The following is a 226,373-nucleotide window of genomic DNA, read 5'->3' on the forward strand; positions in this document are numbered from 1 at the left end:
AAGTCGTCACCATCAGGCCGCTTGCGGCTTTTCGTGCATCCGGTTGGCCCGGCGGAACGTGCCCAGATCATTGAACCGCACGCCATTCTCCCTGAGCACTTCATGGGCCCGCTTGGCGGTCATCTGCCGTACGTAGAAGGGGTCGCGGACCACGAAGTGGTGGATGGCGTGGGTGCTGCCGAAGTTGAAGCAGAAGGCCTGCAGGGGCCACAGCCACCAGACGTTGAGCACCTGGCATTGTTCGGTGATCTTGCCCGGTTCGTTGTCGCCGTAGTAATGCATGTTGGACGAGATGAAGTGCAGGCAGAAGGTGCGCAGCATGTTGGGTGCGATCAGTACCACCACCAGCGGGGTGATCCAGCTGAGCTGGGCGCTAACCACTTCCGGCCACGGGATGCTGCTGCCGGCCAGCCAGGCGGCGCCGTTGAGCAGGTGGTAGACCACGAAGAAGTGCCAGATGGCGTGGACGATCACGCCCAGCGGGTTGTAGCTGACCAGGCCGATCAGGCGGAAGTTCTTCAGGTCTTTGCGGTCGATCACGCCACGACGGTACAGCCTTACCGGTTCGGTCAGGTATTTCACCGCCCGCAGGTACACGGCCAGCATGTTGTCGCCCACCATGATCAGGCGCTTGAGGCCCCACTTTTCGCCGTTAGTGATGCCTCGCTCTTCCAGGTCGGTTTCGCTGCCGGAGTGCTTGTGGTGATGGAAATGCAGGTGGCGGCGTACCCAGGGGTTGATGGTGGTGGGGCGCCACAGGTAAACGCCGAGCATCATCAGGTGATGTACCACCTTGTTGTTCTTGAAGTACATCCAGTGGATCAGGTCGTGTTCCAGTTCGTGGAGCAGGGACGTCCAGAAGGCGGTGAGCAGGATCACTGCCCAGCCGGGCATCAGGCCTTGCAGGTAAAGCACGGCGTTGAGGGTGCAACCGGCAATGGCTATGGCAAAGATGCCGAAGCCGATGGCGTTCTGGTGCTTGAGCCAGCCGTGCCGTTGCCGTATATCATCACTGATAGCGATGATATCGCGTTGAACTGTCTTGTCTGTTGCGGACTTGCCGCGGGCAGGTGCAGTTGCCATGGGAAACCTCCATTTCTCGATGGCGACTACTTTAGGCAAGGCCGGGAAGGAAAACTCGGCTTTGCCCGCCAACCGTTTGACCGGGGACGCCAATGTCAGAAAAAAAACAGGCGGCAGCGCTGCTAATGGGGCCGCTAGTGCATTTGTTGCATGAGCGGGGGCTGGACAGTGATGCCATTCTGCGCCGCCACGGGCTGGAACCGCAGATGGTGCAGGACCCGGAGGCCCGGCTGGATGCGGCGGTGTCCACGGCCTTGCTGGATGATTGTGTGCGCGAGCTGAACGACCCGGCCATGGCCATCGAGGTTGCCCGCCATGCCCAGTACAACACCTTCGGCGCGCTGGGCCTGGCGGTGGCGGCGGGGGGCGATCTGTACAGTGTGCTCAACCGCATTACCCGCTTTCATCGTCTGATCAGCGACCTGGTGGCCACCGAGCTGATTGCCGATGACGACAGTGTGGCATTGCGCTTCACCTCTAACACCGATCACCAGCCCCATCCCCAGGCCATCGTGTTTGTGATGGCCACCATTGTGCGCCTGCTGCGTATTCGCATTCATCGGGACCATAATTCGGTGGCGGTGTGCGCCCCCGAGTGGCTGGAGCCGGCTTTGCGTCAGGCCATGGCCCGGTATTTCCGTTGTGAGGTGTCGGTGGCAGATCACTACAGCCTGGCTTTCGACAAGAGCAACGCCCAGCACATGTTGGCGGCCAGCGACGTGCAACTGGCGGCCATGCTGGATGCCACCCTGGCGCAACGCCTGGCGGCCAGTGAGCAAGGGGCGCTGGCTAGCCGGTTGGCGCTGTGGATCGAGCAGCGCCTGCCGGATGGCGAGCCTGCCCAGGCCGACGCGGCGCAGGAATGCTGCATGAGCACCCGTAGCCTGCAGCGGCGATTAAGTGATGAGGGCCTGACTTGGAAACAACTGCTGGAAGACACCCGCAAGACGCTGGTGGAGCGGCACCTGCGCACCCCGGGCATGACGGTGACGCAGATGGCGTTTCTGTTGGGGTTTTCTGAGGTGAGCGCATTTTCCCGGGCGTTCAAGAAATGGTTCGGGGTGTCGCCCAGTCAGTTTCGGTGATGCAACGGATGTACGGCGCTTGCCAACAAGCAACAAGCGCCGGATTCGCCATGCAAGCATGGCTCCAACAGAACGTCAGATCTTGGCAGTGTTCTGCAAGTAGTCCTCTGAAAAATCCCACAGTTTTTTTGCCACGGCGGCATTGCCTGCTTCTGCTGACGGCTTTGCGGCGCGGCAATGGGAAAAATAGCCACCAGCGATGTCATCAGCATTGTCATTGGTGGCACACAGGACGCTGGTGGCGGCGCCTTGATGCGGTGTTTTGGTAAGGGGGCTGGCCAGTGTGAAGAGCACCTGGGTCAGCCAGGATTCACGACCGAATCCGGTGGTGACCAGCGCGCCCGGGTGTACGGCGCAGGCGGTGAGGCCCTGGCTGCCATAGCGCTGCTGGAGTTCCAGTGCCATCAGGGCATTGCACAGCTTGGCCTGGCCATAGGCATTAAAGCCGTTTATGCGGTTTTGTTTTTTGGCCACAAGCAGGTTGTCGAAATTCAGCCGCAATGGATACCGGTGTGATTCGCTGGAGACCATGACGATACGAGGGGCTGGCGCTTTGAGGATGGTGTCGAGCAACCCTTTGGTCAGCATGAAATGACCCAGGTGGCACACGGCCACGGTTCGCTCGATTCCCTGATCGGTGAGCAGGTATTTGGTCGACATGGACCCGGCGTTGCAGATGAGTATGTCCAGCTGGGAGATGTCGTTACGCGTTGACAGGCTTTCCACGCAGGCTGCAATGCTGGCTGGATCCGCAAGGTCCAGAGAGACCAGTTCAACCTGGGCGTTGGGGTGGGCAAGGCGAATCTTCGCCAAGGCCTCCTCGCCCAGCCTGGGATTTCGGCAGCCAAGAATGACATGGGCGCCAGCAGCGGCGAGAGATCTGGCGGTTTCATAGCCAATGCCGCCATTGGCGCCGGTCACCATGGCGATTTTCCCTGAAAGGTTCTTTCCTTCCAGCACTTGGTCGGCAGTGCTGTTGCGATTGAATGTGGACGGCAGCGTCATGATGATCCTTTTGTGTATTGGGTTGGCTTGTGTATCAGCGTTGGTCGAGTCGGATGAAGGGCTGCGCGTCTTCCAGTTCGAAGGCCAGGCCCAGCAATAAGGCCTCTTCGCCGTTGGCGGCGGAGAGCTGGACGCCGATGGGCAGGCCCTGGTCGGTCTGACCCAGGGGCAGGGAGATGCCGGGGCCGCCGGAGGCGTTGTTGGCGGGGGTGAAGGTGGTGTAGCGCAGCAGCCGTTCCAGTTGCGTGTCGAAGGGCAAATCCGCACCCAGATAGCCGATTTCCGGGGTGGTGTGGGCCAGTACCGGGCTGAGGATCACATCGTATTGGGCAAAGGCCTCGGCGTAGCGTTGTCGCGCCAGGCGCAGCTGGCGAAGCATGGCCGGGGTTTTCAGAAAACGTTGTTTGTAATAGTCGGCCAGGCCACGGGTGAGCGGGTCCAGTTGGCCGGCATCGAAGCCTTGCGGGAACAGGGCCTTGCCGCCCTTGCTGACCAGGAAGCCGAGCATGGCCCAGTAGAGCAGGAAGTCTTCCACGAAGCGGGCCGGCAGGTCGATGCGGGCCTCTTCCACGGTGTGGCCCAGGCTTTCCAGCAGCTGGGCGGTGTCCTGCACGGCGCGGCGGGTCTGCGGGCAGGTGGCGTCGCCGGTGACAGAGTCGATCATCATGCCCACGCGCAGCCGCCGCTTGGCCGGGCCGGTGACCTGGCCGATGGGTTTGAGCTTGCGATTGCGGTAGTAGCGCTCCGCTTCCATGAAGAAGTGGGCGGTATCGCGGACGCTGCGGGTGAGTACGCCATCGCTGACGATATTCACCGGCAGTACCTTGGCGGCCTCCTGGTCGATGAATCGCCCGCGGGTGCTCTTCAGGCCCACCAGGCCGCAGCAGGCGGCGGGGATGCGGATGGAACCGCCGCCGTCGTTGCCATGGGCGATGGGCACGGCTCCGGCGGCCACCAGGGCGGCGCTGCCCCCGGAGGAGCCGCCGGCGGAATAATCGGTGTGCCAGGGGTTGCGGGTGGCGGGCACGCCTGCCTGTTCAGTGCTGGCGGTGAAGCCAAAGGCGGGCAGGGTGCTCTTGCCCAGCAGGTTGAAGCCCTGGGCCAGGTACTGTTTGGCGATGCCGCTGGTTTTCTTCAGGGGGGCATGGCCCAGGGCGCGGCTGCCGTGACCGGTGGGCAGGCCACGCAGATCCAGGTTGTCCTTGATCAGGCTGGGCACGCCGGCGAAGAAGCCGTTGAAGCGTTTGCTTTCCGCCCGTTGCCGGGCGGCGTCAAAGGTGTCCAGGGTGAGCCCGTGCAGGGAGGGTTCCACCCGCTGTAGCCGGGCGATGGCCGCTTCCGTCACTTCACGGGTGCTGACGTGGCCCCCGCGCAGCCGCTCGGCCAGGGCGGTGGCGTCGTCGTTTCCGAGGGCGTCGTCGCTGAAAGCGTGCAGGTGTTTGCTGGCCATGGGGCTCTCCCGATTAAATGATGCACGATCGTACCATTTATGATCTGTGCGAAGGGGCCAATTGTTGTTTTGCGGCGTTGCGCAGAGTCCGTGTTGTACCACGGTGGGCAGGGTGGGCGGAACGGTTCGTGTTGGAGCCTTGCTCGCAAGGCGAAGGGGGTTGAAGGGGCCGAGCGATCCGCCTTGCGAGCAAGGCTCCAACGGGGACAGAAACGGGACGTTTTTCCCTTGGTGTGGAATCGCGCCGCGAGCGACGTTATTCGCTGCGCTCCTACGGGAGGGGAGTGTCTCGGGTGAAGATTCTGGTCTTATCCTCAGTGGACTCTGTGCCCTCTGTGGTAAAGCCGCCTTTGAATCGAGGTTACCGTGCGCGTTCGACACGCTTGTGCTGGGCCAGCAGGTGGCGGGCCAGGTCGGCGAGTTCGGCGATGCTGCCGACGACTGAGTCCGGGCGGTGGGGGTGTTTGACGGTATTGGGGAAGATCTTGTCCAGCCAGGCCTGATCCCAGCCAGCCCCGTTGTAGAAGATGGAGGTAATGCCTGCTTCCTTGGCGGCGATCACGTCGGTGGTGCTGTCGCCCACGTACCAGCAACTTTCCGATGGTGAGATGCCCAGTTTTTCCATGGCCAGCAGAAGCATTTCCGGGGACGGCTTGCGTTTGCTTACATCGCTGCCGCACACCACCACGTCGAACAAATCTTCCCAGCCGGTGCCGTCCACCAGTGCCAGTTCATGTTCGAGAAAGTCCCGTTTGCGATTGGAGATCAGACCGACCTTTACGCCAATGGCGCGGATGCGCTCCAGTTGTTCGCGGATGTCTACTTCCATCGGGAACACTTCGGCTACGTATTTTTTATAGGCCTCGTCAAATGCCTGGTGGGCGCGGCCTTTGGCGTCCTGGTCGCTGCCGAACAGCACTTCGAAGATATCGGTGCGGGAAATCTTGCGTTGCGCAACGATCTTGGGGTGCAGGCGCTTGTTGTCTTTCACATAAATGAGCAGTTTGGCATCTTCGATGGTTTTGGAATCATCCGGGTCCAGCAGGCGGTCCCACAGATCCAGTTCGCGCAAATGCGGAAGTACATCGTCCACGGCGTGGTACATGGCATCATGGGTATCCACCAGGGTGGCATGCCAGTCGATGAGGATGGCCTCGGGTTTTGCATGGGGCAGTTGCAGGATACTCATTGTGCTTTGTCCTTGCCGTAGACGCTTCCATTGTTAGCACAAAACCTGTGGCGCCGTTGTGAATTCACCGGCAATAAGCGCTGGTCAGATTGCTGGCCGCGCCCAACCTCTGGACGCGGTATTTGTATTTTGAGGTTCGACTCAGAGTTGGCCGAGCACGGTTTCAGCGCTGCTCTTGTCCACGCCTTTTTCATCCACGCCGATGTACTCCACTACGCCATCGTTGGCGATCAGGGCGAAGCGTTTGCTGCGGATACCCATGCCGCCGCCGGTGGCATCCAGTTCCAGGCCCAGGGCTTTGGCGAATTCCGCGTTGCCGTCGGCCAGCATGGTGATGTGCTCGGCGTTCTGGTCTTTCTGCCAGGCATCCATGACGAAGGCGTCGTTGGTCGCCATGCAGGCGATGGCGTCAGCCTTTTCCAGAATGGCATCGGCGTTGATCACGAAGCCGGGCATGTGGGTGTTGGAACAGCCCGGGGTAAAGGCGCCGGGTACCGCGAACAGAACCACTTTGCGGCCCTTGAAAAAATCACTGGTGTTCAGGTCTTCGGGGCCTTTGGCACCGTTTGTCTTGATAGTGAGGGCAGGAAGAGTATCGCCGACTGCAATGGTCATGATTCGCATCCTTCTGTAAGTGGATGTCCACTGTAACAAAGACGCGGTGACAGGAAAGGGGGGGAGGCGGGGCAGAAACAGAAAACGCCCCATTAAAGGGACGTTTTCTGTGGTGCTTGATAACGTATTAGCCGAGCAGACCCAGCAGGCCGCCCAGTACCGGACCCAGTACCGGGATGGTGGTCAGGGCATCGTTGAGCGGAGCCAGCAGGCTGCTGGCTTCGGCTTCACCCAGCAGGGACACCAGCAGGTTGCCGACCAGGTCGCCGACCAGCGGCAGTTCTTCCACCAGGGCGGATACGCTGTCCAGCAGGTTGCCGTCCTGGTCCATGATGCTGTCCAGCAGGCCGCTGGGGTCACCGCTAAGCAGCCCGCCCAGCAGTCCGTTCAGTAGTTCACCCAATACCGGAATCTGTTCCAGCATGGCCAGGTCCGGGGTGAGCATGTCGCCACCAGCGCCACCTTGCAGGGTGGTGAGGATCTGATTGAGCAGATCACCCAGTACCGGGATCTCGTTGAGCATCTCGGTGCCGGGCAGCAGCTCGCCGCCGTTGCCGGCGCCGGTAAGGGCTTCCAGCAGGCCGTTCAGGACATCACCCAGCAGCGGGATCTGTTCCAGCAGGCCGGTGAACTGTTCCAGTTGGCCGGCGGAGTCGGTCAGGCAGTTCAGCGGGTTGGCGGCGTCGCAAGACACGGCGCCCAGCAGTTGATTGACCACGTCACCCAGTACCGGCACGTCGGCCAGCAGGTCGGTCACCATGCTCAGCTGATCGCCTTCCAGGGCACCCATCAGGGTTTCCAGGCTCAGGGCATCGGTGGGCAGGCCACCGCTGTCGCCACCGGCAGCACCGTTGAGGATGTCGCCCAGCACCGGAATTTGTGTCAGCAGGTCAGGCAGGGATTGCAGGTCGCTGAGGGTGCCGAACAGGTCGCCACCATTACCCAGCAGGCCGGCCAGCAGATCGCCCAGTACCGGAATCTGTTCCAGCATGGCAGGCAGCTCGCTCAGCAGTTCCATGTTGCCGGGCTCGGCAAGACCGGCCAGCAGGTCTTCCAGAATGGCCGGGTCCAGTGGGCTCTCACCCATCAGTTCGCCGATGGGGCCCAGGTTCTCGCCGGCAGCCAGCAGGCAAGTGAACGGGTCAGCGCCTTCCGGGCACAGCTCGCCGAGGCCGCCGGTCAGGTTGAGGATGGAGCCCACTCCGCCCAGCACTTCGGTAATACATTCTTGCGGGGCGAATTCATTTGCACCGGTGGCAATCGGGCACAGGGCCAGAGACAGACTGTTCACAGTGCCGATCAGGGGCTCGCCCATGGCCAGGTTGTCAGCGACCTGAGTCAGGCAGAGCTGCGGGTTGAGCGCGTTGTCGCAACCCAGGTAACCCAGCACGCCGGCCAGGGTGCTGTCTGGAACGCTGCTGAGGGTTTGTACCACGCACTCCAGCGGGTTTTCCGCGCTGGGGCACAGCTGCTGGCCGATGGCCCCGCTGTTATCCAGAATGCCGCCCAGGGTGCCCACCAGGTAGGGAACGCTTTCTTCCAGACAGGTCGGCAGGAAAGTGGGTTCGGTGACACTGCCGAGCAGGTCGGTGTCGGTAGCGGCAACGGTATCGGCGCACAGCAGGCCGAGGACGTTGTCGTTACCCAGAGAGATGTTGGTCAGCGCTTCGTTCTCGCAGGCCAGGACATCAATCACGCCGCCCAGCTGGGTGCCCAGCAGCGCCTGCGGGCAGACAGAGGCGGTGAAGTGGTTGTTGGTGTCGATCAGAGTCAGCAGCTGCTGTTTCTCTTCTTCGGTGAGCGGCGGGGTTTCATTGTCGCCACCGTCTTCACCGCCGGTTTCTTCGCCGTCAGTATCGCCACCGTCTTCATTCCCGGTATTGCCGGTTTCTTCACTGGTGTTGCCCGTAGTGGTGGCCGGGCTACTGCCGCCGCCGCCACCGCAGGCGGCCAGGGTGATGAGCAGAGAGCTCATCAGCAGGATTTTCAAAAGATGTAGCATGGGTACTTCCCCCTTTCTTCCATGAACACAAAAGCGTGTATGACAGGCGTATCAGCGCAATCCACCTGTGCGCGCACTATATAAAATTCATTGCGCTGCCAATGTTGGCTAAAAATGTTGTTTTGTATCTAATGTTGCAGTGTTTTGTAATGCACAAAGAAGGTGCTTGAATGGGAGCGCAGCTAAGTCACTGGGAAACCAATAGAAAGGAGGCAGAAATGGCGCAGAATATTGTAATCACTGGTGCAAACCGGGGCATCGGCCTTGCACTGGCAAAACACTGGAAAGCCCGTGGCGAGCGGGTTTTGGCGGTGTGTCGTCAGGCGTCGACCGCGTTGCTAGACAGTGGCGTGGAGATTATTGATGGCGTGGACGTGAGCACCGCTGACGGGGTCAGTAACCTGATCAGCGCGCTGGGTAATACGTCGGTGGATATTCTCTACAACAATGCCGGGATCATGCTCAGCGAGACCGTGGACGAGATGGATTTCGAGCAGATCCTGCAACAGTTCGAGGTTAATACCCTGGGTCCGCTGCGGGTCACCATGGCGCTGCTGAACAACCTGCATCAAGGCAGCAAGGTGGGCCTGATGACTTCGCGGATGGGCTCTATTGCCGATAACAGCTCTGGGAAGAAGTACGGTTATCGCATCAGCAAAGCCGGCTTGAACGCAGCGGGTAAATCCCTGGCGCTGGACCTGCACGAACGCGGCATCGCCGTGGCTATTCTGCACCCGGGTTGGGTGCAGACCGACATGACCGGCAACAGCGGTAACCTGACAGTGGACGAAGCGGCGTCAAATCTGATTACGCGGATGGATGAGCTGAGTCTGGAAAACAGCGGTACCTTTTGGCATTCCGATGGCAGTGTGTTGCCCTGGTAATTCGCTGTTGGCGTTCTGATTTGGGAAAACGTTTCAGCAAAGAGAGCGCAGCGTTTCCGGCTTTCGTTGGAGCTGTGCTTGCATGGCGAAGGGTTGGAGGGATGGTTCGCCATGCGAGCATAGCTCCTACAGGGGCGGCGAATAAGGCGTACGGGTTTTCTCTGTTCCTCTATGAAAAATCACCCAAGAAGAAACGCATTTTCATAAAGCGCCGTCAGCCCCCGCTCCCGGAAAACCGGTTCGTGGTCGAGAATCATTTTTCTGGAAAGCGAGGCGACTGAGTAGTCGGCACCATAAAGTGCTTTTATTTGCGGTTCGCCAACAGAAAACGGCGGACCATCCATTTCCTGTTGATCATATTCCAGTGTAATAAGTAGCTGCGGTGACTTGTCGGTGATTGTCAGTAGATGGCGAGCATAACGTGCGCGCATGGCCTCGGGCAGGGCGATCAGGGCAGCCCGGTCATAGATGGCATCCGGTGCCGCTATATCACCGGACTGTAGCAGGAAGATGTCACCCTGAAAGACGCAGAGGTCGCCATGCTGGTAACGCTTGCCACCTTGCCAGTCGGTCATCACCGGCTGGCGATTCAATGAGGCGAACAGGTCGGTGACGGCTTTATCAGACAGTTCGGCACCGATCACCCGGTAGCCTTTTTCCAGCAGATAGCCGATATCCAGGGTCTTGCCGCACAGGGGAAGGAAGACGGTCTGACCGGCTTTCAACGCCAGTTCGTCGAGGTAACGCTGCAGTAATGGATGGACCTGCAGAAGATGAAATCCCAGTTCCGAGTTGTGCCATTTCTGATGCCAGAATTCCGGGTTCATAGGGCCGCCTGTTGGTGAGCGTTCGCCTTCCATGCCAGGAAGGCTTGTGATCGTTTCTTGCGCTGGTAGGGTAGCTTTTTTTGCTCAGGGAAGGCAGGCCATGACTCATGCAGCGCGTTTTCAGCACCGCCGTTATACCATTCGCCGAAAATTCTTCCGGCTTTTCGGTGATGCCTTTCATCTTTATACGGACACCGGAGAGCTGGCGCTATATTCCAACATGAAGCGCTTCCGCATCCGCGAGGACATTCGCCTGTATGCGGATGAAAGCCAGGAGCAGGAACTGCTGCGTATCTCCACCCGCAGCATTTTCGATTTTGCCGGCGCCTATGACGTGCATGATTCACAGAACAATGAGCATGTGGGCACCTTACGGCGGGCGGGTTTCAAGTCGTCCTTTCTGCGCGACCACTGGACTTTCCTCGATAGCGAAGGCCAGGAAATCGGCACCCTGGAAGAAGACTCCATGCTCAAGGCACTGGTGCGTCGCTATATCGAAGTGTTGGCGTTCTTCTTTCCGCAGCACTACCACGCCAGTGTGGGCGACAAGCCTGTGGCGGAGTACCGGCAACGGTTCAATCCCTTCATTCTGAAACTGGATGTGGATTTCAGTGCGGATCATGACGGGCGGCTGGATAAACGCCTGGGGATTGCCGCCGGAGTGCTGTTGTCCGCCATCGAAGGTCGACAGGAGTAAACCATCCCGGACAAATATTGCTCGGTGACAGGGCAGTACTGGCCATGGGCTTTGATGGTCAAAAACGCAGGATGGCGACGCTTGACTGAGCAGGTCATGCCCATTGTGTTATCCATCGTTGCAGGGAATACGAGCTTGCCTGAAAAGCCGGAACCGGCCACTCTGTGGCCGCATCAGGAGGCGATGATCGGGGGCGGGGATGGCGACAATTCTGTTTTGTTGGGAAATGGGTGAGGGCATGGGGCATCTGATGCCCGTGCGTAAAGTGCTCAAGGCTCTGGTAGAGCAAGGGCATGATCTGGTGGTTGCTGCGGTGGAGGTGCACACGGCCCGTCGGGTATTGGGTTCTTTTAGCAAGTCCATTGTCCAGGCTCCCTCCCAGGTTGATAAGCGCTACCCCTTGGGGCGCCCAGCGGAAGGTGTTGCTGACTTGCTTTCGCTCAATGGTTTCGCCGATAACGCGAGTCTCAAGGGTCGGCATCATGCCTGGTGCCAGCTGGCGACATTGTTCAAACCTGACCTGGTGATAACAGAGCACAGCCCCGGGGCCTTGCTGATGGCAAGAGCCTTGCGTATCCCGGTTGTCCATGTGGGAACCGGTTTTACCCTGCCCCCTGAGCAGTTCCCAATGTGTTTCCCCGGTTTTGCTGTTGGCGACAATGGCAAGCGTGAACAGCGCCACCTGGATGTGTTCAACAAACTGATTGGCAGCTCGGGTGGGCAGCCCTTGAACCACCTTCACGAGCTCTTTAACAGTGTTGCGGGTCGATACCTGCTGAGTTTTGCGGAGTTGGATCACCTTGGTCCTCGGGATGGCGTTCCTTATATGGGAGTGGAAGTGCCCGAAGATGGTGAGCGTCCCGTCTGGCCAGATGCCGGCCAGCATCAGGTGTTCGCGTATCTGAAGCCGTTTGCAGCACTGGAGGGATTCCTGACGGCAGTAAATGCTTTGAAACTGTCTCTTTTGCTGGTTCCGGACCGCATTGACCCTGCTATTTTGCGTCGGCATAAAAGTTCCAATATCCGGGTTGTGGAGGGGCGGCAAAGTATGAAGTCGGTAACTCGTGACGCGGACCTGATCGTTTGCAACGGCAATCATGGTACGGCCGCTGCGGCAATGCTTGGCGGAGTTCCCTCACTGTCTTTCCCTCTGCACCAGGAGCAGGAGGCCTGCGCCCGCAGGGTGGCCAGCTCCAGCCTGGGTGCCATGCTCCCGGTTAAAGACGGCAAGGCCATTCCCCCTCTCCTGGAAACAATGTTGCGTAGCCGCGCCATGCAGGAATCCTGCGGCAAAGCCGCCTCCCGGTATCAGGGTTTTGATTATCAAGACAGTGTTAACCGCATGGTCCGGGAAATCGGAGCGTTGCTGTGATGAAGCGGCGGGAATTCATTCGCGATGTGGCTCTAAGTTTGTCGCTGTCACCGGTGGCATTGCTTTCTGGTTGCCAGAGAAAACTCTCTGCGGAGTTTGTCATCGTCGGCTCCGGCCCTGCGGGCATAGCCCTGGCTGACAGCCTGGCCCAGGCGGGGCGGCAAGTGTTGGTGCTGGAAGGAGGGGCAGCAGAGCCTGATCGGGCGTTACAGGACATGCATGCTGTCGAAGCGGGCAAGTGGGGCCTGGCCTATAACTTTGGCTGGGCAACCCAGCGACTACTGGGCGGAACCACCAACCTCTGGCAGAGCCATTCGCCGCGCCCCCTGGAGCAGGAACTGCACGCTGCCAGCTTGCGTGGGGTGGGGAAGGACTGGCCCTTTTCCATGGACAGCCTGACGCCCTGGTTGCAGTCGGCCGAGCAATGGCTGCATGTGCGTCCGTCCGAGCCGGCCATGAATCCGGCCTTGCCAGTCAATCCTTTCATTGCCAGCAGCGAAGGGCTTCGCAAGCTGTTGACCGGAGCGGGGTATCAGCACCTGGAAGCCGGTGCCTACGGCATGGTTCACCATGAAGGGATGGATGCGCTGCGATTACTGGAAGACGGAGAAATTGACCGCGTGGCCGGGTTGAACACGGTTGCCCTGAAAGATCGCACTACGGTTCGCCGTATCCGCATGAGCGGCGGGCGGGCCGTGGCGCTGGAATGTGCCGACCGGGAGGGCAAGCCGCTGGAGGTGGAGGCCGGTACGGTGATTCTCTGTGGTGGTGGCGTGCAGACCCCCAGGCTGCTGTGGAACAGCGCCAGCAGCAACGGCGGAGCGGCACCGGGCAATCATAGCGATTGGCTGGGTGCAGGCTTTATGGAGCATCCCGGGCAACAGATTTATGGGCGCCGGGAGAAAGCGTTGTTGCCGCAAGGGGCAACGGAGACTCATTTGCATGTCCGCGACATGCTCCATGACCCGGCCTATGACGGCATCCGGGGAACGCTTTTCCATGTGGGGCTCAAACCCGGGCCGCAGGGCTCGGAGTTCACCATGGTCGAGGTATTGTTTGAGCAGGAAGCCAGCAGACAAAACCGTATTCTGCCCGGCCAGAAGACCGATGCCCTGGGTGACCCCCTGCCCAGGGTTGATTATCGCCTCACCGCTGAAGACCGCCGCACCATCAAGGTCGGAAGTGATCTGCAGCGCCAGCTTGCTGAAGCAGTGGGAAGTGTCGACAAGCAAACCGCACTGAGGCCCGGATCGCATCATCTGATGGGGGCGACACGCCTTTCGCTGGACCCCCGCGATGGTGTGGTGGATGCCAACCTGAAAGTCTGGGGTACCGAAAACCTGTATGTGGCTGGCAGCAGTGTCCTCCCCAGCGGGATGACTGTCCCTCCAACCCTTATTCTGACAGCGTTGAGTCAGCGCCTGGGGGCGCTCCTTTCGAAACAGAAAAAGCAATGAACTTAATTCATTCCGATGTTTTTATGCGAACCATTTCACATTGTTGGAAAAGTGACCTAATATCGTGACGAAATGTAAAAAAGCGGCCAAGGATTAACGGCCAGACTCTGGGGTTGATGGGGGAAAATCATGTCTTTATTTAGTCGACAGCCGCTGGCTGCTGCTATTCGTGCGTCTATGCTTGGTGGTTTCGCCATCATTGCCAGCCCTTCATACGCTGGTTTCACCGAAGTGACCGAAAACAATCCGTTCGATGCTATTACCTCTGGCACAGTAATGCCGTCCCTGACTTTGCAGGATTTTGATGATGATGGTGATCTCGAGGCCGTTGTCTTCCATGCTGCGGACGCTGACAGTTTTCCCTATTACGGCAGTGATATCAGCTTTTATGAAAATACCGGCTCTGCCCAGAGTGCCGAATTCACCCAGGTCGCCGACGTTCCCATCTCCGGTTACGGTGGTGATACCTTCGAGGTAAACCCGTTTGCGAATTCCTGGACCTATAGCTCCTATGGCCACCCGGTGGCTGCTGGCGATCTGGATGGCGACGGGGATGCCGACTTTATTGGCGGTTCCAACACCTCTAGCGTGGAAATGTGGTTTGGGGTCACGACTACGGATGCCTATGGCGTAGCCACTAGCCTGGCCGACGGCTACCACAACGGCACGTATTACTGGTTTGACAGTCCCTATTACGGCCAGGGCCTGGTGCCTTATCTGGACGAATACGGCGGATATGCCTCAGCGGTACCTTTGGATATTGATGGTGATGACGATATGGACCTTGTCGTCATGGATAACCAGTTTGTTCGTGTCTATCAGAATAACGGCAGTATCGATGGCGTGGTTCAGCTGAATGAACTCACCGGCAGCAATAACCCCTTTTATGCGGGTGCTTCCAACAGCGTTTATATGGGTATCCCGGATGATATTCCTGCACTGAATCATTCAGAACACTACGGCGCCCCTCTGGCCGCCGGCGATGTGGATAACGACGGCGATACGGATGTCATCGTGGGGGTGCGTAACGGACCCGGGGATATGCTCTTGTTCGTGAACACCGGCACTGCTGGCATGGCCGTGTTTGAGCAACAAGCTGACGCCTCCCTGGACGTATCCACCGACATTTATGCCGCCCCGGTGATGGCCGATATCGATAACGACAATGATGACGATCTGGTCGTTGCTGAACAGCAGGCCAGTGGAGCTTCGTCTTATCGACTGTTCCTGAATGATGGCGCTGGTGCTACGGCGAACGAAAATAACACAGGAAATAGCAGCAGCTCGTCAGGTGGTGCTGTCGGTGGATTGCTTATCGGGCTGTCTTTGTTGCTGCTGCGTCGTCGTCGGCGTTAACGCTATACAGCCCGGTTTCTGCCGGGTTGTTATTTATCGGATACATAAAAGGAGATATTCATGAAGAAATTTCAACGTCGCCGTCTTGCCGTGGCTGTCGCAGCCTCCGTCGGCCTTGTCGGGGTCGCTAACGCCGCTTTCGAGGAAGTGACCGAAGCCAATCCGTTTGACGCTATTACGTCCACCGGTGGAAACCCGTCGCTGGTGATGATGGATCTGGATAATGATGGCGATAAAGATGCTGTCCTTTTCCATAATTATCAGAATGACAACTACCCATATAGCTATGGCGGAACCAGTGTCTGGGAAAATATCGGTAGTGCAACCGCGCCAGAGTTTTCTCATGTCCCTGATGTGAGCTATGCCGGCCCCGGTTATGCGGGTCAGGACATCGCAGTGAGCCCTTTTGCGGATGATTATGACCGCTATTATGGCCACCCGGTGTCCGCTGCCGACCTGGAAGGTGATGGTGATCTGGATTTCTTCGGTGGGCAGGACTGCGCCTATAGCAGCGCCCAGCTTTCTTTCGCCGAAGTTGAGAGCGATGAAAGTGGGGTTGTCACCGGTGTGACCCATTATCCGTTCACGTACAGTGGTGGTGGGTATGGCTCCAGTGCCAATCCGTTTTACGGTAATGTGCTGGCACCGAGCGCCGCCTACGCTGGCTGTGGATCTGTAAGCTTTGCTGCCGGGGATCTTGATAACGATAGCAAGATCGACATCGTCAGTGTGGATGAAGATACGTTGCGCGTATTCATGAATACGTCTATGACTGTCGAAACCACCCCCTATACTTTCATGGATCTTGGTGCCAACAGCCCATTGGTGGAAGCCAGTGCCTTGACGGCGCCCTATTACGGCGCCCCGGCTGTCCTTCACGATGTGGATGCCGACGGTGATCTGGATCTGGTGATGGGCACTGTTTCCGCTGCACCACTACGCCTTTTCATCAACGAGGGCACGGCCTCCACGGCAGATTTTGTCGAGGTCGAAGATACGTCCGGCAGCCTGGATGTGACCTCCACCGGTTGGGCTGCGCCCACCTTTGCCGACATGGATGGTGACGGCAAGGATGATCTGATTGTCGTAGAGTTGAATATGTCTGAGCCAGAACTCCAGCCTAGACAGTCTGAGAGACGGATTTCTTTGGAAGGCTCGCAAAGCATTCGTTATTTCCGCAATACTAGCGCGGATGACAGTGTTGCTGCGGAAGAGTCTTCTTCTAACGGCGGTTCCCTGGGTATCGCTGCTGTGTTGATGGGCATGCTGTTTGGGCTGCGTCGCCGCCGTCGCTAAGCCTTGGTCCCTCAAATAGAAGCGCCCGGGTTTTGCCCGGGCGCTTTTTTTTCGTCTCAGGCATGATGAAGCAAACGCTAATAGGTTGAGTGATCCATGTCTTTTATTGCTATTTGCGGCACTGGCTTTATCGGAGTCGGCCTGGCTTTGGCCTTGGAACGGCATCCCCGGCTGAAGGTCAGCCAAGTATATACGCGCCGCCCGGTGCGCGAGGTAGAGCATCCATTCCCGGAGGTTCTTACTAATGACCGTGAAAAGCTTCTTTCAGGCTGCGACTTGCTGGTGGAATGCAGTGGCGATGTCTTGCTTGCCAGTGAGATTGTCGCTGCCGCGCATCAACGCGGGATTCCTGTTGTCACCATGAATTCGGAATTTCACGTTACTGTTGGCAGTGCCTTTGTGGACACGGGCTATCTCACGGAAGCGGAAGGGGACCAGCCGGGCAGTTTGGCAGCACTGAATGAAAAAGTGACGGCCATGGGATTTCGGCCGGTGGTCTTCGGAAATATCAAAGGGTTCCTCAACACGAAACCATCCCGTGAGGATATGGTTTTCTGGTCAGAAAAGCAGGGGATCAGCCTTCCTCAGGTCACCGCCTTTACCGATGGCACCAAGATTCAGATTGAACAGGCTCTGGTGGCCAATGGGCTGGGCGCAAATCTGCTACGTTCAGGCATGATGGGGCCGGATTCCCCCGACCTGGAGGCGGCGGCAAAGCAGCTGGCGGAGATGGCAGAAGAGCACGAAGCCGGGCCAGTGAGTGACTATGTGCTTAATGCCGGTGGTCCTGCCGGGGTGTTTGTTGTTGCACGCCATGATGCGGAACAACAGCGCTTTCTCAAATATCTCAAGTTGGGTGAGGGGCCTTACTACTTTTTGCTGCAACCCTTTCACCTTTGTCACCTGGAAATGGTGGGAACGATAGAGGCCGTTCTGAATGGCAGGCAACCCCTGTTGAATAATGGAAGAAAACCCTCTGTCGGAGTGTGTGCGATCGCAAAGGCCGACATGGAATCTGGAGACATTGTGACGCGAGCCTTGGGGAGTTTTGTGTTCCGGGGCGAGACCCTTCCCTTTGAGCAACATCGTGATTTTGTGCCGATAGGGTTGCTGCAGGATTGCCAGCTGATCGATACCATTCGCGAAGGCGACAGGGTTCGCTGGGATCATGTAACGGTGCCAGATTCACTGGCGCTGCGCCTTTTCAATACCTTGCTGGAAGAGTGATAAAAGATGGCGCATCTGGTCGTTGGCTGGGAGCTGGGGCATGGCATGGGCCACATCATGCCACTGCGCATGCTTGCTGAAGTTTTACTGGAAAAAGGACATCAACTGACATTCATCGTGCGAGATGTCTCTGCGGCACAGCGCGCGTTGGAAGGTCTGGATGTTGTCTGGTTGCAAACTCCTCAAGTGACCTACCGCCCCTGGGAAATGACTCGCACCGATTGCTACTCTCAATTGCTGGGTAATATCGGATTTCGGGATCCCGAAAAACTGATGTCTACGGTTACCGGGTGGCGCAGCCTTCTCAGCGCGTTGCAGCCGGATGCCGCACTATTGGAATTCGCGCCATCAGCAATGATTGCCTGTTATATGGAACGTATTCCGTTTGCCTTGCAGGGCAATGGATTTTTTTGTCCTCCTGCCGAGGAGGAGCCCTTCGGGGTTATCAGCAACAAGTTGTCTGAAAAACAGCGAAGACATCAGGATGTCATGTTGCTGGACAGCATAAACACCGTTATTGGTGATAGTCGACCTGCGCTTGAGCATGTTTCTGAACTCTATCGGCTATCTTGCCTGAACGTACTGACCAGTTTTCGCGAGCTGGATCATTTCTGCCGTGACAATGATGATATTTTCCGTGGCGCCTGGGTACCGTCGATTCCAATTTCACCGCGCTGGCCAAAAGGGGAGGGGAAGCGGATTTTTGCCTATCTGACTGCCCGCCCCGGGGTCGACAAAGTCCTTGCGATGCTAAGTCGAACCGGTTTGCCGACCCTGGTGTATTGCCCTGGTGTTGAGGGTAAATTCCGAGCTCCGTTCGAAAACCAAAAGTGTCGTTTTCTTGATGGGTTGGTAGATATCAAGAAGCTGGCTGAGCAGTCCTCTCTGGGTGTGTTTCATGGCAATCATTCCTCCACCGCCATGTTCATGCTTGCAGGTACTCCGACTATGCAGATACCTCTGTATATGGAGCAGTTGATGTTTGCCCGCCGAATCAAAGCCATGGGAGCCGGGGAGATCGCTACTCTCGACCAGCCTCAACGGATTGCTGCGGGGATCAATGCCATCATGTCCAGTCCTGGCTATGGCGAAAGCGCGAGACGTTTTGCGGATCAGTATCGTGATTACGATCAGAATTGCGCCATTCGGCAGGCAGCGGCGGACCTGGAAGTGGCGCTTGGATTAAGCGCGTAGAAGCGTTTTTCGCCGCCACTATTCTGCGTTGTTGCTCATTGACCGGAAAGATTTCACTGTGCATCCGGGCAATGAGCCTGACTTTATTCAGCATTATTTTTTCTGATAACTCACCTTTATAAAATGTTCTCCGAGTTGTCGGGTTTTCGTCGCAGTCCGCCGCCGATAAGCAGGATCAGGAAGGGCAGTAGTGCGCTGATACCGAAGGCGCCGCCACTCCCGGCCCCGCCGCCGCTGTAGGAAGGCTGGTTACTGGTGTACATGGGCTGTGCCTGGTCCACCCGGTTGCTGGTGGGCGCCTTGGTCTGGCGTTGGGCCTTGGCCAGTTTTTCGATGTCCCGACGTTTGGCATTGCGACGCTCAATATCGTATTCCGCGAACACCTCATCGCGCAGCACCACCATGGAGGTGTAGTTAGTGACCAGTCCGTATTCCAGGCCCAGGTCTACGATGCCTTGCTGCAGGTCCTTTTCTTCGCCGAAATAATTGATCTCCCGCTGCATGCCCTGAATGGTGGCGTAGGCCCACAGGCGATCCAGCTCCGGGTTATCGCCGCCGGTGACGGGGAAGTCGAAACGGGTTTTGTATTGCTTGTCCTGGCCACCCACGTTGGCACGCAGGGTGACTTTCGCCGGGCCGTCACCCCAGTAGTGGCCGAGCAACACGATCTGACGGCCATGGTAGATGCTACCGACACGTTGCGGTTGCAGGTTGGCGGTGCGAACGCCGTCGATATCGATCTCCACGTCGTTCATGGCCTGGTGGGTGAGCTTGGCGGTGGCGTTGAGAATCTGCCCGGCGATGTCATCGCTGTTGGACACGCTGATAGCAAAGCCGTTGCTGGCATCGGTCATGGCGGTGAGCATGGGCCTATTGCTGCTGTTGCCCATGACAAAGGTGAATAACCGAACGTCGTGGCTTTCCAGCAAGTCGATAAAATCTTTCTGCTGGGTCTTGCCCACGTTGGCTACGCCATCGGTGACCAAAACGATGCCGGTGGGACGATCTGCGTCGAGCGGTTTCAGGGCCAGGCTCAGGCCGCCGAACAGATTGGTACCGCCACGGGATTTGAGCTGCATGACTTTGTCCGTGTAGCGACGAATGCTGTCCGGTGTGGCATCTACAAAGCCGTTGGTAAGTTCTTCGGCGCGGTCATCAAACAGCACAATGCGAAAGCGGTCTCCGCCGCGCAGTTTGCCCAGGGCCTGGCTGACGCCGTCCGCCAGGGTGGCCAGCTTGGCATTCATGGAACCGGAAATATCCAGTACGAACACCCAGTCGCTGCCGGTGCTAATGGCTGGCAGATCATCACCAGGGGTGATGCTGAGCATGAAGGTGCCGCGGTCCTTGCCCGGTGCCTTGTAGGCTACCAGGTCCACGCTGCCGGGCAGGTCCTGCTGGTGGCGCCAGTAGACGACGATGTCCTGATTCAGGGTGAAGGCATTGGTCGGCTGGCCATTGGCGGGCGGGGGCGCGAAGTTCGCTCTTTCGCTGTTTTCGTCTTCCTTGCTGGTAACGGTGGCCGCGCGATTATCCAGTTTTACCTGCCATTGTTGTGGGTCCAGTTGCTGGATCTGCGCCTCGGGATGCTTGGGTAGGCGGAGGGCGTCCACCGGGTAGCCGCTACGCAGGTTCAGGGTAAAGCTGAAGTGTTCTTCCACACTGTTGTTGGCGGTCCAGAACGCCAGCTTCTTCTCGTCCACGCCGCCTTCTTCCAGCGGGTACACATAGCGGCCGATGCCGGTATCCACAAAAGCGGGCTGCATATAGACCAGCCGTACCCGTGTATCCTGGCCGGCGCGCACTGGTTGTACCCGCACATCAAAGGCCTTGTAGCTGTCCTTTTCGGTGAGGCCTGCCTCGCGACCGGCGGCTTTTTCCTGTTCGTAGACCTGGCGGGCCTGCTGTTTTTCCAGCACTTCGCCGATCACCGGCTTGCCGTCGATCCACACGGTGAATTCGGCAACGGTGCCGCGCTCGGGGACCGGGAAGCGGTAATAGGCTTCCAGATCCTGATCATTGGGGTTGTGGAAGACCTGCTCCACTTCGGTGATGGCGTAGCCGTCTTCCACGTCCACTGTGACATGTTGTTCTCGGATCTGCAGTGGTGGCAGGCTGCTGTTGGCTGGCGTCATCAACCCGGCGGCTAGGGCCGGTGTAGTCATGCTGCCCAACAGCAGGACCAGGCCGGCCAACAAACGGGTAAATCCGTTCCTGAAACCCATGATGATTCTCCTTGTTATCAATCACGGGAACAGTTGTAGGGCATTGGAGAGATTTTGTTAAACGGTGTTCATTAACAATTCATGTCGCGAGGTGTTCAATAGGAAGGCAAGTCTGAATCATCAACTGCTTGTTCGGCCCCAGGCACGGGTCGCAATGACCCGTGGAGCGATCTTCGATCAGCGTTTCAGTTGCTGCCGGGTCTGCTCAATTAGTGCAGCAAAATCCGGTTTGGTGATGAAGGCCAATACCAGGCTGTATACGCCATTCAAAATGGCCAGGTGGGCATCTGCCTGCATCAGACAGAAGGCGATAACGATCATGGCAACAAAATCGATCAGGCCCAACAGAATGAACATGCTGGTCTGCACTTGCATGGCGGCTTTCTCACCGTCGTTGGCTGGGGTGCTGCCTTGCAGGGGGCGCTGGGCAATGGTTGCCGGAGCCATCAGCAGGTTGCGCAGCGGTCTTGCCACCACCAGCATCAGTGCCATGGCCCCCAGCGCGCCCATGCGCAGGGTGTCCTGGGGTACCAGATCCATGGGCGCCTGATACTGGCCGAACCAGATCATCAGGGCGATGGCGATACCGATCATCATGGGGGCGGCGAGGACGGTAAACCAGAGCAGGTTGAGGCGTGGCACTGCCGGGTGCGAAGAAGCGGACATGAAGTCTCCTTGATTATTGTTATTGGTCCTTGAGCCAGCGAGCCCTCCGCCAGCCTCTGTAGGAGCTATGCTTGCATGGCGAACTTTCCCAACACCGAATTCTCCATGCAAGCATAGCTCCTACAATTAGTACCTAGTCTCTGAAATTATTGAACTGCAGCGGTGTTTCAATGCTTGATTCGCGCAGCAGTGACATCACCGCCTGCAGGTCATCACGCTTCTTGCCATTCACGCGAACCTGGTCGCCTTGAATGGAAGCCTGCACCTTGAGCTTGCTGTCCTTGATCATCTTTACGATCTGCTTGCCGAGGGGTTGCTCAATGCCCTGACGGAAAGTCAGTGTCAGCGAAAAAGTCTTGCCGCTATGTTCAGGCTTTTCCGGACGGTCGGCGCCAGCGACGCTGATGCCCTGCTTGACCGCCGCCTTGGCAAACAGCTCTTCCAGTTGCTGCACCTGAAAATCCGACTGGGTCTTCAGTGTCACATCCAGACCATTCTGCTCAATGCTGGCCTCGACGCCACGAAAGTCGAAACGGTTGGCTAGTTCGCGGTTGGCGTTATCCACCGCGTGGCGCAGGGCCACTTCATCAATTTCAGAGACGATATCGAAAGAAGGCATGGTAAGTCCGCAAGCATATTCCGTTGTAAGAAGGTTGCGATTATAGTCTTTTTGGTCTGCGGGTGCCCGTCAGGGTATCGACAGGCTTCATCGTTCAGGAAGAACGGCAAAAAAAACACCATAAAGATCGCGAGGGAACGTAATGAGTCAAGCTAATGCAATCGTCGTACTGTGTCCAAAACGCCCGGATTTAGCCGGCCAGCCTCTGCTGGGGCATGTGGGGTGGGGATTTGAACTGCCGGATGGGCAGTGGATGGTGGGAGCCGTGGAAGGTGACGGCTGGGCCAACGGAAATGGCATGAACGGCTTCTGGTCACGCAGAGTGTCGGGAGAAAGGCAGGCCACCCAAGTGTTTGCCAACATGGTGCATCATGGGGCGGAGTATAATTATTTCAAATATCTGACCATGACCAGTCAGGTATGGCCCGATCCTGATGCGGCATTGCGTGTTATGGCCTGGGTCAGCGCCCAGCCGTACCAGTTGTTCGGTCGCAACTGCATGAATTCCACCTACGATATTCTGCGCGCCTTTTCCCGGGGTGGGCATTTCAACGGCAAGATCCTGCCCAGCCCGGATTTCAACTGGATTCCCAATGGCTGGTTCAATGCCATTCAGGTGCCACAGAGTGATTATCACCATCTCCCTCCCGCTTCGCAGCCGGTACAGGCGTTTGCGGCAGCTGAGGCCGATCTGCAGGAAACGGCGGAATGCCCCGACTGGCGCAAGCCGGAGTCAGCAGATTATTTGCCGCTGGGTGGGGTGCCCGAGGAGCCTGTTAAGCCCGTTGAAGTGGTGCCCCCGGCGAATTAACCGGGAGTGAGAGGCGAGCAAATTGGCACGCTCGCTTTATATGCAACGAATGCCTCACTGGTTAGAGTGTAAGCGCACACCGGAGTGTGCGGACTCAACTCTGCCAGGAGGCAAACATGTCACTAAAGGAACGGTTGTCTGCGGACAACCTGCTGGATTCTCTCCCGGTTTCCCGGGATCTTCTCACCCGCCTGGGCGTTCTTGGCGCCCAGGTTTCCCGCAAAATCGCCATCGATCAAGTCAGCGTGCAAGACGGCACGCTCAGTAACCTGCGCGTGGACAAGGTCACTTTGGGCAGTGCCAGCATCGGCAATCTACACGTGGAAAATACCCAGGCCTCGGTGGATAGCGCCAAAGCCGTGCTCAACCAGGTGCGAACCATTGTCGAGCTGGGGTTCCGCCTGGACTGGAAAATTGACTTGGGCTGGCTAGGCAGCTGGGATGGCAACGAGGATATGGGCAGCCTGGATATCCCGGTGGATCTGGGCACCATCACAGTGCCGGACCTGGGTAATATCGACCTGCAGATTCCGGCCATTGATATTCCCGGTCTGGTGGCGCAGATGAAACCCATCGACCAGCTCAATCTGGGGAACCTGGATCTGTCCGGTATTCGCCTGGATAAACTGGGCCTGCCCAGCGCCGGGTTGTCCGTGACCGGTATGGGCATCGGCGAGCTGTCGCTCAGTTCCTTGTCGGTGCCAGGAGCGAACGGCGAAACCCTGCGGGTGAATCGGGCGGCTCCGACCGAACAGCTGGTCCTGCCCGGCGCCAGCCTGGAAAACATCAGCATCCCGTCCGTGACCATGCCGGCGGCCACCAGCCAGGCGTTCAATGTGGATGCCACGGCCTCGGATAAATCCCTGGGCGTGGATCTGGGCATCCTCAAGGTGAGCATCGCTGTCACCCCCACGGTGCATTTGAACGTGGGCAGCATGACGCTCAGTGATGCCAAGCTCGGTGCCACCCTGGGCAAGGTGTCGCTCAACGACATCAGCCTGCCGGTGGCCCTGGAGGGCATCAGCGGCGGCGAGCTGGGGCTGAACAGCATCAGCGTTAATAAACTCACATTCTGAACAGGGAGGTTGTCATGACATTGAGCCACAAGGAATTCGAAAAACGCTGGGAGCAGGCCCACCGCAAACAGCACATCACCCAGAAGAAGTCGTCCATTGCTCCGTTGGTGCACCTGTCGGTACTGACGATTCTGGATAACTACATGCACCAGCTGCACAAGGCGGTGGATGGCCATGCGCTCAGCAAGGAAGAGTGCGACGCGGTCTGTGAAAAAATCGCCGAGCTGAAACCGCTGGCCAAAAAAGCGGATGCCAAGGCGGCGAAATATCTGAAGGTTTGACCCTCCCTCCATGCGCCACTGCCGTCCAGTGGCGCTTGGTTCCCTGCGCCAGGCCCCTTACCATCGCGGTTTGATTCAGGGCGGATAGAAGGAGCCATGACAGATCACGATTCCCTTCCCATTGATGGACTGAAAACCCAGGTTGACGCGGCGTTGGCCGATGGCTCCATAGTGGTTTCAGCGGCCACAGGCTCAGGCAAGTCTACTCGCCTGCCGGTGTGGGCCGGGGCGCTGGGTCCCGTGTTGGTGGTTGAGCCGCGCCGCGTGGCTTGCACTGCACTGGCCACTTTTCTGGCGTCTTGCCGTCGCGAACACGTGGGCCAGTCTGTGGGCTACGCGATCCGTTTTGACCAGGCATTCAATGAAGACACCCATATCGTTTTCGTAACCCCAGGTATTGCTCTGCGCTGGTTGCAGGAAGGTCAGTTGGGGCGTTTTGCCACTATCATGCTGGATGAATTTCACGAGCGCCGCTGGGATACCGACCTACTGCTGGCCCTGCTGCGTGAGCACGGGCAATGTCGCTTGATTGTCACCTCGGCGACTCTGGATGGTGACCGCCTGTCGCGCTATCTGGATGCCCCGCATCTGATGTCTGAGGGACGTGGTTTTCTGGTGAGAGAAAACTATCAGGCCAGCAACGACCGGCAGATGCCATCGCGCCATGATCTGGCCAACCGTGTGCACAAAGCGGTTAGCGCAGGGCTGGCAAACACAAACGGTGATGTACTGGTGTTCATGCCCGGTCGCGGTGAAATCCAGCAGGTCGTATCCGTGCTCAAGGGATTGGAGGCGGATGTCATCCCCTTGCATGCGGGGGTGCCGGCGGCCGGGCAGCAGCGCGCCCTGCAGTCTGGTGCCCGTCGGCGCATCATCGTTGCCACCAATGTGGCGGAAACGTCCGTTACCATTCCCGGTGTCACCCTGGTGGTGGATAGCGGTATGGAGCGCCGAACTCATCAGCGTAATGGGCGAACGGTACTTTCCCTGCAACCCATCTCCCGGGCCAGAGCCGATCAGCGAAAGGGGCGTGCCGGGCGAACCGCGCCGGGAAGTGTCATCCGCTTGTGGGGTCGAAATGCTCCACTGGAGGAGCGCACTCCACCGGAAATCCAGCGCGAGGAGCTGGTGGATCTGGTGCTGGCATCGGCCTGTGTTGGCACACCGGTGGATACGTTAGTTTTTCCCGATCCCCTGCCTCCTGCCACACGGCAACGGGCTCTGGATCAGCTCGCTGCCCTGTCCGCCGTGGATGAAAAGGGACTGGCTACGGCACGTGGCCTTGCCCTGTCGGCCCTGCCGGTGGATACCTTTTTTGCCCACCTGATCATGGCCATGCCCGACGCTGACGCTACAGGCTGCATGGTGGATCTGGCTGCGGCTCTCAGCGTCTGGCGCCGGCCGGTGACGTTGCCGCGCGGTGAGGAAGGGCGGCAGGTCATGGCAGCCTGGCAGCCACAGCCCTGCGACGCCACGACCCTGATACAGGCAGTCCGCCAACGACCGCCCCGGGAACTGCAGCCGAACCTGGCAGCAAGGGATGAAGCGCGCAAGCTGGCAACACAGATGCGTCGGACTCTGGGTCTGCCGGAGATGCCGGATTCGTTGCCGAAGTCTCTGGCTGGCGTCTGGGGGGCGGCCGCCCGTGTGGCGCCGGATGCCGTATTTGTGCGGCGGGAAAAACGCAAGCGCCGTGAGGCCATGGGCAATGGAGTCAGTGAACTATGGATCGGTGATGACTCCCGTCTTGACGATGATGTGGAAGCAGCTCTTGTGCTGGATAGCCACAGCGTCCCCGGTCGCGGCACCCGTGAGACCTTCACTGCCGGCACCTGCCTGGCGCCATTATCGTTGTCGGTATTGGTAGGCCATGAACTGGCCGAACCCCGGGTCGGTCCGGTTCGGCAGATTAATGGTGAGCCGGTGGCGACACGGGAATGGTGTTATGCCGGCCGGGTGATTCACGCCGAGGTGGCGGAGCCGGAAGGTGCGGCTGCCTGTCAGGTCCTGGCCCGGCTGATTCTGTCAGAGGAGTTTCTTCATCCTGCCGGTGGGAAGCTGCTGGATGATCTGGAAGCCTGACAGTTATATGTGGCCCTGGAGGAAGGTAAGGGGGAGGTGCCGGAAGCAGAAGCCTGGCTGCTGAAAAAAATGGCAAGCCTGGGTGTGGAACGGATGGAAGACAGGTGGCTTCTTGAGGCGGATGACCTGCGTTTTCCAGGGATACCCGACTGGGAACGGGAACGATTCGATGACAAGTATCCACGCCGGGTAAACCTGAGTGATCTGAAACTTCGCATCCACTACAAGGTGCCGGTGCGCCAGGTTATTGCCGAATATGTCAGTGGTGGCCGAAAGGGTGATCCCAAGCGGTGGGAGCTGCCTGCCTGGTCGGGATGGAAGGTGAAATATCGCAAGGCCAGCCGGGTGGTGGATGTACGTTAGACAGGCGCCGCCAACCCCTCCCCCTCACCACTGCCTGGTGCATGGGAGAGTTGTTGAACAGGCGTCCTGATGTTGGGTGGCTTCAGTCTGTGGTATCGGGCTCATCAACGTTGGCGACAATTCTCACGCGACGATTGTTTTGACGTCCTTCAGGGGTTTCATTGGTGTCGATGGGGATGCTCTCGCCAAAGCCTGCTGTCTCGATGCGATCGGGGTTAATCGCATAGTACTCGACAAGATAGTTCCGGACGGCCATTGCCCGCTGCTCGGACAGGTCCTGATTTTTGGCTTCCGGACCGAGACAATCACAGTGGCCCTCAATGTACACAGTGGCTTGCGGGTTCTGTTCAAGAAACAGGGCCAGTTTGCGGAATAGGGGTCGTTGTTCTCTGTCAATATCGTCGCTGCCTTTGGGAAAATGCACGGTTCCTTCAAAGGAGTCCGGCTTGATAACCGGTGTGCTCACCATCACAGGGACTTCCACGGGAACTTCGACAATTTTTGTGACCGTTTCCGGGCGGGGTTTCTTGAAATGGTAGGTTGCCGCAATATCAATCCCATGGTCACCGCGGTTCTGATATTCCAGATTGATGTCCCATTTGTCATGGATATGGAAGTTCACACCGAGCATGCCTCCCATGCTGGATTTAACGTCGATGGTCTCTCTGATGTTTAGCGTGCCAACTGTGCCGGTTATGTCTGCTCTGCTGTCCTGGTAGAAGATGCCACCATAGACATCAAAAGACTGGTAGTTTTTTTGTAGCATGGTGCCGGCCAGAAAATCCCTGAGGCCGTCAGCTTCAATGGCATAATCTGTTGTCAGAACTCTTCCAACAAAATCGTAATCGGCATGATTGGTATATTGTAGAAAGGCACCAACATCGAATTGCTCTGACTCATAAAGCCGCCCCTTCAGTTGCATGCCAAAGAAGGTGTCTCTCAAGTCTGATCCCAGCTCCAGGGAGTCCTGGTCAGGGTCGTTGGAGATATCCTCATAACCATAGATTCCCGAAACCAACCAGCCTGGATGAAACTGATAGTTCAGGCGTAAATACGGTGCGTCACGGGTGATATCTTCCATGGCGTTGTCGGCCAGAGAGCCATCAATACCTTCGAAGTCACTGCGTTGGTAGTAATAGCCAACGTCGACGGAGACTTTGCCATCGTTGTCCCTGATGCTGGGCAACGAGCCAATGCCAGTTGCGTATGCCGGTGAGCTGATGAGAGCCATACAAGGCAACAAAGCCAGTATTTTCTTCATGTTGAATATACCATTTCCTGAATGGGGGGGCGAAGTGAATGGTCGTTGCCTTGATATCAACATGTCTGGTGTTCCCTTTTTTCTTTATTGTTTCTGCGTCGAACAAAGAGCAGGCCAGCTAGAGGAAGAATCAGTGCTCCCAGCGATCCGCCATTTGAGGATGAATCCATGTATGACGCGCTATCGAAAGGATCGATAACAGGTTCGTCTACACGAATGGTAATCAGGGCGGAATTTGAAACCTTGCCATCGACGGTCACGGTATAGGTGAATCTGTCGGAGCCAGAGAAATCATCGCCGGGTGTGTAGGTGATGCTGTTGTCTGTTCCCACAACAGCCGAACCGTTAAGTGGGGGGTTGTTAATGCTGACGGTGATGGTAATGGGGGAGCCCTTGTTCATATCATCATTTGCCAGCACATCCAGAGTTACCGGAGTCTCCTGGAATGTCACTGCAAAATCATTATTGGCAATGGGCGCATCTGGTATTGGAGTCGCCTGGATATTAAGGGTCACGGTTGCGGTGTTTGACTCATTACCGCCAACTGCAGTGATGCTGTACTCGAAAGTGTCGATCCCATAAAAGTCCACGTCACCGGTATAGATGATGGTGTTTTCCAGAGCAGGATCAGAGCCAGAGTACACCTCGGCCGTGCCGTTGGCAGGCGCGGACAAGATATTCACCGAGGTAAGATCTGCAGGCTCAATAGGCCTCACATTCATGTCGGCAATCTTGAATAGATCATTGCCGAGAACATTGATCGCTTCGGTAATGTTTTCTTCCGTAGTTCTGACATCGTTGAGTGCAATAGGCGTGTTGTCGTTACCAGGCAAATAATCGGCCAGGCTCGGAGCATTGCTTGCCAGCGGAGTGGATGGATCCATGTCATCGTCAATCATCCAGTCAGGCGATTCCGTACCGGCAACATCACCGATGACCTGAGAAACCGAGTTTGCTGTGACCCGCAATGTGATGGAGTCCAGTTTCAGTTCACCATTTTCATCCATCAGTTTTTCACCAATGAAGATGAAAATATCAGTATTCAGGCCTGATAAATCATCGCTCAGGAAGCTGTCAAAACGGATTATCTGTTCGCCGGGAGCTTCGCCCAGTTCCAGACCCAAAAGTTGTCCTGCCCACTGCTCCAACAGGTTGTCTGGAATGATGGTGTAGTTGTCCGGCGTGGTGGCGGGGTCGCCGTCTATTCCGGCGCGACCAGAGCGCCAGTTGGTGCCGTCCCAGATGGCGTGTATTTTTTCAGACTCTCCGCCAACATCATTGGTGTGATATTCCCCGATAACAGTTGGCAGCAGTGAGTCAGGCAGCATGTAACCCAGCATGTTGCCTGGCAAGGCCACGCCCTGGGCGCTGGATACATCAAAGTAATTCGGCGTGATTGACCCGATTCGCCCATCAACAATGGTCAGACCGCTGTCGATGACAGAGCTTTTCTCAATACCTGCGGCAGGAATTTGGGGTGGAAGAAAGCCCGCGGCAGCATGGTCCAGGAACCCGGGCTCAAATCGGTCGCGACTACCGTCATCAAACATTTTTGGTGAAAAAGTGGCAAAGCGAAGAGGGTTCCAGACCCTGATGTCTGGTGCGCCGGTTTCCCCTTCGAGAAACTCACGAGGTACCATTGTGCGCATTTCAAACGAAACACCGTCGTCTTCATAGTTCAGGGGCTGGAACGCATCGCCCAGGCCGGTGCCTATTTCGAATTTGAAGCTCGCGATGCGTTCATCTGTGTTGTTGATGATTTTCTGGATGACACGATAGATGCGTCCAATATCGTATGTGCTTCTGAATGCAGCCAGTTCCTCGCCACCATCAGTGGCAGGATCCTTGATGCCTTTGTAGCGGATGTCCTTGATGCCGAGATTGAAGACCAGATCAACCGGCACATCACTTTCCGTCAACTCAAAGAAATACCGTTTGGAGCTTCCCTCCTCGTCACTACAGGTCTTGGGCAGTACAACACCAAACTCTTCACTTTGTAGCTCGCCGGAAGCCATGATGCAGTTATTGGTGGGGAAGTCGAAATCATCGGTTACAACCTGCAGGCCCGGTGCGCGGCCGCTACCGTTATCCAGTTCCCAGTAAATAGCGGCAACGCTGTCGACACCAGGATCATCCTTTGCGGCAGCGGATTGATACACATGGCTCTTGGCAGTCGCACCGGTCATGCCATCAATGGTGTGGATATTGATATCGCTCCAACCGGTTAATTGTGGAACGGGCAAATCAACGTAGGTGTTCGGCTCAGTGATGGGCTCACCGGCAAAGCCATTTGGGCTGGTCAGAGCGGCAGCAAGAGCTGTGGCTATCAATTTTTTCATGAGGCAGGCTCGGCAGGGTGCATGTGAAAGTAACCTAGTATTGGTTATAAACTTATAGCCAATACGCATATTGATCTGTGTCAATAAACCCTGGGGAAACGGTCATTTCCCGGGAACTTGGTCCTTGCTTGTGGCTCCTTTGCCATGTTCCGCCTTGTGCTCTAGTGTCAAAGGCAGAATTGTTGGTGGGGAAGTCGTATGCCGTTTCAGCCCGATGTACACCTCAACCTGAATGTCCGAGGCATGGGGGTGTCTGCCACTCTGGCGATCAATGAGCGCAGCAATGCCCTGCGTCAGCAGGGGCGGCAGGTCTATAAGCTGGGGCTGGGTCAGTCGCCGTTTCCGGTGCCGCCCTCGGTAGTGGAGGCGTTGCGTGAGTTTGCCGGCGAGAAGGATTATCTGCCGGTCAAAGGCCTACCGGCGCTGCAGGAGGCCATTGCCAGCCATCTGGACCGCGAGCACGATGTGGCCTTCCGGGGCGAAGACATCATGATCGGGCCGGGCTCCAAGGAGCTCATGTTCATCCTGCAACTGGTCTACTACGGCGACCTGGTGATCCCCACCCCGAGCTGGGTGTCCTATGCGCCCCAGGCCAGCATCATCGGCCGTCGAGTGCACTGGCTGCCTACCCACCGACACAATAACTGGAAACTGAGTGCCAAGAGTCTGGATGCCCTGTGTCAGCGTGATCCGGGTCGTCCCCGGCTGGTGATCCTCAACTATCCAGCCAACCCCCATGGCTATACCTTCACCGACGACGAGCTGCGTGATATCGCCGAGGTGGCGCGCTATCACCGGCTGATTCTGCTTAGTGACGAAATCTACGGGCGCACCCGCTACGACGGGCAGCACCGCTCCATCGCTCGCTATTACCCGGAAGGGACCATTATCAGCGATGGCCTGAGCAAGTGGTGTGGTGCTGGCGGGTGGCGTTTGGGTGCCTTTGCCTTTCCGCCCAACCTGTCCTGGCTGCGCGATGCCATGGCCACCGTGGCCAGCGAAACCTACACCTCGGTGGCGGCGCCGATTCAGCATGCGGCAGTGAGAGCCTTTCAGGGCGGTGCCGACATTGACGACTACCTGTTTCAGTCCCGGCGTATTCTCAAAGGGCTGGCGCGTTATCAGGTGGAGGCCTATCAGCAGGCCGGGCTGGATCTTGCCATGCCCGATGGCGCCTTTTACCTGTTTCCGGATTTCAGTCCGTTGGCAGAGCGCTTGCACCAGCGGGAGATTCACGACAGCACCGCCCTGTGTGAAACCCTGCTGGAAGACACCGGCGTTGCCACCCTGCCCGGGGAAGCCTTCGGCCGCCCGGCCGGGGAGCTGACCTTGCGTCAGGCGTTTGTGGATTTCGATGGCCAGGCGGCGCTGGCGGGGGCGGCAACGGTGCCGGCGGAACAATCCCTCGGTGATGATTTCCTGCGGCAGTATTGCGGCAACTGCACCACCGCCATGGACCGCATCGTGGACTGGCTGGCGTAGCGTTTCCTCGTTCCGTTGGAGCTATGCTTGCATGGCGAACTGGTTTGCGCTGATCGCCTTCGGCGGTTCGCCATGCAAGCATAGCTCCTACAAAAAAACCATTCGGTATATATGGAAGCGGGACATGTATGTCCTGTTTGTTTAAGTGACAGGAAAAATATCTTTTTTCGCCACTTTCTGATTGTTTTGGTCAGGTTGATTGCCCGCTTTGTATAGAGCCGGGGCGCTACCCATGGAACACTCGTTTCCCCAACCCTTGCGGTTAAGCGAATAACGAGGAGGCGAGTCATGGGTGCGGTATTGGACAGTGAAAACCTGAAGCAGTCACAAAGCTGGGCCGGTGCGGCGGTAGAGCTGCAGCGGCGGTTTTTCGAAACCGGTGCCACCCGCAGCTATGACTTTCGGCTGCGCCAGCTTACGAAATTGAAAGACGCCATCGTGAAATATCAGGAAGAAATTCAGGATGCGCTCAAGGCGGATATTGGCCGCCCGCCATTCGAGGCCTATATCGAGATCAGCACCGCCATCGAAGATCTCAAGCACACCCTGAAACATCTGAAAAGCTGGATGAAGCCGAAAAAAGTGGGCACATCAATGTGGGCCCAGCCCGGCCGTAGCCGCATCGAGTCCACACCACAAGGGGTGACCTTTTTGCTCGGTCCCTATAACTACCCCTTCCTGTTGCTGGTTCAGCCTCTGATCGGTTCCATCGCTGCCGGTAACACGGCCATTCTCAAGCCATCGTCACTGAATCCCACCGTGGCGAATGTGATCGAGAAGATGATGAAGGAGTGCTTCAGCGATGAATACGTGGCGGTATTCAAGGGCAGCACCGAAGTGACCAATGCGTTGCTTGAAGAACGCTTCGATCATATCTTCTTTACCGGCAGCCCCCGTGTCGGCCGTATCGTGATGGCGGCCGCCGCGAAGCATCTTACCAAGGTGACCCTGGAACTGGGCGGCAAGAGCCCCACCATCGTACACAAGGACGCCAACCTGAAAGTGGCGGCCCGGCGTATTCTCTCCGGCAAGATGCTCAACGTGGGACAGACGTGTATCGCGCCGGATCATGTTCATGTCCATGCGGATATCCGCGATGCCTTTGCAAAGGAAATGGTGGAGACCCTGCGCGAGTTTTACGGTGATGAACCGAGCCAGAACCCGGACCTGGGCCGCATGATCAACGATCGGCATTTCGATCGGGTGGCCGCACTGATCGACAAGGCCAAGGTGCTGGTGGGTGGTCAGACCGATGCGGGGCAGCGTTACATCGCGCCGACCCTTCTGAAAGATGTCTCCATGGATGATGCGATCATGCAGGAGGAAATCTTCGGCCCGGTGTTACCCATGCTGACCTACTCCACCCTGGAAGAGCTGATCGTCAACCTGAAGAAACTGCCAGAACATCCGCTGGCGTTATATTTGTTTACCAGTAGCGATCAGGTGGAGCGCCAGGTGCTGGACAACACCCAGTTCGGTGGCGGCTGTATCAACAACACGGTCATGCATGTGGCCAATCCCAACCTGCCATTTGGCGGCGTGGGTGAAAGCGGCATGGGGGCCTATCACGGCAAGAATTCATTCGATGCTTTCTCCCACAAGCGCAGCATCCTCAAGGCCACCACCCTGTTCGATATCAAGTTCCGCTACGCGCCTTACAAGGACAAGGTGAACATGCTCAAGAAGATGATCAAGTAACGACTGGCGCCGTTTTCGGTGCAGTTCGCCTCAGGCGAACTGCATCGCAGCGATCGGTTTAACGAGCACCAAAACCACCCCAGGAAAACGGAATTTGGTAGCGGGTCATCAGACCGCCCACGGTGATCAGCACCCGCACCATAGCCACGAAAGAGTCCGGCATCACCAAGCGCAGGCGACGGAATTCATCCAGCAGGGTGCGCAGATTATCCGCCAGGGTGGCATCGGTATCCTGGCGGGCAGAGACCAGTGCTGCCGACAGTTTTTCCAGCCGCTCCTCGGTGAGCCCGCCAAAGCCGGCGGCTTCGAACAGGGGTAGCAGTGGCCCGTCGCCCATGCCCAGCAAGCGCATCAACAAGGCGGTGTAGTGCTGGCGATCCTCGGCGGCCACGTATTCCACGGCACCAAAATCCAGTACCGCCAGATCGCCGTCCGGGGTGACGATAAAGTTGCCCGGGTGTGGGTCTGCATGGAACAGACCGAACTCCAGCACCTGCTGCATCATGCTGGCCTGTAAACGCTCCAGCAGCGGCCTGGCCTGCTCTTCGTCCTCACGCAACAATGTGGAAAGACTCTTCCCCTCGATCCACTCCGTTACCAGCATCTGCGCACTGCACAGGGTCGGATAGACCCGCGGCACCTTGATGCCCGGCAGGTGTGGCAGTTCGCTGAAATCCTGCATGTGTGTCATTTCCAGTCGGAAATCCAGCTCCCGTTCGGTGGTGGTAATCAACTGGTTGATGATCTGCTCCACATCCACTTCGCGCAGCAGTGGTTTCAGCGCCTTGGCCAGCAATCGCAGCGCGGCGGCATCTTCGGAGAACTCTTGGCTGACCCGGGGTTGCTGCAGTTTCACGGCCACTTCGGCGCCGGATTTCAGGGTGGCGTTATGTACCTGGGCGATGGAAGCCGCGGCCATGGGGATGATATTGAAGGCGCTGAAAGAGTCCGCCCAGTCATGGCCAAGCTGGGCTTTCAGCCAGGGCTGGATGTCATCGAAATGGGCTTTCGGCGCGTTTTCCCGGAGGTGGGAAAAGGCGTCGATATAGGGCGCAGGCAACAGGTCCGGGCGGCAACTGAGAAACTGGGCAAACTTGATCCAGGCGCCGCCGTTGTCGCGAAACAGGGTGGCCAGGCTGGCTGCCACATCCTCATGAAGAGGCTGCAGCGCCTGCTCATCGCCACTGCCCAGCACCTTGCGATGTTTCCACACCACTTTCTGCAGGCTGGCGGCAGTGGCCAGTACCCGCTTGTAGCGGCCACGGGCGTTCCACAGCATGCGCGTGGTTTCACCGAGGCGCTGGGGCTGGTTGGGCGTGGTCGATTCCATGGGGGATCCCTGTGCCAATACGATATTGGCAGCATAGCAAAGGTGCTCTGACTATGTGCGAAATCAGGGAAGGCAGAAAAGATGGGCCCCGTCCTGATTGCTGGAGGGGCCCATACCGCTGCTAGAAAGCAGCGAGGAGAGGTTTAGAACTTGTAAGCGGCACCAAGCTCAAGGGTTTGCCGGACGACTTCAATTGTCGCGTCTGCTCCTAAACTTGAACCGCTTTGGGCGGGAATGGCAGTAAAGTCGAAATCGCCATAATCGGTGTAACGATATTCTGCTCTCAGAACCAGGTTATCAGAGAGGAAATGTTCCGCCCCAATACCTAGTGTCCAGCCGTCCATGCGTTCGTCATCACTGAAACGTTGAAATCCATCAGACGGGTTGCAAACGTTGGTGTCGGCCGGGCAGGTGCTGGTCGTTTCGACTTCAAGCTGGGATACGCCAAGGCTGCTGTACACCATGGTGTTGTCATGCAGCATGTACCCGCCGCGAAGGCTAAGGCCCAGCGCCAAGTCGTCAGTCTCGACTTCAGAAAAACTGGTCGGGTTGGAGTTGGGGTCTCCCAGCCCGGGGATACGATTGCGGATCTCGTCACTGGCATCAGTCTGCACCGCGGAGAATTCCGCGCCCAGCACCCATTTCCCCTGACCAACCACCCAGTTATAGCCAGTAAAGAGGCCATAGCTGGCATTGGAATCATCCAGTGATTCGGTGGTGTCTGATGAGGGAGCGATAACACTACCGTTGGGGGCTAGTGTTAGGTTGGTTTTCCAGTCCATATCCGTGGTCTGGTAACCGAGCGTTGCGCCAGCGTAAAACCCGCCAGGGCCGGTCTCAGCCATGGCAGGTGTTGACAGGGCGGCAATTGAAAGCGCGCCGGTCATGGCAAGCAGGTATTGTTTTTTCATTGGTTCCTTTCCCCTTTTTTGTAGTCCAACTGCCATTTTAATCGATATGCCACTATTTGTGTAAGTGCTGAATGGCGCATCTAATGCGGGAACGTTAGCCGGGGAAAGCCTGTATTGACGCACTTGCGTTCGTTTTTAATAAAAACTATCACCTCATTTGGCAAACTAAACTGGCCAATCCGGCATCAAAAGGACTACAACAGAGTAACAAATACGCCGAACCCACCTACAAGGAAGGAGAGCGCTATGACAGAGAGTAAATGTCCGATTAACCACGCAGCAGGTGGGGGGACGACCAACCAGGATTGGTGGCCCAACCAGCTGCGTCTGGACCTTCTCAATCAGCATTCCGCCAAGTCCAATCCCATGGATGAAGGTTTTGATTACGCCAAGGCATTCAACAGTCTTGATCTCGCTGCGGTGAAGAAAGATCTGGATGCGCTCATGACCGACTCTCAGGACTGGTGGCCGGCGGATTTCGGTCACTATGGTGGTCTTTTTGTTCGCATGGCCTGGCACAGTGCTGGTACTTACCGCATCGGTGATGGTCGTGGCGGCGGCGGCCGGGGTCAGCAGCGTTTTGCGCCGTTGAATAGCTGGCCGGACAACGTGAACCTGGACAAGGCCCGTCGCCTGCTGTGGCCGATCAAGCAGAAGTACGGCAGCAAGATTTCCTGGGCCGACCTGATGATTCTGGCCGGTAACGTGGCGCTGGAATCCATGGGTTTCAAGACCTTTGGTTTTGCCGGCGGCCGTGAAGATACCTGGGAACCGGACAACGACGTCTACTGGGGTGCCGAGCAGGGCTGGCTGGATGGCGACAAGCGCTATTCCGGTAAGCGCGACCTGGAAAACCCGCTGGCCGCGGTACAGATGGGCTTGATCTACGTGAACCCGGAAGGCCCGGACGGCAACCCGGACCCGAAGGCCGCGGCCCATGACATCCGCGAAACCTTTGCGCGTATGGCCATGGACGATGAGGAAACCGTCGCGCTGATCGCCGGTGGTCACACCTTCGGCAAGGCTCACGGTGCGGGCGACCCGGAAAAAATCGGTCCCGACCCGGAAGCGGCAAGCCTGGCGGAACAGGGCATGGGCTGGCGCAACCCGGTGGGCACCGGCAAGGGCGACGACACCATGGGTGGCGGCCCGGAAGTGACCTGGAGCCAGACGCCTACCCAGTGGAGCAACTACTTCTTCGAAAACCTGTTTGGCTATGAGTGGGAGCTGACCACCAGCCCGGCGGGTGCCAAGCAGTGGGTAGCCAAGAACGCAGATGAGGTTATTCCTTACGCCCAGGACAAGAGCAAAAAGCACAAGCCGATGATGCTGACTACGGACTTGTCGCTGCGTTTTGATCCGGACTACGAAAAGATTTCTCGGCGCTTTTATGAGAACCCTGAGGAATTCGCCGACGTGTTTGCCCGTGCCTGGTTCAAACTGACTCACCGTGACATGGGCCCCCGTGATCGCTACCTGGGCCCGGAAGTGCCCAAGGAAGAGTTGATCTGGCAGGACCCGGTGCCGCCCGTGGATCATGAGCTGGTCAACGACCAGGACATTGCTGCTCTCAAAAGCAAGATCCTGGAGTCCGGCCTGTCCGTGGCTGAGCTGGTATCCACTGCCTGGGCGTCTGCTTCCACCTTCCGGGGTGGCGACAAGCGTGGCGGCGCCAATGGTGCCCGTCTTCGTCTGGCCCCGCAGAAGGACTGGGAGGTAAACCAGCCACAGCAGCTGGCCAAGGTGCTGAAGACCCTGGAAGGCATCCAGAGCGACTTCAATAGCGGCAGCAAGAAGGTGTCGTTGGCAGATCTGATCGTACTGGCCGGCGGTGTCGGTATCGAGAAAGCCGCCAAGGATGCCGGGCAGGCCATCACCGTGCCGTTCACTCCGGGGCGGACCGATGCCAGCGAGGAGCAGACCGATGTGGCGTCCTTCGAGCCCATGGAGCCGGCGGCGGATGGTTTCCGCAACTACCAGAAAGGCCCGTTCAGCATCGGTGCGGAACACCTGCTGGTGGATCGGGCGCAATTGCTCACCCTGACTGCGCCGGAGATGACGGCACTGGTGGGTGGTCTGCGCGTATTGGGCGTCAACCATGACGGTAGCCAGCACGGTGTGTTCACCGACAAGCCGGGCACCTTGAGTAACGACTTCTTCGTCAACCTGCTCGACATGGGGACGGAGTGGAAAGCTACCTCCAGCGATGAAGAAGCGTTCGAAGGTCGTGACCGCGACAGCGGCAAGGTGAAGTGGACCGGAACCCGGGTGGATCTGGTATTCGGTTCCAACTCAGTCCTGCGGGCCCTGGCCGAAGTGTATGCCTGTGCCGATGGTCAGGAGAAACTGGTCAACGACTTCGTGGCCGCCTGGACCAAGGTGATGGACCTGGATCGTTTTGATCTGAAGCAGTGATCCATCGCTTGTCAGTCAAAACGGTGCGCTGGAAACAGCGCACCGTTTTTTTTGTTGGAGCCTTGTTCACAAGGCGAAAGGGGTTTGATTGATGCCGGATCATTCGCCTTGTGAACAAGGCTCCAACGGCAGATGTTTGATCCTGATGGTATTCTACGTGGAGTTATTGCTACCGTGAGCCGTCATGCCATCCCTGAGCTGGCTACAAAAATATCGCCCGCAAAAGTTGCCGTTCCGGCGCCACGTTACCCGTGCCTCGGTGGCGCTGATCTACCGCGGGCCCCGTTCGCGTGATGGGGAGCTGTTCTTTATTCAGCGGGCCCGCCGCGATGGCGACCCCTGGTCCGGCGACATGGCCTTTCCCGGCGGACGCCTGGAGCGCAGCGATACCTCCAGCCGCCACACCGCCATGCGCGAAACCCTGGAGGAAACCGGGCTGGATCTGTTTCGCCAGGGCGAGTATCAGGCGCGGTTGTCGGATCTGCTCACCCGCCACCACAGCCGCTGGAGTCCCATGGTGGTGACGCCTCATGTGTTTGCCTGGCAGGGCGACCACAGGGTTTCGCTCAACCATGAAGCACAACAAGGCATCTGGATTCCCCTCGATTACCTGAGCAATCCGGCACACCGTTCCACGCTGCAGATCCGCACGCCGGTGGGGAAAATGACGTTTCCCTGTTGTCGGTATCAGGGCTACTGCATCTGGGGGTTGAGTTACAGCATGCTGCAGGAGTTTTTGAGAAAGCGCGGGGCGGGATAACACAAAAAAACGGCGGTGCTTGTGGCGCCGCCGTCGGGTTCTGGGTGCCGGCGCGGCCTTGTGAGCCTGCCGGCGTTGCAGGGCAGGATCAGAAGCGTACGCGGTCCAGGTTCATGACCTTGGTCCAGGCGTCGACAAAGTCCTGCACGAACACGTCATCGTTATCGTTGAGTGCGTAGTACTCGGCCACCGCACGCAGTTCTGCATTGGAGCCAAAGATCAGGTCCACCGGGGTGGCGGTCCATTTCTGTTCGCCGCTCTGGCGATCCATGCCTACATACAACCCTTCATTCTCTGCGGACGGCTGCCATTTCGTGGACATGTCCAGCAGGTTGACGAAGAAGTCGTTGCTCAAGGTGCCCGGCTTGTCGGTGAACACGCCGTGGTTGCTGCCGTCGGCATTGGCGCCCAGGGTGCGCATGCCGCCTACCAGCACTGCCATTTCCGGCACGCTCAGGGTCAGCAGGTCCGCCTTGTCCACCAGTGCATCGGTCGGGGCCAGGTGGCTGTCCTTGCTGAAGTAGTTACGGAAGCCGTCGGCTTTCGGTTCCAGCACCGTGAAGGAATCCACATCGGTGAGTTCCTGGGTGGTGTCGGCGCGACCCGGCGTGAACGGTACTTCGATGTCGTAACCGGCATCGGCAGCGGCCTTCTCGATGGCGGCGGCGCCGCCCAGCACGATCATGTCCGCCAGGGATACCTTGCTACTGCGGAACAGGCCGCCTTCATTGAAGTCGGCACGGATTTCCTCAAGGGCAGCCAATACCTTGTCCAGCTCGTCCGGGTTGTTTACCGGCCAGTCGCTCTGCGGTGCCAGGGCCACACGGGCGCCGTTAGCGCCACCGCGCATGTCGGAACCACGGAAGGTAGACGCGGACGCCCAGGCGGTGCGGATCAGCGCCGGTACCGTCAGGTCGGACTCCAGGATCTGTGCTTTCAGATCCTCGGCCTGCCCGGCGGAAATCAGCTTGTAGTCCACCTCGGGGATCGGGTCCTGCCAGCTGAGGGCTTCAGACGGGACGTCCGGGCCCAGGTAGCCCTCGCGGGGCCCCATGTCACGGTGGGTCAGCTTGAACCAGGCGCGGGCGAAGGCGTCCTCGAAGGCTTCCGGATTTTCATGGAAGCGCTTGGCGATTTTCTGGTAGGCCGGATCTTCTTTCAGGGCGAGGTCAGTGGTGAACATGATCGGCGCGTGGCGCTTGCCTTCAATGTGGGCGTCAGGCACCAGGTTGGCGGCCTGGCCATCGGCGGGTATCCACTGAGTGGCGCCAGCCGGGCTCTTTGTCTGCACCCACTCGAAACCGAACAGGTTGTCCAGGTACTGGTGGGTCCAGGCCACCGGGTCTACCGACCAGGCGCCTTCCAGGCCGCTGGTGATGGTGTCGGCACCCTTGCCGGTGCCGCAGTTGTTTTTCCAGCCGAAGCCCTGTTCTTCAATGGCAGCAGCGGCAGGTTCGGCTTCCAGGCATTTTTCCGGCTTGTGGGCGCCGTGGGCCTTGCCGAAAGTGTGGCCACCGGCGATCAGCGCCACCACTTCTTCGTCATTCATGGCCATGCGACCGAAGCTTTGGCGAATGTCCTCGGCGGCCAGCAGTGGGTCCGGCTTGCCATTGGGGCCTTCCGGATTCACGTAGATCAGGCCCATCTGAACCGCGGCCAGAGGCTTTTCCAGCTCCCGGTCACCGCTGTGGCGCTCGTCGCCCAGCCATTCGGTTTCCGAGCCCCAGTAGGTAATGTCTGCTTCCCAGTCATCCACGCGGCCACCGGCAAAGCCATAGGTTTCGAAGCCCATGTCTTCCATCGCAATGGTGCCGGCCAGCACCATCAGGTCGGCCCAGGAGATATTGTTGCCGTATTTCTGTTTGATCGGCCACAGCAGGCGGCGGGCCTTGTCCAGGCTCACGTTGTCCGGCCAGCTGTTGAGCGGCTCGAAGCGCTGTTGGGCGCCACGGGCGCCGCCGCGACCATCATGAATCCGGTAGGTGCCGGCGCTGTGCCAGGCCATGCGGATGAAGAGCGGGCCATAGTGGCCGTAGTCCGCGGGCCACCAGTCCTGGGAATCGGTCATCATCTTGCGCAGGTCGGCTTTTACCGCTTCCAGATCCAGCTCGGCAAAGGCGTCGGCGTAGTTGAAGTCGGGGTTCAGCGGGCTGGATTTTTCAGCGTGCTGACGTAGCGGGCGAAGGTCCAGGGTTTCCGGCCACCAATACGGGCTGGCCATGGGGGAGCGGGCGGGACTTTTCTGATAATGGGGGTGGCCAATGGGGCTGGCCGTGAGTGTGGCTGAGGCGGCGAAGGCAATGGCCGCCGCCAGGGTTGCAGTCTTTATTCTCATGGTGTGCTCTCCTCTTGGTTGTTTCTCGCAAGGCACCAGAAAAATATAGACGTTACTCATTTATGACAGGAATGCTGGTTTCCTATGGCTGGCATCAGGAAAGCTGATAGGGGGGTGGGGAGTTGTTGCAGTCATGTCAGCCCAGTCACCATGCAGGCATGGCTCCGACAGGGTGTCGGTCTGGGGTGGTTCAGGCGAAAAAGCACATAAAAAAAGGGCGCGTCCCGAAGGACGCGCCCTTTTTTGTTACCGGAACTATCGCTTACAGAGCGACGATGTTCTCAGCCTGAGGACCTTTCTGACCTTGAGTCATGGTGAACTCAACTTGCTGGCCTTCGGCCAGGGTCTTGAAGCCAGAGCCGGTGATGGCGCTGAAATGTGCGAACACATCCGGACCACCTTCCTGCTCGATAAAACCAAAACCTTTAGCTTCGTTGAACCACTTAACGGTACCTTTCACTGTAGACATAATACTAATCCTGAAAATAATGATGTTTCGCCGGTTAAGGCTTGTGTAGCTGAAAAACGGAACTTGGACTTGTGGACTGCAGGACGAGTTATACGAATAAAACAGCGAAATGTAGTACTTGATTCAAGCGTGATTTTTTAGCTATTGGTTACGTTACAGAGGTCGCCAGCCCCTGTCCAGCTAAATTTCACTACCAACCGTCGGATCGGGTGACAGCTGCCGGAGCAGGGCGCTAATCCGATATACTCCCGCTTTGTCACAGCGGAGCACCTAATGAGTCACCACACGGATGACCACAAACGCCGGGTTCCCCTGGGCCAGCTGGTCGCCCAGACCCTGCTGCGCCTCACCGGCTGGCGGGCGGGGCCCTTCCCGGACATCGACCGGGCCGTGATCGCCGGCGGCCCGCATACCTCCAACTGGGATGGTGTGCTGGCCCTGGTGAGCCGCTCTGCCTTGCAGCAGGACGTGAACGTGATGATCAAGCACAGCCTGTTCAAGGGCCCACTGGGCTGGCTGCTGCGCAAGCTCGGCGCCATGCCCATTGAACGCGGCAAGGCGGGTGGCATGGTCGAGCAGACCGTGGCGCAATTCCGCCAGCGCGACAAGCTACTGATCGCCGTCACCCCGGAAGGCACCCGCAGCAACGCCGAGCAATGGAAGCTGGGCTTCTACCACATCGCCAAGCAGGCCAACGTGCCGATCATCCTGGCCCTGGCGGACTACAAGGCGAAGACCTTCTCCTTCCCGGTGGTGATTTACCCCAGCGACGATATGGAAGCCGATCTGCAGCAGATCTATGCCCACTTCGCCAGCGCCACCCCGAAGCACCCTGGCAAACTGTCTGGGCCGGTTCGGGCGCATTACGGGAAGTAGGCGTTGAATGCCTGATGCTGTCGTCTGCCTTCTCTGCGTCCCCTTGATGGCAGCGCCCTGGATGAGCCTCCGGAATAGAGCCGGGACATTGACGTAACCTTGGTGCTGCCAGAATTACGCTGATTTACTACGCAGGACTCACTCAGCAGGCGGGCTCGCGCCTGGAATGGCAAGGAAGAGGCATTGAGATGAAAGGAATGAAGCGCTTTCTGTTTATTGGCCTGGCAAGTCTGGTTTGCATGGGGTGTTCGGATTCTTCCCCCTCTGCCGACAGTCTGCTTGAGGTGGCCCAGAAGCAGGAGGCCGGCGTGATTCAGTCGCTTGAAGACATGGTGCTGATCGAATCCGGCTCTGATGATCTGCCGGGGGTGGCCAGGATGGCGGACTACGTGGAGAAGCGATTACGCAAGCTGGATGCAAAGGTCTCCCGCATCAAAACCACCACCGGCACCGCGGATATCATCAAAGGCACACTGAGTGGCAATGGCGCTCTGCGCATCATGCTGATTGCCCATACCGATACGGTGTATGCCAAAGGAATTCTGGAAAGCGAGCCGCTATATCGCGAAGGCAATCGTCTCTATGGTCCGGGCGTGGCGGACGACAAGGGTGGCATCGCGGTGATTTTGCATGCCCTGGATATTCTCAGAAAGCAGGGCTGGCAGAATTACGAGCAGATCACCGTGCTGTTTAACCCGGACGAAGAAATCGGCTCCACCGGCTCCGGTGAGATCATCGCCGACGAAGGGGCCAGCCAGGATGTGGTGCTGTCGTTTGAGCCCAGCCCGGCCAGGGCGATGCTGGGCGCTGACGGTGTGCTGCTCGGGGCGGCGGGCACGGGGCAGGCTGTAATGACGGTAGAAGGGCGAGCCGCTCATGCCGGCTCCGCCCCGGATCAGGGCCGCAATGCATTGCTGGAGCTGTCTCACCAGCTACTGCAGACTGAAAAAGTCGCGGATGATATGGACGACGCCCAACTGAACTGGACCACCGCCCATGCCGGGCTCAAGCGCAACCAGATTCCGGCTGACGCGCAAGCCTCCGGTGATGTGCGAATATTCAGCGAGGAAGCCGGTGAACGATTGCTGGCAGCGCTGAATGAAAAAGTCAGTGAGAGCCAGCTTGTGCCGGATACGCAAGTGAGTGTGCGCCTGGAGCCGGGCCGTCCACCTTATATGGCGGGCGAAAAAGGCATCGCCCTGGCGCGCAAGGCGCAGGCGATCTATGGCGAACTGGATGGCCGCAAGCTGATCTTGATCCCGCGCACCTTTGGCGGCACCGACGCCGGCTATGCCGGCCGCTCCGGCAACCCGGCTGTGCTGGAGAGCCTGGGCCTGGCCGGCTGGGGCTACCACGCCAAAAATGAATACATCGAAATCGATTCCATCGTACCCAGACTGTATCTGGCATCCAGATTGATGATGGAGCTGGGGGACGAGTACGCGCAGTAACGAGTACCTGCATGGCGCGGCATCTTTGCTGTGATCAGAAAATGCCGTGTGTTGGCTAGTCAGAGGCGTATCGGCACGGACGTTGCCTTGTCTATTCACCATCAAGACTGATCGGGGAGCTCACTAAGTGGGGTTCTCCGCTATCACGTTGTTCCTTTCAGCTAACCTTGGTCTCTGCGCCTGGGTTTCACCGTTCCCTGTGGCCTGCTCGGCTTGCGCCACAACTGCACGCCACCGGGAATCAAATGCCCGGCCACCACATTCATAAACCAGATCAGCCCCTTGGGGTTGCCGCTGAGCCGGATCTTCCGCTGGCGCATGCCGGTGACAAAGACGCGCTGGTTTTTCAGTAACTGGATCAGCGTTGCTGTCCCGTACTCCGCATCGTGAAAGCTCACGGTAACATGGCATCGGTCACGCAGGCCGGGGCCGCTGCGGACGCGATTTTCGGTGAAATGAAACCAGCGAGCGATGCGGCCGTCATGGGTGCGCCACAGCATCAGGGTATTGCGTCGTTGCAGCGCCCTGCGAAAGACCGGATTGCGCCAGGCCAACCAACGCAGGCGCAAGCTGACAAACAGCATGATCAGCCAGAAACCCATGTTGTGTTTCATTCTGGCAAGCCGTTGCCGCGCAGCAGAGTAAGCCCTGGATAAGGAAGGTGGTGTCATTATTATTCGGCAGGCACGTTATGGTTGATGAACCTTGGCAGCTGGATGCGGTTGGCTAAAGGTGGCGAGTGTCAGGGGCTTTAGCTTGGTGGTTCGTAGCGGGTTAGCTCAGGGCCTGATTAGTCGTTTTCCCTAAGTGGCTGCCCCTTTTCCTTTCTAGTAAACAGCAAAAGGCTGACATTCTGGTCAGTTATTGTCCTTGATGGTTGTGAGAGGCAGTATGGTTGGATAATAAACCAAGGGAAGGTAATGACTATGAAGAAGGTAATGGCCGCTATTGCTCTGATTATGATGGTCTCTGGCACCGCACTGGCTCACTCCGGCGGTACTGACGCCAACGGTTGTCATGCAGGGAAAAAACCATATCACTGCCACTGATTTTCGGTGCGCGATAGTTTCTTGGTATCGCGCCACTACTCTTCCTTTCGGATGTCATCTGGGGTAACCGTGTTTTCGGTCTGCTTCGGAGGTTTTTGCGTGTCCCTTTTTCCGCTGCAGGATTATGGGAAATGGGAGGCCTGACCCCCGTGAGCCTGTGCGCGATAGCTTCCCGGCTATCGCGCGATACTCCCACTTCCCCCGTTGTGATTGTCTAGTTACTGCGCGCCCCTGTCTTCCCGCCGGGCCTTGGTTCGCGGTCGCCATATCTGTACGCCGCCCGGGACCAGGTATTCAGAGACGGTTTTGAACCAGAGTAGTCCCTTGATATTGCCGTTGAGCCTGATCTTTCCCTGACGCATGCCGACAAAAAACAGCCGCTGATCGTCCAGCAGCTGGATTAGAGTCGTTGCCCCATAGTCGGCATCCCTGAAGCTCACGGAAATATGGCAACGGTCGCGCAGGCCGGAGCCGCTGCGAACGCGATTGGGGCCGAAATGAAACCAGCGAGCGATACGCCCGTCATGGGTGCGCCACACCATCATGATGTTTCGCCGTTGCAGTTCCTTGCGAAAAGCCGGGTCGCGCCATGCCAGCCAGCGCAGACGCAGGGCGACAAACAGCAGGATCAGGCGAAAGGCCAGGTGATGTTTTCTCCTGGCCAGCCATGCACGGGAGCGGGTGGTGAGTCGCGGGGCTGGTGGCATTCTTGTTCTGTGGGTTTGTTGTGGTGAGCGAACCTTAGCAGCTGGAGCAGGGCAGGGGCACGTATGAATCAGGAAGGCCAGCCGGGGACTGCAAGAGGCTGGTTCCTGCGGAGTGCCGCTCTGGTAAGTTATGCGTGTCCCCTATTGCGTTGCTCCGGCTCCAGTACAATTTTTGCTATTAATAAGTTTGAATTGGTTGTGCAGATTTAATTTTGCTCATTATCGAACTTTCAATCAATTGCCCACGTTCGTCTGAAAAGCAATCCGGGTCGTAATCTATCTGCCATTCAAAGCTTTTAGGGTCTGGAACTTTATAGGAAGACAGTGGGTGCCCGCAAAATAATGCAATATTGAAGTAGCTCTGCCTTAAGAAACGATAAGTGGGGATTATTTTTTTTGTTTTTTTAGCACAAAAAAGTGTCCTTGGGGTACTGTCTATGAATGATTCTGAGCTTAGATCTAAGGCGTAATTGTTGGATATTTCTACATCAAGTGTCATGAGGTTTGCTGCAGCATTTAGATGATCGGAAGCGGCCACATAGCTTCTTTGTATTTCATCTTTGTCTTTCGATGTTAGTGCAATACAAAGATTTTTTCTTGCTGACAATAAATCGTCTTTTATGCATCCTAGATAGGATTGAGAGTAGCTTCCTATTCCTTGGTGTGGGCTAGAATCTGGGTAAAGAAAACGAAAGGTTCCTGGGTCTATGCTGTAGCTGCAATTTATTTCTTTTGAGTTTTTATCATTCCTTAGAGATTTGAAGTAATCAATATAGAATCTGAAATGAGTATAGTAAGAGTCGGAAATATTTTTCTTTTCTGATTCTGTGATTTGTGCGGCTGCCTGAATCGTTCTGTGTATGCTTGATACGACAGCTGTGGCTGGAATCATGGCGCCAATTATAATTAGAGAAAGCTTGTTGTTTCTTATGAAAAAGTCATATTCTTCTGGGCCTAGTTTGAAATCGTATTCATAAGAAGCATGTACGGCCAAGGTTGTCCCTAGGAATATCGGTGTTAGTAGGGAAAGCCAAAAAAGGCCTTGAGTATGAAGGGCCTTTTCGTCGATAAGAAGGGCGTGTCTTGCCCTAGCTCCTTTGTTGAGAGAAGGGATTAAGATGGATATGAGAAGAGCTAAAAAAATTGGAATGATAATTATAGCGTAATCCATTACCTAAACCTTCTGGATTTTTTAAGGGAAGACTGGGGGAATGCACTCAATGAGCCTCTTCCCAATTCTCCCCAACCCCCGCATCCACAATCAATGGCACCTTCAACTCCGCCGCTGACTCCATGCGAGCCTTCACTTCCTTGACCAGATCGTCCACCTGATTTTCCGCCACTTCAAACACCAGTTCATCGTGTACCTGCATGATCATCTTGGCGTCGAAGTGGGTGGTGTCGAGCCAGTCGTGGACCTTGATCATGGCCTTCTTGATGATGTCCGCCGCGGTGCCCTGCATGGGGGCGTTGATGGCGGTGCGTTCGGCGGCCTGGCGGCGTTGGCCGTTGCTGCTGCGGATTTCCGGCAGGTAGAGGCGGCGGCCGAACAGGGTTTCCACGTAGCCTTGCTCGGAGGCCTGGGCGCGGGTTTCTTCCATGTAGCGTTTTACGCCTGGGTAGCGTTCGAAGTAGAGGTCGATGTAGTCCTGGGCTTCCTTGCGGGGCAGGCCGAGCTGTTTGGCGAGGCCAAAGGCGCTCATGCCGTAGATCAGGCCGAAGTTGATGGCCTTGGCGTTGCGGCGGTCGTTGTCGCTCACCTCGTCCAGGCTTTTGCCCCACACTTCGGCGGCGGTGGCGCGGTGGATATCCAGGCCTTTTTCGAAGGCGTCAGTGAGGCCTTTATCCCCTGACAGATGGGCCATGATGCGCAGTTCGATCTGGGAGTAATCGCAGGCAACGATCTTTCTGCCTTTGGGGGCCAGGAAGGCCTGGCGAATCTTGCGGCCTTCTTCGGAGCGCACCGGGATGTTCTGCAGGTTCGGATCACTGGAAGACAAACGCCCGGTGGCGGCCACTGCCTGGTGGTAGGAGGTGTGCACGCGGCCGGTGCGCTGGTTGATCAGCTCCGGCAGTTTGTCGGTGTAGGTGTTCTTCAGTTTGGCCACGCCGCGGTAATCCATGATTACCTGGGGCAGGGGGTATTCCAGGGCCAGTTCCTGCAACACGGGTTCTGCCGTGGAAGGCGCGCCCTTGGGGGTCTTCTTGATGACCGGGATTTCCAGCTTCTGGTAGAGGATTTCACCGAGCTGCTTGGGGCTGCTCAGGTTGAATTCCTGGCCGGCGATCTCGTAGGCCTTTTCCTGCAGTTCGGCCATGCGTTTGGCCAGGAACTGGCTCTGGTGCTTGAGCAGGGTGGCGTCCACGTAGGTGCCGTTGCGCTCGATGCGGCTGAGCACGGTGACCAGGGGCAACTCGATGTCGCGGAATACTTCGGGCAGGCGGCCCTCTTTTTCCAGCTTGGGCCACAGGGTCTGGTGCAGGCGCAGGGTCACGTCGGCATCTTCGGCGGCGTAGCGGCTGGCTTCGTGCAGGCCCACCTGGTTGAAGGTGAGCTGCTTGGCGCCCTTGCCGGCGATTTCTTCAAAGCTGATGGTCTTGCGGCCCAGGTACTTGAGCGACAGGGAATCCATGTCGTGGCGGGTGGCCACGGAATCGAGCACGTAGGATTCCAGCATGGTGTCGAAGGCTACGCCGCGCAGGGTGATGCCGGCGTCTTCGGCGAGCACGCTCATGTCATATTTCAGGTTCTGGCCGATCTTGCGGAGGGTGTCGTCTTCGAGCAGCGGCTTGAACTTGTCCATCACCAGCTGCTTGTCGAGCTGGTCCGGGGCGCCGGGGTAGTTATGGCCGAAGGGGATATAGGCGGCCTTGTCGCTGACGGCCACAGCGAAGCCCACCAGTTCGGCGTTCATGTAGTTGAGGCTGGTGGTTTCCGTGTCGAAGGCAAACTCGCCAGCGTCTTTCAGTTTATGCAGCCATTTATCCAGCATGGCTTCGCTGTAGACGATGTCGTAGGCGTCGCGGCTGATGCCGGAGCGGGGCGCGTCGTTACCGTTGCCGGCTTCCTCGGCGGCGGCCACCACGCTGGCGTCGGCACCGGAAAGCACTTCGGACAACCAGCCCTTGAACTCCAGCTCCTGGTAATAGCGGGCCAGGGATTCGTTGTCCGGTTCACCGAGTTTGAGATCGTTGAGGTCTTCGCTGAGTTCACAGTCCAGCTTGATGGTGGCCAGCTGGTAGGAGAGGAAGGCCATCTCTTTGTGCTCTTCCAGCTTCTTGGCCATGGTCTTGGCACCGCGGAAGCTGAGCTCGGCGACCTTGTCCAGATTGGCGTAGATGTCTTCCAGGGAACCGAGGCCCTGGATCAGGCCCAGGGCGGTTTTCTCGCCCACGCCGGGGACGCCGGGGATGTTGTCCACCTTGTCGCCCATCAGGGCGAGGAAATCGATGATCAGTTCCGGGCCCACGCCGAATTTCTGTTTCACGCCCTCGATGTCGTAGAGGGCGTTGTTCATGGTGTTGATCAGGGTGACCTTGTCGGTGACCAGCTGGGCCATGTCCTTGTCGCCGGTGGAGATCAGCACCGGCTTGCCCTGCTGGTGGAAGATGCGCGCGAAGGTACCGATCACGTCGTCCGCTTCCACGCCGTCTTCGATGATCAGCGGCAGGCCCATGGCACGGATCAGGTCGTGCAGGGGTTGCACCTGTGCGCGCAGGTCGTCGGGCATGGGTGGGCGGTTGGATTTGTACTCTTCAAACAGTTCGTCGCGGAAGGTCTTGCCCTTGGCGTCGAAGATCACCGCCATGTATTGCGGGTCGTAGTCCTTGATCAGTTTGCGCAGCATGGAGGTGACACCGCGCACCGCCCCGGTGGGCTGGCCGCTGGAGGTGGTAAGCGGCGGCAGGGCGTGAAAGGCGCGGTACAGGTAGGAGGAACCATCGACCAGGATGATGGGTTTTTCGGCTGCGGACATGAGGCTCGACTTCTGCTGACGGAATGATGGGGAGAGTGTAGCGGAAAAGGGCGCTTTCGGCAGGGCGGGGGCCAATCTGTAGGAGCGGCGCTTGAGCCGCGAACCCGTTCTGGATCGCCCTGTGGGGGATTCCGTGGCCTGGGCTCCGGTTCGCGGCTCAAGCGCCGCTCCTACGGAGAGGGAGGGGCGGCGTCAGGGGTGTTTGTCGTCGTCCGGGTTGCCCAGGATGTGGGTGTCCGGGTCGTAGCGGTGTTTCAGGTCGTCCTTGAGCATTTTGTCCCACAGGGGCACGCCGACAAAGTAGGCGGCGCGGCCGATGGCGTGGGCGGCCACCGGGGCGGTGAGCAAGATGAACAGGATGATGGCCAGGGTGCGGGCGGTGACGCCGGCATCCAGGAAATGCGTGGCCACGGCCAGCATCACCAGCCCGGCGCCCAGAGTGCCGGCCTTGGTGGTGGCGTGCATGCGCATCAGCAGGTCTGGCATGCGCAGTACACCGATGCCGGCCAGGAACATGAAGAACGTACCGGCGACCAGCATCACCGATACCAGCAGGTCATTGATCACCTCGGTGGCCTCCTTTCTCCAGATAACGGGCAAAGCCCACGGCGGTGAGGAAGGCGGTGAGTGCCAGCACCATGGCCACATCCAGAAAGGCGGTGCGATCGTTGCTCAGGGCGTAGACGCCGATAAAGGCCACGGTGAGCGAGGCCATCAGCTCCAGCGCCACCACTCGGTCGGGCAGGGTGGGGCCGCGTACCAGCCGCACCAGGGCGCACAGCAGCGCCAGGCTGAGCAGCAGATAGCTGATAAATAGTGCGCCTTCCAGCATGCCTGTCTCCGTTTTCTAGTGCCTGCATTATCCCCGTAGGAGCTATGCTTGCATGGCGAATTGACTTGCGATGGCAGACGGTTCGCCATGCAAGCATAGCTCCTACGGCGGGTTTGTCGGGCTGCCCGCCACATGGCGCGGTTCCTATTCCAGTAACGCCAGCACCCGGTCTTCCAGTTTGCGAATCTGTTCGCGCAGGTCGTCTTCATTATCCAGGTACATCACGTGCAGGTAGAGCACGCTGCGGTCGCTGGACACGTCCAGACTCAGGGTGCCCGGGGTCAGGGAAATCATGTTGGCGAGGATGGTGATGGCGCCATCGGTTTTTGCCCGCAGGGGCACGGCCACCACCGCCGGGCGCATGTAATGGGTGGGGGTGAGCACGTCGTAGGCCACCCGTAAATTGGATACCACCAGGTCGCGCAGGAAGTGGCCCAGCAGCAGGAACAGCCCGGGCACTTTTTTGCGATAGCGGGCGAAGTCTGGCACGTCGCGCAGGGCAAAACCGAGGATCAGATAGCCCAGCACAAAGCCCACCAGCAGGTTGGCCCCGCTGAAGTTGCTGGTGACGGCGGCCCAGATCAGGGCCAGGATCAGGTTCCAGCTCAACGGGCTCATGGCGCCTCCCCGAGCACGGCGGTGATGTAGCGGGTGGGGTCCAGCAGCTGTTCGGCGGCGGCCTGGGCCAGCACCAGTACCGGTTGGGCGCCCAGCCCGATGGCCACGGTGATCAGCGCCAGGCCAGTGACGGTGGCATAGAGCAGCGTGTTGCTGCCGCTGGGGGCGGAAGCGGTGTGTTCCGGTGCCGCCTTCCAGAATACCTCCGCCCAGATCTTGGTCATGGAGTAGAGCGTCAGCAGGCCCACCACCAGGGCGGCGGCGACCAGAGCCCAGGCGCCGGCCTCCACGCCACCGCGGATGACGATGAACTTGCCGAAGAAGCCGGACAGTGGCGGCATGCCCGCCAGGGACAGGGCCGGGATCAAAAACAGCAGCGCCAGCCAGGGTTTGTCCCGGTACAGGCCGCCCAGTTGCTTGAGCTCATAGCTACCGCGCAGACGGTAGACCAGGCCACTGACAAAGAACAGGTTCGCCTTCACGATGATGTGGTGAATGATGTAGAAGATGCCGCCAGCCAGGGCCAGCACGCTCACCGAGGCCAGCGCCAGGCCCATCATCATGTAGCCGATCTGGCTGACAATATGGAACGACAGGATGCGGCGGAATTCGAACTGGGCGGCGGCGCCCAGTACCCCGGTGATCATGGTCAGCCCGGCACCCCACAGCAGCACCTGGTGGATCAGCGGGTCGTCCATGTCGAAGATCAGGGTGAACACCCGGAACAGGGCATACACCCCCACCTTGGTAAGCAGCCCGGCAAACAGGGCGGACACCGCTACCTGCGGGGTGTGGTAGGACGCCGGCAGCCAGAAGAAGAACGGAAACGCCGCCGCCTTGATGCCAAAGGCCACCATGAACAGCATGGCGATCACCGTGGTCATGCCGGAATCCACTTCGCCCAGCTTCACGGCAATGTCGGCCATGTTGAGCGTGCCCACCAAACCATAGAGCAGCCCTATGGCGGACAGGAACAGGGCGGAGGACACCAGATTGAGGGTCACGTACTTGACGGCCCCTTCCATCTGCGCGCGCTCGCCGCCCAGGATCAGCAGGGAGAAGGACGCCACCAGCATCACCTCGAACCACACGTACAGGTTGAAGATGTCGCCGGTAAGAAAGGCGCCGTTGACCCCGGCCAGCAGCAGGTGCATGAGCGGGAAATAGCCGCCCTTGCGATGGGCAATGCTGATGCTGCCCAGGGAATAAAACGCGGTGGCGGCACCGGTGACGGCGCTGAGCAATATCATGATGGCGGCGAGCAGGTCGCTGACCAGCACGATGCCGAAGGGGGCCGGCCAGCGGCCCAGTTCGGTGACGATATGGCCGTGCTCCCAGGTGGCGAGCAACAGTGCCACGGCACTGGCCACCAAGGCGACGCTGCCGATCACGGCCAATGCGGCCTGTACCCGCTGGGAATGTCGGCCCAGCAGGGAGAGGGCGCCTGCCGTCAGCGGAATCAGGATGGGCAAGATGACAAGCAGGTTCATGTGTCGGTATCCCGCATCTGGTGCATGTCATCCGCTTCCACCACTTCGTAGGCGCGGCGTATCAGTACCACCGCAAAGGCCAGTACCCCGAAGCCAATCACAATGGCGGTGAGAATCAGTGCCTGGGCCAGCGGATCGGCCACCAGGCCTGCCGGTACCTGGGCGTCGTCCGGCACCAGCGGTGGGGCATCCCGGCGCAGGCCGGCGGCGGTGAAGATCAGCAGGTTGGCGGCGTTGGACAGCAGCACCAGCCCGATCACCAGTTTGACGATGGAGCGGCGCAGCATCATGTAGATGGCGGCGGCGTAGAGTACGCCCACCACCAGAGCCATCAGGCTGGTCATGTGTCTTGCTCCGCCAGGTTGATGATGATGGTGCTGGCGGTGCCGACCACCACCAGAAACACCCCCAGATCGAACAGTAGCGGCGAGCCCAGTTTCAGCTCGCCGAACACCGGCAGGCTCACGGTGAGCCAGTGGGCGGTGAGGAATGGCTGGCCGCTGAACAGGCCAAGCACACCGGCCACCAGTGCCAGAATCAGCCCCCAGGCGAACAGGTCACGGGGGTCCACGCGCAGTACCCGCCGGGCACCGGCTTCGCTCATGGCAAACAGGTGCACGGCGATCGCCGCTGACGCCACCAGCCCGGCGATAAAGCCGCCGCCCGGCGCGTTGTGGCCGCGCAGCAGCAGGAACAGGGCAAACAGCAGCAGCAGCGGCAGCAGGAAAAAGCCGGTGGTGCGCAGGATCAGCGACTGGGTGCGCAGGGCGTTGCGGTCCGGTGGCGGAATGCGGCGCTCTCTAGTCATGGGTTTCCTCCGGTTCCGTGGTGTCGCCCTTGCTGCGCAGCTTGAGCATGGCGTACACCCCGGTGGCGGCCAGCGCCAGCACGAAGAGTTCGCCCAGGGTGTCCAGGGCGCGGAAGTCCACCAGAATCACGTTGACGATATTGCGGCCGTAACCGGCGGGCACGCTCTCGGTGATGAAGTAGTGGGCAATGCTGCCGTGGTAGCGACTGCCCAGCACGCTCAGCAACAGCACCGTGATCATGCCGCCCACGGTGATGCCCACCAGGGCGTCCGCCAGCCGGGTGCGGGTGCGGGTGAGGCGCAGGAAGCCGGGCAGGCGGAACAGCACCAGGACCAGCATGATCACGGTGAGGGTTTCCACCAGTACCTGGGTGATACTCAGGTCCGGGGCGCTGAACAGCACATAGAGCAGGGCAATGGAAAAGCCTACCGCGCCCAGGCTGGCCACCGCCCCCAGTCGAGATTGCAGCGTCACCGCCGCCAGGGTGGCGATGACCAGCACGGCGGCGATCACCGCTTCATGGAGCTGGATGTCGGTGAAGTCCGGGCGCAATTTGAGCGCATCCGGGTTCAGCCAAAGGGCAGCGATGACCAGCGCCACCAGGGTCAGCAGAGTGCTGATCAGGTAATAGCGCAGGTAGCCGCTTTGCAGCAGACGGGTCTGGCTATTGGACAGGGCGACCAGGCCATCCATCAGGCGGTGATAGGCCTGCTCTGGGCCGAATCGGGCCAGGGTGTCGGTCCAGCGAGTGGCGTGACGGAAGCCCTGCCAGTAGCGAAACAGTACCAGCCCCACCAGCACCGCGCCGAGGCTGATCAGCAGGGCGGTGTTGATGCCGTGCCACAGCGCCAGCGGTTGCGTCACTCTCTCACCCAGACTGGCGCTGGCGGCGGCACTGAGCAGGCTGCGGTCAATCAGCCCGGGAATTAGCCCCAGCAGCAGCCCCAGGCCGGCCAGCAGGGCCGGGCCCAGCAGCATGGCCGGGGGCGCTTCGCTAGGGGTGTGGGTGAGCGCGGCGGGCTTGCCGAACCAGGGCCGAATACCGATCACCGCAGCCACGGCCACCCCCAGTGTGGCGGCGACCACGATGGCGGCGCTGAACAGGGGCGCCAGGGCATGGCCGTGGTTCAGGCCGGCTTCCAGTAATTGTTCCTTGGCGATAAAGCCGAACAGGGGCATCACCCCGGCCAGGGACATGGCGGCCAGGCCGGCGCAGGCGCTGGTCACGGGCAGGTAGCGAGCCCAGCCGCCGGTGTCGAGAAAATCCTTGCGACCGGTCTGGTGATCAATGATGCCGGCCACCATGAACAGGGCGCCTTTGTAGAGCGAGTGGGCCAGCAGGTAGCTCATGGCGGCGAGCAGGGCGGTGCGGGTGCCCAGGCCGATCAGCATGGTAAGAGTGCCCAGGGCCATCACGGTGGAATAGGCCAGCATGCGCTTGATACCGGTGGCGCGCAGGGACAGGAACACCCCCAGCACCATGGTGATCGCGCCCGCGCCGCCCAGCAGAAGCAGCCAGAGCTCGGTGCCGCCCATGGCCGGGTGCAGCCGTGCCAGCAAGTAGATGCCGGCTTTCACCATGGTGGCCGAATGCAGGTAGGCACTGACCGGGGTGGGCGCGGCCATGGCATTGGGCAGCCAGAAGTGGAACGGGAACTGGGCGCTCTTGGTGAAGGCGCCGAGGACGATCAATACCAGTGTCAGCCCGTAGAGCGGGTGGGCGGTGATGGTGTCGCCCCGTGTAATCAGTACTGACAACTCATAGCTGCCGCCGATCTGCCCCAGCAAAATAAAGCCGGTCATCAAGGCCAGCCCGCCGCCCACGGTGACGATTAGGCCTTGCAGTGCCTTGGCCCGGGCGTTGGCGTCTTCGTGGTTGAAGCCGATCAGCAGATAGGAGGTGATGCTGGTGAGTTCCCAGAACACGAACAGCACGATCAGGTTGTCGCTGAGCACCACGCCGAGCATGGAGGCCATGAAGCATAGCAGCAGCACATACAACCGGGGCAGGTCCCGGTGGTCTTCCAGGTAGCGACCGGCATAGATGAAGATCAGCGCGCCGATGGCGCAGATCATCAGGGCAAACAACAGTGACAGGCCGTCGAGCATGAAGCTCAGCGGCATGGCCAGCGCAGGGACCCAGTCGATGTGGCTAAGCAGGGGGCCTTGCTGGGTGACGGGTAGCCATTGCTGGAGAAAATACAGCGTCAGCCCGGCGGGGAGCAGGGCGAGAAGCCAGCCACTGTAACGGGGGAAAAGCCGATGCAGGGCGGGGGCCAGGGGTGCGAGCAGAAATCCGGACAAGATACCTGTCAGCATGGCGCTCCGTTCTCAGTGGCCCGCTTTCGCGGAAGATGGCACCGCCGTAAAGCGATGATTAACTTGGAATTATCCTACGCATGATGTGAAAACTCAGGCAAGGTAAAGTTCCGTTTTGAAGCGAAAAAAGCGGCTTGTTACTACTTATTTAAGAGCGCTGATTAGTGTAAAAAAATATGCATATATTTTTGCATGGGCAGATAAATGCCATCCCCGGCTCATTGCTGACCCGGATGGTCGTCGGTTTCTCGTTGTCTTGTTTGTTCGCTGTTACCGAAGCGCCACGGTGGGATTCTTGCAAGGGAAAGGGGGCATGGCATACTTGCCGGGCTTTGCTGCCTGCTGGTAGCACAAGGATTGTTATTCAAGAGAGCACATGATGTTGCCTGCGATTGTTCTGCTGCCTCTTTTGGCGGCGCTACTACCCATGTTTACCCGCCATCTGGGGCGCCGTTGGTGCGCCTTGCTGGTGGCCCTGCCGGTGGTGGCCGCCCTGGGCCTGTTGGCCCAGGCGTCCTTGCCGATCTGGGAAGGGGGGATGCAGCAGTGGTCCATGGCCTGGCTGCCGTCGCTGGGATTGAATCTGGCCCTGCGTCTGGATGGCCTGGCGTTGCTGTTCTGCGTGTTGATTCTGGGTATCGGTTTGCTGGTGGTGGTGTATGCCCACTATTACCTGCCGGCCAAGGATGACGGCGGCCGCTTCTACACTCTGCTGCTGCTGTTCATGTTCAGCATGCTGGGGGTGGTGACCAGCGATAACCTGCTGTTTCTGGTGTTTTTCTGGGAGCTGACCAGTCTCAGCTCGTTTTTGCTGATCAGCTACAAGCAATACGACAGTGCCGCGCGCAAGGGCGCCCGGATGGCGCTGACGGTCACCGGCATGGGCGGCCTGGCGCTGCTGGCCGGGGTGCTGCTGATCGGTCATGTGGTGGGCAGCTTTTCGTTGAGCACGGTGCTGGAGAACGGCGCCCTGGTGCAGCAGCATGCCTTATACCCGGTGATCCTCTGCCTGGTGTTGCTGGGGGCGTTCACCAAGAGTGCCCAGTTCCCGTTCCATTTCTGGCTGCCCCATGCCATGGCCGCGCCCACCCCGGTGAGTGCCTACCTGCATTCGGCCACCATGGTGAAGGCCGGCATCTTCCTGTTGGCGCGTTTCTATCCGGTGCTGGCCGGCACTGACCTGTGGTTCTATCTGGTCACTACCGCCGGTATGGCCACCCTGCTGTGGGGGGCGGTCTGGGCCTTGTTTCAGCATGATCTGAAAGGTTTGCTGGCGTTTTCCACCATCAGCCACCTGGGTTTGATTACTCTGCTGTTTGGCCTCAATTCGCCGCTGGCGGCGGTGGCCGGGGTGTTCCACATCATCAACCACGCCACCTTCAAGGCGGGTCTGTTCATGGCCGCCGGGATCATCGATCAGCAAACCGGCACCCGTGATATGCGTCGTATCAACGGCCTGTGGAAGTACATGCCCTACACGGCGGTGCTGGCCATGGTGGCGTCGGCGGCCATGGCCGGGGTGCCGTTGCTGAACGGTTTCCTGTCCAAGGAAATGTTCTTTACTGAAACCCTGCAGTCCGACCAGCTGGGTGCCATGAGCTGGTTGTTGCCGCTGGGCGCCACCTTGGGCGGGGTGTTCTCGGTGGCCTACTCGGCGCGCTTTATCCACGATGTGTTCTTCAATGGCGAGCCGGTGAATCTGCCCAAGTTTCCGCCCCAGGAACCGCCCCGCTACATGAAGATTCCGGTGGAAATCCTGGTGGCCCTGTGTGTGGCGGTAGGGGTGTTCCCGGCGATTACCGTGGCGGCACTGCTGGCGGTGGCGGCCACTGCCACCCTGGGCGGTACCCTGCCCGAGTATCACCTGGCGGTGTGGCACGGGCTCAATATTCCGCTGTTGATGAGTGTTATCGCCCTGGTCGGGGGTATCGCAGTGTATGCCTGCCGCCGTCGACTGTTTACCTGGTATGCACGCTTGCCGGAGATTGATGCCAAGCGGGTGTTCGAAGGCCGTATTCAGGCCGTGGTGCGACTGACCGCTGGCGTGACCCGGCGATTGCAGACCGGGTCTCTGCAGGGGTATCTGGCCTGGGTGCTGGCGCTGGTGGCGGCCGTGCTGGTATGGCAGTTGCCCAACCTGACCAGCTTCACCGGCGAGCGCGCCATGCTGCCGGTGGACGGGGTGTCGGTCCTCTGTGCCTTGATGCTGATTGCTGCGGCCTTGCTGACCACGGTGCTGCATCGCCAGCGGATGATGGCGATTATCTGCCTGAGCGTGGTGGGGCTGATTGTGTCGCTGATCTTCGTGCGCTTTTCAGCGCCGGATCTGGCCCTGACCCAGCTTTCTGTTGAAGTGGTCAGCGTGTTGTTGTTGATGCTGGCCATGTACTTTTTGCCGGCGCGGGCCAAGGCCGATTCCAACCCCCTGCGGGTGAGCCGTGATGCGGTGCTGGCGGTGCTGATCGGCACTGGCGTGGCCGTGGTCGCCTTGCTGGTGATGACCACCGACACCGCCACCATCAGCCCATTCTTCCTGGAGAACAGTGTGCCCGGTGGTGGCGGCACCAATGTGGTGAACGTGATCCTGGTGGATTTCCGCGGCTTTGATACCTTTGGCGAGATTACTGTGCTGGGTATTGCGGCTCTGGGCATCTACGCCCTGCTCAGTGATCTGAAACTGGCGTCGGCCAAGTACGATCCCTTCGGCCGACCCTGGGCCCATGACGCTCACCCGCTGGTGCTGGTGACCCTGTCGCGGCCGCTGTTGCCGCTGGCGCTGATGATCGCGGTGTATATTTTCCTGCGCGGCCACAACCTGCCCGGCGGCGGCTTTGTGGCGGGGCTGATTACCTCGGTGGCCTTGCTGCTGCAGTACGTGGCGTCCGGGGTTACCTGGGTGCACAAACGCATCCCCGGCGATTACCACCCTCTGGTGGCCCTGGGTGTATTGCTGGCCGGACTGACCGGGGTGGGCAGCTGGGTCTTCGGTGCGCCTTTCCTGACCAGCACCTTTACCCACGTGCACCTGCCACTGATCGGCGACTTTGAGCTGGCCAGTGCCATGCTGTTTGATACCGGCGTGTTCCTCACCGTGGTGGGCGCCACCCTGCTGATACTGGCCAACCTGGGCAAGCTGTCGATGCTGGATGACAAGAAGGAGACCACCTGATGGAATTGTTAGTGGCGCTGATTATCGGCGTGCTGGTGGCCACCGGCGTATACCTGTGCCTGCGTGCGCGCACCTTTTCGGTGGTGCTGGGGCTGACCCTGCTGGGTTATGGCGTGAATGTGTTCCTGTTTTCCATGGGCGGCCTGAAGATCAACCAGGTGGCGGTAGTGGGCGCCAGTGCCGACCCCACCGACCCGTTGACCCAGGCGCTGGTGCTCACCGCCATCGTGATCGGTTTCGCCATGACCGCCTTCCTGGTGGTGCTGGCCCTGCGCAGCCAGGGGGAGCAACACAGTGACCATGTGGATGGTCAGGACGGGGAGCAACGTTCATGACGCACTGGATTATTGCGCCTATTCTGATTCCGGCACTGGCCGGGTTGCTGCTGTTGCTGGAGGTCCGCGAGCGGCAGCAGCTGCGGCGGGTGACCGGTCTGCTCTCCTGTGTCGCGCTGATACCGGTGGCGCTGGTGCTGTGGCAGCAGGCGGCCCAGGGTGACGTGGGGGTGTACCAGCTGGGTAACTGGCAGGCGCCGTTCGGCATCGTGCTGGTGCTGGACCAGCTCAGTGCCATGATGTTGCTGCTGACCGCCGTGCTGGCGTTGCCGGCGCTGTTGTATGGCTGTGCCGGTGATGATCGCCGCGGGCCCAACTTCCATTCCCTGTTTCAGTTTCAGTTGATGGGCATCAACGGGGCTTTCCTCACCGGTGACCTGTTCAACCTGTTCGTGTTTTTCGAGGTATTGCTGATCGCCTCCTACGGGCTGGCACTGCATGGCCGTGGCACGGAGCGGGTGAAAGCGGGCCTGCATTATGTGGTGCTGAACCTGGCGGGTTCGGCCCTGTTCCTGATTGCCCTGGGGTTGATCTACGGTACCACCGGCACTCTCAACATGGCCGACTTTGCGGTCAAGGCCCAGGCGCTGGAGGGTAGTGACCAGATCCTTCTGACCGTGGCGGTGTTGTTGCTGTGGGTGGTGTTCGGGCTGAAGGCGGCACTGTTCCCGCTGTATTTCTGGCTGCCGGCTGCCTATGCCAATGCCACCGCGCCGGTGGCGGCGTTGTTTGCCATCATGACCAAGGTGGGCATCTACGCCATCCTGCGCATGCAGGCACTGGCCTTCAGTGACGGGCCGCTGGCCGGGCTGGGGGCCGACCTGCTCTGGTGGCTGGCGCTGGTCACCCTGGCGCTGGCGGCTATCGGTGCCCTGGCGGCGCAACGGCTGGGTGGGCTGGTTGCCTACCTGGTAGTCATGTCGGTGGGGACCCTGGTGGCGGCGCTGAGTCTGGGGGACCCGAAGGTTGTCGGCCCCGCGCTCTATTACCTGATTCATTCCACCCTGATCTGCGCGGCCCTGTTCCTGCTCTGTGATCTGCTGCGCCGCTCCCGGGGTGACAGTGATGACCGGCTGGAATCCGGTCCGCCACTGGCCCATGGCAACTGGCTGGGCGCGGCCTTTTTTGCCGCTGCCGTGGCGGTGGTGGGGCTGCCGCCGCTGTCCGGTTTTGTCGGCAAGGTGGCCTTGTTGCAGGCGGTGCCCAGCGCGCCGTATTGGGTATTGCTGCTGCTGGCGGGGCTGGCTGGCCTGGTAGGCCTGAGCCGGGCTGGGTCCACCCTGTTCTGGCGAGTGCACGGCGACGTGGTCAGCAAGAAACTGGGGCGCCGTCGGGTGATCCCCATGCTGGCCCTGTTGCTGGCCAGCCCGCTGCTGACCGTAGCTGCGGAGCCGCTATTGCAGTTATGCGGTGGAGTGGCCGAGCAATTGGCTGACCAGACGATTTATATCCGGGCAGTACTGGGAGGTGCATCATGAAGCGCTTGCTTCCCTATCCCAGTCTGACACTGGTGCTGTGGCTGACCTGGCTGCTGCTCAATGGCTTCAGTGTGGGCCATGCCCTGTTGGGGCTGATTCTGGCGGTGGTGTTGCCGCTGGGGACCCGGCCTTTCTGGCCACAGGTGCCGCTGGTTCGTGATCGTATGGGCCTGCTGCGTTTCGTGCTGCGGGTGGCCAAGGATATCCTGCTGGCCAACCTGGCGGTGGCCCTGAAGGTGCTGGGACCGGTGAAGGATCTGCAGCCCGGGTTTGTAGAAGTGCCGCTGGACCTGCGCGACAGCTTTGCTATTACCGTGCTCACCAGCACCGTGTCGTTGACCCCGGGGACGGTGTCAGCCGATGTCAGCGAGGATCGCACCCGGCTGCTGGTGCATGCCCTGCATGTGGAAGATCCGCAGGCCCTGGTGGCGGAAATCAAGCAGCGCTACGAAGGGCCGATCAAGGAGATTTTCGAATGCTAGAAAGTGCCATCTCGTTGACGTTTGGCCTGCTGACGGTGGCCTGGGTGTTGAACCTGTATCGGCTGGTGATCGGCCCCTCCCTGCCGGACCGGGTGCTGGCCCTGGATACCATGTACATCAACAGCATTGCCCTGATCGTGGTGTACGGCATCCAGGTGGACAGCAAGCTGTATTTCGAGGCTGCCATGCTGATTGCCCTGATCGGCTTTGTCAGCACCGTGGCGGTGGCCAAGTACATTACCCGCGGCGACATCATTGAATAATGCCTGGCACCTGGTGTCAGGCAAGTGGAGCTTTTATGGACGTCTTGATTGAATGGCTGGTGGCGATTTTTGTGGTGGTGGGCGGCATTTTTGCGCTGATCGGGTCCATCGGTCTGGCGCGGTTGCCGGATTTCTACACCCGCCTGCACGGTCCTACCAAGGCCACTACCCTGGGAGTGGGCGGCACCATCATTGCGTCACTGCTGTTTTTTTCCTGGCAGGAGCGCGGCCTGCAACTCCATGAGGTGCTGATCACCCTGTTCCTGTTTATCACCGCGCCAGTGTCTGCCCACATGCTCGCCAAGGCGGCCATGCACCGGGATCTGAAACGGATGAAGGGCACGCGCGGGGAGCCGTGGAAGCAGTAAAAGCGGCAAGCCACAAGCTACAACGCGGAACTGGCAGGACGAGGCGGGAGGGCCGTGCCCGCGATTTAGCGCCGGGTTTGTATTCTGGAATCGCGGAGGGGCGGGTTGTCGGTTGGCTGCAGCTTTTACCGCGTTGAAGCTTGAAGCTTGAAGCTTGAAGCTCGCTCGATCGTAAAAAATGTAAAAGGTGAGGCTGGCAGGAACTTTCGGAAAAACGCTGCGGTCCTAAAGAATAGCTACGGATTGGCACCCCCCGATCCCCCAGTACCCTCGCTGATCCGTAGCATTTTGGACTCCCCAATCTCTCCCCAGAGGTTGGGGCGGCAAGCCTCCCTGGCAGCACAGTCGTTCCCTTCCCCCAAGATTGCTGCCAGGGATTTTTTTTGCCTGCCGTTTGTGCTGGCAGGCCTCAGCAAACTGCAAAATCTTCGCGTTTTTATCTCAGCTTGCTGGCTCTCATCCAGTATCAAGCAATCGTTGTGCCAGATTTCCCCGTGTGGTTATTACTGCTTCTTGATCAGTGAGATAGGACATTTTTTCAGCGTTCATCCGGGTGTTCGTGGCGCACCGTGGTGGGACTGGAGTGCCCTTTAGCGCCAGTTTTGTGACGCACATCGACAGTCGGGCAAAAAAAGGGGATGAAGGGCTGGAACTTTTTCCAGAAAACGGCAGTCTCTATAAGTGCGACGGGCTGGAACCCCCGATCCCCCAGTACCCTCACCGGTCCGTCGTGTTTTACCCCGGCCCTCTTCCCCCAAAGAGACCGGGGTGGCAAGCCTCCCCGGCAGCAAGTCGTTCCCTTCCCCCAAGAATTGCTGCCGGGGATTTTTTTGCCTGGAAGAAAGTGGCGAGGTACGGGTACCGAGTTGCGAAAACCTTTCAGAATCCCCAATGCTTCGTTAACACCGCTTGCCTGCAAGCCATTGGGCATTTTCCAGAGGCCCAGGGCGTCAGTAGGCCGGCTGCCACAGAGGCAGGTTTCGAAACTCGCGACTCGTCACTCGCTCCGATCAGGTGCTGCTATCTCCAGCCATTCCCCCAGTTTCTCCCAGGCGTCATCGCAGCCGGTACCGTTGGTGGCGGAAAATAATTGCAGCGATAGGGGTGCGGGGTGTCCCTTGAGCTGGCTTTGCACCTTCAGCAGGGTGGATTTGGCCGCGCCAAACTTCAGTTTGTCGGCCTTGGTCATCAGGATATGGATGGGCATGTTCGCCTGGGCGGCCCATTCCAGCATCATCAGATCGAAATCCTTGAGCGGATGGCGGATGTCCATCATCAATACCAGCCCCACCAGCACCTGGCGTTCAGCCAGATAGTGGTCCAGGTGCTCCTGCCATTCGTTGCGTTTGCTTTTGGCGACTTTGGCATAGCCGTAGCCGGGCAGGTCCACCAGCCGGCGCTCGTCGTCCAGGGAAAAGAAGTTGATCAGCTGGGTGCGGCCGGGGGTTTTGGAGGTTCTTGCCAGGGATCTCTGGCCGGTCAAACGGTTGATGGCGCTGGACTTGCCGGCGTTGGAGCGGCCGGCAAAGGCCACCTCCCGGCCCTCGTCAGGCGGGCACTGGTCCAGGCGCTGGGCACTTTGCAGGAAACTGGCCTGATGGAGCAGGATCTCTGCTGGATGTTGTGGCATAACCTTACCCTTCACATGGAATATGACGGCGCGTGCCAGACTGGTATATAATCCCGTGCGCCTGGCCCTCCTGGCGATTGCCAGGGCGGTCGACGTTCTACAAGGGTTTGGCGGGAAAGGCAAATCCACACTTCGCCAGCGGTTGACGCCAGCATAGCAGAGGTAGGATATGAAGGGTTTGGTAGCAGGTATTGCATTGATCATGATGGCAGGAGCGGCCAGCGCCGCCACCGTGGAAGAGCGCTATAATAGTAGTTGCACCTTCTGCCATACTTCCGGCGCCGCCGGTGCCCCCAAGGCTCACGATGAAGCCGCCTGGAAGCCGCTGTTGGGCAAAGGCATGGATACCCTGGTGAAGCACGTGAAGGAAGGGTACAACGCCATGCCGCCTAAAGGCATGTGTAACGATTGTAGCGACGACGAATACCGTGCTCTGATTGAGTACATGTCCAAAAGCAAATAAGACGCTGTACGAAAGGATAGGCCATGAAGTTTTTCAAACTGTTCGTGCTGATGGCGGCTGCCGTAGTAGCCAACCCGACTCTGGCTGCAGGTGATGCTGAAGCCGGTGAAGCAAAAGCCGCTCCCTGTGCCGCTTGCCACGGCCCCGGCGGTAGCAAGCCGATTGCTGGTAACTACCCGAAGCTGGCGGGTCAGGGTGAAGCCTACCTGGTCAAGCAGCTTCAGGATTACAAGTCCGGTGAACGAGACAATGCCATTATGGCTGGTCAGGCTGCCAACCTGAGCGAGCAGGATATGGCGGATCTGGGCGCCTATTACGCTTCCCAGGAAGCCGAGGCCGGTCAAGCTGACCCAGACTGGGTCGAGCAAGGCGCCAAGCTGTACCGCGGCGGTGATATGGCCAACGGCCTGCCGTCCTGCTCCGGTTGCCACGGCCCGGCGGGTCAGGGTGTCGATGGCGCCAAATATCCGCACCTGGCTGGCCAGAACGCTCAGTATGTGGAAGAGCAGCTGAAGGCTTTCCGTGCCGCTGGCCGTAATGACCTGGGTGATAACGTGATCAAGCGTACCAATGATCCTGCCAGCATGATGCAGACTGTTGCTGCCAAGATGAGCGACTCCCAGATCAAGGCGGTAGCCAGCTATATTACTGGTTTATCCAAATAGAGCTGATTGGTTACGGTTTGTAGAAAAGGCAGCCTGCGGGCTGCCTTTTTCGTTGTTATCATGAAAAGATAAATGGCCCTCCCTGCGCTGACGGTTTTTTTGCCTGGCCGCGGGAGAAAATAATGATTCCGGCGGTCCTACCGTGCGGAGACCAACAATAAGGAGAGGAACCGATGCTTCGCTTTGTGACGGCTTTGCTGATGAGTCTGGGCCTGGCAACCGCTGCGGTTGCGGCCGAAGAACATGCCCGCTTTGCTGTGGATACCCACTACAAGATTCTTGATGTGCCCGGCAATGTGAGTGACCCCAGCAAGGTGGAAGTGCGGGAGTTCTTCTCCTATGCCTGCCCCCATTGTTACTCTCTTGAACCTGCGGTAGATACATGGCTGGAATCCAAGCCGGACTTCATCGATTACGTACGCACGCCGGTGCTGTTCCTGCGTAACGCCGAGCCGCTGGCCCGCGCCTACTATGTGGAAGAAACCCTGGGTCTGACAGAGGAAATCCATGCTCCCCTGTTTGATGCCATTCACAAGCACCGCGAGCCGCTGTTCAATGAGCCGGCACTGGCCAACTTCTTCCGCAAATACGGCGTGGAGCCGGACAAGTTCAACCGCCTGTATAGCTCCTTCGGTGTGTCCACCAAGGTCCGTCAGGCAGAGGCGCTGACCAAGGAATACAAGATTCCCGGTGTGCCCAACTTTGTCGTGAACGGAAAGTACCTGGTGTTGCGCGAGAACCTGAAGACCCCCGACGAGCTGTTCGAGGTCATCGAGTATCTGGCCAACAAGGAAAAGACTGGCGGTTGATGTAGACCCCTATGCTGCTGGATCGTGCACGAACCGCCTATCGAGACTGGAAAGCCCGCCCTGCGGGCTTTTCCTTCGCTCGGCAAGGGGTGCGACGCACCCGTCAAACTCGTGAAATCCTCCTTCCTGACACGAGCATCAAGCTGCTCAGCTTCAATATCCAGGCCGGTATCGGTAGCCAGAAGTTTGGCGATTACATCACCGGTAGCTGGAAGCATCTGGTCGCGCACCCGCGTAGCGTAGAAACCATTGAACAGATTGCCGAGGTGCTCAGCCACTTCGATGTGGTGGGTCTGCAGGAGGTGGATGGTGGCAGCCTGCGCTCACGCAACATGAATCAGCTGATGCACCTGGCATCGTTGGGCGACTTTTCCTTCTGGCACCAACAACTCAACCGTAATCTTGGCCGCCTGGGCCAGTTCAGTAATGGCTTTCTCAGCCGTCACCAGCCCTTTGAGGTCAAGGATCACCGGCTACCCGGGCTGCCCGGTCGCGGTGCCATTCTGATCAAGTATGGTCACCCGATACAGCCTCTGGTGGTCGTGGTGGCCCACCTCGCCCTGGGGGAGAAGGTACGCAATACCCAGCTTGCCTACCTGGCCAGGCTGCTTGAAGACTATAAGTATGTGGTGGTGATGGGTGACTTCAATTGCCGCCTGGAGCACCTGGAAGCCTCGCCGCTGGCAAGCCTGGGGCTGCGGACCGTGGAGGCAGACAGCCTCAACACCTATCCGAGCTGGGCCCCGGATCGACATATCGACCACATCCTCCTTTCCCCGGCGCTGCAATGTCGTCACACCCGTGTGCTGGCAGATTGCCTGCTGTCTGACCACCTGCCCCTGGCCACGGAAATCCTGGTCCCGGACGAGGTGATCGCGGCGACGCGGGAGCATCGGTTGCCGCTTATCAGTTAACAATGAACAGTGAATAGTTCGCGATTGAGTTTATGGGTTACTCCAGCCTTTGAGGCCGCGCCACATTATGGGTCGCGGCCTCTTGCGTTGGGGGGGGGGGGTAAAAAGCGTTGCCCGCTTTTCACTCTTCACTGTTAACTATTGAGTCCCATAACTGGCCCATGGGGAAAAACATGAAGCGAATGCTCTATCTGCTTTGCTTGCTGCTGCCCGGCGTGGCCCTTGCCGATTGTCCCCGGGTGCCCGGCCAGGAAGACGATCGACGCGCCAATGCGGGTTGTCTGATTCTGCATGACGACAAGGTGCTTCTGATTACCCATCGCTGGGGCGGCAAATTGGGGGTGCCTGGCGGTACCCGTGAAGCGGATGAGCTGGCCCAATGTACGGCGCATCGGGAGACGAGTGAGGAGACTGGGCTCGCGGTCAAGGTGGGACGGCGCCTGGTGGTGATGAAGAACGGCTTTCATCTCTACCGTTGTTATCCAGAGAATGCGTCGTCGCCAGACTCGTTGCCAGTGCCGACCTCGGCACTGACTGAGGTAAAGGCGCTGGATTGGTACTTGCTGGATTCGCTGGACCGGGACCGCTGGCGTTTTGCCTACCAATTTGACCTGTTTCTGGAGGTGGCGAGCAACGCCATTCTGGAGGAGCAGGCAGGCCAGCAATAAATCACGGCCAAGCGGGCAGCGGATCAGGCGCGCTGCGTGATGGTCTGGGACACCGACCCCGCCAGGGCCTCGATAAACTGTTGCCAGCACTCAATGACCGGGTAGCGGCCCTGATCTTCCAGCACATAAAACTCGGCGCCGGGGATCGCCTGTGCCATCAGCCTGGCTGGTTCCAGCTGCACGCTGCGATCCAGGGCGCCATGCCAGACCGTGGTGGGGATGGTGATGTCCGCCAGCTCGAACCCCCAGGGTCGCAGTACCCGCAGATAGTCATCGATGATCACTCTGGCCCCCTGAAACCAGCGCTGCCGTAATTGCGGCAGGGTGATTGCCTGCACGGCCGGGTCGTTGATCAGGCTGGCGTCCTTGTCATCCAGCACCCGAGAGAAAAAGGAAAAGAATTTTTCCGGTGAGCGGTTCACGCCGCGCAGGGCCAGCTTGCCCAGGGAAATAAAGAGACGGGGGTCCCGGTCCACCATTTTCAGCAGCCGGTTATGCATTGGGTCCAGTTGTCCCGCCTGCATGTATTGCCAGGGTACGATGCTGCCAATGACGCCGACCCGCTCGAACAGTGACGGATATCTGGCCGCGGCGGCCAGGGCGTAGGGGCCGCCAAAACAATAGCCGGCCAGAATGGGTTTTTGCAGATTCAGTCGTTCGCAGAAGTAGCGCAGGTCCTCGGCGAAATCCACGAAATTGCCGTCCGGACAGGGGGTGGAGATGCCAAAGCCGGGGCGTACCACCACCAGCACTCGCAACCCCTGCGAGACATACCATTCATGATGAGGTTCATGACAGGGCAGGTTGCCCGCCTGGTTTTCCATTACCAGCAGGGGCTTGCCTTCCGGGCAGCCATACTCGAACCAGCTCAGTACCCGATTGTCGGGCAGCACCATAAAGCGCTCTTCGCGACCATCATGGGTGGCGAGGGTCGGGGTCGCCAGCAACGCATGGCTCATGGCCCGGCTGACCAGGGCGACCTGACTGCTGATACCTGTTTTTCCCATGATTGATTTGAGTTGGGTGCGGGCGGTATGCACGCTGACGGAGAGTAGTTCGGCGCTCTGACTGAGGTTTCCCACCTTGCAAAGCAGATGCAGCAAACGGGCTTCTGCCGGTGAGATACCGAACAGGTCCGCCAGTGACCGGACCGAGGGCGCGGCGACGCTGCGGTCGGCAAAGACCCAGACCACAGTGGTAATGCGTGACACGTCATCTGGCGCATCCGAGCGGAATACCGGCATGCACAGCAGCACCAGTTTCTCCTGCTCGGAGTGCAACAGCTGGCTGTCGCGGCCCCGTTGTAGGCGAACAACCTGTTGCAGTTGCTGTTTGAGAGTGGGGTCGCTGAGCATCAGCGCGCCGCCATCGGCCATGCGTAGCGGGCCCGAGGCCATGATGCGATCTGCTGCCGAATTGTGTTTTACCACATGTAGCTGGTCATCCAGCATCAGCATGGGCCAGGGTAGACGGTTGGTCATGTCGTTGAGGAGATGGTTCTGGTCTTCCTGGGAATGCATGTGGTTGCTGCTGCGCACGGCACGATCCAGGTGCTGCAGTAGCGATTCCATGGATTCCAGGTCCTGGTTCTCCTGCTGGCACCAGTCGATCATGGGCTCCAGCAGCTCGCCCCAGTCACCCGGCGAGAGAGCTGTTTCGTAGATGCGTCCTATCAGGGCATCCCATTGTTTTCGTTCGGCATCCATGTGAATTCCCCTGTTCCCTCTATGAGAACTGTATCAAATTTTGGGGAAAAGGTTAGGTAGGCCAAGACACCGTGGAATGATTACGGTGTTGGGAATGGTTCGCTCTCTTTCGACTCAGGGTGAGCCTGATCCGAAGGAGAGCGAACGAAGAGAGTTATTGTGCAGAAGCCAGCGATTTCATTAGCCCTGGATAGATGGCATCGGCTGCCTTGATAGCATCCTGGTAAGTGCTTTCATTGGCGTAGTGTGTTTTTAAATAACGAGCCATGTCATCCAGGTTGCGGAATGAGAGGTCTGAAGTGGTGCGGATGTAATCCATGCCCCCGGAGCTGTTGATGGCGGTAGTTCGCCCCACTTCCTTGCCGAGTTTTGAGCCGAGGATGCCGCCAATGAAAGGCACATTTTCCAGTGCTTTCTGCCCCGCATAAGCGCCCACGGTGGAACCGATCGCACTACCCATATTCGCGTTGATGGCGTTGTCGACCCATTCCGCGAGAACACCGTCACTGGTCCACGGGTTCATATACTCACCGCTGTTATCCGGTATCAGCAAAGCCGCAGTGACATTGTCCGATTGGCTGTTTCTGGTAGCGGCCATGGCGGGCGGTGGTGTCCGTGAGGTGCTACGAATCATGGAGGCAATCAGATCGCTTGACAGGCCCATCCTGCGCAAGCGTCGGGTTTCTTCATCATCGAAGCTTTTGTAGGGGCCTTGTGTCTCTGTTCTGGCAGCTAGCACTGTCTGGCTGGTCCCTTTTTTGATGGCATCTACCAGGTCAATGACTCGCAGATCTTCAGGCCCGATAAACCACAGGGCGTCTTCCTCTGGGAGCATCGCTGCGTAGCCTGGAAAGAGCGCGACGTTTTCCCGATGCCAGTCTAGCGCGTTGCCACGGGGAGTGTGGCTGGCCAGATTGCCGAGAATGTCACCGGCAAACAGGCTGCGAGGATTGTCGATCAGCCATTGGCGCTGTTCCAGGATGTCTTTCCCGGCCACCTCTTGATCGTATTGATGCTTTTCAGCAGTAACCCATTTCTCCAGCGCTTGCAGGTGGCGACGCATCATATCGTTGGACAGGTCCTCGGAGGCGATGGCCGGGTCTTTTTTTCCAACGAAAAGCGCAGAGGGAGAATAAACCGATATATAGCTTCGAATCTTGCCATTGGCCTGGGAGGTGAAAAGGGTTTCGCCTCCGGTTGCCACTGAGAGTTCGCTATCAAACTCTATATCGGAGCTGCTGGGCAGAGTGAACAGGGAACCGATATACATGAGGAAATGGCCCCAGTTCATTTTGATCGTGGAGTTTTCCATGCTGACAGCCAAGTTGGCAGACTGACTGGTTGATTCGTCAGCGGATAGCCCTTGTATCTGCGACTCCATGGAGTTTTCGATAGCAGAGGTTATTTTTGTCCATTCCGGGCTTTTGACCATTTGAGTTTTGCTGGTCACTGTTGCAGGGGCCGCTTGAAAAGCAACGGGCAATGAGACGCTGCCTGTCTCGGGAAGCACTTCTCCCTCTGTCGGCACATAACGATAGGACATGCAGCCGCTAACCAGGAGGATGCTGGTCATGACCAGGGTGAGAGGGTAAACGGATCGAATTGACATAGTGGGTTCCTGAATCAGCGCGCCGAGTTGGCCACGGCGGTTTGCAGGCCCGGATAGATCTTGTCGGCGGCCTTGATTACGTCCACAAAGTTGCTCTTGGTGCTGTGGGTGGTGGCCAGCCATTGCGCCATGTCACTCATGGAGTTGAAGGAAATGTCTGAGCTGCTGCGGATGAAGTCCCAGCCGCCGGACGCTTCCAGGGCGGTGTTGCCGCCCACGGCCTTGCCAGCCTTGGAGCCCAGGAATCCGCCCAACATGCCGCCGAAGGGCACATTTTCCAGTACCTTGTTGGCCGCGTAGGCGCCAGCAACGCCACCGACTGCGGAGCCGGTGGCCTTGCCCATGGAGACGTTGATGGTCTTGTTGACCCATTCGGCGGTGACGCCGTCGCTGGTGTATGGCGAGAGGAATTGGCCGCTGTTGTTCTTGAGCGCCAGGCCATCGATTTTCTGTTGCTGGATGGCGGCCAGCTGTTCGCTGGTTTGCTCGCGGCGCTCCAAGACTACGTCACGGGTGCCGGCAGTGCCCGGAGACATGATGCTTAGTCGTGCGAAGGTGCCTGGCTCTCCACGCATTTGCGCAACCAACTGGTGCAGAGTCTGGCCGGCAGTGGGAGTCATCTCTCCGTTCTTGCCATCGCCGATGGCAACGATTAAATCGCCGCTCTGTAGCAGGCCGCTCTCTTCCGCTGCGCTCAACGGTACCAGGCTTTCCACTTTCAGAAAGTGCTTGTCTTCAGTCTGGTGGATTCGGATCCCGAGCAGACCATCACCGAGAGGTTCATCGCTTGTCGATACGCCCTGGGCTCCCGTCGAGTTCGGGTCGAGAGTAGCCCAAACCTGCTGACCGCCTTTGCCATAATCAATACAGCGCCAGGCACCGACAGTGTGTTCGGCCTGGACCTGAAAGCTTCCCGAAGGGACCACTAGGGAGTGGTACATCAGCTTGCCAGATGACACTTCGGTCTGCAGGCAGGCGGCGGTTTTGTTGTCACGGGCCTGAAAGACCTGCTTTTGATAGGCCTCGGAACCGGTTGACGATGTAACCGGGCCGTTGACGGTGGTCACGGCGGGGCTGCTTGTGCCACCTTGTTGATAACTGGAGGCGCAGGCGGCGAGTAGTGCAGAACCCAGCACGACCGCCCCCAAGCGGATGCAGGTAAAAATACGTTCCATGATGGTGTCTCCTGATAATACCTGTCCCTGCGGGCGGTCGTTCCCGTGGCGTCCGCGGACAGTAAAGGGTTAGCGGTAAAGCACGTTATCCTGGGTGGCCTTGCTCATTTCAAAGCCGTCGCCCCACACCAAGGTGCCCAGCTCCATGTCTACCATTTCGAAAGAAATGTAGTGGTAGCGCTGGCGCATCTGGCTTTGCCGATCAATGGCGTCCTGGGAGGTGATGGTGGCGAACATCTGGTAGTCGACCCCGGCGGTGGCCTGGGTCTTGCGGATGGTGCCACCATCCACCAGGCCTTCGCGTTTGATTTCGCGCTCTTTCTGAATTGCCGCCAGGTTCTGGCGATTCACGAACACCATGCGGCCGTTGGCGGCACGGGTGAGCTCGATTTGCAGCCGTTTGGCAAGCATGTTGAGGTTGATCACCGAGGTGCTTTCGTTCTTGAAACCTTCCATATCAATCAATACCCGGGGCGGGGTAGGGCGGTTGGAGACCATGGGATTGGATAGCAGGCTGCGCATCATTTTGTCGGTCATGGCGACCACGTCCTGGGATTCGATACCGACCCCCTGAACCCGCCCGGCACTGCCTACGTCCTGGTATACGGAAGGCTGTCCGGCGGCGTTATCGACCCGCGACGGCGCACAGGCGCTGACCAGCACAGCGGCACCGAGGATGGCGATGGGTTTGAAAGCGTTCATGGTGTTCCCCTCATGGAATTCGTGGATAAATAAGGTGCTTACTGGCTCATCTGGGCCATGGTATGCAGAGCAATTTCCTTGCCGGTGGCGCTCATGGGCTGCGGGCGATCGCGCTTTTCGAAGCCGCTTTCAGCCACCACCCAGGCATGTTGGTCTTCACTGCCTGGCGGTTTGCCATCGGTGTTGAAAACCGCGAGCACGCTGGCATCTTTCACGGACAGCACGCGCACCTGGTAGAGGCCATCGCGGTCAAATTCGCTGCCTACCACCAGTTCCAGTACATAATCCGCTTGCTGGGACAGAGCGCGCATCTGCAGGCGCAACTGATCCGGCGAGGCGCGTTCGAAGGTGCCGTCTTCCAGGGCGTTATCGGTGATGCGCTGGGCCATGGCTTGATCAATGACGGTGGCGCCGCCTTGCTTGAAGGCGCTGATAAGCCCGCCCTGCAAACCCATGGCAATGGCGTTGCGATCGCTGGTACGTAGCCCGCCGCGGCTTTCCTGTTCCATCGTCAGGGTAGCGCGGCCTTTTTCTTCGCGGGCCTCCTTGCCGGTGACGCTGAGCTCGCCCTTGGCATTGAGACTGCCGCGGTAGTGGCTGTACCAGTCGCTGACGCGGCTGGGGAATTCACGATTCCAGAACACCGCAATACGTGGTTTTCCCTGGTCGGGAAAGGCCTGACGAAAACGGCTGATGATGTCCTGCTCGGGCGGGCGCTGAGATTGATCACGCAGGCTTTCCGCGTAGGCTTCCTCGCTCATGGGAACCTGGGCCGGTGCCATCATTTCGGTAGCAGGATGGTCCTGTTGAGAAAGAGCCTGGCTGCTGAGAAGCCAGGTAAAAGGGAGTACGAGAAGGGTCGACGTTTTCATTTTGCCTGCCTCACTTCCACCCGGTATTTCAGTTGCGCGGTGGTGGTGGATTTTTCCAGATAGACACTGGTGGAGTTGGCGGGAACCACCACTCGTTGCCAGCGGGGAGCTACATCGGTAGGAATTTCGGATTGATCGAAGAACTGGGTGCGTGCTTCGAGGATGCTGTTGTAGTCGGTGTGATTGCGCAGTACGACGAAGACTTCGGAGGTATTGGCCGGGGTGCGGCGAATGCCATGCTTGTCGGTAGTAATACGGAAGACCTTGTCAGGACCGGGAATGCCGCCGCTGAAATTACGGTTCAGATCGTAATCGGTAAAGGTGACGCTATTGTAGGTAGTGGGCGCTGTGCGCTGTTCCAATTCAAGCTTGCTGCTTGTCTGGCAACCGGCAATCAGAGCGCTGGCCAGCAGGCTGGCGGCGATGGCGAATTTCGCGTGCATGGTGTTCTCCATAACGTGGGTTAACGGGCACTGGCGAAAATGACGCCGTTGCCATTCTTGTCGAAGAAAATGCGGGCGGGTTTGCTGCCCGGCGGCTGGGTGATACCGGCCTTGTTGGTGAAGGTGACACTGGCGTTCTGGGTGTCCGGGGAAAGCCGGGCGCTGCCCAAATGCAGGGTGTCGGGCAGGCTGCTCCAGTAGCGAGTGTCAGCGCGTGTCTTGGCTCGAGCAGACATGCCCTGGGCGGCGACACCAATGGCGGTAATGGTGTTGAAGCCGGCGGCAAGGCCGCCACCGGCACCGGCGGCGATGCCGGTGATCAGGCTGTTGTCGCTGAGGCTGGTCATGGCGTCGCCCACGTTGCCGGTGGTCTGCTTGAACTGCACCTTGCCTTCGATGATGCGATCCACCGCCCGGCCGCCCCGGGTGGAAGCCTGGAAAAACACATCTTCCGCCGGGTAGAGGGTCTGATTGAGGCCATCACCGGCAATCTTTGCGCGGTTCTCGGTAAAGCCCTTGCCGCGACGGTAGACCAGCTCATAGTGACCGACGCCGTCGGCCAGTTTGCGTGGTGAGGTGCCGGTTTCGGCCACGATCAGGGTGTTGTCGCTGTCATCGGGGACCGGGCCGTCGGGGCGGAACTGACGGTATTCCTCGAAATGCTCGCCGGCGAGACGCTCGTTGCCATCCAGTCGCGCCGCCCAGCCGGCCAGATAGACCAGTGAGGCAAAGTCGGTGGTGTGCTGCTCTTCTTCGGCAAAAGCATCCTGCAGCAGGCCATTGAGAAAGGTGGCGCGGGCATTACCGTAATCGCCATCAATCAGGTAAATCAGTCCGCGATAGTAATAGACCATGGAGCGCTCATAGGGCTCGCCCTTGAATTCCTTTTCCCCTTCTTCGTACCAGAGGCTGCGTGCCTTTCGCGCGGCATCGTTGTCTGCATAGACGCTTTCGATATTGGCGATGGCCTCATCCAGGGTGCGTCGGGCGGTATCCAGATCCCCGGTCTTGAACGCGGTGGCACCGATTTCCATCAGATTCAGCACTTCATTGCGGCGCCCTTCCTGGAACAGCTTGCGCCAGGCGGGCTGCAGGGCTGCAGGCTGGCTAGCTACGTATTCCTGCTTGGCTGGGTCCAGCGGCGTCACCGCATATTGCTTGGGCCCGGTGGCGCAGGCGCTCAGCAGGCCGGCTCCGATCAGTGATAGCAGGAATTTTTTGCAAGCATAAAGGGGGCGTTCCCCTGAAACAGCAGGCGTAAACGTGTTAGCCATCAACTTCCCCGTTGGATGGATGCTTTTTGGTGTCGTGCGGGGCGTCCCCTGACCCTCACCCGCGCGAAACCGTTAATTATCAGTATTGAGCAGGCGCGTATAAGCGCGCATCCCCCATATGGGGGATAAGAGTATATTTCCCGGTAATGGTCACGACTTCCTTCGGGGCTGGCGAGGGAATTGCATTGATTGTCTGATCGCTACCTTGGGGGGAGCAGGGCAGCCGAAAATCCCAAGATGCCGGAACCATCATTGATTCGATCTTCCTGTAGTACGGAGGGTCAGTACTACTAGCGTTGAGGTGCCTTTATTATCAATACCGCGTTTCCGCCATTCCTGAAAACTGCTTGGCCAGATAGGTGGCATAGTTGTCTGTCATGCCGGCCAGAAAATCCAGTGCCCGCATGATGCACTGATAAATCCTTTCCTGTTCCGGCAGCGTTGCCAGATCCTCGGGAAAACTGTGGCGACCGATCAGATCAATGATGCGCTCGTGACGGTAGTTCCTGGCGTTGTCACAGGCATGGGACACCGCCGCTTCAATCAGGCCGTCCAGTAGCGCGCCCATCACTTCGAAGGCGCCGATTTCCAATTCGATTTTCCGTGGATGCTCGAACACTTTCGAGCGTGCCAGTTGCTTGGCGTTTTCCACTACATCCCGCACTGCCGGTTCGCAATGGCTGATCAGATCCCCTTCCATTCTGCCGCCCAGCAGGTTGTCGTGATTGGCGACAAAAGCTTCCACGCCGGCTTCGATAAAACGCTCAATGATCTTGCCGCGTAACAAGGCAGCCTTGCGACCGTCACGCAGGTCGGAATGGATCAGGTCACTCACTTCGGGCGTGTCCGGCAGGGCCGGTTGCAGCAAGGCATAGACCTCATCCCAGTGCAGCAGATCCATCTCCAGGCCGTCTTCCAGATCGATGATCGCGTAGCAAAAGTCATCAGCGGCCTCCATCAGATAGGCCAGCGGGTGGCGGCAGAAGCGGCCGGGGGATATCTCCAGCAGGCCCGTCGCTGCAGCCACTTCGCGGAACGCATCGGTTTCCGAGACAAAGGCGCTGTACTTGCCCGGCTTGCTGCTGGCGGCGCCGGCATCGGCGGACAGCCAGGGGTATTTCAGGAAGGTGGCCAGGGTGGCGTAGGTGAGACGCATGCCGCCATCGTACTGGTGGTATTCGCTCTTGGTGATAATGCGAAAGCCCTGGGCGTTGCCTTCGAAAAAGGTCAGGTCGCTTTGTTGTTGCGGGGCCAGCATATCGAGAAAGCGCTGCCCCCTTTCCTGGAACCAGGCGCGGATGGCTCGCTCGCCGGTGTGCCCGAACGGCGGGTTGCCGATATCGTGAGCCAGACAGGCGGACTGGACGATATCGCCAAAGTCGGTGGCGCTGACCGTGTCCGGCAGCCGGTTCTGCTGTTGCAGTCGCTCCCCCACGCGGATACCCAGGGTGCGCCCCACGCAAGACACTTCCAGAGAGTGGGTCAGCCGGTTGTGGACATGGTCGTTGGTGGCCAGCGGGTGTACCTGGGTTTTGCGTGCCAGCCGCCGGAAGGCCCCAGAGAAGATGATCTTGTCGTGGTCGCGCAGGAAGGCGGTACGGCCGCTTTCGTCCTTGGCGCTGCGACCGCCCAATCGGGCCTTATTGAGTAACTGGTGCCAATCCATACAAAAAAATCCGCCTGCGGGCTTGATGAAAAACGCCGTCGCACCCAACGTGAGAAGAATCAATCACAGCATGTTGCCACGGGCCGTGCTGAGATGAACAGAACAGCAACGCAGTTGAACACGAACGGGAGGCGTAATGAATCTGGATAAACCCCTGCTGATGCTGGTGACCAGCGCAGCGCAAATGGGCCAGGGTCAACAGACTGGCCTGTGGCTGGAAGAATTCGCGTTACCCTGGTTACTGTTCCGGGAGAAAAATATCCCGGTGGTCGTGGCCAGCCCCAGAGGTGGCAAGATCCCGGTGGACCCCAATTCCGTGCCGGATGATGAGCAGAAGGCCGAATGGACCGAAGCCATTGCTGCCCTGCAGGACACCTGGCCCCTGGAAGAGATCTGGGAAGACGGTTTTGCCGGTGTCTTTGTGCCCGGTGGTCACGGCGCCATGTTCGATATGCCCGATCACCCGCTGGTGGCGGCGGTGATGGAGCGTACCTGGGCTCAGGGCGGCTTGCTTGGCGCGGTCTGCCATGGTCCGGCGGCGCTGGTGGGGCTGCGCAATGAAGATGGCACCCCACTGGTGCAGAACTGCACACTGACCTGCTTTACCAATGAAGAAGAGCGGGAAGTGGGTCTGGATGAGGTGATGCCCTTCCTGCTCGCCACGCGCCTGGAAGAGCTGGGTGCCAAACTGGATCTGGCAGACAAGTTTGTCAGTCATGCGGTGGCGGACGGGCGACTGATCACCGGGCAGAACCCGCAATCGAGCCAGGCCGTGGCTGACGCCCTGGTTGATGCCCTGTACCGGGAATAGGCCGCCGGGCATTGCGGCTCGCGGCAAGCGCTTTCTGGAATCCACACGCCGCCGCGTTGCCGCTGACAATGCCCCCTGGCTTGCAGCGCACCGGCGACAGGGGTCTGATGGGAATGGCTGCACGGTACAGTCGCAAGCATCACCTGGAGACAAAATGCACTCCGGCACGGTTGCGTATAGACTCCGAACAGGCTCTAAGTTACGACATCGCGCCGCTGGGCGTTTGTTTTGTTATGGGAGACACAATGGGGATTTACGATTACACCGCTACTACCCTGAGTGGCGAAGACAAGGCGCTGGCCGACTTTAAAGGCAAGGTGCTGCTGGTTGTGAACACGGCCAGCAAGTGCGGCTTCACGCCCCAGTACAAGGGCCTGGAAGCGCTGTATGACGACCTGCAGGAAAAAGGCCTGGAGATTCTCGGCTTTCCCTGCAACCAGTTCGGTAAGCAGGAGCCCGGCGCGGCGGACGAGATCGGCGCTTTTTGCGAGAAGAATTACGGGGTCAGTTTCACCATGTTCGACAAGGTCGACGTGAACGGTGACAACACCCATCCGCTGTACGCCTACCTGAAAAACGAAGCCACCGGTGTGCTGGGCAGCAAGGCGATCAAGTGGAACTTCACCAAGTTCCTGATCAACCGCGATGGCAAGGTCATCAAGCGCTACGCGCCCACCGACAAGCCGGAAGCGATCCGCAAGGATATTGAAAAGCTGTTGTAGGAAGCGGTGTTTGTAGGAGCGGCGCTCGAGCCGCGAACCGTACCAAGTACGGCATCGTAGGCAATTTCGCGGCTCATACTCGTAGGGCACAGAGAGAGCCGCTCCTACGTAGCCTTAGCCCTTGCGCCTTTCCAGCCATTCAAAGGCCGCCATCCCCGCCATCATGGCGGCGACGAATATCACTGCCTTGAGGCTGCCGGTGCCCAGTGCGACCAGCGCCGGTCCAGGACAGAAGCCCGCCAGTCCCCAGCCAACCCCGAAACCCAACGAACCGAGGACCAGCCGCCGGTCCAGTTTGCGATTGCCGGGAATCTGGATGGGGTCACCACTCCAGGCCAGACTGCGACCCCGGGTGAGGGCAAAGCCCACCGACGCTACGGCGATAGCACCTACCATCACCAGCGCCAGGGACGGGTCCCAGGGGCCGGCCAGATCGAGAAAGGCCAGTACCTTGGCCGGGTTGGCCATGCCGGCCAACAATAACCCGGCGCCGAAAATCAGGCCGACGACAAAGGCGCTCAGTTGCGACCGCTTCATACCGCACCTCCCAGCAAATGGCGAACCACAAACACGGTGACAAAGCCGCTGCCCATGAAGGCCAGGGTGGCAGCCAGTGAGCGTGGAGACAGCCGTGATATTCCGCAGACCCCATGCCCGCTGGTGCAGCCGGCGCCGTAGCGGGTGCTGATGCCGACAATCAGCCCGGCGACAATCAGCAGCGGCCAGTCGGCGGCGATGATCAGCGGGGGCAGGGTGGCCGCCAGGCTCCACAATAACGGGGCGGCAACCATGCCCAGTACAAAGGCCAGTCGCCAGGCGCGGTCACCGGGGGCGGGACGCAGCAGCCCGCCGACGATGCCGCTGATGCCGGCAATGCGGCCGTTGGCGTGAATAAAGAGGGCGGCGGCCAGCCCGATCAGGGCGCCGCCGGCCAGAGCCGACCAGGGGGTAAAGGCATTCCAGTCGATAGTCATTGGGGCTCTCCACAAAAAAGGGTGTACAGAGTTTCCAGCACGGCCAGGGCCTTGGGGTCAGCAATGGAATAGTGCATCTGTTTGCCGTCCCGGCGACTGGCCACCAACCCCTCCCGGCGCAGGACGCCCAGCTGCTGGGACAGGGAGGGTTGGTAAACGCCAACCAACTCTTCCAGCTCGCTGACGCTGCGCTCGCCCTCGGTAAGCTGGCAGAGCAGCAGTAGCCGGTCCGGGTGCGACAGCGCCTTGAGCAGCTGGCTGGCTTCGGTGGCGTTATCGCGCAGGGCATCCATATCCAGAGTTTGCATGATACTTCCATAAAATATATTTAAATAAAATATATAATGAATGGTTGGGGCATGCAATAGGCTGACGCGTAACCAGTACCTCGTCGTTTGATTATCCGTTGGAGCTTTGCTTGCAAAGCGAAATCATGGACGCCCCCCCGCTTCGCCTTGCAAGCAAAGCTCCAACGCAACCCGCGCGCCTTGACCTGTTTGCTGTGCAGAATTCCCGGCTGCGGAGGCTAGACCGGCAGCACACCGTAATAGACGGCGAAGAAATGACAGATGCTGCCACCCATCACGAACAGGTGCCAGATAGCGTGGTTGAAGGGAATAAAGCGGTCGGCCAGGTAGAAAATCACCCCGGCGGTGTAGGTGATACCGCCGGCCAGGATCAGCCAGAAGCCCACCTCGTTCAACTTAGTGGTCAGTTCCCCGGAGGCGAACAGGATCAACCAGCCCATGGCCAGGTAAATGCCCACCCGCATCAGCTTGAAACGGTGCCCGTACATGGCCTTCAGACCGATGCCGATCAGCGCCAGTGTCCAGATCACCGCAAACAGGATCCAGCCGGTCTGGCCGCGCAGATTCACCAGCAGGAAGGGCGTGTAGGTGCCGGCAATCAACCCATAGATGGCGCAGTGATCGAGCATCTTGAACACCGCCCGCCATTGCGGGTTACGCAGGCTGTGGTACAGGGCGCTGGCGCTGTAGAGCAGAATCAGGCTGGCACCGAAAATACTGAAACTGACCACTTTCCAGGGGTCGCCCTGCAGGCTGGCGGCAACAATCAGTATCACCGTGCCGGCGACACTCAGGGCGGCGCCGATGCCGTGCGTCAAGCCGTTCAACCATTCTTCCAGAATAGAGTAATCCGTTTCCGGTTGCGGGGTTGCGGTCATTGACGAGGTCTTCTTGCGGCTGGAGGAGACTGCATCATGCCGAGCGCCAAAGGCGCCTGTAAAGCGCCAATTCGGACAGATGTGCACATCAGTGTTTTCTATCGATGTAATGAAAGCAATTTTCTGTTGATAGCGCGGGTGCGGCGTTACGGTAATCCTGATCCATGGCGAAACAGGGTTGAAGTTCCTGTTCTCAAGGCCATGTCTGTAAAGCAGAGCGGAAAATCCCGCGTCACATTTGCACAGCAAGGAGCCACGCAATGATTGAACACAACAAGCAGGTTGCCGAGCAGTTAAGCAAGTTGCTGGCCGAGAGCTACACCCTTTACCTGAAAACCCACAAGTACCACTGGAACGTGACCGGTCCCATGTTCCACAGCCTGCATCTGCTGTTCGAGCAACAGTACACCGAGCTGGCCTTGGCGGTGGACACCATTGCCGAACGTATTCGTGCGCTGGGCTGGAAGGCGCCGGGTAGCTATGCGGAGTTTGCCAAGTTGTCCACGGTGAAGGATGCGGTGGGCGATCCGTCTGCCAGTGACATGATCCGTGAACTTACCGAGGATCATCGCACCGTAGCTGAACAGGCCAACCGGGTTCTGAAGCTTGCCGGCGAGCATGAGGATGAAGGCTCCTCCACAGTAGCCAGCGACCGGATCGAGATTCACGAAAAAGCGGCCTGGATGCTTTCCGCTCATCTTGATTGATAGCCAATAGCAATCATTGAGATAGAGTTAATACGTTTTAAAGATGGGTAAGTGGATGGCTATCATATGGGTATGACTCATCGAGTCACCCTCTTATCCATGTTTAAGGAGAGCCAATATGTTGGACAACCGTGAAGGGCAGCCCGTCCCCCAAGTCACCTTCCGTACCCGTGAAGGTAATGAGTGGCGGGATGTGACCACCGATGACCTGTTCAAGGGAAAAACCGTGGTGGTATTCGCCCTGCCGGGCGCGTTCACTCCGACTTGCTCCTCCACACACCTGCCGCGCTACAACGAGCTGGCGCCGGTACTGAAAGCCAATGGTGTGGACGACATTGTTTGCCTGTCCGTGAACGACGGCTTTGTGATGAACGCCTGGGCCGGTGACCAGTCTGCCGGCAACATCCGTTTTATTCCGGATGGTAACGGCGAGTTCACCGACAAGATGGGCATGCTGGTGGACAAGCAGGATCTCGGTTTTGGGCCGCGCAGCTGGCGCTATTCCATGCTGGTGAAAGACGGGGTGATCGACCGTATGTTCATTGAGCCGGAGAAGCCCGGCGACCCGTTCGAGGTCTCCGATGCCGACACCATGCTCAACTACATCAATGGTGAAGCGGCCCTTCCCAAGCGGGTCACCGTTTTCACCAAGCCGGGCTGTCCACACTGCAGCCGGGCAAAGAAGGCGCTGGCAGAAAACGGCTACGTCTTTGAAGAAATCGAACTGGGCAGCCGGGGCCTGAGCTACAGCTCCCTGGCGGCGGTAACCGGTGCCGGCACCACGCCGCAGGTGTATATCGAAGGCGAACGCATTGGCGGCGCCGACGAGCTGGACGCCTGGCTCAAGGCCTGATCAGGCCGCAGGCATCGTAAAGAGCAACCCCGTGACGCGCTCACCGTCATCGCGCGGCAGGTTGGGTGGACCCACCCGCCGTGCACCTTGATCCCCCCTCGGGTCGACATCTGTCGGCCCTTTTTTTGTCAATCCAACAGCGGGTACCACGCGCTGTTGGACGTTGCCTGGCGTAGGCAGCGTTCCTATACAAAGACACCATAGTCATTTCAGGTCAGAATCCAGTAGGGTTTTGAATAGGTTTCACGACACCGTAGTCAGATATGTGATAATTGGTACTGACAAGTACCGTAATGCTGGGAGAGCACGCATGGGACGTTTCTGGGCACTGGTTGGCCTGTCTCTGGTGATGGCGGGATGTGGGGATGAACCGCCGGCGGAGGCGCCTTTACCGCAGCCGGTGAAGCTGTACACGGTGAACGGTGACAGTGCCGGGCAACTGCGCCATTACCCGGGGCGGGTGGTCGCCACGGAAGGATCGCAGCTGGCGTTCCGGGTATCCGGGCAGCTGGTCAAGTTGCCGGTGCGTGCCGGTGAACAGGTGAAAAAAGGGCAGCTGCTGGCGGCCCTGGATCCGGCGGATTTCAATAACCAGCTGGCCGACCGTCAGGCCCAGTACGATCTTGCCGAAAGTCAGTATCAGCGGGCTATCAGCCTGCGCGAGCGCGGGGTGATTTCCGAAGCCCAGTTTGACGAGTTGCAGGCCAAACGTCGTCAGGCCCGGGCCGCTCTGAGCATGGCCCGCGACAATGTGGAATACACCAGGCTGAAGGCGCCCTATGCGGGTACTGTGGCGCGCACCGAAGTGGAAAATTACCAGTTTGTGCAGGCCAAGGAGCCAATCCTCTATCTGCAGGGAGACGACAACATCGATATCGAGTTTGCCGTCTCCGAACGCTTCTTTACCAACCTGCGCAAGGGGGGGGAAGACTATGAACCTACGGTGCGTTTTGAGGGGGCGCCGGACCGCACCTTCAAGGCCAGCTATAAGGAACACGAAGCCAGCGCCGATGCGCGCACCCAGACCTACAACATCACCCTGACCATGGCCAACCCGGAAGGGCAGGTGGTGCTGCCGGGCATGAGCGTGGACGTGGCCATTGATCTTAGCCAGATTCGCAAGGCCGCCGCCGACCGCCTGCAGGTGCCGGTGGAAGCCGTGTTCAAACAGGATGGCAAGGAGGGTGCCTTTGTCTGGCGTTATCAGCCGCAGGACGATATCGGCACGGTGTCGGCGGTGCCGGTAACCCTGGGCGAAGTGGTCGGTGAAGGCGTGGAAATTCTCGACGGTCTGAGCAGCGGAGACCGGGTGGTGAGTGCCGGCGTCCATCATCTGGAAGAGGGGCAGACGGTACGTGAGCTGGTGAAAGAGCGGGGGCTGTAATGAATATCGCCGCATACAGCATTCGCCACCGGGTGGTGAGCTGGCTGTTCACCCTGATTCTGCTGGTGGGCGGGATCGTCAGCTTTTCCCGCCTCGGCCAGCTGGAAGACCCGGAGTTCACCATCAAGACTGCCATGGTGATTACCAGTTACCCGGGCGCGTCGCCTCGTCAGGTGGAAGAAGAAGTCACCTTGCCGGTGGAAATGGCAATCCAGAACTTGCCCTACGTGGATTACGTCACCTCCATTTCCAGCAATGGCTTGTCCCAGGTGCAGGTGGAGATGAAACCCACCTATCGGGCCAGCCAGCTCAAGCAGATCTGGGACGAGCTGAGACACAAGCTCACTGACCTGCAGCCGGAGCTGCCTCCGGGAGTCGGCACCATTCAGGTGCTGGATGACTTCGGTGATGTGTACGGGATTTTGATGGCGATCACCGGAGACGGTTATCGCTACCGGGAAATGCAGGATTACGCCGACTACCTGACCCGGGAGCTGGTGCTGGTGAAAGGCGTGGGCAAGGTGGTGGTGGGTGGCCAGCGCCAGGAGCAGGTGCTGGTGGAACTTTCCCGCACCCGGCTGGCCTCTCTGGGAATCAGCCCGGAACGGATCTTTTCCCTGCTGCAGACCCAGAATACGGTCAGCCCCGCGGGCAAAGTCAGGGTGGGGGACGAGTACATCCGCATCTATCCTACCGGTGAATTCCCCACTGTGCAGGACATGGGTGATCTGCTGATTTCCGACCCTGGCGCCGATGAACTGGTCTACCTGCGTGATGTTGCCACCATTGAACGGGGCTATGCGGAAGTGCCGGATCACCTTTATCGGTTCAACGGTGACGCGGCTCTGACCCTGGGGATTTCCTTTTCAAAGGGAGTCAATGTGGTGGAGGTAGGCGCGCGGGTACAGCAGCGCCTGGCTGAACTGGAATACCAGCGGCCGGCGGGCATGGAACTGGCCACGGTGTACAACCAGCCCCAGGAAGTGGATAGCTCGGTGGGTGCCTTCCTGCTCAATCTGGGCGAGGCCATTGCCATCGTCATCGCCGTGTTGCTGGTGTTCATGGGGGTGCGTTCCGGTCTGCTGATGGGGGGCGTGCTGCTGCTGACCATCCTTGGCACCTTTATCGTCATGAAAGTGCTGGCCATTGATCTGCAGCGGATTTCCCTGGGGGCACTGATTATCGCCCTGGGCATGCTGGTGGATAACGCCATCGTGGTCACCGAGGGCATCCTGGTGGGCATGAAGCGCGGTATGTCGAAGCTGGAGGCGGCGGTGGATATTGTCCGCCAGACCATCTGGCCGCTGCTCGGGGCCACGGTGATCGCCATCATGGCGTTCGCGCCCATCGGCCTGTCTGAGGATGCCACCGGGGAATACACCAATACCCTGTTCTGGGTGCTGCTGATTTCATTGCTGCTCAGCTGGATCACCGCCGTGACCCTGGTGCCTTTCTTTGCGGACCTGTTTTTCTCCGACAAGGATGTGGGCGGCGCTGGCGGTGAGGGCGAAGATCCCTACAAGGGCAAACTGTTCGTGATCTATCGGCGCCTGCTGGACCGGGCCATTCATCATCGGGTGTTGACCCTGTCCGGCATGGGCATCCTGCTGGTGGTGGCGGTGGTAGGCTTCGGGGCGGTTAAACAGGCCTTCTTCCCGCCCTCCAATACGCCCATGTTTCTGGTGGATTACTGGCTGCCCCAGGGCAGTGACATCCGTGCCACCCGCGAAGCGGTGGAGCGCCTTGAGGCGTCGCTACTGGAAATGGACGAGGTCACCGGGGTGACCAGCACCATCGGTCGTGGTGCCGAGCGCTTCATGCTGCCCTACAACCCGGAAAAGAGTTACCCCAGCTATGCGCAGCTGATTGTTCAGGTAAGCGCGCGGGAGCAGATTGATGCGGCCCTTTCTGCCACCCGGCAACTGATTGGCGAAGAGCATTTGCAGGCCTTTGCCAAGGTGAAACGGCTGATGATCGGCCCCAGCCCGCCGGCATCCATCGAGGCCCGCTTCAGCGGCCCGAACCCGCAAACCTTGCGCGAGCTGGGCCTGAAGGCCCAGGCGATCATGCGTGACGATGGTGGCCTGGAAAGCATCCGCCATGACTGGCGCCAACAGGAAAAAGTGATTCGGCCCCAGTTCCAGGAAGCCCAGGCGCGCCGTGCCGGCATCAGCCGGGAAGATCTGGACAATACCCTGGCGCTGAACTTCAGTGGCCGCAATGTGGGTCTCTACCGTGACGGTAGCCAGTTGCTGCCCATTATCGCCCGCCCGCCGGAGGATGAGCGACTCAGCGCCGACAACCTTAACGATGTGCAGGTGTGGTCGCCGGTGTACGCCACCTACATTCCCATTACCCAGGTGGTGTCTGATTTCCGCACCGAGTGGGAGAATGCGCTGATCCTGCGTCGTGACCGTAAGCGGACCCTGACGGTGCAGGCGGAGCCGGATGTGCTCGGCGATGAAACCGCCGATCAGGTGCTGCGCCGGATTCGCCCGGCCATTGCCGAACTGCCATTGCCGCCCGGTTATTCACTGGAATGGGGGGGAGAATATAAAGCATCGAAAGATGCCCAGACGGCGGTATTCGGCAGCCTGCCCATGGGCTATCTGTTCATGTTCATCATCACCATGCTGCTGTTCGACTCCCTGCGACAGCCGCTAGTGATTTGGGCCACCGTACCGCTGGCCATCATCGGCGTGACTCTGGGCCTGCTGCTACTGAATGCCCCCTTCGGCTTCATGGCGTTACTGGGTTTTCTCAGTCTGTCCGGCATGTTGGTGAAGAACGGCATCGTGCTGGTGGAGCAGATAAAACTGGAGATGGAAACCCTGGAGCCCTTCGAGGCAGTGATGATCGCTTCCATTTCCCGGGTGCGGCCAGTGTGCATGGCGGCGGTGACCACCATCCTCGGGATGATCCCGCTGTTGTTCGATGCCTTCTTCGAGTCCATGGCAGTGGTGATCATGTTCGGCCTGGGCTTCGCCACGATTTTGACCCTGATTGTAGTGCCGGTGCTATATACCCTGGCCTATGGCATCAAGCCGGGGCGGGAGGAGCATGGTTAGCTACGAGCTACGAGCTACGAGCTACGAGCTACGAGCTAGAAGAGACCGGCTCTGGCGTTAATGCGCGGCGCGCATCCTTTACGGGTGCGCCGTGCAATTTCGCGCCTGGCAGCTAGGAGCTAGAAGCAAGCAGTTCAATGACAGGTGCCAGCCTTCCTGCTCTCTGCCACAATGCCCGCCTGACACGATCCATTATCCCAAGGAGTCCCCATGTTGCTGGCTATTGCCGCCGTGATCGCTGGCCTGATTGTGCTGGTATGGAGTGCTGACAAATTTGTGGAAGGGGCGGCCGGTACGGCGGCCCATGCGGGTATGCCGCCGTTGCTGATCGGCATGCTGATCGTCGGCTTCGGCACCTCGGCACCAGAGATGGTGGTGTCTGCCATGGCCGCGCTGGATGGCAATCCCTCCCTGGCACTGGGTAATGCCTATGGCTCCAATATTTCCAACATTGCGCTGATTCTCGGGGTGGTCGCCGTCATGAGCCCCATCGCGCTGAATTCCGCGGTTCTCAAAAAAGAGCTGCCAGTGCTGACGCTGGTCACGCTGCTGGCGGGTTATCAGTTGCTGGATGGCAGCATTTCCCGGGTGGATGCCTGGGTGTTGCTTGCCGTGCTGGGGCTGCTGATGGGCTGGTCTATTTATGCTGCCATGAGCGGCAAGGGCGATGTACTGGCGGGGGAAGTGGAAACCGATCTGGCCGAGCATCCCCTGCCATTGAAAACCGCCCTGTTCTGGTTGGTGGTGGGCCTGGCCCTGCTGGTGACCAGTTCCCGGCTGCTGGTGTGGGGGGCAGTGGATATTGCCCAGTCCCTGGGGGTCAGTGACCTGGTCATCGGTTTGACCATTGTGGCGATCGGTACCTCCCTGCCAGAGCTGGCATCCAGCATCGCCGCAGTGCGCAAGGGCGAGCACGATATTGCCTTTGGGAACGTGCTAGGCTCGAACCTGTTCAATACCCTGGCGGTCGTCGGCATCGCCGGTGCCATCCAGCCCATGAGTGTAGAGACGGTGGTGTTGCAGCGTGACTGGAGCCTGATGATGGTGCTGACCCTGGCCCTGTTTGTGATGGGTTTTGGTCTGTGGGGTCGCAAGGGGCAGATTACCCGCGGCAATGGTATCGGTCTGCTGGTGGTTTTTGTGGCCTATATGAGTTACCTGGGCGGTGGCGTGTTGATGGCTGCCAGCTGATCCAGCTAGTGAATTTGCAGAAAGGAAATGGATGGCGATGCAGGATACGGATATATCGGTAAAGCTGGAGCGGGGCACGTTTCTGTTTACGCTGGTGGCGGTCAGCGTGGCGTTTGCGTTGTTGCTGAAACCCTTCTTCGCCCCCATTTTCTGGGCCTGCGCCATTGGTGTGATTTTCTATCCGTTCCAGAAACGCCTGCTCGGCAAGTGGCCCCATCGTCGTAATCTGGTGTCCCTGTGCACCCTGATTTTGTGTGTGGTGCTGGTGGTGATCCCGGTACTGGTGGTGGCCTCCTCCTTCGTCACCGAAGGGGTGTCCCTGTTCCAGAAGGTGCAGAGCGGCGAGCTCAACCTGGCCGACTATGTGGACCGCATCAAGCAGGCATTTCCCTGGTTGCAGTCCCTGGCGGAACGTTTTGATATCGACCTGGAGCGGATCAAGTCGCAGACCGTGGAAGCCTTCACCGGTGCCGGCCAGTTCCTCGCCAAGCGTGCCTTGGCGGTGGGCCAGAATACCTTCCAGTTTTTCCTCAACCTGGGCTTGATGCTGTATCTGGCGTTCTTCCTGATTCGTGATGGTGATGCCATGGTCAACATGCTGATTCGGGCCCTGCCGCTGGGCGACGAGCGCGAGAAACTGTTGTTCGCCAAGTTTGCCGAAGTGACCCGTGCCACCATCAAGGGCAACCTGCTGGTAGCGGCCACCCAGGGGGCCCTGGGTGGCCTGATATTCTGGTGGCTGGGCATACCCGGTGCCTTGTTGTGGGGGGTGGTGATGGCGGTGTTGTCATTGATTCCCGCAGTGGGGGCGGGCCTGATCTGGCTGCCGGTTTCACTCTACCTCTATGCGGTTGGTGATGTATTGAACGCTACCATCCTGGTGTTGTTTGGTGTTTTTGTCATCGGGCTGGTGGACAATATCCTGCGTCCGATCCTGGTTGGACGAGACACCAAGTTGCCGGACTATGTGGTGCTGTTTTCCACCCTGGGTGGTCTGGCCATGTTCGGCATCACCGGCTTCGCGCTGGGGCCTCTGCTGGCCGCACTGTTTGTGGCCTTCTGGGGCATTTTCATACGCGAATTCAATGAGGGTGAAAGCCCCGCCGCCCTGCTCGAGCAGCAGGGCAGCAGCGAGGAACCATCCGGGAGTGAGGCATCATGATTTTCCTGCGTCTGGTATTGGCCGCGTCCGTGGCAGGCCTGTCTACCTTCGGCTGCGATGAGGACGACGACAACAGTCTGTTTTCTGACAACGCCAGAATCTATTTCCATAACCAGTTGACCCAGGTGGGTGGTGGCAGCGAAGACGATGTCACCGTGGACCTGTTCGTGGACAACCAGAACAGTCCGTTGCAGAACGATGTGGGCTACACCATTACTGGCAATGTCAGCGCCGAATCCATCGAGCTGGACGACGACAGCGAGTCTCTGTCTTTCGATGTGCGTGGCAGCAGTTCCGGCAGTACCCTGGTGAACGGCCCGTTGAATCGCACCCTCACCGCGGGTGATCGCTATACCGTGGTGTTAATGGGCGACACTACCCTGGACAACCGTCAGCTTCGCACCTACCGACATCAGCAAATGACCGTGACCAGCGGCCAGATCCGGGTGCGCTTCATCAATACCCTGTCGCGCCTATCCGGCGATGAACTCAGCGTTGCGACACCGGGCCCCGCCGGCCAGTCGCTGGTATCCGGTCTGGAGTATGCCGAAGGCAGCAACTATGTGTCGGTCAATGCCAGTGGCACCCTCGAGGTGACGGTCAATAACGAAACCCAGGGTCTGGAGATCGATCAGGTAAGCTGTAGCGTCAGCAGTGGCCGCAGCTACGATGCCATCATTGCCTACCGTCGTTTCGACAGCGACGATGACCAGATTGCCCTGTACTGCCAGCCGTTCAACTGAGCGGCTGGTACTTGGTAGTGAAGTCGTAGAAATATTCTGCCAGCAGGTTGAAGGATCCTGAGCAGCTCCCCTTGTTTTGTAGGAGCTATGCTTGCATGGCGAACTGTTGGCCGGTTTGCCATGCAAGCATAGCTCCTACAGCCCAATCCGCATTTTTTCAGTCGTACTGATGGATCCAGGTCAGGGGCTCGCCGCCCAGCAGCGTCACCCGGTTAGCATCAGGCTGTCACGGCCACAATCGAGAGAATACCGCTCACCGACCTGCAGGTGGGTTTAAACGTTTATCGGGATGTTGCGGGCAAGGAATATATCGATCGCACCCTGGCCTGCAGTGGTGAATTGACCGATGAGCAGCGCCAGCGACTGCTGGAGATTGCCGCCAAAACACCCGCTACCAATGCCGTGCGTCAGGGCACCCCGATTGCCACGGATTGGAAATAAGCGGCAAGGTGTCGACGCTTTTGGCATACTCGCGCCTCCATTGACTCAGCGGAGGCCCTTGCATGTTCAAGGTCAACGAATACTTCGATGCCAAGGTGGCATCCATTGCCTTTCAAGCCGAAACCAAGCCCGCCACGGTGGGTGTGATGGCGCCCGGGGATTATGAGTTCGGTACCAGCGAACACGAGACCATGACGGTGGTGAGCGGCGCACTGACCGTGAAGCTGCCCGGCGCTGCCGACTGGCAGACATTTGCTGCCGGTGACACCTTTGAAGTGGTGGCAGATAGCCGTTTTCAGGTAAAGGTGGCAGTGGATACCGCCTACCTGTGTCTGTACGGCGAATAACAACACGGAAGAACGGGGGATCGGAATGCCGTTATTTCCTGCCAGGGACGGCCAGTCACTGCATGTGAGAATTCTGGGGCGTGGCCAGCCGGTGCTGATGTTGCACGGGCTGGGCATGCAGGGGCGCGACTGGCTGCCTTTTGTGCTGCCATACCTGCGTTGTTATCAGTTTTATATGCCGGATCTGCGTGGGGCGGGGAATTCTGCTGCTGCCCGTTTCAACCAGGCCGATGTGTTTCATAACCACATGCAGGACATGGAAGACCTGGTGAGCCACTTTGGCCTGCAGGATTTTCATCTGGTGGGCTATTCCCTCGGTGCTACCACCAGCCTGCACTGGCATGCCCATGGGGATTTTTCTCCGGTGGGCCGTTATCTTCATATTGATCAGACCCCCTGCATTGCCAACCAGCCTGACTGGGCCCATGGCCTGTTCGGTGACCGTCAGGAACACTTCTTTTCGCAATTGCGGGAGTTGCTGGTATTGCTGGACGCGGCTCCGGATCACGGGCGAATCGCCAACCTGGCCGCCGGAATGCGCGAGGCTGTACTGCGCCAGCTGACCCATATTCTCGCCCAGGTAGCCGGTCGCCCGGAGCTGCATTCCGCCTTTCGGGCTACCTCCCGCTGGTCCGGGCTGTGGGCTCGCCTGCTGCCGGTGGCGGAGCTGGCGGATATCCGTGCCTATCTGCAGGCGTATCTGTCCGGTAGTCATGATTACCGACCTTCCGCCGCAGATTTTCCGGTGCCGGCCACGGTGATTACCGGTGCCCGTTCACCCCTCTATCCCGCTGAAGGGCAGGCCGCCTTTGCCAAACTGATGGGTGCCCGTCATGTTGTGCTACCGCGCTCCGGCCACGTGCCGCTGATGAGCCAGCCGTTGGCATTCACCCGGGCGCTGGGCGAGTTTCTGGCTGGCACTGAGTGATCGTGAGAATGGATGCGGCACAAGCATCGATGTTGCGTAGGGTGCACTGAGCCCAAGCGAACTGCACCAACCCGTCTGGTTTGTGGCCCCTTGAATCTACAGCAGAATGCAATTTCGGAAATCTGGCAATAGCGGGTAGCATGCATAACTTTCCTGAGTCGGTTTCGGAGAGAGCAGGTGGTCGCCATTCACAGCAGAGCCTCCGCGCTAACGGTGCGTGCAGGCACTGATGCCATTGCCCATTTGCGCGAGTACGGGTTACGCGCCGAGGATGTGGACATTGTTCCCGGTGCTGCCGGTGGTCCCAAGGCTTTGGGTATCAACGGGTTGGACCGGGCGGTGTTCGGTGACTTTCTACCCCGGGCGCCTCGACGTCGTACCCTGATCGGCGCCTCCATCGGTAGCTGGCGTTTTGCTGCTATCGCCATGGGTCAGGATCCTGCCCTAGGGCTGGAGCGATTGGCGGAGCTCTACACCAGCCAGCGATTTCCCAAGGGCATTACCTCCCGGGAAGTGAGTCGTCGCTGTGCGGCGATGCTCTCCGAGCTGCTGCAAGATCGCGACCAGCACATCCTGCATAACCAGGACTATCGGCTGGTGATCGTAGTGATTCGCAGCCGTGGGCTGATGGCTCGCAACGGCGGTCTGGGTCTGGGCCTGGGGCTGGCCGGACTGATCGGCACCAACTTTTTCAGCCGCCAGGCCACCGGCCTGTTCATGGAGCGTGGCCTGGTGTATCCGGACGGCAGCCCCTTGCCGGTGGGGCCGCTCAATGATTTCACCACCCATCATATTTCCATGCGGGCAGAGAACCTGCGCGCGGCTCTGCTGGCCAGTGCGGCCATCCCCATGGTGCTGGATGGGGTCAGCGAGTTGCCCGGGGCGCCGGATGGGGTCTACCGGGATGGCGGCATGCTCGATTACCACCTGGACCTGCCTTATCAGAGTGCGGGCATTGTGCTCTATCCGCACTTCACCGACCGGGTGATCCCCGGCTGGTTCGACAAGCCCCTGCGCTGGCGCAACGGCGACCCCAAGCGTCTGCGTCGTTTGCTGCTGGTGTCTCCATCGCGGGAATACCTGGCCAGTCTGCCTCACGGCAAACTGCCCGACCGGACCGACTTCAAGCATTACCTGGGCGACGATGCCGGCCGCGAGGCCTACTGGCGCAAGGCGGTGGGGGAGAGTCAGCGGCTGGGGGATGAGTTTCTTGAGCTGGTGGAAACCGGAAAACTGGTGGATCGTATCCAGCCGCTGTAAGAATCCCCCGTAGGAGCGGCGCTTGAGCCGCGAACCTGCTTGCGACAGGCCGTGCCAGGTACGGTTCGCGGCTCAAGCGCCGCTCCTACGGGGAACATGTTACCCTCGCCAGGTTTCCCTATTGACCCGGATTGCCCGTGACTGAATCCAGCCCCTCCACATTGTCCCTCGTCCGCCAGCTCTGGCAGCAGACCTGGCCCATGGCGCTTGGCGTTATGTCGTTACTGGGGTTCTACCTGGTAGACAGCATTTTTGTGGCGCGGTTGGGGACGGCGCCGCTGGCGGCGCAGTCGTTTACCTTTCCGCTGTCGTTTCTGGTGATCGGGGTGCAGGTGGGGATCGGCATTGCCATTGCTGCGCTCATCTCCCGGGCCATCGGTGCCGGTCAGCAGGATCAGGCCAACCGGCTCGGTGCCCTGGTGCTGACCGGTGGCGGCCTGTTGCTGGGTGTGCTGCTGTTGCTGCTTTGGCTGCTGCAAACCCCGGCGTTTTCCCTGATCGGCGCCAGTGAAGCCATTCGCGAACTGATCCGTCCCTACTGGGCGATCCAGGTCCTGGCTATGTGGGTGGGCGGGGTACTGTATTTCGGGTACAGCCTGTTCCGGGCCCACGGCAATACCCGCTTCCCCGGGTTGATGATGGTACTTACCAGCCTGCTCAACCTGATTCTGGATCCGTTGCTGATCTTCGGGGTTGGTGACTGGGAGGGGTTCGGCCTGCCCGGTGCCGCGTTGGCGTCCCTGCTGGCTTTCTCAATCGGCATGATCATCCTGGTGTTGGCCCTGCGGGGGCAGGGCTGGGTACAGCGTCATGGCATGCTGTTACAGATGCGGGTATCTGCCTGGCCGTTCGCGCAGATTGCCGGCCCTGCCATGATCAGCCAGCTGATGCCGCCGTTGGCGGCCATGCTGGCCACCGCCCTGGTGGCCCGGGCCGGTGACCAGGCGGTGGCTGCCTGGGGTATGGCTAGTCGGCTGGAAAGTTTTTCCATCGTGTTGGTGCTGGGCATGACCATGGCGCTGCCGCCCTGGTTGGGCCGCTGTTATGGCGGAAACGACTGGGACACCGTGCGCCGGCTGATGCGGGTGGCGGCGGCCATGGTGATTGGTTGGCAGGTTCTGCTGGGACTGGTGATGGCGTTGCTGGCGGCGCCATTGGCGAGCCTTCTGGTGGAGTCGGCACCGGTCCAGGCTTACCTGACACTGCTGATTCGCTGGTTGCCGCCCAGTTTTGGTCTGCTCGGTGTGTGCATGCTGGTGGTCTCCGCCAGCAATGCCCTGGGCTGGCCCATGCGTGCCATGCTGATTTCCTTCCTGCGCCTGTTCCTGTGCTATCTGCCGTTGCTGTGGCTGGGCTACCAACTGGGCGACTTCGGCGGCCTGGCGTTGGGGGCGGCGTTCGGTAATCTGCTGGCGGGGGTGATGGCGTGGGGGTTTTATCAGCAGGCGCTGGGAAAGGCAGTTGATAATTGAGAATGGATAATTGATAACGCGCGATTAGAGCGCGGTCATGTTCTGCAACGTATGAATCCGCGCCCCTATCTGGGGCGCGGACTCATACGTTTAGAAAACTCACAACCTGTCCCGCGCAGTTATCAATTATCCATTCTCAATTATCAATTCAATCATTCCCCTCTCTCCCACTCCGGCGGCTTCCACAGATGTTTCAGCCGCTGTCCGATGGGGCCGCGCTGTTTGATGTCGCGGAACATGTCCACGTATTCATGGCACCAGTTCACCAGCAGGTTGTTGCTGTACACCGGGCGGGTGATGCCGTATTCCACCGGTTCCTCGTCCCGTTCTGGAGTAAAGGTGCCGAACAGACGATCGAAGACGATGAAGACGCCGCCGTAATTGGTGTCGATATAGTCCGGGTTGCGACCATGATGGACCCGGTGGTGGCTGGGCGTGTTGAACACATATTCGATGGCCGGGTGCAGTCGCTTCACCAAGGTGGTGTGGATAAAGAACTGGTAGACCAGTGACAGGGCATAACATACCCCGATCCACACCGGGTTGAAGCCGACAAAAGCCAGCGGCACGTAGAACAACCAGCCACCATTGAAGATGTTGGTGGCGTTCTGACGCATGGCGGTGGAAAAGTTCATCCGCTCGGAAGAGTGGTGGGTCACATGGGCGGCCCAGAACCAGCGCACCCGGTGGGAGCTACGGTGCATCCAGTAGAAGCAGAAATCCGTCAGCACCCAGAGCAGGGCGCCCGTGAACCAGGTCAGCTCGATATCCAACAAGCGGTGGTGGTAGGCGAAGGCATATACCGGGAAGGCGATCAGGCCGGCGAACAGCAGCTCGGTGGTCTGGTAACCGGCACCCAGCATGAAGTTGCGGATGGATTCCCGGCTATCCACCAGCTCGGCATTGTGGCGGATCTTCAGGAACTCCCACAGGAATACGCCGATGAAGAAGGGCGTGGCCACCATGAAGATCAGTTGCCGCTCGTCCAGGGCCAGCCAGGGGGCGATCGTTTCCCACAGTGGCGCCAGGCCGCTGTTCTGCCACACGCTGTTGAGCCAGTCCATCAGAGCCATGGGTATCTTCCCGTTGTGATTGATGATGGAGTCATTGTGCGATGGAGGACCGGGTTTGTATTGACACTCTATGCCGTATTTTTGACAATATATGCCATTGGATGAACGGCGGGAGAGCATCATGGCCACAGCCATGCGCGTCACCGGGGCCTGGGTACAGTTGCTCACGGACTGGCTGGACCGGGAAAATCTGCCGGCGCCGGCCCTGCGCACCGTGCTGGACAGCCGTAGCCCGGCGGACCTGGTGCCCCTGCCGTTATGGCGTGACCTGCTGCAGCAGGCGGTGGCCCTGCGACCGGACCGGGTGACGCCGGGGTTGTCCATCGGCGCCATGGTGCAGCCCCGCCATGTGGGCATGCTCGGCTACCTGATTCTCACCTGCCGCACCCTGGGTGAGGCCATGCAGGCCTACCAGCGTTACGAGACGCTGTTTTACGGCCAGGATATGGTGGAAGTGCTGGGCCTGGGGGATCAGATGCAGGTGCGCTGGTCCGGTGAAGATTCCACCGGGGAGCTGGCGGACACCGTTGCCATCGCTGCGCTGATCACTTTCCTGCGTCGGCTGGTGGATGATCCGCCGTCACCCGCCTCGGTGTCTTTCGTGTTTCCGCCGCCGTCGGCGACAGCCTGTCAGGCCTACGAAGCCTTCTTCGGCTGCCCGGTGTTGTTTGCCCAGTCCCACACCTGCGTCAGTTTTCCGATTCACTTTCTCGCCATGCCGCTGCCGCACAGTGATCCCAGCATGCGCAATCTGCTGGATCGCCAGGCCGGCGCCATGCTGCTGGCCCTGCCGGATTCCGACAGTTTCGACCGGGCCCTGCAGCAGGCCATGGTAAGGCTGTTGCCGGAGGCGACGGTGACCCTGCCGCGTCTGGCTGCAGAGCTGCACATGTCGGTGCGCACCTTGCAACGACGCCTCGCCGAGCGACAACTGACCTGGCGGGTACTGCTGGATCGCACCCGCGAACAGCTGGCCCGTCATTATCTGGCGGACCCCTCACTGACCCTGGGTGATATTGCGCTGTTGTTGGGGTTTTCCGAGCACAGTGCCTTCAGTCGTGCCTACCGGCGCTGGACCGGCACAACCCCGGGCAAGGCCAGAAAAACCCTGGGCCGCGCATACAAAAGCGACGTTGCTGTCTAATCCAGGCTCGTTGAGGCGTTCTCTTGATGAAAGCGGAAAGCGTTGTAGAACAGGCGTTTGCTGCCTGATCCATGGCAAGTGCTAGCCAAAATTCCCGAGGGGGTGAACATTCCTGTCATTGCTGCAAAATAGGGGGCTTGAGTACGTTGGCGCCATCCAAACGCCCCCGGAGCCTGTTCTGCGGGGCAGGCCTGAATTCAGTAAAGGGACCCCATTCATGAAGACACGTATTACCGAATTACTGGGTATCCAGTATCCGATTGTGCAGGGCGGCATGCAGAATGTGGGCTATGCCGAACTGGCGGCGGCGGTATCCAACGCCGGCGGTCTGGGTATCATCACTGCCCTGACCCAGCCCACCCCGGAAGACCTGGACAAGGAAATCAAACGCTGCAAGGAAATGACCGACAAGCCTTTCGGCGTCAACCTGACCATCCTGCCTACCATCAAGCCGGTGCCCTATGAGGAATACGCCCGGGTGATCTGCGAAAACAATATCTCCGTGGTGGAGACCGCCGGCCGTAACCCGGAACCCTTCATGCCCCTGTTCGAAGGCGCCGGTGTAAAGGTGGTGCACAAATGCACCTCCGTCCGTCATGCGTTGAAGGCAGAAAAGGTGGGTGTGGCTGCGGTCTCCGTGGACGGCTTCGAATGTGCCGGTCACCCTGGGGAAGACGACATCCCCAATCTGGTGCTGCTGCCGGCAGCGGCCAAGGTGATCAAGATTCCCATGCTCGCCTCCGGGGGTATTGGGACCGGTGCGCAGATGGCGGCCTGCCTGGCGCTGGGTGCGGACGGCATCAACATGGGCACCCGTTTTCTGGCCTCGAAAGAATCGCCAGTGCACGAAAACATGAAGCGCGCCATTGCCGAAGCCTCCGAACTCGACACTGCGCTGATCTTCCGTCCGCTGAAAAATACGGCTCGTGTTTTCAAGAATGCGGTCGCCACCCAGGTCAACGAGATTGAGCGCGAAAAAGGCCAGGACATGAAGTTCGATTACATCATTGATCTGGTTGCCGGGGTGAAAGGTAAGGCGGCGCTGACCTCCGGTGAAATCGACGGTGGCATCTGGACCTCTGGCATGGTCCAGGGGCTGATCGACAGCTACCCGAGCTGTGCGGAAATCATTGATGACATCATCAGCGAGTGTGTGGGTACCATCAATCAGCGCCTTGCGGGTTTTATCAACGACTGACTGTTTCCGGTTTTAGTCTCGCTCTCCCGAGCCATAGCCAGGGCACTGCCCTGGCTTTTTTTTTGCCGTTTTCCCGGGCTGGTCGAGTTTTTGGATATTGCGCATGTTCCTCGGTGGGGGATTTGACGGTAAGCTGACCACGCAAAAAGGAGAGGGGATCATGAAGGGATGCATCAAGATACTGCTGTTTGCTTGTGCCATGCTGTTGTCGGGGCAGGTCTGTGCAGAGATCTACACCTGGACTGATGCGCAGGGGCGCGTCCATTTTGGTGACAAGCCTGCCGATAACGACCGGGCGCAAGCCGTCAACGTCCGCATCAATACATTCGAGAGCGTGACCTACGACAGCCTCGGAAAGGGCGTCCCGGAGCCGGCAGCGCGTGGGGGCAACGTTATCATGTATGCCACCCAGTGGTGCGGGGTGTGCAAGAAAGCCCGCCGTTACTTCAATGACAATAATATTTCCTTTACCGAATACGATATTGATAAAGACCCGAAAGCCCAGGCACGCTTTGACGCACTGGAAGGCAAGGGGGTGCCCGTCATTCTGGTGGGCAAGCGGCGTATGAACGGTTTCAGCGTCGAAGGGTTTGAAAGAATATACCGGTAATACTTCGCGCCCTATCACAAGGAAAAGTGATGTTTACGCTTTATGAATTTGCCTCGTCCGGCAACTGCTACAAGCTGCGGCTGGCCATGGCCCAGCTGGACATACCCTTTCAGCGTATCGAAAAGGATATCACCCGCGGCGAAACCCGCAGTGCAGAATTTCTCGCCATCAATCCCAATGGTCGTATTCCGGTATTGGTGACACCAGATAACAGGGTGTTGCCTGAATCCAGTGCGGCGCTCTGGTATCTGGCCAGAGACAGTAAGCTGATGCCCGAGGACCCGTTTCAGCAGGCTCAGGTGCTGCAATGGATGTTCTTTGAGCAGTATAACCACGAACCCAACATCGCCACGTCGCGCTACTGGATTCATGTGCTGGGAGAACAGGAAAAGTATGCTGAGGCGCTGGCGGAAAAACAGCAGAAAGGTCATGACGCCCTGGCAGTAATGGAAACCCATTTGTCAGACCGGGACTTCTTTGTCGGCCGCGATTATTCCATTGCCGACATTGCCTTGTATGCCTATACCCATGTGGCCGGGCAGGGTGGTTTCTCTCTGGATGCTTATCCGGCGATACGGGGTTGGTTGGAGAGGGTTGAGCGGCAGCCGGGTTACGTTGCCATGGAGGCTTGATAATTCACAACATCGAATGACCGGGCGGTAGGGTGGATTAGCCTGAGGCTAATCCACCCTACGTGATGGCGCTCTGCTTGAAAGATCTATTGCGTCAGGTGATGAAAGTGATATTTCAGATGATCGTCAATAAAGCTGGCGATAAAGAAATAGGAATGGTCATAACCTGGCTGCATGCGCAAGGTGATCGGCACGCCGGCTTCTTCACAGGCGGCACTGAGTGCTTCCGGCTGTAGTTGGCCATCCGTGTAGAAGTTGTCCGCATTGCCCTGATCCACCATCAAGGCCAGCGAGCTGCCATTTGCCTTGATCAGCTCGCAGGCATCCCAGGCCTTCCAGCTTTCCTGATCATCGCCCAGGTAACCGTTCAGGGCTTTTTCTCCCCATGGACATTGCATCGGATGGCTGATCGGCGCGAAGGCGGAGACCGAGGTGTAGCGCCCCGGGTTTTTCAGCGCGCAGATCAGGGCGCCATGGCCTCCCATGGAGTGGCCGCTGATGGCCTCGCGACCGTTGAGCGGGAAATGGTCGCGCAGCAGTGCCGGCAACTCATCGGTCACGTAGTCATACATGCGATAGTGCTGGCTCCAGGGCGCGCGGGTGGCATTCACATAGAAACCGGCACCAGAGCCGAAATCATAGCTGTCGTGCTCACCGGGCAGATCGGTGCCGCGCGGGCTGGTGTCCGGGCAGACCATGGCAAGGCCCAGCTCGGCGGCGGTGCGTTGCGCGCCGGCTTTCTGCATGAAATTTTCATCGGTACAGGTAAGGCCGGACAGCCACCACAGCAGCGGCACGTCGTTTTCATCGGCTGCCGGCGGCAGATAAATGGCGAAGATCATTTCGCAATTGAGTACCTGGCTGCGGTGCTTGTAGCGTTTCAGCCAGCCACCAAAGGATTTGGTGGCGGAAACCAGTTCGATATCAGACATGATTATCCTTTCTGACGAAGCCGCTGCAGGAGCACCTCGAGAGGTGCTCCTGCAGTCGGAATTCATTGCCTCTTAAAAAAGAATCACCGAACGAATGCTTTTGCCTTCGTGCAGCAGATCAAAGGCGGTGTTGATCTCGTCCAAGCCCATGGTGTGGGTGACGAATTCGTCGATCTTGATTTCGCCTTTCATGTAACGATCCACATAACCGGGCAGCTCGGTACGGCCTTTCACGCCACCGAAGGCAGAGCCTTTCCAGACCCGGCCGGTGACCAGCTGGAACGGACGGGTAGCGATTTCTTCACCGGCACCGGCCACGCCGATGATGATCGATTCGCCCCAGCCCTTGTGGCAGCACTCCAACGCCGAACGCATCACGTTCACGTTGCCAATGCACTCAAAGGAATAATCCACACCGCCGTCGGTGAGTTCGACAATCACTTCCTGAATGGAGTTGTTGTAGTCCTTGGGGTTGATGAAATCGGTGGCGCCGAACTGCCGGGCCAGTGTTTCCTTGGCCGGGTTGGTGTCGATAGCAATGATGCGCTCTGCCTTGGCCATCACCGCGCCCTGAATCACTGATAAACCGATGCCGCCGAGCCCGAACACGGCCACCGTGGAGCCTGGCTCCACCTTGGCAGTATTGAGCACGGCGCCGATGCCGGTGGTGACGCCGCAGCCGAGCAGGCAGATCTTGTCCAGCGGGGCTTCCTTGCTGACCTTGGCCAGGGAGATTTCCGGCACCACGGTGTATTCAGAAAAGGTACTGGTGCCCATGTAATGATGCAGCAGTTTGCCGTTCAGGGAAAAGCGGCTGGTGCTGTCCGGCATCAGCCCCTGACCTTGGGTGGCGCGCACTGCCTGGCACAGATTGGTCTTGCCGCTGAGACAGAATTTGCACTTGCGGCACTCGGCGGTATAGAGCGGAATCACATGGTCGCCGGGCTTCAGGCTGGTTACGCCTTCGCCCACTTCCTGCACGATACCGGCGCCTTCGTGGCCAAGAATGGAAGGGAAGATGCCTTCCGGGTCCTTGCCGGACAGGGTGTAGGCATCGGTGTGGCAAACGCCGGTGGCAACGATCTGCACCAGCACTTCCCCGGCCTTGGGGCCGGCCACATCCACTTCTTCGATCTGTAGGGGTTTGCCTGCTTCCCAGGCGACGGCGGCACGGGATTTCATGGTGATTCCTTCTTGATAAGTAGAGGGCGTTAACGCGTTTCGCGATGCAAGGCATGGCGAATGATGGATTCACTATACGCAGACACGAATAGAGCTATAAGGCACAATTCAGCAAGAGATTATTGTCAGGTAGCAACAATGCAGCACTGGGATCGTATTGAAGCCTTTGTAGAAGTGGTGCGCCGGGGTTCCTTCGCCGATGCCGCCCGACACCTGGGGGTGTCCAGTTCTCACGTGAGCCGGCTGGTGTCGCGACTGGAGACCCAGCTGGGCACCCAGTTGCTTTACCGCACCACCCGGCGTCTGAAACTCACCGATGCGGGAGCCGTTTACTTCGACCACTGTGGTCAGTTGTTTGACGGTTTCCAGGAGGCGCTGTCGGCGATCAGTGATTATCAGCAGCGCCCCACCGGGGTGCTGAAGCTGACCTGCGCCACCACCTTTGGTGAGCGCTATATCGCGCCGCTGGTAAATGATTTTCTGGCCCGCCATCCGCAACTGTCGATACAGCTGGATTTCACCAACCGGCGGGTGGATATCATCGACGAGGGTTTTGATGTAGCCATCCGTACCGGTGCCCTGCCGGATTCATCGCTGATTGCCCGCAAGCTTTGTCCGCGTCGGGAATACATTGTCGGTTCCGCCGACTATTTCCAGCGCCATGCCCGGCCCCACACCCTGGGGGAGTTGAGCCAGCACAATTGCCTGCTTGGCTCTGCGGACCAGTGGGCGATGGATGTGGGGGATCAGCACCGGCAATGGAAAGTGCAGGGCAACTGGAAGGGCAATTCCGGCATGGCGCTGCTGGATGCAGCCCGCAAGGGCCTGGGGTTGGCGCAGCTACCGGATTACTACGTGGAAGACGATCTGGCCGACGGTCGCCTTGTCTCGGTGCTGGATCAGTATGCCTGCACTCACACAGCGGTCTGGGTGGTCTATCCCCGTCACCGGCATCTGTCGCCCAAGGTGCGTCAGTTTGTGGATTTTCTGGTGGAGGGTATGGTGCGTTGAAAGGCGCTGATACCTTCTTGCAGGAGCGTCGCTGGCGGCGCGATTGGGAACTCTGATTCAGGCTTGGGACTCAGGCCCGGGAAATTGTTCTGCTGTAGGAGCTCCTCTTGAGGGGCGAAGACGGATGAAAAGGATGAGTCGAGCAGGTAGCAATCTATTCCGAAAGGCTCTGTCGAGTTCAGGAAGGCCTGACCGCCCTGCGGGGAATTTCTGCGCAAGCGCGGTTCGCCCCTCAGCTCCTACAGCAACTAAAATGGAGTGGATATGTATACGGGAAGTTGTCTTTGCGGCGGTGTCACGTTTGAAATCGCCGGTGAGCTGGCACCGATTCAGGTCTGTCACTGCCAGCAGTGCCGTAAGGCCCAGGGCACCGCATTGGTGACCAATATTCCGGTGGAAAACGGCAAGCTGCATTGGGTCAGTGGTGAAGCCTTATTGAAACGCTATGAATCCTCGCCGGGCAAGCAGCGGGTGTTTTGCCGGGAGTGTGGTTCGCCGATTTACAGCTGCCATGAGAGCAAACCTGGCGTGGTACGGATTCGGGCGGGGCTTTTGAATGAGCCGCTGGCCACGCGGCCGGCGTTTCATATCTATACGGATTCGGCCTGTAACTGGTGGGCCATTGACGATGGATTACCGCAGTACCCTGAAGGTAAATAAAGAGGCCCCGCAGTGCGGGGCCTCTTGGGAGGGGATTATTCCCCTTCCACTATGGTGCAGAAGTTGCTGAACAAGCCCAGCACAGTGGTGCTCTGGTGGTCGATGTTGGCAACTTTGCTGATGTCCGCTTTCTGTTTGGCCGTGCTGATAGAGGAGTCACCTACAGCAATCAGCCCCAGGATGTTCGTGGCACAAGATTGGCCGCTTTTGCTGATCCCGGTGCTGGTGGTTGCATTCACCGGGCCTTTCACCGAGGTGAACAATGCGCCATTACCCACCGGGCTGACCGCAGTCGCGCAGCCAGTGGTAATGATAACCGTTGCCCCCACAATAAATGCCTTGATCATCTTCATATTATTCAACCCTGTTATACGTTATTGGATGCTTCCTTCCTGGAAGTGCGGGCATTGTAAAATAGTTGTCACAATATTGGCAGGGAAAACAGGGATCCAGGGCAGTGCGCCGGACATTTTCTGTCCGGCGCAAAGGGGGTGCGCAGGTCTATACAGCAACGAAACTGATAGTCGATATGCAACGCATCAGAGATGCGAACGTAGTAAGCGGTTACGCCATCTCCGCTTTCAGCGCCTCGATCTCGTGAGCGTCGCTGTTGCGCGCCAGGAAGGCTTGCCAGCTTTCGGCTGCCAGGCCTTTGAGCGCCTTGGCCACACGGGGCAGCTCCGCCTCAGGCAGGTGGCCGAACAGACCCAGCAGCTTGCTGTCGTGGGCCTGCCCCAGCGCCTGGCCCAGTGCCTCCGGCTGGCTACCGGTGAGCACATCCACCGCCGGCGTCAGGTGTTCCTGATCCAGTAGCGGCAATAGGGTGAGCAGCTCATCCCAGCTGTTTTCGCTGGCCACGGTGGCAATCAGGCTTTCCATGATGTCTGCTTCGCGCAGCTTGGGCACATTTACCACCATCTGCTGATGCTGGTTATCCATGGCATTCACGGCTTGTAGCAGGTTGGTCCACAGGCGCTGTTCGCTGGCCACTTCAATGATGTGACTGATGACGGTTTCGCCCTGCTCGGCCACCAGGTTGCCCATCTGGCCGCGCAGCTCGGTGTTCAGGTGTCCGTTCAGGGACAGTACCGCCGGCCACAGTTCATGGTCGGTGGCGGCTTTCAGGGTAGCTCGTTGCTGTGTTTCGCTGAGTAGTGCCAGCAGGGTGTCCAGCTTGCTCTTGTCTTCCAGGTAAAGGGCAATCTTTACCATGGCTTCGCCGTCTTCGATGCTGCTGGTGACGGCTTTCAGGGCTGACGTCTGAATCACGGCCACAAAGCGGGCCAGGGTGATGTGCTCGCCCATGGCCAGCAGGGTCTTGGCCACAGAGGCGACAATCTTGTCAGGCATGGCGGCCAGCAGGTCCCGGGAATACGTGGGCTCAAGATGGATGCAGAGCTTGGCCAGAAATTCTTCCGGAAGCTTGTCGGCCAGCTTGATGGCGCGTTCGGGGGGCAGCTCGGAGGCAATGCCGGCGGCGAGCACGGAGCCCAGTACAGTGGTGGCCAGTTTGGCGCTGGCACCGGTGGGCACCAGCTTGCTGATGCCGGCCAGGCGCTGATAGCTGTCCTGGTGTTGTTCGTAGAAGAAGCCGGATACGGCACCACGGAAGGTGGCCAGGGCGCCAAGATCCTGGCCGTCCAGGAAGGCCAGGTTGTTTTCTTCGGTTTCCAGCAGGCGGCTGAGTTTGAGCAGTTCGGCCTGAGTTTCAATATGCATGTCTATCTCCTTAACCGAACAGCATTTTCTTCACCGGGCGGCGGAAGGGCCCGGGCACGACGTTAAGTGCGTTGTTCATCGCTTTTTCGACTCTGGCGTCTTTGGTTTCCAAAGCCGCAAGGACGGTATCGGCCAGCTTGCTGGCCTGATCGGCGGGCAGGGACTCGATAAAGGCCAGCGCGTCCGCTGGCAGCCCCTTGTTCTTCAAGGTACTGATGGAATCAGACATGGTTCCTCCTTCACTATAGCGGCGCGGAGCACAGTCCGGGCCGCCCTGAATACAGGCTGTCTGGCGCAGCCTGCCTATGGCTGGCGCTACTATGCCAGCAATGGAGGAGGATGGGTGTTGCCGAAAAGCCGTTGCCGCGCGGCGCTCAAGAAAGCGCAGCGGTGAGTGTTCAGTTCGGTTCTGTGCCGATAAAGCCCATATTGCCCGCGACCGGTTGTCGATTTATCTCACCGGGCAGGTTCAGGCAAAGTCCATCTGGTCGGAGATAAAGCCCACACTGATGGCACCGGGGCCGATATTGACGCCGCCGGTGAGCCCCATGTGGCTGATCAGCAGATCTACCTGGTGCTTTTCCGTGGTGGCTTTCAATTTGCTGAAGCCGGGCATCTGGTAGACCGCGTCCGGGTCGCCGGCGTAGCTGACGCAGACGATGGGGGTCAACAGGCCCTCTTCCACGCAGGTGCAGGCGTGGGTGAACATCTTCTCCACGGCGGTTTCAAAGCCACGCACCTTGGCCACCGGGAAGGTCTGGTCCTGGCGGGCGCAGAGGATGGGTTTGATGTCCAGCGCCGAGCCCATCAGCGCGCCAACAAAGCCCACGCTCTTATCGCCTTTCTTGCGGGCTCGTTTGTGCACGTAGTAGAGATCCGGCACCACAGCGTAACCCGAGGTTTTCGGGGTCAGGTCGCTGATGCGCTGGCGGATGTCACCGACTTTCATGCCGGCATTGATAAGCCGCATGGTTTCTGCCGCCAGAACTCCCTGGCCGGCAAACAGTGTCTGGCTGTCACTGACCCGGATGCGGAACGGCCCTTCACGACCGGCGGCTTCACGGTACTTTCTGTAGTCGCCGAGGATGGCATGGGCCGCCTCCGTGGCGTTTTCGAAGATCGGGCTGCGACTCTTTGGTACCGTTTGTACCAGCGCGTAATCGAAGTCTCCCACCGCCTGTTCCAGGAACAGGGTGCGGATCTGGTCCACCGTGGGCGGAGCAGTTTCCGCATCGTGGTTCTTGTCCACTTCATGGCGGGCGTAAAACTCCCGGGCCCGTTGCGGGTCGCGGTCGTCCACGAAAATTTCCTTGCCGATGCGGATGGGCACCGGCATGACCAGGATGTTGTTAGCGTCAATAAAGTCCTTGGGCAGATCACAACCCGAGTCCACAACCAGACCGATTCTCATTGTTATGCTTCCTGTGGGAAGGGTAACAATGAGTCTAGTACCGCCGTTCCGCTGCTGGCGTCTTTTTGCGTATGGGAATGGTTAGGGGCTGTTACAAGACAGACGGTGTGTTACTGAATATTGCCGCCCACCTGGATCACCTTCAAGGTGTTGGTGCCACCATGAGCATCGTTGTAGTTGCCCTTGGTGATCAGTACCCGGTCGCCGTCCTGAACCACACCCATTTCTTCCAGGATCGCTACTGCACGGCGGTTCACTTCATCGCTGGCAATGGCATGGCTATCAAAGGGGATGGCGCGCACGCCCCGCAGAATGGCGACCCGGCGCTGGCTGCTGGGGTAGGGGGTGAAGGCATAGATGGGGATGCCGGAGCGCAGCCGTGACATCAGCCGCGGGGTGTTGCCGCTTTCGGTCATGGCAATGATGGCAGTGACGTTGCTGAGACGGTTGGCAGCCTGCATGGCGGCCATGGCGATCACTTCATCAATGTTGTCGGCATTGTCGTTGATGGGACGATCGGTGCGTCTTTCCTGCCAGGTACGCTCGGCCCCAAGAATGATGCGGTCCATGGCCTGTACGGTTTCTACCGGATATTCGCCCACCGCAGTTTCCGCTGACAGCATCACCGCGTCGGTGCCATCCAGTACCGCATTGGCCACATCGGAGACTTCTGCACGAGTGGGTTGCGGACTATGAATCATGGATTCCATCATCTGTGTGGCGGTGATCACGAAGCGGTTCAGTGCCCGTGCCCGGCGAATAATATGTTTCTGCACCCCCACCAGTTCGGCGTCGCCAATCTCCACGGCCAAGTCACCGCGCGCCACCATGACGCCGTCGGAGGCCTCAATGATGGCATCCAGAGTGGCGTCGTCAGCCACCGCTTCGGCTCGTTCAATCTTGGCAATAATGCCGCCCTGGCCACCGGCCTGCCGGTAGCGGCGGCGGGCTTCTTCCACATCTTCAGCGTCGCGAGGAAAGGAGAGGGCCAAAAAATCCACGTCCATGTCGGCGGCGGTAATGATGTCAGCCAGATCCTTGTCGGTGAGCGCCCGGGCGCTGAGCCCGCCACCCTTGCGGTTCACTCCCTTGTGATCAGACAGGTCGCCGCCCACCTGCACCGTGCAGTCCACCCGGGTACCAGTGATGGCCGTGACTTTCAGCTCCAGCAGGCCGTCGTTCAGCAGCAACACATCGCCGGGCTGGCAATCGTCCGGGAGTGGCGGATAACTCACGCCTACCTGTTGATCGTTGCCGGCGTCGTCGGCCAGGGCGGTATCCAGGGCAAAGGCCTGGCCGGCCTTCAGCAGGATGGGGCCATTGGGGAAACTGCCGATGCGGATTTTCGGACCCTGCAGGTCTGCCAGAATCGCCACATGCTCGCCGCATTGCTCCGCGCAACGGCGAATGATTTGCGCGGTTTGCCGGTGAGTGTCGGCGTTGCCGTGGGAAAAGTTCAGGCGGAACACATTGACGCCGGCCCGGATCAGGGCATCGAGTCGAGTCTCGGAGGACGATGCAGGGCCAACGGTGGCGACAATCTTGGTACGGCGCAGGGGGGAGCGGGACATTCGAAGCATTTCCATCAGCTGATTTTTGGTCAGCATACCATGGTGAAATGCAGGAGTGATGACAGGAAGTCGGCGGGCCCGGAGGAAAACTGGAGGCCCTCACCCGGTGACCGGGTGAGGGGTAGAGATGACTATCAAGATTTAATGCAGCATGGCGAAGGAGCAGGACTGGGCCTGACTGAGGCGCAGGAAATCGCCCATGCCCATCTTGATCACTTCCGTGTGGGTACCTGCGTTAAAGGCCAACCAGTCCTCGCTGAGCATGGTGTCATCCACATAGACCTTCATGTCATAGAGATTGCCGAAGGGCGGTTCGCCGCCGGGCTCGCAAAGAGGGAAACGGTCCTTGAAGTCTTCCTCGTGGGCCAGCCGGACGCTGTTGGCATTCAACGCCTGGCGTAACCGGTCCGGATCCAGGTACTGATCGGATGGCAACACCGCCATGGCCAGTTCACCGTCCACATCCACGATCACCGTCTTTGCCATGTGGCGTCCCGGAATATGGCTAAATTGGGCCACCTCGGAAGCGGTCATGGCAGGCGGGTGGTTATAGCAGTGATAGTTCACATTGTTGTTGTCGAGAAAATCAGCCAGTGCGCGGGCAGGCATGATAAACCTCCTCCCAGAGATGATAGCCCGGGAATAGTGAGCCGCCGCAGGGACAGTTTGTGACCGGCCCGGGCCAGCTCCATGAATGTTCATATTCAAGCTTAGGGAGGAGGGAGCAGGTGGGGAAATACGGTTATGCGCTAAGGGAAATAGCGGAATGATCTAGCTACGAGCTACGCTCGATTGGATTGGGGGTGCTCCAAGGGTTTCGCCATTTCTACGAAGCCGCGTAGGAGCACCGCTTGAGGTGCGAACCGAGCGTAGCGAGGCAACAGAGATTCAAGGATTCCACAGCGCTATGAATGAGGCCTGTCGAGTGCTTGAATGCCTGATCGCCCTGCCGGCGATTTCCTTGCTGCGCAAGGTTCGCGGCTCAAGCGCCGCTCCTACAGCGGCTCCGACTCGAGACTAGTCGCTGCCTGTCAAAGCCCCAGATTATCCAGAATCCGCAGATTCGGGCCGGCCTGGTTCATGGTGTAGAAATGCAGGCCCGGTGCGCCCATGGCCAGCAGGCGTTCGCACAACCGGGTGACCACTTCCTCGCCGAAGGCTTTCACTGCCGCGTCATCATCCTTGATGTCGTTGAGCTTGCTGTGCAGCCAGCGGGGAATGTCGGCGCCGCAGGTGCTGGAGAAGCGCACCAGGTTGGCCACGTTGAGAATCGGCATGATGCCTGGATAAACCGGGGCGTCGCAGCCGATTTTCTGCAGCGCATCCAGATAGTAACCGTAGGCATCCGCGTTGTAGAAATACTGGGTCAGGCCGCTGTTGGCGCCGGCGTCGATCTTGCGCTTGAAGTGGGCAATATCGTCTTCGAAGCTGCGTGCCTGGGGATGCATTTCCGGGTAGCCAGCCACTTCCAGGGTGAAGTGATCGCCGGTTTCCTCGCGGATCAGCTGTACCAGTTCGTCGGCGTACTTGATCTCGCTCTGGGCATAGCCCATGCCGGAGGGCAGATCGCCACGCAGGGCCACGATACGGGTAACGCCGGCGGCCTTGTAGCCGTTGACCAGTTCCAGAATTTCCTCACGGCTCTGGCCAATGCAGCTCAGATGCGGGGCCGTATCGCCATGTTGATTGCGCAACTGGTTGACCATGTCGCGGGTGTTGTCACGGGTGGAACCCCCGGCACCAAAGGTGCAGGAAAAAAACTCCGGATTCTTGGCCAAGAGTTTCTGCTGGGTAGCCAGCAGCTTTTCTTTTCCCGCATCGGTTTTCGGCGGGAAAAATTCAAAACTGATTCTTTTGCTCATTTGGCTAGTGCCTTTTCGATCAAAAGCTATTTCACCACAGAGGTCACGGAGCACACAGAGTTAAAAATGCGCATTGAATGTGCGTTCTTTTTTCCTCAGTGTTTCCTGTGCCCTCTGTGGTAAAAATGCCTTTAGTACTTGTAGTGCTCTGGCTTGTACGGGCCGTTCACGTCCACGCCGATGTAGTCTGCCTGCTCTTTGGTGAGCTTGGTGATCACGCCACCGAAGCCCTGCACCATGTAGCGGGCCACTTCTTCGTCCAGGTGCTTGGGCAGCACTTCCACCTTGAGCATTTTTTCTTTCACGGTGTCAGAGTGCTTGGCGTAGCCCTGGTCGAACAGATACATCTGCGCCAGTACCTGGTTGGCGAAGGAGCCATCCATGATGCGGCTGGGGTGGCCGGTGGCGTTGCCCAGGTTTACCAGGCGACCCTCGGAGAGTAGCAGCAGGAAGTCGCCCTCGGCCTTGTTGCGCCATACCTTGTGCACCTGCGGTTTGACCTCTTCCCATTCCCAGGTCTTGCGCATGAAGGCGGTGTCCACTTCGTTGTCGAAGTGGCCGATGTTGGAAACCACAGCGCCTTTCTTCAATGCCTTGAGCATGTTGGCGTCACAGACATTGAAGTTGCCGGTGGTGGTGACCAGAAGGTCGGTGGTGCCCAGCAGCTCCTTGTTGATGGACGCCTCGGTGCCGTCGTTGACTCCGTCCTTGAACTGGCTGACCACTTCGTAGCCGTCCATGCAGGCCTGCATCGCACAGATCGGATCCGCTTCGGTGACCTTGACGATCATGCCTTCCTGGCGCAGGGACTGGGCAGAGCCCTTGCCCACGTCACCATAGCCGATAACCAGCGCTTTCTTGCCGGACAGCAGGTGATCGGTGCCGCGCTTGATGGCGTCATTGAGAGAATGGCGGCAACCGTACTTGTTGTCGTTCTTGCTCTTGGTGACGGAGTCATTCACGTTCACCGCCGGCACTTTCAGAGTGCCCTTGTTCAGCATCTCGTAAAGACGGTGCACGCCAGTGGTGGTTTCTTCGGTGATGCCGTGGATGTTGTCCAGCATCTGCGGGTAGGTCTCGTGGATGTAGCCGGTCAGATCGCCGCCGTCATCCAGGATCATGTTGGCGTCCCACAGCTCACCATTGCCGTCGCGACAGGTTTGCTCGATGCACCACATGTACTCTTCTTCGGTTTCCCCTTTCCAGGCGAATACCGGTACGCCGGCGGCAGCGATGGCGGCAGCGGCATGGTCCTGGGTGGAGAAGATGTTGCAGCTTGACCAGCGCACTTCCGCGCCCAAGGCGACCAGGGTTTCGATCAGTACTGCAGTCTGAATGGTCATGTGGATACAGCCGATGATCTTGGCGCCTTTCAGCGGCTGTTCGGCCCGGTACTTTTCACGGATGGTGACCAGTGCCGGCATTTCGGTTTCGGCAATATGAATCTCGGAGCGACCGTAGGCGGCCTGGGAAATATCTGCCACTTTAAAGTCGGTGAAAGTGTTCGCTTTTGCGTTCATGGTGTTCTCCATTCGTTTTTGACGAATGGGCGCCGTTGCTCTTTCTGTGTCCGCCCTGCGAGCCTCGCGGTCATGCCGCTGCAGCGCCCCTCACTGGGCAGACGTTATCGGGATGTTGTCGGCGCCGTCGCAAAGACGCCGCCGGCAGTGATGTCGTTATTAAAGCGCCTTGGCCAGGTCTGCCGCCTTGTCGGTTTTCTCCCAGCTGAAGCCTTCGCGGCCGAAGTGGCCGTAGCTGGCAGTGGGCCGGTAGATCGGCTTGCGCAGGTCGAGCATTTCGATAATGCCGCGCGGGCGCAGGTCGAAGTGCTCGCGGACCAGGTCGACGATGGCGTTGTCGCTGATCTTGCCGGTGCCGAAGGTGTTAACGGAAATAGAGGTGGGCTCGGCCACGCCAATGGCATAGCTCACCTGGATTTCGCACTTGCTGGCCAGGCCGGCGGCGACGATGTTCTTGGCCACATAGCGACCGGCGTAGGCCGCGCTGCGGTCTACCTTGGACGGGTCCTTGCCGGAGAAAGCGCCACCACCGTGACGGGCCATGCCGCCATAGGTATCCACGATGATCTTGCGACCGGTCAGGCCACAGTCACCCATGGGGCCGCCGATCACGAAAATCCCGGTGGGGTTCACGTGGTACAGGGTGTCCTTGTGCAGCCACTCTTCGGGCAGTACCGGCTTGATGATTTCTTCCATCACCGCTTCGCGCAGGTCCGCCAGCTTGATTTCCGGAGCGTGCTGGGTGGACAGCACCACCGCGTCCACGGCCACCGGCTTGCCGTTGTCGTAGCGCAGGGTGACCTGGCTTTTCGCATCCGGGCGTAGCCACGGCAGGGTGCCGTTCTTGCGCAGTTCCGCCTGTCGCTCCACCAGACGGTGGGAGTAATAAATCGGCGCCGGCATCAGGGTGTTGGTTTCGTCGGTGGCAAAACCGAACATCAGGCCTTGGTCGCCTGCGCCCATTTCCTTGTCTTCGGCCTCGTCGACACCGATCGCGATATCCGCGGACTGTTTGCCGATGCCGTTGAGTACCGCACAGCTGGCACCGTCGAAACCCTTGTCGGAGCTGTCATAGCCGATATCCAGAATGACCTGGCGAACGATGTCCTCCAGTTCCACATAGGTGCTGGTGCGGACTTCGCCGGCGACGATGGCCATACCGGTTTTCACCATGGTTTCCACCGCCACCCGTGCATGGGGGTCATCCTTGATGATGGCATCCAGAACGGCGTCCGAGATCTGATCGGCCATTTTATCCGGGTGGCCTTCGGATACAGATTCGGAGGTAAAGATGGAATATTCACTCATTACTGGAGTGCTCCCGTTATTCAAGTGTGCGTTACGTTGCCTTCAACAGGCGCCAAAAACATTAGCTGAAAGTTTAAAGTTCAAAGTTGAAAAGCGCGGGTGGGGTGTTTTGTATTCGTAAAGGCCGTGCCCGCGTTTTCATCTGAAGGTTGCAGCGCGTGGCCCAAAGCTTTCGAGCCAGCACGGTGACATTTTCGTGTTTCAACTTTGAACTTTAAACTTTCAACTCTTCCTGAAGGTGCGTACCTGCACCTGAAAACCATTGCGCAGGGCCAGAAACTGGCTTTCCTGCAACTCCAGACCGGCGCGGCCGGCCCAGTCCACCAGATCGGCTTCTTCGAAGCCAAGCCAGAAATCACCACAGGCCTCGTGAGCCCAGTGCTGGTCGTGCCGACACAGGTCGGTGATCAGCAGGGTGCCGCCTTCATTCAACTGCCGGGCCGCCGCACCAATGGCGCTGGCGGGGGCCGGCAGGTGATGCAGCACCATGTTCAGTACCACCGCATCCACCGTGGGCAGGGTGGGGGCGCTGGCGGGCCATTCACCCAGTATCAGTTGCACATTTTTCCGTTTGGCGACAGTCAGGCTCTGGCGGGCCCGTTCCAGCATGGCCTCGGCATTGTCCAGGCCCAGCACGGTATCGAAGTGTGTCGACAACTCGAGCAAAAACTGGCCATCCCCGGGGCCGATTTCCAGGGCACGCTTGCCATCTGGGCCCTCCGGGCAGGCCCGGGTGAGAAGCTCCAGGGCCTGCTCTGCGTACTGGCCGTAGTCGGCAATCAGTTCCTGCTGGTCGTCCAGTTCCGCATGGCGGGCAAAAAAGGCCCGGCTTTGCGCCGCCCGCTGGTTTTGTACCTGCTCCAGTCGCTCGGCAACACCGGCATCCAGGTGCCCATCATCCAGCTCATCCAGCAAGGCTCCGTGAAGCGCGCCCTCTACGCTGTCCGCCTGAGGCAGGCGGCGGCGGTAGAAGATCGAGTTGCCTTCCCGCCGCTTCTCCACCAGGCCGCCCTGGGCCAGCACCTTCAGGTGGTGGCTCATGCCGGACTGTTTCATGGCCATGATGTCGCACAGCTCCAGCACCCCGAAGCTGTTCTGGCCCAGCACCTGCAGCACCTGCAGACGTAACGGGTCGCCAGCGGCCTTGAGGAAGCCCGCCAGATGATCAGTGATCTCCGGTGCGTCGGGTGCTTGTGCATTCATAGAGAGGGAGTCTAGCGTAACGGGAGTCTAAATCAAAATAAATTGATATAGATTTTTGCGGGCGCCGCCAGTGCCCCAGGCGGGCGATGAGCAGCGGGGGAGCGATATGTCGCCGATGCCGTCATGGCCGCCTTTCAGTGGTTTGCGGGCTGCCTTCCGGCTTGCAGCTTGCGGCTTGTAGCTATTACCCCCATGAGGGACAATAGCGCCCCTTTTCAGCCACCAGCCAGTTTGGAGCCCTGCATGTCCAGTGCCCCCGCCCGCCGTGAACTCGCCAACGCTATCCGTGCCCTGAGCATGGATGCGGTACAGAAAGCCAATTCCGGGCACCCCGGTGCGCCCATGGGAATGGCCGATATCGCCGAGGTACTCTGGCGCGGCTTCCTCAAGCACAATCCGCAGGACCCCGCTTGGCCAGACCGGGATCGCTTCGTGCTGTCCAATGGTCACGGTTCCATGCTGCTTTACAGCCTGCTGCACCTGAGTGGCTACGGTGTCAGCCTGGACGACATCAAGAATTTCCGTCAGCTGGGCAGCCCCACCGCCGGGCACCCGGAATATGGCGACGCCCCGGGCATCGAAACCACCACGGGTCCGCTGGGCCAGGGTATTGCCAATGCGGTGGGCATGGCGTTGGCGGAAAAGATGCTGGCGGGCCAGTTCAACCGTGAAGGGCACGCCATCGTCGATCACTACACCTACTGCTTCCTGGGTGATGGCTGCATGATGGAGGGCATCTCCCACGAAGCCTGTTCCCTGGCCGGCACCCTGGGCCTGGGCAAATTGGTGGCCTTCTACGACGACAACGGCATTTCCATTGATGGTGAGGTGGAAGGCTGGTTCACCGATGACACCGTGGAACGTTTTCGTGCCTACGGCTGGCAAGTGATTCCCAATGTGGATGGCCACAACGCCGAAGAGGTGCAGGTGGCCATCGAGAATGCCCGCGCCAATACCGATCAGCCCACCCTGATCTGTTGCAAGACCGTTATCGGTTTCGGCAGCCCCAACAAGCAGGGCAAGGAAGAATCCCACGGTGCCGCCCTGGGTGAAGATGAAATTGCCCTGACCCGCGACTCCCTGGGCTGGAAGCACGGTCCCTTCGAGATCCCTGCTGACATCAAGCAGGCCTGGGATGGTAGCGAAAAAGGTGCCGCTGCCCAGAGTGACTGGCAGCAGCGGTTCGACGCCTATAAAGCCGCCTACCCGGAGCTGGCGGCGGATTTCCTGCGCCGTCAGGCCGGTGAGCTGCCGGCCAGCTTCCTGGAGCAGGCGGATGCCTATATCCGCGAATGTCAGGAGAAAGGTGACAAGGTCGCGACTCGCAAGGCCAGCCAGAACACCCTGGATGCCTTCGGCCCGTTGCTGCCGGAACTGGCCGGTGGTTCCGCCGATCTGGCCGGCTCCAACAACACCATCTGGAAAGGCTGCAAGTCGGTCACCGCCGATGATGCCAGCGGCAACTACATCCATTACGGGGTGCGTGAATTCGCCATGACGGCAATCCAGAATGGTCTGTGTCTGCATGGCGGCTTGCGTCCCTATGGCGGCACCTTCCTGGTGTTCATGGAATACGCCCGTAACGCGGTGCGCATGGCGGCGCTGATGCACCAGCCCAACATTCTGGTCTACACCCACGATTCCATCGGTCTGGGTGAAGACGGGCCGACCCACCAGCCCATCGAGCAAATGGCCAACCTGCGCCTGACGCCGAACATGCGCACCTGGCGTCCCTGTGACACGGTGGAATCTGCCGTGGCCTGGAAGAAAGCCATCGTCCGTCAGGACGGTCCCTCCGCCCTGATCTTCTCCCGCCAGGGTCTGCCCTGCATGGAGCGTGGCGAGGCGCAGCTGGTTGATGCCGAGAAAGGTGGCTACACCCTGCTGCAGACCGGTGACGGCACCCCGGACGCCATCATTATCGCCACCGGCTCCGAAGTGGAACTGGCGGTGAATGCGGCCAAGGCACTCACCGGCAAGAATGTGCGTGTGGTGTCCATGCCCTGCGTGGAAGAGTTCCTGGCCCAGGATCGCGATTATCAGGAAAGCGTGCTGCCTTCCGACGTGCGTGCCCGGGTCGCAGTGGAAGCGGCCATCGCCGATTACTGGTACCGCTTTGTGGGCCTGGACGGCAAGATCGTGGGCATGAACAGTTTCGGCGCCTCCGCCCCGGCTGGCGACCTGTTCAAGCACTTCAATATCACTGCCGAGGCAGTGCAGCAGGCCGTGGAGAGCCTGCTCTAAGTGAAAGTCGCGATTAACGGCTACGGCCGTATCGGGCGTTCCTTTGTCCGTGCCCTTGCCGAGCGCGAAGGCGCCGGCTGGCAGGCACCGTTTACGCTGGCGGCGATCAATGACAAGGGTCGCCCGGAAGACCTGCTTTACCTGACCCGCTATGACACCACCCATGGTCGTCTGGCGGAGCCGGCGGAGCTGATTGAAGGCATGCTGCGTATCGGTAACCAGGCTCCCCGGCTGCTGGAACAGCCGAAGCCGGAACAGTTGCCCTGGGGTGAGATGGGCGTGGATCTGGTGTTGGAATGCTCCGGCCATTTCCGCAGCCATGCCGGTGCCTCGCGGCACCTGACTGCTGGTGCCAAACGGGTCATCATTGGTGCGGTGCCGTTTGATCTGGCCGATCAGATCGTGGTGTATGGCGTGAACCACAGGGACGTCCGCGACGATAGCAAGGTGTTGTCGGCGGCCTCCTGTACCACTCACTGTATCGCACCGCTACTGACCCGGCTGGATCAGGCCTATGGCATCCGCCAGGTACTGATGAAGGAGATCCACTCCTACACCTCGGACCAGACCCTGCTGGACCATGTCCATCGGGATCCGCGCCGGGGCCGGGCCGGGGCACAGAATATCGTGCCCACCACCAGTAGTGCCATAGGGGCAGTACAGCAGGTGTTACCGCAACTGGCGGGCAAGATAAGCGGTCATTCCATCCGTGTGCCCACCTTGAATGTGGCCATGGTGGAGCTGACCCTGCTGCTGGAAGAGACCCCTGACGGGGACAGTCTGAACCAGTGGCTGCAGCAGCAATCGAAAGAAGCCAGCGCGCTGATTGGTTACAATGACGCACCGCTGGTGAGCGTGGATTTCAACCATCGGCCGGAATCTGCCATCGTCGATGGCACCCAGACCCGGGTGCAGGGCGAGATGGTGCAGGTGGTGGCCTGGTACGACAACGAATGGGGCTATGCGAACCGACTGCTCGACTGGGTGGCGACGCTGGCTGAATCACATCAAGCTTGAATGAATGGATGCACCCGAGCGGGTGGCCGTGAATGAGGTAAGTACGACATGAACTTCAAACGCATGACCGACCTGGATCTGGCAGGCAAGCGTGTTCTTATCCGTGAAGACCTGAACGTGCCGGTGAAAGACGGCAAGGTCACCAGCGACGCGCGTATCCGCGCCTCCCTGCCCACCATCGAGCACGCACTCAAGGCCGGTGCCAGGGTAATGCTGATGTCCCATCTGGGCCGCCCCACCGAAGGCGAGTATGCCGAGGAATTTTCCCTGCAGCCGGTGGCCGATCATCTGGGCAAGCTGCTGGATCGCGACGTGCCGCTGGTAAAAGAGTGGCTGGACGGCGTGGATGTGGCAGAAGGCCAGGTGGTGTTGTGCGAGAACGTGCGCTTTAACAAGGGCGAGAAAAAAGACGACGAGGCACTGTCACAAAAGATGGCAGCCCTGTGTGATATCTATGTCATGGACGCGTTTGGTACCGCTCACCGGGCCCAGGCGTCTACCCATGGTGTGGGCAAGTTTGCTCCGGTAGCCTGTGCCGGGCCGCTGCTGGCCAATGAGCTGGATGCCCTGGGCAAGGCGCTGAACGCACCGGAAAAACCGCTGGTGGCGATTGTTGGGGGCTCCAAGGTGTCCACCAAACTGGAAGTGCTGGAATCCCTGTCCGATGTGGTGGACCAGTTGGTAGTGGGCGGCGGTATAGCCAACACCTTCTTGGCGGCGGCCGGCCACCCGGTAGGCAAATCCCTTTATGAGAAAGACCTGATTCCGGCGGCGCAGAAAATTGCCGACAAGGTCCATATCCCGATCCCGGTGGATGTGGTTACCGCCAAGGAATTTGCCGAATCCGCTGAAGCGACTGCCAAGAAGGTGGCAGAGGTGGCCGACGATGACTTGATTCTGGATATTGGCCCGCAGACTGCCCACATCGTCGCGGCGCTGATGAAGGAAGCCAAGACCATTATCTGGAATGGCCCGCTGGGTGTGTTCGAGTTTGACCAGTTTGGCGAGGGCACCAAGGAAATGGCAGAAGCCATTGCCGACTCTGATGCCTTCTCCATTGCTGGTGGCGGTGACACTCTGGCAGCGGTGGACAAGTACGGTATTACCGATCGCATCAGCTACATCTCAACCGGTGGCGGTGCCTTTCTGGAATTCGTGGAAGGCAAGGTGTTGCCGGCGGTAGCCATGCTGGAAGCGCGGGCGAAAGACTGAAGAAAAGGTCGCTGCGGCGGTCTTTGCAATGACTGAACAGGAAACGGGCAGCATCGCTGCCCACGGAACCGAAGGGGAAACACAATGGCACTCGTAAGCATGCGACAGTTGCTGGATCACGCCGCCGAATATGGCTATGGCGTACCGGCCTTTAACGTCAATAACGTGGAACAGATGCGCGCCATCATGGAAGCCGCGGACCAGACCAATTCCCCGGTGATTGTGCAGGCCTCCGCCGGCGCCCGGAAATATGCCGGTGCCCCTTTCCTGCGTCATCTGATTCTGGCGGCCACCGAAGAGTTTCCGCATATCCCGGTGGTGATGCACCAGGATCACGGCACCAGCCCCTCCGTGTGTCAGCGTTCCATCCAGCTGGGCTTCTCCTCGGTGATGATGGACGGTTCTCTGGGTGAAGATGGCAAGACGCCGATGGATTACGACTACAACGTGCGCGTGACCCAGGAAGCGGTGGCCATGGCCCACGCCTGTGGCGTCTCCGTGGAAGGCGAGCTGGGTTGTCTTGGCTCCCTGGAAACCGGCCAGGCCGGTGAAGAAGATGGTATTGGTGCCGAAGGGACCCTGAGCCACGATCAGATGCTCACCGATCCGGAAGAGGCGGCGGACTTCGTCAAGCAAACCAAGGTGGATGCCCTGGCGATCGCTATCGGCACCAGCCACGGTGCCTACAAGTTCACCCGTCCGCCCACCGGTGACATTTTGGCCATCGAGCAGATCAAGGCGATCCACAAGCGCATCCCGGATACTCACCTGGTAATGCACGGTTCTTCCTCCGTACCGCAGGACTGGCTGGCCATCATCAACGAGTACGGTGGCGAGATCGCGGAGACCTACGGGGTGCCGGTGGAAGAGATTCAGGAAGGCATCAAACACGGCGTGCGCAAGGTGAACATCGATACCGATCTGCGCCTGGCGTCCACCGGTGCGATTCGTCGTTTCCTGGCCCATAACCCGGCCGAATTCGACCCGCGCAAGTACCTGAAAGAATCCATCACCGCCATGCGTGATATCTGTATTGACCGTTACGAGGCCTTTGGCACCGCCGGCAATGCGGACAAGATCAAGCCGATCAGCCTGGAAAGCATGTTCATGCGCTACGAAGCCGGCGAGCTGGATCCGCGCGTCAAGTAATCCAGTGCGCCAAAACAGCACCGGTATCACAACAAGGCCCCGCAATGCGGGGCCTTGTTGTATCTGGCGCGGTTATTTCTGACGGGAAGCTTCGATCCTTACCTCGTCAGTGCCGCTGAGGATCAGTTGCCCGTCCTCGCTGATATCGGCCTGGTTGACTCCTTCCAGGGCATCCAGAAACTGCTGCTCCAGTTTCATCAGCGGCTGTGGGCAGGCCATCATGGTGACGCCACCGGTCTTCACCGTGAAACTGTCATCCTCCAGCGTATAGCTGGCCATGTAATTGTTGCAGGCGGCTTTGCCAGCCAGTCGACCGGGTTCGTGGAAGTTAAGGGTAACCAGCGCGTCGCCCACGTCAGAACCATTGAGGTTATTAACTTGCCAGGCGCTGCCCTGAAGTTGCTCGCTGGTTACCATGGCAGTGGTTCCTTGCGGGTGACTACTGCAGGCGGCAAGAGCGATGGCGGCGCCTGCCAGCAAGGATAGCTTTGGTGTTTGCATATCGGGTCCTTCTCGATGACGCGGTATTGGGTCGTCAATTAGTCCCCGACAGGGTGCAATAGTTTCCCTGGCATGGCTAACCCTGATCGCTGCCTGGGTTGACCGGCTCCAGGCGATTCAGGGGTTGGTCCGGTTTGGCGTAGCTCCAGCGTGCCTGGCGGTGGGTCAGGTGATAACTGTCCAGGCCTGACAGGGCCACCGTCCCGGCTTTCTCAATATCCACATAACCGTCACTGCCGAGGGCATAGCCGGGCAACTGGATATGTTCGATGGCGCCAATCACCATCACGGTGTCGTTGATCTGCAGTGTGTGGGTTTCCAGCAGCACCATGCCCAGGCGGATGCGTGCCTGCTCCACAAACGGTGCCGGGAAATCAGGCAGGTAAGCCGGCGTCAGACCGGTGGCCGTGAACTCGGACACCTCGCGCGGGTAGCGTGCGGCGGTCTGGTGGGCGGCAGGCACCATGTCGCCATGCACCTGGTTGAGCGTATAGAAGCCGGTTTCCATTAGGTACTCCAGGCTGTGCCGGTCCACGGAGTGGGGGCGAATGATCATGCCGATCAGGGCCGGGTCGGCGCCCAGATGGAAGCAGGAGCTGACAATGGACAGGTTCTCCTGGCCATTACTGGCGCGGGTGCCCAGCAGGTTTGCGCTCTTGAAGCCGGACAGGCTGTTGATCAGGTTGACCCGTTGTTGGCGTGGCAGGTCCTTGAGAGTATCGGCGGTCAGGTGCATGGTGTGCGTCCTCCTGGCGCCGTATTATCAGAAGCCGCCGTGAGTAAACCGTGGAGACCTCTTACCGGCTATGGCAAATCCTTTCGACCGTGAGCATATTGTTCAGCAGTGGCAGCCCCTCAACTGGGAAGCGTTTGATCCGCTCAGTGAATCCACCCGGCGCTACGTTGCATACTATGGCCTGAATTTCGCAGAGCGCCTGCCGGATCTGGAGCATGGCTTCGGTTATTTCGAGGCTGCCGGTCACCAGCTGTCGGTGCATGCCTGGCGCCCTAGGGAGCCGCGCGGCACCGTGCTGGTCTGCCACGGCTACTTCGACCACGTGGGCCTGTACCGCCATATCATTGGTCATGTGCTGGAGCTGGGTTATGCGGTGCTGGCGTATGACCTGCCCGGCCATGGTCTCAGTTCCGGCCCCCAGGCGGTGATCGATGATTTTCGTACCTACCGGGATGTGCTCGAGCAATGTCTGGCGCTGGCGGATAACCACTTTCCCGGGCCCTGGCATGTAATCGCCCAGAGCACTGGCGGCGCCATCGTGATGGACTACCTGTTAAGTCGCGGTGACGGCGATGCCAACCCTTTTGAGCATGTGATCCTGCTGGCGCCACTGGTACGGCCGTTCAAGTGGTCGTCGGCGCGCTGGCTACATACGTTTATCCGTCCCTTTGCTCGCAGTATCAAACGGGTTTTCACCATCAACTCCAATGACCCGGATTTTCTGGATTTTCTTGAAAATCAGGATCCGCTGCAGGCGCGCCGGATGTCGGCAGTCTGGGTATCCGCGTTGAAAAAATGGCTGCCGGGTTTTGAGAAAGCATCACGAATAAAGATATCGCCGGTGGTGATACAGGGGGACATGGATGAAACCGTCGACTGGCGTTATAACTTGAAGGTAATTCAGGAAAAATTCCAGGATCCGCATATTCATATGCTGCCAGGAGCGCGCCATCAGCTGGTTAACGAGGATGAGGGGTTTCGCCGGAAAATTTTCGCGATTATCGATCAATATCTCGACTGATTATCGATTTTACGCTTTGTTACTTGAGCTGTGACGCAAATTTCCCGATGGTAGCGTCACATATTGGCAATATGCCTTTTGATTGTTGTTTCAAGGAGACAAAGCATGGATAAGAAACTGATTCTGGCGATGACCGCCGGTGCCGCAATGATGAGTCAGGTAGCAGTAGCCGACCTGAACGCGGGTATCAACGCTGCTGTTAACGCCGAAGCGGATGCCAAAGCCACCGAGCAGTCTGTTCGTGATCAGCGTGATGCAGGCAAAGCCAAAGCCGAACAAATGAAGGAAGAGGCCAAGGCTCGCAAGGAAGCTGCCAAAGAGAAGGCTGAAGCAAAGAAAGAAGAGGCCAAGGCCAAGAAAGAAGCCATGAAGGAAGAGGCTGAAGCCAAAAAAGAAGCAGCCAAAGAGCGTGCTGAAGCAGAGCGCGAAGCCGCAGAAGATCGCATGGAAGCAGAGCGTGAAGCTGCTGAAGACATGAAGGAAGCCGCCAAGGCCAACGCTGAAGCCGACGTTAATGCCAGTGCCGAAGTCAATGGCAACGGTGCCAAGGCTAACGCAAATGTGAATGCCAATGCCAAAGAGAACGCCAGCGAAAAAGCCTGGTTCAACTTCTGGGATTAAGTCATTCGCTTTGCGAAAAAAAGGGCCGCAATTTGCGGCCCTTTTTTATTGCTTGAAATACAGAATTTAATACTGATTGACGCTGCCGTTCTCGCCCACCAGCACCACGTCGGCAGGCCGTTTGGCAAACAGCCCATTGGTAACCACGCCGACAATATTATTGATTTTCTCTTCCGTCTCGATGGGATTAAGAATATCCAGATTGTGCACGTCGAGAATGATGTTGCCGTTGTCGGTAACAAAGTCTTCCCGGTACTCTGGCTGACCACCCAGAGCGACCAGTTTACGAGCCACATGGGAACGCGCCATGGGGATCACTTCCACCGGTAGCGGGAATTTCCCCAGCCGTTTTACTTGCTTGGACCCATCAACAATACAGATAAACTGTCGGGCCACAGCGGCGACAATTTTTTCGCGAGTCAGTGCGCCGCCACCGCCCTTGATCATTTCCCGATGGCCGTTTACTTCATCGGCGCCGTCCACATACACCGGCAAGCTGTCCACGTCGTTCAGTGACAACACCGGAATGCCGTGACTCTTGAGTCGTTCTGCGGTGGCGTCGGAGCTTGCCACGGCACCCTTGATGCGGTCTTTCAGGCTGGCCAGGCCGTCGATGAAGAAGTTGGCGGTGGAGCCGGTCCCCACGCCGATGACTTCGCCCTCGGGTACAAAGCGGAGCGCCGCCTCGGCGACCTGTTTTTTCAGCGCATCCTGGTCCATGAAATTGTCCTGTCGTGCGGGTAAAAGAAATGTGCGGGAATTATAGGGCAGGCGTGGCGATGACTCGACCCTGGAGAGTCCCGACCTATCGCATTTATCCCGGCCAGCCCCTAGACTAGACCCTTCTGCGCACCAAACACCAACCCGGAACTCCCCATGCTGGATAAATACGTCAAACGGATACTGCAATCCCGCGTCTACGACGTGGCGGTGGAAACCCCCATCCATGCGGCGCCGTTGATTTCCAAGCGTATTGGCAACCGGGTGTTGCTCAAGCGGGAAGACCTGCAGCCGGTGTTTTCCTTCAAGCTGCGCGGCGCCTATAACAAGCTTTGTCAGCTCAACGATGAGCAGCTTCAGCGCGGGGTGATCTGTGCCTCCGCCGGCAACCATGCTCAGGGGCTGGCGCTGGCAGCCAGTTCCATGGGTATCAAGGCTACCATCGTGATGCCGCGCACTACGCCGGACATCAAGGTGAACTCGGTGCGCAATCATGGTGGAAAGGCGGTGCTCTACGGCGACAGTTTCGATGAGGCTCTCGCTCATGCCCGCAAGCTGGAAGCGCGTGACAACCTGACCTTTGTGCACCCCTATGACGATCCGGATGTGATTGCCGGGCAGGGCACGGTCGGTATGGAAATCCTGCGTCAGCAAAGTCGCGACCTGGATGCCATCTTTATCCCTGTGGGCGGCGGGGGGCTGGCCGCCGGTGTGGCGGCCTATGTGAAATATGTGCGCCCGGATGTGAAAATCATCGCGGTAGAACCGGAAGATGCCGCCTGCCTGAAGGTGGCGCTTGAGAAAAATCGCCGTGCAATCCTGCCTGAGGTGGGGTTGTTTGCCGATGGCGTGGCGGTGAAACAGATTGGCAAGGAAACCTTCAAGATCCTGCGTCACCACGTGGATGAAGTGATTACCGCCACCACCGATGAAATCTGTGCGGCCATCAAGGATGCCTTCGAGGATACCCGGGCCATCTGCGAGCCCGCCGGCGCGTTGGCCCTGGCCGGTCTGAAGAACTGGGTAGCCAAACACCAGGTGGAAAACCAGACCCTGGTGGCGATTCAGAGTGGCGCCAATGTGAATTTCGACCGTCTGCGCCATGTGTCAGAGCGGGCGGAGCTGGGTGAACAGCGCGAGGCTATTCTGGCGGTGACCATTCCCGAACGCCCTGGTGCGTTTCGTGCTTTCTGCCAGGCCCTGGGTCGGCGTGGTATTACCGAGTTCAACTACCGTTACAGCGATGACCGGGATGCCAACATATTTGTGGGCATCCAGCTGCGACCGGGCGGGGAAGCCCTTCAGGCCTTGATGGCAGACCTGGAGGAGCGTGGTTACCCAGTGGTGGATATGAGCGGCAACGAAATGGCCAAGTTGCACATCCGCCATATGGTAGGAGGGCATGCGCCACGCCAGGATATGCAGGAAAGGCTGTTCCGGGTGGAATTTCCCGAACGCCCCGGTGCCCTGATGAAGTTTCTCCAGTCCCTGGGAGAGAAGTGGAATATCAGCCTGTTCCATTACCGTAACCATGGCGCGGCCTATGGCCGGGTGTTGGTGGGCTTTCAGGTGGAGGCCGGGAAGTATTCCCGACTGCTTGCTGATCTCAAAAAGGTGCCTTATCCCATGGTCGAGGAAAGCGACAACCCGGCCTACCGCCTGTTTCTGGACTAACACTGAACTAAATAGCGGTGGTTCGGTCACTCCATGGCGACTTTGCTGGAAGGCCAGAACTGAAATAGTTGGCACAATCACTATTTGCGTTTAAAGCGGGTGTTTTTAGCCAGTTAATGGGCCTTTTTGTTAAGAAACGTCAGCAAAGCCGGCTAAGTGCTTGACTTTACATTGCGAAATGATCAAATTTTGACCCGGTTGGCATTTTACATTTTGTAATAGCTTTAAGGTGACACTCTTGTTACGACTTTCGGGTCGCTTTGAGTATTGCTGTACCGCTTTTTGGGGATAGAAAAATGAAGAAGAAGCCGGACGCCCTGGTGCTACTGGCTGTGATATTCGGCTTGGGCGTGCTGATCAGCAGCCTGACCTACGGCGGCAACGAAAACGATTACCAACGCTACGCAGATAGCGCCGGCGTTGTTGTCAGTCACATCCAGTAGTAACAGTCAGATCTACCGGTTGGTCCCACGGGGCTACCGGTAGCGTTCCCTCCGTAACCTTTTGAAAGTCATAACCCACCGCCACCAGTATGGGTCGCCTTGGCCTGCGCGCCAGCTCTGCCAGCGTGCGGTCGTAATACCCTCCCCCCATGCCTAGCCGATAGCCGCAGGCGTCAAACGCCACTGCAGGCAGCAGAATCACGTCCAGTGCCCACAACGCCCGACCCCGATAGTGGTGTGCCGGTTCGGCAATGCCGTAATGGTTGGGGCGCATGGGGTGGTGCCGCTGCCAGAGGCGAAACTGCAGGTGGCCACGGCGGATCGGGTCCAGGCGTGGCAGGTAGGTAGTGGCAAGCTGGAAGCGGTTGTGGTCGAGCCCGGGTAGCAGATCGAGCTCGCCGTCGTTGGCCAGATACAGCGCCAGATGGCGGGCCGGGCGATGGCCTAGTGCCTGATCCAGCTGAGCTCCGACACGGTGGCTGGCCCGGCGGCGCTGGCCAGGAGTCAGGGAGCGGCGTTGCTGTCGGAACTGGCGGCGCAGTTGCCGCCGCGTAGCTGCGGTCATGGGCTGGCCAATGCAGAAATAAAGGGTGCTTCCCGGTCCGCCGCTGCGGGTTTGACCCTTGAACCGCAGGTTCAAGGTGGAGGCAGCAACCCCACCTTCAGGCTTTCCGCTCAATAGGCGGACATGCACACAGGCAGGGCAATATTTGCCCCCGGGTATTACTTTATCGGCTCGGGGACATGACCCTCTGGCGAACGGGCCAGGAAGCACTCGGGTGCAGTATAACAGTGGTATCGGGGGCAGGTCAGGACTTGACAGGGAAAGGATTTCGTTGGCCTTTACTCGGAGTCGCTGTAGGAGTTCCCTTCCAGGGGACGAACCACGCGTCAGCGTGGAAATCGCCCGCAGGGCGATCAGGGATGCCGGGGATCGACAGGTCTTTCCAGAAAGGGATGCGTGTTGGTCGGGGCTTTTCCTCGCCAAGGCTCGGTTCGCTCCTCAAGCCGCGCTCCTACAGGGGGGGGTAGAAACGTGGAGGGAAGAGACTACAGCTTGCGGCGGGCGTCTTCGAAGGCCTGGATTTCGTCTTCCAGGCGAGTGAGCAGGGCCTGGACGCGGGCTTCGCTTTCGGAGTCTTCGGATACCGCCTTGCGGGCGTTGAGCAATTCGTGGCTCATGTTCAGGGCGGTCATGATGGCAATGCGTTCCAGGCCGATCACATTGGCATCGCGGACTTCACGCAGTTGTTTGTCCAGATAGCGGGCGGCGGCCAGCAGGTTGTCCTGCTCACCGGCGGGGCAGGCGACGCGATACTCCTTGTCCAGTAGATGAATTACCAGGGAGTTTTCGTTAGACATGGCCGAGGGCACCGCATTGGCTGTGGATCAGTGTCAGGCAGGATGTCACGCTCAGGACTCCTGCTCCAGGGATTTCAGACGCGAAATAATGGCTTCGACCTTGTTGCGAGCCACATCGTTTTTTTTCAGCAGTTGGGCGCGTTCTTCCACCAGCTTGGCCTCGCGTTCATGCAAGGACTGGTTTTCCTGACGCAGGCGCGCACTGATGCGCAGCAGGTCATCGACGCGGGCTTCCAGTTGCCGTAGTTGTTGTTCCGTCGTCATGGCAAAATGTACGCTGTTCGCCTAAGGTGTGGACCTTTCTCGGCCCGGCGTTCCCGTAGAGCCTGTTTATTGGCCCTCACCCTGCCGGTATTTTCCGGCAATGGCATTCCCACCCGGATTACAGGTTGTTTCAACTATAGGTGTGGGGTTTGCAAGGGTCAACGAAATTCAATAGTGGTAGCCACTTAGCGCACATTATTCACGGGCTGCCTGAGAAGCTGTGCGGCGTCCTGACAGGGGCCGAGATAACCTTCCCATTCCCGCAAAACGGATAGAGTCATGTCCAACCCGATTGATTTTGAAGCCCTGGCCCAGGGCCTGGCTGCCGCCGGTGTGGCCCATTCCCCCAGTGAACTGCAAGGTTTGATGGCGGGGCTGCTGGCCACTGGCCATGGCGGTCACGATGAAGAAGTGATGGGCGTACTGGCGGCCCATACGGATATTGATGGTGGCTTTGACGGCGCTCTCTCGGTGGCACTGCTTTCATTGCGTGATCAGCTCCACGAAGGGTTCCAGGGTACCGGCCTCGATCTGGCGCTGTTGCTGCCCGGCGATGAAGAAGAGCTGGGCCTGCGTGTGGCGGCAGTGGCCCAGTGGTGCGAAGGCTTTCTGGTGGGATTCGGTACCGGATCGGCCAACACCCATGACAAGGACCTGTCGCCGGGTATCCAGGAAGCCTTGTCCGACCTGGCAGCGATCAGTCAGGTGGCCACGCCGGACGATGACGGGGACGAGCAGGAAGATATGTTCGAGCAGGTGGCGGAGCATTGCCGGATGGCAGCGCTGATGATTTACACTGAGCTGGTCATGCGCAACCAGGACAAGCCGGCACCTGCGCCGCAAACGCCACCTACCCGGCACTGAGAATCGCCGTTATCGCTGCCATTACCAAGGAGTGCTCTTGAGTATCAACCGCCAGGAATTCGATCGTCGCCGCCAGGAGCTGATGGGTATCATGGGGCCCAACAGCATTGCCATTCTGCCGGCTGCCCCGGAACGCACCCGTAATCGGGATGTGGAATACCCCTACCGGCAGAACAGCGATTTCTGGTACCTCACCGGTTTTGGCGAACCAGAAGCGATCATGGTGCTGCTGCCTGGCCGGGAGCACGGCGAGTATGTGCTGTTCTGCCGCGAGCGCGATCGGGCCATGGAAATCTGGAACGGCTACCGGGCTGGGCCGGATGGTGCGGTGAGCGACTTCGATGCGGACGATGCCTTTCCCATCGGGGACATCGACGAGATCCTGCCGGGGCTGATCGAAGGCCGTGAGCGAGTCTACTACGACCTGGGCCACGATGCGGAATTCGACCGCCGTCTGATGGGCTGGGTCAACAGTATTCGTGAGCGGGTCCGTTCCGGTGCCCAGCCGCCCGGAGAGTTCGTTGCCCTGGCCCACCATCTGCACGACATGCGCCTGTTCAAGAGCGCCGCTGAAATCAAGTTGATGCGCCGCGCTGCCAGCATTTCCGCAGGTGCCCATGTGCGCGCCATGCAGGCGGTCAAACCGGGCATGATGGAATACCAGCTGGAAGCGGAATACATCCACGAATTCATGCGCAACGGCTCACGCAGTCCCGCCTACCCGAGTATTGTCGGTGGCGGTGCCAATGGCTGCATCCTTCACTACATCGAAAACAGCCAGAAGCTGAAAAGCGGCGACCTGGTGCTAGTGGATGCCGGTTGCGAGCTGGAGAACTATGCCTCGGACATCACTCGTACCTTCCCGGTGAGCGGTACCTTCAGCAAACCGCAGCAAGCCTTGTACGAACTGGTGCTGGCCAGCCAGCATGCGGCTATTGAGGCTACCCATCCGGACAATCACTGGAATGTCCCCCACGAAAAAGTGGTGCATATCCTCACCCAGGGTCTGCTGGATCTGGGACTGCTCAAAGGTGAATTCAACGAGGTGGTGGAAACCGAAGCTTACCGCCGCTTCTTCATGCATCGCACCGGTCACTGGCTGGGGCTGGATGTGCATGATGTGGGCGACTACCGGGTGCAGGAACAGTGGCGGCAACTGGAGCCGGGCATGGCGCTGACCGTGGAGCCTGGGCTGTATGTGGCGCCGGACGACGACAGCGTGGACGAACAGTGGCGCGGCATCGGTATCCGCATTGAGGATGATGTGGTGGTGACCAAAGACGGCTGTGATGTGCTTAGCCATGAAGTGCCGAAGGAAGTAGCGGATATCGAAGCGGTGATGAAAAAAGCAGTTAACAGTTAATAGTGAATAGTTAACAGCGAAAACCGGTGCTAATACGCTCCTGCAGATACCCCTTATATGGTTTCGGGAAACCTGGATGACGGAACAGAGGCAAGACCCCATTCTTATCGTCGGCGGTGGCATGGCCGGGGCGTTGCTGGCCTTGTTGTTGCGGCATCACGGTGCGTCGGCGGTGACGCTGGTGGAAAGCCATCCTCTGACCCTGCCCGATGAACCGCCGCTGACGCCCAGCTTCGATGCGCGCAGCACCGCGCTGTCCGCCGGCACCCTGTCGGTACTGGATGAGTTGGGATTGGCCGAGGCCATTCGTGAACATGCCGCCGCTATCGATACCGTGCACGTATCTCGCCGCTCGCGACTCGGCATCACCCGCCTGCGCGCCAGCGAAGAAGGGGTGCCGGCGCTGGGGGCGGTGGTGGAAAACCGCTGGCTGGGTTTTGTGTTGTTGCGGGCCCTGTATGCGGATGCCGCTATCCAGGTGCTGGCACCGGAACGGCTTAGCGCCATTCGCCGTCTGGCAGATGGCTATGAGGCTACCCTGGAATCCGGCCGCACCCTGACCACGCCGTTGCTGATCGCTGCGGATGGTGCCAAGTCGCGTACCCGCGAATGGCTGGGAGTGAGCGCCCGGGACAGCGATACCGGCCACGATGCCATGATCGCCAACCTGTCACTGGCCAGTGACCACCAGGGTATTGCCTACGAGCGCTTTCTCAACGATGGGCCGTTGGCGCTGTTGCCGCTGCCGGACCGCCGTTTTGGCCTGGTCTGGACCGGCCCCCGTGATCAGGTGGATGCCTGGATGGAAATGGAGTCCGGTGCTTTGCTGAAGCAGTTGCAGCAGCAATGCCCGGCAGAGGCGCCCCGGATTACCGGCATCGGCGAACGTCAGCGTTACCCGCTGATACTCACCCATGCCTGTGCCCAGGCGGTGCCCTTCGGTGTGGTGGTAGGCAATGCCGCCCACACCCTGCACCCGGTGGCAGGCCAGGGTTTCAATCTGACCGTCCGCGATCTGGTTCAGCTGGCATGTACCGTGGGCGGCGCGTCGGCACCGGGAAAACTGTCCCTGTTGCAGCAATACGTGCAGCGCCGGGAGCAGGACCAGGCCTTGATCAGCCAGGCCTCGCGCTGGGTGCCGGAAATGTTCCGGGTCCAGCAACCGTTGTTTGCGCACAGTCGGCAGCTGGGGCTGGTGGCCATGGATATTCTGCCCGGCCTGCGTCAGGGGTTTGCGCGGCGGGCCATGGGGCTTTGAAAAGGCAATTGATAATTGAGAATGGATAATTGATAACGAAACCCTGGCTACGAAGCCGTGTAGGAGCGCCGCTTGAGGCGCGAATGTTCACGCTCTACTTAACGCGTGCTGCTGCGCTTGCATTGTCAACTTACCTATATCAAGCGCTGCAAGCTCTTCGCGCCTCAAGCGGCGCTCCTACATATCAACAGCGAGCATCGACCTTTGAAGAATGCGGCCATGACAGAACAGCCTGATTCCCAACATATCGTCATCGTCGGCGGTGGTATGACCGGGGGCTTGCTGGCGGTGTTGCTGGCGGAGCAGGGGCTGGATGTGACCGTGCTGGATGGGGCGCCGGCGCCGGTGATGCCCTCCGGGCCGGCCCAGTTGCGGGTGTCCACGCTCACTGAGGCCAGTTACTGGTTGCTGCAAAACAGCGGCGTCTGGGAGCATCTGGACATGAGCCGGGTGCAGCCCTACGACGCCATGCAGGTGTGGGATCAGGATGGCACCGGCGAAGTGCTGTTCCGTGCGGAAGAGGTGGGCGCGCAGTCCCTGGGCTGGCTATTGGAAAACGGTCACCTGGCGGCGGCGCTTTACCGGCGGGCGGCGGACTTTGCCAATCTGGACTGGCGCTGCAATGCAGCGGTGGACAGCGCCCGCCGTGAGGAAGGTGGCTGGCAGGTGCGCGCCGGGGACCAGAGCTGGCAGGCGGATCTGTTGGTGGGGGCCGATGGCGCCCGCTCCCGGGTGCGGGACTGGGCCGGTATCAGTGGCGGTGCCCGCGACAGTGGCCATCATGCGCTGGTGGCCACCATCTCTACTGCGCTGCCCCATGATGCCTGCGCTCGCCAGGTGTTCATGGAATCCGGGCCGTTGGCGCTGCTGCCGCTTTACAGTGACCCGCAGCAGGGTGAGCAGCGGCAGTGTTCCATTGTCTGGTCTGGCTGGCCGGAGCGTATTGCTCAACTGCGAGAAAAGGCGCCGGCGGATTTTGCTGCCGAACTGCAAGCGGGCGTCGGTGATGCGCTCGGCGAGGTGGCGCTGCTCAGCGACAGGGCGGTGTTCCCCATCCAGGAGCGACATGCCAGCAGCTATGTAGCAGCGGGCCTGGCGCTGGTGGGCGATGCCGCCCACGTGATTCATCCGCTGGCGGGGCAGGGCGTCAACCTGGGCCTGCTGGACGCGGCGGTGCTGGCGGAAGAGGTGGAGCGAGCCGTTGGCAGCGGGCGTTCCTGTGCGGACAGCGCGGCCCTTGCCCGATATCAGCGTCGGCGCCGCGGTGAGAACCTGATCATGCAGAATGCCATGCGCGGGTTTCAGCACTTGTTTGGCCAGCGAGCCCTGCCGGTGCGCTGGCTGCGCAACACAGGCATGCGCTGGGTCAATCAGGGCGGGCCGCTCAAGCGACTCTTTGCCAGCCAGGCCATGGGCCGCGGTGCGGATTTGCCGGCACGCGCAAGACCCCAATATCCGGGTGCGTGAGGTGCGCAAATCAGGCTAGAGCTTGGCATAAAATCCTGCCATACTTGCGCCTCAATTAAGAATCATTCTTGTTTCCTTGTGCATTTGATGGAGTCCTCTACTATGCGAGCCGTTGCGTTTCTGGCCGCCGCCGCTGTCATGCTTACCGGGCTGTGGGCCTGCTCCGAACCCGCCGCCGAAGAAGAACTGGTGGTCTATACCTCGCGGAATGACCATCTGATCAAGCCGGTATTCGATGCCTATACCGAAGCCACCGGCGTGAAAATCCGCTATATCACTGACAATGCCGCTGCCCTGACTGCCCGTTTGCAGGCGGAAGGTGAGCGCTCTCCAGCGGATATGCTGATCACCGTGGACGCCGGCAACCTCTGGAATGCGGCGGACAAGGACTTGCTGCAACCGCTGGAGTCTCAGGTACTGTCTGCCAATGTGCCGACGGAACTGACCGACCCGGAAAATCGCTGGTTCGGCCTGACCGTGCGGGCCCGCACCCTGGTGTATTCCACAGACCGGGTGGACCCGGCGGCACTGTCCAGCTACGAAGCGCTGGCGGAACCGGAATGGAAGGGCCGTCTGTGCCTGCGTACCTCCAAGAAGGTCTACAACCAGTCCCTGGTAGCAACCATGATCAAGCGCCTTGGCGAAGAAAAAACCGAGGAAATCGTGCGTGGCTGGGTGGCGAATCTGGCCACCGACGTGTTCTCCAACGACACCGCCCTGATGGAAGCCATCGTCGCCGGGCAATGTGATGTGGGCATCGTGAATACCTACTACTTCGGCCGCATGAAGCAGGACAATCCGCAGCTGCCCCTGTCCCTGTTCTGGGCCAACCAGCAAAGCAGCGGTGTCCACGTGAACATCTCCGGCGCCGGCATTACCCGCCATGCGCCGCACCCGCAAAAAGCCCGCGACCTGCTGGAATGGATGAGCCAGCCGCAGGCCCAGAAACTGCTGGCCGACCGCAATATGGAATACCCGGTGAATGCCGCCGTGGAGCCTGCCGAGGAAGTGGCCTCCTGGGGGGAATTCAAATCGGATGATCTGAACGTCAGTGTGGCCGGCGCCCTGCAGGTGGATGCCGTCAAACTGATGGATCGCGCCGGGTACCGCTAACCGGTGCGAACACGGGGAGCCCTTTCCGCCAGCGGTGCCAGCGTTCTGCTGCTGGCCTTGCTGGTGCTGGTGCCCATTGTGGTACTGCTGGCCGCCTGGCAGCAGGAGCAGTGGGCCACCTGGCAGCACCTGCTCGACACGGTGCTGTGGCGTCTGGTGGGCAATACCCTGTTCCTGATGGTGGGGGTAACCGCTGGGGTACTGCTGCTCGGGGTCTCCCTGGCCTGGTGTGTGGCCACCCTGGAATTCCCCGGGCGGCGCTGGCTGCAATGGGCGCTGTTGCTGCCCATGGCCATGCCTGCCTATGTGCTGGCGTTCGTGATGGTGGACCTGCTGGATTACGCCGGCCCCATCCAGACCTTCCTGCGCCAGTGGCTGCCGGTGTTGCCGGACTTCAGCGCCCGCCATCCCCTGTGGGTGGTGATCACCCTCTCCCTGGTGCTCTATCCCTATGTCTACATGCTGGCCCGGTTGGCCTTCGAGGCCCAGGGGCGGGCGGTGCTGGAACAGGCCCGTATCCTTGGTGATACGGCCTCGTCCGCCTTTTTCCGGGTCGCCCTGCCGATGGCACGCCCCGGCATCGCGGCGGGTCTGGCGCTGGCATTGATGGAAACCCTGGCCGACTTCGGTGCGGTGAGTATCTTCAACTTCGATACCTTTACCACGGCGATCTACAAGAGCTGGTACGGCCTGTTCAACTTGCAGGCCGCCGCCCAGCTTGCCTCTCTGTTATTGCTGTTCGTGGTGGTGGCGCTGTGGCTGGAGCGGCGTGGTCGCAGCCGGGCCCGTTACAGCGAGATCGGCGGTCGGCAGACCTTGCGCAGTCGTCCGCGGTTGGCCTGGGGGGTAACCCTGTTTGCCTTTGCGGTACTGTTCCTGGCCTTCCTGCTGCCGGTCAGTCGCTTGCTGTACTGGGTGATCGACAATGGCTTGATGCAGGTGGATGCCCGTTTTCTCAACCTGATCTGGCGTACCTTCCTGCTCGGCACCATGGCCGCCGTGCTGGTGCTGACACTGGCCGGCTGGCTGGCCTGGGTGAAGCGGCATCAGCCGTCGCCTTCGGTATCTGTGGCCGTGCGGCTGGCGACCCTGGGCTACGCCTTGCCGGGTTCGGTGCTCGCGGTGGGCATTATGATCAGCTTCAGCGCGGTGGAAAGCTGGCTGGCGGATCTGGGGGTGGGCATCGTACTGGTCAGCACCCTGGCCGCGTTGCTGTTGGCCTACGTGGTCCGCTTTATGGCCGTGGGTTTCGGGCCAGTGGAAAACGCCCTGCAGCAGGTCCGCCCAAGCCTGGTGGAGGCCGCCCGTACCTTGGGGGCATCCTCTGCGGAAGTGGGGCGCCGAGTCTATGTGCCGATGATGCTGCCGGGTCTGCTCACGGCGCTGTTACTGGTGGGCATCGATGTGATGAAGGAAATGCCCGCTACTCTGCTGCTGCGCCCCTTCGGCTGGGACACCCTGGCAGTCCGCATTTACGAGCTGACCGCCGAAGGGGAATGGCAACGAGCCGCCGCACCGGCGTTGACCCTGGTACTGCTGGGGCTGATCCCGGTGATGGTGCTGACCCGCCGGCGCTCTGCACGGCTGAGCTGACCCGAGACAGACAGGGAAGCCCGATTCATGCGCATACGTTACAGCTTTGTCGCCTGGCCGTGCCGGTGACGTTACTGTCAGTGCTGATCGTGAGCCCGAAGATCTACCTGAAAACCCCGGCGGGCGGAGTCAAACTCCAATAGCTGGGGGAGCCCATCAAGCCGTAATCTACGGACGATGAAATCCTTGCCGGCCTTTGGGCCGGCTTTCTTTGGGCGCTCTACCTGCCCTTCACATACCCGCCGTTGCTGGGGTAAATCGAAACCGCCCGGTTACATCGGGTAACAATATCGGTGCTCCCACCTACTTTTCTCAACTATTCCCAACTTTTTGCCAACGGCGCTGGCACCGTCGTTTTGTTTGACTTATTGCATATACACAGGGGGGAATAGGCGAGAGGCTGCATAGCTTCACGTATTGTTCTCCTGTCGCCTGGGAGCTTAACCTGAGGCGAGAACCCTAATAACAAACGCCGGAGAAGCGCTATGACTACCAAGACCCTTACCCGCTGGGGAGCTGCTGTCATTCTCAGCACTGCCCTGTCGAGCCCTGCTTTCGCTGCCATGGGCAATACGGCCAGCACCTACGGCCTGCTTCCTGCCGATGTGGGCACAGCCATGGGCCTATCCATGTTCAACTCCCAGGCGTCGGCGCTCTACTACAACCCGGCCTACCTGACACGAGACCCCCGCGGTGAACTGACAGTTGGCTTGTTGCATGGCGATCAAGAATTGCGTGCCGTCAGCCAGGGCAATCCCAACGGTGGCGCGCCATCCGTGATTCGTGATGGTGACGTGCTTAACGACACCATGTCTCAGCAGCAGGTCATTGCGCTGAAAACCGATCTCACCGACATGACCAAGTTCGAACACCCGATCTACTTCGCGATCATTGCCGGCGTGGAAAAATTTGGTGAGGAAATGCTGGCGTTTGATTCCAGCACCAACCGGGAAGGCCAATTTTTCAACTACGGCCGACAGCCATTGTTCCTGAATCTCGGTGGCGGCCTCGAACTGGCCAACGGGATTACCACCGGTGCCTCCGCGCACATTTCCCTGCGTTCTGAAGCGACCTTGATCGCCAGCGCCAACCTGGCCGGTGAAACCCAGCGAGAAGAGCTGACCGTGTCTGCCAAGCCGGTCATCCGCCCCGTGCTTTCCATGAACCTGGAATGGGACAAGGTTTTCTGCGGTAAGGAAGACTGCGGCATCTGGACCGGTCTGGAAACCGCCTTTGCATTCCGCGGGCACACCGAGGCCCGCACAGCGGTGGAATCCAATCTGACTATCCCCGGTACCGTTATTGATCCAGGTATCACCGTGCTTATTGATACCATCGACTCCTACCAGCCGGATATCTTCAGCGCCGGTCTGCTTTACCACTTCACTGATAATTTCCGGGCTGCCGTCACCGTAGAACAGCAGAACTGGAGTGACCTGGAAGATGAGCTGGCCCGCGATACCGTTAAGGACCAGGCTTTTGCTGAGTTCAAGGATATCGTGGTGCCGCGTATTGGTGCAGAGTGGACGGTGAACGATCATCTGATCCTCTCCGGCGGTGTGGCGTATCAGGAAAGCCCACTGGAAAGCATCCAGACCCCTGACGTGAACTATCTGGACAGCGACAAATTGATTGTCGGCGTGGGCTCGTCACTGATTATCAAGAACCCGCCGATCCTCGCTTATCCGCTGCGCCTTGATTTTGGTTACCAGTTCCAGAAGCTGGAGGAACGGGATTTCGAGTTGACCACCAACCGCCCCGGTGTGACCAACCCCTATGAAGTGGTAACCGCTGATGGCGATGTCCATGTGTTTTCCGGTGCTATCACGGTGAAGTTCTAACGGAGGTGTTCCATGAAAAAGAATAATATCGCCCTGACAGCGCTGACCGCCCTTGCGGTGGCAGGCTGTGGCGGGGACAAAGACCGGGTGAGTTTCGATACACCCACCTTCAATGCGCGCAACCTGCATTATACCTACCCGCTGGATAACCAGACCCAGTTGGCGCCGCGTGCCATTGTGGCGCTGCAGTTCAGTCACACCGTGTCAGCCACGGTAGATAATTTCGTGTTCAAAGATGCGGACGGGCAGGATGTGGCGTTTACCCTGGAGTCCGTGGCCGACGGCCGCGGTGTGGTACTGACCCCGGTGGATGCCCTGGCGCCGGCCACTGATTACACGGTGGTCATGAACGGGGTGACCGTGCTTGGTGAAACCACCACCTTCAAGGACGGCGAGCTCAACTTCACCACCCGCGCCGCTCTGGAAGGGCCGCTGGATACTCAGCAGACCGCCGCCAGTTTCGAAGTGTCATCCCTTTTTCCTGGCGATGACCAGTTCGAAAGCATGGATTTTTCCAGCTTCCGGCTGCGTACCACCAAGCCCATAGATGTTTCCACCGCTGTGTATGGCGACACCGTCAGCCTGATGAGCAATGGCGAACTGGTGCCGGCGCAGCTGTTGGTGGGGCGCACCTCCATGACGGTGGACCCGGCGGAAGACATGACGCCCGGCCAGACCTATGAGCTGGCTGTCAGCGGCGTGTTGAGCCAGTCCGGCGAGACCATCACGGCCTTTACCCACTCTACCGTACCCCAGGACACCACCTCGCCGACTACCGGTGAGCGGGCAGTTCTGGTCACCAATGCACCGCCAGCGGATGATTCCCTGGGCTGTCAGGATCCAGGGGTGATCACCTCTGATCTGACCGGACAGCCGATCAACTGCGTGCCGGTGATCGGCACTCTGCTGCAGGATAAGACCGTGTCCAAGCAGTCCGGCGATGTTTACGCGGAGCTGGCGTTCACCCCCAACTTTCCGGATGTGACTCCGCTGCGGGTGAAGAAGGGTGGCATCCTTACCGGTGATGCCCTGGAAGTGTTTATCGGCGGTGAAGTGCCGGTGGGCTTTGATTCCGGGGAAGTGACCGTACAGATCATTTCCGATGCCACCGGTTACCTGTTTCCCAACCCCAATGCGGAAAGCGATGACGCGCCCAAGCAGCTGCGGCTGATGATGGATGTGGCCACCTCCACCTCTGACGCCCGCGCCAATGGAGCGTTTACCCAGAATCTGATGCATCTGGAACTGGTAGGCACCGGCCTGATTGAAGATGGCCAGCTCAATACTGATGCCATCACCGTGGTGGAGCCGCGCGTACTGGGCGTGGAAAACAGCTACGGGGTGCTCAGTTTCCGTATGGAGTCCTACCAAGATCAGGAAAATGCGCCGATCCAGCCGATTGATTCCGTCAATCCGATCGTTCCCGTTCTGAATGGGGATAACGGCCCGGAACTGTCCTGGCAGCCGGGCAATGTGGCTGATCGCATGGAGCCGGGCGACCCGATTGTTATCCACTTCAATGAAGTGCTAGAAAAGGAAACCATTGTTGCCGGTGACAGCCTGATGCTGACTAAAGGTGGCGTGGCGGAGCCGTTTAGCTGGGTCCTGAATGGCAATGCCCTGGTGATCACTCCGGATGTGCCGGTGGAATACGGTGTGGAGTATGTGGTTACCACTACGCCGGAGATTACTGATCTGGAAGGTAATCCCTTGCAGATGCTGGATACCCTGGAAGGGGATAATAGCCTGGACTTTGCTTTGCCGGAGTATGTGGTAAACGATCCGGATGATGTGCGCCGTGGTCCGTTTGCGGCGACGGTCTATCCCGGCTTCCCCTGTGCCAGCAGTGCTGCTAGCCAGGCAGAAATCGACGCGGGGACCCAAGGGGTCTGCGTGTCTTCCAGTGAACCAGACGATCAGGTAGAGGTGGATGATCTGCCCATTGTCGCCCTGCCCTCGAACCGCCCGATTCGGGTGCGCTTCTCCCAGAACATGAATGCCGATACCATCACGCTGGGTGGTACTTTTCTGGTAGAGAAAGATAATGGCGGCACTTGGGAGTCGGTGAGCGGCGAGCTTGATGTGGCCACCCGTGGTGTTGTATTCACCCCGGAAACCGCGTGGGAAGAAGGTGCTCTGTACCGCTACGTGTTAGCGGGTAATGGTGGCGGTCCTGATTGTGTGGGTATCTGCTCGGTGGATGATCTGCCATTGCAGACAGCCCCGCTGTTGGGCGGAGGCTTCAAGGACGGCGGCCCGGACATGGAGATTCTATTCTACGGCGCCCCGGCGGCGACCACCGTGTTCCAGGAGCTGGATAATCTGCCCAGTGCCGATGTGAACAATAACTTCCAGATCGATAGCGGCGAGCCGGTTGTTTCCGGTGATGTCATTGATCCACTGGATACGCCGTCCAATGCCACCATGATCTTGCCCCGTGATGGTGGTGGTGAAGGGCTGGTGACCACGGCGAATACCGGGTGTGGCTACGAAGGTGCACCGCCGTTTTCTGTTGAAGATCAGGCGCAGTGCGACAGTGATCGTATCCTCTATATTAGCGGGTTGTTGAATACCGAGATCCTCGACTTCGACCCGGTAGAGCAGGGCGTGCCGGTGGTGATTTATCCGACCACTGTGGCCCTGACCAACCTGGATGCCACGGCCGTGGTTGGGCTGGACCTGAATGTGCTGGATGGAGGCAGTACCCTGGATTCCATCCCGGTGCTTGGCCCGATTCTGGGCGACGTACTGGAAGTTACCCTTGGGTTGGTGAACGACACCGTTTCAGCATTGGCCGGTGAGTTTGGTGGTGATGGGGTGCTTGACAGCCTGCTGTCGGTGGTCGGTGATGTGGGGCTGGTGCCAATCGATACCGCAACCGGACCGAACATCATGCGGGTGCGTTATGACGAAGATGAGAACGGCAATCGCACCATTCCGCCGGTAGGCTATATCGTGGAGACCCCGGACGGACCTGTATTTCGCATCACTTTTGACCTGTTATTCGATGCGCCAGGGTTAAGTTTGCCTCTGGGGCTGGAGCACAACGTTAAAGGGCTACCGATTGATGGGATAGATTTGGAGGGGCCGCTGGACTTCCTGCCTGATGGCCGTTTGTTTATCGCTCTGCAGAATAAACAGTCGAAAAATGTGGATCTGGAGATTACTCTGGGACCGTTGGAAGGCGGCAAGGTGAAGCTGTTGATCCCGCCGGGAGGGATTAACCTCAGCTACCAGAGCGGGACCATCCAGTAATCCTGGTCGCGTTTCCTCTCTTATCTGCGCCCCGCTTGTCGGGGCGTTATTTTTTCTGTCTACGGCTGGTGCCAACTTGCCGGGAACTCCACTCTCTATTCCTTTAGGTGGCACGGTCGTGCCGGAAATGCTCCGTCAACGTCCTGTCTACCCGTCACTGTTTAAAAGAATTTTACGGTTCCTTGTTGTGATTAACGGCAAATAACGCTTTCTACCTATGTGAGCGCCTGTTCATTTTTGCATAAGGTGAGCTCCCCCCGTCGCCGCCCTGGCGACAGACAACGTAAAAGCAACAAGAAAACAGTGTAGGAGTACAACAAATGGCTGTGTCTTTTTCGGGACGTGTCGCCGCCGTTGCTGGTGGTGTGTTGGTGCAATCTGTTGCCTTGGCGAGTATGGGTAATATCGGCACAACCTATGGCGTTCTGCCCTCGGATATTGCCTCAGCGCAGGCACTAAGCCTTTTCAATGACCAGGTTTCTGCTACTTATTACAACCCTGCGGCTCTGGCCCGGGATTCCCGTGGTGAACTGACCACCGGTTTGATGCATGCCGATCATGAGCTGCGGGCGGAAAGCCTCGGCGGCGCTGATGCGCTGATGCGCCGATTCGCAATGGTGACGTGCTGCAGGATTCCCCCTCCCAGCACGTGCTGATCGGCATGAAGACCGATCTCACCTCGCTGAGCAAATACGATCACCCCCTCTACCTGGGTCTGATGCTGGGTGTGGAAAAATACGGCGAGGAAATGCTCGCGTTCGAATCCCAGACCTCGCAACAAGGGCAGTACTTCGAATATGGCCGTGAGCCCCTGTTTCTGAATCTGGGCGGTGCCACCCAGTTGTGGCGCGGTATCGACGTAGGCGCCACCGCCCGTATCACCCTGCACGCGGAAGCGGATCTGGCCGCCACCACTGACCTGGCCGGCAACACCCGCTACGAAAGACTGGAAGTCTCCGCCAAGCCCGCCATCCGTCCGATCTTCGGCATCAACATGGACTGGGGCGAAACCTTTTGTGCCAAGGGAGATGATTGCTGGTTCAATGGCCTGGAAACGGCGCTGGCCTATCGCGGTTATTCCAATACCAAGACCGAGGTGAACGCCAATGCGATCATCCCCGGCGTGATTTCCAGCCCGGGCCTGATGCTGGCCATCAACACCCTGGATTCCTACCAGCCCAACATCCTCAGCGGTGGGCTGCATTACCAGTCCGGTCGCTGGCGCACCGGGGTCAGCGTAGAATGGCAGGAGTGGTCGGCGCTGGAAGAAGAATTCGAGCGCGACACCATCAAGGACCAGACCGTCAATGGCGATGTGGGTCAGCTGCGTTTCAAGGATGTGTTGATCCCGCGAATCGGTGCTCAGTTTCGCCTCAACGACACCTTTACCGTCAATGGTGGCCTGGCCTTCAGCGAATCACCGCTGGATTCCGACGCCTCCGTGGACGTGAATTATCTGGATAGCGACAAGTGGATCGTTGGTCTTGGCGTGGCCGCCGAGTTCAAGGAACCCTGGCTGCTGGCTTACCCGGTGCGTCTGGATTTCGGTTGCCAGTACCAGAAGCTGGAAGCCCGGGAATTCGATATCTACGACACCCAGTCCGCCGTCTATCCGCAGCCCAGTGAGCGGGTGGAAGCGGAAGGTGACGTCCACGTGTTCAGTGGTTCCCTGACCCTGAAATTCTGATTGCGGAGGCAAGCATGATGTTGCGAATATTTTCCCTGATTGCCGCCGCGTCGCTGCTGGTCGCCTGTGGCGGCGGCAGTGAACAGACGGTGGACTACAGTGCCCGTAAAAAAGGGCAGGTGTATTACAGCTATCCGGCGGATGAGCAGACCGGTGTGTCAGTGAATGCGCCGGTGGTGGTGCAGTTTTCCGAGCCGCCGGCGCTGGCCGATCAGGACGTGACCCTGATCGGACCGGATGGCCCGGTGGATGTGGTGTTGTCCCGCGCCGACCAAGACCGCTCCCTGGTGGTGACCCCTCAGGCGCCGCTGGCTTTCCAGAGCGATTACCGACTAGAGCTGGACGGTATGACGCTGGTCGGTTTCAGCGGTGGCGAGCTGGCCTTTACCACCGGCAGCGCCGGAAAGGGCCCGGCCAGCGAGCAGCAGCAGGCAGATGCCTTCACCGTCAGCCGCTTTTCCCCGTCCGGTGACGACACTCGCCCGTTGATGGATTTCTCCACCCTGCACGTGCAGTTCAGCCAGCCGCTGGATACCAGCAGCGTGGAGTACGGCACCACCGTCAGCCTGGAAGATGGCAGTGGCAACCTGGTGGAGGCCAGCGTGCTGGCAGGCAGTAACCGCCTCACGGTGGACCCGGCCGACGATCTCCAGCCTGGCCAGAGCTATACCCTGGTTCTCGATGGCGCCTTGAGCAGCCGTTTCGGCACAACCCTGACCGGCAACAGTGAGTTTGCGGTTAACCCGCAGGACTCCCAGCCCCGTGAAACCCTGGCGCTGGAAGCCATGGCTGCTGACCCGGTGAAAGGCTGTAATGAAGGTGGTGTGACCCTGTCCCCGCTGACCGGCTCGCCGATCAACTGTGTACCCCTGATTGCCCGTTTGCTGGGCAACACCACGGTGTCGAAACTGTCCGGGGATCTGTTTGCCGACCTGGCCTTTATCCCCAACTACCCGGACGCTTCGCCGCTGCGGATTCGCAAGGGCGCCTTGCTGAAAGGCGCGCCGCTGGAAGTCTTGATCGGTGGCCAGTTGCCCGCCGGCTTTGATTCCGGCGAAGTGACGGTGAGCTTCCTCTCCGATGCCACCGGCTACTTGTTGCCGGCCCCCTACAGTGCCCGTCCGGAAGCGCCGCGCCGCATCATGCTGACCCTGGACCTGGCCTTCTCCACCGCCGATTCTCGTGCCAACGGCGCCTTTACCCAGACCCTGTTGCAAGTGGAGCTGGTGGGCCGTGCCATCGTTGAAGAGGGGCGCATGGAGATCGATGCCTTGGGCGTGGTGGAGCCGGAAGTGCTCGGTATCGAAACCGCCTTTGGCGTGCTCAGCTTCCACATGGAGTCCTACCTGGATCAGGAAAACGCCCCGGAGCCGCCGGTGGATATCTCCGGCCCCAGCCTGCAAAGCTGGCAGCCGGGCGATTACGCGGATCGTTTCCGCCCGGGGGATCCCATTGTCCTCAACCTCAGTGAAACTCCGGATCAGGACAGCATTGAAGCCGGCGTCAGTGTCACTCTCACCGACCAGGGGGCGGCGGTGCCGTTCAACTGGACCCTGGATGGTGCCTCGCTGACCCTCACCCCGAAGCAGCCGCTGGCGTTCGGCCGTGAGTATCAGGTCACCCTCACCGATGGGGTAGAGGACCTGTACGGCAATCCGGCGTCACCGGAAACCCTGCTGTTCAGCATGCCCGCCTACAGCCCCGATGCACCGCGCACGCCCTACACCATTACCGTGTATCCGGGCTTCCCCTGTGCTGTGGACCCGGCCAGCCGTGACCTTGCCAATGGCATTCAGGGTCAGTGCGCCAGCGCCTTTCAGAATCAGGCCGGTGACCTGCTGCCGGTGGATGCGATGCCTGCCAACCGGCCCATCGAGGTGCAGTTCTCCCAAAATATGGATACCAGCAGCATGGTACTCGGCCAGGCCTGCGGGGAGGGCAGTGTGCGAGTGGAAAAAATCGACAGTGCTGGCAACTGTCTCGAGGTGGTGCCCGGCTACCTGTCCCGCAACACCCGCTCACTGACGGTGATCCCTGCCCAGCCCTGGGAAGAGGGCGAGCTTTATCAATATGTGCTTGGCTCCCAGCAAAGCACCGGCTGCGGCCAGGACGTGATCTGCTCGGTGGCCGGCATGCCCCTGCAGACTGCCCAGTTGCTGGCCCCGGCGGCGAATGCCGGCGGCCCGGACATGGCCATTGCCTTCACCGGTGCCCCGGCCACCAGTAACGTGTTCCTGCCACTGCGTAATTTGCCCAAGGCGGATGTGAACGCCAACTTTGAAATCGATGCCGGTGAGCAGAAAGCGGTGGAAGACCCGCCAGGCAGTGGTCAATTCCCCACGCCCACCAATGCCGCCTCCCTGTTTGTCACTGGCACTGGTGGTCTGGCCACCGGCGCCAACGTGGGCTGCCCACTCAACCAGAGCTGCCCCGGGGAGAAGTTCACCTACCTGAACGGCGGCATCAACGCGGACATCGTCGGCTGGAACGAGGACGAGCAGGCGGTGGAAGTGCTGATTTATCAGCCGGTGCTGATGACCACCAACAGCAGCGTCTATGCGCAGATTCTCGGCCTGGTGGAGCCGGAAGTGCCCACCGAACCCCTGGTGATGCGCGCCCGCTATGCGGATGACGGCAACGGCAATCGTACCGAGCCGGTGCGTGGCTTTATCCGTCATGATGGCAATTCGCTGACCTTCGACACCACCCTGGACCTGTTTCTGGATGCCCCGGAAATGGAAGCGCCGCTGGGGCTGCCGCATAACCTGCACAGCCTGGAGCTAAATGACCTGCAGCTGAACGGCCCGGTGGACTTCCTGGCCGATGGCCGCCTGGTGATCGGCCTGATCAGTCTCGATGAGCAGGATATTGATGTGCGCATTGGTGGCGCGGCGGCCACCATCGACCTGCAGATCCCTGCAGGTGGCGTCAACCTGACCTTCCAGAGCGGTTCCATCAAGTAACCGCCAAACGCGAGGCCGCTCCCCTAACCAGCCCAGAGCTGGTTAGGGGAGCGGTCGTTAGACCGCGATCTCCACCAACCCCTGCCAAATACCCGGCCAATCCAGCCCTGTCCATGCCGCCAGCCTATGCCCCCCGGCCTCGTCCCGATATAATTGCCGCTCATTTGAATAGTGGTGTTTATATGGGTCATCGCACAGCTCTGTACGACGCGCACTTGGCGGCCGGCGGCAAGATGGTCGACTTTGGCGGCTGGGACATGCCGATCAACTATGGCTCCCAGATCGAGGAGCACCATGCGGTGCGCCAGCACGCCGGCGTATTCGATGTCTCCCACATGACGGTGGTGGATATCGCCGGTGCCGGCGCGCGGGACTTCCTGCGCCACCTGCTGGCCAACGACGTGGACCGCGTCACCCCAGGCCGTGCGCTCTACAGCGGCATGCTCAACGACAGCGGCGGCGTCATCGATGACCTGATCGCCTACAAGCGGGACAATGACTACCGTCTGGTGGTAAATTGCGCCACCCGTGAGACCGACCTGGACTGGATGGAAAAACATGCCGGTGGCTTTGCCGTGGATATCCGCGAGCGTGCCGACCTGGCCATGCTCGCCATCCAGGGGCCGCAGGCGCGTAGCCTGGTGGCCGGTCTGCTCAGCGGAGCCCGGGCCGAAGCCGTGAATACCCTGAAAGTATTCGGCTTTGCCGAAGACGGCGACTGGATGATCGCCCGCACCGGCTACACCGGGGAAGATGGCGTGGAGATCATGCTGCCCGGTGCTGATGCGGTAAAATTATGGGAACAACTGCTGGACGCCGGCGTGGCCCCCATCGGCCTGGGCGCCCGCGATACCCTGCGTCTGGAAGCCGGCATGAACCTGTACGGCAACGACATGGATGAAAGCATCACCCCCTGGGAAGCCAACATGGGGTGGACCCTGGTCCTCAACGACCGGGATTTCGTCGGTCGCCAGCCACTGCTCAACCAGCAACAGCATGGCCACGGAGAGCTCGTCGGCCTGGTGCTGGAAGGGAAGGGCGTACTGCGCGCCCACCAGCAAGTCTTGCTGCCCAATGGCGAGCAAGGCGAGATTACCAGCGGCACGTTTTCGCCGACGCTGGGCAAATCCATCGCCCTGGCCCGGCTGCCCGCCGGCGCCACCGGCAAGGTGGACGTGGAAATCCGCAACAAGCGCCAGCCCGCTCAGGTGGTTAAACCGCCTTTCGTGCGTAATGGCAAGGCAGTGTACAAAGAGCTGTAGCATTCGCGATGCAAGCATCGCTTCCCACCAGGTCTGAACTGGACTGTGGTTTGTGGGAAGTCATGCTTGCATGACGAAGACGTTGGCAACCAGGCATGGCTTTAACGGAAAGCCTGCAGAACACACAAATTCCGGCGTCATGCGAGCAGCATGCCGCGTGAAGCGTTAACCCAAGGAGACAACAATGAGCGAGATTCCAGCCGAGCTGCGTTATGCCGCCAGCCACGAATGGGCCAAGAACGACGACGGAGTGGTTACCGTGGGCATCACCGAGCACGCCCAGGATGCCATGGGCGATCTGGTGTATGTGGAGCTGCCGGAAGTGGGCCAGGTGCTGGCCGCCGGTGATGAAGCTGGTGTGGTGGAATCCGTGAAAGCCGCCTCCGACATCTATGCCCCGGTTTCCGGCGAAGTGATCGAGATCAACGAAGCGCTGGAAGATGAGCCGGAACTGGTCAACAACGTTCCCTATGAAGGCGGCTGGCTGTTCAAGATCCAGATGAGCGAAGCCGGTGATCTGGACAACCTGCTCACCGCCGATCAGTACCAGGCGCAGATCGAAAGCGAATAATCGCTTGCGATAACACTCCGTAGGAGCGGCGCTCGAGCCGCGAACGTGCTTGCGATGTCTTTCCCGGCACGGATTCGCGGCTCGAGCGCCGCTCCTACCGGGCTTCGTAGTGTCGCTTTAGCCAACACCCAACCTATCCAGGTACCCCAATGCCGTATATCCCCCATACCCCCGATGACGTGCGCGCCATGCTCGACGCCATTGGCGCCGACAGCATCGAAGACCTGTTCGATGAAATCCCTGCGCACCTGAAAGCCGCTGGCAAACTCGACGCCCTGCCCGAAGGGCTGAGCGAAATGGACGTGACCCGGCTGATGAACGAGCGCGCGGCCATGGATGCCGGCGCAGTGAGCTTCATCGGTGCCGGTGCTTACCAGCACCACATTCCGGCGGCGGTATGGGAGATTGCCACCCGCGGTGAGTTCTACACCGCCTACACCCCTTACCAGGCGGAAGCCAGCCAGGGCACCCTGCAGGTAATCTACGAATTCCAGACCCTGATGACCCGGCTCACCGCCATGGACGTGAGCAACGCCTCCGTCTACGACGGCGCCTCCGGTCTGGCCGAAGCGGTGTTGATGAGCCTGCGCGCCAACCGCAAGAGCAAATCCCGCAAGGTGCTGGTGCCGGCGGCCCTGAATCCGCGCTACACCAGCGCCACCCAGGCCATCGTGGAGAACCAGGACGTAGCCCTGGAAACCGTGCCGTTCTGTCAGGAAAAAGGGCAGACCCTGGTCGATTCTCTCAAGCCCCACGAAGGCGAAGACTTTGCGGCCCTGGTGATCAGCCAGCCCAATTACTTCGGTAGCCTGGAAGAAGTGGATGCCCTTACCGATTGGGCCCATGCCAACGGCATGCTGGTGATCGCGGTGGTGAACCCTACTGCCATGGCGTTGATCACGCCTCCCGGTGAGTGGGGCGCAGAGGGCGCCGATATCGTGGTCGGCGAAGGCCAGCCACTGGGCGTGCCGCTGTCTTCCGGTGGTCCCTACTTCGGATTCATGTGCTGCAAACAGAAATACGTGCGTCAGATGCCCGGTCGTATCATTGGCCGCACCGTGGACATGGAAGGCAAACAGGGTTTCACCCTCACCCTGCAGGCCCGCGAACAGCACATCCGTCGCTCCAAGGCCACCAGTAACATCTGTACCAACCAGGGCCTGGCCATGACGGCTGCCACCATCTACACCTCCTTGCTGGGGCCGGATGGCCTCACCAACGTGGCCGCCCACAGCCATGCCAATACCCAGGCCCTGGCCGACAAGCTCACCGCCATCGACGGCGTGGAGCGCGCCTTTGTCGCGCCCACCTTCCACGAAGTGGTACTGACTCTGCCGAAACCGGCGGACCAGGTGCTGGTGGCCCTGGCCGAGAAAGATGTGCTGGGCGGTGTCAGCCTGGCTAACGACTATGGTATGGCCAACGCCATTCTGGTGAATGCCACCGAAGTCCATTCCGAGCAGGATTTGCAGCTCTTCGAACAAGCCCTGAAGGAGGTGCTGGCATGAGCGAGACACAACTGATTTTCCAACTGTCTCACCCGGGCCGCAGTGCCACCTCCCAGGCGCCCAAGGCACTCAGCGACGACAAGCTGTCAGCCATTCCCGCGCACCTGCGTCGCAAGCAGAAGCCAGCCCTGCCGGAAGTGTCGGAAATGCAGGTGGTGCGCCACTACACCAACCTGTCCAGCAAGAACTTCGCCATCGACAAACAGTTCTACCCGCTGGGCTCCTGCACCATGAAATATAACCCGCGCGGCGCCAACCGGGCCGCCATGCTGCCGGGCTTTCTCAACCGTCACCCGCTGGCGCCGGAAAGCCACAGCCAGGGTTTCCTTAGCTGCATGTTCGAACTGCAGAACTTTCTCAAGGAAGTGACCGGCATGAAGGGCGTGTCCCTGGCCCCCATGGCCGGTGCTCAGGGCGAATTCGCCGGCGTGGCCATGATCCGCGCCTACCACGAAGCCCGTGGCGATGAGGCGCGCACGGAAATCCTCATCCCCGAAGCCGCCCACGGCACCAACCCGGCCACCGCCGTCATGTGTGGCTACAAGGTGCGCGAAGTGCCCGTCGGCAAAGACGGCGACGTGGACCTGGAGGCGCTGAAAGAAGCCTGTGGTCCACAGACCGCCGGCCTGATGATGACCAACCCGAGCACCTGCGGCGTGTTCGAACGGCAGATCGAAGCCATCTCCAAAGCCGTTCACGAAGCTGGCGGCCTGCTTTACTACGATGGCGCCAACCTGAATGCCATCCTTGGCAAGGTGCGCCCCGGTGACATGGGCTTCGACGTGATCCACATGAACCTGCACAAGACCTTTGCCACTCCGCACGGTGGCGGCGGCCCCGGTGCTGGCCCGGTAGGCGTGTCCGAGCGCCTGCTGCCCTACCTGCCCACCCCCATGGCAGGCCAGCGCGATGACGGCAGCTACCACTGGGTCGACAGCGATACCCTGGATACCAGCATCGGCCACCTCAGTGCCTTCATGGGCAATGCCGGTGTGTTGCTGCGCGCTTACTTCTACGCCCGCTCCTTGGGCCGCGAAGGCATGATCCGCGTGGGCGAATTCTCCACCCTGGCGGCCAACTACCTGCTCAAGCGTCTGGAAGCCGTGGGCTGCACGGCCGCCTATCCGGATCGCCGCGCCAGCCACGAGTTCATCCTCACCTTCGCGAAAGAAGCGAAAGAGCTGGGTGTCACCGCCATGGATATCGCCAAGCGTCTGCTGGACTACAACCAGCACGCGCCGACCACCTACTTCCCGCTGCTGGTGCCGGAGTGCTTCCTCATCGAGCCCACCGAAACCGAAAGCAAGGAAGCCCTGGACGAATTCGTCGATGCCATGGCCGCCATCCTGGAAGAAGCACGCAGCGAACCTGACATGGTCAAGGAAGCGCCTTTCACCCAACCGGTGCGTCGCCTGGATGACGTAAAGGCAGCCAGAGAACTGGACCTGACCTGGACAGACTGATTGCCGGACACGAAAAACCGTAGGAGCCATGCTTGCATGGCGAACAAGAACCCGGCGAACGCCGGGTTCTTTTTTATTCCCCTCTCACCCCCGATCCAACGGACTCATGACCCCGGCGAAACCTTGCCCAAGCACGTGGGTATAAATCTGTGTGGTATTCAGGTCACTATGGCCAAGTAACTCCTGGACCGTGCGAATATCAGTGCCGTTGAGCAGCAACTGTGTGGCAAAGGAGTGCCGGAAGGTATGGGAGGTCGCAGGCTTGTTGATCCCCGTTTCACGAACAGCTTGGCGAACCGTCTTTTGAACAGCGGATACATGGATGTGATGACGTACCCAATCCCCATCTCTGTCCTGACAAATGCTTGAGGATGGAAATATCCAATGCCACTGAGAGGAAATATTGGCAAACGGGTATTTGCGCGACAGGGCAGAAGGCATGGAAACCGGTGTTCTCTTCTGGGTTGGTGTTTTATTTATTCTGCTTGTTGTTGCTTTAATAATCCTGGTCAGAACAGGAGATAGAGGTTCGGGCAGCAGCGTTGTGCGATCCTTTCCTCCCTTGCCGTCCCGGACAGTGATTGTCTTGTTGTTGAAATCAATATCCTTAATGCGCAGCCGGGCAACTTCTGTCACGCGCATACCGGAACCGTAAATCAGGGAGATGATTAATCGATGGGGTTCCGGCAAGCGTTCGATCACGGATAGGGCTTCAGAATGAGACAGCACAACCGGGAGTTTAGCCGGGCGTTTGGCGCGGCTGATATTTTCCACTTCCCCGAGTGGTTGATGAATGACATGCCGATACAGGAAAACCAGGGCATTCAGCGCCTGGTTCTGTGTGGCGGCAGCCACATTCCGGCTTGTTGCCAGCCAGGTAAGGAAAAGTGATACCTCGCGTTCGGCCATCTCGGCAGGATGGCGCATCTTGTGAAAGCGTATGAAATAGCGAATCCAGTACCAGTAGGTTTTCTCGGTACGGTAACTGTAATGGCGCACCCTGATCGCCTCGCGAAATTGATTACGAAGCCTGGGGCGGCCTGCACTTTCCTTGTGCATGGGCTGACTCCCTTTTTTTACAAGTACTGTCTTTATAGTCAGTATTATTGGTTCGGGAAAAAGAAGAAGTCAACATATTGAATCATGCGCTAACAGGTCAGTTTGTAACTTGCTGACTTTTCTGCTTTTATCTTTCAATATGCAAATTTGATAAATGAGATATGAGGCCGGCACGTTTATTGGATATTCGAGCCGGCTTCCTAATACCTGTTATGTGTGCTCAGGCTAGGTGTGGACTGATGAAGTGGTTCTCTTTTGGGTTGGGAGTTCTATGCTTTATTTACGCAGGTCTCTATTTTCTAGGTCTTCTTCCCGTTGACTTTTGGCAATCAACAATCGATCTGGTTATGGGGCGTGAGTCTGGTGCGTATTATAAAATTGTTCCAACAGAGTCGTTTGAGTATCAGGGGGTAGTGGCTCTTTCCCTCGGGGTGGTTTTTATCGCTTTGTCACGGTGGCAGTTTCAAAGGTGTAAAGCTGGTGAGTGATTTCTGCGAGAGGGCTTCACATAACAAGCGGCGCCAGTCATACCAAATTTGCGCTCCTGCGTCGCTCCAATTTGCCTGCTGCGCCGGGCGTTAGTTCTTCAGTCCCAGATTCACTTAATTGATCAAGCTAAGCTAAAGGAATTGGATTAGATAATGAGCGTTCGTAAAGAGATTACCGAGGTATTCACACCGAGACAGGGAGAGGTGAATACGGAGATGTACGTTAAGAGGCCTCTACATGAGAAATCCTTAGCTAGATCCTTGAAAAGAAACTCGCATACGCTTCTTTTCGGCGACAGTGGAAACGGAAAATCATGGCTTTACAAAAAAGTTCTAAAAGAAAATGAGATTCCCTATGTCGTTGCAAATTGCGCTAATGCATCTAGGCTGAAGTCAATCACCCAAGAAATATGCAATTGCTTGATAGAGCCAGGAACGGTAACAAAATTAGGGTTCAGCGAAGAGAAGGCAGCGGAGGTGAGTGCATATTTTGCTAAAGGAGGTTTGAAGCACAGTGGCAACTATGATGTTAGCCAAGAAGAGCCTTTGCTAAAAGCGTTTAAGATGTTTGCAGACACTACACCAGATAGAAAAATAATTGTGCTAGACAACCTCGAATCCATATTTTACTCGAAGGAACTAATGGATGAGCTAGCCGATATTGTTATATTGCTAGATGATGACCGCTACGCGGCATGTAATATAAATATTCTTATCGTAGGTGTTCCCAACGGTGTCCTTCAGTACTTCAGTGAAACGAAGAATCTAGAATCGGTCTCCAATCGAATACAGGAGGTCGAAAAAGTTGCTAGCCTAGACTCTGGACAAGTCATGGAAATTATAAGGAAAGGCTTCGATCAGTTATCTATCAAGATCACCGGGCAAACATTGATGGATCTTTCGGGTCATGTGTGGGATGTAACTTTGGGCATTGCTCAGCGCGTTCATGAATACTGTGAGTGCCTAGCTTATGAGGTAGAGGATAATGAATGGAAGTTTGAAAAAGCACTTTTACAAAGTGCTGACTTGTCGTGGTTGAAGCAAGGTCTTCGGCAAAGTTATCAGGTAATAGAGGCTCACCTCAACAGCAGGGAAACAGCCGTCGCAAGAAGAAATCAGGTTATCTACTGTATCGCAAAGATTCGGCAGCATCAGTTTGACTCTAACGACATCGATGCACTAATACGAAAGGAGTTCCCTTCGTCTATCCCAGTAACAAACATGGGTATTGGATCGATATTGGGAGAGCTGGCAAAAGGCGGTTCTCCGTTATTAAATAGAAATGAAAAGAATAATTCATATTCAATACGAGATCCCCGCTATCTAATGTGCATTAGAGTCGCTTTGTATAAAGATCAGGGTTCCGAAAAGGTAATTAAAAAGCAGTTTTCGAGATAATGAACTAACAAATCAAAGCACGCGGACGCAAAGAGCTGCGCCGGTGTTTGAGGCGTTATAGGCTTTTCAGCGTAATCTAAAAAAAGCATTTCTCCCAAGAAAGGAAAATCTCACAACCCTGCCATGGCGTCCAGCAATCCAGGGTAGACCGCATTGGTTGCCTTGGTGACTTCCGCGAAGTTGGCCTTGTCGCCATGTTCCGCTCTGAGCCAGGTAGCCATGTCATTCAGGCTGTGGAAGGAAAGGTCCGAGGTCTCGCGTCGGTGGGCGTCACCGCCAGAGATATCGTCGGCCACTTTGTTGCCTGCGGTCTTGCCCGCCATGGAGCCGAAGATGCTACCGAGCAATGCGCCGCCAGGGACATTTTCCAGCGCTTTCTGGGCGGCATAATTGCCGGTCACGGCGCCCACGGCGGAACCGGCAGCGCTGCCCATCTGGTTGTTGATGGCTTTGGTTACCCACTCGGCGACGACACCATCGGAGGTGTAGGGGCTTAAGTAACGTCCGGAGTTATTCTGAATGATGGGTGTTTCCCCTGCCGTTTCTTCAGAGATATTCGGTTTGGCGACGGCGGGACTTCCCTGATCGGCGATCTGTATCAATTTTTCACGTTGTACGCGCTTGGCAATCCATTGTTTTCGCTCTTCCATCAATTGCGGGTGCTGTTCCCATGCTTGTGCCTCGGACATCGGTTTTCTTCCCAGAATTTCCAGTGCTGCCTTACTCTGAGCTACCGCTTCTTCAAGTCCAGGTGCGTCACGACGCCACACGATATACATTTCAATCACGTCCGCCGGGAGCCTGCCTTTCTTATCTCGCAGGGTCGGGTCGGCACCGTGTTCCATTAGCGCCTCAACCGCTTCTGAAGATCGCGCAATATGCAGAGCCGTTTGGCCTTCAGCGCGGCCGCTTTTCGTAACGGGTTTGTTGGGATCGGCTCCGTCGGCGAGTAATGCTCGTATTATTTTTTCCCGCTCGGGAGCATGACTTAAAGAGGCGAACATCAAGGGAGTAAGACCGGTGCGCCCTTTGCCATTGGGGTTTCCACCCTGGTTCAGGCTCCGCTGGACGGCGGGAAGATCGTTTTGTACTACTGCGTTTTGCAGCTCATATGTAGCATATGAAGTGCAACCGGATAACAGAGCCTGAAGGCAGGCGATTATTAGAATACCGGGTAGCGTAAAACTTATTCGAGCATTCTTCCGTGCGCGGGCAAACCTGATCGTTGATGCCATTTTGTCACTCCCCCAAAGCGAGTTGAAATATCTAAAAATGTGCATTCCGGCTACTGACCAGAAATGGCCTCAAGCAATCCTGGATAAACCGCGTTGGTGGCTTTGCTAACTTCCGCGAAATTAGCCTTGCCTCCATGATCTTCACTCAGCCAGTAGGCCATGTCACTCAGGCTTCGGAAGGAAAGGTCCGAGGTCTGGCGCCGGTATGCGTCTCCGTCGGCCATCTGGGTGCCCACGGTTTTGCCGGCCTCTCTTTTCACTGGATTTTGACATTAGCTGCTACTTTAAATAGTTGATTTTGGCAGGTTGCCGGGTCATTCGCATCCCTCATTTGGGGTACGTCACTGTCTTTGTAGGGTTCCCGGCGGACACGTTATCAGCCTCTTTTGTGCTTTTGCGGGCTGTCCGTGCCCTGGGGTAAGCGGGAGGTATGTTGGCGGCGATAATGTTGCCTTGAGGAGTTCGATAGATATCAATGGCGAATTGTTATTCAATCGGGAGTGAAAACATGGCCCATCTGCAAGTTATGGGCTGGCCTGCATGAACGCCTTTTATTCGGCTTTTGAAATATACGAACGAGTTGATGGATCAATGAAAATCCATGTTCGAAAAGGCGTGGTATTTTATGAGTATGCAGGAATTTTGGTGGCTGCAGGTTGGCACGTAGACAATGTGATAGGGTAGGACTGGTTTTTGTCGTGGACTGATCAGTCCAGTCCTGATTGGGGTTTTGGGTGTGAGAATGGCTATGTATCTATCAAGGCGATATATAACTCTTATTTTTGTCGGGTGGCTTTCATTTGGAGTTACCTGTTTTTTTTGTTCTCGCGGTTACACTGGTGGGGCAGAAGCCTTTTTCTTTTGGTTGTCATTGGCCTCGTGGACATTGCTCCCATTGGCTCACTTCTTCGCGGCCGTATTGATTGCTGGAAATAAAAAGAATGACCCATCGTTGGCTGCTACAGTGGGCATGTTGCTTGGTGTCCTGGTTTTTATTGCAGGGCTGATCGGTTCAGGGTTTTCCGGCTATGCCTAGTGGTGTCGAGTAAAGAAATTTTTTTGTCATTTCATGATTTCATTTATATGGGGGTCTTAACGTTAAATTTGCTATATTTTACATGTTTGCGGATATTGATTTTTATTGCCTAAGATCGTGACCTCTTTAGAGTTGAAGAGGAGAAATGGTCGTACCCCCTGCGTCAGGGCTTTCAATTTGATCAGTATTTTCTTGGCCGTATGCGGCTGCCCTTCCTGAGCTCCCTTGACGACTTATTGTAAGCGGTGAATGGTGCTCCATGTAACGCTATCTCTCGCCGTCATATGACTTTGTTTTGTCCCCTTTTTTCTCTTTTTTGGTCAAGAAGGAGGTGCTGTCTATGCTGTAAAAGTGGCAGGTCAACGGTTGTTAAAGAAGCGGAGACGTGTACCGTAAAGGGCCAATGCCAATTTTTTCGACAGGAGGCGCTCAATGAAGAAAGATCCCAACAAAGGCTATATTGCCTTATTAGGATGGAGTTTGAATGCGGTCGAGGCGGCGGAGAAGTTTGATCGTCGGTATGTGGTGGTGGCCCCGGACTGGGCTGAGGCGTATTGCCAGGAGCATGATATTCCCTATGTGCCCTGGAATTTCGAGCGCCTGAATGATCGTTCCATGGAGATTGCCCAGACCCTGAAGGACATGGGTGTGGATGTGTCGGTGCCGCTGTATGAGGAAACCGTGGAGTGGGCCGGTGCGATCAATTCGGTGCTGCTTGATAACCCCCGTTTGCTGGGCCAGGCCATGCTGATGCGGGATAAATCCCTGATGAAGCGGCGCGCCCAGCTTGGCGGTATCCGGGTGGGTATCTTTGAGGAAGCCCATGACCGGGAGGACGTGATCCGGTTCCTGAAGCGGGTGAATCAGACTCTGCTGAAACTGGATGGCGACCCCAATGACCCGATCCACTTGAAGGCCTTCGACAAGGCCGGTTGTCTCGGCCACCGGGTGATTCGTACTCCGGATGAGGTGGATGCGATTCCTGATGAAGAATTCCCGTCGTTGATGGAGTCACATCTGGATGGTTGGGAATTTGCGGTGGAAGCCTGGATCCATGATGGCAAGATCTGTTTTCTCAACCTGTCCGAGTATGTGACGCTTGGGTATTCGGTGTATGTCCCCGCGTCGCCGGATCTGGAGCAGTACCGGCCGCAGATTACTCAGCAGATCGAGAAGCTGATCAAGACCTTCGATATCGAGTTTGGCATGATTCATCCGGAGTACTTTGTCACCAGCGATGGCGAGATGTACTTTGGTGAAGTGGCGTATCGCCCGCCGGGTTTCAAGGTGTTCGAGTTGCTGGAACGGGTCTATGAGGGTTTCAATGCCTATCAGGCCACCATGCTGGTGTTCGATCCCAAGGCCACCACAGAGGAAGTGAAGGCTTACTTCCCGAAAGAGGTGGTGGATGCGAAGGGGCATGCCGGTTGTTTCGGGGTGTACCCGCGCCGGCGTGTGGTCAGTCAGCTGGAGATCCCGGAGGAGACCGAAGACCATCCCTATTTCGAGTCCCATGAACTGACGGCGCCCATGGAAGAGGTTGTCACCAAGCGCACCGCCTTTGGTACCCATTGGGGTCTGATTTACTTCATGGGTGACGACCCGAAAGAGATGCACCGGTTGCTGAAGCGTCAAGAAGAGCTGGATTTCTATGTGTGAATACGGTGTTACCATGGGGCCCGTCGGGCCCCCACGGATTCGTTAAGGAACTGCCCTGTGTCTACGACCCATTCAGAGACGTCCGCGTCCAGCAATTTGTCTCTGCTACTTGTGCGGCTGGATGATGCCATCACCCAGTTGGCAGAGGCGCCTTCTTTTACCCGGCCAGCCAAGGTGCCACGGGTGCTGGATACGGCCCGGCGGGTAATGATGCAGGAGGGCGGTTGTGCGGCCCTGGGCGAACGTATCGAGACGCTGGAGGCGGCCGGAATTTTCGCCGGAACAGATTGGGCGGAGCCACACATTCTGGTTCCCGGTTTCGCTGCCCAGTCTCTGCAAAGTGCCCAGGCGGAGCTGGTGGTGATAGAGGCTCTGAGCGAGCTACGCATGCTGGCGGTGGCCTGTGGAGATTACCGCCACACCCTGATTTCCGTCGAGCAGGCCCACCATTTTCTCACCCAGGTGCTGGCGCTGAATCTGGCCATGCTGTTTTCGCCGCCCTCCGAGGCGCAGCGTGAAACCCAGGGCCGCCTGGCGGTGCTGCCGCAGAATCTGTTGCAGCATCTGGCCGAGCGCATCGGCTATGAGCATATCGTTGACAAGCTGATTGAAGAGATCTGGCGGATACTCAATCAACGCCCCATTCAGACCGACCCGGTCAAGCAGATGGTCACGCAGATCGCCATTTGCCAGGTAAATCCGGATATCGACCTGGGCAGTAGCGGCCAGGGGGCGGACCGGTTGGTGAGCAGCCTGTTCGGCCCGACCCGGGCTTGCCGGGAAGACCCGGGGGTGGAGATCTATCTGGAGCGACTAGCCAGCATGGATGCCACGGCCTTGCAGGGCGAGGCCACCGGGTTTGCCCGTGCCATGCATGACACGGGGCTGGTGTCGCCGTATCACCCGGTGTTGTTGCGGCATCTGCTGGATCAGGGTGATCACCTGGTGGCGGAGGCCATGGGCCTGTCTTCCACCGGTCGCGATTGTCTGATGTGTTACCGGCAGCTGGTGCAGGGGTTGATTGAGGCGGCGGTGCATCCGCAAACCGCCCAGTCCATTTATGGCTTGGCACTGGTGCTGGAGCGGGGCATTCTCTATCAGCCGCCGGTGGCGCCAGCCCTGTGGCGGCAGCTGGGTCTGGTTCTGTCGGATTGGTCCTGCCAGCGCCTGGCTCTGGCCTTCGGGAATCAGGTGCCGCCCCAGGCGCATCTGATCGAAGGCGTGCTGTGCATGCTGGGGCAGCCACTGGGGGTGGGGCAGGGCAATAACCCTACTTGCCAGTCTGCCCGTGCCCTGTCCATGTGGGCGTACAACGACCCGGATTACCTGTTGCAAATGGTGACCTGGGCGGCCCGGGACGATGAAATCATCATGCACTTCGAGGGCCAGCCGATTTCCTCCAGCGAAAGCGTTGGCGGTGTGGCCAGTAGCCTGCCCATGGACCTGGACCCGGTGTCTCTGCTGGTGGTGCCCCACCTGGACCGGATTTATGCGGAAATGGGCCGTCGTTGTGTCGATCGTGAGGGTGACCCCCACCGGTGGGTGAACCCGGAGTTCCATGGCTGGTGGTCCGGCCGGGGTTTTCGTATCAATGTTGATGTGGGGAGTGGGAAGCTGTGGGAGTTGGACGACTTTCTGCGTCATTTCTATGCGGCCTACCATCCCTACTACAACGGCAATCAGCCCCTGATACATCCCCAGCCTGCGGGTGTCGCTGTTACTGACAGTGCCGCCCGTTTTATCGGCTGGCATGCAATTAGTGTCTTGCGCGTGGCGCTGGATCCCCAGGATGTCATGCGGGTGTATTTCTATAATCCCAACAACGACAGTGGTCAGGACTGGGGCGATGGCGTGGTGGTCAGCACCGCCGGCCATGGCGAACGTTTTGGCGAGGCGTCACTGCCCTTCGAGCAGTTTGCGTCGCGGCTTTATATCTTTCACTTTGATCCGTTGGAGCGGGGTGAGCTGGCGCAAGTTGAACAGCAGCAACTGGATGAAGTCAGTGGCTATCTGCAACGCAGCTGGGGCGCGGACCGACTGCCTGAGGGTGGCCTGCAAGCCAGCGAAGGGGCGACCGGGCCGGGTTGATCAAGGCCTGATTCGTCGCGGAAAGCCCGGCAACACTATGAACCCATAACGTTGCGAAGAACATGCTGACGATGGATGTCCTGTTGTTCCGGCTGGCAATTGTCGTCTGGCTGGTGTCCGCCATTGCTCCCATCGATGGCACCTGGTTTGCCGGTGTCGGGGTGTTGGTTGTGTCGGTGATGGGCAGTGTGGTGATGCTTGTAAATCTGACGCCGGATTATGTGGATAGCCTTGGCGAGGTGATTGGGCTGTTTGCTCTTTTCATGACCTGGTATAACCTGATTTTTTTATGGGGGCTGTGGCGTTTTTCTTCGCTGGGGCCGCACCCCTGGTCAGGATGGAATCTGCTGCTTTACGCCTGCTCCCTGCATGCGTCCTTTTACGCGTTCGCGTTTCTTGTTACCCCTTCAGATGTATCGCTGACTGTTGCCGCCGCAGGGATTCGCTGGGTGTTTGCGATCTGGTCCGGCTCGCTACTGTTGTTGGCGTTGGCTTTTCTGGTACGTTGTTATCGGTTACGCGGGTTATTGCGTGAAGAATAGATGAAGGCTGTCTGCTCCGGTTTTTTATTATTAACCCGGCAAGAGTTTATTTCGCCGTAGGAGCGGCGCTTGAGCCGCGAATGGTTAACAACGACGTGGGGTTCGCGGCTCAAGCGCCGCTCCTACGGTGAATGGTAAGCGATGGCATGCTGCACCGTTGATCTGAATGCCGGTTTCATAAATAACAGGATTTAAAAAAACGTTGGGCCGATCTTTGCTAGCATGAGGTCGTTGCCAGTTCCGGAGAGTTGCGGTACGCATCCTCTAATCGCCAACCCTGTCATCATGGATGAAATGCTATGACGGAAAAACGCACCCTCCCCACCTCGACGATTCTGCTTCCGGTTTTTATTCCGGCTGTGGTGGTATCGCTTCTGCTGATTATCGGCACCATCAGTGATCCGGAACGGGCTGGCGAAGCCTTTAACGCGGCGCAGGCCTGGATCACCTCGAATTTCGGCTGGTTTTACATGCTGTCGGTGGCGCTGTTCCTGATCTTTATCGTCGGTGTGGCGATGAGCCGCTGGGGCAATATCAAGCTGGGGCCGGATCATTGCGAGGCGGAGTATTCATTCCCGGAATGGTTCGCCATGCTGTTTTCCGCCGGTTACGGCATCGCCTTGCTGTTCTTCGGGGTGGCGGAGCCGGTGTTGCATTATGCGGAGCCCCCGGCCGGGGCTGCAGAAACCGTGGATGCGGCCAAGCAGGCCATGCAGATTGCCTTTTTCCACTGGGGTTTTCATATCTGGGCGATTTACGGCCTGGTGGGTCTGGTGATGGCGTACTTTGCCTTTCGTCATGGTTTGCCGTTGTCCATGCGCTCGGCGTTCTACCCCCTGATTGGTGAACGAATTTACGGGCCGATCGGTCATGCCATCGATGTGTTTGCGATTCTTGGCACCATGTTCGGTATCGCCACCACCCTGGGTTTGTCCGCCGCACAGATCAACGCGGGGCTGAACTATCTGTGGGGTGTGCCGGTGGCCACCTGGGTGCAGATCACTGCCATTGCCATTGTCACCGCACTGGCCACCGTGTCTGTGGTGGCAGGGATGGACAAGGGTGTGAAGCGCCTGTCGATTCTGAACATGGTGTTGGCCGTGGCCCTGATGGCGTTTGTGTTTGTGGTGGGGCCGACGATTCATATTCTGGAAAGTTTTCTGCAGAACACGGGCAGCTACTTAAGCGGCATTGTCGAGCGTACCTTCAACCTGCAGGCCTATACCCACAGCGACTGGATCGGTAACTGGACCCTGTTTATCTTCGGCTGGACCATCGCCTGGGCGCCCTTTGTCGGGCTGTTTATTGCCAAGATCAGTCGGGGCCGTACTATCCGCGAGTTTGTGGTGGGGGTGATGTTGGTGCCGTCCCTGTTCACCTTCCTGTGGTTCTCCGTATTTGGTGATACCGCGCTGAACATGATCATGAATGAGGGTGTGACCACGCTGGTCGGTGATGTACAAACCGACAAGGCGGTGGCGTTGTTCAAGCTGTTTGATGAACTGCCATTGTCGTCATTTATTTCCTTTTTGGCGGTGCTGTTGATTATCACTTTCTTTGTGACGTCCTCGGATTCCGGCTCCCTGGTGGTGGACTCGCTGGCTTCCGGCGGGGTGCTGAATACCCCGGCCTGGCAGCGGATTTTCTGGGCGGTGCTGGAGGGGACCATTGCGTCGGTGTTGTTGCTGGCGGGTGGCTTGCAGGCGCTGCAGACCATGACCATTGCCAGCGCCTTGCCCTTTGCCATCATTATTATTCTGGCTGCCGTGGGCATGTGGCGGGCGTTGGTGATTGAGGGGCATCGCGAAACCAGCTTGCAAATGCATATGGCGACGCGCCGTCACCTGACCGGTTCCCAGTGGCGCCATCGTCTGAAAGGCATGATGGACTTCCCTGGCCGCGACAATGTGGAAATCTTCATTCGCGGTAAAGCCATGCAGAGCATGGAAAAGGTGGTCAAAGAGATGAAGGAGTCCGGCTGGGATGCCAGGGTGGTGTTCGATGAGAGCCTGATCCGTGCCGAACTGCAGGTTGAACGTGAAGGGCATGTGGGCTTTGTCTATGACATCCGCCTGGTCAGCCAGCCGGTGCCCGGTTTCGTAACGGCCGGGGGCGCTTCCACGGTGATGAAAGAGGAAAACTATTACCGCGCGGAAGTGTTCCTGCGTCGGGGTGGCCGTTCCTACGATGTGTTCGGTTACGACGAGGACGACATCATTCGCGACATTCTTGACCAGTTCGAAAACTACCTGCACTTCCTGGATCTCACCCCCGGCAAGCTTCCCTGGGAAATGGGTGAGCACGATGATCTGCTGCATCCGCCGGAGAGCCAAGACAAAGAAGAGAAATAGACCGAGTCTGCAAAGGCGGAATTCGCGATGTGAACATCGCTTCCCACATGCCCTTCCGGCAAGCACAAACGTTGTGGGAAGCGATGCTTGCATCCCGAAGGGTCGGGACGATAGTGGCGAGCTACGAGCTACGAGCTACGAGCTAGAAGCTAGGAACTCCGCCGCTGCTTTGCCAGTTTCTCCAGCCACATCAGCGTGTCCACCTGGGTGACCAGGTGATCCAGATAGGCGGGTGAAAGATCGCGCAGGGTTTCCAGGGCGCTTGTGACCAGCCGGTGGGAATTGAGCGGGCCGGCGTCGCTGGGGGTCTGATGGATAGCCTGAGCGATGCGTTGGCGTTTGCGCTGACTTTGCTGTGTGGCGCGGACCTGACGCAGGGCTTTCAGCTCCCGTGGGCCGCTATTGTCTGTCGGCGTTGCCGGAGTAGTGATGCCGTGCCGGGCCAGTACGCTTTGTTCCTGCTGGCGTAGCAGGGCGGTCATCGGGTCTCTGTGGTCGTCGTCTTCCTGTGGTGTCTGGTTGGCATAGCAGGCGTGCAGGGCGGCGAAGGCAGAGGGTTCTTGCTGTCGTTGACGGGCGCGCAGATGGCGCAGCAGGGCTTTCAGATCCCCTTTCTCCCGCATGGAGCCCACGGGCTCGCTCGGCGCCTCCTCGGCCAGTTGCGCATCCACCCGGGCAATCTCGGCCTGAAACCCTTCCTGAAAATGCTCCAGCGCTGTGGCCAGCCGTGTCAGCGGCGTGGGGCTGACCCGTGTCAGGGTGCCAAGACGCTCGGCCTGGGCTTCCAGGTAGCGAAAGCGGGCCGGGGCAAAGCGGGCTGCGCCCTGGTCGCGCAGGCTCGCGAGCTGTTCGGCCATGGCGCTCAGCGAGGGAGTGCTGGGAGTAGGCGCATCAGCCATTGCCGTCGGCTCCTTCTGCCTGGCTGGCATGCTGCGCGGTACTGACCTTGGCGCCCTGGCGGGGCACGGTGGTCAGTTCTACCCGGCGGTTCTGAGCTCGGGTGGTGTCGCTGTCGTTGGGCACCACCGGCTGGTGGGGGCCGAAGGCAGCGGCGAAGACCTGGTCGGCGGGCATGCCTTGCTGGATCAGGGTGCGCGTCACGGTGAGCGCCCGCTGGGCGGACAGGCCCCAGTTGTCCTGATAGCGGCGGTTACCCCGCTGGATCGGCAGGTCATCGGTGAAGCCGCTGACCATCAGCAGCTCGTCGTGCTGGTCGAGAAACACCTGCAGCGGCTTGGCCAGATCGCGCAGCAGTTCCTCGCCCTCCGGCTGTAGCTGGTCCGAGTTGAGCTGGAACAACACGCTGCCGCTGATGCCGATGCGGCCGTCGCGGAAGGTCACCCTGCCACTGGCCAGGGGATCGGCCAGTGCCTCTTCCAGGGCCTGGCGGCGCTGCTCTTCGGCCACCCGCCGGGCCTTCTCCTCTTCCAGCGACTGGCTCAGCTCCAGCTGGATGCCGATGACCCACACCAGCACCAGCACCAGAATGCCCACCAGGGCGGCCATCAGGTCGGAGAAGATGGCCCATACGGATGAGCTGTCGCTGTCGTGAAGATCGTCCATCAGTTGACCTCGCTGGTCGGGCGTTCTTCGCTGTGGGCGCCGCTACTGGCGCTATTGAGCGTGCCGAGGGCGTCGATCACTTCTTTCTGCGAGGCCATGCTCAGTTCGATTACCTCGCGAGCCTGCTCCACATAGTAGTTGAGCTGTTCGTCGGCCCGGGCGGAGGACTGTTCCAGACGGCTTTCCACCTGTTGCAGGTTGTCCAGCAGCTTGTCGTTGGCGTCGCTGAACACCTGTACGGCGGTAGCGAAGGCATCGCTGAGGCTGGCCACTTCGGCGGCGCTGCCGGACACATCCCCGGCCACCTGGTCGAGCTGCTCGCTCTGGGCGCTGACCTGCTGGGCGAAGGTGTCGCTGACCTGGGTCAGGGTGTCGCTGGCGGTGGTGATCAGTGTCTCAATGGCGTCACGTTGGGCGCCGGCAGCATCGCGCTGGCCGCTGAGCAGGGTATCCAGCTCGGCCATGATGCGGCGGCGCTCTTCCAGCAGTTCGTTGTCCCGTTCGCTACTGCGGGTCATTTCCTCGCGCAGACGGCTGATCACTTCCGCCGCCGCTTTCGGGGTTTCCGAGGCGGTTTCGATCAGGCGGGTCATGGGCGCTTCCAGGGCGGTGCCCAGGCGGCCCAGGTGCTCGCTGACGGTGCCTTCCAGCTGTGCCAGCCGCTCGCTGGCGGCTTCGCTGCGGCCGGCTTCCGCGTCACGCAGGGCAATCAATTCCTCGCGCACGGTGGCCACCAGGGTCTCCAGGCCGGTTCTCTGGCCATCCAGCAGGCCGGTGGCGCTGTTCTGAAACTGGTTGTTGTGCTCGCTCAGGGAGCTGCGTAATTCGCTGATCAGGGTGGTGCCGGACGCCTGTTGTGCGTCGATGCCGTCGCGCCACTGGGCGGCGGCCTGGTCGCTGACCTCACGGAACTGGCCGGTGACAGCGCGGAGCTGCTCTTCGCTGGTGCGGGCCAGCTGCTGCTGGGTATCGCGCACTTCCTGTAGCAGGCTGTGGCCGGTGTCCTTCTGCTCGGCCAGGCCCTGTTGCCACTGTTGCAGGGCCTGCTCGCTGGCGCTGCGGAATTGCTCGGCGATGGCGGCCAGTTGCTGTTCGCTGGCGCTGCCCAGTTCTGTCTGGGTGCTACGCATCTGTTCGAGCAGCTGGCTGCTGTTGTCGCGGAACTGGTCGTGATGGGCGGCCAGGGAGGTGCTGATATCGTTGACCAGACGCGCGCTGGTCTGCTGATGCTGCTCAAGCCCCTGCTGCCAGTGTTGGGCAGCGGATTCCGTGGTCTGGTGGAACCGTTCGGTGAGGGTGGCAAGCTGCTTTTCGGTGATGGCGTTGAGCGTTTCGTGGGTGCCCTGCACCTGCTGGCTCAGGTCGGCCAGGGATTGCTTCATGATCGGCTGGATGTTTTCCACCGCCAGGCGGCTGCTGTCCGCCAGGGTTTCCTTCAGCGACTGGCTGACGGAATCCGCCAGCGTGCGGTATTGATCGGTAAGGGTGTGGTGGAAATCCTGCTGGTTGCGGGTCAGGGACTCGCTGAGCTGTTCGCCCATTTGTTCCATGCGCCCGGTGAGCCCCTGCAGGGCGCTGACCAGCTCCGGGAAAATGCGGGATTGATCCTGCAGGGCGGTGTAGGCGGACTGACGCTGGTGGTTCAGGGAGAAGGCATGCAGCTCCAGGTCCACCCGGTCGTCCAGCTTGCGCGACACGGCCATGCGGTCGCGGCGACAGAGGGCGGCGCTGAGCCCCAGCATGGCGGACGCGGCCACACCGGCAATGGAGGTGCCGAAGGCCAGGCTGAGCCCGGCGATGGGCGCGGCCAGGGCGCTGCGGATGGCGGTGAGTTCGCTGCTGCCATCCAGGGCGGTGGCGGCCCCTTGCAGGGTGACGATCATGCCCACGAAGGTGCCCAGCAGGCCCAGCATCACCAGCAGGCCGGTGAGGTAGGGGGTCAGCTGGGGGCCGGGCAGGGGCGCCGGGTGGCCATCGATGCGGCGGTGTACCGCGTGGCGCAGGCTGCCGGGCAGGGCCTTGAGCCAGTGAGTCAGGCCATCGCGGCTTTCCGGCAGGTCATCGAGCTGCCGGTCCAGGGTGGCGGTGGTGCGGCGAAAGCGCACCAACTCGGCAAAGCCCAGGGTATAGGCGGCGGCGATGATCAGGGTCACGGTCAGGGCCACCGGGTTGCTCAGAAAGGTGGCGGCGATCCAGACCACGGCAATGGCGCCGAGGAGAAAGGGGACAGCAAAAAGAAAGCGTCTCATACGGTCTTGCTTACCTCGTTATGGGTGGACTGGTTGCCCGTCGCATCGGCGACAAGGGCGTCCAGCAGGCCGAGTATGGGTTCCTGGCGGGCGTCCAGCTCGGCAAGTAACAGCAGTTGCAGTTCACGCCGGAACTGGCTCAGCCACCCCTGTGGGGCGAGCCAGTCCTCGACGGTATGAAAGGGATCACGGGTGTCCCAGAGGGTGCGATAGCGTTTTTCCAGAAAGCCGGGCAGGGCGCCGAAGCAGTGGCGCACGTAGCCGCTCAGGCTTTGTTCAAACACCGCATCCAGTTCCGCCAGCCGGGCCATGGCCTGGCTGTGGCCGATGAGGATACGACGGGACCGCTGGCGCAGGTTACTGAGCCCGGCAATCATCTGCCGTTGGTGGGCCTGATAAAAGCGTTCGTAGGCGCCAAAGGTGGGGCGCTTGTCGGTCTGGGCGTCGTCCTTGAGCGGCGGCAGGGGGATCACCGAGGCCGCCTTCTCTCCGGCAAAGCTTCGGCTCAGGTGGGCCAGCAGGGTGTCGCGGGTCTTCAGCAGGTCCGCCTGCAGGCGTTCGGTGGCGTCCGGCCTGGCCTCGAAGGGACCTTTGGGGCGGTATTGATTGGCGCCGTCCAGAGAGATGGCATCGGACAGATCGAACAGCCGTCCCAGGCGCTCGGCAAAGTCTCCGTGGCTATCCCTGGCTGCCTTGCGATCCAGCTGCGTCAGCAGCGTCACCAGACGGCTGCTGGCGGGGCCGGATGGTGCGGGTGTGTGCGTCCTATGCATACTCTTGGTTATCCATACTGCAGGGCGTTCTGGAGCGAGCCGGCCATTCTAATCGGGAAAGGGCGGGGATGATAATGCGTCTGTCGGTTGCGCGCTGCTGGCGATGGCGGGGTTGGGGTGGTGAAATAGGTTCAGGTTCCGTGGCGAGCTGCCCGCAGGGTGAAAGGGGGGAGCAATTCGCTATCGGAGCCTGTCGGCTACAGGAGAAACCGGACATGGAAAAAACACTGATAATAGCGGCGATGCTGTTTCTCGCCGGTTGCCAGCCCATGCCGGGTAGCGACCGGGACAAATATGGCTGCCTGGGGTCTGCGGGGTATCAGTGGTGCCCGGCCAACGACAGCTGTGAACGGCCCTGGGAGTTGGCACAAGAGCAGGGCTTTGAGCGAAGCCAGGCGGCCTTTGACGAGTACTGCAGCGGTTAGTTGCAACCCTGAGACAGGACGATGTCAGTCGTCCTGCGGGTCGATGCTGTCCATGTTGCGCGAGGCGGTGCGGGCGTCTTCCAGGGCGGCAAATTGTTCGGAAATCAGCGAGCCGACTTCCTGATTGACCTTGCGAATGGTGTCGTATACCAAGCCGATGGTTTTACGCTGTTTGTCTCTCAGGTTGCCGGCCTTTTCTTCGAACAGTCCAAGCTTTTCCAGCGCGTCGAAGGGCAGCCCGGCGATGTGCTGGTGCACCTCTTCCACGGTGGTGGCGCCGTCTTCAATGGCTTCCTGAATCATGTCTTTGAGCAGTTCTGCCCGTTCAACGTTTTTCTTCATTATTGGTCCGCAACGCCCATGGGTGAGTGGAATGCTCTTGGCAATGTAACGGAATCCACGGGTTACGGCCAGATTTCAGGCGGCCTGGGTGACCGATTGTCCGACGTAATAAACCGTTACCACGCATCGCCTTGACCAGGGCGGAACAATGGGGCCAATCTGGAAGCGGATTCATGCAGAGACTTGCAAGGAGTCATACCGTGGAAAATGCAAAACAGATGCTGGCCGATATCAAGGGCAAGCTGGATGAACTGGAAACAGAACTGGAGCAACTGGAGGCCCGGGGCGTCGGTTCCAGTGGTGATTCCAGTACCGAAGCGGAACGTCACCAGCTGGCCCTGCAGGATGTGCTCACCGATTTGCAGCAGCGCATTGATGAATACCATGAACTGGCCGACATGGATGCGGATGGCCAGGGCAACTGGCAGCAACTGGATCGCGACCTGATGGATCTGGACAAGGATCTTTACGGCGCTAACTGATTGCCGGATTGCTGTTTTGCTACTGCCGTGCTTGCCCGGCGTGCCACAGGAATCTTTTCACTCGCTGTTGTGGGCAGGTGATTAGCCGGAGGTGAAGGACTGAACCTTTGACTTTTGCTGGCTGATGTTCCCCGCTATTCTTGCGCCCTCCATGGACGGACGGTGTTGTGATGACTCTCAAACCACTTAGTGGCGTGCTGCTGCTGCAATCCCTGCGCAAACATCTGGGTTTTTTCTGCATTCTCTTTTTTATGGGGCTGACATTCGCGTCCGTGGGTGTGGGCCTGCTGGTGTGGGCGCACTCCCCGGGAGACTGGGGGTTGTTGCTGTTTGCGTCGTTGTTTGCGTTGATCGGCTTCGGCGTGTTGATCATGGCGTTTGTTACCACTTACAGCAGCGTGGGTTATTACTACGAGCGTGCCCTGTTGAAAGAATACGGCATTAATATCGATGGCCGGGTGGTGGGGGTTCAGCAATATAACCAGCCCGAAGACGGGGAAGAAACTTTGTGGCTGATGACCTTCGAATATCACCATCAGGGCTTGCGCTATGAAGTGGATGCCATGCTGCCCGGTGAGCAATGGGCGGATAAGCTACCGCAGCAGCAATGGCTGCCACTGCGGTTGCTCAAGCCCCGCCCGCAGGTGGCGGAACCCCGTTGGCGAAAACTGAAAAACCAGCTCAAGCTGGACGGGGTTTGGAGTTAAAGGCCTTAAAGACAAAAGCGTTTTTTCACCACCGAGGGCACAGAGCTCACTGAGGAAAACCGTTTCTCCGGGGTATATGTAGGGTGGGTTAGCCGCAGGCGTTACCCACGGATTGCGCGTTTCTTGTGGATTACGCCTGCGGCTAATCCACCCTATACAAAAGCAAAGGTGATGGTTTTTCCTCAGTGAGCTCTGTGCCCTCTGTGGTAAAAATCGACTCCCCTACATCACCAGCAACTGCCCCAGCCCCAGCACCGCCACAAAGCCCACGCTGTAGGCCACCAACAGGTAGAGGAAATAGCGCAGGTAGCTGACGAAGGTCAGCACTTCCACCTTGCTCATGGCGATCACCCCGGCGGCGGAGCCGATGATCAGCAGGGAGCCGCCCACGCCCACCGAATAGGTCAGTGACAGCCATTCCGGCAGGGTCATGTCGATACCGGAATTGAGCAGGGCCGCGGTCAGTGGCACGTTGTCGAACAGGGCCGAGGCGATCCCCACCAGGAAGTTGGCGGCTACCGGGGGCATCACATCGTACAGGGCCGGGAAGTAGGCCAGCATGCCCAGCTCCTTGAGCATCCCCACCAGCAGTAGTACCCCGAGGAAAAACAGCAGGGTGTCGAACTCGATCTTGCGGATGTATTCCAGCACCGGTTCGTCCTTGTTGAGGAACTGCACTACCAGAAACATCAGTGACAGCCCGAACAGGAAGCACAGCACCGGCGGAATGCCAAAGGCCACATTGGCACCGATAGTGCCGAGGATGGTGGCGAAGAACAGTATCGCGATGACCTTGTCGCCTCGATCAATCACGGTTTCCTGTTTCTGGATCTGTACCTCGCCGCTGAGCCCCAGCGACAGCATGCCGGCCAGTACGGCAACCGCGCCGGCGGCGGGCAGGCTGAGCAGGAGAAGGTCGGGGATTTCCACCTTGTCCGCCAGAAAGATCATCAGCGTGGTCACGTCGCCGGTGATCAGCGCAGTACCGCCTGCGTTCACCGAGAACACCACCAGGACCACATAGCGCAGCAGCTTTTCCGCCGGTAGCTTCAGGTTCGTCAGCACGGCAATACACACCAGGGTGGCGGTGATGTTGTCAGCCAGGGAGGAGAACAGGAACGCGAACAGACCGGTGAGCAGCATCAGCTTGCGTTCGCTGATGCGAGTGGGTAGCAGGCGGTTGACGATGCTGTCGATAATGCCCTTGCCGGACAGGTACGCCACAAAGGTCATGGCGGCCATCAGGAACAGCCACAGGGTGGCGATATCCAGCAGGTTTTCGTCCAGCCGTTCCATCAGGATGTCGTGGCTCAGATGGGCCGGCGGGGCGATAAAATACAGCAGCCAGGCCAGGGAGCCGAAGAACAGGGTGGTCTTGGCCTTGTCGATGTGGACCATGTCTTCGACGACGATGGACAGAAAACCCAGTGCTACCAAAATCAGTAAAACGGTGCTCATGACGGGCCTCTCTCACGGCAGGGAGGTGTTGAGGGTGAGGGCGGCGGTATTCTAGGCCTTTTGTGAACTGGGTTCACCACTAGTCCCGCTTTATTTACTGTGAACGCCCCGGGCCTGAAAAAAATCCCCATGAAAGAGCAAATTTGCTGCCTTGCCCCTTTAAATTAATGCGAATAATTCGCATTATTGTGTCTTGAAGTTTTTGGGTGCCCCTGTGACTGGTGCCTGTTCACTTGCCGTTACACGATATTCGAGGAATTCCATGCTGTCCCGCGTCTCTACCGGGGGCCTGTTGCTGGCCTCTCTGCTGCTCTCTGCCTGCAGTGATGAACCCGCTGCCACGCCAGCACCGGCCTACGACGAGGCCCGTGCCCGGCTGGTGATCAATCACTATGCCGACCTGGCGCTGGCTGCCTACAGCGATGCCCTGAGCGAGGCTCGCGAACTGCGTGGGCAGATTGATGCCCTGCTGGCGCAACCCAATGCAGAGACTCTTGCAGCAGCCCGACAGGCCTGGCGCGATGCCCGGGTGCCTTACATGCAGACGGAAGTCTTCCGTTTCGGCAATGCCGTGGTGGATGAATGGGAGGGGCAGGTAAATGCCTGGCCGCTGGATGAAGGCCTGATTGATTACGTGGCCGACGATTATCAGGCGGTGATGGGTAACCCGGGCGCCCGAGCCAATATCATTGCCAGTCAGTCATTGAAGATTGGCGAACAGCAGCTGGATCTGAGTGAGCTGGATGCCGATCTGCTGGCAAGCCTGAACGAGCTGGGCGGGTCCGAGGTGAATGTGGCCACCGGCTATCACGCCATCGAATTTCTGCTCTGGGGGCAGGACCTGAATGGCACCGATGCTGGTGCCGGCGAACGCCCGGCCACGGATTTTGCTACCGGTGAGGCTGCCACCGGTGGCCACAACGACCGTCGTCGCGACTACCTGACCGTGGTGACCGATCTGTTGATCAGTGATCTGGAAGCCATGGTGGCTGAATGGCAGCCGGACCAGGACAACTATCGCGCCGACCTGGCGGCAGACAGTGTGGAAAACGGCCTGCGCAAGATGTTGTTCGGTATGGGCAGCCTGTCCCTGGGCGAGCTGGCCGGTGAGCGCATGAAGGTGGCCCTGGCCGCCCATTCGCCGGAAGACGAGCATGATTGCTTCAGTGACAACACTCACTTTTCCCATTTCTATAACGGCAAGGGTATCGAGAATGTCTATCTGGGGGAGTACCAGCGGGTAAACGGTGACACCGTCAGCGGCCCGTCCCTCAGTGATCTGGTAGCTGCCAGCGAACCGCAGTTGGATGAGGCCCTGAAAGCCGATCTGAACGCCAGTGAGGCGGCCTTGCAGACGTTGGTCGACAGTGCCGCCAGCGGCGTGCATTTCGATCAACTGATCGCGCCGGGCAATGCCGAGGGTGCTGCCACGGTGAACGGGGCCATTGATGCCCTGGTGGAACAGACCACCCGCATCGAAAAGGCGGCCCTGGTACTGGATATCCAGGCCCTGAATCCGGACACCGCCAACCATAGTTTCTGAAAAATCGTGATTAACAGTGACAGGGCAGCGAAGGGTTGCTGCCCTTGCTGAGCCTGCATGCGTGGCCCCTGTGGCTGCGCTATCAAGATAGAAGGATATTCATACCTTGCGTTATCTCCTGCTGACTCTGGCCATTCTGCTGACCGCCTGCGACCAGGGTCCGAGCTTTACCGAAGCGGAGCCCGGCGAGCACCTGTCGGCCGGCGAAGGCACGGTTACCAAGACCGACCAGAACGCTTTTTCCCTGCCGCTGGCCAACCTGTCGCCGTCGCGGCGGCTGGATTTCAGTGTCGGTAATAGTTTCTTTCGCAATCCCTGGGTGATTGCCCCGGCGTCCACCGATGCCCGGGACGGCCTGGGCCCACTGTTCAACACCAACGCCTGCCAGAACTGTCATATCAAGGATGGTCGCGGCCATCCGCCGGCCCCGGACGCCAAGCAGGCGGTGTCCATGCTGGTGCGTCTGTCGGTACCTGCCAGCGCGACCGACGACCTGACCCGCAGCGGTCTGGTGCCAGAGCCCAACTACGGGGGCCAATTCCAGGATGCGGCCATCCCCGGGGTGTCACCGGAAGGTCGGGTGCGGGTCACCTATGAGCTGCAGACCATGACGTTTGCCGATGGTCACCAGGTAGAACTGCGCAAACCGCGCCTGGAGTTTTCCGATCTGGCCTATGGGGACATGCACCCCGCTACCTTGTACTCCGCCCGCGTTGCGCCGCCGATGATCGGCCTTGGCTTTCTGGAAGCCATTCCCGAAGCCGATCTGTTGGCCCATGCCGATCCCCATGACGAGGACGATGATGGCATCAGCGGCCGGGTCAACCGGGTCTGGGATCGTGCCACTGGCACCACGGCCATGGGCCGGTTCGGCTGGAAGGCCGGTCAGCCCAGCCTGCGACAGCAGAATGCGGAAGCCTTTGCCAACGACATGGGGCTCAATAGTCACCTGGTAACGACGGATTCCTGCGCGCCCAGCCAGACCGATTGCCTGGCTATGCCCAATGGTGGCGAGGTGGAAGTCAGCGACAGCATCATGGACAGCGTGCTGTTTTATACCCGCAATCTGGCGGTCCCGGCCCGCCGTAATGTGGATGACCCGCAGGTACTGAAAGGCAAATCGTTATTCCACCAGGCCAACTGTCAGGGCTGCCATGTGCCCAGCTTTACCACCGGCGCCGATGCGGCAGAACCGGAGCTGGCCAACCAGACCATCCGCCCCTATACCGACCTGTTGCTTCATGATGTCGGCCCGGGTCTGGCCGATGGGCGTCCGGAATTCCTGGCCAATGGGCAGGAATGGCGTACCCCGCCGCTATGGGGCATTGGCCTTACTGAGGCGGTGAACGGGCACACCCAGTTCCTCCACGACGGTCGGGCCCGTAACCTGATGGAAGCGATTCTCTGGCACGGTGGCGAAGCCGCCGGCTCCCGGGACACGGTGCTCATCTTCGACGCCGAGCAGCGCGCTGCGCTGTTGGCTTTCCTGAATTCGCTGTAACCCTGTTGGCTTTCATTCTGAGGTTTCCATGCAACGCCTGATAGTGCTGATTACCACCCTGATGCTGGCTGCCTGCAGTGATCCGCGCCAGCAGGTCACCACGCAACTGGCCGATCAGGTGCTGCTGCCTGCGCACCAACAGTGGCAAAGTCGCAACATGACCCTGCTGGACAGCACCCGGGCCTGGTGCAGTGGCGATCAGGAACTAGCCAGCCTGAAGCAGGCATTCCACCAGAGCCAGTCTGCCTGGTCCCGCCTGCAGCCTTTGATGGTCGGGCCATTGTCCGAGGGCAATCGTAGCTGGCAGGTCCAGTTCTGGCCGGACAAGCGAAATATGGTGGCGCGCCAGACCGAGGACTTGCTGGATGAATTTGCCGATCTGACTCAGCCGCAACTGGAAGGTGCCAGTGTGGTGGTACAGGGGCTGACGGCGTTTGAATATGTGCTCTTCGATGAGCAGACGGCTGTCACTGAAAACCGGGACCGCTACTGCCCGTTGCTGACGGGCATTGCCCGTCACCAGTTGACCTTGTCTGATCAGGTGCTTGCCCTATGGCAGCAGCCCGAAGGAATGCTGGATAAGCTCACGAGCTTCCCCAATGCGCGTTACGCCAATGCGGATGAGGCTCTGGGTGGCATCCTGCGTGTTCAGGTCACCGGTGTTGATACCCTGAAGAAAAAGCTGGGTACGCCCATGGGCCGGCTCAACAGCGGCGTGCCGCAACCCTATCAGGCGGAAGCCTGGCGCAGCCGTCATTCCACGGAAAACCTGCAGGCCTCCCTGGCGGGCGCCCAGGCGGTGTGGGAGCGGGTCCGTTCCCTGGTAGGGGATGCCGGACTGGTGGCTGATATCGACCAGGCCTACAAGACAATCCGTGACCAGTTGGAAGCCTTGCCGGCGCCGTTGATGGAACTGGTGCAGGACCCGACCCGCCAGGCGCAGTTGCAGTCGCTGTATCAGAACCTGGATGCCCTGGAAACGCTGCAGCAAGACGATCTGGCCCGGCACCTGGGCATCCAGATCGGCTTCAACGCCAACGACGGCGACTAGATTTCTACGAAGCCGCGTAGGAGCACCGCTTGAGGTGCGAACCGCGTCAGCGGAAATCGTCCGCAGGGCGATCAGGTGTTTCAGAGACGGATAAGGCCGCCCGGACATCATTGCAGTAAACATGCATTGCTCCCGCCGCGCTGATGCGCGGTTTGCACCTCAAAGGGTGCTTCTTCAGCAGGATTTAGCAATTTTTGGGGAAGTCCGTTATGCCACTGACACGACGACAATTACTGGGCGTTGGTGCGGCGGTAGCCGGCACCGCCGCCCTGGGCGGCTGGACCGTCTGGTCCGGGCGAGGCCAATCGCCGCTGCTATTGTCCGCCCGCAATGATGATGCTGGCCAGCATTATGCGGTCGGTTATTTTCTCGATGGTCGGCGCGCTTTTGCGACTCCGGTGACGGATCGTTGCCACGACATTTGCCGGCATCCTTTCCTGCCTCTTGCCTTGTTTGTGGGGCGTCGTCCGTCCCGGGAAAGCTACCTGGTCGATCTGCGTGACGGCATTCTTCTGCAGACCCTGCACAGCCAGCCGCAACGGCATTTCTACGGTCACGCTGTCTTCCACAACAGTGGCCGGTGGCTTTACGCCACGGAAAACGATACCCGTGAACCGGGACGCGGCGTGCTGGGTCGCTATCGGCTGGATAGCACGCGTCTGCAGCTGATCCATGACGGCGAGGTGTCCAGCCATGGTGTGGGCCCGCATCAACTGGCCTGGTTGCCGGACGGCGAATCCCTGGTGATTGGTAACGGCGGTATTCGTACCGAAGGCGGCAGCCGGAAGGAAATGAATTTACCGGCCATGGCGCCGAGCCTGGTGATCATGGATCGCCAGGGAGAGCTGCTCAGTAAAGAAACCCTGCCGCAACAAAAGAACAGTATTCGCCATCTGGCCGTGGCCAGTGACGGCACCGTGATCACCGGCCAGCAATACCACGGCCCGGCCTGGGACAAGGTGCCATTACTGGCCATCAAGCGCCCCGGTGAGGCATATCACCCATTCCCGGTGAGTGAATCGCAACTGGCGATAATGAACCAGTACACCGCCAGCATTGCCATCCACAGCGAAAAAAGACTAGTGGCAATGACCGCCCCGCGCGGCAACCGTTTTTTCATCTGGGATCTGGATAGTGCCGCCACCGTGGTGGATGCGCCCATGCCGGACTGTGCTGGAGTTGGTGCAGTACCCGGTGGTTTCGCGGTGACTTCCGGGCAGGGCAAATGCCGTTACTTCGACTGCACCGGCGGTGCAGTGCAAAGCCACTGGCTGACACTGCCTGATGGCTGGTGGGATAACCATCTCTGGCTAGGGTGATCGGTTTCTTCAGCAAGCAAGAGAGATTGATGGCGGGAGGGGAGTAAAACTCTTCGTTTTGCGAGCAACGCTCCAACAGCGGGTTTCTGACCAGCATCCGTGCCCCGTTGGAGCCTTGCTCGCAAGGCGAAGTTCTATCGTCTGTTTCAATCGTGCCAGTTGGATACCTTGCCGGAGCAGACCCAGTCCTTGGAGCCTTTTTCTACCCCGATCCAGTTATAGGTATAGCGGCCATTGGCGTTGCTGGTAGACCAGCTCTTGGTGTTGCCTGCTGAAATGCCGGAAGCGCCGCAATCTTCGGAACCGTTATCGCGCTCATTGCAGAAACGGGCATAAATACGGTTGTTGCAGGTGTTGCGGAAGGTGACGGTAAAGCGTCCCTCGGTGTACTGGCTCCATTTTGTGTCGTGCACTTCCATGCAGGGGCCGCCGCGGCTGTTGCGGCCATCCCAGCAGGTGTCGTCGTCAAGGCTGGAATAATAGTCGGCTACGGCAAATTGCGAGGCGAGCAGTGCGGCAATGCCAAAGGTCCATTTCATGATCTTCCCCTTTTCTGTCCATCGGTTTGGCCCGGTGTGTCCTCAACCGGGAATCGTCGTTCCATTAAGGAGCCTCTGAAGAGCTTCTTGCATGCTCAGTCTTTCAGGCTGGCTCGCCCTCTCTGCCAAGGTAAAGAGGGGCGCAATATCGAAGGTGTGTGTCCACCCATCGAACGAGTGCGGGCCAGCCTGGAAGACCCGGAGGGCGCGGCCTGAAGGGCACATCCGCTGCGCTTTGTCGCTAGGAAAGGGGGCCACCCTGTCCGTCGCGACAAAACACAACAGCTGCACCCTTCAGGCCACGCTGAATACGCAAGAAGCTCTCCAGAGGCTCCTTCATTGTAGAAACTGGGCAGAAATGAGCTTCCCCCATATGGGGTAAACGGCAAAAAAGCCTCAGTGATCGCCGCTGCATTCCTGGTGATCGCTGAGTACCTCGATGACTCGGCACTCGCCGGTATGCCCCTGTTCGCACTCTTCGATCATCCGGTCCAGTTCATCGCGTAATGCCGTCAGCGAGCGGATGCGGTTTTGCACGGCAGTCCGGTGGCGGCGGGCGATGCTGTCGGCGTGGCCATGTTGCTCGCTCATGGCCAGCAGTTCACGAATATCATCCAGGGTGAAGCCCAGCTCCCGGCTGTGGCGAATGAACTGCAGCCGTTCGCGGTGCTTGCGGTGATAGCGTCGCTGGCCGCCTTCGCTGCGGGCGGGTTCGGGCATCAGGCCGATCTTTTCGTAGTAGCGGATGGTTTCCACCTTGCAGCCGGCGGCCTTGCTCAGGGTGCCGATAGAAAAAAGGGTGCTCATGGCGCCTCCGGGGCTTGAACCTGTAGTCACTATAGCTTTTTTAATGGTGACATAACGGTATGGGTTCAAGGAGCTTTTCATGAATGAGCGACAGCGACAGGCCTTCGGGACAGCGATGAGCGAGGCGCGTCTGGCTTACCGCCAACGCCGCTGGGAGCAGGCGTTCGCGCTGCTGGAGCGAGCCCACGTGCTGGGCCAGACCCGGGTCACCCCCCATGTGCAGAGCCACTGGTGGATGCTGAAAGTGGGGTGGCAGCGCCTGGATGCCCGCGAAGTGCGTGGTCAGTTGTTGCGCCTGCTGGCGGCCATGCTGTTGTCGCGGCTGTGGGTGCCCCTGGGTAATACCGGCGGCGCCAACGTCAACCCGCTACAACCCATGCCGATTGCCGATGACCTGCGTGAACTGATGGAGACTGACTGATGGGCTGTTGCGATACCGATATCCAGGCCAGCCCGGCGCCGGCATACCGCCGGGTGCTGTGGCTGGTGCTGCTGATCAATGCGGTGATGTTTGTGGTGGAGGCGACCTCTGGGGTGCTGGCGGACTCCCGCGCCCTGCAGGCGGATGCGCTGGATTTCCTCGGCGATACGGCCACCTATGGCCTGACCCTGTGGGCGCTGGGCCAGTCCCTGGCCTGGCGGCTGCGGGCCGCCCGCATCAAGGGGTTCTCCCTGCTGATCATGGGCGTGGTGGTGCTGGCCAACAGTGTCTGGGCCCTGTGGCAGGGCAGCGCTCCCCAGGGAGAGATGATGATGGGGGTGGCCGGGCTGGCGCTGGTTGCCAATGTGGTCAGTGCCCTGTTGCTGCTGCGTCATCGGCAAGGGGACGCCAATATCCGTTCCGCCTGGCTGTGTTCGCGCAATGATGCGCTGGCCAATCTGGCGGTGCTGGTGTCCGGCAGCCTGGTGCTCTGGCTGGGAAGCCGCTGGCCGGACCTGCTGGTGGCGCTGGCGATTGCCGGCCTGTTTACCCACAGCGCCCTGTCGATTCTGCGTCAGGTACGCGATGAACAGGGCGGCCAGCAATGTGCAGAGGAAAAGGAGTCATGTTGATCAGACTGGAATTTTCCAGTGCGTTGCCGGTGAGTCGGGCTGCCCTGTGGCGGGCTATTACCGCCATGGAAGGCATCAACGACGAAATGCGCCCTTGGCTGACCATGGGGGCGCCGGCGGGTGTCCGCAGCTTGCAGGACGTGCCACTGACGCCGGGTAAGCCGCTGTTTCGTAGTTCCATCAAACTGTTTGGCTGGCTGCCGGTAGGGTATTCAGACCTGACGTTGCTGTCCCTCACTCCTGGAGAAGGCTTCGTGGAGGCCTCGCCCATGACCGGCATGCGAGAGTGGCGTCATGAAAGACGCTTGGAGGATAGCGACACTGGCTGTAGGCTTCTCGACACCCTGGTGTTCGAGCCGCGGGTATTGCCGACAGTCACGTCGGCGATTATTCGCGCCTTTTTTGGCCATCGTCACCGCCGCCTGCGTCGCCGTTACCGCTGAGTCTCTATGGATTTCAAACAGGAAGATCTGAAAGCCCTGATCGAACGCACCATGCCGTTCGGCAAGTATCAGGGGCGGGTGTTGATCGACCTGCCTGAACCCTACCTGCTGTGGTTTGCCAGTAAGGGTTTCCCCAACGGCGAGCTGGGCCGGCTGATGGCGCTGGCGCTGATGTTGAAAATGGACGGCACTGAAAAGCTGTTGGAGCCGTTACGACAAAGCCATGGATAGCCGCGTGTTTGGCCTTTAGTCTTGATGGTTCAGAGACACGGAAGGATCACACCATGAGCCAGCTTCAATCACTTACCGACACCATCTGGCACGTCGCCGTCCCTCACGCCTTCATGGGCCTGCATGTGGGGTCCCGCATGACGGTGGTGAAGCTGTCCAGCGGCGGTTTGCTACTGCATTCGCCGGTACCGGTGGATGAGGATCTGGCAGCCGAGCTGGCGGCACTGGGTGAGGTGAAACATATCGTCTGCCCGAATCTGTTCCACCATGTGTTTGCCGCCGAGGTAAAACAGCGTTACCCGGATGCGCTTTTGCATGGCCCGGCCAAACTGGCGGGTAAGCGCAAGGATCTGACCCTGGATGCCACCCTGTCGGAAACCCCGCACCCGGATTGGGGGGACGATTTCGAGCTGGTCTTTATCGAAGGTTCCATGTTGCAAGAGACGGTGTTCTATCATCCCGCCAGCCGTACCCTGATCGCCGCCGATCTGATCGAAAACTTCCGCCAGTGTGACCATGGCTTTACCCGCTGGTATCTGAAGCTGGGTGGTCTGTGGCAAAAGCCCGGCTGGCACCCGATCCTGCGGCTGGTGTATCTGAACCGCAGAAAGGCCCGCGCCAGCATCACCCGCATTCTGGAATGGCCCTTCGAAAAACTCAGCCTGGCCCACGGCGAGGTGATTACCGAAAATGCCCGTAACCAGGCGCGGCATGGTCTGGAGTGGTTGTTTTAAGGGGGCAGGCAGGCCGGACTCGTTGCTCCGGGAAGCATCGGCCGCCACAATGTGGTAACTGTTTTTCACCTTATGGTCTGCCGTGCTGCCCCTGGTCTACCACCCCGATTACAGCTTTCCCTTTCCCGGCGAACACCGTTTCCCCATGGAAAAGTTCGGCCGGCTGCATGGGCACTTGCGGGGGCTGGGGATAGCCCACGGCGACAACGAATTTCGTCCGGGCCGGGCCAAGGCGGCCCTGTTGGGCCAGGCCCATTGTCCGCAGTATGTCTCGGACATCGTTGCTGGCACCCTGGATCAGAAGGCCCGGCGTCGCCTGGGGTTGCCGTGGAGCGAGGGGCTGGTGAAGCGCACCTGCATTGCCCCCATGGGAACCCTGTTTACGGCGCAGCTTGCCCTGAGACAGGGCCTGGCCTGCCATCTGGCCGGTGGTACCCATCACGCCCATTACGATTTCGGTTCCGGCTTCTGTATCTTCAATGATCTGGCGTTCGCCGCGAAACAGTTACTGGCCAGCGGCGCCGTGGAGCGTCTGCTGGTTTTCGATTGCGATGTGCATCAGGGCGATGGCACCGCCGCCATGCTCGCGGATGAGCCGCGGGCCTTTACCTGTTCCCTTCATTGCGAAAAAAACTTTCCGGTGCGCAAGCAGAAAAGCGACCTGGATGTGGGCTTGCCGCTGGGTATGACTGACCGGGATTATCTGGATACGGTGTTCGAAACCCTGGAAAACCTGCTCGATACCGTGCGCCCGCAACTGGTGCTTTATGATGCCGGTGTCGATATTTTCGAGCATGACCCACTGGGGCGGCTGTGTGTTTCCGAGCAGGGCATTGCCGACCGTGAGCGGGGCGTGATCGAGCGCTGCCGTCGGCGGGGAATAGCGGTGGCCACGGTGATCGGTGGCGGCTACGATGATGACCGGGACGCGCTGGCAAGGCGGCATGGGATCGTCGTCGAAACCAGTCACGAACTGGCTACGAAGCCACTGTCGGAGCGCAGCGAAGCGGAGTAACGCACGCAGTGCGACCCAAAGGGTGAGCGAAGTGCATAAACCCAAAACCTGAAAATCGGTATTGACCACAGAGGGCACAGAGATCACTGAGGAAAAGAATGGGTTTTCTCTGTGTGCTCTGTGCCCTCTGTGGTGAAATTGCTTTTGATTTACGTGGGTTATCGCGCCGTCAGCGACGCTCCTACAGAAAGATTGATGAGGGAGAGCCCCTATGTCCAAAGCCCTGCTAATCATGGCCCATGGCAGCCGTAGTGACACTGCCAACGATGAATTCCGTGCCCTGGTGGAAACCGTGGCGGAATCCGCCCATGGGGCGGGCGAGGAATACGTGGCGGTGCTGCCCTGTTTCCTCGAGCTGGCGCAGCCTTCCCTGTTGGAGGCGATTCAGCAACTGGAGCACCAGCCGGTTACCCGTGTGCAGCTGTATCCGTTGTTTTTCAACAAGGGAAAACACGTGGGCAAGGACATCCCGGCCCAGGTGGAAGATGCCCGACAACGGTTTCCCGATCTCACCATTGAGTTGCTGGATTATTTTGGCAATGCCAACGGTCTGGCGGCGCTGGTGCTCAAGCATATCGGGGAACAGGACTAGCTGGCATGGCCATGGACGGCACAGTATTCGCCAGAGAGATTGATACGCTGTTTGCCTGGGAATCCTCGGATACGGTCTCCTACGCGGAAGCGTTGAAATCCTGGGCCGCCGTTGCAGCGTTGCTTGCAAAGTAAAAGATTCGGTATGGAGGTGACCGCCGTCCTTTGTTTTCGAGCAACGCCGGAACAGTGAATGGATGTGGTCTGAATCGGCCCTAGAAAGTCTTGGCAAACACCAGTCCGCCCCACAACACATTGCGATCGCCCACGCCGTCTTTCAGTTCGGAAGTGTGACCGCGCAGCACATAGCTGAGCCGGTAGCCGTCGCTGAAAGCCCAGGTATAACCGAGCCAGGCTTCGGCCACGCCATGGTTCAGCTCGTTACTGTCGTAGCTCACTTCGCTGTCACGGAACTGGCCTTGCAGAAAGGCGTTGTAGGCTCGGCCCACCAGAGCGATGCCGCCCCACAGGTAATGCTCATGATCCTGGCTCATGGCGGTGGCGTTGTTGCGTTCACCGTAGTGCGCCAGTTCCGAGCTGGTCTGCCACCAGGGTGTATGCAGACGTCCGGCGCGAAAGCTCAGGCTCCAGCGTGCTTCGGTGAGGTAGCCCAGCGAGCCTTCCACGGTGCTCTTCACTTCCAGGTTGTCGGTGGAAACGGGTAGGATTTTCTGCCGGGCCACGGCATAGCGGAAGGTGGGTTCGCCGCCGTCGCTGACCTGATGCTCCCAGCCCTCCGCCCGGTCACTACCAATCACCTTGTGGACCCCGTTCTGGATATCACCGGCCAGGTCCAGACCCATGGCGCCGACTGTCAGTGAGCTGTGCCAGGCCACTTGCTTGGCCGGGTCTACCTGTACCCGGCTGCTGGAGACATACAGCAGGCTGGCGTAGGGGCGGTCGTCATACAACGGGGCCTCGGCTTCCTTGTCTTCCGGGGTGAACCCGAAGATGCCGGCCTCGAAGCTATGGCCCCGGACATTGCTGTTGGTGATGCCCTCCACCCCGGTCAAGCGGTCGATCCAGGTCAGCGGAGTATTCAGTGACAGGGCAAAGTCCCGGGCACGGGTACCGGTGGCGGCGACACTGATGCCATAGGTGTAGTCCTGATCCCGGCTGCCCGGGACCAGCAGATCGTTATCCAGGGTCAGGGACCAGCTGCCGGTTTCCCGCTCCTGTGCCGGGTTGGTGCGGGGGCGAGGTGGGCGCTGCTCTTCGAATGCCGGGTCGCCGGCCCGGGCCAGCTGCACGGTATCGACATTGGTGGCCCCGCTGCTGGTGCCGGGCACTGCCAGGCTGGCCAGAAGGATCACAAGCAGCCCGGTCATGGCCGTCCCATGGGAATTGGCAACAGCTGTCTGTCTCTCTGTGTGTTTCATGGCTCCGTGTCCAACTGAGGGGGAGCAATGCGTCCCCCGGGTTACGTTTGCTGCGCGTACAGTAGTGCCGGCACGTGCAGTAGCGGTATTGGGTTGCTGGACGGTTATTGCCTGTTTCTGCAGAGAGTTGTCGTTATGCCAGCGTTGACGGTTCAGCGAATGTGAGCGTCAGAATGGTGATGACAAGGATGAGCCGGAACAGTTTGATGAAACAGCGGAACTGGCTGGGCGATTTAATCGATTTTTTCGAACTTTACTTTCTGAATGGCGGCCCCGCTTTGTCGTAGCGGTGACCGAATGGCTGCTTCATGCGTTGTTTTCTGTCATTGAGCCGTTCCCTGCCTCAAGCGTAGCCTCAAGGTCATTATCGAGTTTTCACCAGTCAACCACGTGTGAGGAGAGGCAAGGTGGCAGAGGCATATATCGTAGCGGCGGTGCGTACCGCCGGAGGCAAGAAGAATGGTCGGCTGAGCAAGGTACATCCGGCGGATATGGGTGGCCGGGTGATTGATGCGGTGGTAGGCCGTATCGGTGTGGCGCCGGAGAAGGTGGACGACGTGATTTTTGGTTGCGTGAGCCAGATCGGGCCGCAGACCTTCAATGTGGCACGTACCTCCATTCTCAGCTCCTGTCTGCCGGAATCCGTACCCGGTGTCACCATCGACCGCCAGTGCGGCTCCTCCCAGCAGGCTATTCATTTCGCTGCCCAGGCGGTGATGAGTGGCACCCAGGATCTGGTCATCGCCGGCGGCGTGGAGTCCATGAGCCAGGTGCCTATCGGTGCTCCGGTAACCGCCGTCAAGGAAATGGGCAACCCGTTTACTGGTGAAATCAGCAAGCGCTATCCCGGTGAAAACTTCAGCCAGTTTATCGGCGCCGAGCGCATGGCGGAGAAGTACGGCGTGAGCAAGGCCGAGCTGGACCAGTTCGCCTACGACTCTCACAAGCGGGGTGCCGCGGCTACCGAAGCCGGCCGCTTCAATGAGGAAATCATTCCGGTGCCGATTACCCTGGAAGATGGCAGCAGCGACGAGCACATCGTCGATGAGGGGATTCGCTGGGAAGCGGAGCTGGATGCGATCAAGGCCCTGCAGCCGCTGCAGGAAGGCGGCCATATCAGTGCCGCCAATGCCAGCCAGATTACCGATGGCGCTTCTGCGGTGATGATTGCCAGCGAAAAGGCAGTGAAAGAATACGGTCTCACGCCACTGGCCCGCATTCATGCCATGGCGGTGGTGGGGTCCGATCCGACCATGGTGCTGGAAGGGCCGATTCCGGCCACCGAAAAAGTCCTCAAGCAGGCGGGTATGACCATTGGTGATATCGATCTGTATGAAGTGAACGAAGCGTTTGGTTCCGTGCCGTTGGCATGGATGAAGGCGGTGGGTGCCGACTACGAGAAGCTCAATGTCAACGGTGGCGCCCAGGCGTTGGGGCATCCGCTGGGTGCCACCGGTACCAAGCTGATGGGGACTCTGGTCTATGAGCTCAAGCGTCGCGGCGGCAAGTACGGTCTGCTGGCTATCTGCGAAGGACTGGGCACTGCTAACGCGACCATCATCGAAATCTTGTAAGCGTCCTTGCAAGTTTCAAGTTGAAAGTGGCAACGCGGGGTTGGTGTGGCGCCAGCGATGAAACGTTGGGTGCCGCGCCGTCGCGTTGTTCGACCATAAAAAAGCCGCCCCGGGAAACCGGAGCGGCTTTTTTATGGTTGGAAATACTCACTGCTCCCCTCGGCATGAAGGTGGATTACGCCTTTGGCTAATCCACCCTACGTTTTATTCAGGGGTTGGCGGTTGATCCCCCCAAACCCTTCGCCATGCACGCATGGCTCCCGGGAGAAGAGGGGAAGATGATCGCCTGGTCAGGAGCCGCTCAGCCTTTCTGCCAGCCACACTCCGGCCAGTATCATGATGGCTATCGAGCCTACCGGCACAAAGATCCGTCGATAGGCCACGGTATTACGGACCAGATAGGCTGCTGGCACAAACAGCAACACAATGGCGACCTGTCCCAGTTCCACGCCCAGATTGAAGCCCAGCAGCGGCAGGAAAATTCCGCTGTCGGTGAGTCCCAGATCGGCCAGTACCGAGGCAAAGCCCAGGCCATGAATCAGCCCGAACACAAAGGCCATTACCCAGCGTTTGGGAAACAGGCGGGGCACCAGGTTGGCCGCTGCACCCAACGCTACGGTGATGGCAATGGCGGACTCCACCAGCCAGATAGGTAGCGTGATGATACCCAGTGTCGCCAATGCCAGAGTCAGCGAATGGGTGACCGTAAAGGCGGTGACAATCGCCAGTGTCTGAGTCAGCGCGCCGGTGATGGTGGGTGCTGGCTGCCAGCCACCCCGTTGCCACACCAGTACCGCCGGGAACAGCAGTGTCAGCAGGAACAGGATGTGGTCATAGCCGATCAGAATGTGATGCACACCCTGGCGGATGAAACCCTGGAACGCCTGCCATTGCGATCCGGCATCGGTACCCATCAGTTGGTTGCGGTGTTGATTACTGAACACAGCGGTGAGGGTGGTATCTACCTGCTCCAGCCGTAGCAGGCCATGGTGGCTGGGGTCACGATCAAACAGGAAGCTATAGCCCACAGCCAGTTGCTCCGGCGGCCGCTGGCAGTCGCCGCGCCAGTGCAGGGCGGCGTAGGTGCCATCCACATGGTCGATGGCCTGCAGTCGGGTCAGGTTGAGGGCGCAGGCGTGTCGTTCGGTGCCGTGCAGTGCCTCGATGGTGAGTGCAGGGAGTACGGTGGCGTCCAGGTTGCGCTGCTGCCGGCGCAGTTCGCCCCAGGTGATGGCGCCATCACCATTCTGATCCAGTGGCAACACCAGCTGCAGGTCGCGCAGGGCGATATCCCAGCGACCCTCAATCAGGGCGTTGCCGGCATTGCTGTTGATCACCAGATAGCTGTCGCTGGGTTTGTGGGCGAATGCCTGCCCGGCCAGCAAGAGCAGGAAAAGCAAAGACAGGGATTTCATTCACTGGCTCCCTTGGCAGGTTGAGTGAGTTGGGCATCGTCAACCTGGTATCGGTCTACAAAGGCCTGTAACTGGCTCAAGGTTGCCTGATCGTCGGCGGCCATGGCGCTGGCGTGCAGCAGTCGCAGGTCAGCCAGTTCCCGTTGCTGCTGCCAGTTCTCCCGGGCCAGCGTGAGGGCGCCTTGCGGATCGGACTCTACTTCAAGCAGGAAGCGGGCGTGCTCGCGCAAGTGGCGCTGGCGACCGGTGTCCTGGTCAGCGGCCATGCGGGCCCGGTAGTCCTGCCGCCAGGCCTGGGCCTGAGGGTGCTCAAGGCGTTGCCCGGCAATGGCCAGCCTCAGCAAGGCGCCTTCCCTGTCCTGCCAGTTGGTGAGATCGCGGATGACCGCCTGTGCCTGGTTGCTGGCCAGCCACAGGTCACTTTGCAGGTAGCGTAGATAGGGATCATCCGGGGCCTGTTGCAAGGCGTCACGCAGGTGCTCGGTGGCCAGTTCGAGACGGCCCTGTTGCAGCGCTATTTCCGCGCTCAGGGTGTTCAGCCATTGGGCGGATTTTCCCTGTGGAGCCGCCGGGCTGGATGCCAGGGCCTGCAGGGTGCGATAGGCTTGCTCCCGCTGGCCCGTGATGGCCTGGACGCTGGCCTGACAGAGCAAAACGGTGGTGGGCGGCAGCGTACGGGATGCTGCCTGGCAAGCCTGCCGGGCCTCATCGAACCGGCCTTGTACCCGGTCAATATTGGCCAGCATCAGCCACGCTTGTCCCTGGTTGGGTGACTGCTCCAGCAGTCGTGTCAGGCGATGACGGGCGCGGGCAAATTGATGACGTTGCTGTTCGATACGGGCCATCAGCAGGTTGGCTGCCGGTGACGACATGTCCTGACTGAATGGAGCCAGCGTGGCCTCGGCGTAACCGAGAAAGCGGGGATCGCCTTGGGCACTGGCATAGTCAATCTGTGAGCGGGCCAGTGCCAGCGCTGCTGACAGGTCGCTGGGTGGAGACGGCGCCTGCAGCTTTGCCGGAACCTGGGGAAGGCGGGCGAGAACCACATGGTCCCCGCCCGGTGTGTAGGGGGCGGCGCTTGCGGGGGCCGCCATGCAAAACAAAAAGAGAGTCACCGGAACCGACAAAAGACGCCATATTTTGGCGCCTTTGTCAGTCCCGGAGAAGCTCTCTGAAACGTGCGGGTGAAAAGCCTCCACTACCGCATCGCGGTAGTGGAGGCTGGTTTCATTTCTCCGCTGCCAATACATCGTCATAGGCGTTCGGGTTATTCAGATCACGAAAAATGAAGCGGGTATCATTGATGGGAACCGAATCCCGGGTATCCCCGCTAGTGGCTAGCTGAGCTTTCACAAAGGCGGTGTAGTTGATCGCCACCGGCGCCTGCTGGCGGGGACGGTCATTGTCACTGCCAAAGCACCCGCTCAGCACCAATGCACTCAGGCTGATGATGGTAGCCAGTAGATATCGCATGATGTCCTCCTTTACTCTGCTGCGGCAACGTTATCGGCGCCGGGCAGTGGGGTGTTCAGGTAGGGGAAACGGGTCAGGTAGTCCGCCGCGTTGGGCAGGGCGCCGTCGTTGACGATGGCGCCACCGTTGACCTGCATGTCCTGAGTACCACAGGAGCCAATTTCGCCACCCGCGGCTTCACCGTTCACGTCGGCGCCACACAGGAAGCCTTCAGCCGCAGTGAGGGCGATGTCTACCACATCATCAATCGGGCGTCGGCCATTGGGGAAGCCGGCAAAGTCGCCACCTGCAACACCCAGATCATTCTGGCCACCTGCTGCCGTGGCCGGGATCCCGGTGTTCAGGCGCAGCATTTCGCTGGCGGTAACGGTGGGTAATTGAGTGACCCCGGGCACACCGGTAAGGAAGACAGTGACCAGGTCATTACGGGGCGTTTCCGGTGCCGGTACACCGAACAGGATTTCTACCAGTGCAGGCAGGCTGGGGTTGGTCACATAGGTAGCAAACTGACCATCATCCTTGGGTTCACTGCTGTTGAAACGGTCCTTGTCGGGCAGGCCGATGACCACTTCATTGACCAGCGGAGAGCCAAGACGGGACACCTGGGTAAAGGCGCCGCCTTTCACTGCAGGGCCTTTGGCGTTACTGCTGCCGGTAGTCTCTGAGCCCTGGGGTGCCGGATTGATGACTGTGGCCTGGCGGATGCTGGCGGTGGTCCAGCCGCCGATCACGGTGTTCTCACCGGTGAGGCAGTCAGCCGGGACTTCCAATGCCAGGCTGGTGATGTTCTTGTCGGCAATGATGTTTCTGCGCGAGTCCCGTGCACCCAGCGGATTCAACGCGACCAGATCGAAGACTTCACCCAGGTTAACGACAAAGCCTTCCTGGCGCTGTCCGGCAAATACGCGGCCGGGCATGGGGCAGTCAGGGATTGTCACATCGTAGATGAAGTTGTCCGCATAGGTCTCATAGTCACCAATGGACTTGGTGCCGATGTTGTCCAGCGGTTTGGCAAAGCTGCTGTCACCACTGCCGGCATCGGTCAGATTCTGCACGTTGCCAGTACGACGATCGCCGGTCACCATTTCTACGGTGAAACTTTCCAGTACATTCTGGGCATCGTTGTTCTGGCCGGTGACGGCACCGATATTAATCAGCGGTACGGGGACAGAGGTGCCGCCTACATCGACCGCCAGGTCGCGGCGCTCAGTATTGAACTGGAAACGGAAGGTAATGTTTTCTTGCGCGTTGCCATCGTTATCAATGTGGATTTCATAGATGGCGTCATCATCGAGGGAGAAATAATTGGGGCCGCCGTACGCGTCCTGCAGCGGCAGATAGTTGGCAATCAGAGTGACATAGCCGTCACGACCGGATTCATAGCTGTTGAACATGTAGAAATCCGTACCGTCGACTTTGGGCATGCCTGTAATAAAAGGGGCTTCCCGGTGGCTGGATGCCATCGTGCCGGCGCTGGCCAGCAGGGTGGCGGCAGCGCAGGCCGCGGGAATCAGGGTAAGGCGGGATAACATGACGAATCTCCTTTCTTGTCGGTGTGTAAGTAGTACGCGACAGGAATGGAACTGGATGCAGAATTTATTTTTCTTTTTTTTCTGCATCCGAATCCGGTTTTTTCACGTATTAACGACAACGCATCTGTCATTAGTGAGGAACGACTCATGGTAATACAGGGGGTGCCTCGTCATGGCAGAAGCAGACGACGGACTGGTACGCGCGCTGGCTCGAATCGCTCAGGGCGACCGTCAGGCTTTTGCCGGTTTTTATCAGAAAACCCATCGCGCGGTATTTGGTATGTGTGTGCATTTGCTGCGGGACCGTGATGAGGCCTGTGATGTACTCCAGGAAACCTATATTCAGGTCTGGCACCACGCCGGCGAATACCATTGTGATCGTGGCAGCGTGCAGACCTGGATGATGTCCATCGGCCGTTATCGCTGTCTGGATGCCTTGCGTCGCCGCCGCTACGAGGCGGATTACGATAGCGTCAGTGACCGCCAGGAAAGTAGCGCCCCGGGCCCAATGGACAACGCCGGCAACCAGCTGGATCGTCAACGACTCAATCACTGCCTGAAAGATCTGGATGAACGGTATCGTTCCAGTATCGAGATGGCCTACTTTCGTGGTTTCACTCATCAGGAGCTGGCGGTCGCCATGGGCGAGCCGTTAGGAACCACAAAAAGCTGGATTCGTCGCGGGCTGGATGTATTGCGCCGGTGTCTGGACACATGAAGCCGGATAATTACGAACGTAATCATGCGCTGGCCGCAGAATATGTGGTTGGCACGCTGCAGGGCGCCGCCAGGCGACGTTTTGAGCGCTGGATGATGGTCTCTGCCCGGGTGCGTCGTCAGGTATGGTACTGGGAGCGACGGCTGCAGCCTTTCAATGAATCCTTGCCGGAAGAGGCCGCCCCGAAGGCCGTGTGGAATAGCATCGAGCAACGGCTCTTCCCGGGAACGGCACCGGTGGCGTCGCGGTGGTGGCAGACCCTGACCGCCTGGCGCTGGAGTACGGGTATCGCCGTGCTGGCGGTTTTTGCCTTGCTGCTCTGGACGCCGTCACCGCCGGTGGTCACACATTATGTAGGTGTGGTGCAGAGTCAGCAGGCGGAGCCGCTGTGGCTGGTGAATGCCTCTGCGGATCATCGCCTGAGCGTGAAGGCCATGCCGCCGGTTCAGCCGGCGGACGGTGGCAGGGATTACCAGTTGTGGTTGTTGCCGGAGTCGGGCGCGCCGATATCACTGGCGTTGCTGCCTACGGGCGGTGCCCGGTTGCAGATTGATCTCAGCGATCAGCAGGTGCGCCAGTTGTTACAGTCCCGCTCTCTGGCGATCAGCCTGGAACCGGCGGGTGGCTCACCGACCGGCCAGCCCACCGGTCCGGTGGTGTATCAGACACGCCTGGTGCAAATGTAGCGAGCAAAGCCTGAAAGTGAACGCATCAGAATCAGTCGGTGAGTTCACTTTCGGCTTGCTCCAGCGACTCCATGGCTTCCAGTAACTGCTCTTCCAGTTCGTCGTGCTGTTTCTTCAGACGCGCCTGATCGCCGAGTAATCCATTCATTTCGTTTTTGCGACTGTCGTCTGTATACAGGGCTTCGTCGCCCAGGGCTGTCTCGATCTCGGCCAGCGTCTGGTCGCAATGGCTGAGTTGCTTGTCCAGTTTTTCCACCTGCTTTTTCAGCGGGCGCAGCTGGTGGCGTTGCTGGGCAGCCTGTTGACGGCGGGCCTTGGCATCGAGGCCGTCGCCGGGCTTGTCTTCCTTGACGGGTTTGCCGTCGCGGCGGTTCTGTTGCAGCCAGCGGCCGTAGTCATCCAGGTCGCCATCGAATCGACTCACTGACCCGTTGGCCACCAGATAGAACTCGTCCACGGTGGTTTCCAGCAAGTGGCGATCGTGAGACACCAGCACCACCGCACCCTCGAAGGATTGCAGCGCCATGGTCAGCGCTTCGCGCATGTCCAGGTCCAGATGGTTGGCCGGCTCATCGAGGAGCAGCAGCGCCGGTTTTTCCTGCACGATCATAGCCAGCGCCAGGCGGGCTTTTTCGCCACCGGAGAAACGGCCCACCGGTGCAAACACATCATCGCCGTGGAAACCGAAACGGCCCAGCTCGCTGCGCAGCTGCGATTCACTCCACTTGGGGTAAAAGCGGGACATCATCTGGTAGGGGGCGTCGTCGGCGGCCAGCCGGTCCACCTGTTGCTGGTGGAAGTAGCCGATCACCAGGTCGCCGTCTTTTTCGAAGCGTCCACCCAGTGGCGCCAGTTCACCCACCAGGGTGCGCATCAGGGTGGACTTGCCGGCGCCGTTGGGGCCGAGCAGGCCGATGCGCGATTCAGGGCGCAGGCTCAGGCTGACCTGGTCAAGAATCGGTGCGCCCGGGTAGCCGCACTGCACCGCATCCAGGTTTTCCATGGGGTTGGGCAGTTTGTTCGGGCTGTGGAATTCAAAGCTGAAGCCGGAATCCACGTGGGCCGGGCCAATCAGTTCCAGCCGTTCCAGTGCCTTCACCCGACTTTGTGCCTGTTTGGCCTTGGAGGCCTTGGCCTTGAAGCGGGCGATGAACTTCTGCATGTGGGCTACCTGGGCCTGCTGCTTCTCGTGCATCTTCTGCTGCAGGGACAGTTGCTCGGCGCGCTGGCGTTCGAAATCCGAGTAGCCGCCGCTGTAGTGCTTCAGTTGTTTGTGTTCGATATGCAGGATCTGGTTGACGGTGGCATCCAGGAAGGCGCGGTCGTGGGAGATCACCAGTAGTGCCCCCGGTTGCTGTATCAGGTAGCTCTGCAACCAGAGGATGGCATCCAGATCCAGGTGGTTGGTGGGCTCATCGAGCAGCAGCAGATCTGCATCGCTCATCAATACCTGGGCCAGGTTCAGACGCATGCGCCAGCCACCGGAGAAGCTGGCCACCGGCTGTTGTTGCTGGGTTTCGCTGAAACCAAGGCCGGCCAGCAAGGTGGCGGCGCGGGCCGGTTGTTGCCAGGCGTGCAGGGCTTCCAGCTCGCCGTGGGCATGGGCGATGGCGTGGTTATCACCGGCGATTTCCGCGTCTGCCAGTGTTTTCTCTGCCCGGCGCAGGGCGCGGTGGCCGTCAAGCACATAATCGATGGCTGGCTGTTCCAGTGCCGGTACTTCCTGGGCCATCATGGCCAGGCGCCAGTCCGAGGGCAGGTTCAGGTTGCCGCCGTCGCTCTCCAGTTCGCCCATGATAAGCTTGAACAGCGAACTCTTGCCGGTGCCGTTGCGGCCCACCAGCCCCACACGCCAGCCCTTGTGCAGGACCACGCTGGCGTCTTCCAGCAACAGGTCGGGGCCACGGCGAAGGTTGATGTGTTCCAGAGAGAGCATGGGGTAATCCGGGGTTGATGAGAACCGGCGCAGTGTAAGCCAGCAAACGTAACGGGGGAACCGTGGACGACTCCATAAAGCAGGATCTGTGGCGCTATGCCCTGGGGCGATGGCAGCACAAGAATTTTGAGCGGGCTTGCCTGCATCTGCAGGACGATTACCAGGTGCCGGTGGCCCTGTTGCTGTCTGGCCTGTGGCTGGCAGAGTCAGGTAAGCAACCGGATGCCGGGGTAGGGCGCCGCATGGCAGAGCTGGCCGGACAGTTTGAAGCCGATTACCTGCGCCCGTTGCGGGCGGTGCGCCGCAAGGCCGGTGAAGACACCCGGTTGCCGGAATTCAAGCGGCAGCTGCAGCAGGTGGAGCTGGAAGGGGAGCGCTGGTTACTGGCCACCCTGCCGACTTTGTGTGACAACCTTATCCCTGCGGGCAAACCGGTGGACGCCATGGGCTGGTTGCTGGTGCTGGTGCCGGAAACGGCGCAGTGCGAAGGGTTGCAGAATGCTCTCAACGATCTGGTGGCATTGTAGGAGCGGCGCTTGAGCCGCGAACCGCGTGTCAACGCGGAATCGGCCGCGGGACATCAGGAATCTCAGGGCTCGACAGGTTTTTCTAGAAAAAGATGGGAGCAGCTGCGATGCCGTTCCCTCGCCAAGGCTCGGATTCGCCCCTCAAGAGGTGTATTCGCTGCGCTCACCCTTCGGGCCGCACTGCACAACGTGCGTTACTTCGCTACGCTACGTTCCTACGGTGCCACCACCTCGCGCTTTGAACTTTTAACGCCTGCCTGCCATCCTTCATTTCCCTTGTGTTTCACTGGATTTCCCCATGACCACCGACCTGGCCTTCGACCGCGACCATCTCTGGCACCCCTATACCTCCACCTCGAAACCCTTGCCTACCTTCGCGGTGGCCAGTGCCAAAGGCGTGCGGTTGACGCTGGAAGATGGCCGCGAGCTGGTGGATGGCATGTCGTCCTGGTGGGCGGCGGTGCATGGTTATAACCACCCGGTGCTGAACCAGGCCGCCAAGGACCAGATTGACCGCATGGCCCATGTGATGTTCGGTGGGCTGACCCATGAGCCGGCGGTGGAGCTGGGCAAGAAACTGGTGGCATTGACGCCGGACCCGCTGGAGAAGGTCTTTCTGGCTGACAGCGGCTCGGTGTCGGTGGAAGTGGCCATTAAGATGGCGTTGCAGTACTGGCTCAGCCAGGGGCATACCGGCAAGGATAAATTGCTGGCCCTGCGTAACGGCTATCACGGCGATACGTTCGGAGCCATGGCTGCCTGTGATCCGGTCAATGGCATGCACTCCCTGTTCAGCGGCGTACTGGCCAAACATTATTTTGCCGAGGCGCCGCAATGCCCCTACGACAGTGATTTTGATACCGAGGATCTCAATTCCATCCAGCAGATGCTGGCGGATCATCATCAGGAGATTGCCGCCGTGATTCTGGAGCCGGTGGTACAGGGCGCCGGCGGTATGAGGATGTATCACCCCACCTATCTGAAGGCTGTGCGCGCCTTGTGTGATCAGTACGGGGTGTTGTTGATCTTTGATGAAATCGCCACCGGCTTTGGCCGCACCGGCAAGCTGTTCGCTCTGGAACATGCGAATGTGTGCCCGGATATTCTCTGCCTGGGCAAGGCGATCACCGGCGGCTACATGACCCTGGCAGCCACCCTTTGTACCGGCCAGGTAGCAGCGGGTATTTGTGATGGTGAAGCCGGTGTATTGATGCACGGTCCCACCTTCATGGGCAATCCGCTGGCCTGTGCGGTGGCCAATGCCAGCATCCAGTTGCTGCTGGATTCCGGCTGGCAGGAAAAAGTGGCGGCCATCGAGGCGCAGTTAAAGACGGAGCTGCTGCCTCTCAAGGACCTCTCCCCCGTGGCTGATGCCCGGGTGCTGGGTGCCATTGGCGTCATGGAAATGAAAGAACCGGTGGCCATGGAACAGGTGCAGGCACACTTTGTGGAACAGGGCGTCTGGATCCGCCCGTTCGGCAAACTGGTCTACATCATGCCGCCATTCGTGATTGAGCCGGAGGATTTAAGCAAGCTGACCGGGGCGATGCGGGATTTGGCGGAGGGCAGTTGACGTCAAGCCCCAACTTTAAAGCCGTTGTAGGAGTTCCCTTCCAGGGGACGAACCTCGCGAAGTGAGGCGACAAGAGATTTCACCTGCCGCACTGCCATGAGTCGACCTGTAGAACCTGATCGCCCTGCGGGCAATTCCGCGTTTACACGCGGATCGTCCCCTGTAAGGAAACTCCTACAGGTGGTTTACCGAAACCCCGGCATGGTCTGTATCAGATGCCGCTGCACCTCCAGCCACTCACCAATACGACGCCAGTGCTGTTGGTCATCCAGGTGACGGGAGACGGCGGCGTCGAGGACGCCTTCGCCATTGCTCATGGCCTGCACATAGAGTTGAGTATCGCGCAGGGTAACCAGGTAGGGAATCTTCAGGCTGGCGAGAAACTGGCGCAGAGACTCGTACATGCGGGTGCGGGTGCGGGAACGATTGGCTATCACTGCCAGCCGACGCGGACGGCGCCGGTAGCTGGGGGCCAGCATGACGGTTTGCAGGAAACGGGTGGTGGCACGAATATCGATAGGGCTGGGCAGTACCGGGACCAGTACCACCTGTGACAGGCGCAGCAGGTGATCAAGATGATGGGGGTCCAGGCCGGCGGGTGAATCGATGATGGTAATCGGGCCGGCCTGATCGAGCTTCTGTTGCAGTCGGCCCAGGGAGACCGGCTCGCCGGCTGGCCAGCCGAGGCCGCGAATTGTGGTATCACGACGTAGTTTCAGCCATTGCAGAGACGACTGCTGTGGATCCATATCCAGCAGGGATACCTGTCGCCCCAAGGCCTCATAATAGCAGGCCAGGTTGGTGGCAATGGTGGTCTTGCCGCAGCCCCCTTTACTATTTGCGATCAGAATTACCATGCGGGACGGGCTGGACGAACGCGATTGGGAGCCGATCCCCTTGGCAGGGCTGTTCTGTGCGCTATTCATGCCGTGTCTTATTCGTTTTTTTGCGGGGGATTGTACCCGGCGGTTTGGGTGGCGCGATTACCGTCAGAAGAAAAGGTGATGCTGCTCACAAAACCAACAGTACCGCAAAATAAGGCGCATTGATGTAATTTGTGATGTTATTTTGCTCTCGCGGGGAACTGAATCCTGTGAAGACGGCTCAGTAAAGGGGGAGAGGAAACATCATGCGTTACCTGTTGATTATCATCGTGTTGCTGGCAGTTGTGCTGGCAGCGCTGTTTACTGTGCCGCTCGGTGGGGGTAAGCCGCTACTGGACTGGCAGCATGTCGAACAGAACTGGCAGCAGCCGGAACGGTTGCTGGACCGGAAGATTTCTCCCTGGATGGGGGGAAATGGGGAAAGCGCAGAGATGTATCGCTGGCGTGACCCCCAGGGAAACTGGCAGTATGGCCAGATTCCGCCGCCCGGTGTGCAGGCGGAACCCTTTACCGTAAAAGCGCCCAATACCATCACTGCCGAAGAAATGCGCGGTGGTAAGGTGCCGGAACAGCAACAACAACAGTAGGCCAATTGGAGGCAGAATGAAGAAATTGGGAATCGTGCTGGCGGGGACTGTCCTGCTGGCAGCGTGTGGTCAGGAAACGGTTGAGCTTAAAAGTGATGATCAGAAAGCGTCCTACGCACTGGGCTTCCGCAGTGCGGAGCAGATGCGTAGCCTGGAAAACCTGGATCTGGATGCCATGGTGTCAGGCCTGCGTGATGGCTTTGCCGAAGACGGCAAATCCAAGCTGGGTGAGCAAGATCTGGACCAGCTGATTCGTGACTTCCAGGGCCGTATGATTGAAGCCCAGCAGAAGAAGATGGAAGAAGCGGCCGGGAATAACCTGGAAGCCAGCGAAAAATTTCTGGCCGAGAATGCCGAGCGTGAAGGCGTTACCGTCACCGACAGCGGCCTGCAGTACGAAGTGCTGGAGTCCGGTGAAGAAGGGGGTGCATCCCCGACCCTGGAAGACACCGTGGAGGTTCACTACCACGGCACCCTGCCGGACGGCACCGTCTTTGACAGCTCTGTAGAGCGCGGTCAGCCGGCCACCTTCGGGCTGCAGCACATCATTCCTGCCTGGCAGGAAGCGCTGCCGATGATGGCGGAAGGCGACAAGTGGAAAATTGCTGTGCCGCCGTCTCTGGGCTATGGCGAGCAAGGCGCTGGCGGCGATATCGGCCCCAACCAGGCGCTGATCTTCGAGATCGAACTGCTGGACGTGAAAGGCAGCGGTAACGAAGCGAGTGCCGACGAGGAATAAATCCCGTCGTTACACGCTTCAAAAAAGGGCGCCCTCGGGCGCCCTTTTTGGTTTAGTTGCAAGTTGAAAGTTCAAAGTTGAAAGGCGCGACGGAGGCTGGCGCCAAATATTGAGCCCCAGCGCCGCGCCGCCGCTCATAAAGCCCAGCTCGCTCGCGCATTCGGATGCATATCTTTTTTCTCTATCCGTGCGGCGCGGCTCTGAGCTGTGTCGGGTAGCACGCAACCCGATCGCGCTTTGTAACTTTCAACTTTAAACTTGCAACTCTAGTGTGTCGCCTGCTGCCGTGGCGGCTCCTGCTGGTGAATGCTGAGAATCAGCTGGTCTTCCAGCGCAAACCTTTCCTCCAGTGTCTGCATCAACAGGGTAATACGTTCCGGTAACTGATCCCGCAGTGCCAGCCACTGTTCCGGGCGCTCGAAATGCTCGTTGAAGGCCAGGGCTTCGTCGGTGGAGTTGTCCAGTTGCTGGAGAATCTGTCGGGTGAGGGTAGGGTTGTCGCGATGGAAATGGCGGGCCTCGTTGACCAGCTCCCGGTACACCTCGAAGTAGCCGGCGCTGATGTAGTCCATCAGTAGCTGGCAGAAATTCTGTACCTGTTTCTGCAAAGGCTGACGGTGATCGGACAGGCCTTTCAGGCCCTGCAGAGTGCATAGCAGCACAATCAGTTGCTGACGCTCATCCAGCCAGGCCTGCACCAGCGCCTCAATGCGCTGCCATTGGGCCAGAGCTGCAGAATGGGAGCTCGCCATGGTTCCTCCTTGGAGTGCCCGTTGACTATTGTCTTGTTGGGCTATCGAGCCTAGGACTGGCGGGACTGTGCTGGCAATGGGACAAAATCGGCGTGAAGTCGGGTCAGGGGGAAAAAGCACGCTATCTCAGCCACTTGTCGTTAAAGACAAATTTCTTCTAAAAAGCGGTTTTTTAGCGCTATCCGTGTTGCGTAATGCGTGCAGCCTGTCGCGGCTCTTATAGATATTGCGCTACCCAGGGCCACAACCAGGGCAGCGCCAGCGCCGTTACCAGCCCGCACAGGCCTAGCGCCAGTCCGGCAAAAGCACCGGCTTTTTCCCCATATTCGAAGGCTCGGGCGGTGCCGATGGCGTGGGCTACCAGGCCCAGTGCAAATCCCTTGATGCGGTCGTCGGTGACTCTCAACAGGCGGAAGATGGGGCCAGCGGCCAGGGCGCCGACGATGCCGGTGATCGCCACTGCGCCGGCGGCCAGTGACACATAGCCACCGGTGGATTGCACCACCTCCACGGCAATCGGGGTGGTGATGGATTTGGGCGCCAGTGAACCCACCACTTCGGCGGGAGCGCCCAGCCACCAGGCCAGTCCCACGGCAATGGCGGCAGAGATAAAAGCGCCCAGCACGGTGGCGATCAGGATCGGTGTGAGCACGCTGCGTACCGTGTGCAGCTGTCGATAGAGAGGCCAGGCCAGTGCTACCGTTGCCGGACCCAGCAGAAAGGAAATCAGGGTGGTCTGGTCGCGGTATTCCACGTAGTCCACGCCGACCAGGGGTAGCACGACAATCACCGGAATCGAGGCCACCAGAAAGGGGTGAAACAGGGGCAGGCTGTTGCTACGGCCGTACACCCACAGGGCAAAGCGGTAGCTGACCAGGGTCAGCAGGATGCCGAACAACGGGGTGTGCACCAGGTCTGCAAGGTTGTCGAGCCTATCAATCATGGCTGCCTCCCCGCGACTTACCATGTTTGCCGCCCAGCAGCTTCTTCAGCATCAGGGTGACCAGCAACATGCTGAGCAGGGTGCCTAGCACCACAGCCACGCCCAGTGCCAGGGCATAGTCTTCGTAGCGATGCCATTGCAGCACGATGCCTACCCCCAGCGGGAAGATCAGCAGGCTGATGTGCTTGATCAGGGCGCCGGCGGCAGGGGCGACTCGCTGGCTGAAGGGGGCATTGAGTAGCAGGGCCAGCAACAGCAGCACCATGCCGACCACGGAGGCGGGCAGGGGGATGCTGGTGAGGCGGATTAGCACCTCACCAAGAAACTGGAAAAACAGCAGGATCAGCAGGCCGTCGATCATGGGGCGATCAACGTTTGGGGAGCGGGCGGAACAGTTGCACCAGCGCCACCAGCAGCAGGCCGGAAAAGACCACCAGTGACCAGGCTGGCAGGCTCAGGCCCAGGAAAGCCCAGTCCATTTCTGCGCATTCCCCGGAGCCCGCCAGCACTTCCTGGATCACGCTTTGCAGGGGGAACACATCCAGCATGTAATTGAGGCCGGGACCACAGGCGGGCACCTGATCCGGCGGCAGGTTTTGCAGCCAGATATGACGGATGGAGATGGCGCCGCCGCCGATGGCAGCCAAGCCGGTGAGCAGACCGTAAACACGCACACCAATGCGCCCGGGGCCATGCAGAGCCGCAATCAGCAGAATCAGGGCGGCAGCTATCACGCCGATGCGTTGAAAGATGCACAACGGGCAGGGTTCCAGGCCATCAACGTGCTGCAGATAAAGGGCACCGGCCATGGCGGCAATACAAGCCAACAGGGCAAGCAGGTTAAGCTGACGGGGTGCTGGGATAAGGGACGACATGGGCCACTCTTTTCGTCGGGGACCGGCGAAGGGTAGGCAAAAGCGGGGTTGGCGGCAAGGGGGGGATTGAACCGTGGGAGCGGTCGTTCGACCACGATCTTCATGGGGCAAGGCATTCGCGGTCGAACGACCGCTCCCACAGGATCGAGGTAGAGGGTGGGGCTGCTGTTCGAATGGTGTCAGGCCTGCCTGGCATCCTGCTCCTGCAGGTTGCGATCATGCCAGGCCTGGATGCCCGCTTCCCACCCCTGAAACCACCATTCTGCCAGGGCATCATCGGCGGAATAAGGACAGCGATTGTTGTCGCCTCCACCCATGCCCCACATACATCCTTGATTGTAGGCTTTTTCGCACTGATCACGATCTGGCATCGCGACGCTCCCTTGCCTGTTTGTCCGAGACTACCACCGCAATACAGACTGAACAGGGAAGAAGTACGTCTTTTTGTTGTGAAATTGCACAAAAACCGGACGGAACGGTGGTGTTGAGACGCGGCGCACAGCGGCCTTGTGACAACCGCCCCGGGGTATAAAAACAACCCGTTTCACCACAGAGCACACCGAGAGCGCAGAGCTAAGGTCTTTCTCAGTGTGCTCTGTGCCCTCTGTGGTGAAAATGCCTTTTGCTGTCAGAGTCACTCACGTGGTTGGTCGGGGCTTCAGTCGCGGAAGTAATCCGCCAGGTAATCCTCGAAACTCTGGGTCTCCGCGTCTTCCCAATGGCGCTGCTCGGTGAGGCTGTGTTCGGCCAGTTGTTCCAGGCGCTGGTTGGTCTCGTCGCAACGCTGGCGTGACAGGAAGTGATCCCGGTGGGCCAGAGCCTGATCCATGGCGAACTGGAAGAAACTTTGCTGACGGCTTTCCAGCTTGTCGAGAATCCGCGCGGACGGGGTAGTGTCCGGGTTGTCCACTTTTTCCTGTTGGCGGGCCAGGGCATCGCTGTAGTTGGTGCCGCCGTGAGTGCGGTCGAACAGCTCGGCGATGGGCTGCATCTGGGTGAGCTTTTCGCTGGCCCAGTCTTTCAGGGAGACGGACTTGCCCCAGTTGCACAGTTCAATGGCTGTGTTGCGCCCCTCGTAGACCACCTTGCGCAGGTTCTCCTTGCTGGCATGGAGATCGCATTTTTCCAGTTGTGGCGATTCGCGCAACAGGCAGTAGGTGGCGAACAAATCCAGGAAGCGGATTTCCTGCTGGTTAATACCCACTGGCTCGAAGGGGTTCAGGTCCAGGGCGCGAATCTCGATATATTCCACGCCGCGTTGCTGCAGGGCGGTGGTGGGGCGCTCGCCCTTGTTGATGGTGCGTTTGGGGCGGATCGAGGAGTAGTACTCGTTCTCGATCTGCAGGATGTTGGCATTGAGCTGGCGATAGTCGTCGCCCACCTTCACCCCGATCTTGTCGTAGGCCGGTTCCGGCGTCTTGATGGCATGGGTGAGAGTGGCGACGTACTCGTCCAGATTGTTGTAGCTGATGGCCAGGGACGACTGGGCATTGTTCTGGTAGCCCAGGTCGCTCATGCGCAGGCTGGTGGCGTTGGGCTTGAACAGGGTGTGGTCAAAAGTGTCCAACTGGTGTTCGCGACCTGCCAGGAAGGATTTGCACAGCGCCGGGGAGGCACCGAAAAGATATACCAGCAACCAGGAGTAGCGTTGAAAATTGCGGGTCAGGTCGAAATAGCGCCTGGAGATATAGTCCTGTAACGGGCCGTTTTCTCCCTCCAGTACCTGATTCAGTTTCCAGAATTCTTCCGGGTAGGAGAAGTTGTAATGGATGCCGGCGATGGTCTGCATCTTGCGGCCATAGCGGTGGCCCAGACCTTCCCGGTAGACGCTCTTCATGCGCCCCACGTTGGAGCTGCCGTACTGGGCTACCGGCACGTCGTCATCGTTGCGGATCATGCAGGGCATGGAGTTGACCCACAGCACCTCATCACCGATATGGCTGTACACATAGCGGTGCAGTTGTTCGAGAAACTCCAGCGGCTTGTGCAGCTCGGTGCTGGGTGGAGTAATGAATTCCAGCAGGGCTTCGGAATAGTCCGTGGTGATATAGGGGTGGGTCAACGCGGAGCCCAGCGCCGGCGGATGTGGCGTCTGTGCCAGGGTGCCATCGGTGGTAATGCGCAGGCTTTCTTTCTCAATGCCGCGGCGGATGCCGGCCAGGGTGGCGGCGGCGTCTGAATCCAGCAGGGCATGGATGCGTTGTTCGAGCTGTGCCATAGCAGGCGGTTCCGTTATCGAACTCCGGGTGACGAACAGGCCATCGGCATGTCCGCCCTACATTGCACGGGAGCGGCACCCTGTTCCCCTGCGCCCCCGCCACTGGCGAGAGCGGCGCGAGAGGAAGAGGGTGCCGCCGTTTCCGTCAGCCTGAGCCATGACTACAGGCGTTTCTTGCCTTTTTTCTGCTCGTCCTTGGCCTTGGCGAACAGATCCGCAAAGGTGCCGCCAGCGTTGCTCTGGGCCTGGCCGCCGCCGCGTTTGTTGCCGCCCTGACGCTGGCCGCCGCCATTGCCCTTGCGGGCACTGGCAGGGCGTTGCCCGGCGGCTTTCTCGGCGGGCTGGTCGTCCATGCGCATGGTCAGGCTGATGCGCTTGCGGTCCAGGTCCACTTCCAGCACCTTCACCTTGACGATATCGCCAGGTTTGACCACATCGTGGGGATCTTCCACGAACTTGTCGGCCAGCGCGGATACGTGCACCAGGCCATCCTGGTGAACGCCGATATCCACGAAGGCGCCGAAGTTGGTCACGTTGGTGACGGTGCCTTCCAGCATCATGGACGGTTTCAGATCCTTGAGTGTTTCGACCCCTTCCTTGTACACCGCCGCCTTGAATTCCGGGCGTGGGTCACGGCCGGGTTTTTCCAGCTCGCTGAGGATGTCGGTGACCGTGGGCAGGCCGAAGGTGTCATCGGTAAAGTCGGCGGCGTTGACCTTCTTCAGGAAGGGCACGTCAGCGATCAGGTCCTTGAGCGGCCGGCCGTGTTTCTCGGCGATTTTTTCCACCAGTGGGTAGGCTTCCGGATGGACGGAGGAACTGTCCAGCGGGTTGGCGGCGTCCATGATGCGAAGGAAGCCGGCGGCCTGTTCGAAGGTCTTGTCACCCAGGCGTGGCACCAGCTTCAGGTCGGCCCGGGAGCCAAAGGCACCGTGGCTTTCCCGGTAAGTGACAATGTTGCCGGCGATGGTGGTGTTGAGGCCGGCGATACGAGCCAGCAGCGGGGCGCTGGCGGTGTTCACGTCCACGCCCACGGAGTTCACACAGTCTTCCACCACCGCGTCCAGGGAGCGGGACAGCTTCAGCTGGCTCACATCATGCTGGTACTGGCCCACGCCGATGGCTTTCGGGTCGATCTTCACCAGTTCGGCCAGCGGATCCTGCAGGCGGCGGGCGATGGAGACGGCACCACGGAAGGATACGTCCAGATCGGGGAATTCCCGGGCGGCGGTTTCCGAGGCGGAGTACACCGAGGCGCCGGCCTCGGAGACCATGATTTTCTGGATGTTGCCCTTGCTGGCCTTGACCACTTCGCCGGCCAGCTTGTCGGTCTCGCGGCTGGCGGTGCCGTTGCCGATGGCGATCAATTCCACCTTGTGCTTGAGGCACAGGGCAGCCAGGGCAGACAGGGACTGGTCCCACTGGTTTTTCGGCTGGTGCGGGAAGATGGTGCTGTGCTCCAGCAACTTGCCGGTGGCATCCACCACCACTACTTTCACCCCGGTACGCAGACCCGGATCAAGACCCATGGTGCACTTGGGGCCGGCCGGGGAGGCCATCAGCAGGCTCTTCAGATTACGGGCGAACACCTGAATGGCTTCTTCCTCGCCCAGCTCACGGACCCGGCCCAGCAGTTCGGTTTCCAGGTGGGTGTTGAGCTTGATCTTCCAGGTCCAGCGCATTACTTCCTTGAGCCAGTCATCGGCGGCGCGGCCCTGATGCTGCCAGCCGGTTTCTGCGGTGACCATGGCTTCGCAGGGGTGCGGCTGGGCGCTTTCCAGTTCTTCCGGCAGCACCATGGAGACATGCAGGATGCCTTCGTTACGACCGCGGAACAGGGCCAGAGCCCGGTGGCTGGGGATATTCTTGACGGCTTCGCTGTGGTCGAAGTAATCGCTGAACTTGGCGCCTTCCTTCTCCTTGCCGTCGACCACCTTGGCCTGGATCTGCGCCTTGTCCCACAGGAAGGTACGTAGACGGGTGAGCAGATCGGCGTTTTCGGCGAAGCGCTCCATGAGAATCTGCTTGGCGCCGTCCAGGGCATCCTTGGCGCTGGCAATCTTGTGTTCTTCGTTCAGGAAGCCGGCGGCCAGCTCTTCCGGGTTCTGGCTCGGATCTTCCATCAGACCGTCGGCCAGCGGTTCCAGGCCGGCTTCGCGGGCGATCTGGGCGCGGGTGCGGCGCTTGGGCTTGTAGGGCAGGTAGAGATCTTCCAGCCGGGTTTTGGTATCGGCGGCCTTGATCGCCTTCTCCAGCTCCGGGGTCAGTTTTTCCTGCTCGGCAATGCTCTTCAGGATCGCGTCGCGGCGTTCTTCCATTTCGCGCAGGTAGCGCAGCCGTTCTTCCAGGTTACGCAGTTGGGTGTCGTCCAGACCGTCGGTTACCTCTTTGCGGTAACGGGCGATAAAGGGGACGGTGGCACCGTCGTCGAGCAGGCCTACGGCAGCGTGGACCTGGCGTTCCTGACAGCCGATTTCCTCGGCGATAATCTGTTCAATACTGCGCATGACATTTCCTGGCTGCGTGCGGCCTGCCGACGTATTGCGTGCAGGCGTAAAACAAAACGACCGAAATCATAGGCAATGATCCCGGTCGTTAACAGATTGACTTGTCGAAGCGGCTATGTTGCGGGGCTGGACTAGCCCAGCACTTCGTTGATCTTGGCGATCAGCTCGGCTTCCTTGGGCGGCTTGATGATATAGCCGGCTGCGCCCTGGCGTTGCCCCCAGACCTTGTCGGTCTCCTGATCCTTGGTCGTCACCAGGATCACCGGAATCTGTTCGGTAGCCGGGTCACGGGTGATTTTGCGGGTGGCCTGGAAGCCATTCAGTTCCGGCATCACCACATCCATGAGGATCAGGTCAGGCTTTTCCTCACGGGCTTTTTCGATACCTTCCATACCATTGGTGGCGGTGATGACCTCATGGCCTTCGCCCTGAACGATCTTGACCAGATTGGTCAGTTGAGTCGGCGAGTCGTCCACCACAAGAATTTTGGCCATGTTGCTCTCCTCGCGCCGATCCTGCTGTGCGTCGGCGGTACTTTGTTTTTGTCTGTTTTACGTCAGACGCGAATAATACCAGTCACTGGTCAAAAGGTAAGCTGTCGAATTATGGCACTGTGATGCCGTTTTCGGTCAGCGTGTCAGGGTATGGGCGCTGCGCCGACTCCAGAACAGCAATGGCAGTACGATTACGGCAGTGAAAAGGCTCCAACCTGCCAGTGACCAGAACGCGCCAGCCAGCAACTCCCCTTGCCGGCCTGACAGAGGCGCCAATGCCGCTATCAGCAGACTGCCGAAACCTGTCACCAGCAGCCAGTGTACAGCCAGCCCGGTGGCCCGCTGCCGGCGGCGGAACAGTTGCCACAGGAAGGCGCCACCCAGCCCCATCATTACTAGCCACAGCAGCGCGGAAGGCGCTATCACCAGCAGCCCGGCATCGGCTTTCAGTGCCTGCAGCAGCAGCGGTAGTTTGCCCACTATCGTCAGTAACAGCCAGGGGCCGATAATCATCACCCACCACAGGTGCCCACCCAGCCCCTGGGGGCCCGCTTGCTGGCGGTAATGGATGGGGTCGAAACGCCAGGCGCGGCGGGCCAGTTCGCCCCAGTTGGTTGGCGCCAGGTGCGGGCCCAGGCCCTGAAAGCGGTCACGCTGTTCTTCGATCAGCATCAGCATGGCCGGCACCACCAGCAGGATCAATACGGTGCCGAACAGCAACCCGAAGACAATGCTCACCGCCATGGGCTTTAGGAACTGGGCCTGCAGGGAGCTTTCGAACAGGATCGGGGTGAGGCCGGCGATGGTGGTGATGGAGGTCAGCAGCACAGCCCGCAGTCGCCGCACACAGGCCTCCACGATGGCCTCGAACCGTTCCATGCCTTCGGCCACCAGTTGCTGGTAGAAACTCACCAACACGATGGAATCGTTGACGATAATGCCGGACAGGCCGAACAGCCCCATGGCCGAGAACATGGAGAACTTGATGCCGAACGGTGCGGTGAGGATATGCCCGATCACCGCGCCGGTGAGGCCGAAGAAAATGGCGGTCATGATCGCCAGGGGCCAGGAGTAGGAACTGAATACCCAGGCCAGGACCACGTAGATCAGCGCTAGCCCGAGCAGGGCGCCGGTGGCCATGTCCTTGAGGTTGTCAGCCTGCTCCTGCAGCTTGCCCTCGTAGCCGACACCGATGCCGTATTTGGCTTTCAGGTCGGGCAGTGTGCTGTCGTTGAGGCTGGCGATGATTTCGTTGGCATTGCCCTGCTCCGGGTCCAGATCGGCGTAGACCGTGACCGCCAGTTCGCCATTCACTCGGCGTAGCAAGTCCACACCCTTGCGGGCGTCGAAGTTCACCACGTCACGCAGGGCGATGGCTTCCCCCTGGGGGGTAATGACGGGCAGACGCTCCAGAGCGCTGAATTGTCGCCGCTCGTTATCCGGCAGCATCACCCGCACCTCGATTTCCTCGTCTTCCTCGTTGTACAGCTGGGCCAGGTTGCCGTCGAAGGCAGCACGTAACTGGCTGGCCACTTCATTGAGGGTCAGCCCCAGGGCCCGGCCTCGGGCGGTCAGTTCAAAGGTCAGTTGTTCCTTGCCGTAGGGCAGGTCGTCGTCCACGTTGCTGACCCCGGAGAAATCGTTGAGGCGTTCCTGCAGGGCAAGGGAGGCCTGTTTCAGAGTCGGCGCATCGCTGCCGGTTAGCTTCACCTCGATGGGCTTGCCGGGCGGGCCGGCTTCCGGCTGGGAAATGGTTAGCTGGTCGAGGCCGGCGGGCAGGGTCAGTTTCTCCCGCCAGCTCTGGATAAGTTCGTCATTGCTGATTTGTCTGTCGGAGCCCACATAGACTTCCACCACCAGGGTGCCGTATTCGTCACCGTATTTTTCCATCCGCCCGCCGGGGTTGGGGAAGCCGGCGGCGGCACCATGATGGCTGATCACGGTCTTGACCAGATGGCCGCCCAGCTCCTCATTGGTCTCGTTCAGGGCGCTTTCCAGTTGCGCCAGGAAGCGGTCCACCTGGTTGCGGTCGGTGCCGGAGGAAAATTCCACCACCGCGCGAAGCTGGTCGCCATCCACCGGTGGGAAGAAGGTGAACTTGAGCCAGCCGGTGACGATCAGGCTCAGTGCCAGAATGAAAGCGGACACGGCGGAGACGCTGACCAGGTGGCGGTGGCGGATGGCCCAGGCCACCAACGGCCGGAAGCGCTCTTCACGCAGTCGGTTGAAACCCGCATCGATACGTTCGCGTAGCCCCGAGGCCTTGACCTGAATGCCCCGGAAGCTGTGATGCAGGTGGCCGGGCAGCACCAGAAAACATTCCAGCAGGGAGGCCAGGATCACGCAGATCATCACGAAGGGGATATCGAAGGCGATCTTGCCCATGGCGCCGCTCATCATCCCCAGTGGCAGGAAGGCGGCAATGGTGGTGGTGCTTGAGGCCACTACCGGCCAGAACATGCGTCGGGCGCCGCCCAGGGCGGCACGCTGGGCGGACTCCCCCTGCTGCAAATGGGTGAGGGTGTCCTCACCCACCACAATGGCATCGTCGACGATGATCCCCAGGGCCAGAATCAGGCCGAACAGGCTGATCATGTTGATGGTGCCGCCGAACAGCCAGACCAGCCCCAGGGTGGCCATGAAGGATACCGGGATACCCACGGTGACCCACCAGGCCACCCGGGCATTGAGGAAGAAGTAGAGTGTGGCGATGACCAGCAACAGACCGGTAATGCCATTCCACAGCAGGGTGGAAATACGCTCCTCCACCAGCTTCCAGGCCTCGAAATAGAAGGTCATCTGCACGCCTTCCGGGAGGGAGGTGCGGTAGTCGGCACCCCAGCTGCGTACCTTGTCGGCCAGTTCCAGCATGTCGCCGTCTTCGCCGCGCATCACCTGTAGCTCGATGGCCGGGTTGCCCTGGTAGGTGAGGGTGGGTTGGTCATCCCGGGGGCGCCGTTCGATGATGGACACGTCGCCCAGGCTCAGCTGCTGGCCATCGGCGGTGGTGATCAGGGGCAGGTCGGCGAAGGCTCTTTCGTCACGGCGTTGGCCCAGGGCGCGCAATTGCTTGGCGGCGTCATCCCGGCCCACGGTGCCGGCGGGAATATCCTGGCTGAAGTTGCGCACCCGATTACCGATCTCGCCAAGACTCATGCGCAGATCATGGAGGGCGGCAGCAGGCACCTGGATGGCCATTTCCTCTTCCGGCAGGCCGAGGAATTCCACCTTGCCGGCCCCCAGGGCAAGGATCTCGTCCTCCATGTTGCGCACCAGCGGGCGCAGCTCTTCCAGTGAGCCGTTTTGCGTGGACACCATGATGGAGGTGACCAGGGAATAGTTGGTGATCTTCTGGATTACCGGTCGCTCCGCGTCCTGGGGCAGGTTGCGGATGGAGTCGATACGCTGGCGCACTTCATCCAGGGCCAGCCCCAGATCGGTGCCGTCTTCCAGTTCGATAAAGATGGCGGAGGCGCCCTGCTGGGAGCGGGCGATCAGTTTCTTGGTGTTGGGCAGGGTCTTGATGGCCTGCTCCACCGGGATGGTAATGGAGCGCTGCACATCCTCGGGGCTGGCGCCGCGCCAGGGGATAGTGACGGTGATGTAGTCAAAATCGAAATTCGGGAACAACTGGGTGTTGAGCCGGTTGAGGCCGAGAAACCCGAGCATCACCATCAGCAGCATCAGCAGGTTGGAAGCAACCTTGTGCTGGGTGAAGCTGGCGATCAGACCCCGCGACTCACTCACCGGAGGACTCCTCTGGCGATGCGATATCGGCGTTGCTGCCAGGTACCGGTTGTGGGTCCACTGGCAGGCCGACAATGGCCTGGGGGAGCTGGGTGGTCATGATGCGCTCGCCGCCCTGCAGGTCGGGGACTTGCAGTAGCAGTTGTGATTGCGACTGCTCCATGGCTTCGCCGACGATGTCCGCCGCTGTGCGCTGCAGACGGTTGTCGTCATCAATGATGTAGAGCCGGTTCAGTCCGTGCAGGGCGGTGGCGGGCACGGCGATCAGGTTGTCCCGGGCCGGCAGTGTCAGGGTAATGGTCAGCGGGCGGCCCAGGGCCGCAGCGGGAACGCCGTCGACAAATTCGAACAGCCCATCAATGCCGCCACGGGCATCGCTGGCTTCACCGGCCAGCCGTTTCAGATTCAGTGCCAGGGTGCGGCCTTCCAGTTCGGTGCTGGCGGCCAGCTCACCCTGGTCGAGACCATTGCGCACGGCGGCCAGATAACGTTCGGGAATCTGCGCGCGCACTTCCAGATCGGCGTCGGCGAACAGGCTGAGCAAGGGCTCTCCGGGACGCACCCGTTCCCCCGGTGCCACCGGAATGTGCGTCACGGTGCCATCGAAAGGGGCTTCAACACGAGTGCGGGTCAGGTCCAGTTCTGCCTGCTGCAACTGGGCTTCGGCGCTTGCCAGGCGGGCTTCCATCCGTGCCAGCTCATTCTTGAAATCGCTGACACTGAGTTGACGCTGACTCAGCGACAGCTCGGCGCGTGCCTTGGCTTCTTCTGCCTGATCCAGTTGGGTCTGGGACACCAGTTGCTTGCCACGCAGGGATTGCAGCCGTTGCAGATTATCTTCACTCAGTTGCGCTAGCTTTTTTTCCAGCGCCAGGTTTTTCTTGTCGCTCTGGTAGCGTAGCCGGGTGGTCTGCAACTGGGCGGCGGCTTCATCGCGGGTGGCCCTGGCCCTGTCTCTGGCCAGGGCGGCCTCGGTGTCGTCCAGCTGGATTAGCAACTGACCGGCGCTGACCTTGCTGCCGGCCCGCACCGGGATCGTTGCCACGTTAGCGGTGACCACGGCGGTCAGACTGGCGGCACGGGGTGACTGCACCCGACCAAACAGCTGGATCTGGGGCGAATGGGCGCCGGGGTCGGCCAATATAAAACGCACCCGGTCGTGGCGTTCGCTGACATCGCGGGTGGGGGCCGACGGCTTGAATACGGCCAGCAGCACAATGGCCAGAATCGTCCCCAGGATGACCAGGGCCACGGGTGGAAGCTGTTTCAGGCGGTCTCGCAAGGGTGGAATCCTTTGTTGATAGCCGTTCTCATTTGTCGCGTACTGTAGCGATTTCTTTTTCTCATGCCTACTTTGAGGGTGCTTCTGTACCGACCACAATGACCCAGATTCGCAGACTGCAATGTTTTTATACAATCTGCTCAGGCCATTATCTTGCACGTTCGGTCCACAACGCGTAAATCAGAGTCTGCGATAAGTGGAGGCACCGTGACAGAACAACAGGACAAGATTCTCGTCGTCGACGATGACGCCCGTCTGCGCAGTCTGCTGCAGCGTTTTCTCGAAGAGGCCGGCTATGCCGTGAAGGCAGTGGGTGATGCGGAACAGATGGATCGAGCCCTGTCCCGGGAGCTCTATTCGCTGATGGTACTGGACCTGATGCTGCCCGGAGAGGATGGCTTGTCCATCTGCCGCCGGCTTCGTGAGTCAGAAAACCGTATGCCGATCATCATGCTTACCGCCAAGGGCGATGACGCGGAGCGTATCGAGGGGCTGGATGCCGGTGCCGATGATTACCTGCCCAAGCCGTTCAACCCCCGCGAGCTGGATGCGCGTATCCGGGCGGTGCTGCGTCGTCATGTGCGTGAGCTGCCGGGTGCGCCCAGCAAGGAAGAAGGCGAGGTGAGCTTCGGTCCGTGGGAGCTGGATCTGGGCAACCGCACCCTGCTCCGTGACGGTGACCCGCAGAACCTGACCACCGGCGAATTCGCCGTGCTCAAGGCGCTGATACAGAATCCCCGTGAGCCGCTGACGCGCGACAAGCTGATGAGCCTGGCCCGGGGTCGCGAATGGTCGGCCATGGAACGTTCCATCGACGTGCAGGTGTCGCGCCTGCGCCGCCTGCTGGAAGACGATCCCTCCAAGCCCCGCTATATCCAGACCGTGTGGGGCGTGGGCTATGTGTTTGTGCCTGACTGAGAGACGCATCACGCAGCATGCTCCACGCCCCATGCGCGTGTTGCCTGATGCGTGCGGCGTGTAAGCTGCCTTGATGAAACTCTACCCCCGCACTGCGTTTGTCCGCTCCGCCATCGTGGTCGGGCTGGTCATTGGTATCAGCCAGGCGCTGACCCTGTGGTTCTTCGCCCGCAATGCCTACCTGCCCGGTATTCGTGAATACGCTCGCCTGACGGTGCTGCAGGCGGAGCTGGCGTTTTCTTCTTCCGGTGAGGAAGACGCCCGCCTGGCCCAGCGACTGGCCGGCGCCACCGGTATTGAAGTGGCCACCCCGGACAACCTGCATCGGGGTACCGTGCTGTTATCCCAGCCGGTGGTCAGCCGGTTCCGGGAAGAGGTGCAGGAACGCCTGCGCGAACCGGTCACGGTAAGGCTGGAGGACAGTCGCCAGCCAGTGCTGTGGGTCAGTGCGCCTTCTTTTCAGAAGCAGTGGTTGCGGGTGCCGATGGAATTCTTCCGCGACTATGACCGCTACTTGCTGCTCGGCTGGGGGGTGACGGTGCCGCTGCTGGCCATTATCGGTGGCTTGCTGATTGCCCGGGGGCTTAACCTGCCGTTGCGGCGGTTGGCCCGGGTCGCCTTGAAAGTGGGGAGAGGTGAAGCGGTGCCGGTATTGAATACCAGTATCGGACCGGAGGAAATTCAGGCGGTGAATGCGGCCTTCAATCGCATGACCAGTGACCTGCAACAGGCCCAGCGGGATCGGGCGCTGTTACTGGCGGGGGTATCCCATGACCTGCGTACGCCGCTGACCCGATTGCGTCTGTCGGCGGAATTCATGCAGGACGAGGAACTGGCCCACGGCATTATCGAAGATATTGAGGACATGGATGCCATTCTTGATCAGTTCATTTCCTTTATCCGCGATGGCGCCGATGAGCAGCCCGACCTGGAAAATCTCAACGAGCTGATACAGGAAGTGGCCGGCAAGTACCCCACTGAGCAGACCCGTTTTGAGCTACAGGATCTGCCGCGCCTGATGCTCAAGCGGCTAACGGTAAAACGGATGCTCGCCAACCTGATCGGCAATGCACTCAAGTACGGCGCGCCACCGGTGGAGGTGCGTACTGCTGTGATGGAAAACGTGGTGTGCCTGACCGTCCGTGATCATGGCAAGGGCGTTCGCGAAGAGGATATTCCCCTGTTGCTGCAGCCGTTCTCGCGGGGCGAGAAAGCCCGCACCCTCAGTGGCAGCGGCCTGGGGCTGGCCATCGTCAAGCGCATCGTCGATATGCACCACGGTGAGATTCGTCTGGCGAACCATGAACATGGTGGCCTGTTGGTAGAAGTCCGATTTCCGGTTACCGGCAAGTTTGTGCAGCCGGAATCACTGTCCGCCGGGGTACGTTAAGGAACCTGCCAATAACAAAAAAGCCACATTTTCGGGTCGGGAATGTGCGCTGGCGCAAAGTCTGTTTTTGCCGAGCAGCGCATTCTATTGAACACGTCACCGAGCGTACTGCTAAAACAAAAAAACGACAGGAAAAATGAAAGAGATACGCTGTCGGGAAACAATAATACTGCTCCGGAAATATTGCCAAATGGACTTGGGAGAGCCCGCCATGATTTATCCCCCGCACCAGCATCATGCCGATGTGCTGATAACGTTTTCTACTACCTTATCGCTGATTCCTGACCGGGAAAACCCGTGTTATGAATGCCGATAGCCTGTCGCTGCAGTAGCAGAAACAGGTCGTTGGGCCGCACTGTTGTGCGGCCTTTTTTTGTGGTCGGCCATTTTGGAAATTCTTGCCGAATGGCGGTCAAATAAATACGCTAAAGCGCTATTCGTAAGCGGGGTGATTTCATGAGGGTAGTGTTAGGCGCTATGTTGTTAGCGAGTTCGGTAACGTCGTTTGCTGAATCCGATTTGGAGAAGAAAAACTATTTCGGGTTTCAGTACAGCAAACTGACCCAGGAAAGTGATTTAGGGGATTTCGAGCCTACCGCCGTTCAGTTCAACCTGGGGCATCGCTTTAATCCGTATGTGGCGATTGAGGGACGTCTGGGGTTTCGTCTGAGTGAGGATGAAAAAACAGTCAATGATGTGGAATATACCATTCAGCCGGTGACTTTGTTGGCAGCCTATCTCAAGGTAGGTCTGGATGACTCGCTGCCTGTTCGTCCTTATCTTCTTGTTGGTCATTCCTCGGCAACGGCAAAGCGAAAAACGGAAATAAACTTCTTCCGTAGTATTTCTGATTCAGAAACGGTGACAGCCAGTGATCCTTCCTATGGCGGGGGAGTAGCCCTTAATTTGGGGCCGGATGTCTCCATCCATGGGGAGTGGGTGATGCTTGATGATGACGACGGCTTTGATCTGACAGCCTTTAATCTGGGTTTCCATCGTCGGTACTGATTTTTTTCGGGTAAGTGCCTGCGGGCATTCTGTTGCGTTTCTCCAATGCCCGCCCGGACAGAAAGATCAGTAATCCGCCAATAGCCAGTGCCGCACCCACCAGGCCGGTGCTGGACCAGGCTAGGCCCTGTTTGACGGTGATGCCCGCCAGCCAAGCGCCCAGCGCATTGGCCAGGTTGAAGGCCGCATGGTTCATCGAGGCAGCCATGGTCTGGGCGTCCTCGGCCACGTCCATGAGGCGAGTCTGCAGGGCCGGGCCCAGCGCCATGCTGGTGCCCACCAGGCCCACAAAAACGATGCCCGCCACCGCCCAGTTAGCGGCAAAATAGAAGCCTGCCTGAATCAGCGCGCACCAGATCAGAATCAGCGGAATGGCCCGCAGCAGGTTGCCGTCAGCGGCCCGGGCGCCGGCAAAGTTGCCGATGATGGTGCCGATACCGAAGACCATCAGCACCATGGGGCCCCAGCGCTCTGCCATGCCGGCCTGCTCGGTGAGGGTGGGCATTACATAACTGAATACCGCAAACATGCCGCCGAAACCGATGCTGGCCACCCCCAGGGTGAACAGCACCCGCTGTTTCACCAGGGCAGACAGTTCGCGGCGTGGGCTGGCGTTCGGGTCCGGGGATTGGGCGGGCACCCACAGGCGTATCAGCAGGGCGGTGCACAGGGCGATCACGCCGACGCCGATAAAGGCCACCTCCCAGCCGAACAGGTTGCCGGCCCAGGTGGCCAGCGGTGCGCCCACCACGATGGCAATGGTCAGCCCGCTCATCACCCGGGCCACTGCCCGGGCACGCATGTGATAGGGCACTGCCGATGCCGCTACCAGAGCGGCTACGCCGAAGTAGGCACCATGGGGCAGCCCGGCCAGAAAACGCAGCCCAACAAAGGTCCAGAAGTCGGTGGCCAGGGCGCTGGCCATGTTGCCCACGGCAAAGACCAGCATCAGCGTAATCAGCAGACCCCGGCGTGGCACCCGGGCTGCCAGGGAAGAAATCAGCGGCGCGCCCACCACCACGCCCAGTGCATAGCTGCTGATGGCGTAGCCCACATCTGGCACCGGCACCTGCAGGTCGGTGGCCACCCGTTGCATCAGGCCCATGATGACAAACTCGCCGCTGCCGATACCGAAGCCGCCCAGAGCGAGGGCCAGGGAAAGGCGAAGCAGACGAGCAGAGTCGGTGGTCATAGGGGCTCCTGCGCAGGGGGGCGGGTTGCGTTGGGGGTGGCAAGGGGGAATGGGATTGCCGAAGTTGAAGAGAGTTCATTTTAGCACGGGAAAAAATGCCCTAGGGTGGCCGATGAGTGGGGCTGGGCGTGTTTGAAGCTCCCCTGAAAGCACAGAAGGAGAAAGCATGAAAGTGAAACGAATCATGGCTGGTTTCGTACCTATGGGTCGGCGGAAACCATGAGGGTGCAGGTGAGTGTGGGTTCAGAAGGCGGTTCGGGTACCGCGGTACCGGACCTGTCCATCGAGGTGGACGATCTGGAGGCGGCGCTGGAACGAATCCATCAGGCCGGCGTGGCCGTGGAATATGGTCCGGTGAGTGAGCGCTGGGGCGTTCGACGGTTCTACGTGCGCGATCCCTTTGGTCGGCTGCTGAATATTCTCCAGCATCTTTGATGTGGGGCTGCCCCTGCCGTCGTTGCGGCGACGGCAGGGGGCGTGCACTCAGAGTGCGCTGGCCGGTACCAGCGGAAGATTCACCCGCGATGGCATGGCCGGCCCACTGTAGATGGTCATGGCGCCGAGCAGGCTGGTGAGCAGATCAGGAATCGGGCTCAGGCCGTGAGGCAGATCACTGGTGCCCACGCTGATGCGCAGTCTTTCCCCGGCCTTGATTCGGGCGCTGGTGGGGAACACTTCCACATCGGCCCGGAACGGTTGCAGGGGCGTGATGGTCTTTTGCGACGCTTCGGTGAACGGGTGCCAGGGCTGGATCAGTTTGCCGTTCATGAAGCGCGATTTGCTGGCATCGAAGGCACTCATGGAGGCCATCTGAATGCCGTGGGTCAGCGGCCGGGCAATGCCGTTTTCGCCCACCACGCTCACTCTGACGGTGACGTTGGTATCCAGAGCGGTGGTGGAGGCCCAGATCTGCCCGGTGATCGGCCCGTTGATAACCATGTCTTCTTCCTGCGGCTCGCCGGTGTATACCGCTTCCAGCAGGTTTGCCACGTTGTCCTGTGCGGTGCAGGGCGGCAGGATCATGCCCAGTACGCCGGCGGTCCACTGGCTGGCACTGGCGGAGCACAGGCCATTCACCGGGGTCTGCAGCAGGCTGGTCTGCTTGTTGGTGACGGGGGCGCTCGGTGAAATACTGCCGAACAGCGGGGCGCCGGGCTGGCCGTGGAGGAAAAAGGTTTCTGCTTTTGCCTCAGGGTGCGGCCAGTCGGCGGCAGTGACGTAGCGTTCCTCACCGGTGTAGTACTGGGTGACAGGCGGGTAATCGCCGGCACCGCTGTCCATGCCTTTCAGGTACTGATCAAACCAGGCCAGGCGGATAGTCGACAGCGCCGGCACCCCGTCGGCGGGCAGTCCGGCGCCGGAAGAGCCGTCCAGATGTTCCCAGGGGCCAATCAGCAGTTTAGCGGTGGTGTGATCTTTCAGACCCTCGTAGATCAAGGGCTCGCCGCGCTGAAAAATATCGTTGAGCCCGCCCACCACAAAGGTCGGTGCGGTGATCTTGTCGATCTGCTCCAGGGGTGAGCGGATACGCCAGAATTCGGTGTCGTATTTGTTTTCATCGCCGATCAGGGCGCCAGCCACTACCGGTACCTGGAATTCTGTCAGGGCACCCTGCAGGTGTTGCAGTGTGGTGTTGAGGTAATACCCCGGTTCATTGTTATCCAGCCCGGCGGGGGTGGGAATGATGCCGAGGCCGGTGACCAGGGTCACCCACAAGGGGATGAAACCGGCATTGATCTGGCCGCCGGTGAAGACGATATCCCGGTAGGCATCGCCCATGGGCACAATGGCAAAGATGGCCTTCACTGCCGGGTCTTCCCGGGCACCGGCGAGCAGGCCGGTGATGCCCATATAGGAGGCGCCGTTCATACCGATGCTGCCGTTGCTCCACGGCTGCGTCTTGATGTAATTGAGCAGCTCGCCAATGTCATCCTGATCAATCTGGCTGAACGCCTGCCAGCTGCCTTCCGCAGCACCGGTGCCGCGCAGGTCCACGATGATGTAGGCGTAGCCGCGCTTTACCAGAGCTGGGTCGGCGGCACCGATGGCGCCCAGTGCCTGGTTATAGCCGGTAAAGGTGGCGATCACCGGAAACTGGCCGTCGATGGCATTGCCGTTTTCATCCGCCGGCAGGGTCACGGTGGCCGCCAGGCGAATGCCGTCGCGCATGGTAATCAGCTGCTGGGGCAGGTCGACGGTGTTTGGGTATTCCGCCTCGCGCTGGTAGGGCTCGCCCCAGCTCAGGTTCAGCGCAGCAGGGCCTTGCGCAGACTCGCCGTCGTCCCCGGCGCTGTCATTGGTATCGTTACCGGCGTTGGCTTCCGGGTTGTTACTGCTGTTGGATACGGTGGCCGCACTGCCTCCGCCGCCGCCACAGCCGCTCAATGGCAGTGTTATGCAAAGCAGGGAGGCCAGGAGCCATGGCCCGGGCCGCAGAAAGGATGAAGGCATGGTGCTATCCCCGAATTGTTATACATGTTTTAGCTTATGAGGATAGAAGCAGGCCCGGGGCGGGTCTGTTGGTACACTGGTGCAAGAAAGTGAAGGAGGCGGCGGGTTTTGTGTCGGACTGTAAGGCCCCGGCAGGCGCCGGGGCGGTGGATCACAGAGCGGTTTCGAGGCGCAGCAGGGCGCCATTGCTGCTGTCGGTGAGCAGGTATAGATAGCCATCCGGGCCCTGGCGAACATCACGGATGCGATCGCCCCTGTCTTCCAGCAGGCGCACTTCCGACAGCGGTTTGCGGCCATCAAAGGCCACCTTGTTCAGATGGGTCAGCTTCAGGGCACCGTGGACGGTGTCCCCCTGCCAGTCCGGGTAGCGATCGCTGGTCACGAAGGCCATACCGGAGGGGGCGATGGACGGGGTCCAGTGGAGCAGCGGCTGGGCCAGGCCTTCCTGTTTGGTGTCGCCAATACCGGGACCATAATATTCCCGGCCATAGGTGATCTCTGGCCAGCCGTAGTTGATGCCCGCTGCCACCGCATTGATTTCGTCCCCGCCGCGTGGGCCGTGCTCATTGAGCCAGGGTTTGCCGGTGTCGGGATGCAAGGCCAGCCCCTGCGGGTTGCGGTGGCCCCAACTCCAGATGGCCGCGGCCTTGCCAGACTCACCGGCCAGGGGATTGTCATCGGGAATGCGGCCGTCGTCGTGCAGGCGAAGCACGCTGCCGGCCGGGTCCGCGGTGTTCTGGGCGCGCTCGCGCTCGCCGCGGTCGCCCACGGTGACAAACAGGTAGCCGTCGTTATCAAAGAGGATGCGGCCGCCGAAGTGTTTGGCGGTGTTAGTGCAGGCTTTTTCCGCTACGTAAACATCGCGGAAGTCTTTCAGAGCGCCATCCTGGTACGTGCCGTAGCCCACCGCCGTGGTGCCACCATCGCCACCACAGGGTTTGGCATAGCTCAGATAAAGGCGCTGGTTGTCGGCGAAATCCGGGTGTGGCATCACATCGAACAGTCCGCCCTGGCCTTTGGCCACTACCTCCGGCACGCCGCTGACCGGGTCCTCTTGCAGGCTGCCCTCCACTAGCCGGCGCAGGGTGCCGCGCCGTTCAGTGATCAACCATTCATTACCGGGCAGAAACGCCAGGGACCAGGGGTGATGCAGGCCATCCGTGAGTGTTGTGGCCGTAACGGTGTCATTGCTTTGCGGCGCCAGGGTGGCGGCGTTGTCGGCACAGGCACACAGGCTCAGGGCGGTGAGGGTGACGGTGATCAGTGATCGCATGACGGACTCCCTTGTTCAGACAGGCTTGAGCATGCCATGCCCGGCGTGAAGGGTGAACCATGGTCACGATTGCAGGTATGTTTTCTTGATTGCCCAGGCAAGCATCAGAGGGATGAGAAAAACCACGAAGAAAATCGGTAACTCAGCCATAAAGGAGTACCCGGCGTGGACAATGCCCACGGTCATATTGATGGCCGAGGCGATAAACCAGAGCAGGGCGAAGACGGCGAGCAGGTGGTGTTGCAACCAGGGGATAAGCCGGGCGGTCAGCGCCAGTACGGCGAACAACAACAGCCCTCCGAGAATGACAGTCAACGTATGCATGGGCGGCTCCCAGTCAGAAGAGCGGCAGGCACGTTATGTGCCTGCCTGTGAGGTGTGGCTGGCACTACCGGGTAGTGTAGCCGCCATTGGGAAAGATGGTCTGGCCGGTGATCCACCAACCTTCCGTGGCCAGGAATTTGATGATGGGGGCGATGTCCTCAATTTTGGTCAGGTCCCCGTTCATGGCCTGTGACTTGTGGTAGGCCACCCGTTCCGGGGTTTCCTGGCCGTAAAAGAAGGGGGTGTCCATGGGCCCTGGGGCCACCGCGGAGACCGAGATACCACGCCCACCGAATTCCTTGGCGGCGGCACGGGTGAAGTGCTCTACCGGTGACTTGCCGCCGGCATAGGTGGAGTAGCCATCGGTAAAGGCGGCCAGCAGCGAGGTGAGTACGGTGACGATCTTGCCGTTGTCGTTCAGGTGTTTGCCCGCTTCCTTGATGAAGAAATAGGCGGACTTGGCATTAATGTCGAACATGGAGTCGTATTCTTCTTCACTGGTTTCCACGATCGGTTTGCGTAACACCTTGCCCACGGTATTGATGGCCACATCGATGCCGCCGAACTTGTCCTTGGCTTCCAGAAACAGTGCTTCCACGTTGGCCGGCCGGGTCAGATCGCCCTGTGTCATGTAGGCCTCGCCACCCAGGTCTTTCACCGCCTTGACCGTGTCTTCTGCATCGGCGCGGCTGGCATCGCTGTTGTAATGCACCACGACCTTGGCGCCTTCGCGACCGATTTGCCGGCTCAACAGGCCGCCCAGGTTCTTGGCGCCGCCCGCAATCAACACTACCTTGTCCTTGAATCCGTAATCCGTCATCAGTCTTGCTCCTGCTCGTTAAGGTGTCGACATTGTCGGCAGGCTTGGCGTGGGCATAAACCGGTGTAAGCTGACAGCATATGTCGAAAATAACGAACAATGGAAAAGCATGGACCGTCTCGAGAGAATGCATATCTTTGTCCGGGTGGTGGATTGCCTGAGCTTTACCCGGGCAGCGGAAAGCCTGGAAATTCCCCGCTCCACGGTGTCCACGGCCATCAAAGAGCTGGAGACCGAAATGGGGGCGCGTCTCCTGAACCGCACCACCCGGGCCATCAAGGTCACCGAGGAGGGTCGTTTTCTTTATCAGAAGGGCTTGTCACTGTTACAGGATTATGAACAGTTGCAGGGGGCATTTGTGGCCAACGATAGCCGCCCCCAAGGCAAGCTGCGCATCAATGTGCCTGGGCGTCTGGGGCGGCGTATTCTGGCCCCGGCGTTGCCGGATTTCCTGAATCGTTACCCGGATATTGATATCCAGATGGGGGTCACCGACCGCGCTGTGGATCTGGTTAGCGAGGGCGTGGATTGTGTGATTCGGGTGGGGGAGCTGACGGACAGCAACCTGATTGCCCGGCCGCTGGGAAGCTTGCTGCTGTGCAATTGCGCCAGCCCGGCTTATCTGTCCCGTTATGGCCGACCGGCAACCATAAAGGATCTGTCATCCCATCCCATTGTGGCGTTTGCGTCGTCCATGACAGGCAGGGTGGAGAGCTGGGAATACCGTCAGGGAGACCAGCTGGAGAGTGTGCCGCTGCCGTCCCGTGTCACGGTGAATACCGCAGAAGCACTGATAGCCTGCGCCCTGGCTGGGCTGGGGATGATACAGGTGCCGCACTATGATGTGCGCCATCATTTGGACTCCGGTCGCCTGATCAGCGTGCTGCCGGACACCGTGCCGCCACCGATGCCCATTACCCTGTTGTATCCGCATCGCGAACATATGACCCGGCGTCTTGAGGCCTTTATCGACTGGGTCGTGCCAGTGCTGAAAGACAAGGTGCTGGGGATGGCGTAGTTGGGTTTGGCGAACTTCGACATTCCTCCGGCTTATTCCCCTGAGGGTCTAAGGCAGGATGCCGATGTGGGTGAGTACATCCTGGCCCGGGAAGCCATCAGCCACCATCTGGTTGGCCTGCTGGTAGCGGGCGATGGCCTTGCGGGTGCCGGGGCCCATCAGGCCATCTTCTTCGCCGGCGTCAAAGCCCTGTTCATTGAGGATCTGTTGCAGACGGGTCACCTGTTCCCGGTTGAGGCGCGGTGCCTGTGGCGGTGTTTTGGACAGGGGGGCGGCGCCGGCAATGCGGTCGGCCAGTCGGCCCACGGTAATGGCGTAGGACTCGGAGCGGTTCCAGCCCATGATCACCCGGAAGTTGTGATAGGCCAGAAAGGCCGGGCCCTCATGGCCGGACGGCACGATCACGGCCGCCTCCATGTCCGCGGAGGGCAGGGGTTGGCCATTGGGCAATGTCAGCCCCAGTTCGGCCCAGTCGGCGAGAGCGCGTTTGTTGCCAAAACCAGTAAGCTGGTAGTCGAAATTCTTGGGCAGGCTGATTTCCCGGCCCCAACGCGCTTCCCGTTCCCAGCCTAGTGCCTGCAGGAAATGCGCGCCGGAGGCCAGGGCGTCTTCGGTGCTGCCCCACAGGTCGCGGCGACCATCGCCATCGTGATCCTGGGCGTGTTTGAGAAATACTGCGGGCATGAACTGGGTCTGGCCCATGGCGCCGGCCCAGGAGCCTTTCATCTGTGCAACGTCTACATCTCCGGCCTGCAGAATGCGCAGGGCATTGAACAGTTCGCCCTGAAAATAATCGCCGCGGCGGCCTTCACAAGTCAGCGTGGCCAGGGCATCAAGAGTGGGGATATTGCCCAGGTAGCCACCATAGTTGGTTTCCAGTCCCCAGAAGGCCACCAGATAGTGGCCGGGGATGCCGTATTCCCGGGTCAGGCTGTCGAGAAGTTGCCGATGGCTGCGGTATTTTTCTCGACCTTTTTCAATCCGTTGTTCGCTGACGCGACGGTTGAAATAGTCGGCGAAGCTACTGGTGAATTCCGGCTGGCTGCGGTCCAGTTCCACCACTTTTTCATTCAGTTTCACATCGTCCAGATGCTGGCTGATGACCTGGGCAGGCAAGCCTGCTTCCAGCCCCGCCTGACGCAGCTTGCTGATGCACATGGCGAATGTTTCCTGATCCAGCGCCAGGGCTGGGTGGCTGAAAAACAGGAACAGGAAAATCAATAAAGAACGGGTGGCCATGGGGACTCCGAAACCGTGGCAGGAACATCAATGTCAGGCAGTTTACGATGGCCCTGCCAGGGTTTCATCGGGAGAATTGCAAAATTGCCGGATTGTTCAGGGCGTTTCCTGCGGCGCCTCCCAATGAATGGTGACGGTTTGCTTGCCCCACTCCCGAGCCTCGGCCCGGTCCGCCATCAAGATGTCGATTTTGTCGGTCCAGCGCTTGTTCATCTTGTCGAGCACTACATAGGTGCCCATGCCTTCCACTTCCACTTCCGTGCGATGGGTGAGTCCTTTGGGAATGAGGTCGCGGGACACGGCGATGGCTTTCATGCCGGGTTCCAGCTGGTCGCCCCAGGCGGCAAGGCCTACATTGCCTTTCTTGGTTTCCGCTTCGGACAGGGTGTACGCCGTGGCGGTGACTTCCTGGCTAATGGTGTTGTCGCTGTCACTGCATGCAGAGAGAAACAGGGCCAGCAGGGTCAGGCTGATTATGGAAAACGGTGCTTTTAGTGTCATGAGATCCCCCTTGTTGGAATGACACCTTACCGTGGCAATCCGACCGTGAAGGGGGCATGAACCCTGCCAGGCGGCTGATTCCGCAGCCTGTCAGGCAGGGGTTTCGTGAATTTCCCGGCGGACCCTGACGGCAGTGGAGCGGGCACGGATAACCCGCCCCCGGGCTTCACTGTGGGCGCGGCTGAAGGCGGCGCCGAGCAGCAGGATCATGGAGGAGTAGTACACCCACATGAGCAGGATCACCAGGGAGCCGGCAGCTCCGTAGGTGGAAGCGGTTGCCGTGTGAGACAGATAGAAGCCGATCAGGGCGCGGCCAATGGCAAACAGCACGGCGGTGATCAGGGCGGCGGGGGCCACGTCTTTCCAGCTCAGTACCACGTCGGGAAGCAGGCGAAAGATCATGCCGAACAGCAGGGCGATGACGATGATGGAGACCATGACCTCAAGTGCCAGGGCCACGCTGGAATGGAAGGGAATCCAGTTTTCCGCGTAGACCAGCAGGGTCTGCACGGCCACGTTGAGCAACAGGGATACCAGCAATACAAAGCCCAGGGACACCACCACGGTCAATGACAGCAGGCGGCTTTTGATCAGAGCCACGAGGGTATTGCGTGAGGGCCGTGGCACCACTTCCCAGATGGCGTTCATGGAGCGCTGCATCTGAGCGAATACGGTGGTGGCGCCGATGATCATGACCGTCAGGCTGAGTATGCCGGCGAGAACTCCCTGGCTGGGTGCGCGGGTGTTCATGATGGCATTGCGGATTTCTTCGGTGGCGGCGGGTCCTACGGTAGCTTCCAGCTGGCCGAGAATTTCCGCCATGGCGGCTTCGCTGCTCATCACCAGCGAGATCACCTTCACGGCGAGGATGATGACCGGGGCAATGGAGAAAAGCGTAAAGAACGCCAACGACCCGGCATAGCTGGCGGCATTACCTTCCAGCCACAGGCGTATGGTGTTTTTGAGAATGCCGAACCAGTAGAGAAAGGTATCTTTCATCGTTGCCTGTCATCAGCGAGTGTTCAGGCAGTGTAGCGGGGGGGAGTTGCAAGTTGAAAGTTTAAAGTTGCAAAGCGCGGGGATGTGGCGTTGCCAAACGGGCGGTCTGGGTGACCCGCGCTGCAAGGCAGGGTGCGGCGAGGCGGTTCATTTACGGCTTGTCCTGCCCGCGCGTTGCAACTTTCTACTGACATCAATGCAGCTGTAGGAGCGGCGCTTGAGCCGCGAAATACTTGGGAAAGCGTATCGCAAGCAGTTCGCGGCTCATACTCCCATAGCACAGAGAGCGCCGCTCCTACAGGTGCTACGTAGTGTTGCCTTAATGCAGTTTCAGTCGTGGCCGCACCAGCTTGTTGAAGCGGCCGGCGATCAGCAACATGATCGTGCGGGGCCAGCCGTACAGGGCGGCCTGATGCATGCGATACAGACTGATGTACATCATCCGTGCCAGCCAGCCTTCCACGAAGAAGTTACCACCCTTCAGGTTGCCCATCAGCATGCCCACCGAGCTGTAATTGGACAGCGATACCAGCGAGCCATGGTCCTTGTACTGGAACGGCCGCGGTTCACGTTTCATGATCAGTTGCTGCAGGCTGCGGGCGGTGTGTTGGGCCATCTGCTGGGCGGACTGGGCCCTTGGCGGGATGGGCCGCTCTTCGCCTTCCGGGATCAGGAACGCCGCATCGCCGATGATGAAGATGTTCTTGTGTCCCTTGGCCTGCAGGGTCGGCTCCACTTCCACCTGGTTGATGCGGTTGGTGGTCAGGCCTTCGATCTGGCCCAGCCAGTCCGGGCACTTTACCCCGGCGGCCCATACCAGCAGGTCGGCGTTGATGGGGTCGCCTTCCTTGGGTACCAGCGCCTCAGGGGTTGCCTCGGCCACCATGACACCGGTGCGGACTTTCACGCCCAGGGATTCCAGCCGCTGGGTGGCGGTGGCAGAGACCCGTTCGCTGAGCACCGGCAGGATCCGTGGCGCTGCTTCGATCACGTCCACCTGGAGGTGTTTGCGATCCAGCTTTTCGTGGCCGTAGAAATTGAGCATGGACACCGCATGATGCAGTTCCGCGGCCAGCTCCACGCCGGTGGCGCCGCCGCCGACAATGGCTACGGACACTGGCTTGCCTTCATAGTTGGCGTGCAGACAGGCATTCAGGAAGCGTTCGCGAAAGCGTTCCGCCTGGGCGCGGCTGTCCATGAACAGGCAGTTTTCACGCACCCCGGGGGTGCCGAAGTCGTTGCTCTGGCTGCCGGTGGCCAGTACCAGGTAATCGTAGGGGAGTTGTCGTTCCGGCAGCACTTCCGAGCCGTGGTTGTCCTGGAGCGGAGCCAGCGTCAGAGTCTGCGCCTCCACGTTCACCTGGGTCATGGTGCCCGGCTCAAAACGGTAATGGTTCAGCTGGGCGTGGGCGCGGTAGTCCACCGCATCCAGGTCCGCGTCGATGGCGCCGGTGGCCACTTCATGAAAACGCGGTTTCCAGACATGGATGCTGGAGGAATCTATCAGGGTCACGTCCGCGTGGCCGTATTTGCCGAGCTTGCGACCCAGGCGGGTGACCAGAGGCAGACCACCGGCGCCACCGCCGACGACAACAATTCTGGGTTTGCTCATTGGGGCTCCTGTCGGGCCAACCCTCATGGGTTGCCAGTCAATCATATCCACCTTGGCGGTGAACAGGTCCGGGTTAAAGGAGCCTCTGAATGACGCTGGGCGCACTCAGTGGCTCATCAATGAGGCAGAGCCCTTGTGGGGCAGGGAGCGATGACGGTTGTCGCCACTCCGGGGGTGCAGTCTAGCGCGTGTGGTAAACAGGTCCAGACCAGGTGTTTCCTTTTTGCCTTCCCGGGTGGGCGGGTCTGCCCGCCGGGCGGCAATGAAAAAGCCCGCCGGTGGCGGGCTTTTTCAGTGATCCTTACGGATCAGGCCTTGGGGCCGGCAGCACGGATCTCGTCGGACACGTCCGCATACTTCTCGGCAAAGTTCTTTTCGAACTGTTCTGCCAGATCGCGGGCGCGGGCCTCGTAGTTTTCCGGGTTGGCCCAGGTGTTCTTGGGCTGCAGCAGCTGGCTGTCCACACCGGGAACGGCTTTCGGCACGTCCAGGTTGATGATATCCAGGTGCTCGGTTTCCGCGTTGTCCAGGTCGCCGGAGAGGATCGCGTTCACCACGCCACGGGTAGTGGGGATGCTGAAACGCTCGCCTTCGCCGAAGGGGCCGCCGGTCCAGCCGGTGTTCACCAGGAACACGGTGGAGCCGAAATCTTCCATCCGCTTGATCAGCAGCTCGGCGTATTCGCCGGCGCGACGGGGGAAGAAGGGGGCGCCGAAGCAGGTGGAGAAGGTGCTCTTGATGCCGCCACCGGAACCCATTTCGGTGGAGCCGACCAGCGCGGTGTAGCCGCTCAGGAAGTGGTAGGCCGCCGCTTCCTTGGACAGCTTGGATACCGGCGGAAGCACACCGGTCAGGTCGCAGGTCAGGAAGATGATGTGCTTGGGCTCGCCGGCACGGTTGGCTTCTACCTTCTTGTCGATGTTTTCCAGCGGGTAGGCGGCGCGGGTGTTCTGGGTCAGGGACACGTCGGTGTAGTCGGCGGTGCGGCTTTCGTCATTGATGATGACGTTTTCCAGTACCGCGCCGAACTTGATGGCATCCCAGATCACCGGCTCGTTTTTCTGGCTCAGGTCGATGCACTTGGCGTAGCAACCGCCTTCGATGTTGAACACCACATCCTTGCCCCAGCCGTGCTCGTCGTCACCGATCAGGTAACGGTTCGGATCGGCGGACAGGGTGGTCTTACCGGTGCCGGACAGGCCGAAGAACAGGGCCACGTCGCCATCGTCGCCCACGTTGGCAGAGCAATGCATGGGCAGTACGTCTTTTTCCGGCAGCAGGAAGTTCTGCACGGAGAACATGGCTTTCTTCATTTCACCGGCGTAACGCATGCCGGCGATCAGTACCTTGCGCTGGGCAAAATTGAGGATCACACAGCCATCGGAATTGGTGCCGTCACGCTCCGGCTCACACTGGAAGTGCGGGGCGTGCAGGATCTGCCATTCTTCCTTGCTGCGCGGATTGTACTTTTCCGGGCGGATGAACATGGTGTTGGCGAACAGGTTGTGCCACGCGGTCTGCGCGGTCACTTTCACTGCCAGGTAATGGTCCGCATCGGCACCCACGTGCAGGTGGGAAACAAAGGCATCAGCGTCGGCAACGGCAACGCTGACACGATCCCACAGGGCATCGAACTTGTCGGCGGGGAAGGCACGGTTAATAGCACCCCAGTGGATGTGCTCGCTGGTGCTGGGCTCGTCAACGATGTAGCGGTCCATGGGGGAGCGGCCGGTGCGATGACCGGTTTCCACTACCAGGGCGCCGGTGTCGGACAGGCGGCCTTCGTTGCGCTGAACAGCCAGCTCTACCAGCTGGGCCGGGCTGAGGTCGTTATAAACAATCGGGTCGGTCATGGTCATTCCTGGGCTTGTGGCCGTGCCGTTTCAGCGTGTATGGGCGCCGAAACTCTGGTTCGCATTGCGGATAACAGTGCCGGTCTCGTGCCCGTTACTGCCACCGGGCAAGACCAAAGGGGACCGGGGGATGAAACCTCCAGTCAGCACAGGCGCGCGATTATGCCAGAAAAGGAAATCAGTGGCGATTCCCCCTTGGACCGGGCGGTCACGGCAGCACGGCCAAGTTGACAGTTAATAGTGGACAGTTGACAGCTACGCGGGTTAGCCGTGACACACATTTAACCGCAAGAGGCCGCGCTCAAGGTTCGAGCGCGGCCTCTTGCACTTCAGAAACTGATACGCCGGACCGCGACGCTGTCAACTGTCCACTATCAACTGTCAACTACTCTCCCGGATCATCTCTGCCAGATCCACCGCATCAAAGCGTTCCCGGTTGCGGCAGAAGTCGCAGGTCAGGGTCACTTCGCCGTCTTCGTCGAGCAGGGTCTGCAATTCGTTGCTTCCCAGGGAGATCAGGGCATTGCGGTTGCGGTCCCGGGAGCAGGTGCAGCCGAACTGCAGGGCCTGGGCGTCGGGCAGCTGTGGTGGGGTGTCGTGGAATAGCCGGTGGAGGATGGTCTGATCGTCCAGGTTGAGTAGCTCTTCCATTTTCAGGGTGCCGGCCAGAGCGTCAAGGTGCTCCCACATCTGTGTGTTGGCGTCGCTGCTGGCCAGCTGGTTGGGCAGCCGTTGCAGTAGCAGGCCGGCGGCCCGGTTATTGCCGCTGGCCAGCCACAGGCGGGTGGGGAGTTGTTCGGATTGGTGGAAGTAGGCTTCCAGACACTGGGCCAGGGAGTCCCCGGCCAGGGGGACGATGCCCTGATACTGGCGGCCCTGCTCCGGGATGATGGTGATCACCATGTTGCCGTCGCCGATCAGGGTCTGGATGTCGCCATGGCTCCAGTCCTGGCCGTCGCTGTGGCGGGCCAGGGCGCGCAACTCGCCCTCGTTGGTGCACTCGGCCAGCAGCAGGGACACAGGGCCCTTGCCCTGGGCCTGCAATGCCAGGCGGCCCTTGAATTTCAGGGTGCTGGCCAGCAGTGCCACGGCGGCTACCGCCTCGCCGATCAGCCCCTGTACTGCCAGCGGGTAGTTATGCCCTTCAATAATACGGGTGACGCTGCTTTCCACCTGCACCAGTTCGCCGCGGATATCGGAGTCAGGGAACAGAAAGCGTTGTTTGTGATCTTGCATGGTCGTGTCCTGAGGGCTGTTGCTGTCTTCGCGATGCCTTTATGGGGGCGCGATAGCGGTTATTCCAGGTTGTCTCTCTTGAAGCGCTGGATATCCCGGCGTTCCTTCTTGCTGGGCTTGTGGTCCGGTGCGGCGGCGGCCGCCCGTGCCAGCTTGCGTTGCTCGCTGCTCTGTTCCCGGCGGCTGCGGCTTTGTTCGGTTTCCTGATAGAGGGTCTGGGCCACGCTGGCGGGGCCGCGCTTGCTACTCAGGCCTTCTACTATTACCTCGAAATGTTCGGTGCCCTTGGTAATGGCAATGGTCTGGCCGGGTTGCACATTCTTGCTGGGCTTGGCCTTGCTGCCATCAATCTGCACCTTGCCGCCTTCGATGGCGGCCTTGGCCAGGCTGCGGGTCTTGAAGAAACGGGTCGCCCACAGCCAGGAGTCGATACGAACGGTCTCGCTCACGGCATTTCTCTCATGGTAAGACCCGCAGAAAATCGTCGATGGCCGGGAACGGATGGGTATGGTCCCGCTTGGGCAGGCTGGAATCCGGGTGCAGGATGCTGACCGGCTGGCCGATCCCGTAGAGCTGGGCACTGTGCAGCACCGGCAGGGAGTCATCCACCAGCAGGGCGCGGGCCGGGTCAAAGGGCAGGTGGCGTTGCAGGTGCTGCCAGAAGGACTGGGCTTCCTTGGCGTGGCCATAATCGTGGCTGGAGACGATTTCATCGAAATAGCGGTCGATGCCGGTACGCTCTACCTTCAAGTCCAGGGCATCACGATGGGCGTTGGTGACCATGATGACCTGTTTGTCAGACTCCTTCAGCGCCTGCAGAAACGTGTCCGCGCCGGGTCGCACGGCAATGCGATCGCCGGCTTCCCGTTTCAGGCTGGCGATTTCCAGGCCCAGCTCCGCGGTCCAGAAATCCAGGCAATACCAGTTGAGGGTGCCCAGATGGCTGGTGATCCAGTCGTGGATGATGCGGTCGGCCTCGGCCCGATCCAGCCCTTGTTGGCGGGCGTAGCACTCGGGGACATGTTTTTGCCAGAACCAGTTATCGAACTCCAGGTCGAGCAAGGTGCCGTCCATATCCAATAGCACGGTGTCGACGGATTGCCAGTCAATCATGAATTTCCTGCGTATTCGGGTTAGTCTTCGGCCTCAAGGAGCTTCTGAGTAACTCCCTACAATCATTGCCGCGAGATCTGACGCTGATTATGGATGAGAAACCGGAGATTCTCGACACCCGACTGGTCGCAAAAAGCCGCCTGTTCGGAATCGAAGAGCTGCACCTGCGTTTTCGCAACGGGGTGGAGCGGACCTATGAGCGCCTGCGCACCCCGCCCATTGCGGCGGTAATGATGGTGCCGTTGCTGGATGACGACACCGTGGTAATGATCCGCGAGTATGGCGCCGGCACCGAAAGTTACGAACTGACCCTGCCCAAGGGCGCCTACGAACACGGCGAGGACTGGCGTGACGCAGCTAACCGGGAATTGAAGGAAGAGGCCGGTTATGGCGCCCGTCACCTTACCTTGATGAAGGACATGACCCTGTCGCCAGGTTATATGGGGCACCGCATCAAGGTGGTGTTGGCGGAAGACCTGTATGAAGAGTCCCTGCCCGGGGATGAGCCGGAAGAACTGGAAGTGCTCACCTGGAAACTGTCCGACCTGGACCGTTTGATTGAGCGGGACGACGTGACGGAAGCCCGGGTGATCGCCGCGTTGCTGATGGCGAAGCGGTTGCTGGAGCAACGTCGATAATTGATCTGTAGGAGCGGCGCCTGAGCCGCGATCCTCGCCTCAGGCGAGGGAATCTATCGCATATGGATGCGATTTTCCGGACTTCGCAGCCCTGTTCGAGGCTCATACTCGCAGAGCACAGAGGGCG

Annotated in this window: 210 protein-coding genes, 1 other RNA gene and 1 riboswitch; of the genes, 111 read left to right on the plus strand and 100 right to left on the minus strand. The window is 59.4% G+C overall.

The window, feature by feature from the left end:
• Window positions 1–12: 12 nt before the first annotated feature.
• Window positions 13–1,083 carry a fatty acid desaturase gene (locus T9A_RS05725; RefSeq protein ID WP_035245917.1) on the minus strand — a complete coding sequence of 357 codons (1,071 nt, stop codon included), beginning with the start codon at window positions 1,081–1,083 and terminating at the stop codon, window positions 13–15.
• Between the two features lie 92 nt (window positions 1,084–1,175).
• On the opposite strand from T9A_RS05725, the gene T9A_RS05730 reads away from it, so the two are divergent.
• A complete protein-coding gene (locus T9A_RS05730) occupies window positions 1,176–2,168 on the plus strand; it encodes an AraC family transcriptional regulator (RefSeq protein WP_035245920.1) in 993 nt (330 codons plus the stop codon).
• A 75-nt stretch (window positions 2,169–2,243) separates the two neighbouring features.
• Here T9A_RS05730 and T9A_RS05735 read toward each other — a convergent pair whose 3' ends face one another.
• The 5 genes from T9A_RS05735 to T9A_RS05755 form a co-directional block, all read right to left on the minus strand.
• Window positions 2,244–3,173 carry an SDR family oxidoreductase gene (locus T9A_RS05735; protein WP_052042528.1) on the minus strand — a complete coding sequence of 310 codons (930 nt, stop codon included), beginning with the start codon at window positions 3,171–3,173 and terminating at the stop codon, window positions 2,244–2,246.
• Window positions 3,174–3,207: 34 nt separating this feature from the next.
• Window positions 3,208–4,623 carry an amidase gene (locus tag T9A_RS05740; protein WP_035245922.1) on the minus strand — a complete coding sequence of 472 codons (1,416 nt, stop codon included), beginning with the start codon at window positions 4,621–4,623 and terminating at the stop codon, window positions 3,208–3,210.
• 361 nt (window positions 4,624–4,984) lie between these two features.
• A complete protein-coding gene (locus T9A_RS05745; protein ID WP_035245924.1) occupies window positions 4,985–5,812 on the minus strand; it encodes an HAD family hydrolase in 828 nt (275 codons plus the stop codon).
• Between the two features lie 141 nt (window positions 5,813–5,953).
• Window positions 5,954–6,427, minus strand: coding sequence for a peroxiredoxin (locus T9A_RS05750; protein WP_035245925.1), 474 nt, complete (start codon window positions 6,425–6,427; stop codon window positions 5,954–5,956).
• 127 nt (window positions 6,428–6,554) lie between these two features.
• Window positions 6,555–8,429, minus strand: coding sequence for a hypothetical protein (locus T9A_RS05755; RefSeq protein WP_035245927.1), 1,875 nt, complete (start codon window positions 8,427–8,429; stop codon window positions 6,555–6,557).
• Window positions 8,430–8,647: 218 nt separating this feature from the next.
• On the opposite strand from T9A_RS05755, the gene T9A_RS05760 reads away from it, so the two are divergent.
• Window positions 8,648–9,313 (plus strand): SDR family oxidoreductase, encoded by a 666-nt coding sequence (locus tag T9A_RS05760; protein ID WP_035245928.1) that lies wholly within the window; start codon window positions 8,648–8,650, stop codon window positions 9,311–9,313.
• A 179-nt stretch (window positions 9,314–9,492) separates the two neighbouring features.
• On the opposite strand, the gene tmpT is transcribed toward T9A_RS05760, so the two are convergent.
• Window positions 9,493–10,140, minus strand: coding sequence for a thiopurine S-methyltransferase (gene tmpT, locus T9A_RS05765; protein ID WP_035245929.1), 648 nt, complete (start codon window positions 10,138–10,140; stop codon window positions 9,493–9,495).
• A gap of 100 nt (window positions 10,141–10,240) precedes the next feature.
• Here tmpT and T9A_RS05770 point away from each other — a divergent pair, with 100 nt between their 5' ends.
• The 7 genes from T9A_RS05770 (at window position 10,241) to T9A_RS05805 (ending at window position 18,739) form a co-directional block, all read left to right on the plus strand.
• Window positions 10,241–10,837, plus strand: coding sequence for an LURP-one-related family protein (locus T9A_RS05770; protein WP_035245930.1), 597 nt, complete (start codon window positions 10,241–10,243; stop codon window positions 10,835–10,837).
• Window positions 10,838–11,036: 199 nt separating this feature from the next.
• Window positions 11,037–12,209 carry a glycosyltransferase gene (locus tag T9A_RS05780; RefSeq protein WP_156964838.1) on the plus strand — a complete coding sequence of 391 codons (1,173 nt, stop codon included), beginning with the start codon at window positions 11,037–11,039 and terminating at the stop codon, window positions 12,207–12,209.
• Window positions 12,209–13,666, plus strand: coding sequence for a GMC oxidoreductase (locus T9A_RS05785; RefSeq protein ID WP_035245937.1), 1,458 nt, complete (start codon window positions 12,209–12,211; stop codon window positions 13,664–13,666). The genes T9A_RS05780 and T9A_RS05785 overlap by 1 nt, the downstream gene beginning before the upstream one ends.
• A gap of 129 nt (window positions 13,667–13,795) precedes the next feature.
• On the plus strand, window positions 13,796–15,022 hold the full coding sequence (locus T9A_RS05790) for an FG-GAP-like repeat-containing protein (protein WP_084573402.1): 1,227 nt from the start codon (window positions 13,796–13,798) through the stop codon (window positions 15,020–15,022).
• Between the two features lie 60 nt (window positions 15,023–15,082).
• A complete protein-coding gene (locus T9A_RS05795) occupies window positions 15,083–16,318 on the plus strand; it encodes an FG-GAP-like repeat-containing protein (protein ID WP_035245940.1) in 1,236 nt (411 codons plus the stop codon).
• Between the two features lie 96 nt (window positions 16,319–16,414).
• Entirely contained in the window at window positions 16,415–17,545 is a 1,131-nt protein-coding gene (locus T9A_RS05800; protein ID WP_035245941.1) for a hypothetical protein, read from the plus strand.
• A 6-nt stretch (window positions 17,546–17,551) separates the two neighbouring features.
• Window positions 17,552–18,739 carry a glycosyltransferase gene (locus tag T9A_RS05805; RefSeq protein WP_035245943.1) on the plus strand — a complete coding sequence of 396 codons (1,188 nt, stop codon included), beginning with the start codon at window positions 17,552–17,554 and terminating at the stop codon, window positions 18,737–18,739.
• 116 nt (window positions 18,740–18,855) lie between these two features.
• Here T9A_RS05805 and T9A_RS05810 read toward each other — a convergent pair whose 3' ends face one another.
• The 3 genes from T9A_RS05810 to T9A_RS05820 form a co-directional block, all read right to left on the minus strand.
• Window positions 18,856–20,964, minus strand: coding sequence for a VIT and vWA domain-containing protein (locus tag T9A_RS05810; RefSeq protein ID WP_035245948.1), 2,109 nt, complete (start codon window positions 20,962–20,964; stop codon window positions 18,856–18,858).
• A gap of 177 nt (window positions 20,965–21,141) precedes the next feature.
• Window positions 21,142–21,630: a hypothetical protein gene (locus T9A_RS05815; protein WP_035245950.1), complete on the minus strand. Its 489-nt coding sequence runs from the start codon at window positions 21,628–21,630 to the stop codon at window positions 21,142–21,144.
• 133 nt (window positions 21,631–21,763) lie between these two features.
• Window positions 21,764–22,249, minus strand: coding sequence for a YajQ family cyclic di-GMP-binding protein (locus tag T9A_RS05820; RefSeq protein ID WP_035245952.1), 486 nt, complete (start codon window positions 22,247–22,249; stop codon window positions 21,764–21,766).
• Window positions 22,250–22,391: 142 nt separating this feature from the next.
• Here T9A_RS05820 and T9A_RS05825 point away from each other — a divergent pair, with 142 nt between their 5' ends.
• From T9A_RS05825 to T9A_RS17165, 5 genes are all read left to right on the plus strand, one after another.
• Window positions 22,392–23,060, plus strand: coding sequence for a hypothetical protein (locus T9A_RS05825; RefSeq protein WP_156964840.1), 669 nt, complete (start codon window positions 22,392–22,394; stop codon window positions 23,058–23,060).
• Between the two features lie 116 nt (window positions 23,061–23,176).
• Window positions 23,177–24,136: a hypothetical protein gene (locus T9A_RS05830; protein WP_035245956.1), complete on the plus strand. Its 960-nt coding sequence runs from the start codon at window positions 23,177–23,179 to the stop codon at window positions 24,134–24,136.
• 14 nt (window positions 24,137–24,150) lie between these two features.
• Window positions 24,151–24,417 (plus strand): hypothetical protein, encoded by a 267-nt coding sequence (locus tag T9A_RS05835; RefSeq protein WP_035245957.1) that lies wholly within the window; start codon window positions 24,151–24,153, stop codon window positions 24,415–24,417.
• A 96-nt stretch (window positions 24,418–24,513) separates the two neighbouring features.
• Entirely contained in the window at window positions 24,514–26,499 is a 1,986-nt protein-coding gene (locus T9A_RS05840; protein WP_198030621.1) for a helicase-related protein, read from the plus strand.
• Between the two features lie 9 nt (window positions 26,500–26,508).
• A complete protein-coding gene (locus T9A_RS17165; protein ID WP_198030622.1) occupies window positions 26,509–26,862 on the plus strand; it encodes a hypothetical protein in 354 nt (117 codons plus the stop codon).
• An 82-nt stretch (window positions 26,863–26,944) separates the two neighbouring features.
• On the opposite strand, the gene T9A_RS16575 is transcribed toward T9A_RS17165, so the two are convergent.
• Together T9A_RS16575 and T9A_RS05850 are read right to left on the minus strand one after the other, a co-directional pair.
• Window positions 26,945–28,123, minus strand: coding sequence for an OmpA family protein (locus T9A_RS16575; RefSeq protein WP_198030623.1), 1,179 nt, complete (start codon window positions 28,121–28,123; stop codon window positions 26,945–26,947).
• Between the two features lie 56 nt (window positions 28,124–28,179).
• Window positions 28,180–30,462: a choice-of-anchor F family protein gene (locus tag T9A_RS05850; RefSeq protein WP_052042532.1), complete on the minus strand. Its 2,283-nt coding sequence runs from the start codon at window positions 30,460–30,462 to the stop codon at window positions 28,180–28,182.
• A 198-nt stretch (window positions 30,463–30,660) separates the two neighbouring features.
• Between T9A_RS05850 and T9A_RS05855 the strand changes: the two genes are divergently transcribed.
• A complete protein-coding gene (locus T9A_RS05855; protein WP_035245959.1) occupies window positions 30,661–31,944 on the plus strand; it encodes a pyridoxal phosphate-dependent aminotransferase in 1,284 nt (427 codons plus the stop codon).
• A 288-nt stretch (window positions 31,945–32,232) separates the two neighbouring features.
• Window positions 32,233–33,642, plus strand: a complete 1,410-nt coding sequence (locus T9A_RS05860) for an aldehyde dehydrogenase (protein ID WP_035245961.1) — start codon at window positions 32,233–32,235, stop codon at window positions 33,640–33,642.
• A 58-nt stretch (window positions 33,643–33,700) separates the two neighbouring features.
• Here T9A_RS05860 and T9A_RS05865 read toward each other — a convergent pair whose 3' ends face one another.
• Together T9A_RS05865 and T9A_RS05870 are read right to left on the minus strand one after the other, a co-directional pair.
• Window positions 33,701–34,972, minus strand: coding sequence for an ABC1 kinase family protein (locus tag T9A_RS05865; RefSeq protein ID WP_052042533.1), 1,272 nt, complete (start codon window positions 34,970–34,972; stop codon window positions 33,701–33,703).
• A gap of 143 nt (window positions 34,973–35,115) precedes the next feature.
• A complete protein-coding gene (locus T9A_RS05870) occupies window positions 35,116–35,883 on the minus strand; it encodes an outer membrane protein (protein WP_035245963.1) in 768 nt (255 codons plus the stop codon).
• A 246-nt stretch (window positions 35,884–36,129) separates the two neighbouring features.
• Between T9A_RS05870 and katG (T9A_RS05875) the strand changes: the two genes are divergently transcribed.
• Window positions 36,130–38,298, plus strand: a complete 2,169-nt coding sequence (gene katG / locus T9A_RS05875; protein WP_035245965.1) for a catalase/peroxidase HPI — start codon at window positions 36,130–36,132, stop codon at window positions 38,296–38,298.
• Window positions 38,299–38,482: 184 nt separating this feature from the next.
• Window positions 38,483–39,058: an NUDIX hydrolase gene (locus T9A_RS05880; RefSeq protein ID WP_035245967.1), complete on the plus strand. Its 576-nt coding sequence runs from the start codon at window positions 38,483–38,485 to the stop codon at window positions 39,056–39,058.
• Window positions 39,059–39,146: 88 nt separating this feature from the next.
• Here T9A_RS05880 and katG (T9A_RS05885) read toward each other — a convergent pair whose 3' ends face one another.
• Window positions 39,147–41,393, minus strand: coding sequence for a catalase/peroxidase HPI (gene katG / locus T9A_RS05885; RefSeq protein WP_035245968.1), 2,247 nt, complete (start codon window positions 41,391–41,393; stop codon window positions 39,147–39,149).
• A gap of 262 nt (window positions 41,394–41,655) precedes the next feature.
• A complete protein-coding gene (locus T9A_RS05890; RefSeq protein ID WP_035245969.1) occupies window positions 41,656–41,862 on the minus strand; it encodes a cold-shock protein in 207 nt (68 codons plus the stop codon).
• Window positions 41,863–42,135: 273 nt separating this feature from the next.
• Between T9A_RS05890 and T9A_RS05895 the strand changes: the two genes are divergently transcribed.
• Entirely contained in the window at window positions 42,136–42,738 is a 603-nt protein-coding gene (locus tag T9A_RS05895; protein ID WP_035245971.1) for a lysophospholipid acyltransferase family protein, read from the plus strand.
• A 188-nt stretch (window positions 42,739–42,926) separates the two neighbouring features.
• Window positions 42,927–44,189 (plus strand): glutamate carboxypeptidase, encoded by a 1,263-nt coding sequence (locus tag T9A_RS05900; protein ID WP_035245973.1) that lies wholly within the window; start codon window positions 42,927–42,929, stop codon window positions 44,187–44,189.
• A 161-nt stretch (window positions 44,190–44,350) separates the two neighbouring features.
• On the opposite strand, the gene T9A_RS05905 is transcribed toward T9A_RS05900, so the two are convergent.
• Window positions 44,351–44,803, minus strand: coding sequence for a hypothetical protein (locus T9A_RS05905; protein WP_156964842.1), 453 nt, complete (start codon window positions 44,801–44,803; stop codon window positions 44,351–44,353).
• 348 nt (window positions 44,804–45,151) lie between these two features.
• On the opposite strand from T9A_RS05905, the gene T9A_RS17015 reads away from it, so the two are divergent.
• Window positions 45,152–45,238, plus strand: a complete 87-nt coding sequence (locus T9A_RS17015) for a YHYH domain-containing protein (RefSeq protein ID WP_232222028.1) — start codon at window positions 45,152–45,154, stop codon at window positions 45,236–45,238.
• 218 nt (window positions 45,239–45,456) lie between these two features.
• On the opposite strand, the gene T9A_RS05910 is transcribed toward T9A_RS17015, so the two are convergent.
• From T9A_RS05910 to T9A_RS05950, 10 genes are all read right to left on the minus strand, one after another.
• Window positions 45,457–45,945: a hypothetical protein gene (locus tag T9A_RS05910; RefSeq protein WP_052042537.1), complete on the minus strand. Its 489-nt coding sequence runs from the start codon at window positions 45,943–45,945 to the stop codon at window positions 45,457–45,459.
• Between the two features lie 178 nt (window positions 45,946–46,123).
• A complete protein-coding gene (locus tag T9A_RS17020; RefSeq protein WP_156964843.1) occupies window positions 46,124–47,116 on the minus strand; it encodes a hypothetical protein in 993 nt (330 codons plus the stop codon).
• Window positions 47,117–47,162: 46 nt separating this feature from the next.
• On the minus strand, window positions 47,163–49,922 hold the full coding sequence (gene polA / locus T9A_RS05915; protein ID WP_035245975.1) for a DNA polymerase I: 2,760 nt from the start codon (window positions 49,920–49,922) through the stop codon (window positions 47,163–47,165).
• A 192-nt stretch (window positions 49,923–50,114) separates the two neighbouring features.
• A complete protein-coding gene (mnhG, locus tag T9A_RS05920; protein WP_408605293.1) occupies window positions 50,115–50,489 on the minus strand; it encodes a monovalent cation/H(+) antiporter subunit G in 375 nt (124 codons plus the stop codon).
• Complete coding sequence (locus T9A_RS05925; RefSeq protein WP_035245977.1) at window positions 50,479–50,754, minus strand: cation:proton antiporter; 276 nt, start codon at window positions 50,752–50,754, stop codon at window positions 50,479–50,481. The genes mnhG and T9A_RS05925 overlap by 11 nt, the downstream gene beginning before the upstream one ends.
• A 144-nt stretch (window positions 50,755–50,898) precedes the next feature.
• Entirely contained in the window at window positions 50,899–51,372 is a 474-nt protein-coding gene (locus T9A_RS05930) for a Na+/H+ antiporter subunit E (RefSeq protein WP_035245979.1), read from the minus strand.
• Entirely contained in the window at window positions 51,369–52,862 is a 1,494-nt protein-coding gene (locus T9A_RS05935; protein ID WP_035245981.1) for a Na+/H+ antiporter subunit D, read from the minus strand. The genes T9A_RS05930 and T9A_RS05935 overlap by 4 nt, the downstream gene beginning before the upstream one ends.
• The gene (locus T9A_RS05940; RefSeq protein ID WP_035245983.1) at window positions 52,859–53,206 is read right to left on the minus strand and encodes a Na+/H+ antiporter subunit C; all 348 of its coding nucleotides are present in this window, start codon (window positions 53,204–53,206) and stop codon (window positions 52,859–52,861) included. Before T9A_RS05940 ends, T9A_RS05935 begins: the two co-directional genes overlap by 4 nt.
• Window positions 53,203–53,670 (minus strand): Na+/H+ antiporter subunit B, encoded by a 468-nt coding sequence (locus tag T9A_RS05945; RefSeq protein WP_052042539.1) that lies wholly within the window; start codon window positions 53,668–53,670, stop codon window positions 53,203–53,205. The genes T9A_RS05940 and T9A_RS05945 overlap by 4 nt, the downstream gene beginning before the upstream one ends.
• Window positions 53,663–55,990 (minus strand): putative monovalent cation/H+ antiporter subunit A, encoded by a 2,328-nt coding sequence (locus T9A_RS05950; RefSeq protein ID WP_035245984.1) that lies wholly within the window; start codon window positions 55,988–55,990, stop codon window positions 53,663–53,665. The genes T9A_RS05945 and T9A_RS05950 overlap by 8 nt, the downstream gene beginning before the upstream one ends.
• 376 nt (window positions 55,991–56,366) lie before the next feature.
• Between T9A_RS05950 and T9A_RS05955 the strand changes: the two genes are divergently transcribed.
• The 6 genes from T9A_RS05955 to T9A_RS05980 are packed head-to-tail and all read left to right on the plus strand — an operon-like array spanning window position 56,367 to window position 62,085.
• The gene (locus tag T9A_RS05955) at window positions 56,367–59,159 is read left to right on the plus strand and encodes a monovalent cation/H+ antiporter subunit A (RefSeq protein ID WP_035245986.1); all 2,793 of its coding nucleotides are present in this window, start codon (window positions 56,367–56,369) and stop codon (window positions 59,157–59,159) included.
• Window positions 59,159–59,494, plus strand: a complete 336-nt coding sequence (locus T9A_RS05960) for a Na+/H+ antiporter subunit C (protein WP_035245987.1) — start codon at window positions 59,159–59,161, stop codon at window positions 59,492–59,494. Before T9A_RS05955 ends, T9A_RS05960 begins: the two co-directional genes overlap by 1 nt.
• The gene (locus T9A_RS05965) at window positions 59,491–60,972 is read left to right on the plus strand and encodes a monovalent cation/H+ antiporter subunit D (RefSeq protein WP_035245988.1); all 1,482 of its coding nucleotides are present in this window, start codon (window positions 59,491–59,493) and stop codon (window positions 60,970–60,972) included. The genes T9A_RS05960 and T9A_RS05965 overlap by 4 nt, the downstream gene beginning before the upstream one ends.
• The gene (locus T9A_RS05970) at window positions 60,969–61,454 is read left to right on the plus strand and encodes a Na+/H+ antiporter subunit E (protein ID WP_035245989.1); all 486 of its coding nucleotides are present in this window, start codon (window positions 60,969–60,971) and stop codon (window positions 61,452–61,454) included. Before T9A_RS05965 ends, T9A_RS05970 begins: the two co-directional genes overlap by 4 nt.
• Window positions 61,448–61,717 carry a K+/H+ antiporter subunit F gene (locus T9A_RS05975; protein ID WP_035245990.1) on the plus strand — a complete coding sequence of 90 codons (270 nt, stop codon included), beginning with the start codon at window positions 61,448–61,450 and terminating at the stop codon, window positions 61,715–61,717. The genes T9A_RS05970 and T9A_RS05975 overlap by 7 nt, the downstream gene beginning before the upstream one ends.
• Before the next feature lie 35 nt (window positions 61,718–61,752).
• Complete coding sequence (locus T9A_RS05980; RefSeq protein WP_035245991.1) at window positions 61,753–62,085, plus strand: Na+/H+ antiporter subunit G; 333 nt, start codon at window positions 61,753–61,755, stop codon at window positions 62,083–62,085.
• A gap of 997 nt (window positions 62,086–63,082) precedes the next feature.
• On the opposite strand, the gene yihA is transcribed toward T9A_RS05980, so the two are convergent.
• On the minus strand, window positions 63,083–63,715 hold the full coding sequence (gene yihA / locus T9A_RS05985; RefSeq protein WP_035245992.1) for a ribosome biogenesis GTP-binding protein YihA/YsxC: 633 nt from the start codon (window positions 63,713–63,715) through the stop codon (window positions 63,083–63,085).
• Between the two features lie 169 nt (window positions 63,716–63,884).
• Here yihA and T9A_RS05990 point away from each other — a divergent pair, with 169 nt between their 5' ends.
• The 5 genes from T9A_RS05990 to T9A_RS16580 all read left to right on the plus strand — a co-directional run bounded on the left by T9A_RS05990 (window position 63,885) and on the right by T9A_RS16580 (window position 67,234).
• A complete protein-coding gene (locus T9A_RS05990) occupies window positions 63,885–64,178 on the plus strand; it encodes a c-type cytochrome (protein ID WP_035245993.1) in 294 nt (97 codons plus the stop codon).
• A gap of 23 nt (window positions 64,179–64,201) precedes the next feature.
• Window positions 64,202–64,843, plus strand: a complete 642-nt coding sequence (locus tag T9A_RS05995) for a c-type cytochrome (protein ID WP_035245995.1) — start codon at window positions 64,202–64,204, stop codon at window positions 64,841–64,843.
• Between the two features lie 173 nt (window positions 64,844–65,016).
• Window positions 65,017–65,652: a thiol:disulfide interchange protein DsbA/DsbL gene (locus tag T9A_RS06000; protein ID WP_035245997.1), complete on the plus strand. Its 636-nt coding sequence runs from the start codon at window positions 65,017–65,019 to the stop codon at window positions 65,650–65,652.
• Window positions 65,653–65,663: 11 nt separating this feature from the next.
• The gene (locus T9A_RS06005; RefSeq protein WP_035245998.1) at window positions 65,664–66,566 is read left to right on the plus strand and encodes an endonuclease/exonuclease/phosphatase family protein; all 903 of its coding nucleotides are present in this window, start codon (window positions 65,664–65,666) and stop codon (window positions 66,564–66,566) included.
• A gap of 173 nt (window positions 66,567–66,739) precedes the next feature.
• Entirely contained in the window at window positions 66,740–67,234 is a 495-nt protein-coding gene (locus T9A_RS16580) for an NUDIX domain-containing protein (protein ID WP_198030625.1), read from the plus strand.
• A 23-nt stretch (window positions 67,235–67,257) separates the two neighbouring features.
• Here the strand turns inward: T9A_RS16580 and T9A_RS06015 are convergent, their stop codons facing one another.
• The 8 genes from T9A_RS06015 to T9A_RS06050 form a co-directional block, all read right to left on the minus strand.
• A complete protein-coding gene (locus tag T9A_RS06015; RefSeq protein WP_052042542.1) occupies window positions 67,258–68,940 on the minus strand; it encodes a bifunctional helix-turn-helix transcriptional regulator/alpha/beta hydrolase in 1,683 nt (560 codons plus the stop codon).
• Window positions 68,941–69,094: 154 nt separating this feature from the next.
• Window positions 69,095–70,549, minus strand: coding sequence for a hypothetical protein (locus T9A_RS06020; RefSeq protein WP_156964844.1), 1,455 nt, complete (start codon window positions 70,547–70,549; stop codon window positions 69,095–69,097).
• 14 nt (window positions 70,550–70,563) lie between these two features.
• Window positions 70,564–71,724: a S41 family peptidase gene (locus tag T9A_RS06025; protein ID WP_035246001.1), complete on the minus strand. Its 1,161-nt coding sequence runs from the start codon at window positions 71,722–71,724 to the stop codon at window positions 70,564–70,566.
• 69 nt (window positions 71,725–71,793) lie between these two features.
• Window positions 71,794–72,426: an LpoB-related protein gene (locus tag T9A_RS06030; RefSeq protein WP_035246002.1), complete on the minus strand. Its 633-nt coding sequence runs from the start codon at window positions 72,424–72,426 to the stop codon at window positions 71,794–71,796.
• A 38-nt stretch (window positions 72,427–72,464) separates the two neighbouring features.
• The gene (locus T9A_RS06035; protein ID WP_156964845.1) at window positions 72,465–73,298 is read right to left on the minus strand and encodes a hypothetical protein; all 834 of its coding nucleotides are present in this window, start codon (window positions 73,296–73,298) and stop codon (window positions 72,465–72,467) included.
• A complete protein-coding gene (locus tag T9A_RS06040; RefSeq protein WP_035246006.1) occupies window positions 73,295–73,741 on the minus strand; it encodes a putative periplasmic lipoprotein in 447 nt (148 codons plus the stop codon). Before T9A_RS06040 ends, T9A_RS06035 begins: the two co-directional genes overlap by 4 nt.
• Window positions 73,742–73,761: 20 nt before the next feature.
• Entirely contained in the window at window positions 73,762–75,015 is a 1,254-nt protein-coding gene (locus T9A_RS06045; RefSeq protein WP_198030626.1) for a COG3014 family protein, read from the minus strand.
• A gap of 313 nt (window positions 75,016–75,328) precedes the next feature.
• The gene (locus tag T9A_RS06050; RefSeq protein ID WP_035246007.1) at window positions 75,329–76,681 is read right to left on the minus strand and encodes a deoxyguanosinetriphosphate triphosphohydrolase; all 1,353 of its coding nucleotides are present in this window, start codon (window positions 76,679–76,681) and stop codon (window positions 75,329–75,331) included.
• Between the two features lie 136 nt (window positions 76,682–76,817).
• Here T9A_RS06050 and T9A_RS06055 point away from each other — a divergent pair, with 136 nt between their 5' ends.
• Window positions 76,818–77,492: a type 1 glutamine amidotransferase domain-containing protein gene (locus T9A_RS06055; protein ID WP_035246009.1), complete on the plus strand. Its 675-nt coding sequence runs from the start codon at window positions 76,818–76,820 to the stop codon at window positions 77,490–77,492.
• Window positions 77,493–77,737: 245 nt separating this feature from the next.
• Window positions 77,738–78,214, plus strand: a complete 477-nt coding sequence (locus T9A_RS06060) for a glutathione peroxidase (RefSeq protein WP_035246011.1) — start codon at window positions 77,738–77,740, stop codon at window positions 78,212–78,214.
• A 114-nt stretch (window positions 78,215–78,328) separates the two neighbouring features.
• Here the strand turns inward: T9A_RS06060 and T9A_RS06065 are convergent, their stop codons facing one another.
• The 4 genes from T9A_RS06065 to trhA all read right to left on the minus strand — a co-directional run bounded on the left by T9A_RS06065 (window position 78,329) and on the right by trhA (window position 80,374).
• Window positions 78,329–78,751 (minus strand): DUF6691 family protein, encoded by a 423-nt coding sequence (locus T9A_RS06065; protein WP_035246012.1) that lies wholly within the window; start codon window positions 78,749–78,751, stop codon window positions 78,329–78,331.
• Window positions 78,748–79,188: a YeeE/YedE family protein gene (locus tag T9A_RS06070; RefSeq protein ID WP_035246014.1), complete on the minus strand. Its 441-nt coding sequence runs from the start codon at window positions 79,186–79,188 to the stop codon at window positions 78,748–78,750. The genes T9A_RS06065 and T9A_RS06070 overlap by 4 nt, the downstream gene beginning before the upstream one ends.
• Complete coding sequence (locus T9A_RS06075; protein WP_035246015.1) at window positions 79,185–79,496, minus strand: ArsR/SmtB family transcription factor; 312 nt, start codon at window positions 79,494–79,496, stop codon at window positions 79,185–79,187. The genes T9A_RS06070 and T9A_RS06075 overlap by 4 nt, the downstream gene beginning before the upstream one ends.
• A 218-nt stretch (window positions 79,497–79,714) precedes the next feature.
• On the minus strand, window positions 79,715–80,374 hold the full coding sequence (trhA, locus tag T9A_RS06080) for a PAQR family membrane homeostasis protein TrhA (protein ID WP_035246017.1): 660 nt from the start codon (window positions 80,372–80,374) through the stop codon (window positions 79,715–79,717).
• Between the two features lie 36 nt (window positions 80,375–80,410).
• On the opposite strand from trhA, the gene T9A_RS17170 reads away from it, so the two are divergent.
• The 13 genes from T9A_RS17170 to T9A_RS06140 all read left to right on the plus strand — a co-directional run bounded on the left by T9A_RS17170 (window position 80,411) and on the right by T9A_RS06140 (window position 93,930).
• Window positions 80,411–80,638: a hypothetical protein gene (locus T9A_RS17170; RefSeq protein ID WP_198030627.1), complete on the plus strand. Its 228-nt coding sequence runs from the start codon at window positions 80,411–80,413 to the stop codon at window positions 80,636–80,638.
• Window positions 80,635–81,081 carry a Dps family protein gene (locus T9A_RS06085; RefSeq protein WP_035246021.1) on the plus strand — a complete coding sequence of 149 codons (447 nt, stop codon included), beginning with the start codon at window positions 80,635–80,637 and terminating at the stop codon, window positions 81,079–81,081. The genes T9A_RS17170 and T9A_RS06085 overlap by 4 nt, the downstream gene beginning before the upstream one ends.
• Window positions 81,082–81,199: 118 nt before the next feature.
• Window positions 81,200–81,934 carry a glutathione peroxidase gene (locus T9A_RS06090; protein ID WP_035246023.1) on the plus strand — a complete coding sequence of 245 codons (735 nt, stop codon included), beginning with the start codon at window positions 81,200–81,202 and terminating at the stop codon, window positions 81,932–81,934.
• 310 nt (window positions 81,935–82,244) lie between these two features.
• Window positions 82,245–83,318 carry an efflux RND transporter periplasmic adaptor subunit gene (locus tag T9A_RS06095; RefSeq protein ID WP_035246025.1) on the plus strand — a complete coding sequence of 358 codons (1,074 nt, stop codon included), beginning with the start codon at window positions 82,245–82,247 and terminating at the stop codon, window positions 83,316–83,318.
• Window positions 83,318–86,386, plus strand: a complete 3,069-nt coding sequence (locus T9A_RS06100) for an efflux RND transporter permease subunit (protein ID WP_035246027.1) — start codon at window positions 83,318–83,320, stop codon at window positions 86,384–86,386. Before T9A_RS06095 ends, T9A_RS06100 begins: the two co-directional genes overlap by 1 nt.
• 210 nt (window positions 86,387–86,596) lie before the next feature.
• A complete protein-coding gene (locus T9A_RS06105) occupies window positions 86,597–87,577 on the plus strand; it encodes a calcium/sodium antiporter (RefSeq protein WP_035246029.1) in 981 nt (326 codons plus the stop codon).
• 37 nt (window positions 87,578–87,614) lie between these two features.
• Window positions 87,615–88,739, plus strand: coding sequence for an AI-2E family transporter (locus T9A_RS06110; RefSeq protein WP_035246308.1), 1,125 nt, complete (start codon window positions 87,615–87,617; stop codon window positions 88,737–88,739).
• On the plus strand, window positions 88,736–89,482 hold the full coding sequence (locus T9A_RS06115) for a DUF4397 domain-containing protein (RefSeq protein ID WP_035246031.1): 747 nt from the start codon (window positions 88,736–88,738) through the stop codon (window positions 89,480–89,482). The genes T9A_RS06110 and T9A_RS06115 overlap by 4 nt, the downstream gene beginning before the upstream one ends.
• A 267-nt stretch (window positions 89,483–89,749) precedes the next feature.
• Window positions 89,750–89,923, plus strand: a complete 174-nt coding sequence (locus T9A_RS17025) for an OsmC family protein (RefSeq protein ID WP_156964846.1) — start codon at window positions 89,750–89,752, stop codon at window positions 89,921–89,923.
• Window positions 89,924–89,985: 62 nt separating this feature from the next.
• Complete coding sequence (gene ppnP / locus T9A_RS06125) at window positions 89,986–90,270, plus strand: pyrimidine/purine nucleoside phosphorylase (protein ID WP_035246033.1); 285 nt, start codon at window positions 89,986–89,988, stop codon at window positions 90,268–90,270.
• A gap of 25 nt (window positions 90,271–90,295) precedes the next feature.
• A complete protein-coding gene (locus tag T9A_RS06130) occupies window positions 90,296–91,198 on the plus strand; it encodes an alpha/beta fold hydrolase (protein ID WP_052042544.1) in 903 nt (300 codons plus the stop codon).
• A 177-nt stretch (window positions 91,199–91,375) separates the two neighbouring features.
• Complete coding sequence (locus T9A_RS06135; RefSeq protein WP_035246034.1) at window positions 91,376–92,458, plus strand: hypothetical protein; 1,083 nt, start codon at window positions 91,376–91,378, stop codon at window positions 92,456–92,458.
• Window positions 92,459–92,658: 200 nt separating this feature from the next.
• Window positions 92,659–93,930, plus strand: a complete 1,272-nt coding sequence (locus T9A_RS06140) for an MATE family efflux transporter (protein ID WP_052042573.1) — start codon at window positions 92,659–92,661, stop codon at window positions 93,928–93,930.
• A gap of 152 nt (window positions 93,931–94,082) precedes the next feature.
• On the opposite strand, the gene T9A_RS06145 is transcribed toward T9A_RS06140, so the two are convergent.
• Window positions 94,083–95,003 (minus strand): sterol desaturase family protein, encoded by a 921-nt coding sequence (locus tag T9A_RS06145; RefSeq protein ID WP_035246037.1) that lies wholly within the window; start codon window positions 95,001–95,003, stop codon window positions 94,083–94,085.
• A gap of 121 nt (window positions 95,004–95,124) precedes the next feature.
• Here T9A_RS06145 and T9A_RS06150 point away from each other — a divergent pair, with 121 nt between their 5' ends.
• The 4 genes from T9A_RS06150 to T9A_RS06165 all read left to right on the plus strand — a co-directional run bounded on the left by T9A_RS06150 (window position 95,125) and on the right by T9A_RS06165 (window position 98,587).
• Window positions 95,125–96,147, plus strand: coding sequence for a helix-turn-helix domain-containing protein (locus T9A_RS06150; RefSeq protein ID WP_035246039.1), 1,023 nt, complete (start codon window positions 95,125–95,127; stop codon window positions 96,145–96,147).
• 217 nt (window positions 96,148–96,364) lie between these two features.
• The gene (locus T9A_RS06155; RefSeq protein WP_035246041.1) at window positions 96,365–97,345 is read left to right on the plus strand and encodes an NAD(P)H-dependent flavin oxidoreductase; all 981 of its coding nucleotides are present in this window, start codon (window positions 96,365–96,367) and stop codon (window positions 97,343–97,345) included.
• Window positions 97,346–97,505: 160 nt separating this feature from the next.
• Window positions 97,506–97,955, plus strand: a complete 450-nt coding sequence (locus T9A_RS06160) for a glutaredoxin family protein (RefSeq protein ID WP_035246043.1) — start codon at window positions 97,506–97,508, stop codon at window positions 97,953–97,955.
• Between the two features lie 29 nt (window positions 97,956–97,984).
• Window positions 97,985–98,587, plus strand: a complete 603-nt coding sequence (locus tag T9A_RS06165) for a glutathione S-transferase family protein (RefSeq protein ID WP_035246045.1) — start codon at window positions 97,985–97,987, stop codon at window positions 98,585–98,587.
• 86 nt (window positions 98,588–98,673) lie between these two features.
• Here T9A_RS06165 and fghA read toward each other — a convergent pair whose 3' ends face one another.
• Together fghA and T9A_RS06175 are read right to left on the minus strand one after the other, a co-directional pair.
• Window positions 98,674–99,519: an S-formylglutathione hydrolase gene (fghA, locus tag T9A_RS06170; protein WP_035246047.1), complete on the minus strand. Its 846-nt coding sequence runs from the start codon at window positions 99,517–99,519 to the stop codon at window positions 98,674–98,676.
• Between the two features lie 72 nt (window positions 99,520–99,591).
• Window positions 99,592–100,701, minus strand: coding sequence for an S-(hydroxymethyl)glutathione dehydrogenase/class III alcohol dehydrogenase (locus T9A_RS06175; RefSeq protein WP_035246048.1), 1,110 nt, complete (start codon window positions 100,699–100,701; stop codon window positions 99,592–99,594).
• 138 nt (window positions 100,702–100,839) lie between these two features.
• On the opposite strand from T9A_RS06175, the gene T9A_RS06180 reads away from it, so the two are divergent.
• Both T9A_RS06180 and T9A_RS06185 read left to right on the plus strand, forming a co-directional pair.
• Window positions 100,840–101,712, plus strand: coding sequence for a LysR family transcriptional regulator (locus T9A_RS06180; RefSeq protein ID WP_035246050.1), 873 nt, complete (start codon window positions 100,840–100,842; stop codon window positions 101,710–101,712).
• Window positions 101,713–101,976: 264 nt separating this feature from the next.
• The gene (locus T9A_RS06185) at window positions 101,977–102,372 is read left to right on the plus strand and encodes a GFA family protein (protein WP_035246052.1); all 396 of its coding nucleotides are present in this window, start codon (window positions 101,977–101,979) and stop codon (window positions 102,370–102,372) included.
• Window positions 102,373–102,407: 35 nt separating this feature from the next.
• Here T9A_RS06185 and T9A_RS06190 read toward each other — a convergent pair whose 3' ends face one another.
• From T9A_RS06190 to T9A_RS06235, 10 genes are all read right to left on the minus strand, one after another.
• Window positions 102,408–102,725, minus strand: coding sequence for a TRL-like family protein (locus tag T9A_RS06190; RefSeq protein ID WP_052042547.1), 318 nt, complete (start codon window positions 102,723–102,725; stop codon window positions 102,408–102,410).
• Window positions 102,726–102,936: 211 nt separating this feature from the next.
• Window positions 102,937–104,091, minus strand: coding sequence for a hypothetical protein (locus T9A_RS06195; protein WP_035246054.1), 1,155 nt, complete (start codon window positions 104,089–104,091; stop codon window positions 102,937–102,939).
• 10 nt (window positions 104,092–104,101) lie between these two features.
• Window positions 104,102–104,320: a hypothetical protein gene (locus tag T9A_RS06200; RefSeq protein WP_007151188.1), complete on the minus strand. Its 219-nt coding sequence runs from the start codon at window positions 104,318–104,320 to the stop codon at window positions 104,102–104,104.
• A 240-nt stretch (window positions 104,321–104,560) separates the two neighbouring features.
• Entirely contained in the window at window positions 104,561–105,502 is a 942-nt protein-coding gene (locus T9A_RS06205) for a DegV family protein (protein ID WP_035246056.1), read from the minus strand.
• Between the two features lie 110 nt (window positions 105,503–105,612).
• Window positions 105,613–107,082, minus strand: coding sequence for a pyruvate kinase (gene pyk / locus T9A_RS06210; protein WP_084573416.1), 1,470 nt, complete (start codon window positions 107,080–107,082; stop codon window positions 105,613–105,615).
• A 132-nt stretch (window positions 107,083–107,214) separates the two neighbouring features.
• The gene (locus tag T9A_RS06215) at window positions 107,215–107,682 is read right to left on the minus strand and encodes an aminoacyl-tRNA deacylase (RefSeq protein WP_035246058.1); all 468 of its coding nucleotides are present in this window, start codon (window positions 107,680–107,682) and stop codon (window positions 107,215–107,217) included.
• A 422-nt stretch (window positions 107,683–108,104) separates the two neighbouring features.
• The gene (metF, locus tag T9A_RS06220; RefSeq protein ID WP_035246060.1) at window positions 108,105–108,935 is read right to left on the minus strand and encodes a methylenetetrahydrofolate reductase [NAD(P)H]; all 831 of its coding nucleotides are present in this window, start codon (window positions 108,933–108,935) and stop codon (window positions 108,105–108,107) included.
• Between the two features lie 131 nt (window positions 108,936–109,066).
• Window positions 109,067–110,455 carry an adenosylhomocysteinase gene (gene ahcY, locus T9A_RS06225; RefSeq protein WP_035246062.1) on the minus strand — a complete coding sequence of 463 codons (1,389 nt, stop codon included), beginning with the start codon at window positions 110,453–110,455 and terminating at the stop codon, window positions 109,067–109,069.
• Window positions 110,456–110,475: 20 nt separating this feature from the next.
• Window positions 110,476–110,553: riboswitch (S-adenosyl-L-homocysteine riboswitch) on the minus strand.
• Between the two features lie 61 nt (window positions 110,554–110,614).
• Window positions 110,615–111,763: a methionine adenosyltransferase gene (gene metK, locus T9A_RS06230; protein ID WP_035246064.1), complete on the minus strand. Its 1,149-nt coding sequence runs from the start codon at window positions 111,761–111,763 to the stop codon at window positions 110,615–110,617.
• 222 nt (window positions 111,764–111,985) lie between these two features.
• Window positions 111,986–112,966 carry an ArsR/SmtB family transcription factor gene (locus T9A_RS06235; RefSeq protein WP_035246067.1) on the minus strand — a complete coding sequence of 327 codons (981 nt, stop codon included), beginning with the start codon at window positions 112,964–112,966 and terminating at the stop codon, window positions 111,986–111,988.
• Between the two features lie 243 nt (window positions 112,967–113,209).
• Here T9A_RS06235 and tkt point away from each other — a divergent pair, with 243 nt between their 5' ends.
• From tkt to fba, 4 genes are all read left to right on the plus strand, one after another.
• On the plus strand, window positions 113,210–115,210 hold the full coding sequence (gene tkt, locus T9A_RS06240) for a transketolase (protein WP_035246068.1): 2,001 nt from the start codon (window positions 113,210–113,212) through the stop codon (window positions 115,208–115,210).
• Window positions 115,211–116,227, plus strand: a complete 1,017-nt coding sequence (locus T9A_RS06245) for a type I glyceraldehyde-3-phosphate dehydrogenase (protein WP_035246069.1) — start codon at window positions 115,211–115,213, stop codon at window positions 116,225–116,227.
• A 48-nt stretch (window positions 116,228–116,275) separates the two neighbouring features.
• Window positions 116,276–117,439 (plus strand): phosphoglycerate kinase, encoded by a 1,164-nt coding sequence (locus T9A_RS06250; RefSeq protein WP_035246070.1) that lies wholly within the window; start codon window positions 116,276–116,278, stop codon window positions 117,437–117,439.
• A gap of 84 nt (window positions 117,440–117,523) precedes the next feature.
• A complete protein-coding gene (gene fba, locus T9A_RS06255) occupies window positions 117,524–118,588 on the plus strand; it encodes a class II fructose-bisphosphate aldolase (protein WP_035246071.1) in 1,065 nt (354 codons plus the stop codon).
• A 72-nt stretch (window positions 118,589–118,660) separates the two neighbouring features.
• On the opposite strand, the gene T9A_RS06260 is transcribed toward fba, so the two are convergent.
• Window positions 118,661–119,089, minus strand: coding sequence for an META domain-containing protein (locus T9A_RS06260; RefSeq protein ID WP_035246072.1), 429 nt, complete (start codon window positions 119,087–119,089; stop codon window positions 118,661–118,663).
• Window positions 119,090–119,165: 76 nt separating this feature from the next.
• Entirely contained in the window at window positions 119,166–119,825 is a 660-nt protein-coding gene (locus T9A_RS06265) for a flavin reductase family protein (RefSeq protein WP_035246073.1), read from the minus strand.
• Window positions 119,826–119,895: 70 nt separating this feature from the next.
• Here T9A_RS06265 and T9A_RS06270 point away from each other — a divergent pair, with 70 nt between their 5' ends.
• Window positions 119,896–120,846, plus strand: a complete 951-nt coding sequence (locus T9A_RS06270; protein ID WP_035246074.1) for an alpha/beta hydrolase — start codon at window positions 119,896–119,898, stop codon at window positions 120,844–120,846.
• A gap of 105 nt (window positions 120,847–120,951) precedes the next feature.
• Window positions 120,952–121,467 (plus strand): hypothetical protein, encoded by a 516-nt coding sequence (locus T9A_RS06275; RefSeq protein ID WP_035246075.1) that lies wholly within the window; start codon window positions 120,952–120,954, stop codon window positions 121,465–121,467.
• Between the two features lie 66 nt (window positions 121,468–121,533).
• Here the strand turns inward: T9A_RS06275 and rpiA are convergent, their stop codons facing one another.
• Window positions 121,534–122,187 carry a ribose-5-phosphate isomerase RpiA gene (gene rpiA, locus T9A_RS06280; RefSeq protein ID WP_035246077.1) on the minus strand — a complete coding sequence of 218 codons (654 nt, stop codon included), beginning with the start codon at window positions 122,185–122,187 and terminating at the stop codon, window positions 121,534–121,536.
• A gap of 156 nt (window positions 122,188–122,343) precedes the next feature.
• Here rpiA and ilvA point away from each other — a divergent pair, with 156 nt between their 5' ends.
• Window positions 122,344–123,861: a threonine ammonia-lyase, biosynthetic gene (gene ilvA, locus T9A_RS06285; protein WP_035246079.1), complete on the plus strand. Its 1,518-nt coding sequence runs from the start codon at window positions 122,344–122,346 to the stop codon at window positions 123,859–123,861.
• Between the two features lie 296 nt (window positions 123,862–124,157).
• Window positions 124,158–124,304, plus strand: a complete 147-nt coding sequence (locus T9A_RS17030) for a hypothetical protein (protein WP_156964847.1) — start codon at window positions 124,158–124,160, stop codon at window positions 124,302–124,304.
• On the opposite strand, the gene T9A_RS06290 is transcribed toward T9A_RS17030, so the two are convergent.
• The 4 genes from T9A_RS06290 to T9A_RS06300 all read right to left on the minus strand — a co-directional run bounded on the left by T9A_RS06290 (window position 124,288) and on the right by T9A_RS06300 (window position 125,930).
• Window positions 124,288–124,869: a 5-formyltetrahydrofolate cyclo-ligase gene (locus T9A_RS06290; protein WP_035246318.1), complete on the minus strand. Its 582-nt coding sequence runs from the start codon at window positions 124,867–124,869 to the stop codon at window positions 124,288–124,290. The two genes, T9A_RS17030 and T9A_RS06290, sit on opposite strands and share 17 nt — an antisense overlap.
• Before the next feature lie 25 nt (window positions 124,870–124,894).
• Window positions 124,895–125,078, minus strand: a non-coding RNA gene (gene ssrS / locus T9A_RS16795) — 6S RNA.
• Window positions 125,079–125,354: 276 nt separating this feature from the next.
• The gene (locus tag T9A_RS06295; protein ID WP_035246081.1) at window positions 125,355–125,666 is read right to left on the minus strand and encodes a cell division protein ZapA; all 312 of its coding nucleotides are present in this window, start codon (window positions 125,664–125,666) and stop codon (window positions 125,355–125,357) included.
• 51 nt (window positions 125,667–125,717) lie between these two features.
• Window positions 125,718–125,930: a TIGR02449 family protein gene (locus T9A_RS06300; protein ID WP_035246082.1), complete on the minus strand. Its 213-nt coding sequence runs from the start codon at window positions 125,928–125,930 to the stop codon at window positions 125,718–125,720.
• Window positions 125,931–126,209: 279 nt separating this feature from the next.
• On the opposite strand from T9A_RS06300, the gene T9A_RS06305 reads away from it, so the two are divergent.
• The 15 genes from T9A_RS06305 to gcvPB all read left to right on the plus strand — a co-directional run bounded on the left by T9A_RS06305 (window position 126,210) and on the right by gcvPB (window position 148,138).
• Window positions 126,210–126,794 (plus strand): UPF0149 family protein, encoded by a 585-nt coding sequence (locus T9A_RS06305; protein WP_035246085.1) that lies wholly within the window; start codon window positions 126,210–126,212, stop codon window positions 126,792–126,794.
• A gap of 37 nt (window positions 126,795–126,831) precedes the next feature.
• Window positions 126,832–128,157, plus strand: coding sequence for a Xaa-Pro aminopeptidase (gene pepP / locus T9A_RS06310; protein ID WP_035246087.1), 1,326 nt, complete (start codon window positions 126,832–126,834; stop codon window positions 128,155–128,157).
• Between the two features lie 76 nt (window positions 128,158–128,233).
• Window positions 128,234–129,415 (plus strand): FAD-dependent monooxygenase, encoded by a 1,182-nt coding sequence (locus tag T9A_RS06315; RefSeq protein ID WP_035246089.1) that lies wholly within the window; start codon window positions 128,234–128,236, stop codon window positions 129,413–129,415.
• Between the two features lie 219 nt (window positions 129,416–129,634).
• On the plus strand, window positions 129,635–130,882 hold the full coding sequence (locus T9A_RS06320) for an FAD-dependent monooxygenase (protein ID WP_035246091.1): 1,248 nt from the start codon (window positions 129,635–129,637) through the stop codon (window positions 130,880–130,882).
• A 102-nt stretch (window positions 130,883–130,984) separates the two neighbouring features.
• Complete coding sequence (locus T9A_RS06325) at window positions 130,985–131,995, plus strand: extracellular solute-binding protein (protein WP_035246092.1); 1,011 nt, start codon at window positions 130,985–130,987, stop codon at window positions 131,993–131,995.
• Window positions 131,996–131,998: 3 nt separating this feature from the next.
• On the plus strand, window positions 131,999–133,588 hold the full coding sequence (locus tag T9A_RS06330) for an ABC transporter permease (protein WP_035246094.1): 1,590 nt from the start codon (window positions 131,999–132,001) through the stop codon (window positions 133,586–133,588).
• A 485-nt stretch (window positions 133,589–134,073) separates the two neighbouring features.
• Window positions 134,074–135,429 carry an outer membrane protein transport protein gene (locus T9A_RS06335; protein ID WP_035246095.1) on the plus strand — a complete coding sequence of 452 codons (1,356 nt, stop codon included), beginning with the start codon at window positions 134,074–134,076 and terminating at the stop codon, window positions 135,427–135,429.
• 12 nt (window positions 135,430–135,441) lie between these two features.
• Window positions 135,442–138,684, plus strand: a complete 3,243-nt coding sequence (locus tag T9A_RS06340; protein WP_035246097.1) for an Ig-like domain-containing domain — start codon at window positions 135,442–135,444, stop codon at window positions 138,682–138,684.
• 320 nt (window positions 138,685–139,004) lie between these two features.
• On the plus strand, window positions 139,005–139,340 hold the full coding sequence (locus T9A_RS17385; protein ID WP_332248858.1) for a hypothetical protein: 336 nt from the start codon (window positions 139,005–139,007) through the stop codon (window positions 139,338–139,340).
• Complete coding sequence (locus T9A_RS06345) at window positions 139,307–140,371, plus strand: OmpP1/FadL family transporter (protein ID WP_332248860.1); 1,065 nt, start codon at window positions 139,307–139,309, stop codon at window positions 140,369–140,371. Before T9A_RS17385 ends, T9A_RS06345 begins: the two co-directional genes overlap by 34 nt.
• A gap of 14 nt (window positions 140,372–140,385) precedes the next feature.
• Window positions 140,386–143,334, plus strand: a complete 2,949-nt coding sequence (locus tag T9A_RS06350; protein WP_232222022.1) for an Ig-like domain-containing domain — start codon at window positions 140,386–140,388, stop codon at window positions 143,332–143,334.
• A 182-nt stretch (window positions 143,335–143,516) separates the two neighbouring features.
• Window positions 143,517–144,596, plus strand: a complete 1,080-nt coding sequence (gcvT, locus tag T9A_RS06355; RefSeq protein WP_035246099.1) for a glycine cleavage system aminomethyltransferase GcvT — start codon at window positions 143,517–143,519, stop codon at window positions 144,594–144,596.
• 184 nt (window positions 144,597–144,780) lie between these two features.
• Window positions 144,781–145,167, plus strand: a complete 387-nt coding sequence (gene gcvH / locus T9A_RS06360) for a glycine cleavage system protein GcvH (RefSeq protein WP_035246101.1) — start codon at window positions 144,781–144,783, stop codon at window positions 145,165–145,167.
• A gap of 149 nt (window positions 145,168–145,316) precedes the next feature.
• A complete protein-coding gene (gcvPA, locus tag T9A_RS06365; RefSeq protein ID WP_035246103.1) occupies window positions 145,317–146,675 on the plus strand; it encodes an aminomethyl-transferring glycine dehydrogenase subunit GcvPA in 1,359 nt (452 codons plus the stop codon).
• Window positions 146,672–148,138, plus strand: coding sequence for an aminomethyl-transferring glycine dehydrogenase subunit GcvPB (gcvPB, locus tag T9A_RS06370; RefSeq protein WP_035246104.1), 1,467 nt, complete (start codon window positions 146,672–146,674; stop codon window positions 148,136–148,138). Before gcvPA ends, gcvPB begins: the two co-directional genes overlap by 4 nt.
• An 84-nt stretch (window positions 148,139–148,222) precedes the next feature.
• Here gcvPB and T9A_RS06375 read toward each other — a convergent pair whose 3' ends face one another.
• Window positions 148,223–149,197 carry an integron integrase gene (locus tag T9A_RS06375; RefSeq protein WP_035246106.1) on the minus strand — a complete coding sequence of 325 codons (975 nt, stop codon included), beginning with the start codon at window positions 149,195–149,197 and terminating at the stop codon, window positions 148,223–148,225.
• 239 nt (window positions 149,198–149,436) lie between these two features.
• Between T9A_RS06375 and T9A_RS17035 the strand changes: the two genes are divergently transcribed.
• Window positions 149,437–149,685: a hypothetical protein gene (locus T9A_RS17035; protein ID WP_156964848.1), complete on the plus strand. Its 249-nt coding sequence runs from the start codon at window positions 149,437–149,439 to the stop codon at window positions 149,683–149,685.
• Between the two features lie 153 nt (window positions 149,686–149,838).
• Entirely contained in the window at window positions 149,839–151,083 is a 1,245-nt protein-coding gene (locus T9A_RS06380) for an AAA family ATPase (protein ID WP_035246109.1), read from the plus strand.
• Window positions 151,084–151,193: 110 nt separating this feature from the next.
• Here the strand turns inward: T9A_RS06380 and T9A_RS16800 are convergent, their stop codons facing one another.
• Window positions 151,194–152,318, minus strand: coding sequence for an ankyrin repeat domain-containing protein (locus tag T9A_RS16800; RefSeq protein ID WP_198030628.1), 1,125 nt, complete (start codon window positions 152,316–152,318; stop codon window positions 151,194–151,196).
• A gap of 742 nt (window positions 152,319–153,060) precedes the next feature.
• Between T9A_RS16800 and T9A_RS17040 the strand changes: the two genes are divergently transcribed.
• The 5 genes from T9A_RS17040 to T9A_RS06405 all read left to right on the plus strand — a co-directional run bounded on the left by T9A_RS17040 (window position 153,061) and on the right by T9A_RS06405 (window position 159,994).
• Window positions 153,061–153,354, plus strand: a complete 294-nt coding sequence (locus T9A_RS17040; RefSeq protein WP_156964849.1) for a hypothetical protein — start codon at window positions 153,061–153,063, stop codon at window positions 153,352–153,354.
• 432 nt (window positions 153,355–153,786) lie between these two features.
• Complete coding sequence (locus T9A_RS06390) at window positions 153,787–155,013, plus strand: carboxylate--amine ligase (RefSeq protein WP_035246113.1); 1,227 nt, start codon at window positions 153,787–153,789, stop codon at window positions 155,011–155,013.
• Between the two features lie 57 nt (window positions 155,014–155,070).
• Window positions 155,071–157,101 carry a hypothetical protein gene (locus T9A_RS06395; protein ID WP_035246115.1) on the plus strand — a complete coding sequence of 677 codons (2,031 nt, stop codon included), beginning with the start codon at window positions 155,071–155,073 and terminating at the stop codon, window positions 157,099–157,101.
• Between the two features lie 62 nt (window positions 157,102–157,163).
• Complete coding sequence (locus T9A_RS06400; RefSeq protein WP_035246116.1) at window positions 157,164–157,643, plus strand: hypothetical protein; 480 nt, start codon at window positions 157,164–157,166, stop codon at window positions 157,641–157,643.
• Between the two features lie 299 nt (window positions 157,644–157,942).
• A complete protein-coding gene (locus tag T9A_RS06405; RefSeq protein WP_035246118.1) occupies window positions 157,943–159,994 on the plus strand; it encodes a BCCT family transporter in 2,052 nt (683 codons plus the stop codon).
• Between the two features lie 149 nt (window positions 159,995–160,143).
• Here T9A_RS06405 and T9A_RS06410 read toward each other — a convergent pair whose 3' ends face one another.
• From T9A_RS06410 to T9A_RS06425, 4 genes are read right to left on the minus strand one after another with little or no spacing between them, the layout of a single operon-like run.
• Window positions 160,144–160,893 carry a DUF2894 domain-containing protein gene (locus T9A_RS06410; protein ID WP_035246120.1) on the minus strand — a complete coding sequence of 250 codons (750 nt, stop codon included), beginning with the start codon at window positions 160,891–160,893 and terminating at the stop codon, window positions 160,144–160,146.
• On the minus strand, window positions 160,886–161,557 hold the full coding sequence (locus T9A_RS06415) for an OmpA family protein (RefSeq protein ID WP_052042551.1): 672 nt from the start codon (window positions 161,555–161,557) through the stop codon (window positions 160,886–160,888). Before T9A_RS06415 ends, T9A_RS06410 begins: the two co-directional genes overlap by 8 nt.
• Window positions 161,557–163,806, minus strand: coding sequence for a DUF802 domain-containing protein (locus T9A_RS06420; protein ID WP_035246122.1), 2,250 nt, complete (start codon window positions 163,804–163,806; stop codon window positions 161,557–161,559). The genes T9A_RS06415 and T9A_RS06420 overlap by 1 nt, the downstream gene beginning before the upstream one ends.
• Entirely contained in the window at window positions 163,803–164,579 is a 777-nt protein-coding gene (locus T9A_RS06425) for a DUF3348 family protein (RefSeq protein WP_052042553.1), read from the minus strand. Before T9A_RS06425 ends, T9A_RS06420 begins: the two co-directional genes overlap by 4 nt.
• Before the next feature lie 215 nt (window positions 164,580–164,794).
• Here T9A_RS06425 and T9A_RS06430 point away from each other — a divergent pair, with 215 nt between their 5' ends.
• On the plus strand, window positions 164,795–165,004 hold the full coding sequence (locus T9A_RS06430; protein WP_035246124.1) for a hypothetical protein: 210 nt from the start codon (window positions 164,795–164,797) through the stop codon (window positions 165,002–165,004).
• Window positions 165,005–165,028: 24 nt separating this feature from the next.
• Here T9A_RS06430 and T9A_RS06435 read toward each other — a convergent pair whose 3' ends face one another.
• The gene (locus tag T9A_RS06435) at window positions 165,029–165,346 is read right to left on the minus strand and encodes a hypothetical protein (RefSeq protein WP_035246126.1); all 318 of its coding nucleotides are present in this window, start codon (window positions 165,344–165,346) and stop codon (window positions 165,029–165,031) included.
• 200 nt (window positions 165,347–165,546) lie between these two features.
• On the opposite strand from T9A_RS06435, the gene T9A_RS06440 reads away from it, so the two are divergent.
• A complete protein-coding gene (locus tag T9A_RS06440) occupies window positions 165,547–165,828 on the plus strand; it encodes a hypothetical protein (protein ID WP_232222023.1) in 282 nt (93 codons plus the stop codon).
• 170 nt (window positions 165,829–165,998) lie between these two features.
• On the plus strand, window positions 165,999–166,535 hold the full coding sequence (locus T9A_RS06445) for a hypothetical protein (protein ID WP_035246129.1): 537 nt from the start codon (window positions 165,999–166,001) through the stop codon (window positions 166,533–166,535).
• A gap of 222 nt (window positions 166,536–166,757) precedes the next feature.
• On the opposite strand, the gene nhaD is transcribed toward T9A_RS06445, so the two are convergent.
• Entirely contained in the window at window positions 166,758–167,993 is a 1,236-nt protein-coding gene (gene nhaD, locus T9A_RS06450; protein ID WP_035246130.1) for a sodium:proton antiporter NhaD, read from the minus strand.
• A gap of 262 nt (window positions 167,994–168,255) precedes the next feature.
• Between nhaD and T9A_RS06455 the strand changes: the two genes are divergently transcribed.
• The 4 genes from T9A_RS06455 to T9A_RS06470 all read left to right on the plus strand — a co-directional run bounded on the left by T9A_RS06455 (window position 168,256) and on the right by T9A_RS06470 (window position 173,407).
• The gene (locus T9A_RS06455; RefSeq protein WP_035246132.1) at window positions 168,256–169,536 is read left to right on the plus strand and encodes an imelysin family protein; all 1,281 of its coding nucleotides are present in this window, start codon (window positions 168,256–168,258) and stop codon (window positions 169,534–169,536) included.
• A gap of 106 nt (window positions 169,537–169,642) precedes the next feature.
• Complete coding sequence (locus tag T9A_RS06460; protein ID WP_035246133.1) at window positions 169,643–171,037, plus strand: di-heme oxidoreductase family protein; 1,395 nt, start codon at window positions 169,643–169,645, stop codon at window positions 171,035–171,037.
• Between the two features lie 28 nt (window positions 171,038–171,065).
• Window positions 171,066–172,088: an imelysin family protein gene (locus T9A_RS06465; protein ID WP_035246134.1), complete on the plus strand. Its 1,023-nt coding sequence runs from the start codon at window positions 171,066–171,068 to the stop codon at window positions 172,086–172,088.
• Between the two features lie 209 nt (window positions 172,089–172,297).
• The gene (locus tag T9A_RS06470) at window positions 172,298–173,407 is read left to right on the plus strand and encodes a DUF1513 domain-containing protein (protein WP_198030629.1); all 1,110 of its coding nucleotides are present in this window, start codon (window positions 172,298–172,300) and stop codon (window positions 173,405–173,407) included.
• 146 nt (window positions 173,408–173,553) lie between these two features.
• On the opposite strand, the gene T9A_RS06475 is transcribed toward T9A_RS06470, so the two are convergent.
• Window positions 173,554–173,946 (minus strand): hypothetical protein, encoded by a 393-nt coding sequence (locus T9A_RS06475; protein ID WP_035246135.1) that lies wholly within the window; start codon window positions 173,944–173,946, stop codon window positions 173,554–173,556.
• Between the two features lie 396 nt (window positions 173,947–174,342).
• Window positions 174,343–174,753, minus strand: coding sequence for a MerR family transcriptional regulator (locus tag T9A_RS06485; protein ID WP_035246137.1), 411 nt, complete (start codon window positions 174,751–174,753; stop codon window positions 174,343–174,345).
• A gap of 79 nt (window positions 174,754–174,832) precedes the next feature.
• Between T9A_RS06485 and T9A_RS06490 the strand changes: the two genes are divergently transcribed.
• The 8 genes from T9A_RS06490 to T9A_RS17350 all read left to right on the plus strand — a co-directional run bounded on the left by T9A_RS06490 (window position 174,833) and on the right by T9A_RS17350 (window position 178,955).
• Window positions 174,833–175,174, plus strand: a complete 342-nt coding sequence (locus T9A_RS06490) for a DUF3703 domain-containing protein (protein WP_035246138.1) — start codon at window positions 174,833–174,835, stop codon at window positions 175,172–175,174.
• On the plus strand, window positions 175,174–175,806 hold the full coding sequence (locus T9A_RS06495) for a cation diffusion facilitator family transporter (protein ID WP_052042555.1): 633 nt from the start codon (window positions 175,174–175,176) through the stop codon (window positions 175,804–175,806). The genes T9A_RS06490 and T9A_RS06495 overlap by 1 nt, the downstream gene beginning before the upstream one ends.
• Window positions 175,800–176,249, plus strand: coding sequence for an Rv1443c family protein (locus T9A_RS06500; RefSeq protein ID WP_035246139.1), 450 nt, complete (start codon window positions 175,800–175,802; stop codon window positions 176,247–176,249). The genes T9A_RS06495 and T9A_RS06500 overlap by 7 nt, the downstream gene beginning before the upstream one ends.
• Before the next feature lie 6 nt (window positions 176,250–176,255).
• On the plus strand, window positions 176,256–176,480 hold the full coding sequence (locus tag T9A_RS06505; protein ID WP_035246140.1) for a DUF3820 family protein: 225 nt from the start codon (window positions 176,256–176,258) through the stop codon (window positions 176,478–176,480).
• Window positions 176,481–176,533: 53 nt separating this feature from the next.
• Window positions 176,534–177,214 (plus strand): DUF4336 domain-containing protein, encoded by a 681-nt coding sequence (locus tag T9A_RS06510; RefSeq protein WP_035246141.1) that lies wholly within the window; start codon window positions 176,534–176,536, stop codon window positions 177,212–177,214.
• Between the two features lie 82 nt (window positions 177,215–177,296).
• A complete protein-coding gene (locus T9A_RS06515; RefSeq protein ID WP_035246143.1) occupies window positions 177,297–178,229 on the plus strand; it encodes a histone deacetylase family protein in 933 nt (310 codons plus the stop codon).
• 211 nt (window positions 178,230–178,440) lie between these two features.
• A complete protein-coding gene (locus T9A_RS06520) occupies window positions 178,441–178,821 on the plus strand; it encodes a sirohydrochlorin chelatase (RefSeq protein WP_035246146.1) in 381 nt (126 codons plus the stop codon).
• A 5-nt stretch (window positions 178,822–178,826) separates the two neighbouring features.
• The gene (locus tag T9A_RS17350; protein WP_269529969.1) at window positions 178,827–178,955 is read left to right on the plus strand and encodes a hypothetical protein; all 129 of its coding nucleotides are present in this window, start codon (window positions 178,827–178,829) and stop codon (window positions 178,953–178,955) included.
• A gap of 80 nt (window positions 178,956–179,035) precedes the next feature.
• On the opposite strand, the gene T9A_RS06525 is transcribed toward T9A_RS17350, so the two are convergent.
• Window positions 179,036–180,148 carry a lipid A deacylase LpxR family protein gene (locus T9A_RS06525; RefSeq protein ID WP_052042556.1) on the minus strand — a complete coding sequence of 371 codons (1,113 nt, stop codon included), beginning with the start codon at window positions 180,146–180,148 and terminating at the stop codon, window positions 179,036–179,038.
• Between the two features lie 458 nt (window positions 180,149–180,606).
• On the opposite strand from T9A_RS06525, the gene T9A_RS06530 reads away from it, so the two are divergent.
• Window positions 180,607–181,773 (plus strand): acetyl-CoA C-acetyltransferase, encoded by a 1,167-nt coding sequence (locus T9A_RS06530; RefSeq protein WP_035246147.1) that lies wholly within the window; start codon window positions 180,607–180,609, stop codon window positions 181,771–181,773.
• 290 nt (window positions 181,774–182,063) lie between these two features.
• Here the strand turns inward: T9A_RS06530 and T9A_RS06535 are convergent, their stop codons facing one another.
• From T9A_RS06535 to T9A_RS06550, 4 genes are all read right to left on the minus strand, one after another.
• A complete protein-coding gene (locus tag T9A_RS06535; protein ID WP_035246148.1) occupies window positions 182,064–183,188 on the minus strand; it encodes a HupE/UreJ family protein in 1,125 nt (374 codons plus the stop codon).
• On the minus strand, window positions 183,185–184,282 hold the full coding sequence (locus T9A_RS06540; RefSeq protein WP_035246150.1) for a tetratricopeptide repeat protein: 1,098 nt from the start codon (window positions 184,280–184,282) through the stop codon (window positions 183,185–183,187). The genes T9A_RS06535 and T9A_RS06540 overlap by 4 nt, the downstream gene beginning before the upstream one ends.
• Window positions 184,283–184,415: 133 nt before the next feature.
• The gene (locus tag T9A_RS06545; RefSeq protein WP_035246151.1) at window positions 184,416–184,661 is read right to left on the minus strand and encodes a LapA family protein; all 246 of its coding nucleotides are present in this window, start codon (window positions 184,659–184,661) and stop codon (window positions 184,416–184,418) included.
• Between the two features lie 11 nt (window positions 184,662–184,672).
• Window positions 184,673–186,193: a DUF4331 domain-containing protein gene (locus T9A_RS06550; protein WP_035246153.1), complete on the minus strand. Its 1,521-nt coding sequence runs from the start codon at window positions 186,191–186,193 to the stop codon at window positions 184,673–184,675.
• Between the two features lie 172 nt (window positions 186,194–186,365).
• Here T9A_RS06550 and T9A_RS06555 point away from each other — a divergent pair, with 172 nt between their 5' ends.
• Window positions 186,366–186,911, plus strand: coding sequence for an RNA polymerase sigma factor (locus T9A_RS06555; RefSeq protein ID WP_035246154.1), 546 nt, complete (start codon window positions 186,366–186,368; stop codon window positions 186,909–186,911).
• Window positions 186,908–187,597, plus strand: coding sequence for an anti-sigma factor (locus T9A_RS06560; RefSeq protein ID WP_035246155.1), 690 nt, complete (start codon window positions 186,908–186,910; stop codon window positions 187,595–187,597). Before T9A_RS06555 ends, T9A_RS06560 begins: the two co-directional genes overlap by 4 nt.
• Before the next feature lie 31 nt (window positions 187,598–187,628).
• On the opposite strand, the gene T9A_RS06565 is transcribed toward T9A_RS06560, so the two are convergent.
• Window positions 187,629–189,533, minus strand: coding sequence for an ATP-binding cassette domain-containing protein (locus T9A_RS06565; RefSeq protein ID WP_035246156.1), 1,905 nt, complete (start codon window positions 189,531–189,533; stop codon window positions 187,629–187,631).
• A 62-nt stretch (window positions 189,534–189,595) separates the two neighbouring features.
• Here T9A_RS06565 and T9A_RS06570 point away from each other — a divergent pair, with 62 nt between their 5' ends.
• Both T9A_RS06570 and bioA read left to right on the plus strand, forming a co-directional pair.
• On the plus strand, window positions 189,596–190,060 hold the full coding sequence (locus T9A_RS06570; protein WP_035246158.1) for a TIGR02444 family protein: 465 nt from the start codon (window positions 189,596–189,598) through the stop codon (window positions 190,058–190,060).
• Window positions 190,061–190,358: 298 nt separating this feature from the next.
• The gene (bioA, locus tag T9A_RS06575) at window positions 190,359–191,633 is read left to right on the plus strand and encodes an adenosylmethionine--8-amino-7-oxononanoate transaminase (protein WP_035246159.1); all 1,275 of its coding nucleotides are present in this window, start codon (window positions 190,359–190,361) and stop codon (window positions 191,631–191,633) included.
• A gap of 185 nt (window positions 191,634–191,818) precedes the next feature.
• Here bioA and T9A_RS06580 read toward each other — a convergent pair whose 3' ends face one another.
• Window positions 191,819–192,559, minus strand: coding sequence for a nucleotide-binding protein (locus T9A_RS06580; RefSeq protein WP_052042557.1), 741 nt, complete (start codon window positions 192,557–192,559; stop codon window positions 191,819–191,821).
• Window positions 192,560–192,762: 203 nt separating this feature from the next.
• Between T9A_RS06580 and T9A_RS06585 the strand changes: the two genes are divergently transcribed.
• Together T9A_RS06585 and T9A_RS06590 are read left to right on the plus strand one after the other, a co-directional pair.
• On the plus strand, window positions 192,763–193,104 hold the full coding sequence (locus tag T9A_RS06585) for a DUF4124 domain-containing protein (protein WP_035246162.1): 342 nt from the start codon (window positions 192,763–192,765) through the stop codon (window positions 193,102–193,104).
• Between the two features lie 16 nt (window positions 193,105–193,120).
• The gene (locus tag T9A_RS06590; protein WP_035246165.1) at window positions 193,121–193,843 is read left to right on the plus strand and encodes an FKBP-type peptidyl-prolyl cis-trans isomerase; all 723 of its coding nucleotides are present in this window, start codon (window positions 193,121–193,123) and stop codon (window positions 193,841–193,843) included.
• Between the two features lie 266 nt (window positions 193,844–194,109).
• Here the strand turns inward: T9A_RS06590 and T9A_RS06595 are convergent, their stop codons facing one another.
• From T9A_RS06595 to T9A_RS06640, 10 genes are all read right to left on the minus strand, one after another.
• On the minus strand, window positions 194,110–194,595 hold the full coding sequence (locus T9A_RS06595) for an Rsd/AlgQ family anti-sigma factor (protein WP_035246167.1): 486 nt from the start codon (window positions 194,593–194,595) through the stop codon (window positions 194,110–194,112).
• A 217-nt stretch (window positions 194,596–194,812) separates the two neighbouring features.
• On the minus strand, window positions 194,813–195,538 hold the full coding sequence (locus T9A_RS06600; RefSeq protein WP_035246168.1) for an LrgB family protein: 726 nt from the start codon (window positions 195,536–195,538) through the stop codon (window positions 194,813–194,815).
• The gene (locus tag T9A_RS06605) at window positions 195,531–195,899 is read right to left on the minus strand and encodes a CidA/LrgA family protein (protein ID WP_035246170.1); all 369 of its coding nucleotides are present in this window, start codon (window positions 195,897–195,899) and stop codon (window positions 195,531–195,533) included. Before T9A_RS06605 ends, T9A_RS06600 begins: the two co-directional genes overlap by 8 nt.
• A gap of 7 nt (window positions 195,900–195,906) precedes the next feature.
• Window positions 195,907–196,413, minus strand: coding sequence for a disulfide bond formation protein B (locus T9A_RS06610; RefSeq protein WP_035246173.1), 507 nt, complete (start codon window positions 196,411–196,413; stop codon window positions 195,907–195,909).
• Between the two features lie 179 nt (window positions 196,414–196,592).
• Entirely contained in the window at window positions 196,593–196,784 is a 192-nt protein-coding gene (rmf, locus tag T9A_RS06615; protein ID WP_035246175.1) for a ribosome modulation factor, read from the minus strand.
• A 287-nt stretch (window positions 196,785–197,071) separates the two neighbouring features.
• Window positions 197,072–198,631, minus strand: a complete 1,560-nt coding sequence (gshA, locus tag T9A_RS06620) for a glutamate--cysteine ligase (protein WP_035246177.1) — start codon at window positions 198,629–198,631, stop codon at window positions 197,072–197,074.
• Window positions 198,632–198,792: 161 nt separating this feature from the next.
• A complete protein-coding gene (locus T9A_RS06625; RefSeq protein ID WP_035246179.1) occupies window positions 198,793–201,138 on the minus strand; it encodes a Tex family protein in 2,346 nt (781 codons plus the stop codon).
• A 131-nt stretch (window positions 201,139–201,269) separates the two neighbouring features.
• Window positions 201,270–201,632: a response regulator gene (locus T9A_RS06630; RefSeq protein WP_035246181.1), complete on the minus strand. Its 363-nt coding sequence runs from the start codon at window positions 201,630–201,632 to the stop codon at window positions 201,270–201,272.
• Window positions 201,633–201,767: 135 nt separating this feature from the next.
• Window positions 201,768–205,379 carry an efflux RND transporter permease subunit gene (locus T9A_RS06635; protein WP_035246184.1) on the minus strand — a complete coding sequence of 1,204 codons (3,612 nt, stop codon included), beginning with the start codon at window positions 205,377–205,379 and terminating at the stop codon, window positions 201,768–201,770.
• Window positions 205,372–206,661 carry an efflux RND transporter periplasmic adaptor subunit gene (locus tag T9A_RS06640; RefSeq protein ID WP_035246185.1) on the minus strand — a complete coding sequence of 430 codons (1,290 nt, stop codon included), beginning with the start codon at window positions 206,659–206,661 and terminating at the stop codon, window positions 205,372–205,374. Before T9A_RS06640 ends, T9A_RS06635 begins: the two co-directional genes overlap by 8 nt.
• Before the next feature lie 207 nt (window positions 206,662–206,868).
• On the opposite strand from T9A_RS06640, the gene ompR reads away from it, so the two are divergent.
• From ompR to T9A_RS06655, 3 genes are all read left to right on the plus strand, one after another.
• Entirely contained in the window at window positions 206,869–207,579 is a 711-nt protein-coding gene (ompR, locus tag T9A_RS06645) for an osmolarity response regulator transcription factor OmpR (RefSeq protein WP_052042559.1), read from the plus strand.
• Between the two features lie 73 nt (window positions 207,580–207,652).
• Window positions 207,653–208,969, plus strand: a complete 1,317-nt coding sequence (locus tag T9A_RS06650) for an ATP-binding protein (protein WP_035246186.1) — start codon at window positions 207,653–207,655, stop codon at window positions 208,967–208,969.
• Window positions 208,970–209,425: 456 nt separating this feature from the next.
• The gene (locus tag T9A_RS06655) at window positions 209,426–209,977 is read left to right on the plus strand and encodes an outer membrane beta-barrel protein (protein WP_084573411.1); all 552 of its coding nucleotides are present in this window, start codon (window positions 209,426–209,428) and stop codon (window positions 209,975–209,977) included.
• Here T9A_RS06655 and T9A_RS06660 read toward each other — a convergent pair.
• Window positions 209,949–211,169 carry an MFS transporter gene (locus T9A_RS06660; protein ID WP_052042560.1) on the minus strand — a complete coding sequence of 407 codons (1,221 nt, stop codon included), beginning with the start codon at window positions 211,167–211,169 and terminating at the stop codon, window positions 209,949–209,951. The genes T9A_RS06655 and T9A_RS06660 overlap by 29 nt on opposite strands.
• A 231-nt stretch (window positions 211,170–211,400) precedes the next feature.
• Between T9A_RS06660 and T9A_RS06665 the strand changes: the two genes are divergently transcribed.
• The gene (locus tag T9A_RS06665) at window positions 211,401–211,604 is read left to right on the plus strand and encodes a VOC family protein (protein ID WP_232222024.1); all 204 of its coding nucleotides are present in this window, start codon (window positions 211,401–211,403) and stop codon (window positions 211,602–211,604) included.
• 48 nt (window positions 211,605–211,652) lie between these two features.
• On the opposite strand, the gene T9A_RS06670 is transcribed toward T9A_RS06665, so the two are convergent.
• The 4 genes from T9A_RS06670 to T9A_RS06685 all read right to left on the minus strand — a co-directional run bounded on the left by T9A_RS06670 (window position 211,653) and on the right by T9A_RS06685 (window position 216,037).
• The gene (locus T9A_RS06670; protein ID WP_035246188.1) at window positions 211,653–213,620 is read right to left on the minus strand and encodes a CocE/NonD family hydrolase; all 1,968 of its coding nucleotides are present in this window, start codon (window positions 213,618–213,620) and stop codon (window positions 211,653–211,655) included.
• Between the two features lie 151 nt (window positions 213,621–213,771).
• Complete coding sequence (locus T9A_RS06675; protein WP_052042562.1) at window positions 213,772–214,893, minus strand: PQQ-dependent sugar dehydrogenase; 1,122 nt, start codon at window positions 214,891–214,893, stop codon at window positions 213,772–213,774.
• A gap of 63 nt (window positions 214,894–214,956) precedes the next feature.
• Window positions 214,957–215,217: a hypothetical protein gene (locus T9A_RS06680; protein ID WP_035246189.1), complete on the minus strand. Its 261-nt coding sequence runs from the start codon at window positions 215,215–215,217 to the stop codon at window positions 214,957–214,959.
• A 64-nt stretch (window positions 215,218–215,281) separates the two neighbouring features.
• Complete coding sequence (locus tag T9A_RS06685; protein ID WP_035246190.1) at window positions 215,282–216,037, minus strand: SDR family oxidoreductase; 756 nt, start codon at window positions 216,035–216,037, stop codon at window positions 215,282–215,284.
• 109 nt (window positions 216,038–216,146) lie between these two features.
• Here T9A_RS06685 and T9A_RS06690 point away from each other — a divergent pair, with 109 nt between their 5' ends.
• Entirely contained in the window at window positions 216,147–217,055 is a 909-nt protein-coding gene (locus T9A_RS06690) for a LysR family transcriptional regulator (protein WP_035246191.1), read from the plus strand.
• Between the two features lie 48 nt (window positions 217,056–217,103).
• On the opposite strand, the gene T9A_RS06695 is transcribed toward T9A_RS06690, so the two are convergent.
• The 8 genes from T9A_RS06695 to yrfG form a co-directional block, all read right to left on the minus strand.
• The gene (locus T9A_RS06695) at window positions 217,104–218,294 is read right to left on the minus strand and encodes a lytic murein transglycosylase (protein WP_052042564.1); all 1,191 of its coding nucleotides are present in this window, start codon (window positions 218,292–218,294) and stop codon (window positions 217,104–217,106) included.
• A gap of 96 nt (window positions 218,295–218,390) precedes the next feature.
• Window positions 218,391–218,795, minus strand: coding sequence for a 3D domain-containing protein (locus tag T9A_RS06700; protein WP_035246192.1), 405 nt, complete (start codon window positions 218,793–218,795; stop codon window positions 218,391–218,393).
• A gap of 90 nt (window positions 218,796–218,885) precedes the next feature.
• Window positions 218,886–219,794 carry a YihY/virulence factor BrkB family protein gene (locus T9A_RS06705; protein WP_035246193.1) on the minus strand — a complete coding sequence of 303 codons (909 nt, stop codon included), beginning with the start codon at window positions 219,792–219,794 and terminating at the stop codon, window positions 218,886–218,888.
• A gap of 319 nt (window positions 219,795–220,113) precedes the next feature.
• On the minus strand, window positions 220,114–221,406 hold the full coding sequence (locus T9A_RS06710) for an NAD(P)/FAD-dependent oxidoreductase (protein WP_035246195.1): 1,293 nt from the start codon (window positions 221,404–221,406) through the stop codon (window positions 220,114–220,116).
• Between the two features lie 308 nt (window positions 221,407–221,714).
• Entirely contained in the window at window positions 221,715–223,259 is a 1,545-nt protein-coding gene (locus tag T9A_RS06715; RefSeq protein ID WP_035246197.1) for a phosphoenolpyruvate carboxykinase, read from the minus strand.
• A gap of 381 nt (window positions 223,260–223,640) precedes the next feature.
• On the minus strand, window positions 223,641–224,495 hold the full coding sequence (hslO, locus tag T9A_RS06720; RefSeq protein WP_035246199.1) for an Hsp33 family molecular chaperone HslO: 855 nt from the start codon (window positions 224,493–224,495) through the stop codon (window positions 223,641–223,643).
• 59 nt (window positions 224,496–224,554) lie between these two features.
• Window positions 224,555–224,944, minus strand: coding sequence for an Hsp15 family ribosome-associated heat shock protein (locus tag T9A_RS06725; RefSeq protein WP_035246200.1), 390 nt, complete (start codon window positions 224,942–224,944; stop codon window positions 224,555–224,557).
• A 10-nt stretch (window positions 224,945–224,954) separates the two neighbouring features.
• Entirely contained in the window at window positions 224,955–225,608 is a 654-nt protein-coding gene (gene yrfG, locus T9A_RS06730) for a GMP/IMP nucleotidase (protein ID WP_035246202.1), read from the minus strand.
• Between the two features lie 89 nt (window positions 225,609–225,697).
• On the opposite strand from yrfG, the gene nudE reads away from it, so the two are divergent.
• Window positions 225,698–226,246 (plus strand): ADP compounds hydrolase NudE, encoded by a 549-nt coding sequence (nudE, locus tag T9A_RS06735; RefSeq protein WP_035246337.1) that lies wholly within the window; start codon window positions 225,698–225,700, stop codon window positions 226,244–226,246.
• Window positions 226,247–226,373 lie beyond the last annotated feature (127 nt).

The organism is Alcanivorax jadensis T9, assembly GCF_000756655.1.
Classification (GTDB): domain Bacteria; phylum Pseudomonadota; class Gammaproteobacteria; order Pseudomonadales; family Alcanivoracaceae; genus Alcanivorax; species Alcanivorax jadensis.

What these genes read in the sequence shown, in the direction of transcription:
- T9A_RS05725 (WP_035245917.1), bottom strand. Translation starts at nt 1,083, where the DNA reads ATGGCAACTGCACCTGCCCGCGGCAAGTCCGCAACAGACAAGACAGTT.
- T9A_RS05730 (WP_035245920.1), top strand. Translation starts at nt 1,176, where the DNA reads ATGTCAGAAAAAAAACAGGCGGCAGCGCTGCTAATGGGGCCGCTAGTG.
- T9A_RS05735 (WP_052042528.1), bottom strand. Translation starts at nt 3,173, where the DNA reads ATGACGCTGCCGTCCACATTCAATCGCAACAGCACTGCCGACCAAGTG.
- T9A_RS05740 (WP_035245922.1), bottom strand. Translation starts at nt 4,623, where the DNA reads ATGGCCAGCAAACACCTGCACGCTTTCAGCGACGACGCCCTCGGAAAC.
- T9A_RS05745 (WP_035245924.1), bottom strand. Translation starts at nt 5,812, where the DNA reads ATGAGTATCCTGCAACTGCCCCATGCAAAACCCGAGGCCATCCTCATC.
- T9A_RS05750 (WP_035245925.1), bottom strand. Translation starts at nt 6,427, where the DNA reads ATGACCATTGCAGTCGGCGATACTCTTCCTGCCCTCACTATCAAGACA.
- T9A_RS05755 (WP_035245927.1), bottom strand. Translation starts at nt 8,429, where the DNA reads ATGCTACATCTTTTGAAAATCCTGCTGATGAGCTCTCTGCTCATCACC.
- T9A_RS05760 (WP_035245928.1), top strand. Translation starts at nt 8,648, where the DNA reads ATGGCGCAGAATATTGTAATCACTGGTGCAAACCGGGGCATCGGCCTT.
- tmpT (WP_035245929.1), bottom strand. Translation starts at nt 10,140, where the DNA reads ATGAACCCGGAATTCTGGCATCAGAAATGGCACAACTCGGAACTGGGA.
- T9A_RS05770 (WP_035245930.1), top strand. Translation starts at nt 10,241, where the DNA reads ATGACTCATGCAGCGCGTTTTCAGCACCGCCGTTATACCATTCGCCGA.
- T9A_RS05780 (WP_156964838.1), top strand. Translation starts at nt 11,037, where the DNA reads ATGGCGACAATTCTGTTTTGTTGGGAAATGGGTGAGGGCATGGGGCAT.
- T9A_RS05785 (WP_035245937.1), top strand. Translation starts at nt 12,209, where the DNA reads ATGAAGCGGCGGGAATTCATTCGCGATGTGGCTCTAAGTTTGTCGCTG.
- T9A_RS05790 (WP_084573402.1), top strand. Translation starts at nt 13,796, where the DNA reads ATGTCTTTATTTAGTCGACAGCCGCTGGCTGCTGCTATTCGTGCGTCT.
- T9A_RS05795 (WP_035245940.1), top strand. Translation starts at nt 15,083, where the DNA reads ATGAAGAAATTTCAACGTCGCCGTCTTGCCGTGGCTGTCGCAGCCTCC.
- T9A_RS05800 (WP_035245941.1), top strand. Translation starts at nt 16,415, where the DNA reads ATGTCTTTTATTGCTATTTGCGGCACTGGCTTTATCGGAGTCGGCCTG.
- T9A_RS05805 (WP_035245943.1), top strand. Translation starts at nt 17,552, where the DNA reads ATGGCGCATCTGGTCGTTGGCTGGGAGCTGGGGCATGGCATGGGCCAC.
- T9A_RS05810 (WP_035245948.1), bottom strand. Translation starts at nt 20,964, where the DNA reads ATGGGTTTCAGGAACGGATTTACCCGTTTGTTGGCCGGCCTGGTCCTG.
- T9A_RS05815 (WP_035245950.1), bottom strand. Translation starts at nt 21,630, where the DNA reads ATGTCCGCTTCTTCGCACCCGGCAGTGCCACGCCTCAACCTGCTCTGG.
- T9A_RS05820 (WP_035245952.1), bottom strand. Translation starts at nt 22,249, where the DNA reads ATGCCTTCTTTCGATATCGTCTCTGAAATTGATGAAGTGGCCCTGCGC.
- T9A_RS05825 (WP_156964840.1), top strand. Translation starts at nt 22,392, where the DNA reads ATGAGTCAAGCTAATGCAATCGTCGTACTGTGTCCAAAACGCCCGGAT.
- T9A_RS05830 (WP_035245956.1), top strand. Translation starts at nt 23,177, where the DNA reads ATGTCACTAAAGGAACGGTTGTCTGCGGACAACCTGCTGGATTCTCTC.
- T9A_RS05835 (WP_035245957.1), top strand. Translation starts at nt 24,151, where the DNA reads ATGACATTGAGCCACAAGGAATTCGAAAAACGCTGGGAGCAGGCCCAC.
- T9A_RS05840 (WP_198030621.1), top strand. Translation starts at nt 24,514, where the DNA reads ATGACAGATCACGATTCCCTTCCCATTGATGGACTGAAAACCCAGGTT.
- T9A_RS16575 (WP_198030623.1), bottom strand. Translation starts at nt 28,123, where the DNA reads ATGAAGAAAATACTGGCTTTGTTGCCTTGTATGGCTCTCATCAGCTCA.
- T9A_RS05850 (WP_052042532.1), bottom strand. Translation starts at nt 30,462, where the DNA reads ATGAAAAAATTGATAGCCACAGCTCTTGCTGCCGCTCTGACCAGCCCA.
- T9A_RS05855 (WP_035245959.1), top strand. Translation starts at nt 30,661, where the DNA reads ATGCCGTTTCAGCCCGATGTACACCTCAACCTGAATGTCCGAGGCATG.
- T9A_RS05860 (WP_035245961.1), top strand. Translation starts at nt 32,233, where the DNA reads ATGGGTGCGGTATTGGACAGTGAAAACCTGAAGCAGTCACAAAGCTGG.
- T9A_RS05865 (WP_052042533.1), bottom strand. Translation starts at nt 34,972, where the DNA reads ATGGAATCGACCACGCCCAACCAGCCCCAGCGCCTCGGTGAAACCACG.
- T9A_RS05870 (WP_035245963.1), bottom strand. Translation starts at nt 35,883, where the DNA reads ATGAAAAAACAATACCTGCTTGCCATGACCGGCGCGCTTTCAATTGCC.
- katG (WP_035245965.1), top strand. Translation starts at nt 36,130, where the DNA reads ATGACAGAGAGTAAATGTCCGATTAACCACGCAGCAGGTGGGGGGACG.
- T9A_RS05880 (WP_035245967.1), top strand. Translation starts at nt 38,483, where the DNA reads ATGCCATCCCTGAGCTGGCTACAAAAATATCGCCCGCAAAAGTTGCCG.
- katG (WP_035245968.1), bottom strand. Translation starts at nt 41,393, where the DNA reads ATGAGAATAAAGACTGCAACCCTGGCGGCGGCCATTGCCTTCGCCGCC.
- T9A_RS05890 (WP_035245969.1), bottom strand. Translation starts at nt 41,862, where the DNA reads ATGTCTACAGTGAAAGGTACCGTTAAGTGGTTCAACGAAGCTAAAGGT.
- T9A_RS05895 (WP_035245971.1), top strand. Translation starts at nt 42,136, where the DNA reads ATGAGTCACCACACGGATGACCACAAACGCCGGGTTCCCCTGGGCCAG.
- T9A_RS05900 (WP_035245973.1), top strand. Translation starts at nt 42,927, where the DNA reads ATGAAAGGAATGAAGCGCTTTCTGTTTATTGGCCTGGCAAGTCTGGTT.
- T9A_RS05905 (WP_156964842.1), bottom strand. Translation starts at nt 44,803, where the DNA reads ATGAAACACAACATGGGTTTCTGGCTGATCATGCTGTTTGTCAGCTTG.
- T9A_RS17015 (WP_232222028.1), top strand. Translation starts at nt 45,152, where the DNA reads ATGGTCTCTGGCACCGCACTGGCTCACTCCGGCGGTACTGACGCCAAC.
- T9A_RS05910 (WP_052042537.1), bottom strand. Translation starts at nt 45,945, where the DNA reads ATGCCACCAGCCCCGCGACTCACCACCCGCTCCCGTGCATGGCTGGCC.
- T9A_RS17020 (WP_156964843.1), bottom strand. Translation starts at nt 47,116, where the DNA reads ATGGATTACGCTATAATTATCATTCCAATTTTTTTAGCTCTTCTCATA.
- polA (WP_035245975.1), bottom strand. Translation starts at nt 49,922, where the DNA reads ATGTCCGCAGCCGAAAAACCCATCATCCTGGTCGATGGTTCCTCCTAC.
- T9A_RS05925 (WP_035245977.1), bottom strand. Translation starts at nt 50,754, where the DNA reads ATGCTGGAAGGCGCACTATTTATCAGCTATCTGCTGCTCAGCCTGGCG.
- T9A_RS05930 (WP_035245979.1), bottom strand. Translation starts at nt 51,372, where the DNA reads ATGAGCCCGTTGAGCTGGAACCTGATCCTGGCCCTGATCTGGGCCGCC.
- T9A_RS05935 (WP_035245981.1), bottom strand. Translation starts at nt 52,862, where the DNA reads ATGAACCTGCTTGTCATCTTGCCCATCCTGATTCCGCTGACGGCAGGC.
- T9A_RS05940 (WP_035245983.1), bottom strand. Translation starts at nt 53,206, where the DNA reads ATGACCAGCCTGATGGCTCTGGTGGTGGGCGTACTCTACGCCGCCGCC.
- T9A_RS05945 (WP_052042539.1), bottom strand. Translation starts at nt 53,670, where the DNA reads ATGACTAGAGAGCGCCGCATTCCGCCACCGGACCGCAACGCCCTGCGC.
- T9A_RS05950 (WP_035245984.1), bottom strand. Translation starts at nt 55,990, where the DNA reads ATGCTGACAGGTATCTTGTCCGGATTTCTGCTCGCACCCCTGGCCCCC.
- T9A_RS05955 (WP_035245986.1), top strand. Translation starts at nt 56,367, where the DNA reads ATGATGTTGCCTGCGATTGTTCTGCTGCCTCTTTTGGCGGCGCTACTA.
- T9A_RS05960 (WP_035245987.1), top strand. Translation starts at nt 59,159, where the DNA reads ATGGAATTGTTAGTGGCGCTGATTATCGGCGTGCTGGTGGCCACCGGC.
- T9A_RS05965 (WP_035245988.1), top strand. Translation starts at nt 59,491, where the DNA reads ATGACGCACTGGATTATTGCGCCTATTCTGATTCCGGCACTGGCCGGG.
- T9A_RS05970 (WP_035245989.1), top strand. Translation starts at nt 60,969, where the DNA reads ATGAAGCGCTTGCTTCCCTATCCCAGTCTGACACTGGTGCTGTGGCTG.
- T9A_RS05975 (WP_035245990.1), top strand. Translation starts at nt 61,448, where the DNA reads ATGCTAGAAAGTGCCATCTCGTTGACGTTTGGCCTGCTGACGGTGGCC.
- T9A_RS05980 (WP_035245991.1), top strand. Translation starts at nt 61,753, where the DNA reads ATGGACGTCTTGATTGAATGGCTGGTGGCGATTTTTGTGGTGGTGGGC.
- yihA (WP_035245992.1), bottom strand. Translation starts at nt 63,715, where the DNA reads ATGCCACAACATCCAGCAGAGATCCTGCTCCATCAGGCCAGTTTCCTG.
- T9A_RS05990 (WP_035245993.1), top strand. Translation starts at nt 63,885, where the DNA reads ATGAAGGGTTTGGTAGCAGGTATTGCATTGATCATGATGGCAGGAGCG.
- T9A_RS05995 (WP_035245995.1), top strand. Translation starts at nt 64,202, where the DNA reads ATGAAGTTTTTCAAACTGTTCGTGCTGATGGCGGCTGCCGTAGTAGCC.
- T9A_RS06000 (WP_035245997.1), top strand. Translation starts at nt 65,017, where the DNA reads ATGCTTCGCTTTGTGACGGCTTTGCTGATGAGTCTGGGCCTGGCAACC.
- T9A_RS06005 (WP_035245998.1), top strand. Translation starts at nt 65,664, where the DNA reads ATGCTGCTGGATCGTGCACGAACCGCCTATCGAGACTGGAAAGCCCGC.
- T9A_RS16580 (WP_198030625.1), top strand. Translation starts at nt 66,740, where the DNA reads ATGAAGCGAATGCTCTATCTGCTTTGCTTGCTGCTGCCCGGCGTGGCC.
- T9A_RS06015 (WP_052042542.1), bottom strand. Translation starts at nt 68,940, where the DNA reads ATGGATGCCGAACGAAAACAATGGGATGCCCTGATAGGACGCATCTAC.
- T9A_RS06020 (WP_156964844.1), bottom strand. Translation starts at nt 70,549, where the DNA reads ATGTCAATTCGATCCGTTTACCCTCTCACCCTGGTCATGACCAGCATC.
- T9A_RS06025 (WP_035246001.1), bottom strand. Translation starts at nt 71,724, where the DNA reads ATGGAACGTATTTTTACCTGCATCCGCTTGGGGGCGGTCGTGCTGGGT.
- T9A_RS06030 (WP_035246002.1), bottom strand. Translation starts at nt 72,426, where the DNA reads ATGAACGCTTTCAAACCCATCGCCATCCTCGGTGCCGCTGTGCTGGTC.
- T9A_RS06035 (WP_156964845.1), bottom strand. Translation starts at nt 73,298, where the DNA reads ATGAAAACGTCGACCCTTCTCGTACTCCCTTTTACCTGGCTTCTCAGC.
- T9A_RS06040 (WP_035246006.1), bottom strand. Translation starts at nt 73,741, where the DNA reads ATGCACGCGAAATTCGCCATCGCCGCCAGCCTGCTGGCCAGCGCTCTG.
- T9A_RS06045 (WP_198030626.1), bottom strand. Translation starts at nt 75,015, where the DNA reads ATGGCTAACACGTTTACGCCTGCTGTTTCAGGGGAACGCCCCCTTTAT.
- T9A_RS06050 (WP_035246007.1), bottom strand. Translation starts at nt 76,681, where the DNA reads ATGGATTGGCACCAGTTACTCAATAAGGCCCGATTGGGCGGTCGCAGC.
- T9A_RS06055 (WP_035246009.1), top strand. Translation starts at nt 76,818, where the DNA reads ATGAATCTGGATAAACCCCTGCTGATGCTGGTGACCAGCGCAGCGCAA.
- T9A_RS06060 (WP_035246011.1), top strand. Translation starts at nt 77,738, where the DNA reads ATGGGGATTTACGATTACACCGCTACTACCCTGAGTGGCGAAGACAAG.
- T9A_RS06065 (WP_035246012.1), bottom strand. Translation starts at nt 78,751, where the DNA reads ATGAAGCGGTCGCAACTGAGCGCCTTTGTCGTCGGCCTGATTTTCGGC.
- T9A_RS06070 (WP_035246014.1), bottom strand. Translation starts at nt 79,188, where the DNA reads ATGACTATCGACTGGAATGCCTTTACCCCCTGGTCGGCTCTGGCCGGC.
- T9A_RS06075 (WP_035246015.1), bottom strand. Translation starts at nt 79,496, where the DNA reads ATGCAAACTCTGGATATGGATGCCCTGCGCGATAACGCCACCGAAGCC.
- trhA (WP_035246017.1), bottom strand. Translation starts at nt 80,374, where the DNA reads ATGACCGCAACCCCGCAACCGGAAACGGATTACTCTATTCTGGAAGAA.
- T9A_RS17170 (WP_198030627.1), top strand. Translation starts at nt 80,411, where the DNA reads ATGCCGAGCGCCAAAGGCGCCTGTAAAGCGCCAATTCGGACAGATGTG.
- T9A_RS06085 (WP_035246021.1), top strand. Translation starts at nt 80,635, where the DNA reads ATGATTGAACACAACAAGCAGGTTGCCGAGCAGTTAAGCAAGTTGCTG.
- T9A_RS06090 (WP_035246023.1), top strand. Translation starts at nt 81,200, where the DNA reads ATGTTGGACAACCGTGAAGGGCAGCCCGTCCCCCAAGTCACCTTCCGT.
- T9A_RS06095 (WP_035246025.1), top strand. Translation starts at nt 82,245, where the DNA reads ATGGGACGTTTCTGGGCACTGGTTGGCCTGTCTCTGGTGATGGCGGGA.
- T9A_RS06100 (WP_035246027.1), top strand. Translation starts at nt 83,318, where the DNA reads ATGAATATCGCCGCATACAGCATTCGCCACCGGGTGGTGAGCTGGCTG.
- T9A_RS06105 (WP_035246029.1), top strand. Translation starts at nt 86,597, where the DNA reads ATGTTGCTGGCTATTGCCGCCGTGATCGCTGGCCTGATTGTGCTGGTA.
- T9A_RS06110 (WP_035246308.1), top strand. Translation starts at nt 87,615, where the DNA reads ATGCAGGATACGGATATATCGGTAAAGCTGGAGCGGGGCACGTTTCTG.
- T9A_RS06115 (WP_035246031.1), top strand. Translation starts at nt 88,736, where the DNA reads ATGATTTTCCTGCGTCTGGTATTGGCCGCGTCCGTGGCAGGCCTGTCT.
- ppnP (WP_035246033.1), top strand. Translation starts at nt 89,986, where the DNA reads ATGTTCAAGGTCAACGAATACTTCGATGCCAAGGTGGCATCCATTGCC.
- T9A_RS06130 (WP_052042544.1), top strand. Translation starts at nt 90,296, where the DNA reads ATGCCGTTATTTCCTGCCAGGGACGGCCAGTCACTGCATGTGAGAATT.
- T9A_RS06140 (WP_052042573.1), top strand. Translation starts at nt 92,659, where the DNA reads ATGGCGCTTGGCGTTATGTCGTTACTGGGGTTCTACCTGGTAGACAGC.
- T9A_RS06145 (WP_035246037.1), bottom strand. Translation starts at nt 95,003, where the DNA reads ATGGCTCTGATGGACTGGCTCAACAGCGTGTGGCAGAACAGCGGCCTG.
- T9A_RS06150 (WP_035246039.1), top strand. Translation starts at nt 95,125, where the DNA reads ATGGCCACAGCCATGCGCGTCACCGGGGCCTGGGTACAGTTGCTCACG.
- T9A_RS06155 (WP_035246041.1), top strand. Translation starts at nt 96,365, where the DNA reads ATGAAGACACGTATTACCGAATTACTGGGTATCCAGTATCCGATTGTG.
- T9A_RS06160 (WP_035246043.1), top strand. Translation starts at nt 97,506, where the DNA reads ATGAAGGGATGCATCAAGATACTGCTGTTTGCTTGTGCCATGCTGTTG.
- T9A_RS06165 (WP_035246045.1), top strand. Translation starts at nt 97,985, where the DNA reads ATGTTTACGCTTTATGAATTTGCCTCGTCCGGCAACTGCTACAAGCTG.
- fghA (WP_035246047.1), bottom strand. Translation starts at nt 99,519, where the DNA reads ATGTCTGATATCGAACTGGTTTCCGCCACCAAATCCTTTGGTGGCTGG.
- T9A_RS06175 (WP_035246048.1), bottom strand. Translation starts at nt 100,701, where the DNA reads ATGAAATCCCGTGCCGCCGTCGCCTGGGAAGCAGGCAAACCCCTACAG.
- T9A_RS06180 (WP_035246050.1), top strand. Translation starts at nt 100,840, where the DNA reads ATGCAGCACTGGGATCGTATTGAAGCCTTTGTAGAAGTGGTGCGCCGG.
- T9A_RS06185 (WP_035246052.1), top strand. Translation starts at nt 101,977, where the DNA reads ATGTATACGGGAAGTTGTCTTTGCGGCGGTGTCACGTTTGAAATCGCC.
- T9A_RS06190 (WP_052042547.1), bottom strand. Translation starts at nt 102,725, where the DNA reads ATGAAGATGATCAAGGCATTTATTGTGGGGGCAACGGTTATCATTACC.
- T9A_RS06195 (WP_035246054.1), bottom strand. Translation starts at nt 104,091, where the DNA reads ATGCATATTGAAACTCAGGCCGAACTGCTCAAACTCAGCCGCCTGCTG.
- T9A_RS06200 (WP_007151188.1), bottom strand. Translation starts at nt 104,320, where the DNA reads ATGTCTGATTCCATCAGTACCTTGAAGAACAAGGGGCTGCCAGCGGAC.
- T9A_RS06205 (WP_035246056.1), bottom strand. Translation starts at nt 105,502, where the DNA reads ATGAGAATCGGTCTGGTTGTGGACTCGGGTTGTGATCTGCCCAAGGAC.
- pyk (WP_084573416.1), bottom strand. Translation starts at nt 107,082, where the DNA reads ATGCTTCGAATGTCCCGCTCCCCCCTGCGCCGTACCAAGATTGTCGCC.
- T9A_RS06215 (WP_035246058.1), bottom strand. Translation starts at nt 107,682, where the DNA reads ATGCCTGCCCGCGCACTGGCTGATTTTCTCGACAACAACAATGTGAAC.
- metF (WP_035246060.1), bottom strand. Translation starts at nt 108,935, where the DNA reads ATGAGCAAAAGAATCAGTTTTGAATTTTTCCCGCCGAAAACCGATGCG.
- ahcY (WP_035246062.1), bottom strand. Translation starts at nt 110,455, where the DNA reads ATGAACGCAAAAGCGAACACTTTCACCGACTTTAAAGTGGCAGATATT.
- metK (WP_035246064.1), bottom strand. Translation starts at nt 111,763, where the DNA reads ATGAGTGAATATTCCATCTTTACCTCCGAATCTGTATCCGAAGGCCAC.
- T9A_RS06235 (WP_035246067.1), bottom strand. Translation starts at nt 112,966, where the DNA reads ATGAATGCACAAGCACCCGACGCACCGGAGATCACTGATCATCTGGCG.
- tkt (WP_035246068.1), top strand. Translation starts at nt 113,210, where the DNA reads ATGTCCAGTGCCCCCGCCCGCCGTGAACTCGCCAACGCTATCCGTGCC.
- T9A_RS06250 (WP_035246070.1), top strand. Translation starts at nt 116,276, where the DNA reads ATGAACTTCAAACGCATGACCGACCTGGATCTGGCAGGCAAGCGTGTT.
- fba (WP_035246071.1), top strand. Translation starts at nt 117,524, where the DNA reads ATGGCACTCGTAAGCATGCGACAGTTGCTGGATCACGCCGCCGAATAT.
- T9A_RS06260 (WP_035246072.1), bottom strand. Translation starts at nt 119,089, where the DNA reads ATGCAAACACCAAAGCTATCCTTGCTGGCAGGCGCCGCCATCGCTCTT.
- T9A_RS06265 (WP_035246073.1), bottom strand. Translation starts at nt 119,825, where the DNA reads ATGCACCTGACCGCCGATACTCTCAAGGACCTGCCACGCCAACAACGG.
- T9A_RS06270 (WP_035246074.1), top strand. Translation starts at nt 119,896, where the DNA reads ATGGCAAATCCTTTCGACCGTGAGCATATTGTTCAGCAGTGGCAGCCC.
- T9A_RS06275 (WP_035246075.1), top strand. Translation starts at nt 120,952, where the DNA reads ATGGATAAGAAACTGATTCTGGCGATGACCGCCGGTGCCGCAATGATG.
- rpiA (WP_035246077.1), bottom strand. Translation starts at nt 122,187, where the DNA reads ATGGACCAGGATGCGCTGAAAAAACAGGTCGCCGAGGCGGCGCTCCGC.
- ilvA (WP_035246079.1), top strand. Translation starts at nt 122,344, where the DNA reads ATGCTGGATAAATACGTCAAACGGATACTGCAATCCCGCGTCTACGAC.
- T9A_RS17030 (WP_156964847.1), top strand. Translation starts at nt 124,158, where the DNA reads ATGAAGAAGAAGCCGGACGCCCTGGTGCTACTGGCTGTGATATTCGGC.
- T9A_RS06290 (WP_035246318.1), bottom strand. Translation starts at nt 124,869, where the DNA reads ATGACCGCAGCTACGCGGCGGCAACTGCGCCGCCAGTTCCGACAGCAA.
- T9A_RS06295 (WP_035246081.1), bottom strand. Translation starts at nt 125,666, where the DNA reads ATGTCTAACGAAAACTCCCTGGTAATTCATCTACTGGACAAGGAGTAT.
- T9A_RS06300 (WP_035246082.1), bottom strand. Translation starts at nt 125,930, where the DNA reads ATGACGACGGAACAACAACTACGGCAACTGGAAGCCCGCGTCGATGAC.
- T9A_RS06305 (WP_035246085.1), top strand. Translation starts at nt 126,210, where the DNA reads ATGTCCAACCCGATTGATTTTGAAGCCCTGGCCCAGGGCCTGGCTGCC.
- T9A_RS06315 (WP_035246089.1), top strand. Translation starts at nt 128,234, where the DNA reads ATGACGGAACAGAGGCAAGACCCCATTCTTATCGTCGGCGGTGGCATG.
- T9A_RS06320 (WP_035246091.1), top strand. Translation starts at nt 129,635, where the DNA reads ATGACAGAACAGCCTGATTCCCAACATATCGTCATCGTCGGCGGTGGT.
- T9A_RS06325 (WP_035246092.1), top strand. Translation starts at nt 130,985, where the DNA reads ATGCGAGCCGTTGCGTTTCTGGCCGCCGCCGCTGTCATGCTTACCGGG.
- T9A_RS06335 (WP_035246095.1), top strand. Translation starts at nt 134,074, where the DNA reads ATGACTACCAAGACCCTTACCCGCTGGGGAGCTGCTGTCATTCTCAGC.
- T9A_RS06340 (WP_035246097.1), top strand. Translation starts at nt 135,442, where the DNA reads ATGAAAAAGAATAATATCGCCCTGACAGCGCTGACCGCCCTTGCGGTG.
- T9A_RS17385 (WP_332248858.1), top strand. Translation starts at nt 139,005, where the DNA reads ATGGCTGTGTCTTTTTCGGGACGTGTCGCCGCCGTTGCTGGTGGTGTG.
- T9A_RS06350 (WP_232222022.1), top strand. Translation starts at nt 140,386, where the DNA reads ATGATGTTGCGAATATTTTCCCTGATTGCCGCCGCGTCGCTGCTGGTC.
- gcvT (WP_035246099.1), top strand. Translation starts at nt 143,517, where the DNA reads ATGGGTCATCGCACAGCTCTGTACGACGCGCACTTGGCGGCCGGCGGC.
- gcvH (WP_035246101.1), top strand. Translation starts at nt 144,781, where the DNA reads ATGAGCGAGATTCCAGCCGAGCTGCGTTATGCCGCCAGCCACGAATGG.
- gcvPA (WP_035246103.1), top strand. Translation starts at nt 145,317, where the DNA reads ATGCCGTATATCCCCCATACCCCCGATGACGTGCGCGCCATGCTCGAC.
- gcvPB (WP_035246104.1), top strand. Translation starts at nt 146,672, where the DNA reads ATGAGCGAGACACAACTGATTTTCCAACTGTCTCACCCGGGCCGCAGT.
- T9A_RS06375 (WP_035246106.1), bottom strand. Translation starts at nt 149,197, where the DNA reads ATGCACAAGGAAAGTGCAGGCCGCCCCAGGCTTCGTAATCAATTTCGC.
- T9A_RS17035 (WP_156964848.1), top strand. Translation starts at nt 149,437, where the DNA reads ATGAAGTGGTTCTCTTTTGGGTTGGGAGTTCTATGCTTTATTTACGCA.
- T9A_RS06380 (WP_035246109.1), top strand. Translation starts at nt 149,839, where the DNA reads ATGAGCGTTCGTAAAGAGATTACCGAGGTATTCACACCGAGACAGGGA.
- T9A_RS16800 (WP_198030628.1), bottom strand. Translation starts at nt 152,318, where the DNA reads ATGGCATCAACGATCAGGTTTGCCCGCGCACGGAAGAATGCTCGAATA.
- T9A_RS17040 (WP_156964849.1), top strand. Translation starts at nt 153,061, where the DNA reads ATGGCTATGTATCTATCAAGGCGATATATAACTCTTATTTTTGTCGGG.
- T9A_RS06390 (WP_035246113.1), top strand. Translation starts at nt 153,787, where the DNA reads ATGAAGAAAGATCCCAACAAAGGCTATATTGCCTTATTAGGATGGAGT.
- T9A_RS06400 (WP_035246116.1), top strand. Translation starts at nt 157,164, where the DNA reads ATGCTGACGATGGATGTCCTGTTGTTCCGGCTGGCAATTGTCGTCTGG.
- T9A_RS06405 (WP_035246118.1), top strand. Translation starts at nt 157,943, where the DNA reads ATGACGGAAAAACGCACCCTCCCCACCTCGACGATTCTGCTTCCGGTT.
- T9A_RS06410 (WP_035246120.1), bottom strand. Translation starts at nt 160,893, where the DNA reads ATGGCTGATGCGCCTACTCCCAGCACTCCCTCGCTGAGCGCCATGGCC.
- T9A_RS06415 (WP_052042551.1), bottom strand. Translation starts at nt 161,557, where the DNA reads ATGGACGATCTTCACGACAGCGACAGCTCATCCGTATGGGCCATCTTC.
- T9A_RS06420 (WP_035246122.1), bottom strand. Translation starts at nt 163,806, where the DNA reads ATGAGACGCTTTCTTTTTGCTGTCCCCTTTCTCCTCGGCGCCATTGCC.
- T9A_RS06425 (WP_052042553.1), bottom strand. Translation starts at nt 164,579, where the DNA reads ATGCATAGGACGCACACACCCGCACCATCCGGCCCCGCCAGCAGCCGT.
- T9A_RS06430 (WP_035246124.1), top strand. Translation starts at nt 164,795, where the DNA reads ATGGAAAAAACACTGATAATAGCGGCGATGCTGTTTCTCGCCGGTTGC.
- T9A_RS06435 (WP_035246126.1), bottom strand. Translation starts at nt 165,346, where the DNA reads ATGAAGAAAAACGTTGAACGGGCAGAACTGCTCAAAGACATGATTCAG.
- T9A_RS06445 (WP_035246129.1), top strand. Translation starts at nt 165,999, where the DNA reads ATGACTCTCAAACCACTTAGTGGCGTGCTGCTGCTGCAATCCCTGCGC.
- nhaD (WP_035246130.1), bottom strand. Translation starts at nt 167,993, where the DNA reads ATGAGCACCGTTTTACTGATTTTGGTAGCACTGGGTTTTCTGTCCATC.
- T9A_RS06455 (WP_035246132.1), top strand. Translation starts at nt 168,256, where the DNA reads ATGCTGTCCCGCGTCTCTACCGGGGGCCTGTTGCTGGCCTCTCTGCTG.
- T9A_RS06465 (WP_035246134.1), top strand. Translation starts at nt 171,066, where the DNA reads ATGCAACGCCTGATAGTGCTGATTACCACCCTGATGCTGGCTGCCTGC.
- T9A_RS06470 (WP_198030629.1), top strand. Translation starts at nt 172,298, where the DNA reads ATGCCACTGACACGACGACAATTACTGGGCGTTGGTGCGGCGGTAGCC.
- T9A_RS06475 (WP_035246135.1), bottom strand. Translation starts at nt 173,946, where the DNA reads ATGAAATGGACCTTTGGCATTGCCGCACTGCTCGCCTCGCAATTTGCC.
- T9A_RS06485 (WP_035246137.1), bottom strand. Translation starts at nt 174,753, where the DNA reads ATGAGCACCCTTTTTTCTATCGGCACCCTGAGCAAGGCCGCCGGCTGC.
- T9A_RS06490 (WP_035246138.1), top strand. Translation starts at nt 174,833, where the DNA reads ATGAATGAGCGACAGCGACAGGCCTTCGGGACAGCGATGAGCGAGGCG.
- T9A_RS06495 (WP_052042555.1), top strand. Translation starts at nt 175,174, where the DNA reads ATGGGCTGTTGCGATACCGATATCCAGGCCAGCCCGGCGCCGGCATAC.
- T9A_RS06500 (WP_035246139.1), top strand. Translation starts at nt 175,800, where the DNA reads ATGTTGATCAGACTGGAATTTTCCAGTGCGTTGCCGGTGAGTCGGGCT.
- T9A_RS06505 (WP_035246140.1), top strand. Translation starts at nt 176,256, where the DNA reads ATGGATTTCAAACAGGAAGATCTGAAAGCCCTGATCGAACGCACCATG.
- T9A_RS06510 (WP_035246141.1), top strand. Translation starts at nt 176,534, where the DNA reads ATGAGCCAGCTTCAATCACTTACCGACACCATCTGGCACGTCGCCGTC.
- T9A_RS06520 (WP_035246146.1), top strand. Translation starts at nt 178,441, where the DNA reads ATGTCCAAAGCCCTGCTAATCATGGCCCATGGCAGCCGTAGTGACACT.
- T9A_RS17350 (WP_269529969.1), top strand. Translation starts at nt 178,827, where the DNA reads ATGGCCATGGACGGCACAGTATTCGCCAGAGAGATTGATACGCTGTTT.
- T9A_RS06525 (WP_052042556.1), bottom strand. Translation starts at nt 180,148, where the DNA reads ATGACCGGGCTGCTTGTGATCCTTCTGGCCAGCCTGGCAGTGCCCGGC.
- T9A_RS06535 (WP_035246148.1), bottom strand. Translation starts at nt 183,188, where the DNA reads ATGAAATCCCTGTCTTTGCTTTTCCTGCTCTTGCTGGCCGGGCAGGCA.
- T9A_RS06540 (WP_035246150.1), bottom strand. Translation starts at nt 184,282, where the DNA reads ATGGCGGCCCCCGCAAGCGCCGCCCCCTACACACCGGGCGGGGACCAT.
- T9A_RS06545 (WP_035246151.1), bottom strand. Translation starts at nt 184,661, where the DNA reads ATGCGATATCTACTGGCTACCATCATCAGCCTGAGTGCATTGGTGCTG.
- T9A_RS06550 (WP_035246153.1), bottom strand. Translation starts at nt 186,193, where the DNA reads ATGTTATCCCGCCTTACCCTGATTCCCGCGGCCTGCGCTGCCGCCACC.
- T9A_RS06555 (WP_035246154.1), top strand. Translation starts at nt 186,366, where the DNA reads ATGGCAGAAGCAGACGACGGACTGGTACGCGCGCTGGCTCGAATCGCT.
- T9A_RS06560 (WP_035246155.1), top strand. Translation starts at nt 186,908, where the DNA reads ATGAAGCCGGATAATTACGAACGTAATCATGCGCTGGCCGCAGAATAT.
- T9A_RS06565 (WP_035246156.1), bottom strand. Translation starts at nt 189,533, where the DNA reads ATGCTCTCTCTGGAACACATCAACCTTCGCCGTGGCCCCGACCTGTTG.
- bioA (WP_035246159.1), top strand. Translation starts at nt 190,359, where the DNA reads ATGACCACCGACCTGGCCTTCGACCGCGACCATCTCTGGCACCCCTAT.
- T9A_RS06580 (WP_052042557.1), bottom strand. Translation starts at nt 192,559, where the DNA reads ATGAATAGCGCACAGAACAGCCCTGCCAAGGGGATCGGCTCCCAATCG.
- T9A_RS06585 (WP_035246162.1), top strand. Translation starts at nt 192,763, where the DNA reads ATGCGTTACCTGTTGATTATCATCGTGTTGCTGGCAGTTGTGCTGGCA.
- T9A_RS06590 (WP_035246165.1), top strand. Translation starts at nt 193,121, where the DNA reads ATGAAGAAATTGGGAATCGTGCTGGCGGGGACTGTCCTGCTGGCAGCG.
- T9A_RS06595 (WP_035246167.1), bottom strand. Translation starts at nt 194,595, where the DNA reads ATGGCGAGCTCCCATTCTGCAGCTCTGGCCCAATGGCAGCGCATTGAG.
- T9A_RS06600 (WP_035246168.1), bottom strand. Translation starts at nt 195,538, where the DNA reads ATGATTGATAGGCTCGACAACCTTGCAGACCTGGTGCACACCCCGTTG.
- T9A_RS06605 (WP_035246170.1), bottom strand. Translation starts at nt 195,899, where the DNA reads ATGATCGACGGCCTGCTGATCCTGCTGTTTTTCCAGTTTCTTGGTGAG.
- T9A_RS06610 (WP_035246173.1), bottom strand. Translation starts at nt 196,413, where the DNA reads ATGTCGTCCCTTATCCCAGCACCCCGTCAGCTTAACCTGCTTGCCCTG.
- rmf (WP_035246175.1), bottom strand. Translation starts at nt 196,784, where the DNA reads ATGCCAGATCGTGATCAGTGCGAAAAAGCCTACAATCAAGGATGTATG.
- gshA (WP_035246177.1), bottom strand. Translation starts at nt 198,631, where the DNA reads ATGGCACAGCTCGAACAACGCATCCATGCCCTGCTGGATTCAGACGCC.
- T9A_RS06625 (WP_035246179.1), bottom strand. Translation starts at nt 201,138, where the DNA reads ATGCGCAGTATTGAACAGATTATCGCCGAGGAAATCGGCTGTCAGGAA.
- T9A_RS06630 (WP_035246181.1), bottom strand. Translation starts at nt 201,632, where the DNA reads ATGGCCAAAATTCTTGTGGTGGACGACTCGCCGACTCAACTGACCAAT.
- T9A_RS06650 (WP_035246186.1), top strand. Translation starts at nt 207,653, where the DNA reads ATGAAACTCTACCCCCGCACTGCGTTTGTCCGCTCCGCCATCGTGGTC.
- T9A_RS06655 (WP_084573411.1), top strand. Translation starts at nt 209,426, where the DNA reads ATGAGGGTAGTGTTAGGCGCTATGTTGTTAGCGAGTTCGGTAACGTCG.
- T9A_RS06660 (WP_052042560.1), bottom strand. Translation starts at nt 211,169, where the DNA reads ATGACCACCGACTCTGCTCGTCTGCTTCGCCTTTCCCTGGCCCTCGCT.
- T9A_RS06670 (WP_035246188.1), bottom strand. Translation starts at nt 213,620, where the DNA reads ATGCCTTCATCCTTTCTGCGGCCCGGGCCATGGCTCCTGGCCTCCCTG.
- T9A_RS06675 (WP_052042562.1), bottom strand. Translation starts at nt 214,893, where the DNA reads ATGCGATCACTGATCACCGTCACCCTCACCGCCCTGAGCCTGTGTGCC.
- T9A_RS06680 (WP_035246189.1), bottom strand. Translation starts at nt 215,217, where the DNA reads ATGCATACGTTGACTGTCATTCTCGGAGGGCTGTTGTTGTTCGCCGTA.
- T9A_RS06685 (WP_035246190.1), bottom strand. Translation starts at nt 216,037, where the DNA reads ATGACGGATTACGGATTCAAGGACAAGGTAGTGTTGATTGCGGGCGGC.
- T9A_RS06690 (WP_035246191.1), top strand. Translation starts at nt 216,147, where the DNA reads ATGGACCGTCTCGAGAGAATGCATATCTTTGTCCGGGTGGTGGATTGC.
- T9A_RS06695 (WP_052042564.1), bottom strand. Translation starts at nt 218,294, where the DNA reads ATGGCCACCCGTTCTTTATTGATTTTCCTGTTCCTGTTTTTCAGCCAC.
- T9A_RS06700 (WP_035246192.1), bottom strand. Translation starts at nt 218,795, where the DNA reads ATGACACTAAAAGCACCGTTTTCCATAATCAGCCTGACCCTGCTGGCC.
- T9A_RS06705 (WP_035246193.1), bottom strand. Translation starts at nt 219,794, where the DNA reads ATGAAAGATACCTTTCTCTACTGGTTCGGCATTCTCAAAAACACCATA.
- T9A_RS06710 (WP_035246195.1), bottom strand. Translation starts at nt 221,406, where the DNA reads ATGAGCAAACCCAGAATTGTTGTCGTCGGCGGTGGCGCCGGTGGTCTG.
- T9A_RS06715 (WP_035246197.1), bottom strand. Translation starts at nt 223,259, where the DNA reads ATGACCGACCCGATTGTTTATAACGACCTCAGCCCGGCCCAGCTGGTA.
- hslO (WP_035246199.1), bottom strand. Translation starts at nt 224,495, where the DNA reads ATGCAAGATCACAAACAACGCTTTCTGTTCCCTGACTCCGATATCCGC.
- yrfG (WP_035246202.1), bottom strand. Translation starts at nt 225,608, where the DNA reads ATGATTGACTGGCAATCCGTCGACACCGTGCTATTGGATATGGACGGC.
- nudE (WP_035246337.1), top strand. Translation starts at nt 225,698, where the DNA reads ATGGATGAGAAACCGGAGATTCTCGACACCCGACTGGTCGCAAAAAGC.